The organism is Curtobacterium sp. 314Chir4.1 (assembly GCF_900215175.1).
Classification (GTDB): Bacteria; Actinomycetota; Actinomycetes; order Actinomycetales; family Microbacteriaceae; genus Curtobacterium; species Curtobacterium pusillum_A.
The window spans coordinates 115,344-345,466 of record NZ_OCMI01000002.1; the positions used below are offsets into that span (position 1 = coordinate 115,344).

A 230,123-nucleotide genomic window follows, 5' to 3' on the forward strand; every position below is an offset into this window, starting at 1 on the left:
CCGACGTCATCAAGACGGTCACGGGCGAGGACGTCGGCTTCGAGGAGCTCGGCGGCGCCCAGACGCACAACGCGGTCTCGGGCGTCGCGCACTACCTCGCCGAGGACGAGTCCGACGCGCTCGACTACGCCCGGTCGCTGATCGGCTTCCTGCCGGACAACAACCTGTCCGACGCCCCCGCGTACGACGTCGCCCCCGAGCTCGAGACCACCGACGCCGACCACGAGCTCGACGTCGTCATCCCGGACTCCACGAACCAGCCGTACGACGTGACGACGATCATCGAGCACATCGTCGACGACGGCGAGTTCCTCGAGGTCCAGCCGCTCTTCGCCCCGAACATCCTCATCGGCTTCGGCCGGGTCGAGGGCCGCACGGTCGGCATCATCGCCAACCAGCCGCAGGCCATGGCCGGAACCCTGAACATCGACGCCGGCGAGAAGGCCGCCCGCTTCGTGCGGTTCTGCGACGCGTTCGGCATCCCGATCCTCACCCTCGTGGACGTCCCGGGCTACCTGCCCGGCACCGACCAGGAGTGGACCGGTGTCATCCGCCGCGGCGCGAAGCTCCTGTACGCCTACGCCGAGGCCACCGTGCCGCTCGTCACGGTCATCACGCGCAAGGCGTACGGCGGCGCCTACATCGTCATGGGGTCGAAGCAGCTCGGCGCCGACATCAACCTGGCGTGGCCGACCGCCGAGATCGCGGTCATGGGTGGCCAGGGTGCCGTGAACATCCTGTACCGCGCCGAGATCAAGCGTGCCGAGGAGTCCGGCGAGGACGTCGCCGCCGTCCGTGCGAAGCTCGCGAACGAGTACACGTACAACGTGGCGTCGCCGTACCTGGCGGCCGAGCGCGGTGAGCTCGACGGCATCATCCAGCCGCACGCCACGCGCGTCTCGGTCGTCAAGGCGCTCCGGGCACTCCGGGGAAAGCGCGCGACCCTGCCGCCCAAGAAGCACGGGAACATCCCGCTCTGATGGGTCGCCACGCAGCAGTCGTCCCACCCGTGCCCGTCGACGCCGCACTCTCGGCCGCGGCCGACGTGCGGGTGGTGTCCGGCGACCCCTCCCCGGAGGAACTCGCCGCCGTCATCGCCGTCCTGCAGCGACAGGCGGACGAGGCCGCAGCGAACGGCCGCCCAGAGGTCACCGCGTCACCGCGCTCCGGCTGGGAGGCCTCCGCGCGGGGCCTCCGCCGTCCGCTCGAGCACGGCGTCGGCGTCTGGCCTCGCTCGCTCCGCTGAACCGCGGGGCTTGCGGAACCGGCAGGCAACGGACGACCATGTACCCCTGGGGTCCGAGCACGAGGTCACGTTGCAGCGTGCACTTCCCGGTCGGTCTCCCCTCACTCGGGGGACACGGTGGGTCGACGGCGTCGGAAAACGCAGGAATTGTCCCCCATAATGACGACTGACACGGCGCTTGGCGGGGGGCATAGTAGTTCGTGTTCGGTGTCCTTCATGGAAGAACATCGCAGGCGGTGGCCGACTAGGGTACGAAGCCACCACCAGCTACGAGTCAGGGCGATATTCGGGTTGTCGCTCAGACTCGGGTCGTGAACGGGCCGGTCGGTTACCGACCGGCCCGTTCCCCGTTTCCGAGCGGGCCCACGTCGGCCGGCGCGCCGCTCCGACACCGCACGCGTCGATCGACACGCAGGTCGTCGCACGATGCGCGCGCACCCTGTGCGGCCGCTTGCTTCGACACCGCACCGCGGGAACGACGCGTGTCCTGTCGCAGGACGGGTAGACCAGGCGGACGGGAGGCACGGTGCGAGCCCGCCACGCGCCTCCAGGCCGCCATCACGCGCCGCCACCGCGGAAGCGACACGATCCCGCGGGATCCGCGCGTACGACTGTCGCCTTCGCGGGACGGACGCGCTACGCGGCCACGTGCCGCGGGATCTCCAGCCACAGGACGACGGAGTCGTCCTCGTCGCCGTCCTCGTCGTCCATGCCCGCGCCGAGCGCCGCGGACTCGCTCGCTGCGAGGTCCAGCCGCAGTCCGACGATCGTCACGGCGGAGTCGGAGCCCTCGGAGACGGTGCGGACGATGACGTTGTCGGCCTCGCGGGCCTGGCGCAGTGCCTCGGCGATCCGGGCGTGCACCCGACGCAGGTCCTCGATGTCGAGGTCGTCGAGGCCGCCGTCGTCGTGCAACTGCACGGTCGCACCCCGCCGGCGCAGGCGCATGACCTCGTCGCGGACGTCGTCGGAGAGCAGGGACCGGCCGCGGATCTCGTCACGGATCGCCTGCTCGAGGTGCAGGCACTCGGCCCGCTCGGCGGCATCGAGGTCTCCCCCGGTGTCGATGATCCGCTGGAGCATCGGCAGCGCCATCCGCGTCGTCTGGCTCAGGCGGAACTGCCGCTCGAACACGTGCGCGTCCTGCGCCGCCTGCCAGTCGACGGTCTCCTGCTCCGCACGGACGAAGTCGCGGGTGACCCGGGTGGCCCGGTTCATGGCCGCGGCGAACCCGGTGGCGATCGCGACCCACGACACGCTGCCGAGCACGCCGAGGGAGCCGAGGGCCCCGAGGCCGGCCCACGCGACGGTGTGCACGGCCAGGAAGCCCACGCCGATCCACGCGAACGGAGCACGGCCACGGACCACGAGCACGACCATGAGCGTGCCCACTGCGGCGATCCACCAGGTCGTGTAGTTCGGGCCGGACCGCAGCTCGACCACGGGCGAGGCGACGAGCGGCATGACGATGGCGGTCCCGAGTGAGAAGCACGTCGCCCAGACCGGCAGGGTGCGTCCCGGCAGGAACACCGCCAGGCCCGTCGCCGCCGCGTAGAGGACCATGCAGGCGATGACCGGTCCGACGTCGAGCACCCGGGGCAGCGTCGTCGCGGCGAGCAGCAGGTGGTAGACGGAGAACAGCGCGGCGAGGCCGATGGCGACGCCGGCCGGGATCGACACCTTCATCGCCGGGCCTCCTGGTGCGGCGCCCACCCGAGCAGCACGCGCGTGCCGGAGCCGGGAGCGGTGAGGATCTCGGCGGTGCCGTCGACCGCCACGACCCGCTCGACGATGGACCGACGGACGCCGAGCCGCTCCGCGGGGATCGCCTCGATGTCGAACCCCGCACCGTCGTCACCGACCTCGACGTGCACGCCCGCGCCACGCTGTTCGACACGGACCCACCGGTCGACCGATGCCCCGCCGGCGTGCTGCACGCTGTTCACGGCCGCCTGCAGGGCCGCAGAGGCCAGGGCGTCGGCCACGGTCGCGGGAACCCGGGTGCTGCCGAGCTGGCCGGGCTGGACGCGGACCGGAGCGGCCAGCGCACCGACCGAGTCCGTGATCCGTGCGTGCAGGTCGACGAGCGACACCGGCGGGGCCTCGCCGGGGCCGTCCGAGGCGGCGGCCTCGAGGTGGTCGATCGCGTTCCGGGCCATCCGCGCTGCGAGCATCTCCGCGTCGGCGGTCTCGGCCCGCGCCGCCGACAGCAGCGTCGTGAGGACGCTGTCGTGCACGATCGCGTCGACCTGCACTCGTTCGACCTCGGTGGCGTGCTCCCGGATCGCGTGCGAGTAGCGCCGGACCGCCGTGGCCTGTGCCGCGTCGACCGCGGTGGCCGCCCGCCGGAGCACGACGGCGATGACGAGGACGGCACCGCTGAGGATCGCCGTGTAGACACCGTCGAGGAGCGCCCGCACGCCCGCGTCGCCGCCGACGGGGGTGAGTCGGATGACCACGTACACGGCGGGGACGAGGGCGGTGTACACCGTCGCGCGCCACGGTGCGAAGCCCATCGCGGCAGCCGTCGACCCGACCGTGCAGAGCCACCACGGCCACGGCACCTGGTCCGTGGGGATGGGTTCGCGGACGGTCAGCGGCCAGGTCACCAGTGCGACGAGGAACAGCAGCGCACAGACGATCTGCGCGACCTGTGCGAGCCGCCGGGCGAACACGGACGCCCCGACGAACAGGAACGATGCCGCGAGCCCGCAGACCACCACCGGCCCCCACACGGGGTCGAGGTAGGGCAGCTGGTCGAGCACGGCGGGCACGGTGGTGGCACCGAAGCCGAGCGCGGCCACGGCGATGAGGATCGCGAAGGCGCGTTCGACCGACGCCTGGGTGATGGTCGCGCGGACGCTGCGCGCTGGATCGGCGCCGAACGGGCTCTGTCCACCGGCCGGAGCGGTCCCCGGGACGCGCGGTGCGTCGGCCGGGCGGCTCGGACCACCGGCCCGACCCGGACCGGCAGCCCGTGCCGAGCCGCCCGCCGGCACCGCGTCAGCCGCAGCCATCCGTCTCAGCGACCGTCGCCGTCGGGGTCGATGCCGGAGTCGAGCCCCGGCAGGATGCCGTCCTCGACCGCGCGGCGGAGGAGGTCGACCTTCGTCGGTGCCGGACGACCGACCTCGACGTACTTCACGCGGATGCGGTCGAGGTACTCACGCGCCGTGGAGTACCCGATGCCGAGCTGCTGGGCCGCCAGCTTGAGCGGCAGACCCGAGGCGTACAGGTGCAGGATCTCGCGCTCACGACGGCCGAGCTGCGCCTTCGCGAAGTCCCGGTCGGCGTCGATCGCGCTGGCCCACTCGAGGTTGTTCAGGACGTCCCCGCGGGCGACGGTCGCGACGGCCGCCATCACGGTCTTCGTCGCCGAGGACTTCGGGATGACGCCGGCGGCCCCTGCCGCCAGTGCTTCCCGGACGTTCGCGACCCGGTCGGCGATCGAGTGCACCAAGACCGCGGAACCGGTGCCCTGCACACCCTTCACGTTCGCGGTCACGGTGGAGCCGTCGCCGAGCGACAGGTCGAGGACGACGACGTCGACCTCACGCCCGTCGAGGTGCTCGATGTACTCGGGGACGCTCGCGGCGGTGAGGACCACCTCAAACCCCTCGTTCTGGCACGCTGCCTGGATCCCGAGCCGCACGGACTCGTGGTCGTCGACGATCGCGACACGGACGGGCTTGGTCGCCAGTCCGGTCGTTCCGGTTGTGGTCGTGTCTGTTGCCACGGTGGCCTCTCTTGTCGATGCGCACCCCCGGCCCCTGAAACCGGGGAGCCATCACCGACCCAGGATACCCAGGTCGGACTCAGGCAACGGCGCGACGCGAGCGTGACACGGCGACGTGTGTTGCACTCCGACACACGCCGCGCAAATCGGCCAGCCGCTCGTCAGGCGACGGGCACCAGGCGCGCCACGGCCTCCAGGTGGTGGGTGTGCGGGAAGAGGTCGAAGGCACGCAGCGCCTCGAGGCGGTACCCGAGGTCCGCGAAGGTCGCGACGTCGCGCGCCAACGCGACCGGGTCGCAGGCCACGTAGACGACCTGCGCCGGCTGGAGCGCGGCGATCTGCACGACGACCTCGCGCCCGGCTCCCGAGCGCGGCGGGTCGAGCACGATCGTCCCGGCACGGTGGCGCTGGCGTTCGCCGGCGGACAGGGTCGACACGGTGCGCTGCAGCCAGCGATCGACGCGGCCGGTCTCGGCGCGGGCGCCGATCCACTCCGAGAGGTTCTCCTGCGCGTGCTCGGTGGCACGCTCCGAGCTCTCGACGCTGGTGAGCTTGGCGCGCGGTCCGACGAGGTCGCCGAGCGCGGCGCCGAGCAACCCCACACCGCCGTAGAGGTCGAGGTGCTGCCCCTCGGGGTCGAGCCGGTCCCGGTCGACGAGGTCCTGCACCGCGGCGGTCAACACGGCGGGGGCCGCCCGGTGCACCTGCCAGAACCCGGTGTCGTCCACGGCGAACGAGCGCTCCCCGACCGCCTCGGTCACGACGGTGGGCTTCTGCTCGTCGATCACGAGCCGAGCCCCCTCGGAGCCGCTCGGTGCGAGGACGTCCACGACGGACGCGCCGGGCATCGCGCCGCGACCGAGCGGTGCGCTCTCCTGGACGGCACGGCTCGCGAGCGGGAGCGACGCGACCGGCACGACGGTGTGCGACCGCGCGGCGAAGGGGCCGGCGGTGCCGTCCTCGTCGACGTGCAGGCGGACGCGGGTGCGCCAGCCGGTGCCGTTCGCCTCGTCGTCGCCGGGGGCGCCCTCGACGACGACGTCGTGGCCCAGCACCTCGGCGAGGTCGGCACGGGCGAAGCGCGCGAAGGAGTCCACGAGGACGTCGTGCTTCAGCGTGCGCTGGTGGGCGAGCGCGATGTGCCCGAACTCGGCACCGCCGGCGCGGACGGCCGGGTCGCGGTCGAGCGCGGCCTCGGGCCAGACGTGGTCGACGCGGTGCTCGCTCGGGGTCTCGACCGACACGGTGTCGGCGCGCCAGAACGACTTCTTCCGGTCCTCGGTGACCCGCGCGACGACCCGTTCGCCCGGGATCGCGTCCGACACGAACACCACCCGCCCCTCGTGCCGTGCCACCGAGATGCCGCCGTGGGCGATCCCGGTGACGTCGAGGTCGAGCAGCGTTCCGACGGATTCACCCATGGTTCGATGTTCCCATGCGTCTGTACCTCGCGAGTACCTCCCCCGCCCGTCGCGCCCTCCTCGCACAGACCGGGATCGAGCCGGTGCTCGTCGCACCCGGTGTCGACGAGGACGCCGCGGTCACCGCGGCCGCCGCGTCGCTCGGCCGGGACCTCACCGGCCCGGAGCTCGTCGCGCTGCTCGCCGTCGCCAAGGCGTCGGCCGTCGCGGACGCTCCGGTCGCCGGTTCCCCCGTCGACGGGTTCGTGTTCGGCGGGGACTCCGCGTTCGAGGTCGACGGCGTCCTGTACGGCAAGCCGCACGACCCGGAGGTCGCGCGCGAGCGGTGGCGGCAGATGCTCGCCGCCGGCGGCGGCACGCTGTGGAGCGGGCACTGCGTCATCGACCGGCGGCGGGCAGTCGAGGTGCCCGTTCCGCAGCCTGGAGGCGCGGGGCGGGCCGGCACCGTGCCTCCAGTCCGCACCGTGGACGCGTCGGGCGGCGGGCCGCTGGGCCTGGCCGCGTCGTTCGCCGACGTCGCGCCCGGCGGGTCGGGGATCGTCGCCTCCGGCGACCGCGTCGTGGCGGTCGACAGCGCGGTGCTGACCTTCGCGGACGACGTGTCCGCCGAGGAGATCGACGCGTACGTCGCGACCGGCGAGCCGCTCGAGGTCGCCGGCGCGTTCACGATCGACGGACGGGCAGCCGCGTACATCACCCGGATCGACGGCGCACCGTCCGCCGTCGTCGGGCTGTCGCTGCCGGTCCTGCGCTCGATGCTCCTGCGGGGGTTCGGGATCGCGTGGCACGATCTCTGGTCGATGTAGACATCCGCACTTGTTCCGGGTGGTTCTTTGTCGGTCCCGGTCAATTCCTGCCCCCGCGGCACGAATACGCTGATGTGTCATGCCCCGTATCAGCAAGGTCCTCATCGCGAACCGCGGCGAGATCGCCGTCCGCATCATCCGCGCGGCCCGCGACGCAGGCAAGGCATCGGTCGCGGTCTACGCCGACCAGGACCGTGACGCCCTCCACGCCCGCCTCGCCGACGAGGCCTACGCGCTGAACGGCACCACGAGCGCCGACACCTACCTCGTCATCGACAAGATCATCTCGGTCGCCCGCCGCTCCGGCGCGGACGCCGTGCACCCGGGTTACGGGTTCCTCGCCGAGAACGCCGACTTCGCCCGCGCCGTCATCGACGCCGGGCTGACCTGGATCGGCCCCTCCCCGGAGTCGATCGAGCAGCTCGGCGACAAGGTCTCCGCGCGGCACGTGGCCGAGAAGGTCGGCGCGCCGCTCGCCCCCGGGACGATCGAGCCCGTGCAGGACGTGTCCGAGGTCTTCGACTTCGTCGACCAGGTCGGGCTGCCGGTCGCCATCAAGGCGGCGTTCGGCGGCGGTGGCCGTGGGCTGAAGGTCGTGCGGGACCGCTCCTCGGTGGAGGAGCTGTTCGAGTCGGCGACGCGTGAGGCCATCGCGGCGTTCGGTCGCGGCGAGTGCTTCGTCGAGAAGTACCTCGACAAGCCGCGCCACGTCGAGACGCAGTGCCTCGCCGACGAGCACGGCAACGTCGTCGTCGTGTCGACGCGCGACTGCTCGCTGCAGCGCCGCCACCAGAAGCTCGTGGAAGAGGCGCCCGCGCCGTACCTGACCGACGCGCAGACCGAGCGGCTGTACGAGTCGTCGAAGGCGATCCTCCGCGAGGTCGGCTACGTCGGTGCCGGCACCTGCGAGTTCCTCATCGGCGCCGACGGCACGGTCTCCTTCCTCGAGGTGAACACCCGCCTGCAGGTCGAACACTGCGTCTCGGAAGAGGTGACGGGCATCGACCTCGTGCGCGAGCAGTTCCGCATCGCCGAGGGCGGCGTGCTCGACTACGCCGACCCGTCACCGAAGGGCCACTCGTTCGAGTTCCGCATCAACGGTGAGGACCCGGGCCGCAACTTCTTCCCGGCACCAGGCCCCGTGCACGCGTTCAACGCGCCGTCCGGCCCCGGTGTCCGCGTCGACTCGGGCGTCGTGTCCGGTGACGTGGTGTCCGGCTCGTTCGACTCGATGCTCGCGAAGCTCGTCGTGACCGGTGCCACGCGCTCAGAGGCGTTGGAGCGTTCGCGTCGTGCGCTCGCCGAGTTCGAGGTCACCGGCCTGCCGACCGTGCTGCCGTTCCACCGTGCGGTCGTGTCCGACCCGGCGTTCGCCACGGACGACTCGACGCCGTTCAGCGTCTACACGCAGTGGATCGAGACCGACTTCCAGAACGACATACCCGCCTGGAGCGGCTCCCCCGAGGAGCTCCCCGCGCCGGCCGCCCGCGAGAGCGTCGTGGTCGAGGTGCAGGGCAAGCGCATCGAGGTCACCATGCCCTCGATCGTCGGCGGTGGCGCTGCCGGTGCTGCCGGTCGTCGTCCGGCCGGTCCGTCCGCTCCCCCGAAGCGTCGGTCCTCCGGCGTCCGCGGCGGGATGGCGTCCTCCGGGTCCGTGACGTCCCCGATGCAGGCCACCGTGGTGAAGCTCGCGGTCGCCGAGGGTGACACCGTGGTGAAGGGCGACTTGCTCGTCGTGCTCGAGGCCATGAAGATGGAGCAGCCCGTCGCTGCCCCGCGCGACGGCGTCGTCACCGGGCTGAACGCCCCCGTCGGCCAGACGATCTCGTCCGGCCACGTGCTGCTCGAGCTCGCGTAGGGCGCGGCCGCCGGGCCTGGCCTGGCCGCGCCGGGCCGCGCCGGGCCGCGCCGGCACCGCGTCGCACAACCAAAGTCACCCCGAACCGCGCATCCGCGTTGTTCGAGGTGACTTTGGTTGTGCGGGCGCGCCTCGAACCGCCCCAGTGCTCAGCGCACGGACGTGAACGACCGCCGCGTCGTCGGAACGCCCATGCCGTGGAGGATCGCACGGAGCGCTTCGGCGTCGTTCGCTTCGCGCCAGCCGAATCGGCCGAAGGACTTGACGTCACGGTGACGTCGGAGCCGGTCCTCGCGGCGCTTCTCGGCGACCACGACGTCGGCCGCGGTCGCCCCGGCCGCGCGGAACGCTGCGTCGGTGTACTTGGCTCGCCCGTCGAACTCGAGGACCGCCCCGTGTTCCGGGAACCAGAAGTCGACCCGACCGATGAGCCCCGCCTCGTCGTGGAACTCCTGCTGCAGCACGGGTCGCGGCGCACCGACCTCGTCGAGTCCGACACGACCGACCGACTCCCCGGGTGAGCCACTCCGCACATCCGCGAGATCGATCGCGATCGACGCCCGATGCCGTCCGTGCACCGCCGTCCGGCCGGCGACCTCAGCACGGATCGCATCACGGTCAGCACCGATCCGCAGCGCGACGTCCAGTGCCGGAACGGACAGCCGGAGCTCGTGCGAGATGGCGAGGTCGGCGGCGGTACTGACCAGGTCGGTGACCCTGCGGCCGTTCGCGATCATGACGACCGTTCTGAGAACCCTGCCGACGCCCGGCCGTTTGCGGACGTGTGTCAGGCTCTGCGTCGTCGTCCGCCGGGGATCGATGACGTCGATGACGTCCGGGAACTCCCCCGTCCACGGCAGGCCGTGCAGGGCAGCGGCGGACGCGTGCGAGACGACGAGGCGTGGAGCAAGACGATCGTGGAGCGCCTTGATGCGCGCGATGTGCCGTTCGCACGGAGTCGCCTGTCGCCAGTCCTCCGCGTTGACGAACCGACCAGGAGCGAGTCTGACGACGGCCCCGGCGTCCACAGCGGAACGCAGTGCGCTCCCCCGCCGTCCCGAAGGGTCCGAGGTGCCGCCGTGGATGATCGTGAGTCGCGCCATCCGCCGAGCATGGTCGCTGCGTCACCCCGACCGCCGAACGGTCGGCGGATCTGTGCACCCGCGCCACCGTTCGACCGATGTGGAGGAGGCGCGAGATGCGCGCGCACAACCAAAGTCACCCCGAACCGCGGGATTGCGCGGTTCGGGGTGACTTTGGTTGTGCAGGAGCGCGGAGGCGAAGCCAGCCCGGGGCCGCGCCCTACGAGACCAGCGGGCGGACCGCGGCGGCCAGGGCGTCGACGAGGGACTGGGCCTCGGCGGGGGTGGACGCCACGGTGTCGATGTAGACCTTCACCTTCGGCTCGGTGCCGCTCGGGCGGACGATCACCCGGGCGTCGCCGACGAGGTCGTAGCGCAGGATGTCGGACGGCGGGAAGCCCTCGACACCGTCGAGGTAGTCCGTCGTGGTCAGGACGTCCACAACGCCGAGGGACGCCGGCGGCGACGACCGGAGGAACGCCATGATCGACCCGATGCGCGAGAGGTCGTCCACGCGGGTCGCGACCTGGCCGGAGGCGAACGCGCCGAACTCCGCCGCGAAGGCCTCGAGCTGGTCGGCGATCGTCGAACCCGATGCAGCGAGCTCGGACGCGAGCGACAGCAGCGCCACGGCCGCCGAGATGCCGTCCTTGTCGCGCACGACGTCCGGATCGACCAGGTAGCCGAGCGCTTCCTCGTAGCCGAACAGCAAGCCGGGTACGCGGGAGACCCACTTGAACCCGGTCAGGGTGTCGCGGTACTCGAGCCCGTGCCGCGCGGCGACGCGTGCGAGCGCCGGCGAGGACACGATCGACGCCGCGAGCGTCCCCGAGCGACCGGCGGCCGATGCCCGGACAGCAGCGCGCCACCCGAGGAGCCAGCCGACCTCGTTGCCCGAGAGTCGGCGGAATGACCCGGCGCCGTCCGGGATCGCGAGCGCCAGCCGATCGGCGTCCGGGTCGTTCGCGATCACGAGGTCCGCACCGACCGCGACACCCCGGGCGATCGACAGGTCCATCGCCCCCGGTTCCTCGGGGTTCGGGAACGACACCGTCGGGAACGCTCCGTCGGGTTCGATCTGCTCCGGCACGGTCGACGGCACGGCGAACCCGGCAGCCTCGAACACCGCACGGGCGGTCTCCCACCCGACGCCGTGCATTGCCGTGTAGACGACCGTCGGCTGCGCATCGGGCCCCAGAGCGGGAGCGGGCACGGTCGCGGCGGTGGCTGCGACGTAGGCGTCCAGCAGTGCGGACGACGCGACGGTGTAGTCGGTGCCCCTGGGCAGGTCCGTGATCGACCCCGCAGCGACCGCGTCGATGGCGTCCGCGATCAGGCCGTCGACCGGCGGGACGATCTGCGAGCCGTCGTCGTCCTCGCCGAGGTACACCTTGTAGCCGTTGTCCCGCGGCGGGTTGTGGCTCGCGGTGACCATGACCCCGGCGCCCACGTCGAGGTGCCGGACCGCGAACGCCAGCACGGGAGTGGGGAGCGCCGACGGCAGCAGCGTGACGTCGAGCCCGAGGCCGCGCATCACCTCGGCGGAGTCCCGCGCGAAGACGTCGGAGTTCACCCGGCCGTCGTAGCCGATGACGACGCTGCGCCGACGACCGGTGTCGATGAGGAACCGGGCGAGCCCGGCAGCGGCCTGGGTGACGACGACGCGGTTCATCCGCAGCGGACCGTACCCGAGCTCGGCGCGGAGTCCGGCGGTACCGAACTGCAGCCGCCCGTCGAACCGTGCGGCGAGGGCTTGGACCGCGGGTCCGTCACCGGTCGCCGCAGCGTCGACGGCGACGGCGAGCTCGGCCCGGGTCTCGTCGTCCGGGTCCTGCTCAGCCCACGCGCGGGCGGTGGCGAGCACCCCCGCCAGGTCGAGCTTCACAGCGCGCCCACCACGCGGGCGAGCAGATCGGCGATCACCGGCTCGGCCTCGCGTCCGGCCTCGAGCACCTCGGCGTGGGACAACGGCGTCTTCTGGATGCCGGCGGCGAGGTTCGTGATGAGCGAGAAGCCGAGGACCTCCATGCCCGCCTGACGAGCGGCGATGGCCTCGAGCGCCGTCGACATGCCGACGATGTGGCCGCCGATGGTCTTCGCCATCTGCACCTCGGCCGGGGTCTCGTAGTGCGGCCCGCGGAACTGCGTGTAGACGCCCTCGTCCAGCGTCGGGTCGACCGTGTGGGCGACGGCCCGCAGCCGCGCCGAGTACAGGTCGGTCAGGTCGACGAACGTCGCGCCCTCGAGCGGGCTGTCGGCGGTGAGGTTGATGTGGTCGCTGATGAGCACGGGCGTGCCGGGGGTCCAGTGCTCCTTGATGCCACCGGCTCCGTTGGTCAGCACCATGATCGAGGCGCCGGCGGCCGCGGCGGTGCGGACGCTGTGCACGACGCGGCGGACCCCGTGGCCCTCGTAGTAGTGCGTACGGGCGCCGATGACGAGCGCGTGACGGCCGTCGGCGAGGCGGATCGAACGGACCGTTCCGGAGTGCCCGGGGACCGCCGATGCGCTGAAGCCGGGGACCTCGGCGGCGGGGATCTCGGACACCGTCTCGCCGATGAGGTCGGCGGCCTTGCCCCAGCCGGAACCGAGGGTCAGGGCGATGTCGTGGCGCTCGATCCCGGACTTCGCGGCGATGACTGCGGCGGCGTCACGCGCGACCTCGAACGGGTCGGCGGCGGGGTCGTTCAGCGGGTTCTCCGTGCTCATGCCCCAACTCTAAAGGGACACGACCCGGCGAACGGCCCGGCGCCCGGGTCAGTGCTCGCCGAGCGCCCGGTCCACCGCCGCCGTGATCTCGCCCTGGTCGAAGTGGTTCCGGATCACGATCACCTCGGCGTAGGTGTCCCCGATCGCGTCGACGAACTCCTGGCTCGTCAGGATCACGTTCGCGTCGTCCGACACCGCGCGCACCGAGGCGACGTCGGCCGCGACGACCGATGCCTGCAGGCCGAGCGCGGCGAGGGCCTTCTCGGCGTTCACCTTGAGGATCCCGCTCGCACCGATGCCGGCGCCGCAGATGGTCACGATCTTCACGCGGAGACCCCCATGATCGCGCGGACCTCGTCCGCCGTGGTCGCCGCGGCGAGCCGCCCGGTGACGGTGGCGTCGTTGAACAGGTTCGCGATCTCGCCGATGGACTCGAGGTGCGCCCCGACCCCGGCGACCGCGAGGCCGAGCACGACCCGGACCGGGTCGTTGTGCGGGTGCCCGAAGGTCACCGGCGACTCGAGCGTCACGACCGACAAGCCGTCACGGAGCACCGCGGGCCCCGGCCGGGCGTGCGCGAACGCCAACCCCGGGGAGATCACGATGTACGGGCCGTGTTCCTCGACCAGCCCGATCATCGCGTCGGTGTACGGGTCGGTGGCGGCGCCCGAGGCCACGAGCGCGCCGCCAGCCAGCCGGAGCGCGTCGCGCCACGAGGACGCGGTCGCCCCGAGCACGACGGCTTCGTCGGGCAGCGGCGGCAGTGGCATGCGTCAGGCCTCCTGGTGACCGGCCGTGATGGTGGCGATGATCTCCTCGCGGTCCTCGAGCGGCAGGAACGAGCCGAGGGCCGCGTTGATCTGGAACGCCGCGAGGTCGTCGAGGTCGTAGCCGAACGTGCCGGCGAGGAGCGAGAGCTCCTTCGACAGCGTCGTCCCGCTCATCAGACGGTTGTCGGTGTTCACCGTGACCCGGAACCCGAGCTGGTAGAGCACGTCGAACGGGTGGTCGGCGAGGTCGTCGCCCCACGCGGCGATCGCGCCGGTCTGCAGGTTCGACGACGGGGACACCTCGAGCGGGATCTCGCGGTCGCGGACCCACGAGGCGACCTCGCCCAGGGACGCCAAGGTGGAGCCGTCACCGGCGTCGGACAGGCTGACGTCCTCGAAGATCCGGACGCCGTGGCCGAGACGCAGGGCCCGACCGTCGACGAGCGCGGAACGGATCGAGGCGAGACCGTCGGCCTCGCCCGCGTGCACGGTGACGGGGAAGAGCTCGGAGGCGAGGTGGTCGAACGCGGCGCGGTGGTTCGCGGGCGGGAAGCCCGCCTCGGCCCCGGCGATGTCGAAGCCGACGACACCCGCGTCACGGTGCCGGACGGCGAGCTCGGCGATCTCGAGCGAGCGGTCGGCGTGACGCATCGCTGTGACGAGCTGGCCGACGCGGATGCTGCCGCCCGCGGCCTCGACCGCTTCCTCGATGCCGGCCTGGACCGCCTCGACCGTCTGGTCGAGGGTCAGCCCGCCCTGCAGGTGCTGCTCGGGTGCCCACCGGACCTCGCCGTACACGACGCCGTCGGCGACCAGGTCCTCGACGAACTCCTTCGCGACGCGGTGCAGCTGCGGTGCGGTCTGCATCACCGAGGTGGTGACGTCGAACGTCTTGAGGTACTCGACGAGCGAGCCGGAGTTCGACTGGTCGGCGAACCACCGGCCCAGTTCGGCCGCGTCGGTCGTCGGCAGCGAGACGTCGGCCTCCGCCGCCAGCTCGACGATCGTCGCCGGACGCAGACCGCCGTCGAGGTGGTCGTGCAGCGAGACCTTCGGCAGGTCGTTGATGACCGCTCCGGCGTCGGGCAGGCGGTAGGTCGGGGCGTCGGCGCTCATGCACCCAGGCTATCGGTGGTCACCGACCGCGCGCAGGCACCTGTGCACAAGAGACGGACGAACGGACTGGAGGCTCCCCACAGGTCGGCCGGCAGGGTTCAGCCCACGATCCGCTCGCGCACGATCGGACCGCGGGGTTCCGCCGACGCACCGATCGCCCACGCCCCCTCGAGCGACTCCAGCGCCCGCGGGATCCGGGACTCGTCGTCGGTGTGCAGGGTCCAGAGGGGCTGTCCCTCGGTCACGGTGTCACCCGGCTTGACGTGCAGCTCGATGCCGGCACCGGCCTGCACCGGGTCCTGCGCGCGGGCCCGACCGGCGCCGAGCCGCCACGCGGACACACCGAACGGCAGGGCGTCCTGCTGCACGAGCACGCCCGAGGACGGCGCGGTGACGACGTGCTGCTCGCGGGCGACCGGCAACGCGGCGGACGGGTCGCCACCCTGCGCGGAGATCATCCGGCGCCAGGTGTCCATCGCCCGTCCGTCGGCCAGCGCCGCCGCCGGGTCGGCGTCCGGCATCCCGGCGAGCGTCAGCATCTCCGAGGCCAGTGCCACGGTCAGCGAGACGACGTCGGCGGGCCCGCCACCTTCCAACACCGAGACCGACTCCCGCACCTCGAGCGCGTTGCCGATCGTCAGCCCGAGCGGGACCTCCATGTCGGTCAGCAGCGCCGAGGTCTTCACCCCGGCGTCGTTCCCGAGGTCGACCATCGTCTGCGCGAGCTCGCGCGAGGCCTCGTACGTCGGCATGAACGCACCGGACCCGAACTTCACGTCGAGCACGAGCGCGCCGGTGCCCTCGGCGATCTTCTTCGACATGATGCTCGACGCGATGAGGGGGATGCACTCGACGGTGCCGGTGATGTCCCGCAGGGCGTACAGCTTCTTGTCGGCTGGCGCGAGACCCGACCCGGCGGCGCAGATCACCGCGCCCACGTCCTCCAGCACCTCGAGGAGACGCTCGTTCGACAGCGCAGCCTGCCACCCGGGGATCGACTCGAGCTTGTCGAGCGTGCCGCCGGTGTGGCCGAGACCGCGGCCGGACAGCTGCGGCACCGCCACGCCGAACGACGCCACCAGTGGTGCGAGCGGCAGCGTGATCTTGTCGCCGACCCCGCCGGTAGAGTGCTTGTCCACCGTCGTCTTGCCGAGCGAGGAGAACGACATCCGCTCCCCCGACGCGATCATCGCGAGCGTGAGGTCCTTGATCTCCCGCCGCTCCATCCCGTTCAGGAAGATCGCCATCGCCATCGCGGCCATCTGCGGGTCCTCGACGTAGCCGCGCGTGTAGGCGTCGACGAGCCAGTCGATCTCGGCGGTGCTCATGGCCCCGCCGGAGCGCTTCGTGCGGATGAGGTCGACGGTGTCGAACGGCTCGACGGCCATGGTTCAGTGCTCCTGCTGGTAGGTGGCGAGGGTCCGGGGTCCGAACGCGTCGGGCAGGACCTCGTCGATGGTGCGGATGCCCGAGACCGTCTCGAGGAGCATGCCCTCGGTGGAGTGCTCGAACAGCAACTGCCGGCAGCGCCCGCACGGCATCAGGGTCGCCCCGTCGCCGTCGACGCACGTGAAGGCGACGAGCTTGCCGCCGCCGGTCATGTGCAGCTGCGAGACGAGCGAGCACTCCGCGCACAGCGTCACCCCGTACGACGCGTTCTCGACGTTGCAGCCGGAGACGATCCGGCCGTCGTCGGTGAGCGCCGCGGCGCCCACCGGGAACGACGAGTACGGCGCGTAGGCGTGGCGCATCGCGGCCGTCGCTGCGGTCCGCAGGGCGGCCCAGTCCACGTCGTCGGACGGGAGGCGCGGGGCGGCGTCCGCAGGGGCGGTGGCGGTGACCACCTGGTCACCCTGGGCGTTCGTGTGGGTCATGTGCCGCGCCTCCCGGCTAGCTCTTGATGTACGGCTTGCCGGACGCGGCGGGACCGCGCGACTGCCCGACCAGGCCGGCCACCGCGAAGATCGTCACCACGTACGGGAGCATCAGCAGGAACTCGCTCGGAACGGGCGAGTTGATCGCCCCGAGGGTGTTCTGCAGGTTCGACGCGAAGCCGAACAGCAGCGCCGCGAGCGTGGCCCTGATCGGGTCCCACCGGCCGAAGATGACGGCGGCGAGCGCGATGTAGCCGGCGCCCGCGGTCATGTCCTTGGTGAACGGGCCGACGGCGTCGAGGGTGAAGTAGGCACCACCGAGGCCCGCGATCGCGCCGGCGAGGGACACGTTCCAGAAGCGCGTGCTGGTGACGTTGATGCCCACCGTGTCGGCCGCCTGCGGGTGCTCGCCGACCGCGCGGAGGCGGAGGCCCCAGCGGGTCTTGAACAGCGCGAAGGTGACGACGGCGACCGCGACGTAGGCGAGGTAGACGACGACGGTCTGCTCGAAGAACACCGGGCCGATGACCGGGATCTGGTGCAGCAGCGGGATCTCGATCTTCGGGAAGCGCACGCCGACGTTCAGCGTGGTCTCGTTCGGCGAGAGCACCTGCGAGTACAGGAAGCCGGTCAGGCCGGAGATGAAGGCGTTGATGACGACGCCGACGATGACCTGGTCGACCAGGTACTTGATGCTGAACGCCGCGAGGATGAACGACACCAGGACACCGGCGACGAGCGCACCGACGAGCCCGACCCACGGCGACCCCGTCAGCGACGCGATGAGCGCCGAGGTGAACGCACCCGCGAGGAACTGGCCCTCGATCGCGATGTTGACGACGCCGACGCGCTCGGAGATGACACCGCCGAGTGCACCGAACACCAGCGGGACGCTGAGGCCCAGCGCGCCGACCAGCAGACCGGGCAGCGGGACGGTGGCGCCGGCAGCGGCCCACGTGAGGAAGCCGACGACGAACACGATCGCGAACACCGACGTGACCCAGAGCGGGACGCGGCGGAACGCACGGACCTCGACGAAGGCGTAGACCGTGGCGATCGCCAGCAGGACGACCACCACGTAGCCGGTCGGGCCGGCGGCCAGCGGGACGTCCGGCAGCGCGAAGAAGTCGCCGCCGTTCGCCAGGCGGAACGTCGTCGTGCCGGTGCGGTGGAGCAGGACGAAGAACACGAGCGCGAGCACCGTGAACACGGCGTACCCGATCGGGAGCTTCCAGCTGCGGGTGGTCTCGACCGGACGGTCGGTGAGGGGCGACGCAGGCGTCGCGGTGGGGCTGAGGGTGCTCACGCGGCGACCGCCTTCTTGCTGTTCTTCGTGCTGACGCGACGGCGTGCACCCGGCTGCGGGATCCGGAAGATCGCGCGGACGAGCGGCGGGGCCGCGATGAAGAGGACGATGAGGGCCTGGATGACGCCCACGATGTCGATCGGGATGCCGTTCGCGGCCTGCATGGCGTAGCCGCCGTTCTTCAGCACGCCGAACAGGATCGCCGCCCAGAACACGCCCCACGGCTTCGAGCGGCCGAGGAGGGCGACGGTGATCGCGTCGAAGCCGATGCCCGCGTCGATGCCCGACGTGAAGCCGCTCGTGACCGCGCCCTGCACCTGGTACGCACCGGCGATGCCGACGAGGGCACCGGAGATGACGAGCACCCAGATGGTCAGGGAGGGCACGCTCATGCCGGCGACGCGCGCCGCACGGGGGTTCTCGCCGATCGTGCGGAACCGGAAGCCGAGCGACGACTTGTTGACGAGCCACCACACGACGACGACCGCGATGATCGCCACGACGAAGCCGAGGTCGATGCCGTACCGGGCCCCGAAGAGCGACGGGAGCACCGCGCTGTCCTTCGTGGCGGGCGAGATCGGGTTCGTGCTGCCCGGTGCCTGCAGGAGCCCCGGGGTGCGGAGCAGGTAGCTCACGAGGTACAGCGCGACGTAGTTCAGCATGATCGTGAGGACGACCTCGTTGGCGCCGGTCCGGGCCTTGAGGACGCCGACGATCCCGGCCCACACGGCACCGCCGACGATGCCGGCGACGATCGTGAGCGGGATGTGCAGGGCGGCGGGGCCGTCGAACGAGAACCCGACCCAGCCGGCCGCCGCGGCGGCGATGAGGATCTGCCCCTGGCCGCCGATGTTGAACAGGCCGGCGCGGAAGGACAGCGCGATGCCGAGGCCCGCCGCGATCAGCGGGACGGCGTAGTCGATCGAACGGGTGAGCGGCACGATGGCCTGCTGGAAGCTCGCGGCGCCGAAGTTGAACACGGATCCCTCGAACAGCGATGCGTAGGAGCCGCCGACCGCGGTGCCGATCGCACGGAGCGTGTCGACGGGGCGGGCGAAGAAGTAGCCCGCGGCCGCGCGGACGTTCTCGTCGGTGATCGCGATGAGGATGCCGCACGCGACGAGGGCGAGGACGACGGCGAGGACCGTGACGAGGGCGGAGCCGTTCAGGATGCCCTGGAGGGCGGCGTGCCAGCGGTCCTCGCCGTTGCGGCGCTCGGTGTCCTCGGCGGAGTCCGTCATGAGGTGCGGGGTGGACTCGACGTCCTGCAGGCGGTCGTCGGTCAGCGGGGCCTCGGCCTGCGGCTGCGTTTCCGGCTGCGTGTTCTCTGGCGTGGGGGTGCTCACGCTGCCAGCTCCGTTCCTTCGGGAAGCTCCCCGGCCATCATCAGGCCGAGGACGTCGCGCGGGGTGTCCGCGGGGACGATGCCGACGATCCCGCCGCGGTACATCACGGCGATCCGGTCGGCGAGCGCCACGACCTCGTCGAGCTCCGTGGAGACGACGATGACCGGGACGCCGGTGTCGCGGGTCGCGACGATGCGCTTGTGCACGAACTCGATCGATCCGACGTCGATGCCGCGCGTGGGCTGTGCCGCGACGAAGAGCCGCAGGTCACGGCTGAGTTCGCGGGCGAGGACGATCTTCTGCTGGTTGCCGCCGGACAGACGCCCAGCAGCGGTGGTGCGACCGGGTGTGCGGATGTCGAACTCGGCGATCTTCTCGTCGGCGAACGCATCGCGCTCCGCCGAGCGGATGGTGCCGGCGCGGACGAACTCGGCGTGGTCCGCGCGGTCGAGCATGAGGTTCTCGGCGATGGTGAACTCGCCGACGAGCCCGTCCTCCTTGCGGTCCTCGGGCACGAAGCCCACGCCCGCGTCGAGGATCTGCTTGACGCTGCGGCCGGTGAGTTCCTGACCGTCGAGCGTGACCCGACCGCCGTGCACGGCCTCGAGGCCGAGGATCGCCTCGGTGAGCTCGGTCTGGCCGTTGCCCTGGACCCCGGCGATCGCGAGGATCTCGCCCCGGCGGACGCGGAATGAGACGTCGTCGACGAGCACGATGCCGTTCGGGTCGGTGACGGTGAGGCCGTCGACCACGAGGGCGTCCTCGCCCCCGGTCGCCGGCGTCTTGTCGACGACGAGCGACACCGCGCGGCCGACCATGAGCGCGGCGAGCTCGTTGTTGGTCGCAGTGGGCGATGCCTCGCCGACGACCTTGCCGAGCCGGATCACGGTGATGCGGTCGGCGACCTCGCGGACCTCGCGGAGCTTGTGCGTGATGAAGACGATCGCGGTGCCCGCCTCGCGGAGCTGCCGCATGATGCCCATCAGCTCGTCGGTCTCCTGCGGGGTGAGGACGGCCGTCGGCTCGTCGAACACCAGGACCGACGCGTCGCGGGACAGCGCCTTGATGATCTCGACGCGCTGCTGCACGCCGACGGGGAGGTCCTCGACCTTGGCGTCGGGGTCGACGTCGAACCCGAAGCGCTCGGAGATCTCCCGAACGCGCTTGCGGGCACCGGCGAGGTCGAGCCGGCCGCCGAAGGTGGTCTGCTCCTGGCCGAGCATGACGTTCTCGGCGACGGTGAACACGGGGACGAGCATGAAGTGCTGGTGCACCATGCCGATGCCGGCGCGCATGGCGTCGCCGGGGCCGTCGAAGTCCTGGACGACGTCGTCGAGGAGGATCTCGCCCTCCTCCGCCTGGTACAGGCCGTACAGGACGTTCATCAGGGTGGACTTGCCGGCGCCGTTCTCCCCGAGGAGGCAGTGGACCTCACCCGGCTCGACGGTGAGCGAGATGTGGTCGTTGGCGACGAGGGGGCCGAACCGCTTCGTGATGCCGCGGAGTTCGAGCTTCATGTTCGGGAGTCTATTTCTGTCTCGCGCGCGCCACACGGCGCACGAGAACGCGGGCGAGGGATGTTCCCCCGCCCGCGTTCATCGGGTTAGGACTGCGTCTTGACCTTGATCGAGCCGTCGATGATGCCCGCCTTGATCGTGTCGAGCTCCTTCGTCAGGCCCTTGTCGACCTTGTCGGCGAAGTCGTGGAACGGTGCGATGCCGACACCGTCGTTCTTCAGCGTGCCGACGTACGGCTCGTTGGAGAACTTCTTGTCCGCGGCCTGCTCGACGACGTCCTTCGTGGCGGGGCGCATGCCCTTCTCCACCGATGTGAAGGCGATGTCCTTGTACCGGGGGTCGGCCTCGTAGAGGTCGCTGTCCGCGCCGATCAGGACCGAACCGTTGTCGGCGTCCTTGATGGCCTCGGCAGCGGACTGGTAGATCGGGCCGCCGACGGGCAGGATCACGTCGGCGTCCTGGTCGATGAGGGTCTGCGCGACGGCCTTGGCCTGCGTGCCGGCCTCGAAGCCACCCGTGAAGGAGCCCTTGCCGGTGTCGACGTTCCAGCCGACGACCTTGACGTCCTTCGACTTCTGCTCGTTGTAGTACTTCACGCCGTCCGCGAAGCCGTCCATGAAGATGGTGACGGTCGGGATCTGCATGCCACCGAAGGTGCCGACGACGCCGGACTTCGAGTAGGACGCGGCCGCGTAGCCGGCGAGGAAGGCCGCCTGCGAGGTGTCGAAGGTGATCGGCTTGACGTTCTTCGCGTCGATCGAGTTGTCGTCGATGATCGCGAAGTCGGTGTCGGGGTTCTCCGCAGCCTGCTTCTTCGTGGCGTCGGCGAGGTTGAAGCCGACGGTGACGATGAGGTTGCAGTTCTGGCCGACGAGCTGCTGGATGTTCGAGTCGTAGACGGTCGCGTCCTTCGACTCGGCCTTCTTGTAGGTGGCGCCGAGGTCCTTCGCGGCATCGACCATGCCCTCGTAGCCGAGCTGGTTGAACGACTTGTCGTCGAAGCCACCGGCGTCGGACACCATGCAGGGGCGGAAGCTGGTCTTGTTGGCGGACGCGGTGTCGGACGGTGCGGCCGAGCAACCAGCGAGGACGGCGACGGTGCCGGCGAGCGCGAGCGTGCTCAGCAGGACCTGACGGGTACGAGATGTCACGGGTGGGTTCCTCCGGGGAGCGTGCCCGGACCACGTGCGTTCCGGGCGATCGTGGCGACAGTACACGACCGCCCGGCCGGTGCAGAACGCCCTCGGAGGGGTCTGTGGATCAGTTACGGGATCGCGACCGCGCGGAAACGCGCCCGTAACGCGGAGTCACCGTTCCGCCCCCAGTTCTGGGGACGTCAAGCGCTTTTCGTGGTGGAGCGCTACAGGACGTCCCCGCGGCCGCTGATCTTCAGTGCATCCACCACACCCTTGACCCGCTGTGCGTTGGCACTGGTGGTCACGAGCAGCGCGTCCGGGGTGTCCACGACGACGATGTCCTCCACCCCGATGAGCGAGATGAGCCGCTGGCTGTGCGAGACGACGATGCCGCTCGACGAGTCCGCGAGGATGCGGGCACCGTCACCGAGCACGGCGAGGTTGTTCGCCCGGCCACCGGACTGCAGCTTCGCCAGGGACGCGAAGTCCCCGACGTCGTCCCAGTCGAAGTCGCCGGGGATGACGGCCATGCGACCGGCGGCGGCGGCGGGCTCGGCGACCGTGTAGTCGATGGCGATCTTCTCGAGGTTCGGCCACACCGCGTCGACGACGGCCCCGCGAGCAGAGGTGTCCCACGCGTCGGCCAGTTCCTCGAGCCCGGCGAGCAGTTCGGGCTTCGTCCGGCCGATCTCGGCGAGCAGGACGTCGGCGCGGGCGATGAACATGCCGGCGTTCCAGAGGTACGTGCCCTGCTCGACGTACGAGCGGGCGGTGTCGAGGTCCGGCTTCTCGACGAAGGACCGGACGGCGTGCGCGGTCGGGGCGCCCTCGATGCCGATGGTGTCGCCGTGCGCGTGGATGTACCCGAAGCCGATCGCCGGCTCGGTCGGCGTGATGCCGATGGTCGTGACGTACCCGGCGCGGGCGGCGGCGACGGCCTCGCGCACGGACCGGCGGAAGCCGCGGGCGTCGCCGATGACGTGGTCGGCGGCGAACGACCCGATGACGACGTCCGGTTCGCGGCGGACGAGGATGGCCGCGGCGAGGCCGATGGCCGCGGTGGAGTCCTTCGGCTCGCTCTCGAGCACGACGTTGTGGTCCGCGACGCCGGGCAGCTGCGACTCGACGGCGACCCGGTGGGCGCGGCCGGTGACGACCATGATCCGCTGGTCACCGGCGAGCGGCGCGAGGCGGTCCCACGTCTGCCGGAGCAGCGAGGTGCCGGAGCCGGTCAGGTCGTGCAGGAACTTGGGTGCGTCCGCGCGCGACAACGGCCACAGTCGCGATCCGATCCCGCCGGCGGGGATGATCGCGTAGAAGTCCTCGAGTGCGTCTGCCACGTGCTCACCGTACCGGTGCGGCACGGTGCGACCTGGGTGCTTCCCGCACGCTTCCCGCATGCGGTCACCCGCACGGCCTGTTCACCCCGTGCGCGTGTCCCGTTCACGTCGACGGCCCCGCGGGGACACGACGCGCGCGGACCATGGGCGGTGCCATGAACGCACGCAGCGTGGAGCGCGGCACGTCCCAACGGACCGTCGCCGTCGTGACCGAGAGCTTCCTGCCCACCCTCAACGGCGTGACCACCAGCGTCCTGGCGGTCCTCGACCACCTGGAGCGCCGCGGCCACCGCGCGGTCGTGATCGCCCCGGACACCCCGGGGCTCGCCCGGTTCCGCTCCCGGACCGCGGTCGAGCGCTACCGCTCGTTCGACGTCCACCGCGTGCCCGCGGTCGCGTACCGGCAGTTCCCGGTCGCACTCCCCCACCCGGTGCTCGACACGATCCTCGCCGCCTCCGGCGCCGACGTGCTCCACGCCGCGAGTCCGTTCCTGTTGGGTGGGCGCGCGATCACGGCAGCCGGGAGCCTCGGCATCCCCTCCGTCGCCGTCTTCCAGACCGACGTGGCCGGGTTCGCCCGCCGCAACGGCCTGACCGCGACCGTCCCGCTGGTCAGGAAGATCCTGGGGCGCATCCACGCCGGCGCCTCGCTGACGCTCGCGCCGTCGAGCGCGACCGCCGCGATGCTCGCCGAGGACGGCGTGCCGCGCGTCGCGCGCTGGGGGCGCGGCGTCGACACGGAGCTGTTCCACCCGTCGCGTCGCCACTCGGGCCACGTCCGTGCGCTGCGACGGCGCATCGCGCCGGGCGGCGAGACGATCGTCGGGTACGTGGGGCGGCTGGCACCGGAGAAGGAGGTCGAGCGGCTCGCCGAGCTCGGCGGCATCCCGGGCGTGCGGATCGTGGTCGCAGGAGGGGGTCCCTCCAGGCCGGTCCTCGAACGACGGCTCCGCCACCTTGACGTGACCTTCACCGGCCCGCTGCGCGGCGACGCGTTGGCGGACGCGTACGCGTCCCTCGACGTCTTCGTGCACACCGGCCCCGCGGAGACCTTCGGGCAGACCCTGCAGGAGGCGCATGCGAGCGGACTGCCCGTGATCGCGCCCGCCTCGGGGGGACCGCTCGACCTCGTCGCGCCCGGACTCGACGGCGAGCTCTACGACCCGGACGTCCCGCAGGCGCTCCGCCGAGCGGTCCTGGGCCTGCACCACGACCGCGCACTCGCGGACCGGATGGGCTCGGCGGGACGGCTCCGCGTCGAGGGCACGACGTGGGAGGCGGTCGGCGACCAACTGCTCGACCACCACGACACGGCCCGCACGATCGGCGCGCCGCCAGCGACGACGCGGGCTGCACGGGCCGGGTGGCACGAGAAGGTCAGCGCACGCGCATAGGATGGTCGTGTTCCGAACACGAACACGAACGGCAAGGGCTCGCCGATCGGGCGAGCCCGTCCTATGGGAGGACGAGCTCATGGCCGAGCAGACCGGAGGGGGTACGGCGACCGCCGTGCCGCAGGTGACGATCGAGGCGCCACGCGCTTCTCGGACACCACAGGGGACGCTCTACCGCGGGTCCACGGGCATGTGGTCCTGGGTCCTGCACCGGATCACCGGCGTCGCGATCTACTTCTTCCTGCTCGTGCACATCCTCGACACGGCACTCGTGCGGCTCTCACCAGAGGCCTACAACGCGGTCATCGGCACGTACAAGACGCCGATCATGAACCTCGGTGAGATCGCCCTCGTCATGGCCATCGTGTTCCACGCGTTCAACGGTCTCCGGATCATCCTCATCGACTTCTGGTCGAAGGGTCCCAAGTACCAGCGCGCCATGTTCTGGATCGTGATCGTCCTCTGGGCGATCGCCATCGCGGGCTTCCTGCCGCGCCAGCTCATGAACCTCGTCGCCGACTTCAACTAAGGGGGCACACCGATGACCACGCAGACCATCGAGCCCCCGCGCTCGGCAGCAGCAGCCCGCCGCACCACCAACTGGGAGAAGTGGGGCTGGATCTACATGCGCGGCTCGGGCGTCCTGCTCGTCGTGCTGATCTTCGGACACCTCTTCGTCAACATGGTGGCGGGCGAGGGCGTCAAGCAGATCGACTTCGCGTTCGTCGCCGGCAAGTGGGCGTCGCCGTTCTGGCAGGTGTGGGACTCGCTCATGCTCGTCCTCGCGCTGATCCACGGGTCGAACGGCATGCGGACGATCGTCAACGACTACGTGTCGAAGCCGGGCATCCGGAAGACGCTGCTCGTCGCCATCCTCATCGCGTGCGTCGTGCTCATCGTGCTCGGCCTGCTCGTGTGCTGGACGTTCGACCCGTGCCCCGCGGGCGCAGCCGCCGCCGACCTCCCGTCCTTCTGCCCGGCGCAGTAGCACCGCCCCCGCTGCCGACCGCCTTCCCACCGTCTACGGAAAGACCCCTGTGACCGAGACCACCGTGCACCACCACCAGTTCGACATCGTCATCATCGGAGCGGGCGGTGCCGGCATGCGTGCCGCCATCGAAGCCGGCCCGAAGGCGAAGACGGCCGTCATCTCGAAGCTGTACCCGACGCGTTCGCACACCGGTGCGGCGCAGGGCGGCATGGCGGCGGCGCTCGCGAACGTCGAAGAGGACTCGTGGGAGTGGCACACCTTCGACACGATCAAGGGCGGCGACTACCTGGTCGACCAGGACGCCGCCGAGATCCTGGCGAAGGAGGCGATCGACGCGGTCATCGACCTCGAGAACATGGGTCTGCCCTTCAACCGCACGCCCGAGGGAAAGATCGACCAGCGGCGCTTCGGCGGCCACACCCGCGACCACGGGAAGTCCCCGGTCCGCCGGGCCTGCTACGCCGCGGACCGCACGGGCCACATGATCCTGCAGACGCTGTTCCAGAACTGCGTGAAGCTCGGCGTGAACTTCTTCAACGAGTTCTACGCGCTCGACCTCATCATGGTCGACGTCGTGGGCGAGGACGGCGTCACCCGCAAGCAGCCGGCCGGCGTCGTCGCCTTCGAGCTCGCGACCGGCGAACTGCACGTCTTCCACGCCAAGGCGATGATCTTCGCCACCGGCGGCTTCGGCAAGATGTACAAGACGACCTCGAACGCGCACACCCTGACCGGCGACGGTGTCGGCATCGTGTGGCGCACCGGTCTGCCGCTCGAGGACATGGAGTTCTTCCAGTTCCACCCGACCGGGCTCGCCGGCCTCGGCATCCTCCTCACCGAGGGTGCCCGTGGCGAGGGAGCGATCCTCCGCAACGCCTCGGGCGAGCGGTTCATGGAGCGCTACGCACCGACCATCAAGGACCTCGCGCCGCGTGACATCGTCGCCCGCTGCATGGTGCAGGAGGTGGCAGAGGGCCGCGGCGCCGGACCGAACAAGGACTACGTGCTGCTCGACTGCACGCACCTCGGAGCCGAGGTCCTCGAGACCAAGCTCCCCGACATCACCGAGTTCGCCCGCACCTACCTCGGCGTGGACCCGGTCGTCGAGCCGGTCCCGGTGATGCCGACCGCGCACTACGCGATGGGCGGCATCCCGACGAACACCGATGCCGAGGTCCTGTACGACAACACGACCGTCGTGCCCGGCCTGTACGCCGCCGGCGAGTGCGCCTGCGTCTCCGTGCACGGCTCGAACCGCCTCGGGACGAACTCCCTGCTCGACATCAACGTGTTCGGCAAGCGCTCGGGCAACAACGCCGCCGAGTGGGTCAAGACCGCCGAGTTCCTGCCCCTCCCCGAGGACCCGGCCGCCGGCGTCCGCGACATGCTCGCGCAGCTCCGCGCCTCGACCGGCACCGAGCGCGTCGCCGCCCTGCGCAAGGAGCTGCAGGACGAGATGGACAAGAACGCGCAGGTGTTCCGCACCGACGAGTCGCTGGCCCGTGTCACGGAGACGATCCACGAGCTCCGGAACCGCTTCCTGCAGGTGTCCGTGCAGGACAAGGGCAAGCGGTTCAACACCGACCTGCTCGAAGCCGTCGAACTCGGCTTCCTGCTCGACCTCGCCGAGGTCGTCGTCTACTCCGCCCGCAACCGCAAGGAGTCCCGCGGCGGCCACATGCGCGACGACTACCCGAAGCGCGACGACGAGAACTACATGCAGCACACCATGGCGTACCTGACGGGCGATCCGCACTCGTCACTCGCCGACGACCACATCACCCTCGACTGGAAGCCAGTCGTCGTGACCCGGTACCAGCCGATGGAGAGGAAGTACTGAGATGACCGACACCCTGGTCTCCGACGCACCCCGTACCGACACGGTGCAGGACGCCCCTCCCGGTTCGTTCCCCGTCACCCTGATCGTCCGGCGTTTCGACCCGGACGTCGACGACGAGCCGCGCTGGCAGGACTTCGACGTCATGATGCTGCCGACCGACCGCATCCTCGACGCGCTGCACAAGATCAAGTGGGAGCAGGACGGGTCCCTGACCTTCCGGCGCTCCTGCGCACACGGCGTGTGCGGGTCCGACGCGATGCGCATCAACGGCCGCAACCGGCTCGCGTGCAAGACCCTGATCAAGGACCTCGACGTCTCGAAGCCGATCTACGTCGAGGCGATCAAGGGCCTGCCGCTCGAGAAGGACCTCGTCGTCGACATGGAGCCCTTCTTCAAGTCCTTCCGCGAGGTCCAGCCGTTCCTGCAGGCGAACTCGGTCCCGGAGAAGGGCAAGGAGCGCGTGCAGTCCGTCGCCGACCGTGCCCGCTTCGACGACACCACGAAGTGCATCCTCTGCGCCGCGTGCACGTCGTCCTGCCCGGTGTTCTGGACGGACGGCCAGTACTTCGGCCCGGCCGCGATCGTCAACGCGCACCGCTTCATCTTCGACTCGCGCGACGACGCCGCCGACGTTCGACTGGACATCCTCAACGACAAGGAGGGCGTCTGGCGCTGCCGCACGACCTTCAACTGCACCGACGCCTGCCCCCGCGGCATCCAGGTCACGAAGGCCATCTCGGAGGTCAAGCAGGCCCTGATGCGCGGCAAGGCCTGACACCGGCCGACGCTCGGCATCGTCCAAGGCTCGGCAAAGACACCACCGATAGGCTCCGCTCCATGACGTTCGCGGACACCCGCCCCATCCTCGACCAGCTCGGCTACACGATCCGCTACGTGCAGCTCCCCGGAGAGACCCTGCACGAGCCGCCCGTCGAGGGTGCGCTCCGCATCGTGCCGACGCAGCACGACGAGTTCGCGCTCGAGGTCGTCGACTACGGCACCGCCCGTCGTCTCGCGACCGCGCGGGGTGAAGCGGACGCGGTGGAGATGCTCCGGCGATTCCTGAACCGTCCGTTCCCGGCGCCGCGCGACATCCCCCGCTACGAGCTCGACGGGCTCCGCGACCGTGCGGCGTCCACGTACCCGCAGCTCGCGCAGCAGGTCGCACAGGCCGGCGAGCAGGGGCTCACCATCCAGATCCCGGCCGGTGTCCCGGTGGACCGCATCGGCGGTCCCGACGGCTACCTGCTGCACCCGCTCGACACACCGGCGCCGCAGCGTTCGCTGCCGCCGCACGTCGCCCAGGCGCCCGAGACGCACCGCTACCTGGTGGAGCGGCCGTTCCTGGTGACGGTGCGGTTCGTGCAGCCCTGGTTCGACCAGCCCGGAGGCGCTCTCCGGTTCCAGACGGCGGATCCGTCGGTCACGGTGCGGGACCTCGTCGTGGACGGCTCGCTCTCCCGCCTCCGGGTGGTCTGACACCGGTCGCTGCGCGACACCCCATCACGACGAAGCGGCCCTCCCCGGACGGGGAGGGCCGCTTCGTCGTGGTGCTTCAGCCGAGGTCGGGGCGGTCGTACTGCGCGCCGGCCGGGTTCGGACCGAGGCAGCCGAACACGATGGCGACGATGCCGACGAACAGCGCGATGATCCACAGCGGACCGGCGAGGTTGGCGTCGTGCACGCGGCGCCACCCGAGCGCGATGTTCGGGACGATCGTCCCGAGCCACCAGATGCCGTAGAGCACGAGCAGGAGGAAGATCCACACCGGCGGGGAGCCCTCGCTGTGCGTGTACCCGTACTCGTCCGTGACCTGGGTGGAGGCGCTCCACGCGATGATCCCCGCGATGAACCCGCCGTAGAGCACGAGCGTCACGATCGCGTTCGCGAGGACCCAGTACCAGTACTCACTGCGGCTGGCGCGCCCGTCGAACCGGGCGTACTTCTTGAAGAACCGGGTGAACGCGTCGAGGAACCCGATGCCGTACCAGGGCGCCCACAGCGGCGGGGTCCCGTCGGGGCCGACCGGGATCGGTGGGCCGTACTGCGGGTACGGCTGGGCGTACGGCTGCTGGCCGTACGACTGCTGGCCGCACGGCTGCTGCTGCGGCGACGGCGGCTGCTCGCCGTTCGGCGGTCCCCACTGCGGCGTCTGGTCGTTGCTCATCGGGCTTCCTCCGGTCGGTCGAAGCGGGCTCCCTCGGGGTTGGACGGCAGGAGGCCGAACACGATGCCGACGATCCCCACGAACAACGCGATGATCCACAGCGCGCCGGCCAGGTTCGCGTCGTGCAGTCGTCGCCAGCCGAGCGCGAGTGTCGGCACGATCGTCGCGAGCCACCACAGCGTCGGGAGCAGGAACAGGATCCAGAACCACGGCGCCGGTGCCTGCGCGACCTGGTAGACGTTGCCGTCGCCGAAGTCGACCGTGTCGTACTCGATCGTCGACCACCGCAGCGCGAGGATCACGCCGAGGAGCACGAACGAGACGACGACGTTCAGCAGGTACGCCCACCAGAACTCACTGCGGCTGGCGCGCCCGCTGAAGGTGGCGTACTTGGTGAAGAACCGCGCAACGGCGCGTCCGAAGGAGATGCCGTAGTACGGCGCCCATCGCGGCGGTTCGCCGTCGTGTGCGGCCGGGGTCGGCGGTTGCGTGTTCGGATCCTGCGTCGGGTGCAGCTCGGTCATGGTTCCCCCTCGTGTGTTGGTCGAAACTCTGGACACGATTCAACCAGATCGACGGGCCCGTCAGCCGCGGTCGTCGGGACGGTCGAACCGGGCGCCCTCGGGGTTCGACGGCAGGAGTCCGAACACGAGCCCGACGATGTTCACGAAGATCGCGATGATCCACAGTGCGCCGGAGAGGTTCGCGTCGTGCAGCCGACGCCACCCGAGCGCGAGGCTGGGCACCAGGACCGCGAGCCCCCAGAGGATCGAGACCACGACCGCGATCCAGTACAACCCGCTGAACGAGCCGGTGGTCTGCCCCGTGGAGGAGTCGACCTGGATGTCGGACGTCACGACGCCGATCACCGCGATGATGGACAGGACGAACGCCACGATGACGTTCGCCAGGTACCACCACCAGAACTCGCTCCGGCTCGCGCGGCCACTGAAGGTCGCGTACTTCTTGAAGAACCGCGAGATCGCCCCGCCGAACGAGATGCCGTAGTACGGCGCCCAGAGCGGCGGCTCGCCACCGGGTCCGGTCGGTGCCGGCTGCTGTCCGTACGGGTTCTGCGGCGGGTACTGGTCACTCACGGGGTCCCCCTGTGTGTCGGCTGACGGTGTCGGCTCAGATTCAACCAGAACGACGACACCCCCGTCAGTTCGTGACGGGGGTGGTGTCGAGCGGACGAGACGAGCGGTCAGCCGCGATCGGGCCGGTCGAACTGCTGGCCCTGCGGAACGGTGCCGATCAGGCCGACGATGAGCGAGAACAGCACCCCGATCGGCGGGATGATGAAGAACAGCGCGAAGTAGCCGCTGAGGTTCACGTCGTGCAGCCGTCGAACGGTGAGCGCGATGAACCCGATGAAGGTGGCGAGGCCCCAGAGCCGGACGAGTTGGCTCGACCAGTCGTGCGCGAAGGGCAGCACGCCGAACACCGATCCGACGATGCCGACCGCCACGGACCCGATCACGTACCACAGCGCCCAGAACCAGTACTCGCTCTTGCTCGCGCGGCCGTCGAACCGGACGTACTTCTTCCAGAATCGCAGGAACGCCTGCGGGAACGGGATCCCGTACCAGGGCGCCCAGAGCGGCGGCGGTCCCTGCTGCTGGCCGTTCGGCGTCGGAGCACCGTACGGGTTCTGCGCGCCGTACGGCTGCTGACCGTACGGCTGCTGGCCGTACGGCTGCTGACCGTAGGGCTGCTGCCCGTACGGGTCCTGGTTCTGGCCGTACGGCGGCGGGTACTGGTTGCTCACGAGTTCGATCCTTCCGGCTGCCTGTCTGCGCCCACGCTCTTGGTGCACACGCTGTCGATGCACACAGAGTCAAGCACGTCCACGCCCGCGAGCGCGTCACCCCAGCGGAGGACCCCGCCCCGGTCAGGGGATGAGCGCGAGCTTGCCACCGGGGTGTTGCGACTCCAGCAGCTCGGCGGCTGCCTTGGCCTCGACGAGCGGGAAGGTCCGCGCGACGGGAACCTCGAGCTCGCCCGCTCCCGCGAGGTCGATCAGCCGCTGCCGCACCGAGTCCCGGAACGCCTTGCTCTCCGGCTGCCCGCCGCCCACAGCCGGGAAGCCGTCGCGCGCCGCTCGACCCTGCGCGGCGATCGTCACGATGCGGCTGCGGTCCGCGACCAACGCGAGCGAGACGTCGACGGCCTCGTCGGTTCCGACGCAGTCCAGTGCCACGTCGACACCGGACGGTGCGAGTTCCCGGATCCGCGCCTCCAGGCCGTCGCCGTACGCGACCCACTCGCCACCGAAGCGTCGGACGGTGTCCGCGGTGCGCTCCGACGCGGTCCCGATGACCCGCGCGCCGAGCGGGCGGAGCAGCTGGAGGAGGCTGACGCCGACCGCGCCGGACGCGCCGTGGACGACGATCGTGTCGCGCCCCTCGGCGCGCGTCACGCGGATCATGTCGGCCGCCGTGGCGGCAGCGAGCAGGAGGTTCGCCGCCTCGGGGAAGGCGAGCGTGGCGGGCTTCGCGAAGACGTCCGCAGCGGGGACCGTGATCCGCTCCGCCCATCCGCCGACGACGCGGAAGGCGAGGACCTCGTCGCCGACGGCTCCCCCGCCGGAGGCGATCTCGGTGTCCGGGCCGACGGCGCTGAGGACCCCGGCGACCTCGTAGCCGACGGCGATCGGCAGGTCGGACGGATCCCCTTGCCGGGTGTGCTTCGTGTCGGCGGGGTTCATGCCGGCGGCGCGGACGTCGATCGTGACCTCGCCGGGGCCGGGCGCTGGGACCTCCGTGTCGACGTACTCGAGGACTTCGCTGCCACCGAACCGCGGGGCCACCCAGTGCTTCGTCATGAGGCGGACGCTACGCCGGTCAGCCGAACGCGTCTGGGCGGGGCCAGCCGGCGAGCCGCATGGCTGCAGGTCGATCCAGCGGCCGTCCGAACTCGGTTCGTGGGCGGGCGAGCCACGAGGAGCCGCTCCAGACCTCGATGACGGGTTCCGGGCTGAGCGGCACCCGCCGCGTGACACGAGGCTCGCCGGACACGACGGTGACGCCGTACTCGACCGCTGCGACGGCGACCTCGGGGTCCACCGAGGCGACGTCGGTGTCGGCGAATGGTGGTCGAGCGCCCTCGAACAACGGCCACAGCCGTTCGTAGCGGTCGTCGACGGGGAGCCCGGACGACCAGCTGTCCATGTGGGTCCCGTGGACGGCACTGCGGACGGGCTCCCAACACGCCTCCGGCAGGAGCCCCGAAACGACCAGCCGGCGGAGTTCCGCGCACACGATCGAGCTCTGCGCGTCATCCCGGTACCCGGTGCGACCCCGGGTGAACGCACGGACCAGCGCTTCGGCGGACAGCGTGACACCGGGCCGCCCTGCCGGCTGGAGCCGTGCCCGGTCGTGCTCGACGAGCATCGCCACGATCGCGTTCACCGGGATGTCCCGCAACCACGTCATCCGCACGAGGTCCGAGAAGACGTACGAACGTCCCGCCGATGGAGCGACCCGGAGGACACGACGCGGCGCACCGTCGGCAAGGGAACGCCACGCGAACGACGTGACGACGCCGTCGGACGCATCGACCACCCCGACCGGTAGCTGAGGACCGGCGAGACGTGCGTCCAACGGGATCGTGATGTCAGTGGACCGCCGGAACGCGATGACCAGTCGCTCCGCGTCGTCGACGTGGGAGCACGTGGCAGTGACGGACTCGGCACCCCGGGACCGCTCGATGACGTCGAACCCCGTCGAGACTCGGTCGATCCGGAGGGACACCTCGTGGTCGCCGCACTCGAAGAGCGTCTGCGGCCCGCGCCTGATGCCGTGCAGGGACGCCGGAGCATCCGGTCGGTTGCCGGTCAGACGGCCGAGCGCGGGAGCGTGCGGAGCATCGTCTGCGCTCGCCGCCCGAGGACCGCTCGCGAGCTCGAATGCTCGGATCGAGCCAGCTTGCAGCCCGCACCAGGCGATCGACTCGAGCTCGACGGTCGCCACCGTCGCGAACGCGGCGGCGTCCCGGCTGCGGAGCATGCTGAACCTCGAATGCTCCGGTGGGTCGTCCGAGGTCCGCGTGATCGTGATCACGGAGCCGTCGACGGTCGCCGACGTGCCCGCGGGGACATCGTCCACGGTCCGCCGGACCCACTCCTCCGTCGAGAGCCCCTCCGCAGCGCGGAGCTCTCGCACGGCCTGCAGCGCGATGTACCGCGCGGCGTCCTCCGGAGCGTCGAAGACGGTGCCGGTCTCCGTGACGACGCCGCGCGAGAACCCACGCTCCACCACACCCCCGGGGAGCACGTCGTACCGGAAACGTGTTTCGAGGTCGCCGAACTCCACCCGGACGGGTTGCACCGTCGCGTCGTCGAACCCGACGCGTGCGAGGAGGTGACGCAGCACGGCGAGTGTTCGATCACTGAAGACGCGCTCGTGGGGCAGACTCGTGCGACCCGTCACGACGGATCCGTGGATGTCGTCCGAGAGAGCACCGTCACCTCGTTGGCGTGCAGGGTGAACGCGAGCCTGGTGGCACCGGCGTCTGCGCCGACGATCACGACGAACCGGGCTCGATGGTCGCCGCGATGCGGTTTGCCAGGTCCTCGTCGATGACGTGCGGGTAGTTCGAGCCGTACTCCCACCAGGAGGAACAGACACCACATCGGTAGAGGTGGCACTGGTACTCGAGGCTGACGCCGATCAACTTCGGCTGGTCAGAGGTCGAGATCCAGAACTCACGACAGAATCTGCACCCCTGATCGTGGAACGGGATCGTCTCGGGCATCCGCTGCGGTGGCCCGTCAGCTGGACCGCGGCGCACTGGCCACGATCGACTCGACGACCTCGGGGTCGATCTGGAAGCCGTCGGCCGACCCCGGATCGATCACCACACCGCCGCCAGGTCGGACACGCCGGAGAACGTCCAGGCCGCTCATGGTCGTCGCGTACGGCGCCATGTCTCCGAGCGAGGACGCCCGCTCCAACGTGGTGAACACCGCCACGTACGTGACCGCGCCGACCGCGTACGTCACGGGCTCGAACGCACCGCGACCGTCGTCGAGCGCGGCGCCGGACGGGACGACGACTGGCGCGACCACGAACGTGCCGAGGAGACCACGGAAGTCAAGACCGCCCGAGCGGGCTGCCTGGACCGCGTCGGTGAGACTCGGTGGTGTCGAGCTGCCTGGCACGTCTGCTCCCTGTTGCTCTCGCGGATCAACCATAGATGAGGATGGGCTCCCAGTGCCCGCCGTCGAGGAGCTTGAACACGACCGAGCCGGCCGGCATCGGGATGCCGCCCTCGACGACGAACTCGCGAGTCTCGTTGATGAAGAACTCGCCACCGATCTTGACCGCGGTGTGTCCGCCCGGGACGAAGTGCTCCCACCCACCGGCGTCGGCGAACGTCGGGAGTCGCGCGGCGAGCCCGTCGACGGGCACGACGACGCCGAACACGTCGCCGCCGGTCTGCCATGCCTTCATCGCCGACGGGGCCATGCCCGACTCGATGCTGGCGCTCAGCGCATCCGTCACCTTGGCGGCGTCCGCCTCCGGCATCATGAACATCGCGTCGCCCGGCCGGCCGAGGGTGGCGTTCGCGCGCTCGAAGTACTGCAGCTGCTCCGCCCCGAAGAAGCGCACTCCGCTCTTGACCTCAGGCATCCAGTCAGGAGTGACGTGGGGGTTGTCGCCACCGCCGTCGCCGCTGCCTGACGTCGGCTGGTCGCCGCCGTGCTGCTCGCCGGGAGCGCCGCCGCCCGCAGGGGTGTCGCCACCGGACTCGTGCCCGGGTGCCGTCCCGTCGCCGCCGTGCCCCGATGCGCCGTCGCCGCCGTGCCCGGACGCGCCGTCGCCGCCGTGCCCCGATGCTCCGTCGCTACCGCCGTGCCCGGTCGACCCGTGGCCGCCGCCGTGGCCACCGGTCGACTCGGACTCCGAGCCACCGTGCGTCGTCGTGCTCTCACCGTGCCCGCCGGCACCGACGAGCTCCGGCTCGCGCACCGGCGGCGCCTCGACCGTCGAACCACCGGCGTGCGCGTGCGCGTTCGCATCGGCGCCCGACTCCGACCGTGCCGGCGGGACCTCGGCGTCGCCGCCGTGGTGGCCGTGCACGAAGTCCCCGAGCCCGGTCTTGAAGTCGGCGATCTTGCCGGTGAAGCCGTGCAGCGAGTCACCGAGTCCGGCGGAGACGATCCCCTTCAGGTCCCCGAGCTTCGGGAGCACCGACGTCAGGCCCTTCGAGGCCCAGGCCCCCGCGTCGACGAGGTCGAGGAACTTGCCCGCCTTGCCGACGGTCCCCGCGACCTCGCCCACCTTGCCGAGTGCACCGACCTTGCCGACCTCGCCGGCGACCGGGATGAGCAGCGAGCCGACGCCCCAGATCGCCTGGCCGGCTGCGGTGCCCGGGTCCTTCGCCCACTCGTCCCAGCCGACGGTCGCCTTGCCGAGGCCCTTCCAGGCCTCGCCGGCGTTGCCCCAGCTCCAGGAGTCGTCCGCGGCGTTGTAGCCGATGAGCGACCCCATGCCCTTCCACGAGTCCGTGAGGGTGTCGAGGTGCCAGCCGGTGCCATCGATCCCGACGAGCATGCCGAGGCCCTGGACCGTGCCCCAGATGCCGTCGACGACGACGCCCTTGAGCAGGTTCGGCACGAAGTACAGCGTCTTCTCGCCGCAGCTCTCCCTGCGGGCCTCGGCGGTCCCCCAGGGCAGTTCCGTGCCCATCGGGAGTTCGTTGTACCCGTAGCCGAGCTTGTCGTCCGGGTCGTCGCCGGTCATCGCGTGCAGCGGCGCCAGTCCCGAGAGCCCGCGGATCGTGTTCGCGCACTTCCGCTCGGCGGCCTGGTAGGCGACGACCTGGTTGGCGACACCGTTGATGATGTCGTTGTTCTCGCCGTTGAGGGTCTCGTCCTCGTCCCACGCGCCGTCGTGCTGCTTGACGTCGGCGTGCAGGGTGTTCCCGCGGGTGACGTACGTCTTGAGCTTCGCGACGATCGGCGTGACCTCGGTCACGAAGTCGTCGAGCGCCTTCGCCACCGTGTCCAGGTCGTCACCGAACGCCGTGCCCTGCGGCACGATCGGCGTCATCGCGTCGTACAGGTCCTGGTCCCCCGGACCCTCGTACGAGTGCGAGATCGGCGTCCACGCACTGTGGATGTCCGCCGTCCCGTCACGCACCGCCGACGCCACCGTCCGGAGCTTGCCCGCCCCAGCGGTGATCCCGGACGTGTCGACGTCCGTGTACGGGATCTCCCCGACGTTGACGAGCCCACTCATCGTTGCCGCACTCCCCCTGCTGCCTGCTGCTAGTTCGCGCCCGGAGCGCCGTCGAACGCCGAGAAGTTCCCGCTCGTCGCCGCAGCGACCGCGTTGGCCTGCGTGGTCGCGGCCATCTCGTCGTCACCGTCGATGACGGCCTGGGTCGCCCCCGAGGCACCGAGCAGCGACGCGCGGACCCGGTTCTGGATGCCCGTCAGGGTCGCCTTCCGGTGCTCGAAGAACCCGGCGATCGCCTCACCGATGACCTGCGACTGCGCGGCGGTCGCCGCGTCCTGCACGATCGTGTCCACGCCCTGGACGGAGCCGTCCTCCGACCCGCCGAGGGCGGTGGACATGGTGATCGTCCGGTCCGAGACCGCCGTCAGGACGTTCTGCACACCCGCGGGGTCGACCCGCCAGCCGTCGACCACGTCAGCCGATGTTGCCGACGGCCGACTTCGCCTTGCTGATCGCGGACTGCGCCGACTCGTCGTTCGACTGCAGCGACGCACGCAGCGTGGCGATGATCTGCTTGACCTCGCCCGCGACGGTGTTCCACCGCTGCTCCTTGGCGTGGTAGTCGTCCGAGACGCCGTCAGCCTGGTAGTCGGCCATCGCGGCCTTCACGTCCGAGTCTCGCTGCGCGATGAGCGCCTCGAGCTGGGCCGCGACGGCGTTGAAGTTGTCCTGCGCGTTCTGCGACGCCGCGACGTCGTAGTCGCGACGGTCTGCCTGGTTGCCACCGCTCATGGTGTGTTCTCCCTCTCCCCGAAGATCCGTCAGGCGCGACCGCTGAAGCGGGCCGCGTCGAAGTTGGAGCTGCCCTCGAGCGAGCTCGTGGACTGCGCCATGTCCTGGTCGCCTTCCTGGAACGAGCGGTCCATGCCCGAGATGCCCTGGAGGACGCTCGCCAGCGCACCGTTCAGCTCGTTGGCGATGGTGTCCGTCTCGGACTTGAAGCGGTCGAACGCCGCGCGACCGGCACCGTTGAAGCGGCCCTGCAGCGGCTCGGCCGAGTCGGCGAGCTTCCGGACCAGGGTCCCCAGGTCACCGGAAGCGCCGGACGTCTGCTTGGTCAGGTTGGTGAGGACCTGTGCCCCCATTGCGAACTTCATCGCTCATCCTCTCTGTCTCTTCCCCCCACCCCAGTACGGGTGACAGCGAACGAGAGCAGCCTAGACCACGATGGCGACACGCGTCACGCCCCGCTTCTGACATGATCGGACGTGCCGATGGGAGGTGAGGCATGTCGTCGATCGTGGTCGAGACCGTCGTTCCGGTCATGACCTGCGGACGCTGCGGTGCGCCGTCCACGCAGGGACAGCGGTTCTGCACGGACTGCGGCGCGCTCCTCGGCCGGACCGTCGCATCGTCGGAGTACGACGCCCTCCGTGACGTCGCGGTGGCGGGCGCCGGTGCGATCGCGCTGGCGCGACTCGTCGACGTCGTCGTCTGCCTGCTCGGTGCCGCGGCCGGTGCCGGCCTCCTCTTCCTCGCCCACCGGGCCGTGCCCTCGTCCGACCCACTCGGCACCGCGATCGCCGGTGCGGTGACCGGCCTGGTCGTGACGGCCGTGATCGTGGCGATCCGCGCCTCCAGGACGGGTCGTGGACCGGGCGGTCTCGTCACCGGGACCCGTGTCGTCGACGTCGAGGACGCCCTGCCCGCAGGGCCGGTGCGTCAGCTGTCGCGCCTGCGCGGACAGCACCCCCGTCCCGCCGGTTCCGGCCCGTGGGCGGCTGCGACCGGCACCCTGACCGCCGCGCTGCGCACCGGTCGTGAACCGCTCTCCCCCGCCGCCCCGGCGCTCGGCACCGCCTTCGGTGCGGCCGCGTCGGCGGGTGTCCGTCCCGGGTCCGCTCCCCTGCCTGGAGGCGCGGCACCGGTCGGCCTCGACGCCACCCGTCGGTCCGGGGTCGGCTCCGCACCCGTCGGTTCCGTACCCGACGCCGGTTTCGCGGCCGTGCCGCCGCCCACCGCACCCGTCGCCGACGAGTCCGTCCCGGCGGACGCCGTCGTGCTCCGCTTCGACTCCGGCGCGCTGCACTGGTTCCGCGGTACCTGCGTCGTCGGCCGCAACCCGGAGGCGGAACCGGGCGTCGCCACCGTCGCGGTGCCCGACCTCTCCCGCACGCTGTCGAAGACCCACGTCGCGCTCGTCCAGACGGCCGGTGCCGTGCTGCTGCGGGACCTCGGTTCGACGAACGGCACGTCGGTGGTCCGTCCGGACGCCTCCTTCGAGGACCTCGTCCCCGGCATCGACCTGCGCGTCGCCGCCGGATCCACCGTCCGCATCGGCGACCACGCGTTCGTCGTCGACCGGGTCGGAGCCGCCGCGTGAACCTGTTCCGACCGGCGCGGGCGCACGACGACCGCCCGACCGCGAAGCACCCGCTCGTCGACTCGGCTGGCGGGGGCACCATCCGCATCGAGAGCCGCGCCGGCATCGTCCGCCTCGGCCGCGCCCAGGTGGACCTGCTCCGGACCGCGTCGACCGAGGGTGCCCGCCCGATCCTCGTCACCGACGGGCTGTCCGTCGTCACCGAGGCGTTCCGACAGGCACTCGTCGACGCCGGCGGAGCGTGGGTGGTCCGCGGTGACGACGGGCTGCGCAACGGACTCGACGGGCGGCGGCTCGAGGCGTTCACCGACGCGGTGCTGCTCGGGCCGCCGACCACGGTCGAGGACGTCGCCGTGGGACACCTCCGTCCGGAGCCCGCGACCGCGGACCAGCTCGTCGTCTCGGCTTCCGTCCGGCACCGTGCGAGCGCCGAGACCGTGCTCGGCACGACGACCGAGTTGCTCGCCGTCGAGCTCGCCGGCGCCGCCCCGACCGGGTGGGGCACGCACGAGCCGGCGAGTCGTGCCTGGGACCGTCGCGCGTTCACCGAGGCGGCCCGCGAGCGGATGCCCGACCCGACCAGACTGCTCGCGGTGGGGTCGCCCGCCGCGCCGCTCGCGGTGACGATCACGGCACAGCGGACCGAGCACGGCGTCGAGGAGCTCACCACCGGGCTGCTGTCGGTCGGAGCCCCCGGCGACGCCGCGGCGTCGGTGCGGGTCGCAGCCGTGCCACAGGTGCTCGGGCGTCTCGCCGCGGCCCAGCTCCCGCTCTTCGCCCTGGTGCTCCGCCGCCCGGGCCGTGCCGACCTGGCCCAGGCCCCGCGGATGGCGCTCCCGCCGGTCCCGGTCGCGATGCTGCTCGGTGCGCCGTCGGTGCGACAGCTCGGGCTCGACCCCGGGGCGATGCACGACCGGTTCGGTGCGGTGGTCGCGGGACGCCCGCGCATCCCGGCACTCGTGCTGCCGTTCGGACGGCACCGGGACCGCGACCCCGTCGAGGAGCTCGCGGCCGTGCTCTCCCACATCGGTCGTGACCGGGTGGCGGACGCGGTGGGGATGGACGAGGCGACGAGGGAACAGGTGCAGCGTGCCACGGAACAGTGACTCGATCCTGCTGGAGAGCGTCTCGACACACCGACGACGGCTCCGGCAGGCGTTCGTCCTCGGACGGCTCGCCGACCGCCGGGTCGTCAACGACAACGTGAAGCGGTTCATCGGGAGCGTCGTCCTCGCCGCGGTCGTCGGCGTCGGGTGCCTCGGCTACTCGTTCGTGACGAACGCGCTCGCCCAGCAGGCGGCCCAGCAGCAACAGCAACAGGAGACCAAGTGACCGACTTCACCCGCGTGACCGTGGTCGGCGCCGGCCGTCGCGCCGACGTCGTCGTCGCGTCCGACGAACCGTTCGCCGGGCTGCTGCCGCGACTGGTGGACATCCTCGACGAGCCGATCGCGGACAGCGCGCACCCGGTCGCACTCGTGCGGGTCACGGGCGAAGAGGTCTCGCTCGCCGCCGACGCCGCCACGCAGGAGATCGCCGACGGCGAGGTCCTGCACCTCGTGCGCCGCGCCGACGCCCCGCCGCCGCCCGAGGTCTCCGACGTCACCGACGCCGTCGCCGACTCGCTCGGTCGCCGCTCGGACGGCTGGGGCACCGCCGCACGACAAGCCGTCGCCGCCGGTGCCGTCGGTGCGACCGCCTCGGTCGTCGGGACCCTGGTCGTCGCGGCGTTCACGGTCGCGTCGGTGCGTGCTGCGTTCGACGGCGGCGACGTCTCCCCCGCCCTGCTGCCGTCCGTGCTCGTCGGCAGCGGCGTCGTCCTCGCGCTCGCGGCCCTCGTCGCCGGACGCGCCGGAGCCCGCTGGACGGGCATCGCCCTCACGGCAGCGGCCACCGGGCTCGCCCTGCCGATCGGTCTGGCGGTCGGTCCGGTGCTCGGCCGCGACGGCGACCAGCCCGCGATGATCGCCGCAGTCGTGCTCGTCTGGGCGTGGATCGCGCTCGGCGTCGGGCTCGGCGTCGGGCAGCGCACCCGGACCATCGGCACCGCCGCCGTCGTCGGTGTCGTCCTGCCCCTGCTCGGCATGGTCACCTGGCTGACCCCGGCTCCGGAGGCCGCCGGCTGGGGCGTGGTGGCCGTCGCCGCGATCGTGGTGTGCGGGCTCCTGCCGTCCGCGGCGATGTCGTCCGCGGGGCTCACCGGACTCGACGACCGGGTCAGCGGTGGCGACCCCGTCGCCCGCGACCGCGTGGTGACCGCCCTCGACGACGCGTACCGGGCACTCGACTGGACCACGGCGGCCGTCGCGGCTCCGATCGCCATCGCCGGTGCCGCCCTCGTCGCCGATCAGGACCCGTGGGCGATCGGCCTCGGCACCGCCGTCGTCGTCGTGGCCGCGCTCCGCACCCGAGCGTTCCCACTGACCCTGCAGGGCGTCCTGCTCTGGAGCGCGGTCGTCCTCGCCGCGGTGCTCGGACTCGTCGGGCACGCCGCCACCGCCCCCGTGCAGGTGCTCGGGATGCTCGCCGGGCTCGGTGTGGTCGGGGCCCTGCTCGCCGGCGTCCGACCCGCTGCGCACCAGCGTGCCCGGCTGCGATCGCTCGGCAACGTGCTCGAGACCATCGCGGTCGTCGTGACCCTGCCGCTGCTGCTCGGCACGTTCGGGCTGTTCGCCGCACTGCTGGAGACGTTCTGACGATGCGGCTCTTCGACGACGTGGTACCCGCACTCGGACGGGCGTTCTTCGGCAGCGTGGCCGGCGGGGCGCGCGAGCTCGACGACGCGCACCGGGCGATCCGGCAGGGCGTCCCCACGAGTCGGCGCATCGCCTTCGCCTCGCTGCGCGGCGGGACGGGGTGCTCGGCGACCGCTGCGGCCGTCGCCACGGTGCTGGCACGACGCCGGGCCGGACGGGTCCTCGGGGTGGACGGCGCCGCCGGGCTGCGGTCGTTCGCGACCCACGCCGGTGCCGACCGCACCGGACCGACGCCACCGTCCGAACGCCGCAGTGCCGCGCGGACCTCGTGGGACGCGACCGACGGTCTCGCGGTGACCAGCTCGGGACTGCACGTGCTCCGGATCGGCGACCCGCGCCTCCCGAGTCGCCAAGCAGCACCCGCCGACTGGACCGACGCGGTGGACCCGATCGCGCGCTTCTTCGACGTCGTCGTCGGCGACTGGGGGTCCCGCAGCCCCTTCGTGGACCTCGGTGCCGTCGCCGCGGACGCGCACGTCGTCGCGCTCGTCACCGGACCGGACCGCCCCTCGGTCGAGGAGGGCGTGGCGCACGCCGACGCCATCCGTCGGCACGCACCAGGGTCGCGCGTGCTCGTGGTCCCCGTCGACACCACCGGCACCGGGCTCCGCGCGGCCCGCACCGCCGCGGAGTGGCCGGGCCACGCGGTGCACCCGGTCCCGAGCGACCCGAGCGTCACCCGCGGCGGCGACCGTCCGACGGCCTCGCGCATCGCCCTCATCCAGCTCACCGCGGCGCTCGTCGACGCCGCCGTCGACCGCCGCGTCGACCGACCGGCACCGGAGGTGGCCCGGTGAACCGCATCGTGCACCGACCCGCACGGGTCTCCACGCCGCTCGTCCGTCCCGACGCCGAGCAGCTCGCCCCGCCGCCCCAGCTGCCCGAGGGCCCGAGCGGCGGGATCCCGCTGCAGTCCCTGCTGCCCGTGGTCGGTGCGATCTCGTCCGTCGTGATGATGGTCGTGCTGCGCGGCAACAACCCCGTGCTCATGGTCGTCGCGGCGCTCGTGTTCGTGGTCGCCCTCGTCGGTGGCCTCGGCATGGCGTTCACCCAGCGCGGGAACGCCGTGCGCAACCGTCGCACCCAGCGCGAGCGGTACCTCGACTACCTCGAGGAGCTCCGCGGCGACCTCCGTGCCCGGACGACGGCAGTGCGCGAACGCGCCGAACACGTCGACCCGGCTCCGGACACCCTGCCGCGGCTCGTCGGCGACCCGGCACGGCTGTGGGAGCGGCGTCGCGCACACACCGACTTCCTGCGCGTCCGGGTCGGCTCGGGCGACGTCGCCTGGCTCGACCTCACGGTGCCGCCGGACCAGAACCCCGTGCAGCCCCTCGACCCGCTGATGCTCGCCGAGCTCGAGCAGGTGGCCGAGCACTACGGCACCGTCCACGCGATGCCGATCACGATCCGACTCGACGACGCCGGTGACGTCTCGGTCGTGGGCGACCGAGCGGCCGTGCTCGACGTCGCCCGCGCCCTCGTCGCCCAGCTCGCGGCGATGCACGCCCCGGAGGACCTGCACCTCGCGGCCGCCTTCCCCGCTGACCGCGCGGACGACTGGGACTGGTTCGACCTGCTCCCGCACGCCCGGATGGACCGGACCTTCGACGGCCCGCTGCGCGCTCGCCGCGTGGCCGAGGACGTCCCGACGCTCGCCCGCACCCTCGCCGGGGAACTCGGTGAGCGCGCCCGGACGGCGGCGATGTGGCGGCGGTCGGGCGACTCCGGGAAGCGGAGCGACCTCCCGCGGCTCGTGGTGTTCGCCGACGAGCACGGCAGCGTGGCCGTCCCGCTCGCGCTGCCCGAGGGCGAGACCCGGCCGGAGGACCTCCGGATCACGGTGGTGCACCTCGTCGCGGACCGCCTGCACGAGCCGTCGGACGTGCGGGTGCGCGTGACGGCACGGTCGGAGCAGCCCGGGCGCACCCTGCTCGAGATCGTCGACGCGCGCGACGTGGCCGAGGGCGAGCCCGCCCCGGTGCAGGCCGCCGTCTGCGACCCGGTCGCCCCGACGCTCGTCACCGCCGTCGCCCGCGCACTCGCTCCCCTGCGGCTGTCCGCCGACGCCGAGGAACGCGCCGAGTCGTCAGCCGCGATCGGCGTCACCGACCTGCTCGGGGTCGCGGACGTCACGACGATCGACCCCGACCGGACCTGGCGTCCCCGGGCACCGCGCGACTTCCTCCGCGTGCCGATCGGTGTCGACGACTTCGGCGCCCCGCTGCTGCTCGACCTCAAGGAGTCGGCGCAGCTCGGCATGGGGCCGCACGGCATCTGCATCGGCGCCACCGGTTCCGGCAAGAGCGAGATGCTCCGCACGCTCGTGCTCGGCCTCGCGGTGTCGCACCCGCCGGAGGACCTCGCGATGATCCTCGTCGACTACAAGGGCGGTGCCGCGTTCGCCCCGTTCGCCCGGCTGCCGCACGTCGCCGGGCTCATCGACAACCTCGCCGACGACCCGCAGCTCACCCGCCGTGCCCGGGCGTCGATCGCGGGCGAGGTCCGCCGCCGCCAGGAGATGCTCCGCGACGCCGGGGCCGCCCCGTCGATCACGCACTACCGGGAGCTCCGCACGCACCGACCCGAGCTGCCGCCGATGCCGCACCTCGTGCTCGTCATCGACGAGTTCGGCGAACTGCTCACGGCGGAACCCGAGTTCGTCGACCTCCTGCTCATGATCGGTCGCATCGGCCGCTCGATCGGCGTGCACCTGCTGCTGTCCAGCCAGCGGATCGAGGCCGGCAAGCTGCGTGGCCTCGACACCTACCTGTCGTACCGGCTCGGTCTCCGCACGTTCTCCGAGGCCGAGAGCCAGGTCGTCCTGGACACCGGGGACGCGTTCCACCTGCCCGCGGTCCCCGGGTACGGCTACCTCAAGGTCGACACGAGCGTCTACACCCGGTTCCGCTCCGGCTACGTGTCCGGCCCGATCGAGGACGCCACCCCCGCCTCGGCCGTGGCACCGACGACCACCGACACCGCACCGGAGCCGTTCGAGCTGCCGGTGTACAACACGCTCGCGTCCGAGGACGACGAACCCGGCGAGGCGACGCTCGAGTCCCCCGACGTCGGTCGGAGCGTGGTCGACGAGGCGGTCGAACGGCTCGGCCGCGGTGACCGGGCGACGACGCCGGTGTGGCTCCCGCCGCTGCCCACCCGTCTGGCGCTCGGTGCTGTGCTCGACCCGAACGCCGATGCCGACCCGACCGGCATCACGGTTCCGATCGGACTGCTCGACGACCCCGCACGCCAGCGGCAGCGCCCGTGGATGCTCGACCTCACGCAGGGCGGCGGACACGTCGCGGTCATCGGTGCGCCGGGTTCCGGTCGGACCACCTTCCTGCGCTCGGTCGCAGCGTCGATCGCGCTCACCACGACACCGCGCCAGGTGAGCGTGTACGGCATGGACCTGGCCGGCGGAGGGCTCGGCCGCATCGAGGGCTTCCCGCACGTCGGTGGCGTCGCGACCCGGGCGGACCGGAACCGTCTGCTGCGCCTGGTCGAGGAGCTGCAGGCGATGATCCGGCTGCGCGAGCGGGTGTTCCGCGACCACGGCATCGACTCGCTCGCGATGCTGCGGAGCCGCCACGCCGCCGGACGGGTGCCCGAGCTGGGGTCCGCCGACGTCGTCCTGCTCATCGACGGCTTCGGCGTGATGCGCACCGAGTTCGAGGAGCTCGAGGACGCCTTCGGCGACCTGCTCCAGCGGGGTGGCAGCTTCGGCATCCACGTCGTCGTGGCGCTCACCCGGTGGAACGAGCTGCGGCTCGCGAACCAACCGCTCATCGGGCAGCGCTTCGAGCTGCGGCTGAACGACCCGGCCGACTCCACGATCGCCCGCGCGGCGGCGGCCACCCTGAAGTCCGGCGAGCCGGGCCGGGTGCTGACCGGCGACGAGCTGTTCGGCCAGGTCGCGCTGCCGGTGCTCGACGACGTCGAGGACGGGGCCGTCGGCGACGAGCTCGCGGCCCTCGCCCAGCGGGTCGCGGACAGCTGGGGCGGCCCCGCGGCAGCTCCGATCCGGCTGCTCCCGGAGTCGTTCGACCCCGCCGAGCTGCCCGACCCGCTCGTCTCGCCCGACACCGTGCCGTTCGCCCTGCGACAGGACACGATGGACTTCGTGGCGTTCGACCCCGCGGTCGACCAGCACCTGCTCGTGTTCGGCGACACCGCGAGCGGCAAGACGGCGCTCCTCCGGGGTCTCGCGGCCGGGTTCATGGAACGGTCGACGCCGGACGAGCTCGTCCTCGCGTTCATGGACGTCCGCGGTGGTGCCGCTGCGGGCACCCCGGACGACTTCCTCGGCGGGCACGCCGCGAACGGTCGGGACGCCCGCGGGCTCGCAGCGGCGATCGCGGCCGAACTCGAGCAGCGGGCCGCCGGCACCTCGACCGGACCACGGCCGCGCATCGTCGTCCTCGTCGACGACTACGACATCGTCGCCTCGGCCGGCACCGACCCGCTCGCGCCGCTCATGCCGTACCTGCCGTCCGCGCGCGACCTCGGCCTGCACGTCGTCCTCACACGTCCGGTCGCCGGTGCCGCGCGAGCGATGTACGACACCGTGATCCAGTCCATCCGCGACTCCGGCGCCACCGGCCTCGTCCTGAGCGGCGAACGATCAGAGGGCCAGGTCTTCCCGAAGGTCTACGCCGAGCAGTTCCCGCCCGGCCGTGGCCGACTCGTCCGCCGCGGCACCGCGCCGCGCATCGTGCAGGTGGCCCACTTCGCCGCGGCGCCGACGACCCAGCCCGCACGCTCCGACGCCGCGGGCCAGACGACCGTCCTCGACCCGAAGGGAGCCGTCGATGCCCCGTGACCTCCTCATCCTGTCCACGAGCGCGCCCGAGCTCGCCGCGTTCGTCGACGCCGGTGCCGACATCGCGCCCGACCTGCGCGTCCGGACCCTCGAGGGTGGCGCGGTGACCGAGGTCGTCGACCGTCGGGGCTCCGCCGTGCTCAGCGTCCAGGTGCCCGAGCTCGTCGAGAACACCGCCGAGGTCGCCCGGCTTGCTCCGTGGGCGTCCGTCGACGGCCCGGTGTGGTGGACCGAGGCGTGGGCACCGTGGGGACCCGCCGGCGACGTCGGCGTCGACATCGCCCGGGCGTTCGCCGCAGCGCTCGGCGCCCAGGTCCTCGTGGAGGACGGTTCGTGAGCGACATCCCACCGACCTCGGCTCCCCTCCCCCCGATGCCGGGTTCACGGCGCGCGGCCCTGCAGCGTGCCCGGACGGTCATCGTCACGGGCGTCGCCGGCGGCACCGGGACGACCACGGTCGCGGCGCTCCTGGCGGACGCGATCGGCGGGCGACTCGGCGTGGTCGTGCAGGCGACCGACCACTCGGGCGGCGAGCTCGCCGCCCGGCTGCCCTCGCTCGAGCCCGCGACCACGCGGCTGACCCTGCACGACATGGGGGCGCACGTCGGCCCGGCCGCGGCGCTGGCAGCGACTCCGGAGAACTGCCTCGTCGTCGTCGGCCGAGCGACCGACGACGGGGCCGCCGACGTGCGCGCCGCACTCGCGTCGATCGCGCACGAGCCCGACCCGACGCTGCTCGGGCGTTCCGTGGTCGCGCTCGTGGACCGCGCGGCGAAGCCGACCGCGGTGGACACGCGTGTGGTGCGGGACGCGGGAGTCGCCGGGGTCGTCGTGCTCCGCGCCGACCGGGCGCTGAGCCGACCCGGCCGCATCGAGGTGGCCGGCCTCGGCCGCGCCACGATCAGGACGGTGTCGGAGCTGCTGGCGGCCCTCGGCTGGTGAGGCGGCACGCCGTTGCGTGCACGAGACACCGCCCGGCCCGCGAGACGCCGCCGGATGGCGCGGCGTCTCGCGACCGCAGCGGCGTCTCGCGACCGGAGCGGCGTCTCGCGACCGCAGCGCAGACGGACGGGAGGCGCGGTGCCAGCTGGCACCGCGCCTCCCGTCCGTCAGGTGGGAACGCTAGGCGCGGGCGGAACGCACCCGGTCCGCGAACGCGGCGTGCAGCGGGTGCTGCTCGTCGAGGCCGGTGATCTCCGTCGCGACGGCCGCGTCGCTCCGGTCGGAGCGCAGCAGCGCCTGCAGCTCGACGCTCTGCTCGTCGTCCGCGACGTCGAAGCGGAGCGCCGCCCCCATCGCGTCGAGCAGCGCCGTGGGCTCGGTGCCGTCCTCGGCGAGGGCGGCAGCGGGCGACACGAAACGCTCGTCGCGGGAGAGCTTCCGCAGCGGCTGCCGGCCGACGCGCGTCACCGTGTCGGGCAGGTGCGGGTTCTCGAAGCGACCGATGATCGCCTGCACGTAGGCGCGGTGCACCTCGGGGTCGAGCTCGTGCCGGCGGACCAGCAGGTCGCTCGTCTCGGCGAGCACCGACTCGAGCTCGGAGCGGACCGCGGGGATCGCGATCGCGTCGGAGATCTTGTCCGCCCCGGCGAGGAAGCCGTGGTACGCGACCGTGGCGTGGCCCGTGTTGACCGTGAACAGCTTCCGCTCGATGGACGCAGCGAGACCGTCGACGTAGTGCGCGCCGGGGATCTCCGGCTCGGTGCCACCGAACGGGGTGCGGTCGATGGCCCACTCGAAGTAGGTCTCCACCGTGACGTCGAGGCCGGCGCCCTCGGGCTGTGCCGGGACGATGCGGTCCACCGCGGTGTTCGCGAAGACGGCCTTGGAGAGGGCCTGGTCGCGGACGTCGGTCGGGAGCGCCTCGACGATGAACTCGCGCAGGCGGTCCGTGGCGTTGAGGGCGTTCTCGCAGGCCATCACGGCGATCGGCGGGGCACCGGCGTCGCGCTGCTGGAGCGCGGCGGCGATCACCGGCGCGATGAACTTCAGGACGTTCGGCCCGACCGCGCACGTCACGATCGACGCGGTGGCGATCTCGGCGACGACGGCCGCTTCGTCCTGCGCACTGTTCAGGGCGCGGAAGTTCGTGACCTCGTGGTCGCGGGCGTTCGCGCCGACCTCGTGCACGGTGTACGAGTCGGCAGCGGCCAGCGCGTCGATGAGGGGCGCGGCGACGTCGGCGAAGACGACCTCGTAGCCGGCCTCGTGCAGGAGCAGTCCGACGAAGCCACGGCCGATGTTGCCGGCGCCGAAGTGGACGGCGGTGGGGGTGCTCACTCGTTGACCTCGCCGAGGATCGACAGGATCGCGGCGGTGTCCGGTGCGTCGGTCAGCTTCTGGACCTCGTCCTCGTCGGAGAACACGATCGCGATCTTCGACAGGATGTCGAGGTGCTCGTTGTTCACGCCCGCGATGCCGACGACGAAGCGCACCGGGTTGCCGTCCCAGTCGATCGGGCTCGCGTAGCGGATGAACGACAGCGCGGAGGACTTGATGGCGTCCTTCGCGTCGTTCGTGCCGTGCGGGATCGCGAGGAAGTTGCCCATGTAGGTGGACACGCTCTTCTCACGCTCGAGCATCGCCGGGTAGTAGTCCGCCGTGACCGCGCCCGCAGCCTCGAGGATCTCGGCCGCCTCCTTCATCGCCTCCGACTTGGTCGGCGCGGTGTCCTCGGTGTGGATCCGGATCTGGCTCTCCTGCAGGACGGGCATCGGGGTTCTCCTTGCTTCGTGACGTGGCGTCGTGGACGTGGTGGAGGGGACGGGCCGCGGCCCGTCCCCTCCGATACTGCACTTGGTTACTGGTTCTTGAGCTGTTCGACGACCTGGTCGTACTGCGGCGCGTTCATGAAGTTGCCGACCGAGACGTGCTGCGCGTTCGGGTTCTTCTGCTTGGCGCGGTCCGTCAGCTCCTCCTGGGTGATGATCAGGTCCTCCGAGCCGTCGAGGTTCGCGATCGCCTTGTTGACGACCGTGACGCCCTCGATGCCCGCCTTCTTCACCTTGTTGCGGAGGACGCTGGCGCCCATCGCGCTGGAGCCCATGCCGGCGTCGCAGGCGAACACGACGTTCTCGACGCGCGTGGCCGTGGCCGTGCCGGCGCCGACACCGCCGAGGGCGGCTTCCGACTCCTGCTCGTTAGCCGGGCTGTTGTTGCCGAGGAGACCGGAGGTCGCGGCGTTGACGTCGCGGCCCTTGTTGGCCTGGAGCTTCGCCATCGCGGCGCTCATGTCACCACCACCGTTGGCCAGGTCACGCTTGCGGGTCGCGATGAGGAAGAACGACGCGACCGCGAACGACACCGCGGCGGACAGGACGACCGACAGGATGACGCCGAGGAAGCTGTCCTTCGCCGTGGCACCGAGGACCGCGAAGATCGACCCGGGGGACGCCGGAGCGACGAGACCGGAGTGGAACGCGACGTTGGTCGCGACACCCGTCGCACCGCCCAGGATGACGGCGATGAACAGGACCGGCTTCTGCAGCACGTACGGGAAGTAGATCTCGTGGATCCCGCCGAGGAACTGGATGATGATCGCGCCGGGAGCGGTCGAGCGGGCGATGCCGACACCGAAGAACGTGAAGGCGAGCAGGATGCCGAGGCCGGGGCCGGGGTTCGCCTCGAGGAGGAACAGGATCGACTTGCCGGACTCCTGCACCTGCTGCGCGCCGAGCTGGTCGAGCACACCGTGGTTGATCGCGTTGTTCAGGAAGAACACCTTGGCCGGTTCGATGATCACGCTGGCGAGCGGGAGCAGCGAGTGCTGGACGAGGAAGTTCACCGCGTCGCCGAGGCCCTCGGCGATGAGCTTGAACAGCGGCGCGAGCCAGAAGAACCCGGCCATGGCGAGCCCGAAGCCGAGGATGCCGGCCGCGTAGTTGTTGACGAGCATCTCGAAGCCGGGCTTGATCTTGCCGTCCCAGAGCTTGTCGATCTGCTTGATGAGGTACGCGCCGAGGGGGCCGCAGATCATCGCGCCGAGGATCATCGTCGTGCCGTTCGCACCGATGATGACACCCATGGTCATGATCGAGCCGACCACGGCACCGCGGGTCTCGTAGACCATCCGGCCGCCCTGGATCGCGATCGCGAGCGGGATGAGGTAGGTCAAGATCGGCCCGACGAGGCCGACGTTCGCGACACCGCCCGTCTCACCGAAACCACCGAGGATGCCCACGGGCGTCCAGCCGGTCTCGATGAAGAAGGCCGTGATGATGCCCCACGCGATGAAGATCGCGATGTTGGGCATGACCATGCCGGAGAGGAACGTGCCGAACTTCTGAACGGCGACGCGTGCGCCGCCCCGCGACTTCGCGGGAGCGTCGGGCGCTGCAACGGACGACGTTGTCATGTGCGGTGACTTTCTGTGTGGTGGAGCTGCTGCGGTGAAGGGGTGTGGTGCTGGTCGGCTCAGACGGCGTGCGCCGCGGCCGCGGCGGACTTCGCGGCCGCCGCCGTGCTCGCGGCGAGTGCCGCCTGGGCCATCTCGCGGGCCTGGTCGAGCGTGTGCTTGCCGAGTTCGGCGCGCACGTCGGCGAGGGCCGCGGGGGTCATGGAGAGGGTCGTGGCGCCGAGGCCGACGAGGACGACGGCGAGCAGCGGGTCGGCTGCTGCCTCGCCGCAGATCCCCACGGGCTTGCCGGCATCGGACCCGGCGGAGCCGAGCTGCGCGACGAGTCGGAGGACGGCGGGGTGCCACGGGTCCTGGTAGGACGCGACGGTGCCGAGCATGCGGTCGGCGGCCATCGTGTACTGGGTCAGGTCGTTCGTGCCGATGGACACGAAGTCGGCGGACGTGAAGACCTGCTCGGCCATCAGGGCGAGCGAGGGGACCTCGGCCATGACGCCGGCGGTCCGGATGCCGAGCTCGCGGGCGAGGTCGACGAAGTACTCGGTCTCCTCGGCGTCGGCGACCATCGGGGCCATCACCCAGAGGTCGGCCTCGGTCTCGGCGTCGGCCCGGGCGAGCGCGGTGAGCTGGTCGCGCAGGACCTCGGGGTGGTTCCGGAGCGCGCGGAGTCCGCGTCGCCCGAGGGCGGGGTTCTCCTCGTCCTTGTCGGTGAGGAACGGCAGCGGCTTGTCGGCACCGGCGTCCAGGGCGCGGACGACGACCTTCTTGCCGGGGAACGCCTCGAGCAGCTGCTCGTAGGAGGCCTGCTGCTCGTCGACGGTCGGCGCCTTCGGCGAGTCGAGGAAGAGGAACTCGGTGCGGAAGAGCCCCACGCCCTCCGCACCGAGAGCAACGGCGCCCGCGGCGTCGGCCGGGCTGCCGAGGTTCGCGAGCAGGGGCACGGTGTGCCCGTCGGCGAGGGCCCCGGCGGTGAGCGGGGCAGCGGCCGCGGCGAGGCGGTCGGCGATGCGCTGCTGGACGTCGGCGACGAGTTCGGCGGACGGGTCGGTCACGACGGTGCCGGCGGCGGCGTCCACGACGACGACCGTGCCGTCGGACAGGTCGTCCGCGCCGGTCACGCCGACGATCGCGGTGATGCCCTTCGCACGGGCGAGGATCGCGGTGTGCGAGGTCGGCCCACCGTCACGGGTGACGAGTGCGAGGACCTTGTCGAGGTCGAGGAGCGCGGTGTCGGCCGGAGCGAGGTCACGGGCGACGAGCACGAACGGGGTGTCGGACTCGGGCACACCCGGGGCCGGGACGCCGCGGAGCTTGGCGACGATCCGCTGGGCGACGTCGTCGAGGTCGGCCGCGCGCTCCCCCATGTAGCCCCCCATGCCGACGAGCAGGTCGCGGAACTGGGCGAACGCCTCGTGCACGGCGCGCTCGGCGTTCGTGCCGCCGTCGATGCGGGCGTGCACGTCGTCGAGGAGCGTCGGGTCCTGCGCCATCAGGGCCTGTGCCTCGAGCACGGCCTGGGCGTCGCCACCGGCGAGCTGTCCGCGCTTGTTGAGGTCCTCCGCCACCGCGGCGATCGCCGAGGCCACTGCCTGCTTCGCGTCGTCGGCCGAGCCCTCGAGCGCTGCGGTCGACGGTTCGCCGAGCGGGTCCGCCATCCGGAGCACGGGGCCCTGGGCGACGCCACGGCCGACGCCGGTTCCGAGCAGTTCGGACATTCGAGACTCCTTCATCTCACACGCGCTTGCGGTGGGGTGGTTCGTTCGGTGCGCAGCGACACGGCGGGAACCCCGCCCGTGCGGCTTGAGCAGCACCATACCCCGATCCGCGTTGACAAACAAACACATCCGGGGATAAAAATGCAGAAACAGATGCCCGTTTGCGTCTGACGGCCAATCCGTTCGGCTCGGTTCCGTCGACGACGTGCCCGGTCGTGTCCGTTCCGATCCGAGTCCACCGTTCCACCCGCATCCCGAGACGACGAGGCCCACGATGTACGCACCAGAGCGCCACCAGCGCATCGTCGAACAGGCGCGCGCGCAGGGCCGGGTCGACGTCAAGGACCTCGCCGAGCTGCTCGAGGTCACCCCCGAGACCATCCGGCGGGACCTCACGAGCCTCGAGCGCCGCGGCCTGGTCCGTCGTGCCCACGGCGGGGCCATCCCCGTCGAGCGCATCACCATCCACCCCGGCGTCGGCGACCGCGGCGGCATCAACCAGGCCGAGAAGATGGTCATCGCCGAGGCCGCACTGGGCGAACTGCCCGAGAACGGCTCGGTCATGATCGACGCCGGGACCTCGACGATCTGCCTCGCCGAGATGCTCCCCACCGACCGCGGGCTCACCGTGGTGACGCACTCGCTGCCCGTCGCGATGGCCGTCGCGAACCGCCCGGGCATCGACCTGCACCTGCTCGGCGGCAACATCCGCAGCGACTCCCTCGCCGGGGTCGGCACGTGGACGCACCAGCTCATCGGCATGGTGAGCGTCGACGTCGCCTTCATCAGCATCAACGGGATCACCCCGGAGCGCGGCCTCACGACGCACAACATGGCCGAGGCCGCCGTGAAGTCCGCGATGATCAAGTCCGCACGCCGGAGCATCCTGCTCGCCGACCACACCAAGTTCGGACGCGAGGAGTTCGGTCGCGTCGCGCCGCTCGCCGCGATCGACACGATCATCACCGACCCCGCCGTGAACGCCGACCTCGTCCGCGAGGTCGAGGCCGCCGGCACCGAGGTCTTCTGGCCCGGACGCGACTGACCGCGTCCACCGCCCGTCCAGCACCCGCCCACACCGTGCTCGCTACCATGAGCGCACCACCCATCGACGAGGAGTCAATCGATGTCCGAAGCCACCCGCACCGTCACCGTCGCCAGCGCGTCCGGCCTGCACGCCCGTCCCGCGTCCCTGTTCGTCCAGACCGTGACGGCGTCGGGCCACCAGGTCACGATCGCGAAGGGCGAGAAGTCCGGCAACGCGGGCAGCATCCTCGCGCTCCTCGGCCTGGGCATCGAGAACGGCGACGAGGTCACGCTCACCGTGACCGGCGACGACGCCGAGACGACCGCGGACAACCTGGTCGAGTTCCTCAAGACGGACCACGACGCGGCCTGACCACGCGGGTCGCGTCCTGGACGCGACCACGGAACGGACGGGAGGTGGGCCCCACCAGCCGGTACCGGCGCACCGCGCCAGCGGGGTGACGGCCGTGCCTGGAGGGACGGTGCCAGCTGGCACCGCGCCTCCCGTCCGTCCGGGGCCGGGTCCAGGGCTGTCGGCGCCCGCCGATAAGGTGTTCTGCATGACACGCCTGCGCCTCGCATCCGTCAACGTGAACGGCGTCCGCGCCGCCTTCCGCAAGGGGATGGGCGACTGGCTCGCCACCCGTGACGTCGACGTGCTGGCCCTGCAGGAGGTCCGTGCCTCGAGCGACGACCTCGCCGGTCTGCTCGGCGACGAGTGGGACATCGTGCACGACCCGGCCACCGCCAAGGGCCGCGCGGGCGTCGCGATCGCCTCGCGGCACAGCGCCCACGTGCACCGCGTCGCGCTCGGCGCCGACGACTTCGACTCCGCCGGACGCTGGCTCGAGGCCGACTACGAGATCGGCGGCACCACCGTCACCGTGGTGTCCACCTACGTGCACTCGGGCGAGGTCGACACCCCGAAGCAGGACGAGAAGTGGAAGTTCCTCGACGCGATGACGGAACGCCTGCCGAAGCTGCGCGAGCACAACCCGCTCGCCGTGGTCGTCGGCGACCTCAACGTCGGGCACGACCAGCGCGACATCAAGAACTGGAAGGGCAACGTGAAGCGCGCCGGCTTCCTGCCCCGCGAGCGTGCCTACTTCTCGCGCTTCTTCGGTGCGGACGGCTCCGAGGTCGAGGGCGCGGACGGCTCGACCGGCACCGGCCTCGGCTGGGTCGACGTCGGCCGCGAGCAGGCCGGCGACGTCGAGGGTCCGTACACGTGGTGGTCCTGGCGCGGCCAGGCGTTCGACAACGACACGGGCTGGCGCATCGACTACCAGATGGCGACCCCGGAGCTCGCCGCGAAGGTCACGCAGTACACGGTCGACCGGGCCGCTGCGTACGACCAGCGATGGTCCGACCACGCCCCCGTGGTCGTCGACTACGAGATCTGACCTCCTCACTCTCCAGCAGCTACAGGACAGCAACACCATGACCAAGACGCGCATCTTCTCGGGCATCCAGCCGTCGGCCGGATCCCTCCACCTCGGCAACTACATCGGCGCGCTCATGCAGTGGAGGACACTGCTCGACGACTACGACGCGATCTACTGCGTCGTCGACATGCACGCGATCACCTCCCCGCAGGACCCGGCCGAGCTGCGGGCGAACACCCGCGCGACGGCAGCGCAGTACATCGCGTCGGGCATCGACCCGACGAAGGCGACGCTGTTCGTGCAGTCGCACGTGCCGGCGCACGCCGAGCTCGCGTGGGTGCTCAACACCCTCACCGGGTTCGGTGAGGCGAGCCGGATGACCCAGTTCAAGGACAAGTCGGCGCGGCAGGGTGCCGAGGCCGCGTCGGTCGGACTCTTCACGTACCCGGTGCTGATGGCGGCGGACATCCTGCTGTACGACACGAAGGTCGTCCCGGTCGGCGACGACCAGCGGCAGCACGTCGAGCTCACCCGCGACCTCGCCGGCCGCTTCAACTCGCGGTTCGGTGACACGTTCGTCGCGCCGGAGGCCCGGATCCTGACGGACACCGCCCGGATCTACGACCTGCAGGACCCGACGAGCAAGATGAGCAAGTCGGCTGCGTCCGACAACGGCCTCATCCGGCTGCTCGACGACCCGAAGCGCACGGCCAAGAAGATCCGTTCGGCCGTCACCGACACCGAGCGGGAGATCCGTGCGGACCGCCAGGCCAAGCCGGGCATCACGAACCTGCTGTCGATCCTGTCGGCGTTCACGGGCACCCCGGTCGCCGCGCTCGAGGAGTCGTTCCAGGGCAAGGGCTACGGCGATCTGAAGGGTGAGGTCGCGGACGCCGTCGTGGCCGAGCTCGAGCCGGTGCGCGCCCGCACGCTCGAGCTCCTCGACGACCCGGCGGAGCTCGACCGGCTCCTCGAGGTCGGTGCCGAGCGTGCCGAGTCGATCGCGTCCGAGACCCTCGCGAAGGTCTACGAGCGCATCGGCTTCGTGCCGCGCACCCGGCGCTGACCCGACCGGGCCCGACATGATCCCCGTGACGTTGACGTCCGCCCGGGTGCACCTCGACGTCCCCACCCGGGCGGACGTCGCCGCGATCACCGAGGCCTGCCAGGACCCGGCGATCGTGCGGTGGACGACGATCCCGACGCCGTACACGGCGCGGGACGCCACCACGTTCGTCGACGCCCTCGTGGGGCCGGGGTGGGCGTCCGACCGTGAGTACACCTGGGCGATCCGCCGCGCGGGGTCGACCTGGCTCGAGGGCATCGTCGGCTACCGGACCGCGAACCGCGACCTCGGGTTCTGGCTCGCGCCGTCCGCCCGGGGCGCCGGACTCATGCACGACGCCGTCGGACTGGTGCTCGACTGGGCGTTCGGACAGGGCGCTCCCGACGTCTCCTGGGAGTGCTACGCGGGCAACACGGCATCGGCGTCCGTCGCCCGGGCCGCGGGCTTCTCGTACACCGGCACGGGCGAAGCCCGGATCCCCGGACGTGACGGTGCGCCGACGACCGCGTGGAAGGGCCTCCGTCGCGCCGACGGGTCCCCGGCCTCCGACCTGGCGTGGCCGGCGGAGACGTTCGCCACCGGCGACGTCGGCTGACGGCGCCGCGCCGGTAGTCTCGGGTCGTGAGCAGCACCACCACCCCGGCCGAGGTCCGCGCCATGCGCCGCGGCCTCGAACTCGCCGCGCTCGGCCCCGCGGTCGGCGACCACGCCCGCGTCGGGGCGGTCATCCTCTCCCCCGATGGTGCCGTCCTCGCCGAGGGCTGGCACCGGGGAGCCGGCACCCCGCACGCCGAGGTCGACGCGATGGCCAAGGTCCCCGCCGATGCCCTCCGCGGTGCCACGGCGGTGGTCACGCTCGAGCCCTGCAACCACACCGGCCGCACCGGCCCGTGCGCCGTCGCCCTCATCGAGGCCGGCGTCGGCCGGGTGGTGTACGCGATCGACGACCCCGGTGCGGACGCGCACGGCGGCGCCGACCGGCTCCGCGCCGCCGGCGTCGAGGTGGTCTCGGGCGTCCTCGCGGACGAGGCCGAGGCGTTCCTCGAGCGGTGGCTCCTCTCCGTCCGCCTGGGTCGGCCGTGGGTGACCGTGAAGTGGGCGTCGAGCCTCGACGGCCGCGCCGCCGCGGCGGACGGCACGAGCCGGTGGATCACCGGTGCCGCCGCGCGCCAGCACGTGCACGAGCAGCGCGCCGCCCACGACGCGATCCTCGTCGGCACCGGTACGGTCCTCGCCGACGACCCGAGCCTCACCGCGCGGGGCGACGCCGGGGAGCTCCTGCCGGACCAGCCGCTGCCCGTCGTGTTCGGCGACCGGCCCGTCCCCGACCACGCCGCCGTGCGCCGGCACCCCCGCGGGCTCGTCACGCTGCCGGGACACGACCTCGCCGCCTCGCTCGGCGCCCTCCGCGACCACGGCGTGCACTCGGTGTTCGTCGAGGGCGGCCCCACCGTCGCGTCGGCGCTCATCGCCGCGGGACTCGTCGACGAGTACCTCGTGTACCTCGCACCCGTGCTGCTCGGCGGTCCCCGTGTTGCCCTCGATGACGTCGGTGTGGGAAGCATCGGCGAGCGTCGGAGGTTGGACGTACTATCGACCACCAGCCTCGGCCCCGACCTGCTGGTCCGAGCTCGACCCCACCGCCAGGCCCGGCCGGTGGCGGACGCGCTCGGAGACGAGGGGCCCCAGAACGACCGGAGCACCCCATGACCGACGCACTCACCTCCCCCACCCCCGGGAGCCCGGTCCAGTTCGAGGTGTCCACGAACGTCCCGACGACCCACGGCACGTTCGAGATGCGCGCCTACCGCGACCTCGTCACGAGCGCCGAGCACGTCGCGATCATCGGCTCCGGACCCGACGGCGCCGCACCCCGCGACGGCGCGCTCGTGCGCGTGCACTCGGAGTGCCTGACGGGCGAGGCGTTCGGGTCCCTCAAGTGCGAGTGCGGCCCGCAGCTCGACGCGGCGCTCGACACGATCGCGGCCGAGGGCGGTGTGGTCGTCTACCTGCGCGGGCAGGAGGGGCGCGGCATCGGCCTCATCAACAAGCTGAAGGCCTACCGCCTGCAGGAGGACGGCCTGGACACCCTCGACGCGAACCTCGCGCTCGGCCTCCCCGCCGACTCCCGCGCGTACGGCGGTGCGGCCGGCATCCTCGCCGACCTCGGCCTCACGAGCGTCCGGCTGCTCTCGAACAACCCCGAGAAGCGCCGCCAGCTCGAGGAGCACGGCATCTCGGTCGAGAGCCTCGTGCCGCTCGTCGTCGGCGTCTCCGCGCAGAACACCGGGTACCTCGACACCAAGCGCGACCGGATGGGCCACCAGCTCCCCGCCCACCTGGGCTGATTCGCAGGTGCACGACATCTGTCGTACGATGGGGGCTTCCGTCACAAGCGGTCCACCACCACAGCCGAACGCACCCGATCGGTGTCCGCGCCACCCTGCGCGAACCGACCGGTGTCCGCCGTCCGGCTGACCGCTGCGCTCCCCTCGAGCGCTCCCCCACGGAGTCCCCTCACCCCATGTCCGCCGCACCGGCACCCGCAACCCCGAAGACCGCCGGCAATCCGCGCTCCCGCGTCGTGATCGCCAGCCTCGTCGGCACCTCCATCGAGTTCTACGACTTCTACGTCTACGCGACGGCCGCGGTCCTCGTCTTCCCGACGCTGTTCTTCCCCAACGAGGACCCGACGGCCTCGCAGCTGTCCTCGTTCGTGACCTTCGCCCTCGCGTTCTTCGCGCGCCCCGTCGGCTCGGTCCTCTTCGGCCACTTCGGTGACCGCGTCGGCCGCAAGGCGACCCTCGTCGCGTCCCTGCTCGTGATGGGCACGGCCACGTTCCTGATCGGCTGCCTGCCGACGTTCGACTCGATCGGCATCTGGGCACCGGTCCTGCTCGCGGTGATGCGCTTCGCACAGGGCGTCGGCCTCGGCGGAGAGTGGTCCGGCGCGGCGCTGCTCGCGACGGAGAACGCCCCGAAGGGCAAGCGCGGCGTGTTCGGCTCGATGCCGCAGCTCGGCGCCCCGATCGGCTTCCTGCTCGCCAACGGCCTGTTCATCGCGATCAACGCGGCGATGCCGGCCGGTGCCGACGGCACCCCGAACCCGGACTTCCAGGCCTGGGGCTGGCGGCTGCCGTTCCTGCTCTCGGCGGTCCTCGTGATCGTCGGCCTCTACGTGCGCTTCAAGCTCGTCGAGTCCCCCGTGTTCCGCGGCGTCCAGGAGTCCGGCACGGTCGCGAAGATCCCGCTCGGCCGGGTGTTCCGCACCTCGTGGAAGGCGCTCATCGTCGGCACCTTCGGCATGGTCGCGACCTACGTGCTCTTCTACTTCATGACGACGTTCACGCTGTCGTACGGCACGACGGGTGCCGAGGCGGGGCCGCTCGTCCCGAAGATCGGGCTCGGCTACACCCGCGGCGAGTTCCTGACGCTGCTCATGATCGGCGTCGTGTTCTTCGGCATCTTCACCCCGGTCGCCGGCATGCTCGCCGACAAGTTCGGGCGTCGTCGCACCCTCATCCCCACGACCGTCGGCATCGCACTGTTCGGCCTGACGTTCCAGTTCTGGTTCGCGGCGTCGACCGGTCCGATCACCGTCGTCACCTTCCTCATCGTGGGGCTGTCGCTGATGGGGCTGACGTTCGGTCCGATGGGCGCCCTGCTGCCGGAGCTGTTCCCGACGAACGTCCGCTACACGGGTTCGGCGATCGCGTACAACGTCGCTTCGATCCTCGGTGCCTCGCTCGCGCCGACGATCGCGCTGGCGCTGTGGAAGCCGGACGGGAACATCTTCATGGTCGGCCTGTACCTGACGATCGCAGCCGTGGTCACCCTCGTCGCGCTCCTGTTCGTCCGCGAGACGAAGAGCGCGGGCCTCGACGAGGCGGACCGGTCCGGCACGCCGGACGCGGCCCCTGCGGGGGCTCGCGCCTGACGCGACCCCTGTCCGGACTGGAGGCGCGGTGCCAGCTGGCACCGCGCCTCCAGTCCGTCTGTGGTCGGGTTCCGTTCCGATCTGCCGAGCCGGAACGACGATGTCGATGTCGTACGACGTCGGAGTCGTCGTTCCGAGTCCGAACGTCAACTCAGGTTGACACGTGTCGGCGCGTCAATGTAGGTTGACACGCATGGACCGACCGACCATCACGAGCCTCGCCGCGGGGGCAGCGGGGGACGACCCGTTCTCCGCCCTGGCCAGCGTGCGCGAGCTCCGCCGTGAACTCGACCGGACCGAGGAACTCGCCGCCCGTCGTGCCCGGAACGCCGGCGCCTCGTGGCAGGAGATCGCGACGCTGCTCGGCGTCAGTCGACAGGCAGTGCACAAGAAGTACGGCAGAAACTAGGAACACGATGAGCTCCCCCTTCGCGCGACCCAAGAAGACCGACGGCCCCCGCGCCAGCTTCGGCCGGCTGCTGGGCTACCTGTTCGAGAACAAGCCCGCGATGGTCGTGATCATCGTGCTGAGCATCCTCGGCGCGGGTGCGTCCCTCGCCCAGCCGCTGCTCGTGAACCAGGTGGTCACGGCGGTGCAGCACGGCAACACGCTCAGCATGCTCGTGTGGGCCCTCGTCGCCCTGGTGCTCGTGTCCGGCGTCCTGAACGGCGTCCAGCACTTCCTGCTCCAGCGCGCGGGTGAGGGCGTGGTCCTCTCCACCCGTCGCAAGCTCATCGCCCGCATCCTCAACCTGCCGATCTCCGAGTTCGACACGCGTCGCACCGGCGACCTCGTGTCCCGGGTCGGCAGCGACACCACGCTGCTCCGCGCGGTGCTCACGCAGGGGCTCATCGAGTCGATCGGCGGCGCCCTCACCTTCATCGGCGCGGTCATCGCGATGGCGATCATCGACCCGCTGCTGCTCGGCATCACGGTCGTCATCGTGCTCGTCGCCATCGTCGTCGTCGGTGGGCTGAGCCGCCGCATCCGCATCGCGTCGAAGAAGGCGCAGGAGAAGGTCGGCGACCTCACCGCCGCGGTCGAGCGCGGCATCGGCGCCGTCCGCACCATCCGCGCCGCGGGTGCGACGGAGCGCGAGGTGCAGGAGGTCGACGGCCACGCCACCGAGGCCTACAAGCGCGGCCTCGACATCGCGAGGATGTCGGCGTTCGTCGTCCCGGTCGCGAGCATCGTCATGCAGGTGGCGTTCATCGCCGTGCTCGGCGTCGGCGGCGCGCAGGTCGCCGCCGGAACGATCACGATCGCCACCCTCATCACGTTCATCCTGCTGCTCTTCATGATGATCATGCCGCTCGGCCAGGCGATGGGCGCGGTCGTCGCCGTCGCCCAGGCGCTCGGTGCCCTCGGACGCATCGAAGAGATCCTGCACCTGCCGACCGAGGCCCAGGACGACGGCGCGGTGCGCGTCGCCGCCGCGGTCGAGTCCGACGACGCCATCACGTTCGAGCACGTGTCGTTCCGGTACGACGGTCCCGCCGACGGGCCTGGAGGCACGGATCCCCTCCCCGAGACCGCCGACGCCGAGCAGGCGGTGCTGCACGACGTCTCCTTCCGGGTGCCGCGCGGATCGCGGGTCGCCCTGGTGGGGCCGTCCGGTGCGGGCAAGTCGACGACGTTGGCGCTCATCGAGCGGTTCTACGACCCGACCGACGGCGTGATCCGGCTCGGCGGCGTCGACGTCCGTGGGCTGGACCGGGCCGAGCTCCGCGCCCAGATCGGCTACGTGGAGCAGGACGCCCCGGTGCTGGCCGGCACCATCCGGGCGAACCTGCTGCTCGGGTCACCGAACGCGACCGAGGACGACTGCGTCCGCGTCCTCGAGGCGGTCAACCTCGGCGAGGTCCTGCACCGCGACCCGCGCGGCCTCGACGCCCAGGTCGGCGAGGACGGCGTCATGCTCTCCGGTGGTGAGCGGCAGCGTCTGGCGATCGCCCGCGCGCTGCTCGCCGCTCCCCCGATCCTGCTGCTCGACGAGTCCACGTCGTCGCTCGACGGCGTGAACGAGCAGAAGATGCGGCTCGCGATCGACGCCGTGGCCGAGGACCGCACGTTGCTCGTGATCGCGCACCGGCTGTCCACAGTGGTCGACTCTGACGTGATCGTCGTGCTCGAGCACGGCCGGGTCGTCGGGGTCGGCACGCACTCCGAGCTCGTCGAGTCCACGCCGCTGTACCGCGACCTGGCGAAGCACCAGCTCCTGGTCTGACGCCGGGCCGGTTGCCGCTCAGGCGGCGAAGGGGTCTGGTGTCAAGACATAGACGCTCTCGAGGTACTCCTCGATCCCCTCGTGGGACCCCTCGCGGCCGAGGCCGGAGGACTTCACGCCGCCGAACGGGAACGCGGCGTTCGACACGACGGCGGTGTTGAGCCCGAGCATCCCCGTCTCGAGGCGCTCGGCCAGCCGCTGCCCGCGGGCGAAGTCCGACGTGTACGCGTACGCGATCAGCCCGAACTCGGTGTCGTTCGCGAGCCGGATCCCTTCTTCCTCGGTGGTGAATCGTGTGATCGACACCACCGGGCCGAAGATCTCCGTCGTGAGGATGTCCGACCCGGGCTGCACGTCGTCGAGGACCGTCGGTGCGTAGTACGTCCCCGGGCGGTCGACGCGCTGCCCGCCGGTGACGAGTCGGGCTCCGCGGGCGACGGCGTCGTCGACGAGTCGAGCGGCCTTGTCCACCGCACGGTCGTCGATGAGCGGCCCCATCGTGGTGCCCTCCTCGCTCCCCCGGCCGATCCGGAACTCGTCGACCTTCGCGGTGAGCGCTGCGGTGAAGGCGTCGGCGATGCCCTCCTGCACGAAGAACCGGTTCGCGGCGGTGCAGGCCTCGCCGACGTTGCGGAACTTCGCGAGCATCGCGGCCGTGACCGCGGTGTCGAGGTCGGCGTCGTCGAACACCAGGAGCGGGGCGTTGCCGCCGAGCTCCATGCTGGTCTTGAGGACGTTGTCGGCGGCCTGCTTCAGGAGCGCCGAGCCGACGGGCGTCGATCCCGTGAAGGTCAGCTTCCGGAGCCGGCGATCGGCGATGATCGGCTCGGACAACCCCTTCGCGTCGAGGGACGGCACCACGTTGAGGACCCCGTCCGGCAGGCCGGCACGACGGAACAGCTCGACGAGGAACAGCGTCGTGAGCGGCGTGAGCTCGGCCGGCTTCACGACGACGGTGCACCCGGCCGCGAGCGCCGGGCCGATCTTCCGGGTCGCCATCGCGAGCGGGAAGTTCCACGGGGTGATCGCGTACACCGGGCCGACCGGACGCTTCAGCACGATCGCACGGCCGGTGCCCTCCGGGTTGGTGCGGTAGTCGCCACCGATGCGGACGGCCTCCTCGGAGAACCAGCGGAGGAACTCACCGCCGTAGGTGACCTCGCCACGGGCCTCGGCGAGGGGCTTCCCCATCTCCAGCGTCATGAGCGCTGCCAGGTCCTCGGCGTGCTCCCGCACCAGGTCGAACGCAGCGCGGAGCAGGTCGGAGCGCTGCCGCGGCGGGGTGGCGGCCCACGAGTCCTGCGCGGCGACGGCGGCGTCGAGCGCGGCGATGCCGTCCGCGGGGGTGGCGTCCGCGACCTCCGCGAGCACCTCGCCCGTCGAGGGATCGCGCACGGGGAAGGTCGCGCCACCGGAGGCAGCCCGCCAGCGCCCGCCGATGAACAGGCCGGTCGGCACCCCCTCGACCGAGACGTTGTCGTCGGCGACCGTCGTGGTCAGGGCGGTGGTGGGTGTGGTGGTGTCCGTCACAGTACTGCTCCTCCGGGGTTCGCCAACCCCTCGTCCATGTCGCTGTGGTCGACGTGCCCGCCGGCCGTGCGGATCTCGTCCAGTGCCCGGGCGCTCCGGTCCGCGTCCACGCCGGCGACCAGGTCGTCGAACACCGCGACGTCGTACCCGGCCGCCAGTGCATCGAGGGCCGTCGCGCGGACGCAGTGGTCGGTGGCGAGGCCGATGACGTCGACCGTCGTCACGTGGTGCTCGGCGAGGAGTCCGGGCAGCAGGACGCCGCCATCGGTCCGGGCCTGGAACGCCGAGTAGTCCGGGGTCCCCTGGCCCTTGAACACGTCGACGTCGACGTACTCGGTGTCAAGCTCCGGGTGGTACTCGGCCCCGGGCGTGCCAGCGACGCAGTGCACGGGCCACGTGGTCACGAAGTCCGGACCCTCGGGACCGGCGAAGTGCCCGCCGTTGTCGTCGTCGCCGTGGTGCCAGTCGCGGGAGCCCACCACGAGGTCGTACTCGTCCTCGGCGTGGCGGTGGAGGAACGCCGAGATGCGGGCGGCGAGCTCCGCCCCGCCGGCGACCGCGAGGGCGCCGTCCTCGGTGAAGTCGTTCTGGACGTCGACGATGAGCAGTGCCCTGGCCATGGGGTCATCCAACACCCGACGGCTCAGGAACCGGTGAGCTTGCTCCCGCACGAGTAGGTGGCAGCCGTGACCGCGTCGAGTGCCGGGAGCGCCGCCGCACGCGAGGACCCGATGGCGTAGAACGCGAACGTCAGGCGGGTGCCGTCCGCGGCGTCGATGTAGCCACCGAGGGTGTTCGCGCTGTCGATCCAGCCGGTCTTCGCGTGCACCTTGCCCCGGGCGACGGCGTTGGCACCGGTGAACCGGCTGGCGAGCGTGCCGGACTGTCCGGACACCGGCAGGGCGTTCGCGAGCGTCCCGAGGCCCTTCGCACCGGCCTGCACCTGCACCATGAGGTGGGCGACGAAGTTCGGCGACACGGCGTTCGCGGCGCTCTCGCCCGAACCGTCCTTGATGACGATGCCGGACGGGTCGACGCCGTACGACCTCAGTGCCGTCTGGTACACGGACGTCAAGGACGCCGCGGAGCCGTTCGAGCCGGACTCCTTCGACGACACCCGCGCGAGCATCTCGGCGAGCGTGTTGTCGGAGTTCGGGATCATCTGCCCGATGAGCGTCGACACCGGCTGCGACGACACGGTGGCGATCGTGTCGGAGCTCGTCGTGGCCCGCTTCACGATCTGCGCGTTGGCCGCACCGGCGACCCCGGCGTTCGCGAGCGCCGTGCGGAACAGTGCCCCGGCCCGGCCGACCGGGTCGGTCGAGCGCGGCGAGGTCGCGGCACCGGGGTTCGCCCGGTCGCCGTCGACCATGAGCGCCGTGACGTTCGGCTGGTAGCCGATCGTCCGCTCGCTGACGGGCCAGGTCGGGTCCCAGGCGTCGGCGTCGTTCCAGTACGTGTCGTCCGTGACGATCGTCGTCACCGGGGTGCTGCCGAGCTTCGCCTTCACCTGCTGGGCGAGCTGGCCGAGCGTCGGCGCCCCCGGGTAGACGGTCGCCCCACCGGCCGACAGGGTGGCGTCGCCGTGGCCGACGAGCGCGATCGCGCCGCCGGACTCCTTCGTCACGGTCGTCGGGATGCGGTGGTCGCCGCCGAGCACGGCGAGCGCGGTCGCCGTCGTCAGGGTCTTCATGACGCTGCCGGTCTGCGCGGCCTTGTCACCGTTGCGTGAGAACAGGACCTCGCCCGTCTTCGCGTTCATCACGTACCCCTCGAACGCACCGAGTCCGCTCGCCGACGCAGCGGCTGAGATCGTGCAGGTGCGGAGGGCGGACGGGCCGGCAGCGTCCTTCGGCACCGCCCGGCCCGCGGGGGTCGGGGTGCTCGTCGGCGCCGCCGTCGTCGTCGCGGACGGGCTGGCCGTGGCCGACGCGTCCGCCACCGCGCGCTCGGACGCCCGGGGCGTCGGCATCGTGGCCGCGGCGACGGCGACCGCTCCCCCGGATCCGAGCACGAGGACGGCCGCCAGACCACCGGCGATCCAGGGCACCGGTCGACGGGCGACGGAGGCGCGGACCACGGCGGCCGCGTCGCGGAGGCGATCCGGGACGGAGCGCGGTGAGGGCTGCTGGTCGGACATCGCGAACGATCCTACGGAACTGCGGGAGGAGCCTCCAGGCCTGATCCGAAGTCAGCGGCCGTCGGCCGCGTACCGGACCCCGACCTGCCGCCGTGCCTCGTCCATGAGCGCCATGATCGCGATGGTCTCCTCGGGGTCCATCGGACCGCCCTCGTGGGTGCCGGAGGTGACCATCGACTCGAATGCCCGCACCTCGTGCGCGTAGCCGGTGAGTTCCTCGCGCCCGTCGAACTCCTCGACGACCGCGCCGTCGCGGTCACGGAGCCGCCAGGTCGTCGGGGTGAACCACGTGGAGTCGAGGTCGATCCGGCCGTCCTCGCCGATCACCGACGCCGTGTTCGGACTGCGGAGGTCGAGGCCGAAGTGCAGCATCGACTGCGAGCCGCCCTCGTGCGTGAGCACCAGTCCCATCTGCGTGTCGACGCCCTGCTCGCTCAGTGTGCCAGCGGCCACCACCGCCGTCGGGACGCCCAGCACGTCGACCGCGAAGGAGATCGGGTAGATGCCGAGGTCGAGCATCGCGCCGCCGCCGAGCGCGGGGTCGTTCAACCGGTGCGCGGGGTCGCTCGGCAGCGCCTGGTGGTGCGTCGCCTCGACGAGTCGGACCCGCCCGATGCGCCCCTCGCTGACGAGCTCGCGGATCATCGACATCTGCGGGAGGAAGCGCGTCCACATCGCCTCCATGACGGCGACGTCCGCCCGGCGGGCGGCGTCGACGACCCGACGGGCCTCGTCCGCCGTGATCGTGAAGGCCTTCTCGACGAGGACGTGCTTGCCGGCCTCGATCGCGAGCAGGGCGTCCTCGGCGTGCCGGGAGTGCGGCGTTGCCACGTACACGGCGTCGACCTCGTCGTCGGCGACGAGGTCCTCGTAGGAACCGTGCGCCCGCGGGATCCCGAACTCCGCCGCGAACGACTCGGCACTCGCCTGCGTCCGGCTGCCGACCGCGACGAACTCGATGCCCGCGGCGGTGCAATCGCCCACGAAGGAGCGTGCGATGCCGCCCGTGCCGATGACTCCCCAGCGAACCGTCATGCGTCCTGTCTACCAGCGCTGCCCCGCGCCACACCGCTGTCCGTCTGCAGCACTTTGCTATGGACTCCACGGTCGATTGCCAGCTAGCGTGCTGCCACGCCCCTCGAACGGGGGCGTCCCCTCCCCGAGAAGGTATCCATGCGCCGATCCGTCCTGTCCGTCGTCGCCACCAGCGCGGCGATCGTCCTCACCTCCACCCTCGTCGGCACCACCCCGGCGAACGCGCACGGATGGGGGTCGCCAGGACACTCGCCGGGCCACTCGACCGACGCCGGTCTGACGCCGCGGACGCACTTCACGATGGCGGCCGACGGGTCCTCCGGCGCCACCCAGGGCGGCGAGGGGATCCCGAACATCGACTCCGTCAAGAAGACCATCGCAACGTACTACGGCGACCCCGGCACAGGCCTCGCGAACCGCACCGACTCCCCCTACATCCGCGAGATGCGGTCGATCGTCGCGCGGCAGAGCGCCGGACTGCAGCGCATCCACGACGCCGCCGTCCGCCACGGCGAGAAGCCGGCCATCGTGCTCGACGCCGACGACACCACCCTGTGGACCTACGACATGGAGGTCGCGGACATGCACTTCGTCTTCGACCCGGCCCGGCAGGACGAGTGGGTGCAGGACGAGCGCTTCGCCGCCACCCCCTCGATGGTCGGGTTCGTCAACCGCGCCTCGGCCATGGGCTTCACCGTCTTCGGGCTGACCGGGCGGAACGACGACCAGAAGGCCGCGACCGTCCAGAACCTGTCGAAGGTCGGCTACACCGCCTTCACGCAGGACCGGTTCTTCACCAAGTGGACGGGCAAGGGCACCTCGCAGCAGCCGTCGTACATCACCTGCGCTGCCGCGAGCTGCACCACCGTCGAGTACAAGGCCCTCACGCGCAAGCACATCGAGCAGGACCTCGGCTACGACATCACCCTCAACATCGGTGACCAGTGGAGCGACCTGCAGGGCGGGTACGCCGACCGTTCGGTGAAGCTGCCGAACCCCACCTACTACCTTCCTTCTGCGGACCTGCCCGGCGTGTCCGAGCCCCGGCTGACGCCGCGCACGCAGTTCACGATGGCGGCCGACGGGTCCTCCGGTGCGACGCAGAGCGGTGAGGGCATCCCGAACATCGACTCCGTCAAGAAGACCATCGCCACGTACTACGGCGACCCCGGCACCGGCCTCGCGAACCGCACCGACTCCCCCTACATCCGCGAGATGCGCAGCATCGTGACCCGCCAGGCTCCCGTCGTCGCCGCCCAGTGCGCCGTCGGACGGAAGCTGCACCGCAACCCCGCGATCGTCCTCGACGCCGACGACACCACCCTGTGGACCTACGACATGGAGGTCGCGGACATGCACTTCGTCTTCGACCCCGCCCGCCAGGACGAGTGGGTCCAGGACGAGCGATTCCCGGCCACCCCGCCGATGACCTCGCTCGTGTCCGTCGCCCAGCGCTCGGGCTGCACGATCATCGGCCTCACCGGACGGAACGACGACCAGAAGACCGCGACGATCGAGAACCTCCGGAACGTCGGGTACCCGCAGTTCGCCGCCACCCAGCGCGGCGTGCAGACGTACTACACGAAGTGGACCGGCGTCGGGACCTCGCAGCAGCCGTCGTACGTGACCTGCGCCACGGCGAAGTGCACCACGGTCGAGTACAAGTCGCAGACGCGGGCGCACATCGAGTCGCGTGCCGGCGGCCGCTTCGACGTCGTCGCCAACTTCGGTGACCAGTACAGCGACCTGCTCGGCGGGTCGGCGGACCGCAGTATGAAGCTGCCGAACCCGACGTACTACCTGCCCTGAGGCACGGCCCGCTCGGACGCGGACGCCCCCGGTCGGGTTGCTCGGACCGTCCGCGGCGCATGCCCCGGAACGAACGAAGCCCCCACGAGCGATCTCGTGGGGGCTTCGTCGTCGTCGACGGGCAGACCGCCGCTCGGCTCCGTCGTCGTGCCGTCGGTCAGCTAGCTGCTGACTGCTAGCTGCTCGCGGCGAGGAGCGGCGCGAGCAGTGCGGCACCGATCGTGCTGTAGATGATGCAGTCCGTCGGGTTGTCGACGCAGTACTGGTTCGCGGACTTGTGCGCCCGCTTCACGCGCGCGACGAAGTCCGCCCAGGTCTTCGTGTGGCGCAGATCGATCTGGACGACCACCTTGCCGCTCTTCGAGATCCGGTAGATGCCGCCGTCGCACTTCGAGGGGCTGGTCTTGCTCGTGTACTGGATGGGGGCACCGCCGCCGTTGAAGCACGCGTAGTTCGTGCTGCCCGCGGCGTTGGCCGCGGTCGGGACCGCTCCGGCTCCCCCGGCGATGATCGCGATCGATGCGGCCGCCATCGCGACCCTGGTCCGTATCTTCATTCGTCCCCTACCCCTCTGCCAGCGGAATCGCTGACCCGGTGACGAAGGTAGTTCCGGGCGGTACCGGATGCGTCAGCCCTTCGGACGACCCGCACCGGCCGGTTCGACAGGTGCGGTGGTCGATCGACCACCGTCCCGCTGTCCGATCGGCCAGGATCACCGGTGTCGGCGTGCCCACCCCGACGAGCACGGGTGCACCCGGCAACGCGAAGAAGCCCCGGTCGAACATGCGAGAAGCATGTCTGACCGGGGCTTTCGTGGAGCCGCCTGTCGGAATCGAACCGACGACCTATTCATTACGAGTGAATCGCTCTGCCGACTGAGCTAAGGCGGCGGACGCTCCGTTGCCGGAGCGGCACGGGTCACAACTATACAGGTTCAGACGAGCGAACGCGAAACCAGCGCGTCGAGGTCAGCGAACGACCGCTCGAGCTCGTCGACCAGGTGCGTGTCCGAACCGGCGTCCGACCACTCCCACCAGGCGTGCCGCAACGCTGCGAGGGCGACGAGCGACGCCAGGCGGGCCCGGCGGCGCAGTGCGACGGGCTCGGTGGTGGTGCCCGCGCCCTCGAGCCGGGCGACCACGGCACGCTCGATCTCGGCCTGGAACTCCTTCATCGACTCCATGCGCCGACTGAACAGCTCGGGCGCGGCGCGGAGCACCTGCTGCCGTTCCTCGATGAGCCCGCGCTCCTCGATGAGTTCGCGGGTCGAGTGCACGAGCAGCGACCCGAGGTCGGCCAGCAGGTCACCCTTCGGCCCACCCGCGACGAAGTCCGCGAGCGCGGCATCGTCGGGCAGGGTCGGGTCGTCCCCGAGGATCGCGCCCTCCTTGTTCGGGAAGTAGTTGAAGAACGTCCGCGGAGAGACGTCGGCGCGGCGTGAGATCTCGTCGACGGTCACCGCCGCGAGGCCGTCCTCGATCGCGATGCGGAGCGCGGCCTGCTGGATCGCGAGTCGGGTGGCGCGGCGCTTCCGCTCGCGCAGGCCGGGTTCTGCGTCGGACATGCGGCGATTGTCCCACGCGCGGCCGTGCAACATGGCGGGGCACGTCACAGGGTGGGACCGGCCTGGAGGCGCGGCGCGGTCCCGCATCGCTAGGCCCGTCACGCACGTGGTTGCGTGCACGGCACGTGGCCGGCTCGACGGCGTCTGATCGCCATGCGGCGGGCGCAACGTGCGAGGCTCCGCGCATGGTGCGAGACGCTTCCGCTCGCACACTCGCGCGGGCCTCGCACGATGCGGACGACGCAGCGTGATGCGGTCAGCGCCTCGCGCGGGAGATGGTCACGAGGAGCGCCTCGAGCGCGAGGAGCGCCGCGACGTTGGCCGCGATCCGCTGCCGGGCGAGCGCGATGGCGTCGAGGACCTCGAGCGCAGCGGCCGGCGGCACCGACTGCAGCGCGTGGTCGAGGTGCTCGCGCATCGCGACGTTGACCGGCTCGGCGGGCGCCCCCAGGCCGAGCAGCAGCAGGTCGCGGTACAGCGAGGAGACGTCCACCAGGATGCGGTCCAGGCCGTCCCGGAGGCTCCGGGTCGCCCGACGCTTCTGGTCCTCCTCGAGCACCCGCAACTGCGAGCGGAGCGCCGGCGGGATGGTGCCGCCCGGCTCGATGCCGAGGGACCGGAGTGCCGCGTCGCGTTCCTCGGAGTCACGCTGCTGCGTGATCGCCTTGGCGTCCTCGTCGGCGACGGCGAGCAGGTCCGCGGCGGCCATCACGGCGTCGCCGACGGTCCGGACGCCGAGCACCGTCGTGAGGGTGCGACGCCGACGGTCGCGGGCGTCCTCGCTCGTGGCCAGCCGCTGCGCCATACCGATGTGGCTCTGCGCCTGCCGGGCGGCGTCCATCGCGAGGGCACGGTCGACACCGGTGCGCGCGACGAGGAGGTCGGCGACCGACTCGATGCCGGGGACCCGCAGGCGCACCGAGCGGACCCGGGAGCGGATCGTCGGCAGCAGGTCGGCCTCGCTCGGGGCGCAGAGGATCCACACGGTGCGCTCCGGGGGTTCCTCGAGCGCCTTGAGCAGCAGGTTCGAGGTGCGCTCGGTCATGCGGTCGGCGTCCTCGATGATCACCACGCGGTACCGCCCGACGGACGGCGAGTAGTGCGAGGACGTGACGAGCTGCCGGATCTCGTCGATCGTGATGATGACCCGCTGCGTGGTGAGCACCGAGACGTCGGGGTGGGTCTTCGCGGTGATCTGCTGCAGGGTGTGGTCGTCGTCGGGGCCGTTGCCGACGAGCGCGGCCGCGAACGCCGACGCGACGTTCGACCGTCCGGACCCGGGCGGACCCGTGATGAGCCACGAGTGCGTCATGCCGCCCGTGCCGTCGGGCGACTCGGCGGCGTTCCGCAGCGAGGCGACTGCCTCTTCCTGCCCGGTCAGGCCGTCCCACACGCTCACGTGGTCATCCTGCCAGTCGCCACCGTCATGCCTCGACGATCCCCACCAGCGGCGCCACAGCGGTGCGGATCGCGCGCTGCACCTCGTCGGCCGGTGCTGCCGCGTCGACGACCAGGAACCGCTCCGGCTCGGCGGCCGCCATGTCCAGGAACGCACGGCGGACCGTCTCGTGGAACGCCTCGGCCTCGGCCTCGAGCCGGTCGAACGTGTCGCCGCGCGCCGCCGCGACCCGGGCACGACCGACGGTCACGTCGAGGTCGAGCAGGATCGTGAGGTCCGGGGTGAGTCCGTCCGACGCCCAGTCGGACACCGAGCGGATGTGCTCGGCGCCGAGGCCCCGGGCGACGCCCTGGTACGCGACCGACGAGTCGATGTAGCGGTCCTGCAGGACGACGTCTCCGCGCGCGATCGCCGGCCGGACGAGCGTCTCGACGTGGTGCGCACGGTCGGCGGCGTAGAGCAGGGCCTCGGCGCGGGGTGCCACGTGCCCGCGCTCGTGCAGCACGATCTCGCGGATGCGCACCCCGAGGTCGGTGCCGCCGGGTTCACGGGTACGGACCACCGTGCTGCCGTGCTCCTCGAGCCACGCCGTCAGGAGCTCCGCCTGCGTGGTCTTCCCCGCGCCGTCGCCGCCCTCGAGCGTGATGAACCGACCGGTCACTTCTTCTTGGCCGCCGGCTTCCGGGCCGGTGCCTTCTTCTTCACCGGGCCCTTGGCTCGCTTGTCCGCGATGAGCTGCACGGCGCGGGCGTGGTCGACGGCCTCGACGTCCTCGCCGCGCGGGATCGTCGCGTTCGTCTCACCGTCGGTGACGTAGGGCCCGAACCGGCCGTCCTTCATCTTGATCGGCTTGCCGGACACCGGGTCGGCGTCGAACTCCTTGAGCGCGGCGCTCGCGGCACGGCGTCCGCCGTACTTCGGCTGCGCGAACAGTTCGAGGGCACCGGGCAGGTCGATGTCGAAGATCGCGTCCTCGCTCGGCAGGGTCCTGGTGTCGGTGCCCTTCTTCAGGTACGGGCCGTAGCGACCGTTCTGCGCCGTGATGTCGTCGCCGGACTCCGGGTCCTTGCCCACCGTGCGGGGCAGGTCGAGCAGCTTGAGAGCCGTCTCGAGGTCGACCGTCTGGGGGTCCATGGACTTGAAGAGCGACGCGGTGCGCTCCTTCGGTGCAGCGGCCTTCTTCGTGGTCTTCTTCGCCGGGGCCTTCTTGGCGGCCGTCTTCGTCCCGGCGGCCTTCGCAGTGGTCGTCTCGGCCTCGGCGGCAGCGGGTGCCGCGGCGGCCTCGAGGACCTCGCCGGTGGTCGGGTCGACGGCGGGCTCCGGCTCCGGGGTGCGCTCGGTCACGTACGGACCGAACCGGCCGTCCTTCGCGAGGACCTCCTTCCCGGATTCCGGGTTGATGCCGACGACACGGTCACCGAGCACCGGTGCGTCCACGAGCTCGCGCGCCTTCTCGGCGGTGAGTTCGTCGGGCGCGAGGTCCTCCGGCACGTTGACGCGGCGGGGCTTCTCGGGGTCGTCGCTCGGGACCTCGATGTACGGGCCGTACCGGCCGATGCGCAGCGTCAGGCCCGGAGCGAGTTCGACGGAGTTGATCTCGCGCGCGTCGATCTCCCCGAGGTTGTCGATGACCGTGCGGAGACCGCGTTGGTCGCCACCACCGAAGTAGAAGCCCTTGAGCCAGTCCACCCGGTCGGCGTCGCCGTTCGCGATCTTGTCGAGGTCGGCTTCCATGTCGGCCGTGAACTGGTACTGCACGAGGTCACCGAAGTAGTCCTCGAGCAGCCGGACCACGCTGAACGCGATCCAGTTCGGCACGAGCTGGGTGCCGCGCAGCGAGACGTAGCCACGGTCGATGATCGTCGGGCTGATCGTCGGGAAGGTGGACGGACGCCCGATGTCGAGGTCCTCCAGCGTCTTGATCAGGCTCGCCTCGGTGTAGCGCGGCGGGGGCGTGGTGTCGTGCCCCTTGGCGACCACGTCGTCGACACCGAGGTGCTCGCCCTCCTTGACGTCCGGCAGGGCGACGTCGTTGCCCGAGCGGTCCGAGGACTCGTGGCGGTCCTCGTCCTTGCCTTCTTCGTAGGCGTTGAGGAACCCGCGGAAGGTGATCACGGTTCCGGAGGCGGTGAACTCCGCGTCGGTGCCCTTCGAGGTCGACGCGATGCCCTCGACCGACTCGTCCGACGTGATGCCGAGCACGATCGACGCCGTCGATCCCTTGGCGTCGGCCATCTGGGAGGCGATGGTGCGCTTCCAGATGAGGTCGTAGAGCCGCCACTCGACACCGGTCAGGGTGCCCTCGAGCTGCGACGGGGTGCGGAACGTGTCGCCAGCGGGACGGATCGCCTCGTGGGCTTCCTGGGCGTTCTTGCTCTTGCTCGCGTAGACGCGCGGCTTGTCCGGCACGGTCGCTGCGCCGTAGAGGTCGGCGGCCTGCTTCCGGGCGGCGTCGAGCGCCTGCTTGGAGAGGTTGACCGAGTCGGTACGGATGTAGGTGATGTAGCCGTTCTCGTACAGCGTCTGTGCGGCACGGGCGGTCTGCCTCGGCGAGAGGCGGAGCTTGCGGGCGGCCTCCTGCTGCATGGTCGACGTCGTGAACGGCGCGGCCGGACGCCGGGTGTACGGCTTCGACTCGACGCTCCGGACGGTGGCGTCACCGGCGCGTTCGAGGACCGTGGTCAGCGCGGCGGCGGCGGCTTCGTCGAGGCGGACGGCGTCGCCCTTCAGCGCGCCGCGGTCGTCGAAGTCACGGCCGGAGGCGACACGCGTGCCCTGCACCCGGGCGAGCCGGGCGGTGAAGGCGGCGTCGCCCTCCTTCTCGAACCGGGCGCTCAGGTCCCAGTAGTTCGCGGACACGAACGCGAGACGCTCGCGCTCACGCTCGACCACGAGGCGGGTCGCAGCGGACTGCACGCGACCGGCCGAGAGGCCGGGGCCGATCTTCCGCCAGAGCACGGGCGAGACCTCGTACCCGTACAGCCGGTCGAGGATGCGGCGGGTCTCCTGCGCGTCGACGAGGGCGGTGTCGAGCTCTCGGGTGGCTTCCTGCGCGCGCTGGATCGCCTCCTTCGTGATCTCGTGGAAGACCATGCGCTTGACGGGCACCTTGGGCTTGAGGACCTGGAGCAGGTGCCACGCGATGGCCTCACCCTCGCGGTCCTCATCAGTTGCGAGGTAGAGCTCGTCGGCGTCCTTCAGTGCCCGCTTGAGCTCGGCGACCGTCTTCTTCTTGGCGTCGGACACGACGTAGTAGGGCTCGAAGCCGTTGTCGACGTCGACCGAGAACTTGCCGAGGGAGCCCTTCTTGAGCTCGGCGGGCAGGTTCTTGGGCTCGACGAGGTCCCGGATGTGTCCGACGGACGCCTGGACCTCGTATCCGTCCCCGAGGTATTGCGCGATCGTCTTGGCCTTCGCGGGGCTCTCGACGATGACGAGCTTCTTCGTGCCTGGCACGTGTCTCCTTGATCGATGGTGCGCGTCGGCCCTGGACGACGAGCGCGTCCGGGTCGACCGGGGCACCGGTGACCGGGGGCCGACAGCCACACCATACACATAGAGTTCTGGCCGGTCGTCCGCCGGACCGGCGACCGCGACTGCGCCCACGGCGAACGGTCCGCCGCGGACGAGGACCCGGAGCCGCGCGGTCGCCGCCGCGGTCCGGCAGCTGTCGACGGCCGCACGGTGCGCCGTCGCCACAAGCGCCGCGAGGACGCAGGGGTCGCCCGGGACGAGCCCCACGACGGACGCCGCGGCAGCCAGGGCGGCTGCGTCGGCTGCCGCCTGCGCGCGGACCGTCGCGACCCGGAGCCCTGCTGCGGCGAGCGCCCCGGCGACGATGAGGAACGCCACCGCGACCACCGCCGTGACCACGATGGTCGCGGACCCGCTGTCGGACGCGGCCGAGCGGAGTGCTCGTCGGGCCGGGCTCATCGTCCACCGTCCGCAGCACACCCGGTCGCCCGCAACGGGACGAGGGAGAACGGACCGGTGCCGGCACGCGCGGCCTCGACGCACACGACGTCGTCGCCGCGCCGGACGGTCACAGCGGCGCCGGGCGCGATCCGGTCGAGCACGCTGCGACCGGCGCTCTCGTCGCCGCGCCCGATCGCCCGGGCAGCCGTCGCCGCCGCGAGCTGCAGCCGACCGAGTCCGTCGACGACGAGCACGGCGGCGACCAACGAGGTCAGCACGAGGACGACGACGGGGAGCACGACCGCGAACTCGACGCTCACGGACCCGCGCTCCCCGCTCCCGGCGGGCCGGTCAGAGGGAGAGTGCGCCACGGACCAGCTCGGTGAGGATCGACTGGACCTCGCCGGAGCGCATCACCGCGACGAGGACCCCGGCGAAGGCGACCGCTGCGAGGATGACGACGGCGTACTCCGCCGTGGCCGAGCCGCGGTCGTCCCGCAGTCGGTGCCGGAGTCGCGCCCCCAGCCTCGAGCGGTGGGTGGTGGGTGTGTCGGTCATGGTTCCGTCCTTCCTGGTGCGATGGCTCCAGCATCGTGACCGGTGGGTGCCCGTCGCGGCCCGCGGACCGGATCTGTGGACGGTCACCCGCCGTCGACGACGGTGGAGGAGAGGACCCCGACGACGACGGGGACGACCCCGACGAGCACGAACGCCGGGAGCACGCACACGCCGAGCGGCAGGACCAGACGGACGGCCAGGCGTTCGGCGGCCTCGAGCCCGGCGGCGGCGGCGTCGTCGCGGACGTCCTCGGCAGCGGCTCGGAGCAGTGCCGCCGCGGGGACGCCGGCGCGCTGGGCCAGCCCGAGGACCTCGCGGAGTCGCTCTTCTTCTCTTCGGCGCGCCTGCGAGGGGACGGTCGACACGGGCGGACCGAACGCCGCCTGCACGGCACGACCACCGGCAGCCCACGACCCGCCCCCGGCCACCGCGACGGCCCAGGCGTCGAGGAGGATGCCCGGCACGCGTCCGTCCGGGGTCGCTCGACGGACCAGTCGCGCCGTCCACGTCCGTCCGAGCACGACGAGGACCGCTGCGAGGACGCAGCACGTCCAGCCGATCGGCGTGCCGACGAGGACCTGCACCGCTCCGGCGCCCCACGTCGACCCGAGCAGCAGGCCGAACGCCGGCAGCGCGAGCACCACCCGGGCGCTCGCGCGCGGCCCGGCGAGCGCGACGCGGACGGCGCGGTCCGAGGCCGCGGAGCGTCGGAGCGCTCGGGCGAGTGCACGGAGCGTGGTGGCCACGGGTGCGCCGGTGTGCTCGGCGACGCGCAGCACGGCCCGGACGTCGTCCCAGGCCGGTGTACCGCTCCGCGGGAGACCGCCCGCCAGCTCCCAGGCGCGTGGCGGCGGCACGCCGGCCGCGACGAGGGTCGCGACGCGGTCCACCGTGCGGGCGTCGTCCGCGGCGTCGCGCGGCCGTGGACCCGGACGCCTGGTCACCGTGGGCGGTCCACCGGACGCACGTCGAGCCTCCCGTCCGCACCGACCCGGAGCGACCCCACTGCCCCGAGCCGGCGACGTCCGCCGCGGCGCTCCACGTGCAGGACGAGGTCGAACGCACTCACGGCCTGCCGGGCGAGGGCGTCGGGCCCGAGCCCGGCGAGGGCGCCGAGCGCTTCGAGCCGGGCGGCGACGTCTGCGAGTCCGTTCGCGTGCACGGTCCCGGCGCCGCCGTCGTGCCCGGTGTTGAGCGCCGACAGGAGTTCCCGGACCTCGGCGCCCCGGCACTCCCCCACCACGATGCGGTCCGGGCGCATGCGCAGGGCCTCCCGCACGAGGCGTTCGAGACCGAGCGCACCGGTTCCTTCGGCGTTGGCCTGCCGGGCCTCGAGTCGGACCACGTGCGGGTGGTCGATGCGGAGTTCGGCGACGTCCTCGATCGTCACGATCCGCTCGTCGTGCGGCACCGCGCCCAGCATCGCGGCGAGCATCGTCGTCTTGCCGCTGCCGGTCGCCCCCGTGACGAGCACGTTGCGGCGCGTCTCGACGGCGTGTTCGACCACCGACCGAGGGACGCGGGCGAAGGTGCCGGACCGTTCGAGGGACGACAGGGTCGACGGCCCGGGGCGTGGCAGTCGGATGGACACGGCGGTGCCGCCGACCGACACGGGTGCGAGCACGACGTGGACGCGGATGCCGTCACCGTGCCGGACATCGGCGCAGGGCGTGGTCTCGTCGACGTGCCGGCCACCCCGCGCGACGAGCTCCGTCGCGAGCTCCCGGACGCGGCCCTCGGGGAGCTCGGGTCCGTCACGCTCGAGTCCGTTCCCCCGATCGACCCAGGTGCCCGTGCCGCCGATCACGAGCACGTCCGTGACGGCGGCGTCGCCGACCAGTGCGGCGAGTTCCTCGAAGTCGGCTGCGGACACGGCGCGGCGTCGCGTCGGGGGTGCGGTGCCGGGAAGGAACGGGGCGTGGGCCCGGTGTCGGTGCATGGAAGGAGACAGTAGGAACTGCACGCAGGAAAGACCGCGTTCGTGCACCATCGGTGGAGAGGACTGCCGTGTACACACCAGCGGACCGTTTTGTACCCCGAAGCACAACCCCGTACCCCGCTCGGTGTCTGCTGCCCAACCGGGGCCGGAGCGCGGAGGAGCGGGGTCACCGGCAGTTGGCGAACGCAACAAACCGGACGCGCGGCGACGGTCGAGTGCATGCAAGAGCATGGACAGGTCTGTCCACTGTTCGGCGTCCCCGTGCGGATCGAGGCAGATCGGTGTGGTGCCGGGTGACCGTGGATGGCTGGTCCGAGTCCGGAAAACAGAAGAGGCGGCACCGGTTGGGGGGAACAGGTGCCGCCTTGACATCGGTGGATTGGGGGGAATCCGAACCGTTGCCGCCGGAAACGAGTCCAGCGGGATCTACTGTACCCCACGATCACCCCTGCTCGGCAACCCCCGACACGACTTCCGGGCGCGCCGGTCCCGGTGGACGGGAACGCGCGCAGCCTGCACCCCCGGCGGACGCGCCCGCGCGAGGCCCGCCACCCCCGACGACACGCGACCGCACCGGCCCCAGCCCGAGGGGTATTCTCCGACTGCACCCCTGCCGCAACGACGCGAAAGGACATCGATGTCCGCTCCGACCCAGACCGATCCCCGCCACGACGGAGGCCGCGACGACCCCGCGACCTTCCCGCCGTCGCCCGAGTTCGTCGCCGACGCGGTGGCCGGTGCCGACCTCCACGAGGCCGCGGCATCCGACCGCGAGGCGTTCTGGGCCGAGCAGTCCCGCACCCTGCTCGACTGGCGCACACCGTTCACGCAGACCCTCGACTGGTCCGGCGCCCCGTTCGCGAAGTGGTTCGCCGACGGCACGCTCAACGTCGCCGAGAACTGCCTCGACCGCCACGTCCGTGCCGGCAACGGCGACCGCGTGGCGATCCACTTCGAAGGAGCTCCCGGCGACACCCGGCGGATCACGTACGCCGAGCTCACCGCCGAGGTCCAGCGCGCCGCGAACATGCTCACCGACCTCGGCGTCGGGCACGGCGACCGCGTCGTGGTCTACCTCCCGCTCATCCCCGAGGCCGTCGTGACGATGCTCGCGGTCGCACGGATCGGCGCGGTGCACTCCGTAGTGTTCGGCGGGTTCAGCGCCGAGAGCCTCCGCGCCCGCATCGAGGACGCCGGCGCGAAGCTCGTCGTCACGGCCGACGGCGGCTGGCGGCGCGGCGCGGTCTCGGCGCTCAAGCCCGCCGTCGACGAAGCCCTCGAGGGCGACGGCACCGGCAGCGTCGAGCACGTGCTGGTCGTCAAGCGCGGCGGCAACGAGATCGCCTGGAACGACCGAGACCTCTGGTGGCACGACGAGCTCGCGAAGGCCGCGCCCGAGCACACCCCCGAGGCGTTCCCCGCCGAGAACCCGCTCTTCATCCTGTACACCTCGGGGACGACCGGGAAGCCGAAGGGCATCGTGCACACCTCCGGCGGCTACCTGACCCAGGCGGCGTACACGCACAAGAACGTGTTCGACATGCACCCGGAGAAGGACGTCTACTGGTGCACGGCCGACATCGGCTGGATCACCGGGCACTCCTACGTCGTCTACGGCCCGCTCGCGAACGGCGTCACGCAGGTCCTGTACGAGGGAACCCCGGACGAGCCGAAGCCCGGCCGCTGGTGGGACCTCGTCGACGCGTACGGCGTGACGGTCCTCTACACGGCACCGACCGCGGTGCGCGCCGCCATGAAGGCCGGGCGCGAGATCCCGGAGGCCCGCAGCCTCGAGACCCTCCGCCTGCTCGGCAGCGTCGGCGAGCCGATCAACCCCGAGGCCTGGAACTGGTACCGGCAGGTCATCGGCCACGACCGCACGCCGATCGTCGACACGTGGTGGCAGACGGAGACCGGCGCGATCATGATCTCCGCCCTGCCCGGGGTCACGAAGCTCAAGCCCGGTGCCGCGCAGACACCCCTGCCCGGCATCGTCGCGGAGATCGTCGACGACGACGGCAACCGTGCTGACCCCGGTGAGAGCGGCTACCTCACCATCACGGAACCGTGGCCGTCGATGGCACGCGGCATCTGGGGCGACCCGGACCGGTTCGTCGAGACGTACTGGTCGCGGTTCCCGGGCCGGTACTTCGCGGGCGACGGCGCGCGGCTCGACGGCCAGGGCGACATCTGGATCCAGGGCCGCGTCGACGACGTCATGAACGTCTCCGGACACCGCCTGTCGACGGCGGAGATCGAGTCCGCACTCGTCGGGCACGAGGGCGTCGCCGAGGCGGCCGTCGTCGGTGCCGCCGACGAGACCACGGGACAGGCGGTCGTCGCGTACGTCATCCTGACCGCCGAGGCAGCAGCCGACGTCGACCGCGACTCGGCGGCGACGGAGCTCCGCAACTGGGTCGGCAAGCGGATCGGCGCGATCGCGAAGCCACGCCAGGTCGTGATCGTCCCGGAGTTGCCGAAGACGCGCTCCGGCAAGATCATGCGACGGCTGCTCCGCGACGCGGCCGAGGGCCGCCGGATCGGTGACACGACGACGCTGGCCGACCCGACGATCATGGCGACCATCTCGGAACTCATGTAGCGGGAACGACGCGAGCCGCGCCTCCAGTCGGTCCGGACTGGAGGCGCGGCTCGCGTGACGCGCGCTGCTGACGGTCCGTCAGTCGGTGAGTTCCACCACCAGCTCGACCTCGACCGGTGCGTCCAGCGGGAGCACTGCGACGCCCACCGCGCTGCGCGCGTGGACGCCGGCGTCGCCGAAGACCTCACCGACGAGGGTGGAGGCGCCGTTCGCGACGCCCGGTTGGCCGGTGAAGGACGGGTCGCTCGCGACGAAGACCGTCACCTTGACGACGCGCGCGACGCGGTCGAGCGAGCCGGCGACGGACTGCACGGCCGCGAGGGCGTTCAGCGCCGCGGTCCGGGCCTCGCCCGTCGCGGTCTCGGCGTCGACCGTCGCGCCGACCTTGCCCGTCACGGGCAGTGCGCCGTCGACGAACGGCAGCTGGCCGGCCGTGTACACGTACCCGCCGGTGACGACGGCCGGGACGTAGGCGGCGACCGGGGCGGCCACCGCCGGGATCGTCAGGCCGAGTTCGACGAGCCGCTCCGCGACGCTCACGCGTCGGCCTTCGGGCGCTTCAGGTAGGCCACCAGGCCGCCCTCCGGGCCGGTGACGACCTGGACCAGCTCCCAGCCCTCGTCCCCGAAGTTGTTGAGGATCGCGGTGGTGTTGTGGATGAGCAGTGGGGCGGTGAAGTATTCCCAGCGAGTCATGGAGATCCTTGCCAGCCTTTCAGTCGGCGGTGTCGTTTAGGCTGCATCCTATGTCTGCCCAGAAGACGTCTGCCTCGCGGACCAAGCCCGTCTCTGCAGTCGGCGCCTTCGTCGGTTTCGTCGGTTTCAGTGTGCTCGCCGGTCTGCTCGTCACGATCGGTGTCACCCCCGCGATCGCGGTGGCCGGTGTCACGACGACGTCCACGATCGGCGTGTTCGAGTCCCTGCCGGAGTACATCGAGATCGGTGACCTCCCGCAGCGCAACGAGCTGTACGCGTACCAGGGCGGCAAGAGCGTGCACTTCGCGACGGTCTACGACCAGAACCGCCAGGAGCTCAAGTTCGACCAGATCAGCGACCAGCTGAAGAACGCGGCCATCGACGGCGAGGACAAGCGCTTCTACGAGCACGGCGGCGTCGACATGACCTCGCTCATCCGCGCGGGTGTGGGTTCGCTCGCCGGCGGGCTCGGTGAGTCCGGCGGCGGTTCGACGCTGACGATGCAGCTCGTCCGCAACATCAAGATGAACCAGGCGCTCGAGCTCCCCACGCAGGAGGAGCGCCTCAAGGCGTACAACGACGCGGTCGAGCAGACCATCCCCCGCAAGCTCGAGGAGATGAAGCTCGCGATCGGGCTCGCGAAGAAGTACACCCACAAGGAGATCCTCACCGGGTACCTCAACATCGCGTACTTCGGCGACCAGACCTACGGCGTGCAGGCAGCCGCGCAGCACTACTACAACAAGAGCGCGACCGACCTCACTCCGGCCGAGGCTGCATCGATCCTCGCGATCGTGCAGTCCCCGAACACGCGAAACCTGTCGAACCCGAAGTACTACGACGCCAACGTCGCGCGCCGCAACGTCATCCTCAAGTCGATGTACGCGCAGAAGCACCTGACGAAGGCCGAGTACGACCAGGCGATCGCGTCGAACCCGAAGGACTACGTCCACCTGACCCAGCCGTCGCAGGGCTGCAAGGCCTCCGTCGGCGACGGCTCGCAGTTCTTCTGCGACTACGCGGTGCAGGTCGTCAAGGAGATGTCCCAGCTCGGCGCCACGCAGAAGGAGCGCAACACCGCCTGGCGCAACGGCGGCTACAAGATCCAGACGACGCTCGACATCGACGCGAACGCGCAGCAGAAGCAGGTGCTCAACACCTACGACAACAAGGCCGAGACCGCGTTCAAGCTCGGTGCCGCACTCGACTCGGTCGAGGTCGGTTCCGGCCGCATCCTGACCATGGCGCAGAACAAGGACTACGACCAGTCCCTGAAGTCCCCGCCGACGTCGACGTCGATCAACTACAGCGTCGACAAGAAGTACGGCGGCGGCATCGGCTTCCAGGTGGGATCGACGTACAAGGTCTTCACGCTGCTCGACTGGCTCAAGGCCGGGCACGGTCTGAACGAGGTCGTGAACGGCACGCCGCACAACACCCCCGTGTGGCAGCACTGTGGCGAACCGACCTACACGAACTGGGCGCCGAAGAACGACTCCGCTGGTGAGCGGGGCAACTACACCGTCATCGCGGCCACGGCTGCGTCGGTGAACGCGGCCTTCGCCTCGATGGGCGCGAAGCTCGACCTCTGCGACATCAAGCAGACGGCGGAGGACTTCGGCGTGCACTCCGGTGACGACAAGACCGAGCTGAACTCGTACCCGTCCTCCATCCTCGGCACGAACAACATCGCGCCGCTGACGATGGCCGCCGCGTACGCCGGCATCGCGAACAACGGCACGTACTGCGCCCCGATCGCGATCGACAACGTGACGAACGCCGAGGGCAAGAGCCTGGGCGGGCAGCCGAAGAGCTGCAAGCAGGTCGTCGACCCCTCGGTCGCGCAGTCGGCCGTGTACGCCATGAAGCGCACCATCTCGGGCGGCACCGCGGTCGGGGCGCAGACGCCCGACGGCACCCAGCTGTTCGGCAAGACCGGCACCACCGACGACGCCGACCAGATCTGGCTCGTGGGCGGCAGCTCCCGCGTCGCGACCGCGTACTGGCAGGGCAACACCGACGGCGGCAAGAACAACCTCCGTCACTACAGCAACGGCGTCAACGGGACCTACGCGGGTGCCCGCGCCGGCGTCTGGCGTCAGGCGCAGACCCCGCTGAACGCGCTCTACCCGGCCGGTCCGTTCACCGACCCGTCCGCCTCGGCGCTCCGCGGCAACAGCAAGGCCATCCCGGACGTGACGGGCAAGACCGCCGCGGATGCCAAGGCCGCACTCGCCTCGGCCGGTTTCACCTACGTCGACGGCGGAGCCCAGCCGGGTGCTGCCAAGGCCGGCACCGTGTCCTCGACCTCCCCGGCCGCTGGGTCGCTCCTGTCGAGCGGATCGAGTGTCACCGTCTACACCTCGGACGGATCGCAGATCACGGTCCCGTCCGTGACCGGGAAGCCGTTGAACGACGCACGGGCGCAGCTGAACGAGGTCGGACTCACCAACGTGGCGATCGCCGAGCAGTACGCGAAGGGCGGCGGCGACAAGGAGTGCCGTGTCGCTGCAGTCGACCCGGGCGTGCACACGAACGCCGGCAAGGACTCGACCGTCACACTGACGCTCTACGGCGACAAGAACGGCAAGGCCCCCAAGGACTGCAAGTGACCCGCGGTCGCGCCGCGTTGGGGGTCCTCGCAGCAGGCGCGGCCGTCGGTGCCGCCTCCGCGGCCTGGGGATCGCTCGTCGAGCGCCGTCGCTTCGGCATCCGGTGGGAGACCGTCCCGGTCCTCCCACCGGGGTCGCGCGACGTCGTCGTCCTGCACCTGTCGGACATCCACATGGCACCGTGGCAGGCCGACAAGCAGCAGTGGCTGCGTGACCTGAGCCTGGTCGAGCCGGACTTCATCGTGAACACCGGCGACAACCTCGGGCACCCGACGGCGAACGCAGCGGTCGAGTACGCGCTCGAACCGTTCCGCGGGGTGCCGGGAGCCTTCGCGTACGGGTCCAACGACTTCTACGGTCCGTCGCCGCGCAACCCGTTCAAGTACTTCACCGGCCCGAGCCAGATGCACTCGGAGCGGCGCCCGGTCGAGCTCGACATCGACCGACAGACCGCCTTCTTCGAGTCGCTCGGCTGGCTCGACGTCAACGACCACGCCCACGCGATCGAGCTCAAGGGGTCCCGCTTCGAGCTCTTCGGCACGTCCGACGCGCACCGCGGATGGGACCGGCTCGACCTCCTGCCGACGAACGTCGACGAGATGCGCGGCGACGTCCCGTGGTCCGAGGACGAGGACGGCCCCGCCCCCGTCGCGATCGGCATCACGCACGCTCCGTACCGTCGTGTACTCGACGCCTTCGTCACGCAGGGTGCCGACATCGTCTTCGCCGGCCACACCCACGGTGGACAGGTCCAGGTCCCCGGGGTCGGTGCGCTCGTCACGAACTGCGACCTGCCGCGCCGGTACGTCAGCGGGCTGCACAAGTGGCAGCACCGGGGGCACTGGTCGTGGCTCGAGGTCTCGGCGGGGCTCGGCACGTCGATCTACGCGCCGGTGCGGTTCTCGTGCCGTCCCGAAGCAGTGGTCGTCACGCTGACCGCGCGCACCGACTGACCCCTCCAGCGCGACGCGCCCGGGAGTTCGCTCGATGGTCACGAGCACACCGGATCATCGGATAGACTTCTGGGGTTGCTCCGGCCACGGAGCGATCACACCGCGGGGTGTGGCGCAGCTTGGTAGCGCGCCTCGTTCGGGACGAGGAGGTCGCAGGTTCAAATCCTGTCACCCCGACACTGTGTTGAGACAGTACGAAGAAGGCCCTGGTTCTCCGGAACCAGGGCCTTCTGCTTTCCCGTCGTCAGCATGTGTCCGCGGGCCCATCCACCGTCGCCAGCGGATGGCGATCGTCGCGGTCGAGATACGCTCGATCCGCCATGGACATCCCCGCGCCGCTCGCCTCCGTCCTCGCGCAGATCGGTGCGCGCTTCCCCGAACTCGCCGACGATCCGGTGATGGCCCAGAGCCTGCTCGAGAACGTCACGTCGATGATCGCCGAGGCGCACGAACGGTACGCCGCCGGCGTCGAGTCGAGCGTCGTGAGCGATTCGTACCTCGACCCCGCGCACCTCGCGACCGGTGCCCTGCACGCCGAGCACGCCCAGCACCCGGCCGGCGCGATGCTCGCCGCCGAGGTCCTGTTCGACGCCTACCTGCCGGTCTTCGTCGACGAGGTCGGCGCATCGACCACGGCCGACGTCCTCCGGGCCACCAGGGCGCTGCACGCCGGTGTCTGGAGCCGGTTCCCGGCCGGGGCGATCGCGTACACCGAGGCACTCCGGCAACGCGTCACGACGGCGCACATGGACTCCCGGACGCAGATCGCCCGTGACCTGCACGACCGGGTGGCGCACGGGATCCTCGCGGGCCTGCAGCGCATCGACCTGACCCTGCTGACCGATCCCCCTGCGCCGGCACGGACCGCCCAGCTGGAGGACGCGGCACGGCTCCTCCGCGGCGCGCTCGGCGAGGTGCAGGACCTGGCGGTCTCGCTCCACGCCCGGGTCGGCGACGACCACCTCGACGCCGCGCTCGCCCGGCACGCGCGGGACCTCTTCCCCGCCGAGAGCGCCGTCGCGATCGCGTCGTCCGGCACACCGGTGACGCTGCCGAACTGGAAGGCCGAGGAGGCCCTCACGATCCTGCTCGAGGCGCTGACGAACTGGCGGAAGCACGCGTCCGGGTCGACGGCCACGGTGCACTTCGACTGGACGGACCGGGCTGTCACGGTGACGGTCTCCGACGACGGCCCTGGATTCGACACCACGGCGGCGTCCGACGGTCGACTCGGCCAGCTGACGATGCGCGAACGAGCTGGCCTCATCGGTGCGGTGCTGACCGTCGAGAGCGCACCAGGGGCCGGCACGACCGTGCGGCTGGCGCTCCCGGTGGGTGCGCTGTGACCGGCATCACGCACGTCGCGATCGTCGACGACCACCGGCTGTTCCGTGAGGGGCTGGCGACGATCCTGTCGTCGGTGCCGACCATCCGTGTCGTCGCGCACGGGGAGCGCCCGGCCGACGTGCTCGACTCCCCCGAGGCACAGGCGATCGACGTCCTGCTCCTCGACGTGGAACTCGACGGCCCCCCGGCACGGACCACGATCGCCACCGTGCGCCGGAACCACCCGGGCATCGCCGTCGTCGTGCTGACCATGCACCGCGACGCCGTGCTCCGCCGCGCGCTGCTCGACGCGGGCGCGGTGGACTTCGTGACGAAGGACACCCCGAGCCGCGAGCTCGTCGATCGGATCGTCCGGGCGACGAGCACCGACGCAGCACCGGTGACGTTCCCGATCGACCTCGTCACCGAGGCCCGCGCGGGCTCACCGCTCAGCGACCGCGAACTCGAGGTCCTGCGGCTCATCGCCGCCGCACGGTCGAACGCCGAGATCGCCGCGGACCTCGGCCTCGCGGTGGGCACGGTCAAACGACACGTCTACAACGTCTTCCGGAAGCTCGACGTGGGGTCCCGCGTCGCCGCGATCGCGACCGCGACGCGTCTCGGACTCCTCGCCTAGACCGACGCTCCCGCCCCGGCGCGCACCAGGCGACCGTCGGCGTGCAGCCCGGCCACGACGTCGAGCGCCTGGTGCCGGTACCGCGCCTGCGCCGCACCGGGAGCGACGATGACGCCGTCCGCCCCGGTCGACTCGACGAGCGCGTTGATCTTCGCGGCCACCTGCTCGGCGTTCCCGTAGGCTTGCCGCTCCGTGCGCGCCGCGATGAACCGCCGCTCGAGGTCGCTGAACTCGTAGGCCCGCGCTTCCTCCATCGACACCGGCTCGGGCTTCGCACCCTGGCGCATCCGGATGAACGAGATCATCCCGGGGGCGCTCTGCTCGTCGACGATCGTCGGGTCCTCGTCGGTGACGACCTGCACGCCGATCAGCGCGTTGGGCGTCTGCCGGAAGCGCGACGGGCGGAACGAGTCGCGGTACAGGGCGAGCGCCGCCTCGGTGTTGTCCGACGCGAAGTGGTGCGCGAACGCGAACGAGACGCCGAGCGCACCGGCGACCTGCGCGCTGTACCCGGAGGACCCGAGCAGCCAGAACTCCGGGACGTCGCCGTAGCCGGGGACGGCCCGGATCCGGGACAGGGGGTTCTCCGCGTCCATCCCGGTGAAGAAGCCGATGAGGTCGGCGAGCCGGTCGGGGAAGTCGTCGACGTCGAGGCGGTCGGTCCGGCGCAGCGCCATCGCGGTCGCCCCGTCCGTCCCCGGTGCGCGCCCCAGACCGAGGTCGACCCGGTCGCCGTAGAGCGCACGGAGCGTGCCGAACTGCTCCGCCACGACGAGCGGCGCGTGGTTCGGCAGCATCACGCCACCGGAGCCGATCCGGATCGTGGAGGTCGCGGCCCCCACGGCACTCAGCAGCACCGCCGGCGCGGACGAGGTGATGCCCGGCATGCCGTGGTGCTCGGCGACCCAGAAGCGCTCGTAGCCGAGCTTCTCGGCGTGCACCGCCATGTCGATGGAGCCCTGCAGGGCTTCGGTGTTGGACTGGCCGTACTCGCGCGTGGCCAGGTCGAGGACGGACAGGTGCACGGATGCGTCGCTCATGTGGTCACCAACGTCGCCCGACGCACGTGCATTCCGCACCACCCACCGGCCTGGAGGCGCGGGGCGGGCCCGCACCGCGCCTCCCGGCCGTCAGACGGTCGCGTCTGCACGACGCGGGCCGGTGCGCCCGTCAGTCGCCGTCGAGGCGTCCGCCGGACTCCGTGAGGTAGCAGTTGGCGCAGAGCGACTCGTACGTGACGTCCACGCCGTCGATCGCCACCTGCGATCCGTCGAAGACGAACCGCCCGTCGATCTTGCGGGCGTTGAAGACCGCCTTGCGGCCGCAGCGGCAGATGGTCTTCAGTTCCTCCAGCGAGTGCGCCACCTCGAGCAGGCGGGCGCTGCCGGGGAACGCCTCGGTGCGGAAGTCGGTACGGATGCCGTACGTGATCACCGGGATCTCGTCGAGCACGGCGATGCGGAGCAGGTCGTCGACCTGCCGCGGGGTGAGGAACTGGGCCTCGTCCACGAGCACGCAGCTGACGGGACGGACCATGCCGTCGAGGCGATCGGACTCCGGGTCGAGCGCACCAGCGTCACCGACGGCGGACCGGACGTCGGCGTCGGGCGCGAACACGATGTCGACGGTGCGCGTCACGCCGAGGCGCGAGACGATCTCACGGTCGCCCTTCGTGTCCACCGACGGTTTGGCGAGCAGGACGCGGTGACCACGCTCCTCGTAGTTGTACGCAGCCTGCAGCAACCCCGTGCTCTTGCCGCTGTTCATCGCGCCGTAGCGGAAGTAGAGCTTCGCCACTACGCGAGGAACCCGTCCTCCGCCGCACGACGGATCAGGTCGGACTTCTTCGACGCGGGCCGGCCGACCTTGCTGTACTTCTCACGCACGCGCCGGAGGTAGGTCTTCGCGGTCTCGTACTGCACGTTCATCTGCGCCGCGACCTCGTTCGTCGAGTAGCCCGACACGTACAGCCGCAGAGCCTCTTCCTCGCCGTGGCTGAGCTTCGGCCGCTGGTGCGCGTTCGCCCCGGTCGGCAACGGACGCCAGTCGCGCTGCGGCGGGGTGTCCCGGGCGACGCCCATGATCTCGCGCGCGACGTCCATGACCTCGCGCATCGGCAGCGACTTCGACAGGAAGGCGGCAGCGCCGGCAGCCAGGGCACGGTCGCGGGACTCGCGGCTGTCGACGCTCGACAGCACGATGACCTTCGCGCCGGCAGCCCGGCAGGTGCGCACGCGGGCCTCGATCGAGACGGGCTCCTTGAGCTGGAAGTCCAGGAACACCAGGTCCGTGGGGAAGTTCTCGCTGTGCACCATCTCGAGCCACGTGTGCGCGGTCAGGGCGAGGTCGAAGTCGAAGGCGTTCACCGCGATCCAGCTGGACAGGCTGTCCAACAGCACCTCGTGGTCGTCGAGGATCGCCAGCCGCACGCGTCGTGTCCCCGGGTTCGGGATGGCGGGTGCACCATCCGTGATCCGGCTCGGGTCAGTGCTGGTCATAGGAGAACCTTAATGCGAGGGCGGAGGGTCGGACCGCGACGTCCAGGTCGGGGAACGTCACGCGGAGGACCGCGAAGTACGGGTCGAAGGTGCGGTGGATGCCGACGTCGGAGTCGGCGACGGCCAGGTCGATCGCGACGCTCACCCGGTCGGCCGTGTCCGGGACACGGTCGATCGTCGCCCGGAAGCCGGCGGGGTCGACGGTGGAGGCACGCAGCGCAGCACGCAGGAAGGTCCGGACGACGGTGCGTTGGTCGGCGTCGAGCGTCGCGATGAGTCCGTCCGGATCGACCACGACGGCCGCTCCCCCACCGTCCACGGTCACCGCGTGTTCGAACCACGTCCGATCGGCGTCGGCGACCATCGCGCGCCGGATGCCGTCCGCGATCGCCCGCGCGCGCGCCCGGTCGGCGTCGGTGATGACCTCGCGCGTCCGGAGCTCGGCGAGGAACGGGGCGACGTCCCGCGCCAGGATCGTCGAGCGGTCCTGCTGCACGCTCGCAGCGATGCCGTCCCGCTCCGCACGCTCGACCGAGTAGGACCCGGCCCGGATCTGCACGCGCTCGGCGAGGCCCGCGAACGTCCAGGCGAACACCGCAGAGGCCGCCGTGAGCACCAGCGTCGGCGCCGCCGCCAGGAACCCGGCGACCCCGATCGGGACGTGGTGCGGGAAGGCGGCCGCACCGATGCCCCACGACGCTCCGGCGACGACGGCCAGGACGATGCCGCCCACCGTCAGGTCGGTCCACGGACGGTACGGTGCCGTCATCACGATGCCGGTCGCCGTCAGCAGGGACATGAAGTCGTTCAGGGCGCTGCGGTCCGGCCCCCACTGCGCCGCCACGCTCGTGACGGTGGCCGCGGCGAGCAGCGCCACGTGCAGGACGAACGCCCACCGCGGGAACGGCGCACGGAAGGGGCTGGACGCGACGAGCACGACCGTGCCCGACGCGGCGACGAGCAGGACGGTGAGCGCGCTCAGCGTGGGGCTGCCGACGACGTCCCGGTCGAACACCGACACGAGCAGGGCCCACAGGACGCCGCAGGCGCCGAGGACGATCGCGAGCGGACGCGACCCCATCGCGCCGAGCGGGTCGTACTGCTGCGCCGTCCGGGTCGCGTCGGTCGGGCTCCTCATCGATGGGCCCCCGATCCGTCGCTCGACACCGCGGGGGTCGCGCCCGTCACCGCGCCGTACGGCACCGTCATCATCACGCTCGTGCCCGATCCCGGGGACGACCACACCTGCACGTCACCGCCGACACGACCGATGCGCTCCCGGACGGACCCGCGCAACCCCATCCGGTCCGGGCTCGTCGACGACTCGTCGAACCCGCGGCCGTCGTCGACCACCATGACGGTGCAGGACGCACCGTCGTCGAACACGCTGACCTCGGCTGCGTCCGTGCCGGCGTGCTTCCGGACGTTCGCCAGGCACTGCGCGACCGCGCGGAGCACCGCCGTCATCGCCGCCTGGTCGAGCCGTGTGAGCGCCGCCGGGTCCCCCGTCACGGAGACGTCCAGACCGTGCGCACGGTGCTCGTCCACCATGTGCTCGAACGCGCGGACCGCCGCCCCGGGCTCGGCGCGCCCCGGACGCCCTCCGGGTGCCAGCCACTCCCTGCCGGTGAGCATCGCCACGTCGGCCTCGACCGTGCGCGCCAACTGCGGGTCCATCGGCCCGTCCGGTGCGAGGGCGATCGCACCGAGGTGGTTCAGGACGGTGTCGTGCAGGATCGCTGCTGCCTCGGCCTCGACCCCCGCCCGGTACGCGGAGACGTGCTCCTCGCGCGCCGAGCGCAGGAGCTCGGGCTGGACCCGCGCGGACCGGGTGGTGTTGCGGCTCGTGAAGAGCACGAGGGCGATGACGAAGCCCAGCGTGACCCAGGCGAGCACGAGCGGGTGCGTCGAGCCGCCGGCCTGCAGGATGGCGACCGTCGTCGCGACACGGCCGACCAGGAAGCCGACGATCGACCACAGTGCCACCCGGCCGGCGACGGCACCCGCGCCGCCCACCAGCACGAGCGGGATGACCGACAGCGACAACAGGTACGACACGACCCAGCCGGCGGGGACCTCGCGCTGCACGACGACGGCGAACCACCACGCGCACACCCCGCCGACGACGAGGAACGCCACGGCCGAACGCCACGTGCCGAACTGCACGTGCACCGCGATCATGCCGAGCATCGGGACGAGGGCCAGCACCGCTCCGACGACCCGGACGTCGGGGTCGGCCAGACGGTAGAGCAGCAGTGCGACCGCCGCGGCCGCGAGCGACCCGATGGCGGCGGCGTGGAAGGCCCGCACGGTCGACCACGCGTTGACTCGCGGAGCGAGGTGCGTGGGGATGCCGAGCACGGGTGGGGGGTCCTTCCGGACGAGTGGGTGCGCCGCCCATGATCCAACCACCGTCAGCGTGATCGTGTACCCCGATCGGCGGGGCGTTCGGCGACCCGCACGATGTTACCGGCACTTCCACGTTCCGGGCTGTCCCCCGAACGTGGACCGACGAGTACTCAGGAACCACGCCGTACCACGGTCGCTCAGAACAGTGTCGGGACCGCACCCTCGGGTCGGCGCGGGGTGAGACGACGATCGAAGCCCGGATCGGCGCGCTTGAGCGGCGAGGTCGCGGGCACCGACTGCTCCGTGCCGTCGTCCAGCTGCTCGAGGCGTCGTCGGTCGGCCGGACGGCGGTCGCCCGGACGGTGTCCACCCGGTCGATCGTCGCCCGCGCGGTTCGAGAACCCCATCGATCCCGTCGCCGGGTCGACACGGCCGAGCCCGAGCCCGTGGTCCCGCAGGATCGGCCGGACCCGCTCGGCCAGCCACCGCCGGTAGTCCTTCGGCGCGTACGCGTTGTCGAGGTACATCGACCGGTACCGCTGCACGAGGTCCGGCCGGGTGCGCTCGAGCCACGCGAACCACCACGGCTTCACCCCGGGCCGCAGGTGCAGTGCGGAGTACATGACGCTCGAGGCCCCGGCTGCTGCGGCCCGGCCGATCGCGTCGTCGAGGTGTGCCCGGGTGTCCGTGATGTACGGGAGCACCGGCATCAGGAACACCGAGCACTCGAGTCCGGCGTCCCGGATGGCCCGCACCGTCGCCAGCCGCGCAGCCGTCGTCGGGGTGCCCGGCTCGACCTGCTGCTGGAGTTCGTCGTCGTACACCGCGATCGACATCGCCAGGTCCACCGGCACGGACCGGGCCGCCTCGACCAGCAGCGGGATGTCGCGGCGGAGCAGTGTGCCCTTCGTCAGGATGCTGAACGGCGTGCCCGAGTCGGCCAGCGCACGGATGACGCCAGGCATCAGCCGGTACTTCCCCTCGGCACGCTGGTACGGGTCGGTGTTCGTGCCGAGCGCCACCGGGTGGCGGTCCCAGCTCGGCTTCGTGAGCTCCCGGTGCAGCACGTCGGCCACGTTGGTCTTCACGACGATCTGCTGGTCGAAGTCCGCGCCGCCGTCGAACTCCAGGTAGGTGTGCGTGGGCCGCGCGAAGCAGTACACGCACGCGTGACTGCACCCGCGGTACGGGTTGATGGTCCACCCGTAGGTGCCGCTGCCGTCCGCCGACGGAACGCGGTTCAGCGCGCTCTTCGCCAGGACCTCGTGGAAGGTGACGCCCGCGAACTCCGGCGTCGTCACGCTGCGGACGAACCCGCTGTTCGACTCGAGCCCGGGGAGCGCATCGCTCCGCGAGGCGTCGATCGCCTGCCCACTCCATCGCATGCAGTCATTCGAACACATGTTCGAATGACCTGCAAGCGGGGGTGCGTCAGTGGTGCAGTCCGAGGACCTTCGCCGTGCGCTCGAGGGTCTGGTCCGCCAGCTCCGCGTCGTTCCCCAGGTCCTGCCCGTAGGTCGGCACCATCACGCGGACGGCGTCCTCCCAGCGGTCCCAGCGGTCCGGGAAGCACTTCCGCAACAGCCCGAGCATGATCGGGACCGCGGTGGACGCACCAGGGCTCGCACCGAGGAGCCCCGCGACCGAACCGTCCGCCGCGGTGATCACCTCCGTCCCGAACTGCAGGACGCCGCCCTTGTCCTTGTCCGGCTTGATGACCTGCACGCGCTGCCCGGCCGTGATGCGATGCCAGTTCTCCGGTTCCGCACTCGGCATGAAGTCGCGCAGCGCGTCGAACTTCGTCTGCTTCGACGCCAGCAGCTGGCCGATCAGGTAGCGGACGAGATCGAAGTTCGAGAACGCGACGCTCAGCATCGGCCGGAGGTTGTGCGGCCGGATGGACTTGAACAGGTCGAGCAGCGAGCCCTGCTTCAGGAACTTCGGACTGAACCCGGCGTACGGCCCGAACATCAGCGAGGCGTTGCCGTCGACGATGCGGGTGTCGAGGTGCGGCACCGACATCGGCGGCGCGCCGACGCTCGCCTTGCCGTAGACCTTCGCCGAGTGCTTCTGCACGACCTCGGGGTCGTCGGTGCGGAGGAACTCCCCCGACACCGGGAAGCCGCCGTAGCCGCGGATCTCGGGGATCCCGGACTTCTGCAGGAGGTGCAGGGCCCCGCCGCCGGCGCCGACGAAGACGAACTTCGCGGCGATCCGCTGGGAGGAACGGCCCACGTCGTTGCGGACGTCGAGGACCCAGCCGTCGCTGACCTTCGAGCGGGTCAGGTTCGTGACCTGGTGCGACGGCTCGAACTCGACGCCGTCGACCTCGAGCTGGTCGAACAGCTGCCGGGTCAGCGAACCGAAGTCGACGTCGGAGCCGGCTGCCGAGTACGTCGCCGCGATCGGCTGGTCCTTCTTGCGACCGGGGATGAGCGCCGGGGCCCACTTCCGGATCTGCACGGGGTCGTCGGAGTACTCGAGGCCGGCGAACAGCGGGTGGTCCTTCATCGCCTCGTACCGTTTCCGCATGTACTCGACGTTGTCGGCGCCCCACACGAACGAGATGTGCGGGGTCGGGTTGATGAAGTTCGACGGCTCGGGCAGCGCACCCGTCTCGACGAGGAACGACCAGAACTGCCGGGACACCTGGAACTGCTCGTTGACCGTCACGGCCTTGGCGATGTCGACGCGGCCGTCGGGGAGCTCGGGCGTGTAGTTCAGCTCGCAGAGTGCGGAGTGCCCGGTCCCGGCGTTGTTCCACGGGTTCGAGCTCTCCTGCGCGACGCTGCCGAGCCGCTCGTAGACGCGGATCCGCCAGGAGGGCTCCAGCCGGTGGATGATCGCGCCGAGGGTGGCGCTCATGATCCCTCCCCCGACCAGGACGACGTCGATGGGGTCCACCTGCTTCACTGCCACCCGTCGATCCTAGCGGCGCGCGGCCGTGCACCGGCCCACGATCCGACGGGAGGCGCGGCACACGACCGTGGTGCGGCTCCGGCCCGCAGGGTGCGAGCCTCCGCACACCGTGGGAGCCAAGCAGGCTCGCACGCTGTCCGGAACGACGCACCAGGCGCGGCGCGGCGCGCCCCGGCCGGTCCGCGCACGGTGGACCGGCCCACGATCCGACGGGAGGCGCGGCACACGACCGCGGTGCGGCTCCGGCCCGCAGGGTGCGAGCCTCCGCACACCGTGGGAGCCAAGCAGGCTCGCACGCTGTCCGGAACGTCGCACCAGGCGCGGCGCGCCTCGGCAGGTCGACGCACGGCAGAGGCCCGCCCCGCTCACGCGGGACGGGCCTCCTGGCAGTGCTGGCCGCTACGCGGCGACCGTGCGGCGCGCGACGATCGTCTCGGCGATCTGCACCGCGTTGAGCGCGGCACCCTTGCGCAGGTTGTCGTTGCTGACGAACAGCGCCAGACCGTGCCCCTCGGGCGCGGACTGGTCCGCACGGATGCGCCCGACGAAGGTCGGGTCCTGCCCGGCTGCCTGGAGCGGGGTCGGCACCTCGGCCAGCTCGACGCCGGGGGCGTCGGCGAGGACCTCGGTGGCACGCTCGGCGGACAGCGGACGGGCGAACTCGGCGTTCACCGAGATCGAGTGCCCCGTGAAGACCGGGACCCGCACGCACGTGCCGGCGACCAGGAGGTCCGGGAGCTCGAGGATCTTGCGGCTCTCGTTGCGGAGCTTCTTCTCTTCGTCGGTCTCGCCGAGGCCGTCGTCGACGATGCTGCCCGCGAGCGGGACGACGTCGAACGCGATCGGTCGGACGTACTTGACCGGGTCCGGGAAGGTGACCGCCGAACCGTCGTGGGTGAGCGCAGCGGTGTCCTGCTCGAGCGCGGCCCTCGCCTGGCCGAGCAGTTCCTCGACCCCAGCGAGCCCGGAACCCGAGACCGCCTGGTAGGTGGTGGCGACGAGGCGACGCAGCCCGGCCTCGGTGTCGAGGACCTTGAGCACCGGCATGATCGCCATGGTCGTGCAGTTCGGGTTCGCGATGATCCCCTTGGGCGCCTGGTCGATGGCGTGCGGGTTCACCTCGCTCACCACGAGCGGGACGTCCGGGTCCATGCGCCAGGCGCTGGAGTTGTCGACGACGAGGGCCCCGGCGGCGGCGAACTTCGGCGCGAGGGCACGCGAGGCGGTGGCACCGGCCGAGAACAGCGCGATGTCGATGCCGGACGGGTCGGCGAGCTCGGAGTCCTCGACGACGATCTCCTCGCCGCGGAACGGCAGGGTCGTGCCGGCGGACCGGGCGCTCGCGAAGAACCGGACGCGGTCCGCCGGGAAGGCGCGCTCCTCGAGGAGACGGCGCATCACGGCGCCGACCTGGCCGGTGGCGCCGACGACGGCGACGGTGAGGGTGCTCATGCAGTGCTCCTGACGGGTCAGCGGCCGGTGCCGGCGTAGACGACGGCCTCGGAGTCGGCGTCGAGACCGAACGCGCTGTGCACCACACGCATCGCCTCGTTGAGGGTGTCGGCACGGGTGACGACCGAGATCCGGATCTCCGACGTGGAGATCATCTCGATGTTGATCGACGCCTCGTGCAGGGCACGGAAGAGCGCCGCGGAGACCCCGGCGTTCGTGCGCATGCCCGCACCGACCAGGGCGAGCTTGCCGATCTGGTCGTCGTACTGGATGCCCTCGTACCCGATGTCGGCCTTCGCGACCTCGAGCGCCGTCAGGACGCCCTGGCCCTGGTCCTTCGGCAGCGTGAACGAGATGTCGGTGCGGCCGGTGACGGCTTCCGACACGTTCTGCACGATCATGTCGATGTTCGCACCGGCACGCGCGACGATCGTGAAGATCTCCGCCGCCTTGCCCGGTGTGTCGGGCACCCCGACGACGGTGATCTTGCCCTCGGAGAGGTCTCCGGCGATGCCGGTGATGATCGGTTCTTCCACGGTTTCCCCCTCTGCAGGGTTGTAGACGATGGTTCCCTCGGCGTTGCTGAAGGAGGAGCGGACGTGCAGGGTGACCCCGTGCCGGCGGGCGTACTCGACGGCGCGGATGTAGAGGACCTTCGCACCCGAAGCTGCGAGCTCGAGCATCTCCTCGCTCGTGATGCGGTCGACCTTCTGGGCCTTCGGCACCACACGGGGATCGGCGGTGAAGATCCCGTCGACGTCGGTGTAGATCTCGCAGACGTCGGCGTCGAGCGCCGCCGCGAGGGCGACGGCCGTCGTGTCCGAGCCGCCGCGGCCGAGCGTGGTGATCTCGCCCGTCGTGCGGTTGAAGCCCTGGAACCCGGCGACGATCGCGACGTGCCCGGCGTCGAGCGCCTCGCGCACGCGCTTCGGGGTGACGTCGACGATGCGGGCCTTGCCGTGCTGCGCGTCGGTGAGCATGCCGGCCTGGCTGCCCGTGTACGAGGACGCTTCGACCCCGAGGCTCTTGATCGCCATCGCGAGCAGCGCCATCGAGATGCGCTCCCCCGCGGTCAGCAGCATGTCGAGTTCACGCCCGGCGGGGATGGGGGTCACGGAGTGCGCGAGGTCGACGAGTTCGTCGGTGGTGTCGCCCATCGCCGAGACGGCCACGACGACGTCGTTGCCGGCCTTCTTCGTCTGGACGATCCGCTTCGCCACGCGCTTGATGCTCTCGGCGTCCGCGACGGACGATCCACCGAACTTCTGCACGATCAAGGCCACTGGCTGGTACTCCCGGAGACGACGGATCCGCGAGGTGACGCGGTCTGACAATGGTAGTCGGTGTTTCGCGGATGTTGCGTCTGAGCGGGCGCAGACGCAACGATCCTGCGTGGGGCTGGGAGGCGGGTCGGACCGGTCGGGTCAGCCGCCGACGACCCGGCGCCCCTCGAAGGCGCGTCCGAGCGTGACCTCGTCGGCGTACTCGAGGTCGCCGCCGACGGGCAGCCCCGATGCCAGGCGCGTCGTCCGGATCCCCATCGGCACGAGCAGACGGCTGAGGTACGTCGCCGTGGCCTCGCCCTCGAGGTTCGGGTCGGTCGCGATGATGACCTCGTCGACCGTGCCGTCGGCCAGCCGCGTCATGAGCTGCTGGATGCGGAGGTCGTCCGGGCCGATGCCGTCGATCGGACTGATCGCGCCGCCGAGCACGTGGTATAGCCCGCGGAACTCGCGGGTGCGCTCGATCGCGGCGACGTCCTTCGCCTCCTCGACCACGCAGATCACCGCGGGCGACCGACGCGGGTCGCGGCAGATGCTGCACTGCACGTTCTCGGTGACGTTGCCGCAGATCTCGCAGAAGCGGACCTTCTCCTTGACGTCGGCCAGGAGCTCGGCCAACCGCGACGGGTCGAACGACTCGGTCTGGAGGATGTGGAACGCGATGCGCTGCGCCGACTTCGGTCCGATGCCGGGGAGGCGACCGAACTCGTCGATGAGGTCCTGCACGATGCCGTCGTACATCAGGCGCCTTCCTCGTGGAGGGAGGTCTCCTCGATGAACTGGGCGTTCAGGATCTCACGGACCACGGCCTCGCCGTAGCGACCCGCGACCGGGGTGCGACGCACCTGGGGAGCGGACTGCTGCGGTGCGGCCTGGCGCTGCTGCGGCGCCTGCTGCGGGGCGGCGGACGATGCCTGGGCAGCCGGTGCGGCGGCGGCGTTCGGGGCGGCGGGTGCGTCCGGGTACGGCTCGCCCTCGCCGTAGGGGTCGTCGTCGAGCGGGTAGTCGTCGACGGGCACGTCCGGCGCTGCGGGAGGCGCGGTCTCCGTCGTCGACACCGGCTGCGGTGCACCGGCGGACAGCGACGACGCCGGACGCAGCTGGGCCGCGAGGGCCGCGTCGACCGCGGGGTTCGACACGGTCGGGGTGGGCGTGACCGGTTCGCCGGTGTCCGTGGTGCCGAACGGGGCGGACCAGGACGGCTCACCGCGGTCGGCTGCGGCCGTGCCCGTTGGGTCCGTCGCGGGGATCGAGGCGACGGCCCACTCGGTCACCGGGGCGCCGGTGGGCTGGGGGGCTGCCGGGGCCGGTGTCGCGGGGGCCGGGGGCGCGGACCGGGTCGGTGTCGCAGCTGCGGTGGGCTCGGAGGTCGGCGCCGGCTCGGGCGACCGCTCCGGTGCGTGCGCGGCTGCCGCGGCCGGGGCCGCGGCCGGGGCCGGGGCCGGGGACTGCGTCTGCGCCTGCGTCTGCTGTGCAGCCGGGCGCTGCGGTGCACGATCCTGCTGCGGGGCCGTCGGCTGCTGCGGCTGGGCGGGACGCTGCTGCCCGGGTCCGCCGGGGCCGCGCGCGACGAACTTCACCCGGAGACCGAGCACGTCGACGATCGCTGCCCGGAGGAGTTCACTGACGCTGTTCGACGGGTCGGACATCTCCTTGAAGGACGCCACGTCCTGCTGACTGGGGAACGTCAGGGTGAGGACGTCCTCACGCAGGGCGGTGACCTGCGCGGTGACGACCACGGACCAGGCCGAGCGCTTCGCCCGCTGCACGTGCTCCACGATCTGCGGCCAGGAGTCACGGAGCTGCTGGAACCCCACGGCCGCGATCGGCCGGACCGCCGGCTCGTCGCCGGCGACGGTGCCCTGTCCGGTCGAGGACGCGTTCGCGTTCCCGGCTGCAGGGCTCGGCGCGGAGGCCGGTGCCGGTGCGGCCGACGTGGGTGCGGCCGACGCCGGTGCGGCTGCGGCCGGACGTTCGGACGGGGCCTCGGGCGCGCTCGGCACGGCAGCGGCCCAGGAGGCGGCGGCGTCGCGTGCGGCCGTCCCGGGGTCGACGGGCGGCTGCGGGGGCGCGACCACGGGCGCGGCGGGCGCAGCAGTCGGCGCAGGCGCAGGCGCGGGTGCGGGTGCGGGTGCCGCTGCCGGTGCCGATTCGGCAACCGGGGCGGGACGCGCCGCCGGCGGCAAGGTCTCGGGACCGGCCTGGTGGCCGCCGGCATCCCCGACCCCCACACGCCGCTCGAGACGCTCGACCCGGGCGAGCGCACCACGCTGGGTGTCGTCGGCCTCTGGCACGAGCATCCGTGCCGTCATGAGTTCGAGGTGGAGCCGCGGCGAGGTCGCCCCGGTCATCTCCGTCAGCGCACGGTTCGCGATGTCCGCCGCGCGCGAGAGCCCGGTCGCGCCGAACACGCCGGCCTGGCGGGTCATCGTGTCGAGCTCTTCCGGCGAGACACCGCGCAGCACGGCGGCCGCGCTCTCGTTCGTCGCCGCGACGACGATCAGGTCGCGGAGGCGCTCGAGCAGGTCCTCGACGAAACGACGCGGGTCCTGCCCGGTCTGCACCACGCGGTCGATCGCCGCGAAGGCCGAGGCGGGGTCTGCCACCGCGAGCGCGTCCACGACGTCATCGAGCAGCGCGGCATCGGTGTAACCGAGGAGCGCGACGGCACGCTCGTACGCGATGGCCCCGTCCTCGCTGCCGGCCATGAGCTGGTCGAGCAGGGACAGGGTGTCGCGGACGGAACCGCCGCCGGCGCGGACCACGAGCGGCAGCACACCGGGCGCGACCGACACCGACTCCTGCGTGCAGAGCTGCTCGACGTACTCGAGCATCGCGGCCGGCGGGACGAGGCGGAACGGGTAGTGGTGGGTGCGCGACCGGATCGTGCCGATGACCTTCTCGGGCTCGGTCGTCGCGAAGATGAACTTGACGTGCTCCGGCGGTTCCTCGACCAGCTTCAGGAGCGCGTTGAACCCCTGCGGCGTCACCATGTGGGCTTCGTCGAGGATGAAGATCTTGTAGCGGTCGCGGGCGGGGGCGAACACGGCGCGGTCGCGGAGGTCACGGGCGTCGTCGACACCGTTGTGGCTCGCGGCGTCGATCTCGATGACGTCGAGCGATCCGCCGCCCCCGCGAGCCAGCTCGACACAGCTCGGGCACACGCCGCACGGGGTGTCGGTGGGCCCCTCGGCGCAGTTGAGGCAGCGCGCCAGGATGCGGGCGGAGGTCGTCTTGCCGCAACCGCGCGGGCCGCTGAACAGGTACGCGTGGTTCACCCGGTTCGTGCGCAGGGCGGTCCGGAGCGGATCGGTGACCTGCGACTGTCCGATCAGCTCGGCGAAGTTCTCGGGCCGGTAACGGCGATACAGGGCGGTGACCACGCCCCAAGGGTAGCCGGGACGACCGACACCCCGTTGCCCTGGACGGACCGTCTGTGGGAAGTGGGGTGCGGGCACGACACGCACCGCGCCTCCCGTCCGTGCAGACGACGGACGAGAGGCGCGGTGTGTGTCGTGCCGTGGGGTCAGGCGCGGCCCCGGCGGCGGATGCCGCGGGCGAGGCGGGACAGGCCCAGCAGGAGGAACCCGAGGACCACCAGCCCACCGGCCGCACCCGCGAGCGGGGCGACGTCCGCGCCGGTGAAGGCGAGTCCGCCGGAACCGTTGCCCGTTCCGGAGCCGTTGCCGGCGCCGGAGCCGTTCCCACCGGTGCCGGGCGCGCCAGGCGCTCCGGGCGTCCCGGGCGTCCCCGGCTCGCCCGGCGCCCCCGGGTCGGCCGCGTCGACCACCACGGCGACCGACTGCGCGGCCGACGTCGCACCCGCCACGGTCTGCGTCACCCGGATCGTGTGCTGCCCCACCGCGAGCCGGAGCACCACGGACCACGCACCGGTCTCGTCCGCCGTCGTCGTGACCGGCGTGCCGTCGTCGGCGACGACCGTGACGGTCGCACCCGGCTCGGCGGTCCCGGTGACGCGCCAGTCGACGGTCCCGGCGGCCGAGGCCGTCTGGTGCGCACCCGGCGTGGGCGAGGTGACCGTGAGCGGCTGCACGGCGTCCACCACGATCGGCACGGGCTGCGAGGCCGTCGTCGTCCCGTTGACCGACTGCGACGCCGTGATCGTCCACTGGCCCTCGGGCACGCGGTCGAAGGTGACGCTCCAGTCCCCGTTCGCGTCGGCCGTCGTCGTCCGGACCTGGCCGTTCGACAGGCGCACCGTCACCAGGGCACCCGGTGTGGCGTGACCGGTCACCGTGAAGGACCCGGTGTCACCGGTCCCCGTGGCGGGGATGAGCTGCCCCGGTGCCGGACTGGTGATGGTGACGTCGGTCGGTTGGACCGCCGCGACCGTCACCCGGCTCGTGACCGGGGCCGACGTGACGCCGCCGACCGTCTGCGTGACCGACACGGTGTGCGGTCCGACGGGCACGCCGCCGACCGTGACCGTCCACGAGCCGTCACCACCCGCGGTGGTCGTCGCGGTCCGGCCGTCGACGTCGACCCGGATCGTGGCGTTCGGCTCGGCCGTGCCGCTCACCGGGACGGACGCCGTCGGCCCCGTGGTCGGGATGACCTGACCGTTCGTCGGGGTCGTGATGCGGACCGGTGCGACGGCGCTGACGGAGAACCCGACCCCGGGTGCGTTCGTCGTGGTCCCGCCCACCGTCTGCGACGCCGCGATGGTGTGCGGCCCCGTGCCGACGTCCGGCACGGTCACGGTCCACTCGCCGTCGGCGTTCGCGGTCGTGGTGACCGGGGTGCCGCCGTCGATCCGGACCGAGATCGCCGCGTTCGGCGCCGAGACTCCGGCGACCGCGACGTCGGTCGTGCCGTCGACCACCCGGTAGGTGGTACCGGCGGCAGGGGACGTGATGACGATCGCGTCCGGCGCGGCCACGTCGACCGTGACGTCACGCACGATCGGCGACGACGTGGTGCCGTTCACCTCCTGCGTGACCGTGATCGTGTGGTCGCCCTCGTCGAGGCCGGTCACGTCGGTCGTCCACCGGCCGTCGGGTCCGACCGGGACCACGATCGGGTCATCGTCGTCGACGACGACCTGGACGGTGCCGCCGGCCTGCCCGGTGCCGCTGACCGGCACGGTGGCGGTCGTGGTGCCGGCGGGGACGGTGACGGTCGCACCGTCGGCCGGGGTCGTCACCGCGAGCGCGGTGCCCGGGGCGACGGTGAAGGTGCTGGCGACCGGAGCCGACGTCGAGCCGTCGACGGTCTGGGTGGCACGGATGGTGTGCTCCCCGACGCCGACGTCCTCGAGGTCGACCGTCCAGGTCCCGGCGTCCGTCGCGGTCACGGTGACCGGGTCGCCCCCGTCGATCGTGACCCGGACCTCGGCACCGGACTGCGCGGCGCCGCCGGCCGTGATCGTCGCGGTCGAGTCCTGCTGCGCAACGCGCACGGTCGACCCGTTCGCCGGTGCGGCGATCGTGATCGGGTCGGCCACGAGCACCCGGATGCCCACCGTGACCGGTGCGGAGACGGTGTCCCCGATCCGCTGGGTCACGCTGACGGTCGGGGTCCCGGCCGGCACGTCGGGCACCGAGACGCTCCACGCGCCGTCGCCGTCCGCCGTGGTGGACTCGCTGCGTCCGCCGCCGAGGTCGACCACGACGGTCGCTCCGGGCTCGGCCGTGCCGCTGACGTCGACCGTCGTGGTCGCACCCTCGCCGGCCACCAGGTACTCCTGTCCCGCCGTCGGCTCGTCGATCACGACGGGGTCACCCGCCTCGATCTCGAACGACGTCTCGACCGGGGTCGTCGAGGTGGAGCCGTCGACGGTCTGCGTGACGCTGACGTCGTGCGTCCCGACCCCGAGGTCCGGCACGTCGACGCTCCAGCTGCCGTCGTCCCCGACCGTGACGTCGACCGGGTCGTGGTCGTCGACCGTGACGGTCACGCTGGCGCCCGGCTGGGCGTCACCCGCGACGGTCACGGTGGTCGTGGCGTCGCCGTCCGCGACCGTGATCGGGTCGTCACCGGGCTCGCGGATCGTCAGGTCGGCCGCCGCGACCACGGACACCGGACGCTCGACCGCGGCACTCGTGGTCCCGTTGACCGCCTGGGTGACCGCTGCCGTCCACGACCCGACCGGGACGTCCTCCACAGTGGTGGACCACCGGCCGTCGTCGCCGACGTTCGCCGTGGCCGAGCCGCCCGCGCCGAGGTCGACCCGGACGGTCGCTCCCGGCTGGCCGGTCCCGGCGAACGGGACGTCGGTGGTGGCGTCGTCGTCCGCGACCGTCACCGAGGTGGCACCGGAGGGCGTGGTGACCGTGAGCGGCGCACCGGCCCGGACCGAGACACCGGCGCTGACGGGCGCCGACGTCTGACCCTCGACGCGCTGCGTCGCGCGGACGGTGTAGTCACCGACCGGGACGTCCTCGAAGGTCACCTCCCAGGTGCCGTCGGTCCCGGCGGTCACCTGTTCGGAGTCGCCGTTCGACAGCGTGACGGTGACGGGCGCTCCGCCCTGTGCCCGTCCGGCCGCCCGGACGTCGGCCGTGCCGGCCGCGTCGGCGACCGTCAGGACGTCGCCGTCCTCGGGCGTCGTCAGGGTGAGCGGGGTGGCGGCCCGCACCGTGACGGTCTGCTCCGGACTGGAGGCAGTGGTCCCGTCCACGGTCTGGGTCGCGGTGAGCGTCGGGGTACCGACACCGACGCCGTCGAACGTCACGGTCCAGTCGCCGTCACCGTTCGCGGTCGTCGTCAGCTCGTCGTCGCCGAGCCGCACCGTCACGGGTGCGTTCGGTTCGGCCGTGCCGGAGACCGTCACGTCACGCGTGGCGTCCGCGTCCGGGACGAGGAGGACGGCGTCGGCGTCCGGAGCGGTGACGGTCACCGCGGCGGCCGCCGCGATCGTCACCGCGCGGGTCACCGGGTCGGACGTCGCCGGGGACGAGACCGTGCCGGGCAGGGTCTGCGTGACCGACACGGGGTGCGTGCCGACCCCGAGGTCCGGGAAGGTCACCGACCAGGTGCCGTCCGCCCGGACCGTGGCCTGCTGGTCGTCCTCGCCGTCGGTGCTGGCGGTCACGGAGGCACCGGGCTGGCCGGTGCCGGTCACCGTCACGTCGCGCTGCACGTCGTCGCCCGCGACCGTGATCGGCGCGGTCGTCGGGGCAGTGATGGCGAGCGGGTTCGCGGTGACGACCTGGAACGTGGTCGGGATCGCGCTCGTGACGACGCCCTCGACGCTCTGGCTCGCGTTCACCGTGTAGGTGCCCGTGGGTGCGAGACCCGTGGCGTCGACCGTCCACGCTCCGGCGGGGCTCGCCGTGGTGGTGAACTGCGTGTCCGGGCCGAGGGACACCGTGACGTCGGCGTTCGGTTCGGAGCTGCCGGAGATCGGCACGGTCGCGGTGGCGTCCGCGTCGACCACCACGAAGCGCGACCCCGCGGCCGGCGACTCGATGGTGATCGCGGTGCCGGGCACGACCGTGAAGTCCGTCGTGACCGTCGGTCCGGTGGTGCCGTTCACGGTCTGGACGGCCGCGACGGTGTGGTCACCGATGCCGAGCTGGACCGGGTCGGTGGACCAGTTGCCCGAGGCGTCGGCGACGACCTCCACGGCGTCGCCGTCGTCGATCGTGACGGCGACCGAGGCTCCGGCCTCGGCCGTACCGCGCACCACGACGCCCGCCTGGCCGCCGGCGCCCGCCGGGACCTGCTGCGCGTCCGTCGGCGACTCGATCACGAGGTCGTCACCGACCGCGATGGTGAAGTCCCGGTCGACCGGCGCCGACGTCTGACCGCCGACCGTCTGCGTGACGCTCGCGGTGTGGTCGCCCGTGCCGACCGCGGGCAGGGTCACCGTCCACGTGCCGTCGTCGCCGGCGGTCGTCGAGACCGGGTCGTCCGAGTCGTCGAGGACGACGTCCACGTCGGCGCCCGGCTGGGCGGTGCCCGACACGGTGACGTCGATCGTCGAGTCGTCCGTGGCGACCGCCGTGGTGCTCCCCTGCGTCGGCGACGAGACCACGAGGCCCGCACCGGCTGCGACGGTCACGACCTGACGCACGGCGGGCGAGGTCGTGCCGTTCACGCTCTGGGTCGCGGCGATCGTGTACCGGCCGACCGGGACGTCCTGGACCGTCGCGGTCCAGTCGCCGTCACCGTTCGCCGTCGCCGTCGCGGTCAGACCGCCGCCGAGGGAGACCGAGACGTCCGCACCGGGCTCGGCGGTGCCGACCAGGTCGAGGTCGGTCGTGGTGTCGGCGTCGAGGACGGTCACCGTCGCGCCGGGTGCCGGTGTGGTGATCGCGATCGGCGCACCAGCACGGACCGTGAAGGCCGAGGTCACCGGGCCGGACGTCGTGCCTCCGACGGTCTGCCGTGCGGTCACGGTGCGGTCACCGACCGGGACGCCCTGGAACGTGGTCTCCCAGGCCCCGTCGTCGTCCGCGGAGACCGTGGCGGTGAAGGAACCGCCGATCCCGACGACCACCTGTGCGTTCGGCGCGGCCGTGCCGGACACCGTCACGGGGGTCGTCGAGGTCGCGTCGGCGACGGTGATGGTGGTGCCGTCCTCCGGTGCGTCGATCGTCAGCGCGGGGGCCGCGGTCACGGTGAAGTCACGCGTGACCGGGGTGCTCGTCGAGGATCCGACGGTCTGCGTGACGCTCGCCGTGTAGTCCCCTGCGGGAACGGCCGTGATCGTCGTCGACCAGGCGCCCCCGGCGTTGGCCGTGGTGGTCGCCGTCCGGTCGCCGCCGTTCACCGAGACGTCCACGCGAGCGCCGGGCTGCGCGGTCCCGGAGATCGGGACGTCCCGGGTGTCGCCGGCGAGCGGGAAGTCCTGACCGGCGGTCGGCGAGGCGATCGTCAGGCCCGCTGCGGCCACCACCCGGAACGCACGGGTCACCGGCGCCGAGGTGCTGTCGCCCACGGTCTGGGTGACACTGGCGGTCTGGTCGCCCGTCGGGACGTTCGGCACCGTGACGCTCCACGCGCCGCTGGCGTTCGCCGTGCCGGTCGCCGTCAGGCCGCCGCCGAGGTCGACGTCGATGCGGGCGTTCGCGGTCGCGGTGCCCGTCAGGGTCACCGGTGCCGTGGAGCCGGTGGTGGTGAAGGTCTGCCCGGTGGTCGGTGTCGTGATCGTGAGCGCCTGCTGCGCGACGACGGAGAACGGCTGCGTGACGGTGCCGGCCGCGGTGCCGCCGACGGTCTGCGTGGCGGTCGCCGTGTAGTCGCCGGTCGGCACGTTCACGATGGTCGTCGTCCAGGTGCCGTTCGCGGCGACCGTGGCGGTACCCGTGCGGCCACCGCCGAGGCTGACGGCGATCGTGGCCCCCGGCTCCCCCGCGCCGCTCACCGTGACGGTGCGCGTCGACGAGGCGCTGGGCACGCTGAACACCTGGTTCGCCGTCGGTGCAGTGATGGTCGGCGCGACGAACGCGCTGGCCCGGACGGTCGACGTCGCGAGGTCGACCGTGGCGACGTTCGCTCCCGGCAGGATCGACAGGCGCAGCGCGTGCACGCTCCGCGAGCCGGGGTCGTACCCACGGGCGTCGCGGAAGCCGGTCGTGGTGTCCTGGGCGTTCACGGTGAGGTCGATCACCTGGCGGAGGAGCAGGACGACGGGCGAGAGCAGCGTCGCCACCGCCCGGGTCGTGTTCGTCAGCGTCGTACCGAGCTGGGTCAGGGCGGTGCCGCCGATGATCGGACGGAGCGCCGTCTGCAGGGCCGGGACGACGGTCCCGGTGACGACCGGGGCGAGCACCGTCCCGAGGGGCAGCGGGAGCCCGGCGAGGCTGCCCGACGACGTGATGGTCGGGTTCGCGGTGGCCGTGCCCGCGAGCGCGCCGAGTGTCGTGTCGACCTGGAGGCCGATCGCGGCGGCGGGCTGCCCGAGGACGGTGGCGTTCGTGGCGATGTTGACGCGGACCGCGGTGGAGTTGATCGTGTTCACGACGGCCGTCTGCAGTGCGGTCGGCAGCTGCGTCCCGAGGATCGTGGTGATGCTCTGGTTGATCGAGTTGACGGCGGCGGTCGTCAGCACCGGGGTGTTCGCGGGCTGCCCGTTCAGCGCCGTGAGCTCGTCGAGGTCGACGGTGATCGTCCCGGTCGACGGGGTGATCGTCACGGCGCCGTCGGTCAGCGGCTGGCGCAGGACCTGGGTCAGCGTGTCGTCGAGGTTGAGGTTCACGTTCGCGGTGATGTTCGTGCCGCTGACGTTCACCGTCCCGAGCAGCGCCTGGCGCAGCAGCGTCTGGATCTGCGCGGTCACGGCCGAGGTGGTCCCCTGCAGGGCGCCACCGGTGCCGAAGACGCCGTTGACGGAGCTCGAGACCGTCCGGAGCTCGTCCCGGAGCGAGGTCGTGAGGCCCTGGACCGCCGGGCTGGTCAGTGCGAGGTCCGCGCTCGCGATCCGGTAGTCGCTCGAGGTGCTCACCGTCGCCCCGCGCGTCGCGGAGAGCGTCGACGCGAGGGCGCCGACCTGGAGCTGGGCGTTCGAGAGCACCGTCGTGTCCGCACCGACGCGCGAGAACAGCGGGTTGAGGTCCAGCGTCGCCGCGCCCGTCCCCGAGCCGTTCCCGACACCGATGCCGCCGTCGTTCGTGAGGAGACCGGAGGACGCGGTCGCGCCGTTCGCCGAGGTCGTGGCGTACTGGCCGTCCACCCCGAGGGTGAGGATGCCGTTCGCCCCGATCAGGTCGATGTCGTTGCCCAGGTCCACCCCCACGGCGTTCAACGCGGTGAGGTTGAGCGGCTGGTTGGTGGTGCCGCCACCGGTGGTCGCACCGCGGGCGGAGTAGGCGCCCCCGAGCTCGGCGAGGGTGTCCACGTCGACGATGCCCGAACCGCTGAGGAGCACGCCCTCGGCCTCGGAGACGTCGGTCTGGGCGGCGGCCGCCGGTTGGATCGCCACGGTGGCGGCGATGAGCGCCGTCACCGTGGCGATGACGCCGCCACGCAGGAGGAGACGCCGATCGTCCGATGCTCGTCGTCGAGCTCGGTCGCCAGCACCGATGATCCGTCGTGTCCAGTCGCCCGCTGTCGTGGGTACACGGGTACCCCGAAGCGACACGTGCCTGCGCATGCGTGTCTCTTTTCCTGGCAGGACGCGCCTGCCACCTGATCCGGAAACTCCCCCGCTGGTGAGGCGGTGGAGGGTTCAGGAATCCTGGTTGGGGATTCCTGGGGCCGATCTTTGCACACGATCAGGTTGCTGTCCGCAACCCGTTACGAAACGGACACCCTGCCGTCGAGAAGTCGTCGCCGGGAGCACGAAAAGACTCCCCACGCACCCGCCAGAGCCCGGTTACCCTTGCTGCGTTTCCGCCCTGGGGGAGTTGGCCTGGATGGCGTCACGTGAGGAGCCTCCGGAAGTCTACCGGACGGAACGGGCAGACTCGGACACATGAAGATCGCCATCGCCGGAGGACACGGCCAGATCGCCCTCCTCCTCGCCCGCCTCGTCACCGACGCCGGCCATGACGCCGTCGCCATCGTCCGCAACCCCGCACACGTCACCGACGTCGAGCAACAGGGCGCCACGGCGATCGTCGCGGACCTCGAGCAGCTGGACGACGACGAGCTCGCGCTCCGGCTGCGCGGGGTGGACGCCGTGGTGTTCGCCGCCGGCGCCGGCCCCGGCAGCGGCGCGGAGCGGAAGCTCACCGTCGACCGGGACGGCGCGATCCTGCTCGCCGACGCCGCCGAACGGATCGGGATCCGCCGGTACGTGATGATCTCGGCGATGGCGGCGGACTCGTACGACCCGGAGCGCGCCGTCGTACCCGCCCGTTCGGAGGCCGACGTGTTCCAGGTCTACCTGCGCGCGAAGGCCGAGGCGGACGCGAACCTCCGGGCGCGCAGCCTGCGGTGGACGATCGTGCGCCCCGGTGGTCTGGTGGACACCGTCCCGCAGGGCACCGTCGACGTCGGTCGGACGGTGCCGCGCGGCACCATCCCCCGCGCGGACGTCGCCGCGGTGGTGCTGCACGCGATCCTCGACGACACCGCGGTGGGCGTCCAGTTCGAGGTCACGAGCGGCGACACCCCGATCCCCGCGGCGCTGTCGTCCCTCAGCTGAGCGCGACCGCGGCCGACTGCCGGGCAATCTCGAGTTCCTCGTTGGTGGGGATGACGAGCACCGCGACGCGTGATGCGTCCGTCGAGACGAGACGGGCCTCGCGCGACGCGAGCTCGTTCCGGTCCGGGTCGATCTCGATGCCCAGGTGCTCCAGTCCGGCGAGCACACGGCGACGCAGCAGCGCGTTGTTCTCGCCGACACCGGCGGTGAACACGACGGCGTCGAGCCCGCCGAGCTGCGCCGTGTACGCACCCACGTAGCGGCGGATCCGGTGGCGGTAGACGGCGAGCGCCGCCTCTGCCTCGTCGTCGCCGCCCAGTGCGGCGTCCTGCACGTCGCGCATGTCGCCGTTGCCGGTGAGTCCGAGGAGCCCGGACTCCTTGTTGAGCATCGTGTCGAGCTCGTCGAACGAGAGCCCGGCCTCGCGGTGCAGGTGGATGAGCACCGCGGGGTCGAGGTCACCGGAACGCGTTCCCATGACGAACCCCTCGAGCGGCGTGAGGCCCATCGAGGTCTCGATGGACTTCCCGCCGTCGATCGCCGCGGCGGACGCCCCGTTGCCGAGGTGCAGCACGATGGTCTTCAGCTCGGCGAGCGGTCGACCGAGGAACGCCGCGGCCTGCTCCGACACGTACTTGTGGCTCGTGCCGTGCATGCCGTAGCGGCGGATCGCGTACTTCGCCGCGAGGTCGGCCGGGATCGCGTAGGTGTACGCGTGCGGCGGCATCGTCTGGTGGAAGGCGGTGTCGAACACGGCGACCTGCGGCACGTCCGAGAACACCTGCTTCGCAGCGCGGATCCCCTCGAGGTTCGCGGGGTTGTGCAGCGGCGCGAGGCTGTTCAGGTCCTCGATCTGGCGCTCGACCTCGTCGGTGACCACGGTGGCCTTGTCGAAGGTGGTGCCGCCGTGCACGACGCGGTGCCCGACGACCGCGGGCGGGTACTCGTCGAAGGACGGCCCGATCTTCGCGAAGGCGTCGATCATCGCCTGGAACCCGGCAGCGTGGTCCGGCACGGCGGAGGCGTCGTTCGACGAGGACTCCCCCGTCAGCGCGTTGGTGTGCTTCCACGCGCCGGTCGACTCGCCGATGCGCTCGACGAGTCCGGAGGCGAGCGTCCGCTCCCCCTCGAGCTCGATGAGCTGGTACTTGAACGAACTCGAACCCGAGTTCACGACGAGGGCTGCGGTCACTGGTGGTGTCGCTTTCTGTTCATGGCCTGGTGGGCCGGACGGGAGGCACGGCGAGGGTCGGGCGGTCAGCCCGCGTCGGACGCGGTGCCGGCCTGGATCGCGGTGATCGCGACGGTGTTGACGATGTCGCCGACGAGGGCGCCGCGGGACAGGTCGTTGATCGGCTTGCGCAGACCCTGCAGCACCGGGCCGATCGCGACGGCACCGGCGGAACGCTGCACGGCCTTGTACGTGTTGTTGCCCGTGTTGAGGTCCGGGAAGATGAAGACCGTCGCCTTCCCGGCGACCGGTGAGTCCGGCATCTTCGTGCTGGCGACCGTCGGGTCGGCCGCGGCGTCGTACTGGATCGGCCCCTCGACGAGCAGGTCGGGACGGCGTTCCCGGACGAACGCGGTGCCCGCCCGGACCTTGTCGACGTCGGCGCCGGAGCCGCTGTCGCCGGTGGAGTAGCTGAGCATCGCGACGCGGGGTTCGATGCCGAACTGCGTCGCCGTCTCGGCGGACGAGATCGCGATGTCGGCGAGCTGTTCGCTCGTCGGGTCCGGGATGACCGCGCAGTCGCCGTACACGAGCACCCGGTCGGCGAGCGCCATCAGGAAGACACTCGACACGATCGAGGTGTCCGGCCGGGTCTTGATGATCTCGAACGACGGCCGGATGGTGTGCGCCGTCGTGTGCTTCGCGCCGGACACCATCCCGTCGGCGAGGCCGAGCTGGACCATCATCGTGCCGAAGTACGAGACGTCGGTCACGGTGTCGCGGGCGAGCTCGATCGACATGCCCTTGTGCGCACGCAGCCGGGTGTACTCCTCGGCGAACCGCTCGCGGAGTTCCGGGTCGAACGGCGACACGAGCTGTGCGGCGTCGAGGTCGAGGCCGAGCTCGGTCGCGCGCGTGCGGATCGCGGCGGGGTCGCCGAGGATCGTCAGCTCGCAGACCTGGCGTGCGAGCAGCGTCGACGCGGCGCGGAGGATGCGGTCGTCCTCGCCCTCGGGCAGGACGATGCGCTTGCCGTAGCCGCGCGCCCGGTCGAGCAGTCCGTGCTCGAACATCAGCGGCGTGACGACCCCGGAGGGGGTGAGCTGCAACCGGTCACGCAGGGCGTCGGCGTCGACGTGCTGCTCGAACAGGGCGAGGGCGAGGTCGGCCTTCCGTGGGGAGTCCGCCGCGAGCCGGCCCCGGGTCTGGGTGATGCGCAGGGCGGTGTCGTAGGTGCCGAGGGCGTTCTGCGCGATCGGCAGCGAGCTCGACAGCCCCTCGAGCAGTCGGGAGATCTGCGGTGCGGTCTCGAACCCACCGTTCAGGATGACGCCGGCGAGGCTCGGGAACGTCTCCGACTGGTTCGCCAGGAGCGTTGCGATGAGGACGTCGCTGCGGTCACCGGGCACGACCACGATGCCGCCCTCGATCAGGCGGGGCAGCACGTTCTCCATGCTCATGCCGGCGACGACGGTGCCCATGGCCTCGCGGTCGAGCAGCGCGTCGTCCCCCCGGACGAGCGTGGCGTCGGTCGCGGCGAGCAACGCCCGCACGGTGGGGGCGACGAGGACGCTGTCCTCTGGGATCGCCCACACGGGGAGGTCCGGGTGGTCGTCGTGGACGGCACGCTCGACGCTCGACACGATCGCACCGAGGGCGTCGGGGTCCGCGCGGTTCACGATGACGCCGAACACCTGCGCGTGTGCCGCACGCAGCTCACTCGTGGTGACGTCGGCGACCTGCGCCATGTCGTCCGGGGTGCGGGCCCCGCGCTCGGCCGCGTCGCGTCCGCCGAGCACGAGGAGCACGGGCGCACCGAGGTTCGCGGCGACCTTGGCGTTGAACGAGAGCTCGGTGGGGCTGCCGACGTCGGTGTAGTCCGACCCGAGCACCACCACGGCGTCGCACTGCCGCTCGACCTGGGCGAACCGGGTGACGATGGTCGCGAGGGCGGCGTCCGGGTCCGCGTGCACGTCGTCGTAGGTCACGCCGACCGCGTCGTCGTAGGTGATGCCGACGGCGGTGTGCTGGAGCAGGAGTTCGAGCACGTAGTCGGGCTCGTCCACCGACCGGGCGACCGGCCGGAACACGCCGACCCGTCCGACCGAGCGCGCGAGGGTCTCGAGGACACCGAGGGCGACGGTGCTCTTGCCCGTGTGTCCTTCTGCTGACGTGATGTAGATGCGGGTCGACACGCGTCCAGGCTAGCCGCGTCCTTGTCGTGACAACTGGGAACGGCAGCAGCTGTGGACGGAGGTGGTCATCCGCACCCTCGAAGACCTGTACCATGGGGTGTCGTCATCGCGAGATGGCGTCAGGAGAATTCGCCTAGTGGCCTATGGCGCACGCTTGGAAAGCGTGTTGGGTGCAAGCCCTCGGGGGTTCGAATCCCCCATTCTCCGCCAGCCCCATCCGAAGGACCCGAGTCAGACCGGCTCGGGTCCTTCGCCGTTCGAGGACCGGTCCGGGCAGTGTGGTCCCCCACCCGGCGGACCCCACTGCACCCCGTTCCCCATGGACTGGCCGCGAAACGAAGCCCAGGGGTGGAACGGGCTGTCCCCGATACCCGTCGGTCGCCTAGACTCGCCGGACGGACGACCCCGGGACGGGTCGGACACGGTGCACGGAGCGGCAGGGGCGTCGCTCCCCGGGCGGACGATCGGTGCTGCCCGGGCACCCGAAGGGACGAGGAGTCCACGTGGGGGACCTGACGGCGCCGGCAGGGGCACACGTGCGCGCGGCCGCGTACGACCTGGTCCTGCGGCCACGGCGTTCGCTCGTGCGGTCGACGATCCTCAGCGTCGTGTTCTCCGCCGTCCCGCTCGCGGTCGCCCTGGTGTGGGTGTCGCTCCCCTTCCGCCTCTGGACGTTCGTGGCGACGGTGGTGATCGCCCTCGCGGTCGCCGTCGGGGTCGTGTTCACCCGGCTCGCCACCGCCTTCATCGGCATCGACCCGGTCGGCATCACGGTGCGCGGCGTCGTCACCCCGAGTCGCCGGGTGTCGCGCGAGCGCGTGCACAGCCTGGTCCTCGCGACGACGCACGGCAGCGCGGTGGAGCGGACCTCGCGCGAGCTCGTGGCGTTCGACGCGGACGGCGGGCACCTGTTCCGCCTGCGCTCCGACGTCTGGGGCGACGGCGGGATCGACCGGGTCGTCGAGTCGCTCGGCGTGCAGGTGACCGAGGAGCCCCGCCCGATGTCCGCGCGCGAGTTCGCCCGCCGCTACCCGACCAGCCGGAGCTGGTACGAGCAGCGCGGCACCTACGTCGTGGTCGGGGTGCTCGCGGTCCTGGTGGTCAGCGGTCTGCTCGCGATCGAGACCGTCACGCTCTTCGGCGCCTGACGAACGGGCGGGACCCACCCGTACGCCGACCCGAAGCGCCCGACCTCAGCGCCGACGCCGCAGGGTCGAGAAGATCCCCTGCACGACCTCCTTGGCGATCGTCCCGCCCAGCCCGGACCCGAGCAGGTCCGACAGCGGGTCGTTCGCCGTGCGGGACGTCGTCGTCCGCGACGACGTCCGACCCGACCGTCGGGCGGCCGCCGCGCGCTCGGCCTTCTCGAACTCCCGCTGCGTCCGCTCGTACTCCTTCTGCGCCGCGGCCCGCTCACGTGCCTCCTGCTTCTCCTGCGCGGCGGCCTCCTTCGCAGCCGCGGCAGCGGCACGGGCGGCCTCCTTCTCGGCCTCGGCGGCAGCGGCAGCGGCCTCCTTCTGCGCGTCCGCGGCGGCGACCTGCGCGGCGGCGGCCTCCATCCGGCGGGCGAGCATCTCGTACGCCGAGTCCGAGTCGAGCCGGGTGCCGTACGTCGCCAGGAGCGGGGACGCCTGCACCCGCGCCTGCATCTCGGGCGCGGGCATCGGGTCCATCGACCCCTCGGGGGCACGGAGGCGGGTCCAGGCCACGGGCGTCGGCGCGCCCTTCTCGTTCATCACGGTGACGATCGCCTCACCGGTGGCGAGGGACGTCAGCACCTCGCCGAGGTCGTAGCCGCTCGTCGGGTACGTCGACACCGTCGCCCGCAGCGCCTTCGCGTCGTCGGGGGTGTGTGCGCGGAGCTGGTGCTGCACCCGGGAACCGAGCTGCGCGAGCACGTCGTTCGGCACGTCCTTCGGGGTCTGCGTGACGAAGAAGATCCCGACGCCCTTCGACCGGATGAGCCGGACGGTGCGGACGATCTGGTCGAGGAAGTCCTTCGAAGCGCCGGTGAACAGCAGGTGCGCCTCGTCGAAGAAGAAGACGAGCTTCGGCTTGTCCTGGTCGCCGACCTCGGGCAGTTCGTTGAAGAGGTCCGCGAGCAGCCACATCAGGAACGTCGAGAAGACCTCGGGCTGGTCCTGCACGCCCGGCACCTCGAGCAGGCTCACGATGCCCCGGCCGTCGGCGGCGTTCCGGAGGAACACCTGCGTGTCGATCTCGGGCTCGCCGAAGAACTGGTCGGCGCCCTTGTCGGCGAAGGTGACGAGCTCGCGGAGGATCACGCCGGCGGTCTGCTTCGACAGGCCGCCCAGCTCGGCGAGTTCGCCCTTGCCCTCGTCGCTCACCAGGTAGGTCAGCACGCTCCGCAGGTCGGACAGGTCGACGAGGGGCAGGCCGGCCCGCTCGGCGTAGTGGAAGACCAGCCCGAGGGAGGACTCCTGGGTGTCGTTCAGCCCGAGGACCTTCGACAGCAGCAACGGCCCGAACCCGGACACGGTCGCCCGGATCGGCACACCGGTCCCCTGCCCGCCGAGCGAGTAGAACTCGGCCTGGCTGGCGACACCCTGCCAGTCCTGCCCGATGCCCGCGGTCCGCGCGAGGAGCTTGTCGTTCGCCTGCCCGGCGACGGCGAGCCCGGAGAGGTCGCCCTTGATGTCGGCGGCGAACACCGGCACGCCGTTCGCGGCGATCTGCTCCGCCAGGACCTGCAGCGTGCGGGTCTTGCCGGTGCCGGTCGCACCGGCGACGAGCCCGTGCCGGTTCAGCATGCCGAGCGGGATCCGGACCTGCACGTCGGGCTGCGCCTCGCCGTTGACGAGAGCGCCCAGCTGGAGCGCGCTGCCGTCGACCTGGTACCCGTCTCGGATCGCGCTCACCGCTGCCGCGTCCAGCGGACTGCCTGGGCCCACCCCGCCGGTCACCGGGGTCGCCCCCGGCGCCGACGTGGTCGCGTCCGGGGCGGGCTCCGCGTCGGGCGCGAGCGGTGCCTCCAGGCCGGTGGGTGCCGGGGATCCGGCGACCGCCGGCTCCGCGTCGGGGGCGAGCCCCGGTCCGGCCGCGGCCGCCTGCAGCGCGGCGGCGAGTTCCTCGGCACGTGCCGCGGCCTCGTCGGCGAGGCGTCTCGCCTCGTCAGCCGCGGCCCTCGCCGCTGCTGCCGCTGCCTGGGCCTGCTGCACCGCGTCGCTCATGAGCACAGCATATGGACGGGGCCGCCCGCGCGACCGGATCGGTGCTGACGAGCGATCAGTGCGTGAGCGCGGGGACCGTTCGCGGCCGCACGACCGCCCAGAGCAGGACGATGGCAGTCACGGAGGTGCACGCCATCACGGCACCCATCGGCGTCGCGGTCGTGATGCCGATCCAGCCGACGACCGGGGAGATGATCCCGGCGACGCCGAAGTTCAGGGCACCGAGCAGGGAGGCCGCCGTGCCTGCTTCCTTGCCGTGCGCCGCGAGGCCGATCACCTGGACGAGCGGGAACGAGAACCCGCACGCTGCGATGAAGAACCACAGCGGGACCAGGACACCGACGAGCCCGGCGCCGAGTTGGTCGAGGACCATGATGGCGACCGCCGCCAGGAACAGCGTGGCGGTCGAGCACGCCAGGATCCACTGGGGTCCGACCCGTTGCGCCAACCGGGACGACACCTGCACGCCGACGACGACACCGACGGAGTTCACCGCGAAGAGCAGGCCGTACTGCTGCGCGTCCAGCCCGTACAGCCCTTGGAACAGGAACGGTGAGGCGCTGAGGTACGAGAAGAGTCCGCTGAAGACCATCGCCCCGATGAGCGCGACCCCCACGAAGATGCGGTCCGAGAAGAGCGCGCGGTAGCGCTGCCCGATCGTGGAGTGACCGGCCTCGTGCCGTCGCGCCGGGGGCAGCGTCTCGACGATGAGCAGGATCGACGCGATCACCACGGCGGCGCCGTAGCAGGCGAGGAACACGAACACGCCGCGCCAGCTGACGAACCGGAGCATCTGCGACCCGATGAGCGGGGCGAGGATCGGCGCGAGGCCGTTCACCATCGCCAGCCGGGACAGCATCCGCACGAGGGGCTTGCCGCCGAACAGGTCACGGACGGTGGCCATCGCGACGACACCGCCCGCCGAGGCGCCCATGCCCTGCAGGACGCGGAAGAGCGCGAGGACCTCGACGTTCGGCGCGAGCGCGGCGCCGATCGAGGCACCCACGTGCACGGACGTCGCGATGATCAGCGGCAGACGCCGGCCGACCTTGTCGCTCCACGGCCCGACGAGGAGCTGCCCCGCCGCGAAGCCGAGCGTCGTCGCCGTGAGGGTGAGCTGCACCGCGCCGTCGGTGATGCCGAACTCGTCCTTCAGCGACGGGAACGCCGGAAGGTAGAGGTCGATGGTGAACGGTCCGAGCGCGGTGAGCGCGCCCAGGACGAAGACGTAGACGAGTCGCTGCCGTCGGGAGAGCGAGTCTCCCGGGTGCAGGACGACCCGGAGCGAACCGGTGGTGGCGGGCGCGGTCACGAGGAGGAGTCCTTCGACGGTGAGGGGGGGAAGAGGTGATCGCGGGATCGATCGAATCGATTCGGCCGCGGAACCATCCTACGGGTCCCGTGTCGTGGTCGACGCATGCGGTACCGTCGGGTAGCTCGGTACCGTCTGCGGACGACGTGTCGGGTGGAACCGGATCAGAAGGGGGATGGCGTCATGGTGGATGCCCGGATCCTGCACACGACCGCAGCCCTGCGCGAGGCGATCCTGCGTCTCGCCGCCGACCGCCCGGTCTCCGAGATCACCGTCGCGGACGTGACCCGCGCCGCCGGGATCAACCGGGCGACGTTCTACTCGCACGCGGTCTCCCCCGGATCGCTGCTCGCCGACGTCCTCACGCCGGAGCTCGACCGCATCCGCGAGGACGACGCCGACGCCCGCCGCGTCGCCGCCGACCGCGGTGCCGGCGCCGACGAGCTCGCGACGATCACCCGTCGTGGCATCAACGCCGTGGTCGAGCACGTGGTCGCGCACCGCGAGATCTACGGCCGCGCACTCCCCGACCCGAACGACGCCTCCCTGCACCGGCTGCTCGTCGAGCACTTCACGGTGTCGAGCGCGCAGCACATCTCGTCACTCGACGCCGCGCACCGGCCCGAACTGCTCGACGACGTCGCGGCGGGGTTCGTGGCGCAGGGGTTCGTCGGCGCGATCGAGGCGTGGCTCGCGGGTCCGCGGCGCTCCCGGAAGGCGCTCGTCGACACCATCGTGCTGTCGTTCCCCGCCTGGTGGCGCTGAACGACGGAGGGCACGGTGCCAGCAGACACCGTGCCCTCCGTCATCGCGCCGCTACCGGCGTGCGACCTGTGTCAGCCCCGTGAAGGACACCGCTCCGAGCCCGGTCAAGTCGTCGTACCCCTTCGCGGTGGTCAGCGACGTGTCGTGGTCGAGCGTGACGAGGTAGTCCTTGCCCGACGTCGCGCTCGTGTAGGCCAGGGCGACCGGCGACGACGGCGGACGGACGTCGCTGAACGCGGACGGCGCGGCACGGTACGTCGCGTAGATCGTCGGGTTCGCGAAGCCGAGTCGGACGTTGGTCGACTGCTGCACGATCGCGGACAGCGCGGCCGTGATCGGCGACGCGAGCGAGGTGCCACCGTACGTCTCGTTCTCGAACGGTCCGACCGCGAGCGTCGAGTCGTCCGTGATCGGTCGGATGCCGATCGCGAACCCGGTGTACGGGTCAGCGAGCGCCGCGAGGTCCGGTGAGACGCGCTTGCCACCGGCGAGTGACGATGGCACGACGCCCTTCTGGTACGCGGGCTGGTCGAACAGGGTGCTCCGACCACCACCGGCGCCGCCACCGACGAGGCCGCCGGGCAGCGGGGTCGAGTAGACGTTCCCGCGGTCGCTGCTGACGATCTGGTCGAGGACGTCACCCCACCCGGTCTCGAACGTCTTCTTCCCGTTCTTCCCGATGCCGAGGCTGGTGCCACCGACCGAGGTCACCCACGGGCTGGACGCCGGGAAGTCCGGCTGGGCGCTGCCGAGCGCGGCCGACTCGTCGCCGTTGTCCCCGCTGGAGAAGTACAGGCCGATGCCCTCGCCCGCGGCCTGGACGTGCAGGTTCTCCTGCCCGCGGATGCTCGAGAGCGGGACGTTCTCGCCGACGTCGCCGTAGCTGTTGCTGACGAGGTTCGCGAGGCCCTGGTCGAGGATCTTCGACATCGCGACGTCGAGCCCGCCGCCGCAGTTGGTGCCGCCGACGTAGAGGATCTTCGCCGCCGGAGCGACCGCGTGCACGGACTGGACGTCGAGCGTCTCCTCGCCCTGCCACCCGCTCGGCTGCTGGCAGAGCACCTGGTCGGTGAACTGCGACGTCGCGGGGATCCGCTGCTGGAAGGTCGCGCTGGTGAGCTGGGGCTCGCCGTTCTGCACGGAGTACGCGTTCGTGTCGTGCACGATCGTGGGCGAGGCGTACGCGTCGATGATCGCCACCGTCTGGCCCTGCCCCTGGACGCCCTTCGCCGCGAGTGCGTCGACGCCGTACGCCGAACGGATCTGCTTCGGCACGTAGCCGCAGGCGAACGTGTGCACGCTGGTCTTCCCGTAGGCGGCGGGGACCGTCGCGGTGTGTTCACCGTCGTACTGCGAACACTTCGCCTGGATGCCCGTGGGGGCGGTCGCCTGCTGACGGAGCGACCGCGCCGGCGTGGACGATGCCGGGGTCTCGCCCTGCTCGACGAGCTCCGGGTGGGTCAGGAGCCGGCCCTGGTCGACGCTGACCCCGCTGACGAGACCGGCGACGGAGGCCGGGAGCGTCGGAGCGGTCGACGGTGCGACGAGGGTGCGACCGGCGTGCCGGTAGTTGTGCAGCGAGGTACCGAGCACCGCGTTGACCACGGACGCCGGTCCGCGGAACACGACGAACTCGTGGCTCGCCGGCACCGCGGTGATGCGCAGGCCCTGGGCCCGCAGGAAGCCGGTCACCTGGTCGGCGTCGGCCTTCGTCGGGGCGTACTCCGCGATCCACGCTGCCGGGCTGAGGGGCTTGCGGTAGCGGGCGTTGCCCGGCGTGGAGACCGCCGTCGCGAGGGCTTCGGCGCCTCGCTGGTCCTGCAGGGGCAGGTAGACCTCGCCCTCGACGTCGGTGTCGGCAGCGACCGTCCCGGCGTCGTTCGTGCTCGTGGCCCACGACGGGGTGGAGTCTGGAAGCACGTGCCGGGTCGCGGCGTCGGCCGGACCGGCGGCGAAGAGCACGGCGCCGATGGTGCACGCTGCGGTGGTGAGGGCGATGGCTGCGGTTCGGGTGGGGCGGGGATCGTGCCGACGGGGTGTCGGTGGGCGTCGTTGCACTTCGGGTCCTCTCGACGGGCTGCGGTGAGGTGACTGTAGTGAGTGCCGGGTCACGCCGGACAGTCGGTCGTTCCACCGACGAACGATGTCACCCGTTCGGGGGACCCATGCTGTCCCTCCGCACAGCCGATCGCCCGGTGGTTGCTGGGGACCGCCGCGCAGCGCCTGAGTGCGGCCTGAGGGTCAGCCGTCGGCGGGCTTCTCGCCCCGCTGGAGCGACTCGACCACCGCGGTCGCACGCGCCACCGTCGCGGCGTCGGAGTCCATGCCCTGCACCCGGTAGTCGGCCGACACACCGTCCCCGCCCGTCCCGGACGTCGGCAGCGGGTCACCGAGGGCGACGATGACCACGCCGGCGTCGTGCGCCACCTGGACCTCGCCGCTCAGCGATGCCGGGTCGGCGGCCTCGACGAGGATCGCCTTCGCGCCCGCCTTGACGAGCGCACGCATCGCCGTCCGCTGGTCGCCCGCCGGGTCGGCCGCACCCGCGACCCGCACGTCCGGTGTGAACCCGGCAGCGGTCAGGTCATCGTGGAATCGGTCCGACAGGGACACCCCGCCGGAGCTCGTGCCCGGGGTGGCCGCGGCGTGCAGGAGCACCACGCCGACGACGGCGTGCTGGTCGAACCCGCCGTCCGAGCTCGTCAGGTCGGTGCTCTGCACGGGAGTCGGCGCCGCGGACGTCGTGCCCTGGCAGCCGGTGAGGGCGAGGGCAGAGCCGACGATCACGGCTGCGGCGACGATGCGGAGGAGCACGTGCCCCACGCTACCCGCCCACCTGTGCCGCGGGCGGTGCCGGCACCGGGCCGAGACGACGGACGGCGACGACGGCGAGTGCCGCGATGACCGTCATGCCACCGAACACGAGCGGGAACGACACCGCGCCGTCCGCACCGCCCGTCCCGATGAACAGCAGGCCCGTGACGGCGAGTCCGATCACGCTGCCCGAGGCGTCAGCGATCGTGAGGGCGGAGCTCGCGAAGCCGTCGTCGCCCTCGCCCGAGAACCGGAGCGTCAGCATCGAGGTCCGCGGGTAGACCGCCCCCATGCCCGCGCCGCCGACGAACCACCCGACGACGAGGATCCACCAGGGCAGGCCGAACGACGCGACGGCGAGCGCCGTGAGCAGGCTGACGAGCACGAGCGCCAACCCGACGCCGAACGTCCGGGCGGCGGTGAGCCGTTCCTCGCCCAGTCGACCGTGCAGCCAGCTCGACCCGGCCCAGCTCAGCGCCGCCACCGTCAACGCGAGCCCGGCGGCCGAGGCGGACAGGCCGTCCTTCGCCTGCAGCAGGAACGGCACGTACGCTTCGCTGCCGAAGAACGACGCCGCGACGAGGCCGCGCAGCAGGATCACCGACGGCAGCCCCGGCGCCGCGCCGAAGGTGCCGGTCGGCAGCAGCGGGCGGAGCGCGAACCACGTGCCGACGAGGCCGATCACCACGGCGGCGACGCGCGCCCACGCGCCGAGGTCCGGCGCGACGTTCAGGAGCAGGATCGCCACGGCGGCCGCGACCGACCAGCCGATCCGGGAGCGCTGCCACGGCGCGCGGAGCTCGACCGCGGGTGGGTGCAGCCGGCCGAGCGTCGGGACGAGCAGCGTGAACGCGCCGACGGCGATCACGAGCGCTGCCGCGAAGACCCAGTGCCAGTTCCAGACGTCGGTGACGATGCCCGCGAGCGCCGGACCGATCAGCGCCGGCACCACCCAGGCGGCGGCGAACCCGGCGAACACCGGGCCGTGCAGCTCCGCCGGGAAGATCCGCGCGACGAGCACGTAGAGCACGACGTCGATTGCGCCGGCGCCGAAGCCCTCGACGAGGCGTCCGACGAGGAAGACCTCCATCGTCGGGGCCAGCATGACGACCGCGGTGCCGACCGCGAACAGGCCGGCGGACACCCACGCGACGATCCGACCACCGGCACGGTCCGTCCAGTTGCCCGCGAGGACCATCCCCGGAACGCCGGCGGCGAGCGGCGCCGCGAAGGCCAGGGCGTACAGGGTCTCGCCGTCGAGGTCGCGGCTGATCTCCGGCATGACCGTCGTCATCGCGAGGTTCTGGAACGCGGCGACGGCGACGATCGCGACCATGCCGACGGTGGCGAGTGCGTACGGGCCGCTGAACAGACTGGTCCTCGTCGCGGCGGTGCTCACCCGATCATCGTAGGGCCAGCCACCGACCGCCTGGAGCGACGTGGCGGGGCCGCCACGTGCCTCCAGGCCGCCCTGCAGCGCGTCAGCGCGTCAGCGCCTGCTGCAGGTCCGCGACGAGGTCGCCGGCGTCCTCGATGCCGACCGACAGGCGCACGACGTTCTCCGGGACGGCCAGTTCCGTCCCCTTCACCGAGGCGTGCGTCATCTCGCTGGGGTAGCCGATCAGCGACTCGACGCCGCCGAGGGACTCCGCGAGCGCGAACAGCTCGGTCGACTCGGCAAACCGCCGCGCTGCTGCGGGCCCGCCGGAGAGCGCGACCGAGAGCATGCCGCCGAAGCCGCGCATCTGGCGTGCGGCGACGTCGTGCCCGGGGTGGTCGGCGAGGCCCGGGTAGTACACGCGCTCGACGCCGGGGGCGGTGACGAGGGCCTCGGCCACGGCCTGCGCGTTCTGCGAGTGCCGCTCCATCCGGACCGCGAGCGTCTTGATGCCGCGGGTGGTGAGGAACGCGTCGAACGGCGACGAGATCGCGCCGGCCCCGAACTGCAGGAACTGGACCTTCGCGGCGAGTTCCTCGTCGGCGAGCACCACGGCGCCACCGACGACGTCCGAGTGGCCGCCGAGGTACTTCGTGGTCGAGTACACGACGACGTCGGCGCCGAGCGACAGCGGCTGCTGCAGGTACGGCGACGCGAAGGTGTTGTCGACGACGACGAGCGCACCGGCCCCGTGCCCGAGCTCGGCGAGCGCCGCGATGTCGGCGATCTTCATGAGCGGGTTCGTCGGCGTCTCGACCCACAGCACGGTCTGGTCCGGTGCTCCCTCGAGCGCGGCACGGACCTGGTCGAGGTCGCTCATGTCCACGACGACCAGCTCGACGCCCCACGGGACGTGCAGCCGACTCACCAGACGGTGGGTGCCGCCGTAGACGTCGTTGCCCATCACCACGCGCGCCCCGGGGACGAGGGCCGCGCGGAGCAGGGCGTCCTCGGCGGCCAGACCGGACGCGAACGAGTACGCCGCGACGCCGCCGTCGAGGTCGGCGAGCAGGGTCTGCAGCGAATCGCGCGTCGGGTTGCCGGCGCGGGAGTACTCGTAGCCGTTCCGCATGCCGCCGATGCCGTCCTGCACGTAGGTGGACGTCAGGTGGATCGGCGGGATGACGGCGCCGGTGGGGCCGTCGGGCTCCTGTCCGGCGTGGACGGCACGGGTGCTGAACTCGGTCATGCGGTCTTCGTTCCTCGGTCGGGTCGGGCGGGCCTTGGTCGGGTCGGGCGGGTCACTCGGAGAGGTAGGTCAGGAGGTCGTGTCGGGTCAGGACCGTGACGGGCTTGCCGTCCTCGACCACCAGGAGCGCGTCGACGGACTCGAGCGCGCGACGGGCCGAGGACACCGACTCGCCGACACCGATGAGCGGCAGCGGCTCCCCCACGAAACCGGTCAGCGCGTCCGCCATCTTCGCGGCGCCGGTGAAGACCTGCTCGAGCAGGTCCTTCTCCGCCACCGCGCCGACGACCTCGCCGATGACGACGGGCGGTTCCGCGCTGAGCACCGGCATCTGTGAGACGCCGTACTTCGTCATGATGTCGACGACCTCGCGCACGGTGTCCGCGGGGTGGGCGTGGACGAGGTCCGGCAGACGGCCGTCCTTGCCCGCGATGAGCGACCCGACGGTGCGCTCGTCGTCGGTCTCGGCGAAGCCGTACGAGCGCATCCACCGGTCGTTGAAGATCTTGCCGAGGTAGCCACGGCCGCCGTCCGGCAGGAGCACCACGACGACGTCGTCCTCGGTGAGGTCGCGGGCGGCGCGCAGGGCGGCGACGACCGCCATGCCGCTGGAGCCGCCGACGAGCAGCCCCTCTTCGCGGGCGAGGCGGCGGGTCATCGCGAACGAGTCGGCGTCCGACACGGCGATGATCTCGTCCGGCACGCCGGCGTCGTAGGCGTCGGGCCAGAAGTCCTCGCCGACGCCCTCGACCAGGTACGGCCGGCCGGTGCCGCCCGAGTAGACGGAGCCCTCCGGGTCGGCCCCGACGATGCGGACCCGGCCCTCGGACGCCTCCTTGAGGAAGCGCCCGGTGCCCGTGATCGTGCCGCCGGTGCCGACACCCGCGACGAAGTGGGTGATCTGCTGCTCGGTGTCGCGCCAGATCTCCGGACCGGTGGTCTCGTAGTGGCTGCGTGGGCCGTTCGGGTTCGCGTACTGGTTCGGCTTGTAGGCGCCGGGGATCTCGCGGACCAGTCGGTCGGACACCGAGTAGTACGACTCGGGGTGCTCCGGCGGCACCGCCGTGGGCGTCACGACGATCTCGGCGCCGTACGCCGTCAGCACGTTCCGCTTGTCCTCGCCGACCTTGTCCGGCAGCACGAACACGCACCGGTACCCGCGCTGCTGGGCGACGAGCGCCAGCCCGACCCCGGTGTTGCCGGAGGTCGGCTCGACGATCGTGCCGCCGGGGCGCAGGGCCCCGGAGGCCTCGGCCGCGTCGATGATCCGGGTGGCGATCCGGTCCTTCGAGGAACCGCCGGGGTTGAGGTACTCGACCTTCACGAGGACGGTCGCCCGGACCCCCTCGGTCACCCGGTTGAGCTTGACGAGCGGAGTGTCGCCGACGAGGTCGACGACGGAGTTCGCGTAACGCACGCGGTCGAGTCTAGGCGGCGGACACCGTCTTCTGCTGGGACTCGACGTGCGCGGACACCGCCGCCGAGACCTCCTGCCGGCGGCGGTCGATGACCTCGCCCATGTCCCGCGCGAGCGCCGGTGTGCCGCGGACGATCTGGTCGAGGGCGGTGGCGGGCACGACGAGGACGGCGACCTCGGTGAGCGCGACCGCGCTGGTGAGCAGTGCCTCCCGGGTGAGCGCGGTCTGGCCGAGGTAGTCCCCGGCCTCGACCCGGGTGGCGGGCAGCTGCGTGTCCTCGAACGGGACGCGCAGGTCGACGCTCCCCGCCAGCACGAATCGCACAGGTGCCACGCGAGTGACACTCGTGTCAGCGTGTCCGTCGATTTGGGTTCCGTCGGATCGTCACGCGACCGTCGTCGGACTGGAGGCGCGTGGCGGCGCCGCCACGCGCCTCCAGTCCGTTTGCCGGTCGCGTCTGCGGGCCGTGGTGACGTCTCCGACGCCGCCTGCGGTGGTTGGGTCAGCTCCCCAGGGCGTCGGCCGGTGCGTTCTGCTGGTGGTGCAGCATCGCGTAGATGCCGTCGCGCGACAGGAGTTCCTCGTGGCTGCCCTGCTCGACGATCTGCCCGTGGTCGAGGACGAAGATGACGTCGGCGTCGCGGATCGTCGACAGGCGGTGCGCGATCGAGATCGTCGTCCGACCGGCCGCCGCGTTGTCGAGGGCCGTCTGCACCACGCGCTCCGAGATGGAGTCGAGCGCGCTCGTGGCCTCGTCGAGGACCAGCACGGGCGGGTCCTTCAGCAGCACGCGCGCGATGGCGATGCGCTGCTTCTCGCCGCCGGACAGGCGGTACCCGCGCTCCCCCACCACGGTGTCGTAGCCGTCCGGGAAGGACGCGATCGTCTCGTGGATGTTCGCCGCGCGGGCTGCGTCCTCGAGCTCCGCGTCGGTGGCGTCCGGCTTGGCGTAGCGCAGGTTGTCGCCGATCGTCGCGTGGAACAGGTAGGTCTCCTGGCTGACGATGCCGACGTGGCGCATGAGGTCCTCGTGCGCCAGGTCGCGGACGTCCTGCCCGGCGAACCGCACGGACCCGGCGGTGGCCTCGTACAGCCGGGGCACGAGGTACGACACGGTCGTCTTCCCCGCGCCGGACGGTCCCACGAACGCGGCGAACTGTCCGGGCTGGAGCTCGAACGACACCCCGCGGAGCGTGGGCTTGTCGGCTTCGCCGTCCGGGTAAGTGAAGGTCACGTCGTCGAACGCCACGTGCCCCACCCGGGACTCGTCGACGGGCTTCGCGGTGGGCGGGTCGGTGATCGCGGGCTTGAGGTCGAGGTACTCGAAGATGCGGGCGAACAGCGCGCCGGAGGTCTGCAGGTCGAGGACGACGCGGAGCAGGCCGACCGTCGGGAACAGCAGCCGGGACTGCACGGTCGTGAACGCCACGATCGTGCCGGCCGTGATCGGGACGCCGCCGATGATGAGGTACGCGGCGACCACGTAGATGATCGCCGGGATGATCGACAGGAAGATCGAGACGATCGCGAAGAACCACTGGCCCGACATCTGCTGGCGGACCTGCAGCCGGATCTGGTTGCGGTTCTCGTTGCCGTAGCGCTGGGTCTCCGCACGCTGCTGGTTGAAGCTCTTCGCGAGCAGGATGCCGGAGACGCTCAGCGCCTCCTGCGTGATCGCCGTCATGTCCGACAGCGACTCCTGCGTCTGCGCGGCGATCTTCGCCCGGACCTGGCCGACCCGTCGCTGCGCGATCACGAGGAGGGGCAGCAGGATGACGGCGACGAGGGTCATCTGCCAGCTGAGGAGCAGCATCGCGACGACGGCGGCGATGACCGTCACGGTGTTGCCCAGGATCGACGAGATGGTGTTGTTCAGCACGCTCGCGACGCCACCGACGTCGTTCTGCAGGCGCGACTGGATCACGCCGGTCTTCGTGCGGGTGAAGAAGGCCAGCTCCATCCGCTGGAGGTGCCCGAACAGGCGCATCCGCATCGAGCCCATGACCTTGTTGCCGACGGTCGCGGTCAGGTAGGTCTGCCAGACGCCGAGCCCTGCGCTCGCGATCCAGAGCGCCACCATCGCACCGACGAGGACGTACAGCACCGGCATGTCCGGTCCGCCGCCGCCCTTCGGGAACAGCCCCTCGTCGAACGCCCGCTGGGTGAGGAGCGGTGGGATGACCGAGATCGCGGCACCGACGAGGACGAGCACGACGGTGAGGATGATCGCGTTCCGGTGCGGGACGAACAGCCCGGAGATGCGCTTGAGCAGGTGCGGGATCTTCGGGGCCTCGGCGTTGGCGGCCTTCTGCGCCTCGAAGTCGCCGCTCGAGATCCGCCCGCCGCCGCGGCCACCACCGCCACGCATGCCGCCGTGCATGCTCACGACGCGTCACCCCTGTCCATGCTGCAAACCTAGCCCCGAGCCCGGACATCGGCGGGGCCCGGACGGGTCGTGGTTCATTTGACCCTGTTCAGGGGGCATGCGACCATTTCCCGTCCCCTTCCCCGCACCACTCGAGGTCCCATGACGTCCGCGCCCACCCGCCCCACGTCCCTCCGCGCACAGCTCGCCCGCCGCAAGCCGATCGAGCAACTGCAGGCCGAGGCGTCGGCGGGGGTGAACGGCGAGCCGCTCCGCCGGTCGCTCGGTGTCTGGCACCTCACGATGATCAGCGTCGGTGCGACACTCGGCACCGGCATCCTCGTCGTGCTCGGCACCGCCGTCCCGCTCGCGGGCCCCGCCGTCTGGATCTCGTTCGTCGTCGCGGGGGTCGCTGCCCTGCTGTCGGCGCTGTCCTACGCCGAGATGGCCGGCGCGGTCCCGACGTCGGGGTCGAGCTACTCCTACACGTACGCCACCATGGGCGAGGGGATCGCCTGGGTGTGCGGGTGGTGTCTCGTGCTCGAGTACGCCGTGTCCGTCGCCGCCGTCGCGGTGGGCGCGAGCGAGTACGTCGACGAGACCCTGCGCGTGTTCGGCCTCCACCTGCCCACGGCGCTGTCCGCTCCTCCGGGCGAGGGCGGCGTCGTGAACCTGCCGGCCGCCGTCCTGGTGCTGCTCGCCACCGCGATCCTGCTGCCCGGCGCCCGCGAGAGCGCCTGGGTGAACACGGTCATGGTCATCGTGAAGATCGCCCTGCTCGTGTTCTTCGTCGTCGTGGCGTTCTCGGCGTTCCAGGCGCAGAACTTCGAGCCGCTCGCCCCGATGGGTGCCGCCGGGGTCACCGCCGCGGCGTCCCGGCTGTTCTTCTCGTACATCGGCTTCGATGCCGCCTCGACCGCCGGCGAAGAGGCGAAGAACCCCCGCCGCGACCTCCCCCGCGCCATCATCGGGTCGATCGCCCTCATCACCGCGCTGTACATCCTCGTGGCCATCGCCGCCATCGGTGCCCGGTCGTGGACGTCGTTCTCGTCCAGCGAGGCCTCGCTCGTCCGCATCGTCGTCGACGTCACCGCACAGCCCTGGGTCGCGCTCGTGTTCTCGATCGGTGCGGTGGTCGCGATCGCCAGTGTCGTGCTCACCGTCCTCTACGGCCAGACCCGCATCCTGCTGACGATGGCCCGGGACGGGCTCGTGCCGAAGGTGTTCGGTCGGGTCTCGCGCCGGACCGGGACCCCGATCGCGAACACGCTCATCATCGGGCTCGTCGTCACGGTCGTCGCCGCCCTCGTGCCCCTCGGTGAGCTCGCGGACGCGACGAGCATCGGCACGCTCGTGGCCTTCGCCCTGGTGAACGTGTCCGTCATCGTGCTCCGTCGCACCCAGCCGTCGCTCGAGCGGTCCTACCGCGTGCCGCTGTTCCCCGTGGTGCCGATCCTCGGCGCGCTCTGCTGCGTGCTGCTCGCGGTGTTCCTCGGCATCGGTACCTGGATCGCGTTCGGCATCTGGATGGTCGCCGGCGCCGTGCTCTACCTGGCCTACGGCCGCCGCCACAGCACGCTGCGCTGACGCGCTGCCGCCGCCGCGCCCCTGCCCGCCCGTCCGCGAAAGCGACACTTTCCCGCCCGACTTCTGCGGCAGTCTGTCGCCCTCGCGGCTCAGACCGCCCACCCCGGCGCCACGATGTCGCTCTGGCGCGACACCCGCACGCGGATCAATGGCACGGGACACCACGAGCGCGGAAGAGTGCCCGCAGGCGCTCGGGGTCGACGAGGTGCGACCAGTCGGCGCGGACCACGCCGCGGACCTCAGGACGTGAGCGCAGCCGGTCCTCGCGACGCTTCTCCGCCCAAAGCACGTCCCGGGGATCCCGTCCCGCGAGCATTTCGGGATCTTCGTACTTCTGCCGGCCATCGAACTCGAGCACGAGTCCCTCCCGAGGGAGCCAGAAGTCGACGCGGTCCACCGTCCCGTCCGACGACACGAACTCGTGCTGTGGCTCGAGGCCCGGACAACCGAGCTCGACGGCGCGCACCGCGAAGAACGACTCGCCCACCGACTCGTGTCGGACGTCAGCGATCTCGAACGCGTGCTCCAGCCGGACGGATCCCCACGGTCCGGTCCTGGCCCCGATCTCGCGGAGTTCGTCGAGCTGCACACCGCTGCGCAAGGCATGGTCGATCACCACGACCGCAGCCGACAACGAGCCACGACGAGCCGTCTCGACCACGGTCGCCGCGAGCGATGCGTACTCGACTCCCCAGAAGCGCTTGCCGGAGGTCGCCGTGGTCCCCGCGTGCACGGTGAGCCCCACGCGGTGCACGTCGTGCGCGAGCGACGGCACGAGGACGCGGACCCGGTCCGTCCACGGATCCAGCCGGGGAGGCCGTGGAGCGCCGCGGCCGACTCGAGCGCGAACACCGCTCGCGGACGGAGGAGCGGAACCACGGCGCGCATCCGAACGAGGTGCCGTGAGCGACCATCGAGTGCGTTCCACTCGGCGCGGTCGACGTACACACCGTGCCGGACCCGCACCAGTTCGTCGGCTACCCGACGCCGTTGGAGGTGCCTCGCAGCCGCTCGATCGAGGTCGTTGGTTCGGAGAAGGCGGATGGCGTTCGCGGGGTGCATGGCGGCACTCTGTCGCTCGAGCCCGTCCGTCTGGCGAACGCAAGCCGATCTGTGGAGAGATGCCGTGCCTCCAGGCCGCAGTGACACCGCTGTCAAAGCGACAGTGCACAGCGAAGCCCGCACGCTCGTGCCGCCAGGGCGACAGAATCACGGCGATGGCGGGCAGGAAACTGTCGCTTTCGCGGAACGGACGCTACCGGCCTTCCCTGCCCGAGCACAGCGGCATCGCCCGCCCCACCCCGCACACGACGAAGGCCGCCGCCCCGAGGGGCAGCGGCCTTCGTGACCGAACGGTCGAGACTACGCGAGCTCGATCGTGGCGCCGGCGGCCTCGAGGGCCTCCTTCGCCTTGTCGGCCGTCTCCTTGTTGACACCCTCGAGGATCTTGGCGTCGGCGGTCTCGACGAGCGCCTTGGCCTCACCGAGGCCGAGCGACGTCAGGCCACGGACCTCCTTGATGACCTGGATCTTCTTGTCACCAGCGGACTTGAGGACGACGTCGAACTCGGTCTTCTCCTCGGCGGCCTCGGCCGGGGCAGCGGCGCCGGCCGGAGCGGCAGCGGCGACCGGGGCGGCCGCGGTGACCTCGAAGACCTCTTCGAACTTCTTCACGAAGTCCGAGAGCTCGATGAGCGTGAGCTCCTTGAAGGCCTCGATGAGCTCGTCCTGCGAAAGCTTCGCCATGATTTTCTCCTACTACTAGCTAGTACGTGTGGTTGATGAACGCGTGCCTGATCAGGCCGCGGACTCCTGCTTCTCGCGAAGGGCGTCCACGGTGCGGACGGCCTGCGAGAGGGGTGCCTGGAACAGGTACGCAGCACCGAACAGCGAGGCCTTGAAGGCGCCGGCGAGCTTGCCGAGCAGCACTTCACGGGACTCGAGGTCGGCGAGCTTGTCCACCTCGGTCGCGGAGAGCGGGTTACCGTCGAAGTAACCACCCTTCACCACGAGCTCGGGGTTCGCCTTGGCGAATGCACGCAGCGACTTCGCGACGGCGACGGTGTCACCGTGGACGAAGGCGAGAGCGGACGGACCGGCGAGTTCGTCGTCGAACGACGAGATGCCGGCGTTGTTCGCCGCGATCTTGGTCAGCGTGTTCTTCACCACGGCGTACGTGGCGTGCTCACGGATCGAGTTGCGGAGCTCCTTGAGCTGCGCGACCGTGAGACCGCGGTACTCGGTGAGCAGAACGGCGTTCGAGCTACGGAAGGACTCCGTGAGCTCGGCGACCGCAGCTTCCTTGTTCGCCATGGTTCTCCTTGGGGGTCTTGCCGGCAGCCCCAGGTCCACGAACGAAAAAAGCTCCGGCGCAGAGGCTCGGAGCTGCTCCCCCGAGAACGGAAGGAGTGGTTCGGAACACCTGCGCGGGATGCCTCACGTGTGAGGACCTTCGGTTGCGGCGCAAGCGCAGCAACATCCGGCGGTCTTTGGCTTCGAGAACTGTACCAGATGCCGTGGACGGCACCAAACACCGGACGGGAGGCGCGGTGCGCCCCGCACCGTGCCTCCTGTCCGTCAGTCGGTCGCCGACGGGACCGGGGTCGCCGACCAGTCGTCCGTCGCGTCGTCGGAAGCGGCAGGAGCCGCGGCCGGCTCTGCCGGCCGCTCCGCCGGCAGGTGCACCGTGAACACGGTGTCCCCCGGCTCGCTGGCCACGTCGACGGACCCGCCGTGCGCCTGCACGACCGCGTCCACGATCGCGAGCCCGAGCCCCGTCGACCCCGCGGAACGGGAGCGCGAGCTGTCGGCCCGGGCGAACCGTTCGAACAGCTTCGGCAGGAACTCCGGGTCGATGCCCTGCCCGGTGTCCCGCACGGTGAGGTCCACGCCGGAGCCGGAGTCCGACGGTGCGAGCCCCACGGTGATGCGGGTGCCGTCCGGGGTGTGGGTCCGGGCGTTGGTGACCAGGTTGACGATGACCTGGTGCAGCCGCGCGGCATCGCCGACGACGACCACGGGCGATGCCGGGACGTCGACCTCGATCGGGTGCTCGGGCGATGCGGCGTGGGCGTCGTTCACGGCGTCGAACACGAGCCCGGTCAGGTCCACGTCGTCGAACTGGATCTCGCGGCCCTCGTCGAGCCGGGCGAGCAGCAGCAGGTCCTCGACCATCGAGGTCATCCGGATCGACTCCGACTCGATGCGGCCCATCGCGTACACCACGTCCTTCGGCAGGTCGCCGCCCATGCGTCTGGTGAGCTCGGCGTACCCGCGGACCGATGCCAGCGGCGTGCGGAGCTCGTGGGAGGCGTCGGCGACGAACTGCCGGACCTTCTGCTCGGAGCGCTCGCGGGCCTGCATGGCGCCCGCGATGTGGCCGAGCATCCGGTTGAAGGCGCTGCCGACGCGGCCGACCTCGGTGCGGGGGTCGGTGTCGGGGACGCGGACGTCCTGCAGGGCGTCGCTGCGCTCGAGTGGCATCCGCGCGACGGTCGAGGCGGTCTCGGCGACGCGCTCGAGCGGCCGCAGGGATCGGCGGACGACGACGGCGGCGACGACGGACGCGGCGACGAGCGCTGCCGCGACGACCAGGACGACCACGAGGAGCAGTGACCGGACGCTCTCGTCGACGGGTGACATCGGGAGGCCGACCACCAGGACGGCGTTGCCGAGCACCGGGTTGTCGACCTGCACGGCGGCGACGCGGTAGCGACCCAGCGACCCGCCCAGGTCCATCGTGGCAGGGGCGACCCCCACCTTGACGTCGCCCAGCCGATCGAGCTGCGACGAGGTCAGCTGCAGGCGGGAGCTGTCCTCGGTGAGGACGATGCCACCCGCGCCGCCGCCCGCGAAGTAGTACGCGGTGAGGGTGCCGGCTGCCTGTCCGAGCGGCTGCAGCAGGTCGTCGTTCGGGCGACCGCTCGGGTTCTCCTGGCCCTGGCCGAACTTCGTGCTCGCGCGGCTCGTCGCCTTCTGCAGCTGCCCGTCGATCGTGCCCGTCTGGATCGACGCGAGCGCGATGATGCTGCCCGCGCCGATCACCGCGCTGACGGCGACGACGAGCGCGACGATGCTCAGGACGAGCCGGCGGCGGAGCGTCACGAGGTGGGCTTGATGACGTACCCGACGCCGCGGACCGTGTGGATCATCGGGGTCTCGCCGGCGTCGATCTTCTTGCGCAGGTACGAGATGTAGATCTCGACCACGGAGGACTTGCCACCGAAGTCGTACGACCACACGCGGTCGAGGATCTGCGCCTTCGACAGCACGCGACGGGGGTTGCGCATGAGGAAGCGGAGGAGCTCGAACTCGGTGGCGGTCAGCTCGATGGACCGGCCGGCGCGGTGCACCTCGTACGACTCCTCGTCGAGCACCAGGTCGCCCACGACGATGCGCGAGTCCCCCGCCTCGGAGATCGAGATCTGCGAGCGACGGATGAGCCCGCGGAGGCGCGCCACCACTTCCTCCAGCGAGAACGGCTTCGTGACGTAGTCGTCGCCACCCGCGGTGAGGCCGGTGACGCGGTCCTCCACGGAGTCCTTCGCGGTGAGGAACAGCACCGGGGTGTCGTCGTTGTTCTGCCGCAGCCGGCTGAGCACCTGCAGGCCGTCGAGGTCCGGCATCATGACGTCGAGCACCATGGCGTCCGGCTTCCACTCGCGCGCCGTCGTCAGTGCGTCCTGCCCGCCGTTCGCGCTCTTGACGTCCCAGCCCTCGTAGCGGAGCGCCATGGACAGGAGGTCGGTGAGGCTGGCCTCGTCGTCGACGACGAGGATGCGCAACGGGGTTCCGTCGGCACGCGTGAGGCGCGGGGCTGCTGCAGGCTGGGAGATGGTCACGTCTTCGAGTATCGAGAGTTTCCTATGAGCGGTCTGTGGAGCGACCGTCGACGGTCTGTGGATTCCCGAGCAGGCACTCGGTGTCCGCTCCGTAGCGTGAGCGGCATGCTCCGATCCTCGGCCTGGCCGGCCTCAGCCCGCACCGTCGACACCGCTCAGCTCGAGGAGGACGCGCGCGTCACGGCGTCGGCCGGGAGGCACGGCTCGACCCCGGCGGACCGCCTCGCGTTCGCCCGGTCGGTCGCCGCCGGTGCCCCACTCCTGTCCGCCGGGACGGCCGGCGGGGCCTTCGCGGCACTCGCGGCCGTCGGCGCGGCCGACGTCGCGCTCGCGCGCACCGTCGAGCCGCACCTCGACGCACTCGGGATCCTCGCCCAGGCCGGGGTCTCCGCACCGGAGGGCTCGACGTGGGGCGTGTTCGCCGCCGAGGGTCCCGGGCTGCGACTCACGGCGACGTCGGGCGGATCCGGCGGCTCGTTCGCGCTCGACGGCACGAAGCCGTGGTGCTCCCTCGCGTCGACGCTCTCGAACGCGCTCGTCACCGCCCACGTCGGGGACGACCGGCAGCTGTTCGCGGTCGACCTCCGGCAGGACGGCGTGACCGTGCACGACGAGGCCTGGGTGGCGCGGGGCATGCCGGACGTGCCGAGCGGCCCGGTCGACTTCGCCGGTGTGCACGCCACGCCCGTCGGTGGTCCCGGCTGGTACCTCACCCGTCCGGGCTTCGCCTGGGGCGGGATCGGTGTCGCGGCGTGCTGGTGGGGTGGCGCCGTCGGGCTCGGCCGGGTCCTCCGCGACCTCGCCGTGGCGCGACCGGGGTCCGAGCTGCTGCAGGCCGCGCTCGGTGCCACGGTCGCCGACCTCGCCGACGCCGAGGACGCCATCGCCGACGCCGCCGCCCGGATCGACGCCTCCGGTCCAGTGTCCACGTCCGACGACGACTGGTCGCTGCTCGCCCAGGTCGTGCGGTCACGGGTCCGCCGCGCGGTCGACGCCGTCCGGCACCGTGTGGTCGCGACGATCGGTCCCGCTCCCCTGACCGCCGACCCGGCGATCGCGGCACGGGTCGCCGACCTCGAGCTCTACGTCCTGCAGGACCACGGCGAACGGGACCTCGCCCGGATCGGCCGCATCGTCGTCGAACGCGGCGGTGTCGCGTGGTGAGCTTCGACCACCGCGAGCCGGGCACCGACCCCGCGGACTGGACGCCGTTCCTCGACACGGTCGCCGCGCTGCCCGTGCGGCTCGACACGGTCGCCTCGGTCGTGGTCGTCGCACCGCACCCCGACGACGAGACCCTCGGGGCCGGCGGACTGATCGCGTCCGCCGCCGACGCCGGTGTCCCCGTGCACGTGCTGCTCGTCACCAACGGCGAGGGCTCGCACCCGGACTCCCCCAGTACCTCCCCCGAGCGCCTCCGGTCGATCCGCGACGCCGAGTTCCGGGCGGCGCTGGCCGTGCTCGCCCCCGCGGCGAGCGCCACGGTCCTCGGTGTCCCGGACGGCGGGCTGCGTGAGCACCCGGACGTGCTCCGGTCGGCCCTGACCGAGCGGCTCACGGGCGTCGACGGCCCGGTCCTCGTCGTCGCACCGTGGCGCGGGGACGGGCATCGGGACCACCGGATCGCGGGCGAGGTCGCAGCGGACGTCGTCGAGCACGCGCCGGGGACGGAACTGCTCGAGTACCCGATCTGGGCGTGGCACTGGGACGATGCGTCCGCGCCCGCTGCACCGTGGGACCGGGCCCGGTCGCTGGTGCTGTCGTCGACGGCCCTGGACCGGAAGCGCGCCGCACTCGACGCCTACCCCTCGCAGACCCGGCCGCTCTCGCCGGCACCGGGTGACGAGCCGATCGTCGACGACCGGCACGCCGCACACCACCTCCGACCGACGGAGTGGTTCTTCGCCGTGTCCGCGGCGCAGTCCTCCCGCTCCCGGGAGTCGTTCGACGCCCACTACGCGCGGAAGCCAGAGGGGTGGGACTTCGATGGCTCCTGGTACGAACGACGGAAGCGGGCGGTGACCCTGGCGGCCCTCCCCCGCGAGCGCTACCGGTCCGCGCTCGAGCTCGGCTGCGCGACGGGCGTGCTCACCGCCGAGCTGACCGAGCGCGCCGACGCCGTGCTCGGGACCGACATCGCCGCGGCACCGCTCGCCCGGGCGCGGCTCCGGGCGCCGGCCGCACGGTTCGTCCAGGCCCAGCTGCCGTCCGAGTGGCCCGACGGGCGGTGGGACCTCGTCGTGATGTCCGAGGTCGGGTACTACCTGTCGCCGTCGGACCTCGACGCGACCATCGACCGGGTGCTCGGGTCCCTGGACGACGACGGTGTCCTGGTCGCCTGCCACTGGCGACACCCCGACGACGACGCCGTGACGTCCGGCGACGTCGTGGACGCCCGCCTCGCCGAGCGGTGGCCGCGACCGGCGCTCGTCCGGCACGTCGAGGAGGACTTCGTCCTGAGTGTGCTCCCGGGCCCGGCGGTGGTCTCCGTCGCGACGACCGAGGGGCTGACCCCGTGACGCTCCCCGCACGCATCGACGTCGTCGTCCCGGCGCACGACGAGGAGTCCGGCATCGGTGGCTGCGTCGATGCCCTGGCCGACGCGATCCGGGTCCTCCGGCGAGCGCACCCCGCGGTCGAGGCGTCGGTCGTCGTCGTCCTCGACGGGTGCACGGACCGGACGGCGATGGTCCTCCGGTCGACGGCGGCCGCGGACCCGCTCTGGACCGAGGTCCCCCTCGAGGTCGTCGAGACCGCGCACCTCGGTGTCGGCCGCGCCCGGGCCGTGGGGACCACCCGCGCGCTCGCGACCGGCCCGGAGCCGTCCGAGCGGTGGACGGCCCACACCGACGCCGACTCCCGCGTCGACCCGGGTTGGCTCGTGCAGCAGGTCGAGGCGCACGCGGACGGCGCCCACGTCCTGGTCGGGGCGGTCGTGCCGGACCCGGACGACCTCGACCCCGTGGTGCTCGCCCGGTGGACGCACGCGCACCCGCCGGGGTCGACGCTCGGCCACGTGCACGGGGCGAACCTCGGCCTGCGGGGCGACGTGTGCCTGGCGATCGGCGGCTTCGACCCGGTCCCCGAGCACGAGGACGTCCGGCTCGTCGAACGCGCACGGGCCCTCGGGTTCGACGTCCGCGCCACGACGGACCTCCCCGTGGTGACGAGCGGCCGGTTCGACGGTCGGACGCCAGGGGGGTACGCCGAACACCTCCGGCGGACGTACGGCGATGCGAGCTGAGGGTCCCTTAGACATCTCATAGCGACCGGCAGTGCCGCTCATCGACTGCCTCCCTACGGTCTCCTCGACCCCAACACCGAGGAGAACCATGTTCCTGACCTACCTCAGGCGCGAACTCACGAACCGCAAGAAGCAGACCGTCATCATCGCGATCGGCATGGCGCTGGCCATCGCACTCGTGGTCATCGTGTCCTCGATCGCGGGCGGCGTGAAGGCCGCGCAGGCGAGCGTGCTGCAGTCCGTGTACGGCGTCGGCACGGACATCACCGTGACGAAGACCGAGACCCCGACCGGCTCGGCCACCGGGCGGCCGAGCTTCGACTTCGGCAGCCAGGGCAGCTCCGGCAGCGGCAGCGGGTCGACCGACCTGTCGCAGTCCCGACTCGCCGTGACCCGCGGGTCCAGCACGCTGAGCGCCGCGGACGTGAAGACCGTCACGAGCACGAGCGGTGTCAAGGCCGCGACCGGCGTCCTGACCCTCGAGAACAGCACGTTCTCGGGCCAGGTCCAGCAGCAGTCCGACAGCAGCAGCTCGAGCGGCAGCAGCACCTCGACCCAGCAGGGTCCGCCGAGCGGTGGCGAGGGTGGCGGCGGCTTCGGCGGCGGGTCGTTCAGCGTCGACTCGTTCACCGTCACGGGCATCCCGGTGTCCGGTGACGCCGTCGGGCCGCTGACGAGCACCGAGCTCACGAAGGGCCGCACGTTCACGAGCGCCGACGCGGGCAAGGACGTCGTCGTGCTCGACGCGAGCTACGCGAAGAGCGAGTCGAAGGCCGTCGGGGACACCCTGTCGATCGGCGGGAAGGACTTCACCGTCATCGGGATCGTCTCGTCGACCGGTTCGTCGTCCACCACCGGCTCGAACACCTACATCCCGCTCGACACCGCGCAGACGCTCTCCGACAACGCCGGCAAGGTCACCTCGATCTACGTCTCCGCCGAGTCCTCGTCCGACGTGTCGACCATCAAGGCTGCGCTGCAGAAGCAGCTCACCAGCGCGACCGTCTCCACCGAGGCCGACCTCGCCTCGAGCGTGTCCGGTTCGCTGAGCACCGCGTCGAACCTCGTCTCGAACCTCGGCACCTGGCTGTCGATCGTCGTCCTCGCCGCGGCGTTCCTCATCGCGATCCTCTTCACGATCTCCGGCGTCACCCGCCGCACCCGTGAGTTCGGCACGCTCAAGGCCATCGGCTGGTCGAACGGCCGCATCACCCGGCAGGTCGCGGGCGAGTCCCTCGTGCAGGGGCTCATCGGCGGCGTGATCGGCGCCGCCGCGGGTCTCATCGGCATCCTCGTGGTGAACGTCATCGCCCCGACGATCTCGGCGAGCGCCACGAGCTCGACGAACCGCGGCGGCGCGGGCGGCGGGATGCCCGGCGGTGCGGCGACTGCGGCGGCCGGCAGCGGCACCACGGGCGGCGCACCGGTCGGCGGCTTCGGCGGCGGTGGGGCGAGCACCGCCTCGACGACCGACGTCGTGCTGCACGCCCCGGTCACGGTCGAGGTCATCCTGCTCGCGATCGGTCTGGCGATCCTCGGCGGCCTCGTCGCCGGCGCCCTCGGCGGCTGGCGCGCGAGCCGACTCCGTCCGGCCGAGGCCCTGCGGAGCGTGGCCTGATGGCCGGGCCGGCCACCGGCACGCCGCCGGTCCCCGAACCGACCGCCGCACCCGACCCGTCCAAGCGCCCCGAAGGAGCAACCGTGACCAACACCGAGACCGCACCGTCCGCGGCGGACGCGAGCCGTGCCTCCAGGCCGATCTACGCCCTGAAGAACGTGAGCAAGACCTACAAGCAGAAGAACCGGACCGTCACCGCGCTGACGAACGTCGACCTGACCATCCCGCAGGGCCAGCTCGTCGCGATCCAGGGACCGACCGGCGGGGGCAAGTCGACGCTGCTGCAGATGCTCGGCGCGCTCGACCGACCGAGTGCCGGCAGCGTGCTCCTCGGCGAGCAGGACGTCGCGAAGCTCGGTGACCGGGCGCTCACCGACCTGCGTGCCACGGAGATCGGGTTCGTGTTCCAGAGCTTCAACCTCATCCCGACGTTGACTGCCCTGGAGAACGTCGAGACCGCGTTCGCCGGGTCCCTCGCGAACCGGTCCCGGGCGGAGGTCCGTGACCGGGCGACCGCGGCACTGCGCGAGGTCGGGCTCGGCGAACGGCTCGACCACCTGCCCGCGGAGCTCTCCGGTGGCCAGCAGCAGCGCGTGGCCATCGCACGGGCGCTGGTCAAGAACCCGAGCGTGCTGTTGGCGGACGAACCCACCGGCGCGCTCGACGAGGCCACCCGTGACGAGATCATGGGGCTCATCGAGAAGCAGTGGAAGGAGCGGGGACTCACGGTCGTCGTCGTGACGCACGACTCGTGGGTGGCGAAGCGCGCCGAGCGCCGCCTGCACATCAAGCAGGGGCAGGTCCGCGAGGTCTAGCGGCCCCGCCCGAGTCCCGTCCTGAGCGACACTCCTCGCGCTGCCGAGCGCGAGGAGTGTCGCTCGACGCGAGTCTCGGGCCCTCGATCAGCCGCGCACCGGGTAGTCGCAGTACGCGAACCACCTCGAGTCGGGCGACCACGGCGGCACGTTGACCGTCCCCTGACCACCGTCGAGCGTGACGAGGGTCTCCGGGACCGCGGCGATCCGGGCCCCGCGCACCAGGACCCCGGGCAGCAGCCGGAGCTCCACGCGGTGGTCGGCGGGGTGCCCCTGCACTCCGGGCTCGTACGACAGGTACAGCAGGTGTGCACCGTCCGGCGAGACGTGCGGGAACCAGTTCACCCGGTCGTCGTTCGTGATCCGGACGGGGTCGGTCGCGCCCGGCCGGAGGGAGACGAGCTGTGCGGTGCCGGGGGTGAACCGTTCCGAGTTCCACACGAGCACCTCGCCGGCGAACGAGACGCCGTCGTCGGCGTACTCGTCCCGCGTGAGGAACGTCGGGTCCCCGGTTGCGGGGTCGACGAGTGCGACGTCGGTGGTCCAGACGCCGTCCTCGGTGTGCTCCCCGACGATCGCTGCGAGCGTCTCACCGTCCGGTGCGATGCCGTGCAGGTAGAACTTCCGGACGACCGGCAGCGCGGTGGTGACGTCGGTGAGGGTCGCCGCCGCTCCCCCGGCCGGCAGTGGGACACGGTACAGGTCGCCGTCGCGACCGCTCACCACGACGGAGTTGCCCGAGGGGTCGAGGACGTGGTCGTTGTTGATCTCGGGGACGCCGGGCATCGGGACGGGGACGAGCGCGGACTCGTCGAGGACGAGGTCGCCGTCGCCTTCGCCGTCGCCGTCGCCGTCGCCGTCGCCGTCGCCGGGGAGTCGCAACAGCCACAGGTCCCCGTTCCCGTTCAGGACGAGGGTGCCGTCGGCGAGGACGTTGGGCGCCTCGACCAGCACGGTGCTCGACTCGAACACCAGCCGGCTCGTCCGGCTCTCGACGTCGTACACGTGCACCCGGCTGGTCTGTCCGGGCAGCAGCTGCCGCCCTCGTGCGTCACTCATGGTTCCATCCTGTCGAGGTCTCCCCCCACCGGTACGCGAAAGCGACAGATTCCCGGCGGGTTGCACCGGGAATCTGTCGCTTTCGCGGGAGGGAGGGGGAACGCGCGGGCGGGGACCGCCTACTTCACCGCGCCGGCCGTCAGGCCCGCCACGAACTGGCGCTGCACGATGAGGAACGCGATCACGACCGGGATCGAGACGACGAGGGACGCCGCCATGATCTGGTTCCAGTACACGTTCGTCTGCGTGGAGTACTGCTGCAGACCGACCGCCAGCGTCTGCCCGTCGCCGTTCGTCATGACCGAGGCGAAGAGGACCTCGCCCCAGGCCGTCATGAACGAGTAGATGCCGACCGCGACCAGACCCGGACGGGCCGAGGGCAGGATGACCCGGAACAGGGCGCCCATCGGACCCGAGCCGTCGACCATCGCGGCCTCGTCGAGTTCCCGCGGGATGGTCTCGAAGTAGCCCGCGAGCATCCAGATCGAGAACGGGAGCGTGAACGTCAGGTAGGTGATGATCAGTCCGGTCCAGCTGCCGACGAGCTGGATGCCGAGCGCGTTGCCGAGGTTCGTGAAGATCAGGAACAGCGGCAGCAGGAACAGCACGCCGGGGAACATCTGCGTGGAGAGCACCGCGGTGGTGAAGGTGCTCTTGCCCTTGAAGTTCCAGCGCGAGACACCGTAGGCGGCGAAGGTGGCGATGATCAGCGAGAACACCGTCGCGACCGTGCAGACCACGAGCGAGTTGACGAAGTACTTGCCGAGCGGGACCGTCGACCACATGTCGATGAACGGCTGGATGGTGATGTTCGTCGGGATCCACGTGAAGTCGTTCTGGACGTCACCGAGCGGCTTGATCGCCGTGGTGATCATCACGTAGAGCGGGACGACCGTGAAGAGGGTCAGGACGACGAGGGTGACGACCTTGAAGGACTTGGCGCCGAATGTCTCACGCACGGACGGACCTCCGGTTGGTCACGGCGAGGTAGATGCCGGTGACGATGAGCAGGAAGATGAGGAGCAGGACGCTCATCGCGGCACCGGAGCCGAAGTTCCACGTGATGAAGGACGCGTTGTAGATGTGGAAGCTCAACAGGTCCGCCGCCGGGGGCTGCGCGGTCGAGCCGAACAGCACGAACGGTGTGTTGAAGTCGTTGAAGGTCCAGAGGAACATCACGAGCACGAGCGTCACGTTGACCGGGCGCACCATCGGCAGCGTGATCGAGCGCCACTGCCGGAAGGGCTTCGCACCGTCGACCGAAGCGGCCTCGTACACGTCGTTCGGCACGGACTGCAGGCCGGCCATGAGCATCAGGAACGCGAACGGCCAGGTCTTCCAGATCGCCACGACGACGACCGAGACGAACGCGTTCGACCCGATGAGCCAGAACGGGCCCGTGCCGTTGAACAGGTGCAGCTGGTCCACGAGGATGTGGTTGATCGCACCGGAGTCACGCTGGAACATGAACTTCCAGGTGATGATGCCGGCGTACATCGGCAGCGCGTACGGCACGAGGAAGAGGGTGCGGAACAGCCCGCGGCCCTTGAACGGCTTCTGCAGCGCGACCGCGGCGGCCATGCCGAAGGTCCACGAGAGCCCGACCACGAGGACCGTGAAGCCGCACGTGATGAGGAACGAGTTCAGGACGCCCTTGCCGATCGCCTGGTCGAAGTCGATGACGACCGAGTAGTTCCGCAACCCCGCGAACGGTGCCGCGCCCCAGTTGGCGATGAAGTACTTCGTGAGCTGGATGAACGAGATCCAGATGCCGGTGAGCATCGGGACGATGTGGATGAGCAGCTCGAACAGGATGGCCGGCGCGACGAGCGCGTACGGCAGCCAGTGGGTCTTGCGCTTGCGGCCTGGCGGACGGCCCGACATCGTCGGGGCCTTCGTGTGCGTCAGGTCGATGCGCTCGGAATCGGGCAGGACCGAGGTGGACATGGGCGGGGGCCTTTCGGCAGGAGGGGATCGGGTGCTTCGCACCGGTCCGTGGCAGCGGACGGGAGGCGCGGCATGCGTGAGCCGATCGGCTCACCCCCGGCGTGTGGCCGGGTGCAGAACTGGCGGTCGTCCGGCCGACGCGAGCGGGGCCGTGGACCTGAGGGGTGGAGGCCCGGGCGCGTCCTTGCGGACGCGACCCGGGCCTCCAGACCGGATCAGCCGTTCGCCTGGGACACCTGGTCCTGGGCGGTCTGGAGTGCGGTCTTGATGTCGCTGTCGGACACCGTGCCACCGGTCGCGATCTTGGCGAACATGTCGTTCATCGCCTTGCCGACCGTGGACTCGAACTGGTCCTCGGCGGGCACCAGCGGGAGCGGCTTCGCCTTGTTGTTGTAGATGTCGAGGAACGTCTTCGTCTGCTCGTCGGTGACCGAGTCAGCAGCGGAGGCGAGCACCGGCAGCGCCGAGTACGGCTTGTCGAGCGTGGACTGCGTGTCCTCGCTCGTCATGAACTTGACGAACTTGAGCGCGCCGTCCTTGTTCTTCGTGTTCTTGAAGATCGACAGGTTGATGCCGGCCGGGAAGGACGCGATGTCCTCGCCGCCCTTGGGAGCCGGGAAGGGCACGACGCCGAAGTCGTCAGCGGACATGCCGTTCGACGTGATCGTCGAGTTCGCGTTGTTCTGCGTCAGCATCATCGCGGCCTTCTTGTTCGCGAAGTCCGACACCGCCTGGGTGCCGTTGTCGTACTGCGCGTTCGAGGTGTTGACGACCTTGTCGGACTGCATCAGGTCGAGGTAGCGCTTGATGCCGTCGACGTTGGCGCTCGACGTGAAGGTCGGCTTGCCGTCCTTGTCGAACCACTCCCCGCCGTTCTGGGCGGAGTTGATGAAGGCGAAGTGCGCGTTCTCGGTGTACGAGCCGCCGGCGATGGTGAAGCCGTACTTGCCGCCGGTGGTGAGCTTCTTCGCGTCGGCGGTGAGGTCCTCCCACGTGGTCGGCGCCTCGATGCCGGCGTCCTTGAACATCTGCTTGTTGTAGTAGAGGCCGTAGGCGAGGCCGTAGAGCGGGACGCTCGTGACGGTCTTGCCGGGCGCACCACCGGTGGAGAGCGCGACCTTGCCGAACTTGTCGGCACCGCCGATCGCCTTCATCTCCGAGGAGCCGAACTCCTGGAAGGCGCCGGTCGCCTGGAGCGACGTCGCCCAGGTGTTGCCGATGTTGACGACGTCCGGGCCCTGGCCCGAGGTGACGGCGGTCTGGATCTTGTTCTGCAGGTCGTTCCAGCCGATGACCTGGAGGTTGACCTTGATCCCGGTCTCCTTGGTGAACTTCTTGAGGACGGGGGTCAGCACCTCCTTGTCGTTCTGGAGGGACGTGCCCTGGTTGGACGCCCAGTACGTGAGCGTCTTGGAGTCACCGGACGAACCGGAGCCTCCGGAGGAGCAGGCTGCGAGGCCGGTCACGGTGAGTGCCGCGGCCGCGGTGATGGCCAGTGCGCGGATGGCAGTGCGCATGACTCTCTACTTTCTCGTCGTTGAGATGGTGCAAGGGGTTGGAACGGGTGGTGCTGTCGGGTGCTGCTGTGTGGGTGCGGTGTCGTCCCCGGCGGTCAGGCCAGGGTCGACGCTGCGGGGTCCCAGCCCTCGGGGAGGGTCGGGGAGGGTGCGACGGTGCTCTCCACGAGCACCGTCTCACCACGTTCGGCGGCCTCGGCGATGGAGACCATCACGTCGAGGACGTGGAAGGCGAGGGCACCGGGGACCCGGTTCTCCTCACCGACGCGGAGGGCACGGGCGAGGTCGACCACGCCGGTGCCGCGCGAGTAGGTGGACCCGACGGCCGGGATGGTCTCCGGCTCCTCGGAACCGAGCGCGTAGAGCTCGGTGTCGCCGTCGAAGTTGTTCGGGTCGGGGAACACGACCGTGCCGGTCTCGCCCGCGATCTCGACGAAGCCGGTGCGGCCGCGGTCGGACTCGAACGAGAAGACGCTCTGGGCGCTCCCGCCGTTCTCGAACTCGATGAGTGCCGAGTGGTTCGTGGGCACCTCGACCGGGAACTCGGTGCCCGCCTTGGGGCCGGAGCCGATCGTGCGGGTCGCGCGGGACTTCGACGCCGTCGCGGTGACCTTCTTCACCGGGCCGAACGCCTGCACGAGGGTCGTGATGTAGTACGGGCCGATGTCGAAGAGCGGGCCGGCGCCGTGGGCGAAGAGGAACTCGGGGCTCGGGTGCCACGACTCCGGTCCGGGGCTCTGGAAGAGCGTCAGACCGTTGAGGGGCGTGCCGATGCGGCCGTCGCGGATGGTGCGGAGCGCGGTCTGGAGGCCGGCGCCCAGGAACGTGTCCGGCGCGACGCTGACGGTCTTGCCCGCGGCGCGTGCGGCGTCCCGGAGCTGTGCAGCGCTCTCGCGGTCGAGCGCGTACGGCTTCTCGCCCCAGACGTGCTTGCCGGCGGCGAGGGCCTGCAGCGCGACCTCGACGTGAGCGGCGGGGATGGTCAGGTTGACGACGATCTCGATGTCGTCGTCGGCCAGGAGCTCCTCGACGGTGCCCGACCCGGCAACGCCCCACTTCTCGGCCTGCGACGCTGCGCGGGGCAGGTCGATGTCGGCGATGAAGCGGACCTCGACGTCGGGGAAGACGGTGAGGTTGCCGAGGTACTGGTCGGAGATGACCCCGGCGCCGATGACGCCGACGCCGACCGGTCCGGTCCGGCGGGCGCTGTCGGTGGACTGCTGCGTGGCAGTGGTGGTGTCGGTCATGCGCGGGCCCCCTCGAGGAACGTGTAGGAGTCGGTGACGGCCTGGAAGACGTCTCCCTCGTGGTCGTCGAGCTCGACGACGTGCAGTGCGTCGGGCGCCGCGGCGATGATCTCGCGGACGGGCATGACACCGTTGCCCACGGCGACCTGCTTCTTGTCGTCGTGCGAGCCGTCGCCGTCCTTGACGTGCAGGAACTGGACCTTGTCGCCGTACTTGCCGATGATCGCCACCGGGTCGTCCCCGCCGACCTGCACCCAGTAGGTGTCGAGTTCGAGCACGACGTCGTCGGACAGCGCGTCGGCGAAGACCTCGTACGCCGAGACGCCGTCGATGCGGTTCGAGAACTCGAACGCGTGGTTGTGGTAGCCGAGGGCGAGGCCGTGGTCCGCGGCGCGGGGCGCCAGGGCGCTCAGCTCGCGGGCGATTGCCTCGACGTCCTCGCGCGTGGTCCAGCGGGCCTCGTCGATGTGCGGGTCGATCAGGGTGCTGAGACCGACGGTGACGCTCGCGTGGAAGATCTGGTCGAGGTCCTGCTCCCCGGTGTCCAGCAGGCGGGCGTGGCCGCTCGGGCTCTGCAGACCGGCGGCAGCGAGGGCGTCGCGCAGCGCCTCGGCACGGTCGACGAAGCCGAAGGCCTCGACGTTCGTGTAGCCGATGTCGGCGATGCGCTGCAGCGTGCCGGGGAGATCGGCAGCGAGGGCGTCGCGGACTGTGTAGAGCTGGACCGAGAGCGGTTGGGTCACCAGGAGTTCTCCTCGTCGAGATGGTGTGGTCGACATCGACCGAGCGTCACACTACGAGCACTTCTGTCGGCGGTCAAGCAGAAGTCCGAGGAAACTCGACGGACTTCATTGCGTGGCGCGTTCGATGTGTGCTTCACTCCCCCACATGGTCGACTTGACACGGACGGCAGCGTCGCCTCCGGTCGGGACGAGCGAGCTCTTCCAGATCCTCCGCGACGGCGTGCCGCGGACCCGGGCCGAGCTCGCCGCACTGACGGGACTCGCACGCTCGACGATCGGCGTGCGCCTCGATGCCCTCATCGAGGTCGGACTCGTCGGACCGGTGGACACCGCAGCCTCCACCGGCGGGCGCCCGCCTGCGCAGGTCGCCCTCATGCCGCGGGCGCGGCTCGTGATCGCCGCCGACCTCGGTGCCTCGCACGGCCGCGTCGCGGTCACGGACCTCGTCGCCGCACCGCTCGCCACCAGGGAAGCCCGCATCGACATCGCTGCGGGTCCCGTCCCCACCCTGACCTGGCTCGTCGAGACGATCGACGGCCTGCTCGACGAGGTCGGCCGGGCACGGGACGACGTCATCGCGATCGGCATCGGCGTCCCCGGCCCGGTCGAGTTCTCCACCGGCCGTCCAGCGAACCCCCCGATCATGCCCGGCTGGGACGGCTTCGACGTGCCCGGCTGGCTCCGGAACCACATCGCCGCCCACGTCCTGCTCGACAACGACGTCAACATCGCGGCGCTCGGCGAACGGGAGCACGGCTGGCCGGACGTCGACCACCTGCTGTTCGTCAAGGTGGCCACCGGCATCGGGTCCGGGATCGTGTCGGACGGCGAACTCCAGCGCGGCGCGCAGGGCACCGCGGGCGACATCGGGCACGTCCGGGTCTCGAGCGCCGGGGACGTGCCGTGCCACTGCGGCAACACCGGGTGCCTCGAGGCAGTGGCCTCCGGACCGGCGATCGCCCGACGACTCCGCGCGAAGGGCCACGACGTGCACACCGGCGCCGACGTCCTCGACCTCGTGAACCGCTCCGACCTCGACGCGATCCAGGCGGTCCGCCAGGCCGGACGGGACATCGGCGAGGTCCTTGCCACGTGCGTATCGCTCATGAACCCGTCCGTGATCGCCCTCGGCGGCTCGATCACCCAGGCCGGGGAGCACCTGCTCGCGGGCGTCCGCGAGGTCGTGTACTCCCGTTCGATGCCGCTCGCCACCGAGCACCTCGTCATCGCGCAGTCCCGTGCCGGATCCCTCGCCGCGCTCCAGGGAGCCGCGGCGCTCGCGATCGGGTACGCGCTCTCCCCCGCCGGGGTCGACGAGCTCGTCGCGTACGCCGAGGGTCACCAACTGGTGTCCTGACGGCACGCGTCCGGTGCGTCCGTTCCGTCGCGTCGGTGCGTCGGTTTCGTCCCGTCGGTGCTCGGGGAGACAATCGTGGGGTGACGATCGTGCAGCCCACCCTGTGGGGCGACCTGGACCCCGGCCTGGAGGCACATCCCGCCTCCGGCACGCCGGCGTCGGTCGTGCCCGTGGCCGGCTCCACGGCGCCGGGTCCGGTCGCGCACGACGCGTTCACCGCACTGCGCGGGCACACCGAGCGGATCGTCGCGCACTCCTCCGACCGCGTCGCCTGGCTCCGCGCCCGTGCGATGGGCATCACCGCGACCGACGTCGCCCGGCTCGCGTCCCTGCACGCGGTCGAGGCCGTCGTCACCGACAAGCGCTACGGCTCGCGGTTCTCCGGCAACTCGTACACGGAGCACGGCAAGGAACGCGAACCGCACATCGCCGCCTGGGTCGCCGCCACGCACGGCATCCAGCCGTCGGCGCACCTGTTCCACGCGGCGACGAACCGTGCGCACCTCGCCACCCCGGACGGCGTCGGCGTCGACGGCGCATCCAGAGTGGTCCTGGCCGAGATCAAGACCACGGCGAAGGGCTGGCGGAGCATCCCCCGGCACTACCTGCGGCAGATCTGGTGGCAGCAGTACGTGCTCGGTGCCGACCGCACGCTGTTCGTCTGGGAACGCCACGACGAGTTCGTGCCGGTCGCCGACGAGCCCGAGTGCCGGTGGGTCGACCGCGACGACGACCAGATCCGCGGCCTCATCCAGCTCGCGGACATGGTGCTCGACCGCCTGCGCGGCTTCCGGGTCTAGACCTTCACCAGGCGCAGCCGGCTCATCCCGATGACGAGCACGCCCATCAACACGATGAAGACCGCGACGCCGAGGCAGTACAGCGCGACGACCCCGTAGCCGAGGTCCGGGTTCAGGAACGGGTACGGCACCCACCCGTCGGTCGCGCCACGCACGAGGATCACGACGAGCCACACCGCCGGGTAGAGCAGGAACCACCAGACGTGCCGGAACACCAGCCGCGCCCGGTCCGAGAACAGCAGCCAGTCGAGCACCGCGTACACCGGGAGGACCCGGTGCAGCACGTCGTTCGACCACTGCACCGAGGTCTGCACGTCGACGCTGACGAGCAGGGTGTTGTAGACGATCCCCGTCGTGGCGATGTACACGGTCGACGCGCCGCGGAACAGGCTCAGCCCGAGCTCCCCGCGCTTCCGACGCGCTGCCGCCACCAGGGTCGCCGCGAACGCGAGCGCGATGAAGATGTTCGACTGGATCGTGAAGTAGCCGAAGAAGTTGAAGAAGTTGTAGGTGTCGAGCTTCGAGCTGACCAGCCACTGGGCCAGGATCGCGGCCACGACCGCGATGACGGCGAGCAGTCGGAGCGAGTTCACGAGGGTGCGCACGGAGCCACGCTACCGGGGCATCACACCGGGGATGCGAAAGGACCCGCACCGAAACCGGTGCGGGTCCTCTCGGAACTGATCAGTGGATCAGATGCTGTTGACGTCCAGCGGGATGGCCGTTGGACAGCGCAGCGCCGAAGGTCGTCAGATGCTGTTGACGTCCAGCGGGATGCCGGGCCCGAAGGTCGTCGAGACGGCGCCCTTCATGATGTAGCGGCCCTTCGAGGCGCTCGGCTTGAGGCGGTTGATCTCCTCGAGCGCGGTCGAGATGTTCTCGTCGAGCTGCTCCGGCGTGAACGAGGCCTTGCCGACGACGAAGTGCACGTTGGCGTGCTTGTCGACGCGGAACTCGATCTTGCCGCCCTTGATGTCGTTGACGGCCTGCGCCACGTTCGGGGTCACGGTGCCGGTCTTCGGGTTCGGCATGAGGCCACGCGGGCCGAGCACCTTGCCGAGACGACCGACCTTGCCCATGAGCTCCGGCGTCGCGACGGCGGAGTCGAAGGCGGTGTAGCCCTCGGCGACCTTCGCGATGAGCTCGTCGCCACCGACCTCGTCGGCACCGGCGGCGATGGCTGCCTCAGCAGCGGCGCCGACGGCGAAGACGATGACGCGCGCGGTCTTGCCCGTGCCGTGCGGCAGGATGACCGTGCCGCGGACCATCTGGTCCGCCTTGCGCGGGTCGACGCCGAGCTTGAGGGCGACCTCGACGGTGGAGTCCGTCTTGGCCGAACCGGTCTCCTTGGCCAGCGCGACGGCCTCGGTGGGGGTGTAGAACTTGTCGGCCTCGATCTTCGCGGCCGCGGCCTGGTAGGCCTTGGACTTCTTCGCCATGGTGTTCTCCTTGGGAGCTACGTGGTTGACGAGCCGGCGAGGCTCTCCCACGGAAGGGTGTCGGGGTGTGGTGCGTGCTGAGGCTTACGCCTCGACCGTGATGCCCATCGAGCGTGCGGTGCCGGCGATGATCTTCGCGGCCTGCTCGATGTCGTTGGCGTTCAGGTCGGCCTGCTTCGTCTCGGCGATCTGACGGACCTGGTCCATCGAGATCTTCGCGACCTTGACCGTGTGCGGGGTCGCGGACCCCTTCTGCACACCCGCAGCCTTCTTGATGAGCTCCGCGGCCGGCGGGGTCTTGAGGACGAACGTGAACGAACGGTCCTCGTAGACGGTGATCTCGACCGGCACGACGTTGCCACGCTGCGACTCGGTCGCCGCGTTGTACGCCTTGCAGAACTCCATGATGTTCACGCCGTGCTGACCGAGCGCGGGACCGATCGGCGGGGCCGGGTTGGCGGCGCCCGCGTTGATCTGCAGCTTGATCAGGCCCGTGACCTTCTTCTTCGGTGCCATGACTTGTCTTCCTCCTGGAATCGAACGCACGGGGACCCGTGCACTCTCCCGCTGGCCCGGCCGTTCCGGACCGCGGTGAAGCCCCGCACGCCAGGCGCGCGGGGCCAAACCTCAGTAGTCTACCCGATCGTCCGGATCGGTCTAGAGCTTGGTGACCTGGTCGAAGCTGAGCTCGACCGGGGTCTCGCGCTCGAACAGCGAGACGAGGACGGTGAGCTTGCCGCTCTCCGGCTTGATCTCGGAGATCGAACCCGGCAGGCCCGCGAACGAGCCTTCCTTGATGGTGATCGTCTCGCCGATCTCGAAGTCGACCTCGGCCGCCGGCTGCGACTGGGCAGCGCCGCCGCCCTTCGCACCGCCCTTGGTCGGAGCGGCCTCGGCGACCTGCACGAGGGACTTCAGCATGCCGAACGCCTCGTCGAAGCGGAGCGGCGTGGGGTTGTGCGCGTTGCCGACGAACCCGGTGACACCAGGGGTGTGCCGGACGACGGACCACGAGTCCTCGTTGAGGTCCATGCGGACCAGCACGTACGAGGGGATCCGGACGCGGGTGACCAGCTTGCGCTGCCCGTTCTTGATCTCGACGACGTCCTCCATCGGGACCTCGACCTGGTAGATGTAGTCCTCCATCGACATCGACACCATGCGGTTCTCGATGTTCGACTTCACGCGGCGCTCGAAGCCCGCGTAGGAGTGGATGACGTACCACTTGCCGGGCTTCATCCGCAGCTCGGCCTTGAACGCCTCGTACGGGTCGACCTCGGCCGCTTCGGTCTCGTCGTCGTCGAGCGCCTCGTCGGCGGCGAGGGTCTCGTTCGCCTCGGCGGCGGACTCCTCTTCCAGCTCGACCTCTTCTTCGTCCTCGACCGCTTCGACGGCGGCCTCGGCCTCGTCAGCGGTGTCGACCTCGAGCGCGTCGTCGACGACGGCGTCGGCTTCGGGGTCCTGGGACTCGGCGAGGGCGTCGAGCGCCTCGTCGAGGCCGCCGTCGTCGATGCCGAGCGACGGGTCGTTCTCGTCCTCCACCTCGATGGCGCGCTCCTCGGCCGACTCGGCCGAACGCTCCTCGCCGGTCTCGACGTCGCCTTCCTGGTTCTCCTCGACCTCGGAGGACTGCTCGGCAGCCGTGGCGAGGTCGATGTCGTCGCGGGAGTTGTCAGACACTGTCGATTCTTTCCGTTCGGTGGTGCGGATCGGGTTGGCGGGCGGATCGTCTCACGATCGGCTCCGTCTCGGGCGACCGTACTCCTGTCCGTGAACGGTCAGGACAGTCGCGGTCCGGATCAGGCCGTCGGCCCGTTGCCGAACACGTACCCGACGCCGAGTCCGAACGCGAAGTCGAGGATCGACACCAGGATCATCATCACGACGACGAAGACCAGGACGACGCCCGTGTAGCTGAAGAGCTCCTTGCGGGTCGGCGTGACAACCTTGCGGAGTTCAGCGATGACCTGCCGGATGAAGAGCACGATGGCAGCGAACGGACCGCGGCGCTCGGCCCGGTCCTGCTTCGCCTTGGCGACGACGTCGTCCGCCGTCGTCTCCATGTCTTTGCTCGCCAACTTCTACCCTTCCAGATGTGCAGGGCGGACAGGACTCGAACCTGCAACCTGCGGTTTTGGAGACCGCTGCTCTACCAATTGAGCCACCGCCCTTCAGAACGCAGTTCGTCACCGATCCGCGTTCCGGTGGACGAGTCTACGGGAGTCCGTCACACGGTGTCCACTTGACGGGTGCTCCGGCGTGCCGCGCCGATAGGCTGGGACCCGTGAGCACCGAAGCCCCAGGCCCCGAGTCCACCGCCAACCCCGCTGCCGTGAGCACCGATCGGCCGCGCATCGCGTCCCGCATCGCCGCGATCGCCGAGTCCGCGACGCTCAAGGTCGATGCCAAGGCCAAGGCCCTGAAGGCCGCCGGTCGCCCGGTGATCTCCTTCGCCGCCGGCGAGCCGGACTTCGCCACGCCGCAGCACGTCGTCGACGCCGCCGTCCAGGCCGCGCAGGACCCGAAGAACCACCGGTACACACCGGCGACCGGCCTCCCCGAGCTGAAGCAGGCGATCGCGGAGAAGACCGCGCGCGAGTCCGGCATCACCGTCGACCCCGCGCAGGTCATCGTCACGAACGGCGGCAAGCAGGCCGTCTACCAGGCGTTCCAGACGATCGTGGACGCCGGCGACGAGGTCCTCCTCCCCGCCCCCTACTGGACCACCTACCCCGAGGCGATCCGCCTGGCCGGTGGCGTCCCCGTCGACGTCTTCGCCGGCAGCGACCAGGACTACCTGGTGACGGTCGAGCAGCTCGAGGCCGCACGCACCCCGAAGACGAAGGCGCTGCTCTTCTGCTCGCCGTCGAACCCGACCGGCTCGGTGTACACCGCCGAGCAGACGAAGGCCATCGGCGAGTGGGCGCTCGAGCACGGCATCTGGGTGATCAGCGACGAGATCTACCAAGACCTCGTGTACGACGGCGTCCGCTTCACGGGCATCCTCGACGCGGTCCCGGCCCTCGCCGACACGACGATCCTCGTCAACGGCGTCGCCAAGACGTACGCGATGACCGGTTGGCGCGTCGGGTGGTTCATCGGCCCGACCGATGCCGTGAAGGCCGCGTCGAACCTGCAGTCGCACCTGTCGTCGAACGTCTCGAACGTGTCGCAGCGCGCCGCGATCGCCGCCCTCACCGGGCCGCAGGAGCCCGTCGCGACCATGCGTGAGGCCTTCGACCGCCGTCGCCAGGCGATCGTCGCCGGGCTCAACGCGATCCCGGGCTTCGTCACGCCGACCCCGCAGGGCGCCTTCTACGTCTACCCCGACGTCACGGCGCTGCTCGGCCGTGAATGGGCCGGCACGACACCGACCACCACGCTCGAGCTCGCGGACCTCATCCTCGAGCACGCCGAGGTCGCGGTCGTCCCGGGTGAGGCCTTCGGTCCGTCGGGCTACCTCCGCCTGTCGTACGCCCTGGGCGACGACGACATCGCCGGGGGCGTCGCCCGGCTCGCGCGGTTCTTCGCGTAGTCACCCGGAACGCGGGAACGGCCCACCTCGACGAGGTGGGCCGTTCTGCGTCAGAGGCCTGGAGGCGCGGCTCGGCTCAGGCGAGCAGGTCGCCCACCGCAACGGGTTCCGGTACCAGCGAGACCCCGAAGCGGTTCAGGACGGTCACCTGGACGTAGCGGGCGAGTTCCGCCACCTGGGCGGCGGTCGCTCCCCCGCGGTTCGTCAGCGCGAGGGTGTGCTTCGACGAGATCGCGGCACGGGAACCGGGCACGGCGTACCCGCGGTGCACACCGGCGTGCTCGATGAGCCAGGCGGCGCTGAGCTTCACCTCGTCACCGGCCGGCCAGCGCGGAGCGTCGGCGGGCAGGGTCTCGGCGAAGGCCGCGGACACGATCGGGTTCGTGAAGAAGGACCCGGCGCTCCAGGTGTCGTGGTCGTCGGCGTCGAGGACCATTCCCTTCGTGCCGCGGAGGCGCAGTACCTCGGACCGGACCGTCGACGGCGCCACGAGGGCCCCCAGCTCGACGCCGAGGGAACCCGCGAGCTGCGCGTACCGGACCGGGACGCCGTCGGCGGAGGCCGTGCCGAGCCGGAACTCGACCGTCAGCACGACGCCACGTCGTCCGTGCTTGAGCGTCGACGTGCGGTAGCCGAGCGCCAGCTCGGCCGCTGGCACCCACGCGCGCTCCCCCGTGGACGCGTCGAGGAACTCGATCCGGGTGAGCACGTCGGACAGCTCGACCCCGTAGGCGCCGATGTTCTGCACGGGGGCGGCACCGACCGTGCCCGGGATGCCGCTCAGTGCCTCCAGGCCGGTCCAGCCGTGCTCGACGGTCGAGGCGACGAACGCGTCCCAGGGTTCACCGGCGGCGACGCGGACGGTGACGCCGTCGGCGTCCGCCGTGTGGTGGATGCCGGTGGTGCGCACGAGGACGACGGTGCCGTCGAACCCGTCGTCGGCGACGAGCAGGTTGCTGCCGCCACCGAGGACGAGCCACGCGTCGTCGTCCCACGCCGAGACGGCGTGGTCGACGAGCTCGTCGGTCGTCGTCGCGGTGAGCAGCCGCGTGGCGGGACCACCGACGCGGAGCGTCGTGAGGTCCGCGAGCACCGGCTCCGACACGGTCAGCGGAACGCCACCGTGACCTGCGCCTTGCCGAGCACGGTCTGCCCGGCGGCGGTCACGGTGAGGTCGATGCGCTGCGGACGGCCGTCGTCGTCGACGGTGCCGACCTTGGCGACGACACCGACGGTGGCGCCCTGTTCGGGGTCGACGACCACGGGCCGGGTGAAGCGGACGCCGTAGCGGACGACGACACCGCGGTCACCGAGCCACTCGGACACCGGCTGCACCGCGAGGCCCATCGTGAGCATGCCGTGTGCGAGGACGCCGGGCAGCCCGACGGACGCGGCGACGTCGTCGCGGTAGTGGATCGGGTTGAAGTCGCCCGAGGCGCCGGCGTAGCGGACGAGCGAGTCACGGGTGAGGTGGACCTCGCGCTCGGCGACGACGGTGCCGACCTCGAGTGCGGTCACGGGTGCGGTGGTCATGCGTCGTCTCCTCGGACGACGAGGGTGGAGGTCGCCGTGACGACGTGCTCCCCCGCGGCGTCGTTCATGGTGCTCTCGGCGGTGACCATGGCGTTGCCGCCGAGGGTCTTCACGCTCGTGACCGTCAGGGTCGCGGTGAGCTCGTCGCCGGCCACGATCGGCCGGTCGTAGGTGAAGGCCTGCTCACCGTGGACGACGCGCGAGAAGTCGATCCCGGCGTCCGGCTCGGCGAGGAGCTGGGCGAGCGTGGCCTCCTGCACGACGACCGCGAAGGTCGGCGGTGCGACGACGTCGTCGTAGCCGGCGGCACGGGCGGCCTCGGGCTCGTGGTGGATCGGGTTCGTCGCGAACACGGCACGGGAGAACTCCCGCACCTTCTCACGACCGACCAGGTACGGCTGGGCCGGCGGGAACGTCCTGCCGACGAGCTCGGGGTTCACAGACACGTCCGGCAGTCTAGCGACGCCCGTCTGGGGGCCTGTCGTTCATGAGTATGCATCGGCTATGGTGGTCGGACACGGTTCGGGGGAACCGACGCCGGCGTCCGGGGGTCCGGGCCGGCACTTCCGGGGAGGGGAAGCACGATGAACACGACGACCGAGTTCGCGGTGCACACCGGCGACCGTTGCACGGCCATGGAGGTCGCGGGCGCAGCACTGCGCCAGACCGGCCACCACGTCGAGTCGACCGGCGGCACCATCACCGCCACCAGCGGCAGCCGGCTGCTGACGATCCTGCTCGGTGCCCTCGTGCACCCGTCGCGGGAGTTCCGTCGGTACGAGCTGTCGACGACCGTCACGGGGACGTCGACCACCATCACCCTGCGGCACGCGGGGCACGCGACGGCGGTGTCCGGCGGGGGCATCGGCGCCGACCGGCGGCGGAGCGCCTGGCAGCAGGTCAACGCGACACTCGAACGCGCGCTCCGGTCCGCCGGGGTGCTCGCCGCGCACCCGGAGCACCGCCCGTTCTGACGCGCACGGCCGGGCGGCGCGCCGGCGGCCGGCCGCCGGCGCGCCGGGCCGCGGTCTGCGGGTGGGGCACAACCAAAGTGGGCTCGAACTGCGATCTTCCGCGGTTCCGGCTGACTTTGGTTGTGCGCAGACGAACCCCGACGGGCTGATGCTCTGCGAGCGGGACGCCATCGCGGGCACCCGGAAACGACGAAAGCCCGGCGCGGACGCCGGGCTTGCGGTAGCGAGGGCGGGACTTGAACCCGCGACCCCACGATTATGAGTCGTGTGCTCTAACCAACTGAGCTACCCCGCCAAGGATCCGGAGCGACAACGGCTCCGGGTCGGAGCCCCGAGTCAGGATTGAACTGACGACCCCTTCCTTACCATGGAAGTGCTCTACCACTGAGCTATCGGGGCATGTGCCGCTCGGCGGCACCACACGAGGATAGCAGACCCGCGACGGTGGTCAGGAACCCGGCGTGACGCCCGGGCGTGCCGCGTCGGACCGCTAGTTCGCGTTGGCCTTGAGCCACGCCAGCGGGTCCACCGGGACCCCGTCGACGTGGACCTCGAGGTGCAGGTGCGGGCCCGTCGAGTTGCCCGTGCTGCCGACGAGTCCGAGCTCGTCACCGACCTCGACGTGCTGCCCCTTGACCACCTTGAAGGAGTTGTCCTCCATGTGGCCGTAGACGCTGGTGAACTGCTTGCCGTCGACGTCGTGCTCGACCCAGACGTCGTTGCCGAAGCCGCCGTCGTCCGCCTGCACCTTGATCACGGTGCCGGCTGCGATCACCCGGATCGGGGTGCCCTCGCCCGGGGCGAAGTCGACGCCCATGTGGTTCGTCGAGCAGAACGAGCAGCCCTCGACCTGGCGGCCACCGAAGCCGGAGGTGATGGGGACACCCGTGAGGAACGGCCACTGGATCGTGCCGTTCGGGTCGTTCGTGAAGCTCGAAGAATCGACGTTCTTGTACTGCGTGGCCGACGACACCGAGTACTGGTCACGGTTCGTCTCGGCGTCCGTGGCACCGGAGCCGACGCTGAGCGACTGGGTCGCACCCGAGGCCGTCGCACGCTGGGACGTCGAGCCCGGCTCCGGCGTGTAGAGCGCCTGCGCGGGCAGCGACGTCGAGACCACGAGGCCGGCGGCGAAGAGCAGTGCACCGACGGCGGTCACGCGCGACGCGGCCCTGCGGAACGAGGCACCGTGCTGCACGGACGTCCGGGCGACCGGCCGCGACGCGGCGATGTGGCGGGTGGCGCGGTCGACGTGCACGGTGGTCGTCGGCCGTCCGGTGCGGACGGGCCGGGCCGGGCGGGCGCTGCGACGGGCCTGCAACGGCGCGGGGGCAGCGGTCGGGACCGGAGCCGTCGCGGCCACGACGGGCGACGAGGGTGCGGGCGGCGTCACGGGTCCGACGGTCGACGCCGGCATGGCCGGGGACATCGGCGCGAGGTCGATCGGGGACGCGGGCGCCGGCGGGGTGGCCGGGCTCACGAGGTCCTCGAAGGACGGCCTGGGCCCACGCCGCCGGTTCCCGGACGACGCGCCAGCGGCGTCCGGGCCGTGCCGGTGGGGAGAGGCGCGCTCCGGCTCCGCCACGGCCGTCGCCTGGTCGAGGTGGTCGCTCTGCACCGCCACTGCCGCAGCTGCTCGCTCCGCCTCGATGCGTGCCCGTCGGGTCAGGTGGACGACCGGTGCGGGTGCGTTCACGGTGCCGTCGGTGAGCTCGGGCGAGAGGGAGGAGTGGGGCATGCGTTCGGTGGCGATCCTGATCGGGGCGAGGTGCGCTCGATGGTAACGAGCAGATAACGGGACCAGAGAACGGTAGCAGGAGCCATACCGTGTCGCCAGTCCTGGTCATGACCACACGGCTCCCCCAGACCGAGGGGTCAGGCGGCTCACACCGCGAGCACGGACTCCTCGAGCCGCTGGAGCACGGCCGTCAGGTCGTCCGCGACCGCGGGGCTCGCGAAGAGGAACGACCGCGTCCCGCCGGCCTCCCAGATGCGCACGGCGGCTCCGGCCTCCTGCGCCACGATCGACCCCGCGGCCATGTCCCACGGGTTGATCCCGCGCTCGTAGTAGGCGTCCACGGTCCCTGCGCCGACCGCGCAGCAGTCCAGCGACGCCGCTCCGCCGCGTCGGATGTCCCGGACCTCGCCGATGAGCCCCGCGAGCACGTCGACCTGCTGCCGACGACGGTCCGCGGTGTAGCCGAAGCCCGTCGCGACGAGCGTCTCGGCGAGCGACGCCGGCGACCCGGCGTGCAGCGGCACGCCGTCGCGCGTCGCACCCTCCCCGGCCACGGCCCGGTACACGACGCCGGTGGCCGGTGCGACGACGACGCCGGCGACCGGCTCCCACGTGGTCGGGTCGGCGGCACCGCGGACGACGCCGATGCTCACGCCGTACTCGGGGCTGCCGTAGAGGTAGTTGACGGTCCCGTCGATCGGGTCGACGACCCAGGTGATCCCCGAGGTCCCCGCGCCGGTGCCCGACTCCTCGCCGAAGAACGCGTCGTCCGGTCGGGCCTCGGCGATCCGCGACCGGATGAGCGCCTCGACCTCGCGGTCGGCGGCCGTGACGACGTCGACGATGCTCGACTTGCGGTCGGCGACCTCGACCCCCTCTGCTCGGCGTCGGGCGGCGAGCGACGCGGCCTCGCGGGCGATGGCCTCGGCGAGGTCGGCGAACTGGGACGGCGTGGGTTCGACGGGCATGCGACCAGCCTGCCGGAAACGGAACGGCCCCGTCCGCAGTGGACGGGGCCGTTCCGATGGTGGCAAGTGAGGGATTCGAACCCCCGAAGGCTACGCCGGCTGATTTACAGTCAGATCCCTTTGGCCGCTTGGGTAACTTGCCATGTGCGCACCCGGCCCGTGTAGTCACCAACCGAAGGCGCGCAAGAAAGCATAGCCGATCCGGGACCGTGCTCGTGACCACCGGTTCTGGAGGCGACCACCCGTCGGACCGGACCCGCGCTCGGGGGCCGAACCGCGCCTCCTGTCCGCCGTTAGGCTGTCCCGCATGGCAGACAGTTCCTTCGACGTGGTCAGCAAGGTCGACAAGATGGAGGCGGAGAACGCCCTCAACCAGGCCGCCAAGGAGATCGAGCAGCGGTACGACTTCAAGGGCGCCGACGCATCGATCGCGTTCAGCGGTGAGGACGTCCTCATCAAGGCGAACTCGGAAGAGCGCGCGAAGGCCGTCCTCGACGTCCTGCAGAGCAAGGCGATCAAGCGCAACATCAGCCTGAAGAGCCTCGACGCGGGCGACCCGTACCCGTCGGGCAAGGAGTACCGCATCGAGGTGAAGTTCAAGAACGGCATCGAGCAGGACGTCGCGAAGAAGATCGGCGCGTTCCTGCGGGCCAACGCCCCCAAGACCGTGAAGAACCAGATCCAGGGTGACGAGCTCCGCGTCTCCTCGAAGAGCCGCGACGACCTGCAGAACACGATCCAGCTCCTCAAGGGTGAAGAGTTCGACGTGCCGCTGCAGTTCATCAACTTCCGCTGACGCGCCGCCCGCCGCTGTGGAGCACTGGCTCACCGTCGCCATCACGGTCTTCCTGGTCCTGCTGGACCTGGCGATCCGCGTCTTCTCGATCATCTACGTCCCGATCAACCGCAAGCCGCAGACCGCGACCGCATGGCTGCTGGCGATCTTCCTCATCCCCTACATCGGGTTCATCGTCTTCCTCGTCATCGGGTCGACGAAGCTCCCGCATGCACGCCGTGAGAAGCAGACGGAGATCAACGCGTACATCCTCGAGCAGACCGAGGGGATCGAGCGTGTCCGTCGTGACCACCCGTGGCCGGCGTGGCTGGACAGCATCACGCGGCTGAACCGCGAACTCGGCGCCATGCCGCTGGTGGGCGGCAACTCGGCGGAGCTCTACCCCGACTACGACGAGTCGATCGCCGAGATGACCCGGGCGATCGACGGCTCCCGCCGGTTCGTGCACGTCGAGTTCTACATCGCGACCCTCGACGACACCACGCGCCCGTTCTTCGAGGCCCTCGCCCGAGCCCAGGCCCGCGGCGTGACGGTGCGGTTCCTGCTCGACCACTGGGCGAGCCGCGGCTACCCCGGGTACAAGGACACCCTGGCGTTCATGGACCGTGCCGGCATCGAGTGGCACCTCATGCTCCCGCTGCTGCCGTTGCAGGGGAAGTTCCAGCGCCCGGACCTCCGCAACCACCGGAAGATCATGGTGGTCGACGGCTCCGTGGCGTTCACCGGGTCGCAGAACCTCATCGACAAGTCCTACGACCTCGAGTCCCACAAGAAGCGGCACATGGCCTACAAGGACCTGTTCGCCCGGTTCGAGGGCCCCGTCGTCGCCGGCCTCAACGCGCTCTTCGTGACCGACTGGTACAGCGAGACGGACGAGCTCCTGCTCCGCGAGAGCGACCCCGTCCAGCGGGCCGACCGCGGCGACGCACTGGACTGCCAGGTCGTGCCGTCCGGCCCCGGGTTCGACGGCGAGAACAACCTGCGCCTCTTCAACGCGCTGCTGTACTCGGCGCAGAGCAAGGTGTCGATCACGTCGCCGTACTTCGTCCCGGACGACTCCATGCTCTACGCCATCACCACCACGGCGCAGCGCGGGGTCGAGGTCGAGTTGTTCGTCGGCGAGATGGGTGACCACGCGATGACGTGGCACGCACAGCGTTCCTACTACGAGGGGCTGCTCCGGGCCGGCGTGAAGATCTGGCTCTACCGGGCCCCCACGATCCTGCACGCGAAGCACTTCACGATCGACGACGACGTGGCGGTGATCGGGTCGAGCAACATGGACATGCGGTCGTTCAGCCTCAACCTCGAGGTCTCCGTGATGGTGCGCGGCAGTCGCTTCGTCGACGCCCTGCGCGAGGTGCAGGACGCGTACAAGGAGCACAGCTTCGAGCTGACGCTCGACGCGTGGGTGGAGCGTCCGCGGCGGTCCCAGGTGCTCGACAACGTCGCGCGGCTCACGGCGGCGCTGCAGTAGCAGCGGGCGGGAGGCGCGGGTCGGCTCGGCCCCGCACCGCGCGCGGTCTCGTGCGCGGGCGCTCGCCAGTGTGCGAGGTTCCGACCGCAGTGCGAGGGCGCGAGCATCGCACACTGCGCGGGAACGCGCACCGTACGGACCACCGGTCGGGTCGGCCCCGCACCGTGCGAGGTCAGGCGCGCGGGTCCGGCACCAGGCGTGTCAGGCGGACGGTCAGGCGCTCCAGGGGCCCACGCCCGAGGAACGCACGCCACGTCATCGCGAACGGCACCGACCCGATCGCGAACCACCACCACGCGGCTGACGAGTCGGGGTACTCCGGCAGCATCGCGAGCACGACGAGGTGCCCCGCGTACACCGTGAGCGGCATCGACCCCACTGCGGCGAGCGGGAAGGCGATCCGCTCCGCCGTGGGCCCCCGACCATCGAACACGAGCGTGCACAGGGCGATGACCGCGACGGCGATCCCCGCGGTCGCGACCACGTCGACGATGGACGACGAGTGGTCCCGCGGCGAGAGGAACAGCTGTGCGAGCGTCTCGGAACCGGTGCTGCCCTCCCCCGCGTACGGCACGCCCGGGAACGCGAACGCCGCGTCGGCAGGCACCGGGGCGACGGCGTTCCCGACGAGGTACGCGACCAGGGCGACCACGGCGCCGGACGCGAGGAGCACGACCTGCGTGCCCCGCGCCTCTCCCTCTCCCCACCGGCACGGCCCGTACGCCGCTGGCGCGTCGTTCGGGAACCGTCGGCGTGGGCCCAGACCGGCCCTCGCGACCGCGAGACCGACCAGGACGTACGCCAGGAAGGTGACCACCGGGTAGACGAGGCCGAGCTGGACCTCCCACATGCCCGCGTCCGCGTAGAACGGCACGGTCGCCAGGGCGACCACCGGCGAGAGCACCGCGCACAGCCCGGCGATCACGAGCAGCCACCGTGCCCGCACCCGGAGCACCGGGATCGCGAGCAGGAACAGCACACCGTACGTCGGCAGGATCACGTACACCGGCGTCTGCAACGCCATCAGGAGCAAGCCGACCGCGACCACCACGACGGCGCGGATCGCCAGCCGACCGCGCACGCGACCGATCGCCGGCGGACCAGGCGGGTCGGTGCGCCCGCTCGTCAGGCCGATCGACACCCCGGCGAGGACCGCGAAGAGCGACGACGACCGGCCGTGCGCGACGGCCGCCCAGGTCCCCGGGTCCGACCAGTCGACCGCGTCCGCGATCCCGCCGACGTGCGTCGCCATCATGCCGAGCAACGCCATCGCCCGAGCGACGTCGACACCGTGCAGCCGGCCGCCGGGAACGAGCGCGCCCCGCAACGCGGTGGGCGGTGCGGGGCGTGCGTCGGTCACGGCGTCGGCTCTCGCCTAGCTCGCGGTGGCGTTCGCGCGACCGAGCGAGACGTCGATCATCTCCTCGCGCGGGACGACCTTGATGCGCTCACGACCGTGGGGCTCGCCGAGCGCGAGCTCGTGGGCGTCGAGGTTGTGCCAGCCGTCGAGGTCGGTGTACTCGACACCGCGTTCGGTCAGGAGCGCCGGGATCGCACCCTCGGACGGGTCCTCCGGCGTCCACCAGCTCGCCTGGTCGTTGACGATGTGCTGCACGGTCTCCATCGCGTCGGACTTCGTGTGCCCGATCAGGCCGACGGGCCCGCGCTTGATCCAGCCGGTGGCGTAGACGCCCGGGAGCTGCTGGTTGTCGTCGTCGAGGACCTGGCCCTCGTGGTTCGGGATGACCCCGTGGCGCTCGTCGAACGGCACGCCGGGGAGCGGCGACCCGAAGTACCCCACGGCACGGTACGCGGCCTGGATCGGGATCTCGCGGATCTCCCCGGTGCCCTCGACCCCACCCTGGCCGTTCGGGCGGGTGCGCTCGTAGCGGATCGCGGTGAGCTTGCCGTCCTCGCCGACGAACTCGAGGGGCTTCGCGTAGAAGTGCAGGTGCAGGCGACGGCTTGCCTGCCCGGTCTCACGGGTCCGCCACTGCTCCAGCACGCGGTTCATCACCATCACCTGCTTGTTCGTGGCGATGGCGGTCTTCGAGGCCTCGTCGTGGTCGAAGTCCTCGTCGTAGAGGATCATGTCGACGTCGCGGAGCTCGCCGAGTTCCCGCAGCTCGAGCGGGGTGAACTTCACCTGCGCCGGGCCGCGGCGGCCGAACACGTGCACGTCGGTGACCGGGGACGCCTTGAGGCCCTCGTACACGTTCGCCGGGATCTCGGTCGGCAGCAGGTCGTCGGCGTGCTTCGCGAGGATGCGCGAGACGTCGAGGGCGACGTTGCCGTTGCCGATCACCGCGACGCTCTCCGCCGTGAGCGGCCAGGTGCGCGGGACGTCGGGGTGGCCGTCGAACCAGCTGACGAAGTCGGCCGCGCCGTACGAGCCCTCGAGCTCGACACCGGGGACGTCGAGGTCGGCGTCCTTGATCGCACCGGTCGAGAACACCACCGCGTGGTAGTGCTTCCGCAGGTCGTCGAGGGTGATGTCCTCGCCGAAGCGGACGTTGCCGAAGAGCCGGACGACGCCGCGGTCGAGCACGTCGCGCAGGGCGTTGATGATGCCCTTGATGCGGGGGTGGTCGGGGGCGACGCCGTACCGGACCAGCCCGTACGGTGCGGGCAGCTGCTCGAACAGGTCGATCGACACGTCGTGGCCGTGGGCCTCGCGCAGCAGGATGTCCGCGGCGTAGATGCCGGCGGGGCCGGCGCCGACGATGGCGACTCGGAGGGTGGGCACTGATCGTCTCCAGTTTCGTTCGGGTGGGGTGCTCCCGAGGGGGTCTCGTGGCCGCGTCGCGTCGCTCCTGCGTCAGCGGTGGGGCGGCGTCAACCGCTGCGGTGCCGCCGTGTCATCGGCTGCGGTCGACGACGGACTCGGCGAAGCGGATCAACGCCCGCTTCACCGTGCCGTCCGGCAACGGTGCGAGGGCATCGACCGCCTCGGTCGCCCACCGGACCGCGACGGCCCGGGTGGCGGCGGTGGCCTCGTGCTCACGGAGCGCGGCCACGGCGGACTGGTAGGGCGCGGAGTCGACGACGTCGTCCGGGGCGGCGTTGACGTCACGCTCGATGCGTTCGAGGAGCGCGACCGCGTCCGGCGCACCGGTCGCGGCGAGGCGACGGAGCTGCAGCAGCGGCAGCGTGTCGACGCCGGCGCGGAGGTCGTTGCCCGCGATCTTGCCGGTCTTGTCCTTCGCAGGGGCGAGGTCGATGACGTCGTCGACGAGCTGGAAGGCCACGCCGACCTTCTCGCCGAAGGTGCCGACGGCGTCCAGGTAGGAACGGTCGGCACCGGAGAACATCACACCGGCGCGAGCGGCCGTCGCGATGAGCGATCCGGTCTTGTCGCTGAGGACCTGGATGTAGTGCTCGACCGGGTCGTCCTCGGGCTGGGGCCCCGTGGTCTCGTGCAGCTGCCCCATGCAGAGCCGCTGGAAGGTCTCGGCCTGCATCCGGATGCCCTCGGTCCCGAGGTCCGCCGTGATGAGGCTGGCGCGGGCGAAGAGCAGGTCACCGGTGAGGATGGCCACGTTGTTGCCGTACGTCACGTGGGCCGCCGGGACACCGCGTCGCACGGGCGCTTCGTCCATGACGTCGTCGTGGTACAGCGATGCGAGGTGGGTCGTCTCGATGCTGACGGCGGCCTTCACGACCGCGTCGGTCACGCCGTCACCGAGCTGGGCGATGAGGAGCGTCAGCGTCGGCCGGATGCGCTTGCCGCCCGCCGAGAGCAGGTACCGGCTCGTCGTGTCGGCCAGGGTGTCCGTCGAACGCATGGCTTCTTCGAGGCCCTGCTCGACGAGCTCCAGCCCGTCGTCGACGGCCGCGATGAACCGCCGCTCCGCGGGCGTGGCGAACAGTCGCTCGCCGATGCCCAGCGACGCGCGGAGACTCGGTGCGCGACGTGCGACCGGGACGCTCGGATTCAAGTGCTGCTCCGTGTTCGGGGGTGGAGGGACCGGTCAGGCGTCGGTGGGGTCGACGCTCGGCTGCTCACCGGTGTGCTGGTGCTCGCGGCGCGCCTTCGCACGACGGGCGACGGACTCGCGGACCGTGCCCGCCACGGGCTTGCGACCGCGGTGCAGTGCGACGATACCGGCCGTGAGGTTGCGGTACGCGACCATCGTGAAGCCGACGCCGCGGAGCCACTGGCTGAGGACCTGCTGCTCGGGCCACGCCTCGATCGACTCCGCCAGGTACCGGTAGGCGGCGGGGTTGCTGCTCGAGAGCCGCGCGACGCCCGGGAGCACGCGCTTGAGGTACGTGCCGTAGCCGAAGCGGAGCACGGCGAGCGGCGGCGTCGAGAACTCGCAGATCACGACGCGCCCGCCGGGCTTGAGGACGCGCAGCATCTCGCCGAGCGCCTGCATCGGGTCGTTGACGTTGCGCAGACCGAAGGAGATCGAGACCGCGTCGAAGGTGTCGTCGTCGAACGGGAGGTGCTCGGCGTCCCCCTCGACGAAGGTGATCTCGGGGTGGCGTTCGCGGCCGACGGCGATCATCCCCGCGGAGAGGTCGAGCGCCGTGACGTCGGCCCCCTTCTTCGCGAAGGCCGCCGCGCTCGTCCCCGTGCCGGCGGCGATGTCGAGCACCTTCTCGCCGGGCTGGGGGTCGACCGCGCGGACCGTCGCGACACGCCACAGCGGGGCGTTGCCCGCGGAGAGGATGTCGTTCGTGAGGTCGTACTTCGCGGCGACGTCGTCGAACATGGCCGCCACCTCGTCCGGCCGCTTGTTCAGGTCCGCTCTGCTCACCCACAACATCCTAGAGGTCCCGCCCGTGGGTTCCCCCGAGCACGGCGCGTGCGGGGCCGGAACCGGCGCGTACGATCGGTCCGTGACCCGAACCACCACGGCGGCCCCGCCGCTGACGGTCTCGACCCGGATCCTCGACGACCCGGGCGCCGTCCTCCGCCACACCCTCCGGGACAGCCCGCTCGCGTTCGTCCGGAACGGCGACGGCATCGTCGGCATCGGCGAGGCCCTGCGCTTCACCTTCACCGGACCGGAGCGGATGCGGGAGGCCGCGGCCGTCTGGCGCACCATCGTGCAGTCCGCCGTGGTCGACGACCCGGTGCAGCTCCGGGGCACCGGTCTCGTCGCCTTCGGGTCGTTCACGTTCGCCGACGACTCCGCCGAGACGAGCGTGCTCGTCGTCCCGCGCGTGGTGATCGGCCGCCGACGGGGCCGGGCGTGGCTCACCGCGGTCGACACCACGCCGGACCCGGAGCCGCTCGGGTTCACCCGCACCTCGGTGCCGGTGCCGAACGTCGGTCCGCACGTGTCGGTCGCCCTCGGCCCCGGACGCATCGACGCGGACGCCTACGCCGAGCGGGTCGCCGAGGCCGTCCGGCGGATCGCCGCCGGAGACGCCGAGAAGGTCGTCCTGGCCCGCGACCTCGTCGGGACCCTCCCGGACGACGCCGACCGTCGGGCGATCCTGCTCGACCTGGCCGAGGCCTACCCGCAGTGCGTGACGTTCGCCGTCGACGGGCTCGTCGGCGCGACGCCGGAGACGCTCGCCCGGACGGACGGCACGCGGCTGTCCGCTCGGGTCCTCGCCGGCAGTGCCGCGCGGGGCGCCGACGCCGTGTCCGACCGCGCCGCCGCCGAGGCCCTGGCGGCCAGCGCGAAGGACGTCGGGGAGCACGCGTTCGCGATCGACAGCCTGCTCGCGGCGCTGCGGCCGATCGCGTCCGACCTGCGCGCGGACCCGGAGCCGTTCCGGCTGCAGCTGCCGAACCTGTGGCACCTCGCCACCGACGTGCAGGCGACCCTGCCGGTGGGGACCACCTCGCTCGACGTCGCCGACGCGCTGCACCCGACGGCCGCGGTCGCGGGGACCCCGACCGACGTGGCCGTGCGGCTGGTGTCCGAGCTCGAGGGCGTCGACCGGGGCCGCTACGCCGGGCCCGTCGGGTGGCTCGGCGCGAACGGCGACGGGGAGTGGATGCTCGCGCTCCGCAGCGCGCGCATCACCGACGACGGGTCCGTGCGGGCCTGGGCCGGTGCGGGCATCGTGGCCGGGTCCGACCCGGCGCGCGAGGTCGCCGAGACCGCGCTGAAGTTCCGCCCGATCACCGACGCCCTGACCTGATCCCGCACCGCGCGCGTCTGCGACCCGGCAACCTGCCGGACGGGAGGCGCGGCGCGGTCCCGCCACGTGCCTCCCGTCCGGTACGACGCGGCGTCTCGGGCCAGCGGCGCGCCGTGCTGCACGCGAGACACCGCCTGTCGGCCGAGACGCAGCCGCATCCGGCGGCGTCGCGCGGCCGCGGCGGCGTCTCGCCCGCGGGGCGGCGTCTCGTCTCGACGAGACGAGACGCCGCTCGCGCCGCGTGACGCCGCTCCTGCCGCGAGACGCAGCGCCACGCGGTCAGTCGGCGAGCGGGACCTCGATGACGACGCGCTCCGCCGGGTCCGTCAGCACACGCTCCAGGTCGCCCCACGTCGCCGCGCGCCGGTACTCCCACCCGAGCCCGGTCACGACGCGCTCGACGTCGACGAACTGCGGCGTGGTCATCATCCGGCGCATGTCGGCCTCTGGCGTGGTCGCCGCGACCTCGAGCCCGCGGAAGATCGCTCCCCCGGAGTCGTTGCCGACGACGACCTGGACGCGGTGCCGCGGTTCCTCGGTGCCCGTGACGAACGCGCCGAGGTCGTGCAGCAGCGTCAGGTCGCCGAGCAGCACGCGCGTGGTGCCGATCGACGCCGACGACCGTTCGAGTGCGGCGGCGATGCCGAGTGCGGTGGACACGGTGCCGTCGATGCCCGCGAGGCCACGGTTCGCGTGCACCCGGATCGGCTTGCCGGCGACGTGCCCGTCGGCGACGCGGATGATCTGCGAGGCACCGAGGACCAGTCGGTCGTGGGGCCAGGTCGCGCCCCAGACCGCGTCCGCGAGCATCGCCCGGTCGACCGGACGGCGGCGGAGCGCCACCTCGTCGCGGAGGAACTTGTTGCGCTCGGCCCGGTCGCTCGAGCGCTTCGCGTCGAGGTCCGGTCCGGCGTCACCGCCGCCCAGCAGCGCGCGGCTCGTCGCCACCCAGCGTCCCACCCACGCACGGTGCTCCGGCCGGGTGCGGCCCGTCACGCGGACGTCGGACACGAAGGTGGTCGCCGCGGTCGGCCTGGAGGCGCGGGCCGGGTCGAAGGGATCGGCACCGGGTCCGCGCACCACGATGGCCTCGACGTCCTCGCGCTGCAGGAGCGCGGGGACCTCACGACTGAGGGTGGGGTGGCCGAGCACGACGGCGCGGCGCACCGCGCCGCCGAACTCCGGCTCGCGCAGGAGCTCGCGGTAGGTCACCACGAGGTTCCGGCCGAAGCGCGCCCCGCTCGACACCTCGGCGAGCAGCGGCGCACCGAGCTCCCAGGCGATCCGTTCGGCGTCCGCCCCGGCGTCGTGCCCCGCGATGACGATTGTCCCGGGCTCGTCGTCCGGCGCCAGCTCGGCGACCGGGAGCCCCGAGTGGACGCGCCGTGCGGCGAACGCGAGGTCGACCTCGTCGTCGGGCACGGGCTGCACGTCGTCGTCGCCGAGTCCGGCGGAGAGGGGCTCTCGGAAGGCGACGTTCAGCTGCACCGGTCCGGGTTGTCCCTCGTGGCCCGCGGCCGCGGCGACCGCCTGGCGCACGAGGGTGCGGACGGTGTCCGTGGTGCTCGCGTCGACACCGTGCACGGTCGGCGCCTGGACGTCCCGCACGAACGTGACGGCTGCGCCGAAGATGCCCGGCTGGACGGTGGTCTGGTTGCTCCCGATGCCGCGGAGCTCGTCCGGGCGGTCGGCACTGACGACGATCATCGGCACGCCGGAGTGGTGCGCCTCGAGCACGGCGGGGTGCAGGTTGGCGACGGCCGTGCCCGACGTGGTGACGACGCCGGCGGGACGACCGGACTCGACCGCGAGGCCGAGGGCGTAGAACCCCGCGGTGCGTTCGTCGAGCCGGACATGCACGCTGATGCCGCCGGCCCGCTCCAGGGCGACGGCGGCCAGGGCCAGGGCCTGCGACCGCGATCCGGGGCTGACGACGACGTCGGTGACGCCGGCGCGCGCCAGTTCGGCGAACAGCGCCAGTGCGAAGTCGGTCGCGGGGCTGCCGGAACCCGCGGGACCGTCAGCGATCGGTGCGGCCGTCGTCGTCGCGCCGCTGGTCGCGCCGGTCTCGGTCGGCGCGTCGTTCTCGTTCGCGGAACTGCTGCTCGAGGTCTCGGAGGGTCTCGTCGTCCTGGTCCTTGTCCGTGGGGTGCCGCTCGGGGCCGTGCGGGCCCCCGAGGAAGTCCGGGTCGTCTTCGGGTCCACGGTACCCGGAGCCGCCGCCCGGGTTCGTCGCCGGCGCACGGCCGAGGAGGAACCAGAGGACCCCGCCGAGCACGGGCAGGACGATCACGAGCAGGAGCCAGACACCGCGGCTGAGGGAACGGACACGTTCGCGGGGCATCGTGGCGCAGTCGATGGCCGTGTACACCGTGAAGGCCACGGCGGCCACGACGACGATCAACCACAGTCGGACCATTCCCGGAGTCTAGGTCGCGAGGCTGTGGGGTCCCTGCCGGTCGCGCATCCGTAGACTTGCCGCGTGAAAGCGTGGCTCGTCTACACCCTGGCCCGTCTCGGCATCTTCGCCGTGGCCGTGGCTCTGCTCCTGCTGACCCCGATGCCCTGGTACTGGGCCGTGATCGTCGGCGCGCTGGTGGGGCTGCTGGTGTCGTACATCGCGCTCGGCAGGCTGCGCGAGCAGGTCACGCTGAGCCTGGCGAACCGCCGCGGGAAGCCGGAGCGCGACGCGGACACCGACTTCGAGGACGACTTCGTCGACGCGGCGGACACCGACGCACCCGTCGCCCGCCCGGTGTCGGACGCCGACCGGCACGCCGCCCGCCGCGACACCGACGCCGACTGAGTCCGCCGCCGCAGCCCTACGGCGTCGTGGCGAGCGTGATCCCGAGCACCACGCCGAACACGAGCGAGGCGAACGACGACAGCTGCAGCGCCGTGATGAGCTCACGGGGCTTCCGGGACGACACCCCGATCGCCAGCGCCGGCAGTGCCAGCAGCAGCGAGAAGTACGTGAAGCCGGTCCGGAAGTACAGCAGCACGAACCAGAGCAGCACCACGTACGGCAGCATCAGGAACAGGCCGTAGAGGACGCGTGCGACCGGCCGACCGACGACGACCGCGAGGGTGCGCTTGCCGGCGAGTCGGTCCTCGTCGATGTCACGGATGTTGTTCACCATCAGCACGGCGCAGGCGAAGAACCCGGCGGCGATCGCGGCAGCCCACCCACTCAGCGTCACCGAGCCGATGAGGACGAACTGGGTCCCGAGGACGGCGACGAGTCCGAAGAACACGAACACGAAGACCTCGCCAAGGGCGTTGTACCCGTAGGGCTTCTTGCCGCCGGTGTAGAACCACGCCGCGACGATCGCCGCGGCCCCCACGAGGAGCAGCCACCACAGCTGGGTCAGCACCACGATGACGATGCCGGCGACCGCGGCCAGGCCGAAGAACGTCAACGCCACGGTCAGCACGGTCCGCGGCTTCGCGAGTCCGGCACCGGTGAGGCGGGCCGGGCCGACGCGGAACTCGTCCGTGCCGCGCACGCCGTCGGAGTAGTCGTTGCTGTAGTTCACGCCGATCTGCAGGAACAGCGCGACGAGCAGGGCGAGCACCGCGGTGACGACGTGGCCGTCCTTCGCCAGGAACGCCCCGAAGTCACTCGGTTCGCCGCTGTCGACGAACGCGACGGTCGTGCCCATCACGACGGGGACGACACCGAGCGTCAGGGTGCGGAGGCGTGCGCCACCGATCCAGTCGCTCGCGGTCGCCTTCCGCTTCGTGCGCTGCGGGGCCGCGGCCTTCGCCGGGTTGCCGGACCGCCCCTTGGACTGCGTCGAGTTCTTCGTTCGTGCCACGACCGACCATCATATTCGCGACGCGTCGGCGTCCGGTCGCGCAGTGCTACGAACCGGCCATGACCTGGATCGCCCGACGGTCGGGCTTGCCGGTCGGGAGCATCGGGAGCTCGGCCACGACGACGACCGCGGCCGGACGAGCCGCCCGGCCGAGCGCGGCGCCCACGTGGGCTCGGACGACCTCGAGGTCGAGCGGCCGCGCGGTGACCACGACCGGCACCTCGCCCCACTCCCCCGACGCACGCCGGCTGACGACCGCGGTGTCCTGCCCTGGCAGCTCCCGCACCAGGCGCTCGACCTGCCCGAGCGGGACCTTCTCGCCGCCGGAGATCACGACGTCGTCGAGCCGGCCGAGCACCCGCACCAGGCCGTCGCGCACCTGGGCGGCGTCACCCGTGCGGTACCAGCGGAGTCCGTCCCGTTCGGTGAACGCGGACGCCGTGCGCCCGTCGTCGTCGAGGTACCCCTCGGCGAGCATCGGGCCCGCCAGGAACAGCTCGCCGTCGACGACCTCGGCGCGGACCGTGCCGAACGGGACGCCGTCGTAGACGCAGCCGCCGCTCGTCTCGCTCGCTCCGTACGTCGTCACCACGCGGACGCCCGCATCGAGTGCGCGCTGCCGGAGGGGTGCCGGTGTCGCCTGCCCACCGACCAGGACGGCGTCGAACGCCGCCAGGGCCCTGGACGCCCGGGCGTCGTCGAGCACCCGCGCCAGCTGCACCGGGACGAGCGACGTGTACCGGCGCGGGGCGGCCGGCCCGGTGACGAGTCGATCGGCGGCGTCGGCGAACGCATCCGCGTCGAAGTGCCCCGGCGGCACGACGACCGGCGAGGTCCCGGCGGTGATCGACCGGGTCAGGACGTTGAGACCGGCGATGTAGTGCGTGGGCAGCGCGAGCACCCACCCGCCCGGACCGCCGAGCGCTGCGTCGGCGGCCGCGGCGCCGGCGAGCAGCGCCTCGGACGAGAGCGCGACGCGCTTGCCGGTCCCGGTGGACCCGCTCGTCTCGACGACCAGGGCGACCCGCTGCGGGACGCTGGCCGGAGCCGGTGTCGGCAGCGCCGGCGCGTCCTCCGCGACGGGGAGCAGGGCGGGGCCGCCGGCGAGTGCTGCCTCCAGGCCGCGGAGCACCGCGAACGGATCCGACGCACCCAGCGCGACCAGCGGACGGGTCATCAGTAGTGCCAGGGGAAGGCGGTCCACTCGGGCGCGCGCTTCTCGAGGAACGAGTCACGGCCCTCGACGGCCTCGTCGGTGCCGTAGGCAAGCCGCGTGGCCTCGCCCGCGAACACCTGCTGCCCGACCATGCCGTCGTCGACGGCGTTGAACGCGTACTTGAGCATCCGGATCGCGGTCGGGGACTTGCCGAGGACGATCTCGCCCCAGCGGATCGCCTCGCGCTCGAGGTCCTCGTGCGGGACGACGGCGTTCACGGCGCCCATCTCGTACGCGCGCTGCGCCGAGTACTCCTGCGCGAGGAAGAAGACCTCGCGGGCGAACTTCTGCCCGATCTGCTTGGCGTAGTAGGCGCTGCCGTAGCCCCCGTCGAACGAGCCGACGTCGGCGTCGGTCTGCTTGAACTTCCCGTGCTCGGCACTCGCGATCGTCAGGTCGCAGATCGCGTGCAGCGAGTGGCCGCCGCCCGCCGCCCACCCCGGGACCACCGCGATGACGACCTTGGGCATCATCCGGATGAGGCGCTGGACCTCGAGGATGTGCAGCCGTCCCATCGACGCCTGGGCCGCAGCCGGGTCGACGCCCTCCGGCGGGGCGCCCTCGTCGCCGACGTACTGGTACCCGCTCCGCCCGCGGATGCGCTGGTCGCCGCCCGAGCAGAACGCCCAGCCGCCGTCCTTCGGGCTCGGGCCGTTGCCGGTCAGCAGGACGACGCCGACGCGGGGATCCTGACGGGCGTCGTCGAGTGCGCGGTACAGCTCGTCGACCGTGCGGGGACGGAAGGCGTTGCGGACCTCGGGGCGGTCGAACGCGACCCGGACGATGCCGTGCGACACGTGCTTGTGGTACGTGATGTCGGTGAACTGCTCCGCGATCGGAGCCGCGGTCCAGACGTCGGGATCGAACAGGTCGGAGACGGGAGCAGCCATGCCCCCACGGTACCGCTCGGGCACGGTGTCGCTCGGGCTCAGACGCCCATGCCGTCCGCAGCCGAGCCGCCCATGTCGGTCAGGACCTCTGGTGCGACGATCACGAGGAGGACGATGAGGATCACCGGATTGGCGAAGAAGGCCACCACCACGCCGACCGCGCCGTACCAGCGGCCGAAGGACCCGACGGCGGCGACGAAGCCCAGGACCGCGGCGATGAGCGTCAGGAACACGACCACGAAGCAGATGCCGAACGCGAAGTCGGTGTCGCCGCCCATGAAGACGGCGAAGGCGCTCGCGTCGACCGCTGCCGAGACGACGGCGAGCCCGAGGGCGATCTTGCCGACGACCGGGTTGCGCTTCCTGCGACCGACCTGCCCCTGCTGCCGGACGTCGACGGTGTTGCGCTGCATGAGCCGGGCGAACTCGTCGGTGTCGCGGCCGGGAGCCGTCGGACGCGGTGCGCGCTGCTGCGGTTCCGGCACCGCGCCTCCCTCGTCCTGGTCGTCCGTGCTGATCGACACCTGTCGACCGATCGCCTGCTGCCGACCCTGGCCGACCGATGCATGCTAATGCCCTGCCCTGGCGGTCCCCTCCGAGGAACCGTGAGGAGGGCTGGACGTCGCTGCCAGGATGGGGACGTGCTCCCCGACCGCCCCGGACTCCCCGCCCTCGCCGACCTCCTCGCGGACGCGCACGTGGTCGCGCTGCCGATGCGCGTGCGGTTCCGCGGGATCACCTCCCGCGAGGCAGTGGTCCTCCGTGGCCCGACCGGCTGGACCGAGTTCTCGCCGTTCGTCGAGTACGACGACGCCGAGGCCGCCGCGTGGCTCCGGGCCGCGATCGACTTCGGCTGGGCGCAGCACGAGCCCGCCGCGGACTCCGTGGCGGTGAACGCCACCGTGCCCGCCATCGCTCCGGACGCCGTCGCGGGGTTGCTCGCCCGGTACCCGGGCTGCACCACCGCCAAGGTCAAGGTCGCGGAGCCCGGCACGACGGTGGACGACGACGTCGCGCGGGTCGCCGAGGTGCGTCGGATCATGGGTGCCGACGCCCGGGTCCGCGTCGACGCGAACGGCCTGTGGACCGTCGACCAGGCGGCCGTGGCCCTGGAACGCCTCGCTCCGTTCGACCTGCAGTACGCGGAGCAGCCGTGCCGCACCGTCCCCGAACTCGCCGCCCTCCGCGCCCGACTGTCGGGGCTCGGCGTCCCGATCGCCGCCGACGAGAGCGTCCGGAAGGCCGCAGACCCGCTCGCCGTCGCCCGGGCCGGCGCCGCCGACGTGCTCGTCGTGAAGGCGCAGCCCCTCGGCGGCATCACGGCCGCGCGGGCGATCGTCGCCGAGGCGGGGCTGCCCTGCGTGGTGTCGAGTGCGCTCGACACGTCGGTCGGGCTCGGGATGGGGGCGTTCCTCGCCGCGGACGCCATGAGCCCGGGGTACGCCGCCGGGCTCGGCACGGCGGCGATGTTCGAGTCGGACGTGTCGGGTACGCCGCTGCTGCCGGTCGGCGGGCGCGTGCCGGTGCGGCGCGTGGAGGTGTCGCGGGAGCTCCTGGCGCGCAACGCGGCATCGCCGGAGCGGACCGCCTGGTGGCGCGCACGGCTCGAGCGCGTGCACGCGGTGCTGGCCGGTTCCTGACGGTCCGGCGGCGTCTCGGGCGTGCGGCGGCGTCTCGGGCGTGCGTCGGCGTCTCGTCTCGCTGAGACGAGACGCCGCGGCGGCGCCGAGACGCCGCGCGCGGCGCGAGACACCGCCGGTTCGGGCGGCGTCTCGCGCGGCCGGCGGCGCGTCGCGCGCGCGGCGGCGTCTCGTCTGGTTGAGACGAGACGCCGGGTGCGGCCCGTGAACGAGGCCGAGACGGACTGGAGGCGCGGTGCCAGCTGGCACCGCGCCTCCAGTCCGGTGACGGTCGCGTCAGCGACCAGGGCGACTCACAGGCCCGAGTAGCTGTGCAGGCCCTTGAAGAAGACGTTCACGACGGAGAAGTTGAACATCACTGCGGCGAAGCCGATGAGCGCCAGCCACGACGACCGCGCCCCACGCCAGCCGCGCGTCGCCCGCGCGTGGATGTACCCGGCGTAGACGACCCAGATGATGAAGGTCCAGACCTCCTTGGTGTCCCAGCCCCAGTACCGACCCCAGGCCCGCTCGGCCCAGATGGCACCGGCGATGAGCGTGAAGGTCCAGAGGACGAAGCCGACCAGGATGACGCGGTAGGTCAGGACCTCGAGCCGATCGGCGTCGGGCAGCGTCTCCATGAAGCGGAGCTTGCCCGAGGTCGAACGGCCCTGGCGGTAGGTCTGCACGAGCTGCGACACCGCGAGGCCGGCACCCAGGGCGAAGAACCCGGTGCCGGCGATCGCCACGAACACGTGGATGACGAGCCAGTACGACTGCAGCGCGGGCTGCAGCGGGACGACGGGCACCCAGTAGTTCACGGTCGCGATGCCGAGCAGGATGATCGTGAGGCCGGTGATGAACACACCGAGGAACTTGAGGTTCTGCCAGAGCTGCACGAGCAGGAAGATCAGGATGATCAGGCCGGTGCCGGTCAGCGAGAACTCGAACATGTTGCCCCACGGGACACGGTCGGCCGCGATGCCGCGCAGCACGATCGAGCCGACGTGCAGCACGAGCGCGAGGATCGTCATCGCCATGCCGACGCGTTCGAACCGGGTGCCCCCGCGTCGGGCGCTCCCGCCGTCGGACGACTGCGACACCTTCTCGAGGACGACCGTGCCGCCCTGCACGGTGGCGACCGTCCGCTCGGCGGCGCTCGCCTGGGGTGCACCGGCGCCGTCGGCGGCGGCCGCGACGTTGCCGGAGCGCTTCGCGACGTCCAGGGCGAACGCGATGAACGCGATGACGTAGACCGCCATGGCGGAGTACGTCAGCACGACCGAGTAGGTCGCGAGGTTCGTGGTCATGTCGTTCACTGGGGCATCCTAACTCCGAGGTCCGACGTGTGGCGCTTGGCGATGTCCGCCACGGCTCGTTCGAGGTTCGGGTCCTCGCCACGTGCGAGGCCGGCGTACTCGAGGTCGTAGCCCGGCTCGGCCCCGGTGCCGTCGTCGCGACGGGGCACGACCTTCACCCACACGCGACGGCGCGGGACGAAGAGCGACGTGAGCAGGCCGAGGACCGACAGCACGGCGAAGCCGCCGACCCACAGCTGCGAGGGGTCGTGGTGCACGTCGAGCGAGACGTAGCGCTTCACGCCGTCGAAGGTGATCGAGCCGGCGTCACCCGGCAGCTTCTTGGTCTGTCCGGGCTTCAGCTCGATGCTGGCGGTGTCGGACTGCCGCCCCGCGATCTGCTGCAGGCCGCTCGTGTCGAGCGTGTAGACGCTCTGCGGGACGCCGTCGTCGAGACCGAGGTCGCCCGTGTACACCTGCAGCGTCAGCAGTGGGTTCTGGTCGTCCGGGTAGGCGCTGGCGTACGCCCCGGTGGAGAGCTTCGACGCCGTCGGGTAGAAGAAGCCGACCATGCCCAGCTGGTCCGGCGCGGCGTCGGGCACCTTGATGACGCCGGTGGACGTGTAGTTCGCGTCCTCCGGCAGGAACGGGACGGTGTCCTTGAACGCCACGTTGCCGTCGCCGTCCCGCACCGTGACGTCCATCGCGTAGCCGTTGCCGAGGAGGTAGACGTTGGTGCCGCCGACGCTCACCGGGTCGTTGACGCCGAGGCGGCTCGTCTGCTTCGCGCCGCCCTTCTCCTGTGTCGTCACGGTCGCCGAGTAGTCGAGCGCCTGGCCGAGGGCGTCGAGGTTGCGCTCCTCGTACTTGGTGACGAACTTGTCGAGGGTGAAGTTGTAGCCCTTGAGGTCGGTCTGCTGGAACCACCGCCCAGGGTTGAACGAGTCGTACGAGCCGAGCACGTTCGAGAACGTCTGCCCCTCGACGAGGAGCCGCTGGCCGGTGTACCCGAAGCCGCCACCGACTCCGACCGCCAGGAGCACGCCGACGAGTGCCGCGTGGAAGACCAGGTTGCCGGTCTCGCGCAGGTAGCCGCGCTCGGCGCTGACCGAGTCGCCGAACCGCTCGACGCGGTAGCCGGAACGCTTCAGCAGCGCCATCGCACGGGTGACCGCCTGCTCCGCCGACACCTCGGTGTCGTCAGCGGCGACCTTCTGGTAGCCCGCGAGCCGCGTCAGGCGCACCGGGGTCTTCGGCGGCCGGGTGCGGAGCGCCTGCCAGTGGTGCTTCGTGCGCGGGATGATGCAGCCGATCAGGGAGACGAACAGCAGCAGGTAGATCGCCGAGAACCACACCGAGGTGTAGGTGTCGAAGACCTGGAGCTTGTCGAGGATCGGGTAGAGCGTCGCGTGGTCCGCCTTGTACTGGACGACGCCGTTCGGGTCCGCGGTGCGCTGCGGGACCAGCGAGCCCGGGATCGCCGCGAGGGCGAGCAGCATGAGCAGGAACAGCGCGGTCCGCATGCTCGTGAGCTGGCGCCAGAAGAAGCGCAGGTAGCCGACGAGTCCGAGCTTCGGCTGGTTGACCCCATCGCCACCACCCGCGGCGGAGGGGTCGGCCGGACCGGAGCCGTCGACGTGGTCGGAAGGTCGCTGCGGGTCCGCCGAGGTGTCGGTGGAGTCGATGTCGGCGGCGTCGACGTCGGGGTCAGACTGCGGGGACAAAGCTCTGGATCACCGCCCCCGCGCTCGACATGACGGCCGACCAGATTCCGGTGACCATGAGCAGACCGATGACGATCAGGATCGCTCCTCCGATGATGTTGACGGTGCGCATGTGGCGCTTCACGGCGCGGATGGCCCCGGTGGCCCAGCCGGCGCCGAGCGCGACGAGGACGAACGGGATGCCCAGGCCGAGGCAGTACGCGACACCGAGCCACATGCCCTGCCAGGCACTGCCCGACTGGACGCTGAGCAGGTTGATGGCGGCGAGGGTCGGGCCGAGGCACGGCGTCCAGCCCAGACCGAACACGATGCCGAGCAGTGGTGCGCCGACGAGACCCGTCGCGGGCGTCCACCCGGGCTTGATGGTGCGCTGCAGGAACGTGAAACGGCCGACGAACACGAGGCCCATCGCGATCACGACGACCCCGAGGATCTGCGTGATGAGGTCACGCCACCGCACGAGCCAGAAGCCGAGCGCCCCGAAGACCGTCGTGTACGCGACGAAGACCGCCGTGAACCCGAGGATGAAGAGCAGCACCCCGAGCACCACACGACCGCGGCGCTGCCCGCCCTCGGCGACGCCGCCGACGTAGCCGAGGTACCCCGGCACGAGCGGCAGCACGCACGGTGACAGGAACGACACGAGTCCGGCGAGCGCCGCGACGGGGAGCGCCACGGCCATCTGCCCGCTGAGGATCGCGTCGGCGAAGGGGTTGCTGGACACGGGTCAGGAGGCCTTGCCCGACAACTCGTCGGAGACGAGGGTGTTCAGGATCCCCGGGCCGTCGACGGCACCGAGGACGCGTGCGGCGACACGGCCCTGCTTGTCGAGCACGATGGTGGCGGGCACGGCGTTCGGGGCGATCTGCCCGGACATCGCGAGCTGCATCGCGCCGGTCTTCTGGTCGAGCACCGTCGGGTAGTCGACCTTGAAGGTGCGCTCGAACGCCTCGGCCGTGGCCTGCTCGTCACGCACGTTGACGCCGATGAACTGGACGTCGTCGTCGGCGAACTGGTCGTGCACCTTGTTGAGGTACTTCGCCTCGGCACGGCACGGCGGGCAGCCGGCGTACCAGAAGTTCAGGACGACGACCTTGCCCTTGAGCGCCTTCGACGAGATGCTGTCGCCATCGGTGTCCTTCGCCTCGAAGTCCACGGCGTCCGTGCGCTTGTCCGTGGCGACCTCGGTCACCGCGCCGTCGCCGGAGATGTAGTTCTGCGTCGTGCCGCTGCCGTACTGCTTCGACAGCGAGTCGTTGTCCGACGAGCAGCCCGTCAGGACGAGGGCGGCCGTCACCGCCGTCGCCGCGAGGACCGCGAGCCGCTTCCTGGTGCTGGTCACACTGCTCCTTCGTCGATGGCGGTCGCGCGCAGCGCCTGCGCCGGGTCCGCGTACCCGACCTCGGTGAACCGACCGGACGAGGTGGCGGGTACACGCTCGACGGTCGTGATGCTGGAGAGGTCGCAGCGCCGCTTCCTCGGGTCGTGCCAGAGCTGCTCCCCGGCGAGACGGCGGTGCACCATCCAGATCGGCAGCTGGTGGCTGACGAGGACGACGTCGCCCGCGTCGACGCTCTCCCACGCCGTGGCGATCGCCGCGAGCATCCGGTTCGCGATGGACTCGTACGCCTCGCCCCAGCTCGGGCGGAACGGGTTCGCGATCCACGGCCACTCGGCCGGGCGTCCGAGCGAACGCTTCGTGAAGCCCGGGGGCTGCCCCTCGTACCGGTTCGTCGGCTCGATGAGTCGCTCGTCGAGCGCCACGTCGAGCCCGAAGGCCTCGGACCACGGCGCCGCGGACTCCTGCGTGCGCTGCAGCGGGGAGGCCACGATGCGGCGGACGTCGACCCCAGCGTCCTTCCAGGCGGTGGCCGATGCGAGCGCCATCTGCTTGCCGAGGTCGCTCAGCCCGAAGCCGGGGAGCCGCCCGTAGAGGACACGGTCCGGGTTGTGCACCTCGCCGTGACGGACGAGGTGGATTCGGGACGCGGGCATGGGTTCCAGTGTAGGTCGCTCAGGCGTTCCCACCGCCCGCACAGACGATTCACCGGATGCGGAAGCGCTCAGCCGAGTTCGCCGGAGAGCCGCCCGTGGAGGGCGACCGAACCCGTGTTGAGGTTCACCACCTCGACCGTCGAGCCGTGCTTGGCGAAGCGCTGCTCGACCCCGTCCAGGGCGGCGACCGTGCTCGCGTCGAACACGTGCGCGTCGGACATGTCGATCACCACGTGCTCGGGGTCCTGCGCGTAGGAGAACCGCGTGACGAGGTCGTTCGACGACGCGAAGAACAGTGCGCCGCGCACCCGGTACCGGACCGTGTGCTCGTCGACGGGTTCGCGCGCGACGGTCACGACGTGCGCGGCTCTCCGGGCGAAGACCAGCGCCGCGACCACCACACCCACCAGGACCCCGGTGGCGAGGTTGTCCGTCGCTACGACCACGACGACGGTGATGACCATCACCGCGGTCTCGCCGAGCGGCATGCGGCCGAGGGTGCGGGGGCGGATGCTGTGCCAGTCGAAGGTCGCGACGCACACCATGATCATCACCGCGGTGAGCGCGGCCATCGGGATCTCGGCGACCAGGTCGTGCAGCACGATCGTCAGCACGAGCACCGAGGCCCCTGCCACGAAGGTCGAGATCCGCGTCCGGGCACCGGCGGTCTTCACGTTGATCACGGTCTGGCCGATCATCGCGCACCCGCCCGTCCCGCCGAAGAACGCGGAGACGACGTTCGCGATCCCCTGCCCCCAGGACTCCCGCCACTTGCTCGACCCGGTCTCGGTGATCGAGTCGACGAGCTGGGCGGTGAGGAGCGTCTCGATGAGCCCGACGATCGCGACGCCGAACGCGTACGGCGCGATGATCTGCAGCGTCTCGAACGAGAACGGGGTCGTGATGCCGGAGAACCCCGGCAACGCCGTCGGCAGGGCCCCCTTGTCCCCCACGGTCGGGACCGCGATGCCGGCGACCAGGGTGATCGCGGTGATCACCACGACGGCGACGAGCGGGGCCGGGACCGCCTTCGTGAGGAACGGGAAGCCGACGATGATCGCGACGCCGAGGGCGGTGAGCGGCCAGACGACCGCCGGGACGTCCCCGCCGAAGAGGTTCGGCAGCTGCGCGGTGAAGATGAGGATGGCGAGGGCGTTCACGAAGGCGACGTTGACGCTCCGCGGGATGAACCGCATCAGACGCGCGACGCCGAGGAAGCCGAGCACGACCTGGAACACCCCGCCGAGCACGATCGTCGGGACGAGGTAGGCGATGCCGTGGTCCCGCACGAGCGGCGCGATGACGAGGGCGACCGATCCGGCGGCGGCGGACACCATCGCCGGGCGACCGCCGACGATCGAGATGACGACCGCGATGACGACGCTCGAGAAGAGCCCGACGGCGGGGTCCACCCCGGCGACGACGGAGAAGGAGATCGCCTCGGGGATGAGGGCGAGCGCGGTGACGATCCCGGCGAGGACCTCACGCGTCAGCAGTCGGGGCGAACGCAGGGCGCCGAGGACGGTCGGGGCCGTCGGGGCATGGGTGATCACGGACATCGCGTCGAACTCTACCCTCACGTGAGGGTAGAGTTCGACACGTGAGCACCACCATGCACATCGGGGAACTGGCCGAGCGCGCGGAGATGTCCCTCCGCACCATCCGGCACTACGACGAGGTCGGGCTGCTCGTGCCGAGTGGACGGACGAGCGGCGGGTTCCGGGTCTACACGGAGCAGGACCTGGAGCGGTTGCTCGTGATCCGTCGGATGAAGCCGCTCGGGTTCACGCTCGACGAGATGGCCGAGCTGCTCCGGGTCGTCGACGGGCTCGCGGCCCAGGACCCCGACGACGCGCCGGCCCTCGCCGCACGGCTCGACGAGTTCCTCGTGGATGCGCGGGCTCGGCACGCGAAGCTCGTCGAGCGTGCGGGCATGGCCGAGGAGTTCATCGGCACGCTCGGTGCGCTGCGCGCGTCAGTCCCGTGACAGCTCGCCGGTCTCGATGAGTCGCCGGCGCTCGCGACGCGCGTCCCGCCACTCGGCCTGCCGTCGGATGAGCTCGTCGTGTTCCCAGATCAGACGACGCGCCTTCCACGGCCGCAAGCGGTACTTCCGCCGGATCCGCTGACGCCATTCTTCCTGGCGCCGAGCGACGAGCGCGAGCACCGGATCTTCCACCGTCATTCCGATTCCCTCCCCGTGATGAGCCCGAGCACCATCGTGCCCAGCACGGCGCCGCCCTCGCGAAGAATCTGCATGTCGTACATGACATCAGCACTCGCGAAGCCGATCTCTGCCCGCCCGACGTCCCCGTCGCACGCCTGCTCGACCGTCCACACGAACCGCGACCACGCCCGGTCCCGCTCCTCACGCGCCACGTCCCGCCGCCACCGCAGCACGGCCCACAGGCCGCCGACCAACCCCGCGACCGCCGTCAGCGCGACCGCCTGCGCCGCCGCGACCACCGTCGCCACCGCCGCAGGCGGCCAGGCCGCGAGCCCCTCGACCCCTGCCGTCATCCGGGGCCTCCCTCCAGCTCGCGACCCGGCCACGTCGAGAACGCTACGGAGCCGCCGGGCCCGACCCGTGCCTCCAGGCCGTCCCTGTGGACGACGCCGGGCGGAGGCCGACCTGTGGAGGACAGCCGCGCACGCCCACACCGACGGACGCACCCGACGACGGGCCCGGAGGCAGACCGGTAGACTCGACCACCGTGATCGAACGCACCCGCATCGCCGACCTCGCCGCACGCCCCGACGGCCCCGTCTCCGTCGCCGGATGGGTGGAGACCGTCCGAGACCAGAAGAAGGTGCAGTTCGTCGTCCTCCGCGACGAGTCCGGCGCCGCTCAGCTCGTCAACCCCGCCACGCGCGAAGCGGTCGAGGGCGACGACGCCTCCGCCGCGGCACTCGCGACGACCGAGGCGATCTCCGGCCTCGCGCACGGCACCTTCGTGCACGTGCAGGGCACGCTGAAGCACGACGAGCGCGTCAAGCTCGGCGGGCTCGAGGTCAAGGTCGGCGACCTGACCGTCATCAGCGCCGCGATCCCGGAGACCCCGATCGCGGACGACTCCTCGCTCGACAAGCGCCTCGACTGGCGCTTCCTCGACCTGCGCAACCGCAAGCAGAACCTCATCTTCCGCATCCAGACGACGATGGAGCACGCGTTCCGCACCTACTGGGTCGAGCGCGACTACATCGAGATCCACACCCCGAAGCTCATGGCGTCGGCGTCCGAGTCGCGTGCCGAGCTCTTCCAGCTCGAGTACTTCGAGACGACGGCGTACCTCGCGCAGTCCCCGCAGAACTTCAAGCAGATGGCGCAGCCCGCGGGATTCGGTGCGGTCTTCGAGATCGCGGACGCCTTCCGCGCCGACCCCTCCTTCACGAGCCGGCACGCGACCGAGTTCACGAGCATCGACGCCGAGTTCTCGTGGGTCGAGTCCCACGAGGACGTCATGGCCATGCACGAGGAGCTCCTCGTCGCCGGGTTCACCGCGGTCAAGGAGAAGCACGGCAAGGACATCGAGGAGGTCTTCGGCTTCGAGTTCGTCGTCCCGACCGCTCCGTTCCCCCGTGTGACCCTGGCCGAGGCCCGGAAGATCGTCGCCGACAGCGGCTACGAGGTCGTGCGCGCCGACGGTGACCTCGATCCAGAGGGCGAGCGCCGCGTGAGCGCCTGGGCGAAGGAGACGCACGGCTCGGAGTTCGTCTTCGTGACCGACTACGACGCGTCGATCCGCCCCTACTACCACATGCGCCACGCCGACGACCCGACGCTCACGAACAGCTACGACCTGCTGTTCAACGGCGCCGAGATCTCGACGGGTGCACAGCGTGAGCACCGCGTGGAGACCCTGACGGCGCAGGCCGTCGAGAAGGGCCTCGACCCGGAGGAGCTCGGCTGGTACCTCGACTTCTTCCGCTACGGCGTCCCGCCGCACGGCGGCTTCGGCATGGGCCTGGCGCGCGTGCTCATGCTCGCGCTGCACGAGCCGTCGATCCGTGAGGTCACGTACCTCTTCCGCGGCCCGACGCGCCTGACCCCGTAGTCACCCGGCACACGCGAAGCGGCCCCCGTCCGAGGACGGGGGCCGCTTCGCGTTCCGCGGTGGGCCTGGAGGCGCGGCTCAGCTCTCCCAGTCGATGGCCGCCCGCCCCGTGACCAGGCCACGGATCTCCGCTGCCGCGGCCTGGTGCTGCGGGTGCACCTGGTACTCGTCGAGGCCGGCGAGGTCGTCGAAGGCCGCCACGACGGCGACGTCCTGGTTCTTCCCCGGGTAGGCGACGTTCTCGACGACCTCCAGCGAACGGATCGACCCGACGGTGCCGATCAGCCCGACGAGGAGCTCCCGGATCCGGGCGATGGACGTGGCGCGGTCGAGGTCCTCGCGCAGGGTCCAGGAGACGACGTGGTGGATCATGCGGTGGCCTCGGCCTTCTCGAGAGCACGGCGGAGCCGGTCGGCGTCGACGTGCCAGTTGCTGTGGACGCGCCCGTCGACCAGGACGACGGGGATGTCCTCCGCGTACTCCTCGCGGAGGGCGTCGTCGTCGAGGATGGACAGCTCCTGCAGCGTCGCACCGGGGTGTTCGGCCACGACGCGTTCGACGACCGGTCGGGCGTCGTCGCAGAGGTGGCAGCCGGGCTTGGTCAGCAGGGTCACGGCGGGCATGGGACAACCATAACCGGCCCGCACAGTACCCTCTCCGGACATGCGAAAGCCCCGGCGAACCGGGGCTTGACGCTGCAGGCTCGGGGCCTACTTCTTGTTGCGACGCTGGTGGCGCGTCTTGCGAAGCAGCTTGCGGTGCTTCTTCTTCGCCATGCGCTTGCGACGCTTCTTGATGACAGAACCCATACGGACCTCACTCGGACTGATGTTGTGTGGACACCGGGCCAACGAGACCGCGGAAAAACAACCCCGCCGAGTCTAGCGGAGGGCCGACGCGATGTCGAACGGGCCGGTTCGGACCCGACTAGCCGACGTCGGCGATGCCGCCGCGCAGGACGTCCGCGACGGCGGACTCCGGGACGCGGAAGGACCGGCCGAACCGGATGGCGGGGAGTTCACCCGCGTGGACCATGCGGTAGACCGTCATCTTGGAGACGCGCATCATCTCGGCGACCTCAGCGACGGTGAGGAAGCGCACGTCGTCGAAACTGCCGGTCATGGTCCGCCTTCGGGGATTGGTGTGACCTGTGTGGTCACTGGCAACTGTAGGGGCCGGTGCGACCGGTGTCCAGATCCGGCTCAGTCCTCGTCGCCACGCCGGGTGAAGCGCTTGCGGCTGCGGTCGACGACCCGCTCCCAGCCCTGCTGCGCACCGCTCAGTGCGGCGGTCGCACGGTAGGACGCCTCGGCCATGACCCGGCCGAGTTCGGTGCCGACCTCGACCGTGGCCTTGCCGGCCGTGCCGGAGCGGCGGACCGACACCGGCTGGCCGTCGAGCGTCCACGCCGTCGTCGCCGGGGTGCCGTCCGCGTCGACCGCGCTCGTGAACGGGAGCACCCACTCCTCGATGCCGACGAGCGGTTCCGGGTCGAGGCGGTAGTAGCGGTGCTGCCCCTCTTCACGGCTGGTGACGAGCCCCATGTCCCGGAGGACGCGGAGGTGCTTCGACACGGTGGGTTGACTGACGCCGAGCTTCTCGACGAGCTGGCCGACGCTGAGTTCGCCGCCGGTGACGTCCGAGCCGTACGAGGACAGCAGCGCCCCGAGCAGCTCACGCCTGGTGGGATCCGCCACGACGCTGAAGATGTCGGCCATGCAGCAAGGCTAGCCGGGCCGTCACGGATGTACCATGACGAACCGTCCCGCCCATGTCCCCGGAGGCATACGATGCTCGATCGCCACGAGCCGCCGTCGCGTCCGGCGGGCACCACCCGTCGGCGGCCGTCCCGGATCGGCACCGCGCTCCGGTCGTCGCCGTCCCGCTTGGCGATCATCGTGTTCGTCGCGTTGATCTTCGTCTTCACGAGCCTGTTCATGACGCCGTGGGCAGCGGCGGACGGTCGCTCGACCCACTTCGCGGACGCACTCTTCACCGCCGCGTCGGTGGTGTGCGTCACCGGGCTCGCCACGGTGGACATGGCGACGCACTGGTCGGTGTTCGGCAAGACCCTCGTGGTGATCGGCACGCAGATCGGTGCCGTGGGCGTCCTGACGTTCGCCTCGATCCTCGGGCTGTTCGTCACCCGGAAGCTCGGACTCCGGGCGAAGCTCATGGCCGCCGGGGACTCGAACCCGCTGCGGACGCACCACGGCGCCGTCCCCGAGGGCCAGGCCGTCCGCCTGGGCGAGGTCGGCACCCTGCTCGCCACCGTCGCGGTGAGCACGCTGTCCATCGAGATCGTCCTCGGGCTCCTCCTGCTGCCGTCCGTGCTCATCGCGGGGATGCCGTTCTGGACGGCGGTCGGCGACTCCTTCTACTACGCGGCGATGGCGTTCACGAACACCGGCTTCGCGCCGAACGCCAGCGGGTTGACCCCCTTCGCGCACGACTACTGGTTCCTGTCCCTGCTCATGGTCGGCGTCGTGGCGGGCTCGATCGGCTTCCCGGTGATCCGCGCCCTGACGAAGCAGCTCCGCACCCCGCGCCGCTGGCCCATCCACGTGAAGCTCACCCTGGCGACGAGCGCGGTCCTGCTCGTCGGCGGGGCGGCCGTGTACATCGCGCTCGAGGCATCGAACCCGACGACCTTCGGTGAGGAGGGCGCGGGTCGGACGGCGTTCCAGGCACTCTTCCTCTCGACCATGACCCGGTCGGGCGGGTTCTCGCTCGTCGACTTCGACCAGTTGAACGGCTCGAGCCTGCTCGTCACGGACATGCTCATGTTCATCGGCGGCGGCTCGGCCTCGACCGCCGGCGGCATCAAGGTCACGACGCTGGCAGTGCTGTTCCTCGCGGCGGTGGCGGAGGCACGCGGACGACAGAGCATGGAGGCGTTCGGTCGTCGCATCCCGAGCGACGTGCTCCGCGTCGCCGTGGCCGTCGTCCTCTGGGGTGCCACGATCGTCGCCGTCGCCACGGTCGTGCTGCTCCAGATCACGCACGAGTCGCTCGACCGGGTGCTGTTCGAGGTCATCTCCGCGTTCGCCACCTGCGGCCTCTCGTCCGGGGTGTCCGCGAACCTGCCCGAGTCCGGCAAGTACGTCCTCGCCGCGACGATGTTCCTGGGCCGTGTCGGTACAGTGACCATCGCCGCTGCACTGGCCGCCAGCCAGAGCCGGCAGTTGTTCCGCCGTCCCGAGGAGAGGCCGATCGTTGGCTGACCGCAACCGCCCGCACCCGCTCGGTGCCGTCAGCCACGACGCCCCGGTGCTCGTCATCGGCCTCGGCCGGTTCGGCGCCGCCACCGCCGGACAGCTCGAGCGGCAGGACCGCGAGGTCCTCGTCGTCGACACCGACGCCGGGCTCGTGCAGAAGTGGTCCGACCGGGTCACCCACGCGGTGCAGGCCGATGCGACCGACATCGACGCGCTCCGGCAGATCGGCGCGCAGGACTTCCCGATCGCCGTCGTCGGGACCGGCAGCGACCTCGAGTCGAGCGTGCTCATCACGGCGAACCTGGTCGACCTCGGCATCCCGCAGATCTGGGCGAAGGCGATCAGCCGGTCGCACGGCACGATCCTGTCCCGCATCGGCGCCAACCACGTCGTCTACCCCGAGCGCGAGGCCGGCGAGCGTACGGCGCACCTCGTGTCCGGCCGGATGCTCGACTTCATCGAGTTCGACGACGACTTCGCCGTCGTCAAGATGTTCCCGCCGGCGTCGGTCCGCGGGAAGGACCTGGCGACCACGGTGATCCGCACGCGCTTCGGCCTCACGGTGCTCGGCATCAAGACCCCGGGCGAGGCCTTCGTGCCGGCCACGCCGGAGAGCGTCATCGGCCAGAACGACGTCATCATCGTCTCCGGGACCGAGAGCGCCCTGGAACGCTTCGCCGCCCTGGAGTGAGCAACGGGCGGACGGGAGGCGCGGGGCGGGCCCGCACCGTCCCTCCAGTCCGCATCATGGTCACGTCGCGGACGCGACCCCGTCCCGGAGTGCGCGGAAGAGTCGGTCCAGTCCGGCGCGGTGCGCCGTCGTGACGGCGTCCCCGTCCTCCCCCGCGAGGATCCGCCGAGCGGTCTCCACGAACACCGTCGCGTAGCCGGCGACGAAGAGCGCAGCGAGCAGTGCGTCACCCGTCGCCTCGGCGAGCGCGTCCTGCGCTCCCGCTGCGAGCTCCCGGGCACGGGCTTGCAGCGACGGTGACGCCGCGATGGTCCGGAAGAACGACTCCGACCCGGGCGCGAGGCCGGAGACCGGCGCACGGTCGTCGACGAGTCGCGTGGTCAGGGCCTCGAGCGCGTCGAGTACCTGTGTCCGTGGGACCCCGTCGACCGCGGAGCGAAACAGGTCCACCGTCTCGGCGGAGCGGTCGAGGAACAGGTCCTCCTTGCGTGGGAAGTGCTTGAAGACCGTCACGCTCGAGACGCCCGCGGCCCTGGCGACCTGCGCCACGGTGACCGCGTCGAAGCCCTGTTCGGCGAACATCCCGGAGGCCGTCTCGGCGATCCGCGCGCGGGTCTCCGGTCCCCCGCGGGGTGCGCTCCTGGGCATGCGAATCTACCTTCTGTTGACTGACTGAGTTTAGTGACTTAACTTAGACGCATGAGCGCCGTCATCACCCACTCTCCCCGATCCCTCCGCGGTTCGCGGGTCGCCCTCGCCGGGCTCGCCGCGGTCTTCCTGTTCGAGATGCTCGACAACTCCGTCCTGAACGTCGCGTTGCCCACGATCGGCCGCGAGCTCCACGTGGGCGCGTTCGGACTGCAGTGGGTCACCGGCGCGTACTCGGTGGTGTTCGGCGGCCTCATGCTCGCCGCGGGTGCCGTCGCCGACCGGTACGGCCGCCGGCGGGTGATGCTCGTCGGGCTCGTGCTGCTCGGGCTGGCGAGCCTGGCGACGGCGTTCGTCACCACCGCGGACCAGCTCGTCGCCGTGCGCGTCGTCACCGGCATCGCGGCGGCCATGACCACTCCGGGGTCGATGGCCCTGGCGTTCCGGCTGTTCGACGACGACGACCAGCGCGTCCGGGCGATCACCCTCATCTCGACCGTCGGGCTCGTCGGCCTGGCGGTCGGCCCCACCCTGGGCGGCCTCGTCCTCGCCGTCGCCCCGTGGCAGGCGCTCCTGCTCGTCAACGTGCCGATCGCCGCACTCGCGTTCGTCGGCATCCGGTCCGGCGTCGCCCGCGACGAACCCGCCGGGCTGCACCGGGCACCGATCGACTGGACGGGCGCCGTGCTCGGCACCGCGACGATCGTGCTGGCGCTCGTCGCCCCGACCCGGTTCGCCGAGAGCGGGGTCGGCGACTGGACGGGGTGGGCCGCTGGTCTCGGCGCTGTCCTCGCCGGCACCGGTTTCGTGCTGCGCGAGCGTCGGGCCGAGCACCCGCTGCTCGATCTCGACCTGCTCGCCCGCCCCCTGGTGACGAGCGGCCTGGCCTACAAGGCGGCGACCGGCCTCGCCGTCGCCGGCCTCGGGTACCTGGTCACCCTGCAGCTCCAGCTCGCGTGGGGATGGCCGCCGGCACTCGCCGCGATCGGGATGCTCCCCCAGGTCGCCGTGCTCGTGGCGGGGAGCGCGTTCGTCGGACCGTTCGTCCGCCGGGTCGGGCTCGAGCACGCCGCGTGGTCGAGTGCCGCCGCGGTCGTCGTCGGGCTCGGCGTCTACACGGTGCTCGGCCCGCGGGGCTACGGCTGGGTCGCCCTCGCCCTGGTGCTCGTCGCGGCGGGGATGCGGGTCGTCGGTGTGGTCGCCGGCACGAACGTGCTGCGGGGGCTGCCGGAGGACCGCACCACGATCGGCGCCGCGCTGGTCGACACGTCGTCCGAGGTCACCTCGGCGATCGGGATCGCGATCGCGGGCACGGTCCTCGCCGCGGTGTTCTCCGGACGACTGACCGCGACCCCCTGGACGCAGGCACAGGGCACGCAGTTCGACAGCGCCGTCGTGATCGCCGGGACGGTCCTGACGGTACTGGCCGGTGCGCTCGTCACGTGGGCGGTGCGGCGTGCGCGGCGCTAGCCCCTCGCGTGCCCGGCGCTAGCCCTTCGCGAGTTCCTCGGCGCGGGCGATCGCCGCACGGGACGCCCGCGCGAACGTCCCCGCCAGGTCGGCGTCCTGCAGCACGGCGACGGAGCGCTCGGTCGTGCCCTTCGGGCTCGTGACGGCCTTCCGCAGGTCGGTCGGCTCCTTCCCGGACGCCGCCAGCAGCTCCACCGCGCCACGGAGGGTGCCCTGCACCATCGTCTCGGCCTGGTCGTGCGAGAACCCGAGGGACTCGGCCGCCTGCTGCCACTGCTCCACGAGCAGGAACACGTACGCCGGGCCGGACCCGGACACGGCGGACAGCGCGTCGAGCTGCGACTCGGGGACCTCGACGACCACGCCGGAGACGTCGAACACCGACGACGCGAGCGCCACGGCCTCGGCATCGGCGGAGGGACCGGCGCTGATCCCCGTCACGCCGTGCCCGACACCGATGGGGGTGTTCGGGAGCGCCCGGACGACGCGGACCCCGGCGGGCACCTTCGCCTCCATGCTGGCGATCGTCGTCCCCACGGCCACGCTCACGACGACCGCCCCGGGCTCGAGGTCCGCCGAGACCTCGTCGAGCAGGTCCCCGATCACGTAGGGCTTCACCCCGAGCACGACGAGCCCCGCGCCACGCACGGCCGCGCGGTTCGCGTCTGCGTCGGTGTCGGTCGCGGTGGCGTCCAGCCCGCGCTCCCGGTGCGCCGCGGCGGACTGCTCGGACTTCGTGGTGAGGGTCACGGTGGCCGGGTCGAGACCGGCGGCGAGCAGGCCGTCGAGGACCGCGCCGGACATGGAGCCGACGCCGAGCATGGCGGTACGGGGCAGTTCGATCGTCATGCTCCCGACCCTACCCAGCGCGCCCGCCTAGGATCGTGGGCGCAGGTCAGGGAGAAGGGACATCTGTGAGCGCTTCCGGAGGCACCAAGGCCATCTTCGCCGCACTCGGTGCCAACATCGGCATCGCGATCGTGAAGTTCGTCGCCGCGGCGATCAGCGGCTCGGCGTCGATGCTCGCCGAGGGCGTCCACTCGCTCGCGGACTCCGCGAACCAGCTCCTGCTCCTGCTCGGCGGGCGACGAGCTCGGCGGGCGGCGGACGAGGAGCACCCGTTCGGCTACGGGCGCGAGCGCTACGTGTACGCGTTCGTCGTGTCGATCATCCTGTTCTCCGTCGGTGGCGTGTTCTCGCTCTACGAGGGCATCGAGAAGCTCACCCACCCGCACCCCCTCGAGAACTGGTGGCTGCCCCTCGTGGTGCTCGTCATCGCGATCGGGCTCGAGGGCTTCTCCCTCCGGACCGCCCTGCACGAGGCCCGGCCGCAGAAGGGCCGGCAGAGCTGGGTGCAGTTCGTCCGCCGCGCCAAGGCCCCCGAACTCCCGGTCGTCATGCTCGAGGACACCGCGGCCCTGCTCGGCCTGGTGTTCGCCCTGTTCGGCGTCGGCCTGACCGCGATCACGGGCAACGGCGTGTTCGACGCGGTCGGCACGATCCTCATCGCCGTGCTGCTCATCGCGGTCGCGGTCGTGCTCGGCATCGAGACGAAGAGCCTGCTCGTCGGTGAGGGCGCGACCGCCGCGGACGTCGAGCGGATCAAGCAGGCCGTGCTGGACGGCCCCGAGGTCGACTCGATCATCCACATCAAGACCCTCTACCTCGGTCCGGACGAGCTCATGGTCGGCGTGAAGGTCGCGGTCGACGGCGACCGTCGGCTCGGCGACGTCGCGGCAGGCATCGACACGGTCGAGCAGCGGGTCCGGACGGCCGTCCCGATCGCGCGGGTCATCTACGTCGAGCCCGACGTGCTCCGCACCGGCCCGCGTCCGCCGACCGAGGCGATCGTCATCCGCGCCGCAGACTAAGGGCAACCTTGCTGGCGGGCACCGGCGCCGGTCATCCACGATGGTGCCATGTCGGCGCTCTTCAACATCCTGCTCGTCCTGCACTTCCTCGGCCTCGCGGCGGTCATCGGTGCGTTCCTCGTGCAGGTCCGACGCAAGGGCGGGTTCCAGACCTTCTGGCCGATCACCGGCCTCGTCGTCCAGCTCGTCACCGGGCTCGGCATGATGGGGATCATCGACGCCACGAGAGACGGCGGCGCGAACCACGCCAAGCTCGGTGTGAAGCTCGTCATCGCGGCGGTCGCCCTCGTGCTGGCGTTCGTCGCCCGGGCGCGCCAGAAGCGCGCGGACGCCGGCACCGCGAAGGCCAAGGCCGCGCTGCCGTTCTTCCACTCGGCCGGAGCGCTCGCGATCGTCAACGTCCTGATCGCGGTCCTCTGGAAGTGACGCCCGTCGCTCAACGCCGCGCGGCGAAGAACGCGTCCAGCAGCGCCGCGCACTCCGCCTCGAGCACCCCGCCGACGACCTCGGACCGGTGCGGCAGCCGGCGGTCCCGCGCGACGTCGTAGACGCTCCCGCTCGCCCCCGCCTTCGGGTCCCACGCACCGAACACGATCCGCGGCACACGAGCCGCCATCGCCGCACCGGCGCACATCGGGCACGGCTCGAGCGTCACCACCAGGGTGAGGTCCGCCAGGTGCCAGTCGCCGATCGCCGCGGCAGCGGCCCGCAGCGCGAGGACCTCGGCGTGCGCGGTCGGGTCCTGCCGCGCCTCGCGTTCGTTCCGCCCGACGGCGACGACCCTGCCGTCCCGGTCGAGGACGACCGCACCGACGGGGACGTCCCCGGTTGCCAGGCACGCACGGGCCTCGTCGAGTGCGCGTTCCATCGCGGGCACGAACGGGCGGGCGGCGGGTGCTTCCACGGGTCCCTCCTGGGGGTCGACGGCACGGTAGGCTCGACCCTATGCGAGTCCACGTCGCCGACCACCCGCTCATCACCCACAAGCTCTCGGTGCTCCGCGACCGTACGACGCCCTCCCCGACGTTCCGCGCCCTCACCGAGGAACTCGTGACGCTCCTGGCGTACGAGGCGACCCGGAACGTGCGCGTCACCGCGACGCCGATCGACACCCCGGTGGCCCACACCATGGGCGTCTCGATCGCGAAGCCCCGCCCGCTCGTCGTCCCGATCCTCCGTGCCGGTCTCGGCATGCTCGAGGGCATGGTCAAGCTCGTCCCGACTGCCGAGGTCGGCTTCCTCGGCATGGCGCGCAACGAGGAGACCCTCGAACCGCAGACCTACGCCGAGCGGCTGCCAGACGACCTGACCGGTCGGCAGTGCTTCGTGCTCGACCCGATGCTCGCGACGGGCGGCACCCTCGCGGCCGCGATCGACTTCCTGTTCGACCGCGGTGCGCAGGAGGTCACGTGCGTGTGCATCCTCGGCGCTCCGGAGGGCCTCGCCGCCGTCGAGCAGGCCGTGGGCGACCGCAACGTCTCGATCGTGCTCGGCGCCCTCGACGAGAAGCTCGACGAGAACGGCTACATCGTGCCGGGCCTCGGCGACGCCGGCGACCGTCTCTACGGCCTGGCCGAGTAGGACGACCACCGGTCGCGACGCGACCACCTTCTTCACTGGAGGCGCGGTGCCAGCTGGCACTGTCCCTCCAGGCACGGCCGTCACCCCGCTGGCGCGGTGCGCCGGTACCGGCTGGTGGGGCCCGCCTCCTTTCCTTCGTCCTGTCCTGTTCACCGCACCGTCCGCGCGGACGGTTGACACGACGTTGGTATCCCACCGATACTCGTCCCATGACTGCAACCGTGTCCACCCGCGTCCTCTCCGAGGCACAGGGGACCGCCGGCATGATGATGCCGGCCATGGCCGTCATGCGTTGTCGAATGTGTGCCTGATCGGCACCCGTTCCAGCCGGATCCCCCGCGACACCACCCCCGTCGCGCGAGCGTGATCCCCGGGTGACGACCACGTCGACGACGCGCACCACGTCACGAGGTCTGTCTCCCGTACCCCCGGGTCGGCCCCGGTCCGCAGCAGGACCGCAGGGCACCACGGCACTCGCCGTACCCGGACCGACGCATTCGACACGGCCGCGGCACCAACTCGTGCCCGCAGCCACATCGCCCGGAGAACCGCCATGTCGCTCACCATTGCTCAGCCCCGCACCACCCTCCGCACCGCAGCCCCCGCGCCGACCGACCTCGGCACCGTGACCCCGATCCGTCCGCGCCGCGAGCCGGTCGCCCCGCCCGTCGCGGCCGGTGTGCCGACCAGCCCGGTGGTCGCCCCGCAGCGCAACCGCGCACTGCCCGAGGGCACCGAGGCACGCGGATTCGCGCTGTACGTCGGCATCGACGAGGCGAAGGCCGCCGCCGCCGGTACGACGCTCGCCGCCGTGGTCGAGCAGCTCAAGGCCCTCACCGCACAGCTCGTCCCGTCGTCGGAGACGTACGCGGCGGTGGCCGTCGCGGCCGAGGGGTCCGGTGGCCGCGACGTCGACGTCGTCCGGCTCGCCCTGCAGGACCGCTCCGCCGTGGCCGCACGCAAGCAGGCCGAGAAGCCCGAGCCCGAGGAGACCGGGGTCGTCATCGACATCTCCCGGAAGCGCGTCACCCTCGACGGCGAGGCCGCTCCCCTGACGTACAAGGAGTTCGAGCTCCTGCAGTTCCTCGTCCTGCGCGAGGGCCAGACCGTCGACCGCTCGGCGATCATCGACGGCCTGTGGTCCGACGGCGAGGACGAGACCCCGAACGAGCGCACGATCGACGTGCACGTCCGCCGTCTCCGGTCGAAGCTCGGCGCCTTCGAGGAGATCGTCCGCACCGTGCGCGGTGTCGGCTACCGCTTCGACCGCCACGCTGACGTCGCCGTCCGCTACGCCTCGACGCCGTCGCCCGACCTCTTCTGATCCTGATCGGTCGTTCTTGGTGAACTCGCAGCGAACGACCGCCGCGACCGGTAGCGCGCCGTTACCCGTTCGTTATACAGTCGATGGTGCAGACGGTGTTTGCTGTGGCACCGCCTGCGGAATGTGATTGCAGGAAACTCTTGGTGCAAGGGAGAGGGCCGGTCGTCCCCGTGACGGCCGGCCCTCGCTGCGTCCCGGGGGACATGGCTGCACGCCAGCGGCATCGCGTGTCGCAGGCCGTCGGTAGTGTGGGATGACCGTACGACCGGAGGGAGCGCGATCGTGGACGAGACACGTCGGAGCGAGAAGGCGACCGCCGTGGCGGCCTGGGAAGCGCTGTTCCGCGCCCAGGTCACCGTGATGCGGGCACTCAACGCGGAGTTCCCCGGCGGCGAGATCTCCTTCAACGAGTACGACGTCTGCTTCAACCTGTCGACCCAGCCCGGTCGCCGGTGCCGGATGCGCGAACTCACCGGGCACCTCCTCCTCACGCAGCCGAGCGTCAGCCGACTCGTCGACCGACTCACCGCGCGGGGCATCGTCGAGAAGCAGCCGGATCCCACCGATGCCCGCGGCGTCATCGTGGCCCTCACGGCGCACGGGTTCGACGTCTACCGGTCGGTGGCGGTCCAGCACGCGCAGACGATCGTCGACCAGGTCGGCGCCGGCCTGAGCGACGCCGAACTCCGCACGCTCACCGAGCTCTGCACGAAGCTGCGCATCGGAGCGGCTTCCTCGGCACCCCGTCGCGGCGCACGCGCGACGGCCACCCCGGACCCGGCCGCGGTGTGACCGGCGCACTCGTCTGGCTCCGCGACGACCTCCGGCTCGCGGACAACCCGGCCCTCCGAGCGGCGATCGACCACGGCGACGACGTCACGGTCGTCTACGTGCTCGACGAGCAGTCCCCCGGCATCCGTCCGGTCGGGGCTGCCGCACGGTGGTGGCTGCACCACTCTCTCGCCGCGCTGGACGGCGAACTCCGCGAGCGCGGGTCCCGACTGGTCCTCCGACGCGGGCCGGCCGCCGAGGCCATCGACGCCCTCGTGTCCGACACCGGCGCCGACGCGGTGTTCTGGAACCGCCGCTACGGTCGCGCCGAGCGGGACCTCGACGCCGGCATCAAGTCGTCGCTGACGGACGGCGGGACCGAGGCGCACAGCTTCGCCGCGAGCCTGCTCTGGGAGCCGTGGACCGTCCTGACCGGACAGGGCGAGCCGTACAAGGTCTTCACACCGTTCTGGCGAGCAGCCCAGGCGATGCCCGAGCCCCGCCATCCGCTGCCCAAACCGCGCGACCTCCCCGCGGCGGCCCGGGTCGCGAGCGACGACCTCGACGCCTGGGAGCTGCTGCCGACCCACCCCGACTGGGCCGGCGGCCTCCGGGACGCCTGGGAACCCGGCGAGCAGGGCGCGCACCGCCGGCTCGAGCACTTCGTGCACCACGCCCTCGAGGACTACGACCAGCGCGACGAACCCGCGATGGCCGCCACCAGCGACCTCTCCCCGCACCTGCGGTGGGGTGAGGTCAGCCCCTACCAGGTCTGGCACCGCCTGCACGGACAGCTCGAGCCCGAGCAGCGCAAGAACGCCTCGGCGTTCCTCCGGCAGCTGGCCTGGCGCGAGTTCAACTGGAACGAGTACTTCCACTGCGAGGACATCACCACGGTGAACGTCCGGCGCGAGTTCGACGCCTTCCCCTGGCGGGACGTCCCCGACGCCGAGATCGACCGCTGGCGCACGGGGACGACCGGGTTCGACCTCGTCGATGCGGGCATGCGGGAGCTCTGGCACTCGGGTGCGATGCACAACCGGGTCCGGCTCGCGACGGCCAGCTTCCTCGTGAAGAACATGCTCGTCGACTGGCGCATCGGGGAACAGTGGTTCTGGGACACCCTCGTCGATGCCGACTCCGCCAACAACGCGGCGAACTGGCAGTGGGTCGCTGGCTCCGGGTTCGACGCGGCGCCCTACTTCCGGGTGTTCAACCCCGACCGGCAGCTCGAGCGGTTCGACCCGCACCGCGAGTACGTGCACCGCTGGGTCCCCGCGGACCAGGACCGTCCCGAGCCCATGCTGGACCTCAAGGAGACCCGGCAGCGGGCACTCGACGCGTACGACCGGATGCGTCGGTCGTGAGCGGCTTCGATCCGCAGGTCGTCTCGGACGTCGACGCGCTGTTCCGCGAGCGCGTCGAACGGGGCGTCGCACCGAGCAGCGTCTGGGGCGTGTTCGACCGCACCGGGCTCGTCGCGTCCGGCGGGCACGGGGACCGCGGCGACGGAGCGGTCCCGGACGCCGACACCGTGTACCGGATCGCGTCGTGCACGAAGAGCGTGACGGCAGCGACGCTCCTCGCCCTCGTGGCGGACGGCCTCGTCTCCCTCGACGCCCCGGTGTCGGACTTCGTGCCGGCCTTCGCCGCCGTCGCCCTCCCCACCCCGGACTCCCCCGTCCCGACACTGCGCATGCTCCTGACGATGGCGGCAGGCTTCCCCACCGACGACCCGTGGGCGGACCGGCAGGAGTCGATCTCCGACGCCGAACTCGACGCGCTCCTGCACGGTGGACTGCTCTTCGACTCGGTCCCGGGAACGCGGTTCGCCTACTCGAACACCGGCTACGCCCTGCTCGGCCGGGTGATCTCCGTCGTCGCCGGTGCGCCGTACCCGCAGGTGGCCGCCGACAGGGTGCTCCGCCCGCTCGGCCTCGACGGCACCGTCTTCAGCGCCGCCGAGTCGCGCGGCTTCGTGGTGACCGGCGTCCGCCCGCACGCCGGCGACTGGGAGCCCCTGCCGCTGACCGGACCCGGTGCCTTCTCGTCGATCGGCGGGCTGTTCTCCACCGTCGCCGACCTCGCCCGGTGGGGCACGCACCTGGCATCGGCGTTCACCGACGCTCCCGAGCCGGGTCCCGTCACACCGGCCGACCGACGACTCATGCAGCAGGCGATGCGCGTCGTCCCGGCGTCGGTCGTGCCGTCGTCGACCCGTCCCACGGCGTACGGCTTCGGCCTCTTCGTCGAGCAGGACCCCCGGTTCGGTGAACTCGTGTCCCACTCCGGCGGCTACCCGGGGTTCTCCGCACACATGCGGTGGTCCGTGCGGGACGGTCTCGGGGTCGTCGCGTTCGAGAACGCCACCCAGGCGAAGGTCTCCGCGGCAGCGGACCGCGCGCTCGACATCGTCCTCGACGGGGCGGGCGGACGCGCGCCTGCGGACGCACGTCCGGGCACTGGACGCACCACGGCCGCGACGCGGGCGGCGCAGGGAGCCGTCACGCGCCTCCTGGCCGACTGGAGCGACGACCTGGCGGACGCGATCTGCACCCCCAACGTCGCCATGGACGTCCCGTACGAGCGTCGGTGTCGCGCGATCGCCGAAGCGGTCGCCGCCGTGGGCGCGGACGTGTCGGCGGCTCCCGTGGAGGAGTCCTCGACGGCCCCGTCGCACCTGCGCTGGTGGCTCCCGGGGACCGCCGGGCGACTCCGGGTCGAGATCCGACTCGCGCCCCTCGCCGCCGGGCTCGTCCAGACCCTGACCGTGACGGCCGAGCCCAGCGAACGCTGACCCGTCGCGTCAGACCGGCGGGCGACCGCCCACGAACCCGAGCGCCCGAGCGGCGACCCGTGTGCCCTCGCGTGCGGCCGCGCCGACACGGACCGGATCGGTCGCCCATGCACGGAGGAACCCGGCCGCGAAGGCATCACCGGCCCCGAGCGTGTCGACGACCGTCGCTGGAGTGACCGGGACACGCTGCGGGCTGCGCCCCGGGCGACCGAGGAGCACGCCCTCCTGGCCCATCGTGACGACCACGAGTGGCACCCTGGCGGTCAGGATCGGGATCGCCGCCACCACCGAGGAGGCGCCGGTCAGCACGAGGGCCTCCTGCTCGCTCGGGAACAGCACGTCGACGCCGTCGAGCGCCTCGAGGAACGCGGGCGCGCCGATCCGGTCCACGACGGCGGCGGACGAGGGGTCGAGTGCCACCCGGGCCGGCCCGGTGTGCGCCCGCTCGACCAGTGAAGCGATGCGGGCTGCACCGCCCCCGCCGAGCATGGCCGAGCCGGTGAGGTGCACGATGTCCGCCCGTCCGATCAGCTCGGGCGGCAGGTCGTCCTCGGAGAGCACGCCACTCGCCGCCGGGTCGGACATCGCCGTCCTGCGGTCCCCGTTGCGGACGGACACGACGGCTCCGGTGGCCGACCGGGCGTCGTACCGGATGTGGGCACGGACGCCGGCGTCGGCGAGTGCCCGCTCGTGCCGGTAGACGTCGTCGACACCGACCCGGGCGACGAGGTCGACCTCGGCACCGAGCCACCCCAGCCAGGTCGCCGTGTTCCCGGCGGCGCCCGTCGGCCGGTGCCGGATGACGGCGACGGGATCGTGGTCGCCCAACACCGAGGCGGTCGTCTGCACCAGGACGCCGTCGAGCACGTCCCCGACGACGAGGAAGCGCTTCCCCGCCCCGCGACGCCGGCCCGCGACCGCCCGTCCGGCCCGGGGCACGTCGGGACGTGACGGGGCCTCGGGGCGCTCTGACGGCATGGACATCCCGCCCATCCTACGCGGAAACGAGCAGACCTCGATTTCTGGCTCTCTCGAAGCCTCGGGCCCGTTCGGATCACTCCTGGAGTTCTCGACCACGAACCGGTAATATACTCACTGCTCGTATGTGAACGTTCGCGTACGGACCACGACCCGCTGGAGACGCCATGCCCCGGAAGCCCGACCCCACCCTGAAACCCGCGATCATCGCGAAGGTGGCCCAGCACCTCCAGGACACCAAGCTCGAGGACGTCTCCGTCCGCAGCCTCGGCCGCGTGCTCGGCACGAGTGCGTACCCGATCGTCTACCACTTCGGCACGCGCGAAGCCCTCATCGACGCCGTGGTGGAGCACCTCGCCGAAGCCGTCTCGACCACCACCCTCGAGTCGACGGCGGACGACCTCGCCCTGGCCGAGTACCTCATCGCCGTCTTCGGCGGCCTCGACGACCCCGAGCGATCCCTCTCCGCACGACTCACCTTCGAACTCGGCGCGGTCGAGTCCATCGACGGCCGCGACCGCGAGCGCTCCTTCCACCGCGACCAGGTCACCGCGATCGCCGCGTGGTGCCGCGCACACGGCTACGGCACCGTGGACGCCGACCGGGCAGCGCAGGGCGCGGTCCTCGCGGCTCGGGGCGCGCAGTGGGGCACGATCATCGACCGCGAACGCACCGACACCGACGCCGCGCTGCGCGCGATCGCGCACAAGCTCGTGTCCGGTGCGCAGTTCGCGGCGGCCTGAACGCCCTGGTCCCGACGCGAGACGAACGGGAGGCACGGTGCCAGCTGGCACCGTGCCTCCCGTTCGTCAGTCGGTCACCCCTACGGCGTGACCCGCTGCGTGTGCGTCAGAGCGTGACGAAGCGCTGCGACTTCGCGTTCGCGAAGCGAGCGGCGACGTTCTCCCAGTCGACGATGTTCCACACGGCCTTGACGTAGTCCGCCTTGACGTTGAGGTAGTCGAGGTAGAAGGCGTGCTCCCACATGTCGAGCATGAAGATCGGCACGAGACCGAACGGCACGTTGGCCTGCTGGTCGAACAGCTGGAACGTGGTGAGCTTCTGGCCGACGGTGTCCCAGGCGAGGACGGACCAGCCGGAGCCCTGGATGCCCGTGGCGACGGCCGTGAACTGGGCCTGGAACTTCTCGAACGAACCGAAGAACTCGTCGATCGCCGCGGCGAGCTCGCCCTCCGGGACCTTCGTGTCCGGGCCGAGGTTGGTCCAGAAGATCGAGTGGTTGACGTGGCCACCGAGGTTGAACGCGAGGTCCTTCTCGAGCTTGTTGACGTTCGCCAGGTTGCCGGACTCGCGAGCCTCGGCCAGCTGCTCGAGCGCGGTGTTCGCACCCGTCACGTAGGTCTGGTGGTGCTTGTCGTGGTGCAGCTGCATGATCTTGCCGCTGATGTGCGGCTCGAGTGCGGCGTAGTCGTACGGCAGCTCCGGCAGGGTGTACTCAGCCATGTGAGTTCCTTTCGATCAGTGGTTGGCGGACGGTGCTCCGCGGCTCACGAGAGCCGGGAACGATCGGTGAGGGAGTGGAATTCCCGGTTGTGGTAGACCAGCGGCTCGCCGCGCTCGAGGCCGACGACGATGTCGAGGACCTCTGCCACGACGACCGTGGACGACCCGATCGGTGTGGTCGACAGCGGCCGGCAGCGCAGGGCACTCGCGGCACTCGGCAGGTAGCGGTCCCCGGAGGGCAGCGTGCCCCAGATCGGGTCGTCGGCCGCAGGGCTGCCGGTCGCGGCGAAGCGCTTGGCGAGGTCGACGCCGAGGGAGTCGACCAGGTGCACGACGAAGATCGGTGCACCGAGGACGACGCCGGCGGAGCCGGAGTTGGTGGACAGCGAGAAGACGAGCACGGGCGGGTCGATCGCGACGCTGGCGACGCTCGACGCGGTGAGGCCGGTCGGACCGTCGGGGCCGTCGGCCGTGATGACGGCGACGCCGGCGGGGTGCCCGCGGAAGGCGGACTTGTACGCGTCAGCGATGGTCACCGGTGCTTCGTCGGGCATGGGAGTCGTGGTCGTTCCTTCGGATGGGGAGGGCCGCGGCTCCGCGGCCACGTCCCAACGTATGACCTCAACCGTGGTTGAGGTCAACGATTCCCAGGTTCGACCGATCCCGGGCGCGCCGTGTGACCTCGTGTGACGTCCGCTGGGTGCGTGCTGGGCGCACGGTGCGAGGTGGGGGCGGGCGCTTGCGGGTGCGGGTCGCACGGTACGAGGCGCGGCGCGCACGGTGCGAGGTGCCGCGCAGTGTGCGAGGGTCCGAGGCCCGCACCGTGTGCGGAACCTCGCACGCTGCGGATGTGCGCGTCGCAGGCTCGCACGGTGCGACCCCGGGGCGCTGCGGGTCGCACGGTGGGAGGCGCGGCGCGGACGGTGCGAGGTCCCCCGCAGGGTGCGAGGGTCCGAGGCCCGCACCGTGCGCGGAACCTCGCACGCTGCGGATCGGCGCGTCGCAGGCTCGCACGGTGCGACGCCGCGCGACCCCGCGCGACCCCGCGCGCTACCGGCGCTTGAGCATCACGACGGCACCGGCCGCCGCGACGACCATGAGGAGCGCAGCGACCCCCGCCGTGATCGTCACGCCGGAGTCGAACGCCGCCCGCGCCGACTCGAGCAGCGCCTGCCCGGCCGACCCGCCGAGCGAGGTCGCGGCCGACACGGCGCCGCCGAGGGTCTCCTGGGCCGCCGTGTGCGCCGACGAGCTCAGGCCACCGGGCACCACGACGTGCGCCCGGTACGCGGTCGCCAGGATCGTGCCGAGGACCGCCGTGCCGAGGACCGCACCGATCTCGTACGCGGTCTCGGACATCGCGGACGCCGCACCGGCCTTGTCCGCCGGTGCCGTCGAGATGATGAGGTCGTTCGTCACGGTCTCGGACGCGCCGATCCCGATGCCGAGCAGCACGAACGCGACCGCCAGCGCCACGATCGAGGCGTCGTGGCCGAGCACGGCGACCATCGCGTACGCGGCGGCCGAGAAGAGCAGGGCGACGGCGACGACCCAGCGCGGTGCGACCCGGGCGACGATCGGCACGACGACGAGTCCGGCGACGATCGTCAGCACCGACCCCGGCACGAGCACGATGCCGGACGTGAACGGGTCGAGCCCGGCGACGAGCTGCAGGTGCTGCGCGATGAAGAACAGGAACCCGGTGAGCGAGAACATCGCCGCCATGTTCATCAGGACGCTGCCGGTGAACGCAGTGCTGCGGAACAGTCGGAGGTCGAGCATCGGGGTCCGCGAGCGGAGCTGCCGGCGCACGAACGCGATCCCGCAGAGCACACCGACGGCGAGCATCGCGATCGCGAACCCGCGCTCCTCCGGGTGCACGACGGACTTGATCGCCCAGGCGGTCGGTGCCAGGGCGCCGAGGGAGAGGAACATGCTCGGGACGTCGACGGGGCCCGGGTTCGGGTCGCGGGACTCCGGCACGCAGAACGGCACGGCGACGAGCATGACGACGAGGATCGGCACCGCGACGAGGAACACCGCACCCCAGTGGAAGTGCGCGAGCAGGGTGCCACCGACGAGCGGGCCGAGGGCGTTGCCCGCCGCGAACATCGTCGACCAGACGGCGAGCGCCATCCGCCGCTCCCCCGCGTCGACGAAAACGTTGCGGATGATCGACAGCGTCGCGGGCATGAGCATGGCGCCGAAGACGCCCATCACGATCCGGGCCGCGACGAGCATCCAGGCGTCGGTCGCGAAGGCCGCAGCGACCGAGAACACCGCGAAGCCCGTCGCGCCGATCACCAGGATCCGCCGGCGCCCGATGCGGTCGCCGATGCTGCCCATCACCACGAGGAGCCCGGCGAGGACGAGCGGGTACGCGTCGACGATCCAGAGCTGCGTGGTGGCGTCCGGGTTCAGCGCGCGCGAGATCGACGGCAGCGCGAAGCTCAGGACCGTGTTGTCGACCGAGATGAGCAGGACGGGCAGCATGAGCACGGCGAGCGTGGCGAACCGTCGGGTGCGGCTGCCGGTGACCGGGGTGGGGACGGGGCTGGTGAGCAGGGCGGACACGGTGACTCCAGGGACTTCGAGCCGGACCAGGTCGACGGCGGAACAGACGAGACGGGACGCGGGGTGGGCACGCGTCCCGTCAGGACTCCGTTAGTGTACCGTCTGGACGGTGATGGTTGCAAATGCAACCAAGAGCGGACTGGAGGCACGGTGCCAGCCCGCACCGTGCCTCCAGTCCGATGCCCGGTCCCGCCCAGGGCGGGCCGCAGTCGTCAGGCCGACTCGCGCAGGAGCAGGCGGTGGCGCACGGTGCGCTGCACCGCGTCGCCGTGGCGCGGGAGCTCCCCGGCGAGCATGCCGAGGGCCAGCCCGAGCGCCTCGCGCGCGACGGCGTCGAGGTCCACCGCGAGGGTCGTGAGCGTCGGCGACACCAGCCCCCCGAGGGGCAGCCCGTCGACGCCGACGACCCGGATGTCCCCTGGCACGTCGACCCCGCCGCGTCGGCAGGCCTGCAGCACGCCGAGTGCCATGACGTCGTTGAACGCGAGGACGGCGTCCTCGCGGCGTCGGTGTCGGAGGATCCGCGTCGTCTCCTCCGCGCCGCACTCGGCCGTGCCGTGCGGGGCGTGCACCAGCTCCGGCAGGTACCCGCGTCGCCGCAGGGCGTCCACCATCAGCACGCCGCGCACGCTGGTGTGCTCGGGCGAGGAGTTGTCGAGGACGACGGGGTGCCGGACACCGGTCGCCACGAGGTGGTCGGCGAGTTCCTCGATCGCGTCGGCCGGGTCGATCCAGACGGCAGCCGTGGGCGGGTCGGTGGACGGGTCGAGCTCCACCATCGGCACCGTGCCGAGCAGGTCGTTCCACCGCTCACGGCGCGAGCCGAGGTAGCCGATGACGACGTCCGTCTGCGACCCGAGGGCCTGCACCATCCGGTCCGCGTCGCTCGCGAGGTCGACGTCGGCGAGCATGACGTTCCACCCCTGCTCCGCGGCCAGCCGGAACACGGCGGAGGCGAGTTGCGGCGTGTACGGGTTCCGGAGGTCGTTGACGACCAGGCCGAGCTGGTGGTCGCCCCCGGTGACGAGCCCGCGCCCGAACCGGGACGGCCGGTAGTCGAGCCGCTCGGCGGCGGCGAGGACCCGCTGCTTCGTCGCCGCGCTGATCCCGGACATGCCGTTCATGGCACGCGTGACGGTCTGCCGGGACACCCCGGCGGCCGCTGCGACGTCGATGATCGTCGCCCGGCCGCCGGGGGCGGGGACCGGGTCGGTCAGTCGCGGAGGTCCAGCCATGCCACCTGTTCGGGAGTGAGGTCGACGGAGAGCCCCGTCATCGAGGACCGGGCTTCCGCGATCGTACGCGGTCCGAAGAGCGGGAACGTCGGGAAGGGCTGGTTCAGCACGTAGGCCAGGGCGATCGCCGTCGCCGGGACGCCGAACTGCTCGCCGAGCTCCCGCGCCCGACGCAGGCGTTCGAAGTTGTCGTCGGAGTAGTAGCAGCGCACGAGTTCGGCGTCGCTCGTGTCCTCCGGCTTCGCGCGGCCCGTGAAGAACCCGCGCGCCTGGGACGACCACGGCAGGAGCGGGACCTGACGCTCCTCGAGCCACTGCTTCGACGCGGCGTCGGTCGCGTGCCGACACCCCGCCCACGGCACGTCGTACGCCTCGGCCAGGCCGAAGTGGTTGCTGAGCACCTCGAACTCGTGCTTGCCGTTCGCGCGGGCGTACTCGTTGGCCTCGTCGAAGCGGGCGGTGCTCCAGTTCGAGCCGCCGTACACGCGGATGCGTCCCGCGCGGCGGTGCTCGTCGAGCACGTCGACGAACTCCCCCACCGGGATGTCCTCGTTGTCGCGGTGCATCATGTAGATGTCTGCGTAGTCGGTGCCCTGGCGTTCGAGGCTCTCGAGCAGCTGGCGGGTGAGCGACTCCGGGTCGCAGAACGGCGTGTGCGCACCCTTCGTGATGACGACCACGTCCTCGCGCACGCCACGGTTCTGGATCCACTTGCCCAGGCGCCCCTCGAGCACGCCACCGCCGTAGATGTACCCGGTGTCGAAGACGTTGCCGCCCTGCTCGGCGAACAGGTCGAAGACGGCGCTGGCGTGCGCCAGGTCGGGCTGGTTGTCGACGCCCATGACCAGGCGGGACATCCGCTTGCCGACTCCGGGGACCTCGCCGTAGCGCATCGGGTTGCCGTCCTGCACCCGCAGGGGTTCCCCGCTCACGGTGGGGATGTCGGCCGTCTCCGCCTCGAAGGGAAAGCGCAGGCCGATCGCGGCACGCCACTTGTCGAGCGTGCGGGCGGCGGCGAGCGATTCGTCGAGGGTGAACTCGGGGGCGTCGACCCGGCCGTCGGCGAGCGCGGCGGTGGTCGCGTCGGCCTCGCGGGCGTAGGGGTGCTCGCCCGCGAACGAGAGCGTGCGAGGGTCCTCGTCGACGGTGCGGACCTCGATCGTCGGGTCGTCGCCGAGGGTCCACGGGTCGGTGAGCGTGATCTTCCCGGTCGTGCCGTGCACGACCACGGCGTTGTCGTCCTGCACGCGGACGCCGGTGCGGAGGTTCGCCGTGATGCCGTTCCGGTACGTGAGCTCGGCCACGGTCCACTCGTCGACGCCGGTCGGGCCGAGCGTCCCCGTCGCCGTGAGCTCGGTCGGCTCGGCCACCTGCTCGCCGCTGGCGGCCTGCACGATCGCCGCGGCCATCGTCACCGGGTACCCGCCGACGTCGAGGATGCCGCCGCCGGCGGTGTCGACGTCGAACAGCCGCCCGGTCCGGCCGCCGGCGCGGAACGCGAACGAGGCGTCGATGTGGGTGACCTGGCCGATCGCACCCTGGCGCACGAGGTCCAGCAGGACCGCGGTCTGCGGGTGGAAGCGGTACATGTACGCCTCGACGAGCGGCAGGCCGGCCTGGCGGGCCGCGTCGGCGAGCGCCATCGAGGTGCCGTGGTTCGGCGACAGGGGCTTCTCGCACAGCACGGCCTTGCCGGCGGCGAGCGCGGCGAGCACGAGGGCCGCGTGACCGGTGTGCACCGTGGAGACGTACACGGCGTGCACCCGGGGATCGGCGAGGACCTCGTCGTAGGTCAGGGCGGCGACGTCGGCGAAGCCGTGCTCGGCTGCTTCGTCCGCGAACGCCTGCGCACGCTCGAGCGACGAGCTGCCGGCGGCCACGAGGGTCGCCCCGGCAGTGCTCGACGACAGCTGCGAGAGGAAGCGGCGGGCGATGCTGCCCGGCCCGAGGACGGCCCAGTTCTGGGTGCTGGTGGCGGTGGTCGCGGTCTGCGCTGACATGCGGATCCCTATCGTGTCGTGAACCTTCACGGTCGCATCGACCGTAACGCCCCGTTCCCGCCGTCGCAATGATGTTGGTGCTTGACACGGCGTGTCGGTCGGGGCAGGCTCTGCACCACTTCGTGAGCGTTCACGGTCGAACGCTCCGGGCATCCCCATCTCAATGACGAGAGCAGGTACTCCGTGACAGCAGCACCATCGACCAGTCTCAGCCGGCGGGGGTTCCTCGCCGGTGCGGGCGCCCTCGGCGCCCTCGCCACCACGGCGCTCCTCGCCGGGTGCTCCACCGGCACCGCGATCTCGAAGGACCCCGACGAACTGGTCCTCTGGTACTGGAACCGGTCCCTCGACCCGAAGTTCCTCAAGCAGGCCGCCGGGGGCATCAGCGGGCACGAACCGAAGCGTCTCCGGCCCGACCTGATCGGCGGCGCGTCGTACGACACGAAGTTCCGGACCGCTCTCGCCGGCAACGCGTTCATCCCCGACGTGCTCATGGTGAACTCGAACTGCTGGCTGTACTTCCCCGACGAGGACCTCTTCACCGACTTCGACGACCACGGCGGCGCGGCGAAGAAGGGCGAGTACTACGACTGGAAGCTCGCGCTCGGTCGCACCCCGAGCGGCCGGCAGTGCTTCTGGCCGGTGGACACCGGTCCGACGGGGTTCTTCTACCGGCAGGACGTCCTGGCGAAGGCCGGGCTGCCGACCGACCCCGACGAGGTCTCCGACGCCATCGCGACCTGGGACGGGTTCCGCGCCTTCGGCTCGAAGATCCGGAAGGGGGCCGGCGCGGCGACCGTCATCACCGCGACGCAGCTCTTCAACCAGTACATCGCGGCGAGCAAGACCCGCTACTTCGACCGCGACGACCGGCCGGTGTTCGAGCAGGACGACAGCTCGGTGCGCCAGGCGTGGGAGAACGCCGTCGCCTGCATCCGGTCCGGACTCACCGGCAACCTGCAGTCCGGCACCGACCAGAACGCCGGCTGGGTGTCCGGTCGGGTCGCCGGACAGATCGAGGGCGCCTGGTGGACCCAGGTCATCCACGACACCGCTCCTGACGCCGCCGGGAAGTGGCGGATCGCCCGACAGCCGGAGCGGCCGGGCAACAGCGGCGGCTCGTTCCTCGCCGTCCCGAAGACGTCGAAGGACCCGGCGGCGGCCACGGCCTTCGCACAGTGGATCACGTCACCCGAGGTGCAGTCGCACACGTACAACGACGTGCAGCTGTTCCCCTCGACACCGGCGTCGTTCTCCAACGGGCTCATGAAGAACCCCGGGAACTACTTCGGCGACCAGGACCCGCTCGGGTTCTTCAACGCCTCGGCCATGGACGTCCCCGTGACGTACATCTCGAACTCGGAGCGCTTCATCGGCGCGTTCGCGACCGAGATCACGAACGTCGAGTCCGGCAAGGACCAGGAGCGCGCCTGGCAGGACGCCGTCGACCAGACCAACCGGGTCCTCGAGAAGCGCGGGGTGCGGGCATGAGCACGAAACAGGCACCCCCGACGACGAGCATCCCCGCGGTCGTCGGCACCCCGACGGCTTCCATCACGACCGCCGCGACCGGCGGGCGGTCCGGTCTCCGGCGCTTCTGGCCGCAGTACGTCGCGATCGCGCCGTTCTACATCCTGTTCCTGGTCTTCGGGCTGTTCCCGATCGTCTTCTCGATCGTGCTGTCGTTCACCGACTGGGACGGCGTCGGCTCCCCCGCGTTCGTCGGGCTGGCGCAGTACCAGTACCTGCTCGGCGACCCGCGGTTCTGGAACGCCGTCGCCAACACGTTCCTGATCTGGATCTTGTCCACGGTCCCGATGCTGTTCCTGGCGCTCGTGCTCGCGTTCCTGCTGCACGGCGACATCCGCGGCAAGGGCCTGTACCGGGTGGCGTTCTTCATCCCGAACGTCACGAGCATGGTCGCGATGGCGATCGTCTTCGGGTCGGTGTTCTCCGACGGCTTCGGCCTGGTGAACGCCGCGATGAAGGCACTCGGGGCCGATCCCGTCGGGTGGCTGTCGTCGTACTGGGGCATCAAGGTCACGATCTCGGTGATGGTGATCTGGCGCTGGACCGGGTACAACGCGATCATCTACCTCGCGGGCCTGCAGTCGATCTCCACCGAGCTCTACGACGCGGCGAAGGTCGACGGGGCGAACACGTGGCAGATCTTCTCGCGGATCACGGTGCCGCTCCTCCGGCCGGTGATCCTGTTCACCGTCATCACGTCGACGATCGGCGGCCTGGGGCTCTTCACGGAGCCGCAGATCCTGTTCAACGGCCAGGCGGTCGGTGGCCCGGACGAGGCCGGCATGACGATCGTGCTCTACCAGTACGAACAGGCGTTCAACCAGTTCGACTTCGGCTACGGCTCGGCGATCGCCTGGGTGCTGTTCATCTTCTCGGTGGTCTTCGCGATCATCAACTGGCGACTGCTCAGTGAACGCGACGGCCTCAAGACCCCGCGGCGCCTGCGGACCCCGCGCGCCGTCCGCACCGCTCCGAAGGGGGTCGACGCATGACCGCGACACCGACCACGACGACGACCAACACCGCGGCAGTGCTCGGCCGACCGGGAGCCGCTGGTCAGGACCGGGGGCACGCGTTCCGCCGCGGCTGGGTGGGGACAGCCGTCACGCACCTCTGCCTGATCGTCGGCGTCGTGCTGTCGATCTTCCCCTTCTACTGGCTGCTCGTGATGTCGACGTCGACGAACGCGGAGATCTTCGGCTACCCGCCGTCGCTCTGGTTCGGCGGCAACGCCCTGGCGAACGTCGCCTCGGTGTTCAGCAACGTCGACATGCTCCGCGCCCTGCTCAACACGGTCGTCGTGGCGGGTGGCACGGCGGTCCTCGTCATGCTGTTCGACTCGCTCGCCGCGTTCGCCTTCGCGAAGTACGAGTTCCCGTTCAAGCGCTCGCTGTTCACGGTGATGCTCGCCACCTTCCTCGTGCCCGGCAGCCTGTCGCTGGTGCCGAGCTTCGTGCTGATGGCCCACCTCGGGTGGATCGGCGGCCTGCAGGCGTTGATCATCCCGGGTGCCGCGAACGCGTTCGGGATCTTCCTGCTCCGGCAGTTCGCCACCGGGTCGATCCCGAACGAGGTGATCGACTCGGCCCGGGTCGACGGCGCCGGCTTCTTCCGGACGTGGTGGTCGATCGCGGTCCCGATGCTCCGGGGCGGCCTGGCGTTCCTCGGGATCTTCACGTTCATCACGGCGTGGAACGACTACGTCTGGCCGCTCATCGTGCTCATCGACCCGAAGGGCCAGACCCTGCAGGTGGCACTCGCCGGGCTGAGTTCGGTGAACGCGACCGACCTCGGGGCGGTGATGGCCGGCGCAGTCATCAGCGTCTTCCCGTTGATCGGGGTGTTCATCATCGGTTCGCGGCACTTCATCGCGAACATCGCCGCCGGTGCGCTGAAGGGATGAGGCCGTGGGCGGCAGCGCGTGTCCCGCGCTGCCGCCCGCGAATCCCTAGACTCACCCCATGGCAAGTGCTCGCGACCGTGTCCTCGACAGCTTCGTCGCCATCGTGTGCGAAGAAGGGGAACGCCCGGCGACCCTCGACGCCGTGGCCGCCCGCGCCGGTGTCTCCAAGGGCGGGCTGCTCTACCACTTCGGCTCGAAGGCGGCACTCGTCGAGGGCCTGTGCGAGCGCCTGTCCGACCTGTCCGCGATCGACGTCGAGCGGATGCGGGACGCCGAGGACGGTGCCGCGCGCTACTTCGTCCGCAACTGCCAGTTCGTCGGCAGCGAGCTCGACCTCGCACTCCTCGCCGCCAGTCGACTGCAGCAGGCCGGGTACGAAGAGGCCGGCCGCACCCTCGACGACACCGAGAACGCCTGGCTCGCGACACTCGTCGACTCGCTCGGCGACGCGCCGACCGCCCAGGCGATCAAGCTCATGGGCGACGGGCTGTACCACGCCGCGTCACTCGGTGCTGCGAGCGCGGGCCGACCCGACCGGGCGAGCGTCGACATGGAGCCGCTCCTCGCCGTCGTCGACCGCTTGATCGCCACCCGACCCGGCGCGTGAACGACGATCCCCGCTCCTGGGGATAGACTGGGTGCGATCCACCCGCCCGACATCCGGAGGTACCACTGTGGGCCGCGTCATCGCCGCTGTTTTCTCGATCCTGCTGCTGCTGGTGTCGATGTACCTGTTCGGTTTCGCGTTCCAGGTGAGCTCGGGTCAGGCGTTCATCTTCATGGGCGGTCTCGTGCTCATGTGCCTCTCGTTCTTCCTGCCGATCCACGTGTTCGGCAAGCGGTAGCCAGCACCGCACCCGAACGGCCCCGCACCTCTCGAGGTGCGGGGCCGTCGTCGTTCGGGCGGAGCGGGTCGCCGGCCGGCGCGCGCGGGCGCGGGCGGGCGGGCGCGGGCGCCGCACAACCAAAGTGGCCCGGAACCGCGCGTTCACGCGGCGCGGGGTGACTTTGGTTGTGCGAGAGCACGGGGCACCAGCGAGCGCGCGGCGCACCGGCCTACGCGAGCACGCGCAACCGGCGCAGCGTCACCGCCGTCGACACCGCGGCGTGCACGGCCTCGGCACCCTTGTCCTCCTTCGACCCGGGCAACCCGGCACGGTCGATGCCCTGCTGCTCGTCGTCGAGCGTGAGGACGCCGAACCCGACGGGCTTGCCGGTGTCGATCGCCACGCGGGTGAGCCCGCTCGTGGCCGCGTCCGACACGTACTCGAAGTGCGGGGTGCCGCCACGGATGATCACGCCGAGGGCGACCGCTGCGTCGAACCCGGACTCCAGCGCGGCCTTCGCGACGACCGGGAGCTCGAAGCTGCCCGGGACGGGGATGACCTCGGCCGTGGCGCCGAGTCGTTCGACCTCGCGCTGCGCCCCGGCGAGGAGCCCGCCCGCGATCTGCTCGTGCCACTGCCCGGCGACGATCGCCACCCGGATCCCGGTGCCGTCGACCTGGTCGCGGTCCGCCGCGCCTGCTCCGCTCATCGTGCTGTTCCCTCCGTGGACAGGGCTTCCGCCGCCGCCCGGTCTGCCGCGTCGAGCCACTCGACGAGTGCGGCGATGGTGATGACGGGCACGCCTTCTCGGTGCCCCAGTTCGACGAGCCGCGGCAGGCGCATCATGCTGCCGTCCTCGTCGACGATCTCGCAGATCGCCGCCGCGGGGCGCAACCCGGCGGCGGTGACGAGCTCGATCGCTGCTTCGGTGTGGCCCGCACGTTCGCGGACCCCGCCCGGTCGTGCGCGCAGGGGCACGACGTGTCCGGGTCGGTGCAGGTCGTCGCGCACGGAGGCCGGATCGGCGAGGACCCGGAGCGTCCGCGCACGGTCGTGCGCGCTGATCCCGGTGGTCACCCCGACGGCCGCGTCGACGGTCACGGTGTAGGCGGTGCCGCGGACGTCCTCGTTGTCCCGCACCATCGGCGGCAGGTCGAGTGCGTCCGCGATCTCGAGGCTCACCGGGGCGCAGATGAACCCGGACGAGTGCGCGACCGTCCAGGCGATCCACTCGGGTGTCGCGAGCTCGGCGGACAGGATGACGTCGCCCTCGTTCTCCCGGTGCTCGTCGTCCGCGACGATGACGGGACGGCCGACCGCGATCGCGGCGACGGCGTCCTCGATGCTCGACAGCGCGTCCATCTAGACCGCCTCGGCGACCCGGTCGAGCCGCAGCATCCGTCGGACGTGCCGTGCCAGGACGTCGGTCTCGATGTTCACGCGGTCCCCCGGCACGCGGGCACCGAGGGTCGTGGCCTCGAGCGTCTCCGGGATGAGGCTCACCTCGAACCAGGCGTCGCCCGCCGGGGTCTCCTCGTCGGAGACGGCGCTCACCGTGAGCGAGACGCCGTCGATCGCGATCGAACCCTTGTCGACGACGAGCGGGCTGAGCTCCGGTGCGAGCGAGAACCGCACGCGCCGCCAGCCGTCGCCGTCCGCGGTCTCGAGCACGGTGGCGGTGCCGTCGACGTGCCCCTGCACGATGTGGCCGCCGAGCCGGTCGCCGACGGAGGCCGCACGCTCGAGGTTCAGGCGGTCGCCGACGGCGAGCGAGCCGTGCGCGCTCATGTCGAGCGTCTGCTTCATGACGAACGCGGTGAAGGTCTCGGGGGTCTGCTCGACGACGGTCAGACAGACGCCGCTCGTCGCGATCGAGTCGCCGTGTCGGGCGTCGCGGACCACGAGGGGTCCGCGGACGGTGAGCGCGACGGAGTCGCCGTGCTGCTCGACGGCGGTGACGGTGCCGAGTTCCTCGATGATGCCGGTGAACACTGGTGTCCTCTCAACGGGACTCCGGGGGCGTTCGACGATCGTCGGCATCGACGGACGGGTCGTACCCACGGATCGCGGGACGTCTCGTCCGCCAGCGCGCCTCCCATCCGGACTCTCACCGTCGGTCCCGGAGTCCCACCGGGTCAACCTCTGCCGGGTTCGCACCCGTCATCAGTTCGTGGACTGTCACCACCGGTTCGGAATTGCACCGACCCCGGAGCGCTTGCGTACTCGGAACGATACCCCACACGGACGACGACGACACCGCACCGGTCGCACGGGCGTAACGGAGCGTCGTCGGCGCGCGATACGCCGGTGTTCCGTCGACACGAGACACCGTCCGGCTGACGAGACAGCGCCGCCCGCACGAGACACCGCAGGATCCGGCGGCGTCTCGCCAGACGGGCGGCGTCTCGCCAGACGGGCGGCGTCTCGCCAGACAGGCGGCGTCTCGACAGACGGGCGGCGTCTCGCCAGACAGGCGGCGTCTCGACAGACGGGCGGCGCCTCGCCGGCCACGCGGCGCACCGCCGGACGGGAGGCGCGGGGCGGCGCCGCACCGCGCCTCCAGGCCGCCGGGTGGTCTCGTGGGCCGCGGGGCGGACGCATGGTCCGCTCAGCCGCGACCGCGCGCCAGCGCGACCGCCTGCCGGAGCGACAGGTCGGGCAGGTAGGCGCGGACCACCGCGATCCCGATCGCCGGCAACGCGACCGGGTCCGGGTACGCGAGCACGAGCGGGTGCAGCTCCGGCCCGAACTTCAGCTTGAACCGCAACAGCGACCGGAACCCGTACACCGGCTCGAGCACGCCGCCGACGAGGCCGAGCAGGTCCTGCACGCCCTCGTTCGCCGGCGCTCCGTCCGAGGCCTGAGCGAGCGGTGCCGCGGACAGGCTGAGCCGTTCCACCCCGTCCTCCCGCATCCGGTCGGCAGCGCTCGCGACGAGGAACTCCATCACCCCGTTCGGTGCCGCTCCGGTCCGGCGCATGACGTCGAGCGTCCACCCGACGACCCGGCCCTCCCGGTGGCTCGGCAGCCAGCTCGTGACGGCGAGCACCGTGCCGTGCTCGTCCTGGGCGACGAGGATCCGGACGGCGGGGTCGCGCATCTCGTCGACGCCGCCGAGCGTGAAGCCCATCTCCGGCAGCTCGCGGTCGGCGACCCACTCCTCGGAGATCGCCTCGATCTGCCGCGTGGTCGATGCCGGGAGCTCCTGCCAGCTCGACCACGTCGCGGTGAGCCCCTCGCGCTTCGCCTTGTTGACCGAGGTCCGGACGTCCTGCTTCTTCTTGCCGCTCGTGGTCCAGGTGCGGGGGTCGAGGTCGGCGTCCTCCGCGACCGGGAGCGTTCCCCACCCCTGCGCGGTGAGCGTGCCGGCGGCGTCCGCGCCGATGCCGTAGAAGACGGCCGTCCACCCGTTGTCGTCGCACCAGCGGGCGAACGCGGTCATCGCGGAGCCTCGCGCGTCGGGCCATCCGAACGGGCCGCCCACCGTGACGGCGACGCGACCGTTGCGGCGGAACGCGACGCCGGCCCGACCGTCGGCGGCGAACCAGTAGGCGTTGCCGTGCCACGTCGTCATCCAGCCGAACGCGTCGCCACCACCGGCTTCGAGAAGGGCGCGAGCGCGCTCACGGTCCCGGCGCGTGCCGTCCGCGTCGGCGTCGGGTTCCACTGCGCCGGTCGGCCGGACGGCGGCGAAGGCGATCACGAACCAGAGCACCGGGCCGGCGAGTCCGAGCACCACGCGCAGCATCGGGTGGAGCGACGGGAGCCGGTCCCAGAACGTCACCGGGGCGATCGGGCCGAGTGCCGCGACGGCCAGGCGGAGCGGGTCCTCGACGTGCTGGGGCGACGACGCCGCCGTGACGAGGACGACCACGACGATCGTTCCCGCCGCGGCCGCCACGGTCACCGCGAAGGCGACGACCCGACGGCGCGAGGGCAGCACCGTGAAGGAACGGCGGAGGAGCACGAGGACGAGGGCGGTCGCGAGCGGGACGACGATCGACGCGGCGATGGACACCCCGACGATGAACTGGTCCTCGGTGCCGTGCAGCCGTTCGACCCTGCCCGGGACCGCCCCGTACGTGACGGCCGCGGCGAGCGCGGTCACCACGTCGACGACCACCACGAGCCAGACCGCGAACCGGCTGCCGCGGAACAGCCCGAGCCCCGCGACGACGAGCACCAGCAGCGGTGCCGCGGCGAGGACCACGGTCCACGGGTCGGTCGCGCGGTACGCCAGCAGGGATCGGAGGCACTCCCCCGCGATCCCGTCCGCCCGGCACCCGTGCACCGGGGTGACCGGTCCGGCGCCCACCACGGCGGCGAGCGGCGCGAGGATGCCGACCCGAGCGCGGGAGACGAGCGCGATGACCGGCCCCACTGCGGAGACCAGGACGACGGTGCCGAGCAGCACCCGGGTCTCGCGGTGGGAACTGCGCACCCACCCGCTCCGCTTCGGCGTGCGGCGGAGGAGCTCGCCGAGGACCCAACCGGCCCCGGCCGCGAGGACGGCGTACAGGTCCGAGGCGTGTCCCGCGTACAGGAGCAGTGCCGCGACGACGGCGAGGGCGTTCACCCGGATGCGCCGCCGCCAGAGCGGACCGGCGAAGGCGCTCGCGGTCACGATCGTCCCGACGATGGCGGTCCAGGGGTCGAAGCTCGTCGCCCGCCCGAGCAGCAGGGGGCCGACGTCGCGGCCGTCCGTGTCGACGAAGGCACTCAGCGCACCGATCCCCGTGCCGACCACGGTCGTCACGACGAACGCGAGCGCGGTCCGCCACGACCCCATCAGGCGTTCGGCTGCGCCGACCAGGACGACGACCCCGGCGAGGGTGAGCAGGAGCGCCAGCACGCCGGTGGAGACCGCGAAGACCCGGAACGGGCCGTACGAGACCGGCCCGCCACCGTGCAGGACGCGCAGCACCACGGCGGTGACCGACGTGGCGAGCACGAGCAGGACGATCGTGGTCGTGACGGGGTGCCGACGGATCGTCCGCCAAGCGCGGCGGACGGCCGTCACGGTGCCACCTGACACCACGGTGCCACCTGCCATCACAGCGCACCCGACGTCGCCGGGAGCCCGAGGTGCGCGAGGACCGCAGGCAGCCCGTGCGCCAGGACGTACCGCACGGTGTTCCAGTCGTGGGCCGACCCCGGGGACACCACGAGCGAGGTCTGCATGCCCTCGCGCTCGGCGACGGCCCGCAGTGCCGCGGTCGACGCCCGGTACGGCGCGTCGTCCTGCCCGACCCCGAAGACCGTCAGGTGGTCCCGGTACCGGCCGTGCGCGGTCATGATGGCACTCGGCGACGCCGCACGGTAGGCGGCCGCCGACCCGCCGAAACCCTCGGCGATCGTGTGCTGGACGCTGCCGTTGCGAGGGGCGAGTTCGCTCGAGATCGCGAGGGCGCTCCCGAAGACGTCCGGGTGGGCGGTCGAGAACTGCATCGCGCAGGTGGCCCCCTCGGAGAACCCGACGATCCCCCACGCGTTCGGCGCCGTCGCGACGGGCAGGTGCTGGCGGATCCACCGCACGGTGTCGGTCATCACGTACGTGGCACTCCGGCCGAGGGGACGGGAGTCGACGCACATCGGGTTGTGCGCCGGTGCGCCGAGCTGGTCCGGTGCGACGACGATCGGGGCGAGTCCGTGGTGCGCGTCGGCATACCGGTCAAGGTACCGACCGAGGTCGCCGGTCTGGAACAGGTCGGACGGCTCGCCCGGCTGCCCGGAGAGCGCGATGAGCACGGGGAGCGTCGGCGGGTGTGCGGTCCGGGCGGCCGGCGGGAGCCAGACCACGGCCTTCCGGGCACGGAAGTGCGAGGTGGTCCCCGGGATCCGCACGCTCAGGGTCTCCCCTCCGCGCGGCATGCCCGCCGGAGCGTGCCAGTGCACTCCGTCCACCACCTGGTCGGCGTTCGTGGCGTCCGGCCGTGCGCTTAGCGACCGGGTCGGGTACGGGTTCGTCGCGATGGCCTGCTCGACGTCCTTGTAGAACCCGAAGTCCACGTTCACCCCGAGACCGGCGGAGAGCGCGACCACCGCCGCCGCACCGACGGCGACGACGCGCAGGGTCCAGCCGCCCTGGACGAGGACCACGACCAGCAGTGCGATCGCGGCGCACGCGAACGCGATCCACATGCGGGTCACCGGCGTGAAGGACACCCCGAACAGGTCGAGCACGTCACCGGTCCACCACACCGCCACCAGCCCGATCCCTGCGCCGACCACCAGCGACGCCGTCCGGACGAGCACCGCTCGGACCGGGTGCTGGCGCGTCCGGCGGAGGACCGGCGCGACCACGACGAAGACGGTCAGCAGGGCTGCGGCGACGTCGACGGGGACGAGCACGTCGGGGCCGGTGACGGGGATGCGCAGGAGGTCGTGGAGCACGGTCTCATCGTGGCGTCGGCCCGCTGCCGGGCGGCCGCGGAGCCGCTTCTGCTGTGCACAGGTTCGGCATCGACGGCTCCCAGGAGTCGATCGGACGTTTCCCAGCTGCGGGCACGGGGACGAGGGGCACCGCGCGGCGGTGCCCCTCGTGCCATCGTTCGGTCAGTGCCGCTTGCGCAGCACCCTGGTCCCCGCTCCGGCCAGCAGCAGGAGCAGTGCGATGCCCAGGGGCGCGACCGGCGAGGTCGCTCCCGTGTAGGCGAGGGCGGGCTGGGTGCTCGAGGCGCCGACCGTGCGCGCGACGGTCTGTGCGACCGTCGGGACGCCGGTGGCCGTCGCGAGCACGGTCACCGTCCTGGAGGCACCGGTCGCCGCCGACACGTCGGCTGCGGTCACCGGGGTGGTCGCCGTTCCGGGCGTGCTGCCGTCGCCGACGCCGGTCCCGTCACCGGGGTCCGTGCCGTCACCCGGCGTGGTGCCGCCACCGGGCGTGGTACCGTCACCGGGGTCGGTCCCGTCACCCGGGTCCGTGCCGTCACCGGGGTCCGTACCACCACCGGGGTTCGTGCCGGTTCCCGGGGTGGTGGTGCTGGTGCCGTCGCCGACGATGCCGATCCCGTTGCCGCCGATGGTGATCGGGAGGCTGATGACCGGGGTCAGCTGGGTCCCGGAGAGGAGCCCACCGTCGCCGGAGGTCGTTCCTCCGGCAGTCGGGGTCGTGCCCGTGGCGCCGGTCGGGGCCGTCGAACCGGTGCTCGTGCCGTCACCGACCAGGCCGATGCCGTTCCCGCCGATCGTCACCGGCAGCGAGACCACCGGGGACACCTGCGAACCCGAGGCGACCCCGTCCGAACCGGAGGTCGAACCCCCGGCGGCAGGGGTCGTGCCCGTGGAGCCCGCCGTCGACAGGGTCGTCGAACCGGTGCTCGTGCCGTCACCGACCAGGCCGATGCCGTTCCCGCCGATCGTCACCGGCAGCGAGACCACCTGGGACCAGGGGTCGTGCCCGTGGAGCCCGTCGCCGGCGTCGTCGAACCAGCCGACGCGCCGTCACCGAGGACACCGATGCCGTTGCCCGACACCGCGATCGGGACCGAGACGACCGGAACGACCTGGGTGCCCGACGCGGTTCCGTCCGAGCCGGAGGTCGAACCCCCGGCGGCAGGGGTCGTGCCCGTGGAACCGGCCGTCGACAGGGTCGTCGAACCGGTGCTCGTGCCGTCACCGACCAGGCCGATGCCGTTCCCACCGATCGTCACCGGCACCGAGACCACCGGGGACACCTGCGAACCCGAAGCGACCCCGTCCGAACCGGAGGTCGAACCCCCAGCGGCAGGAGTCGTGCCCGTCGAACCCGTCGCCGGCGCCGTCGAACCAGCCGACGCGCCGTCGCCGAGGACACCGATGCCGTTGCCCGACACCGTGATCGGGACCGAGACGACCGGCGCCACCTGGGTGCCCGACGCCGTCCCGTCCGAACCCGACGTCGTCGGAGCCGACGACGCTGTCGGAGCGGCGGACGTCGGTGCAGCCGATGCCGTGGCGGGCGTCGACGCCGAGGTGGCGTCTCCCCCGACCGCGATCGCGTTGCCGGAGGCGGTCACCGGGGCGGTGACGTCACCGGCGACCTGCGTGCCCGACGCGATGCCGTCCGAACCTGACGTCGCCGGAGCAGCGGCCGGTGCCGGAGCGGTCGCTGCGGGTGCCGGAGCGGCAGCGGGCGCCGGCGCCGACGCCGCAGCGTCGCCGCCGACGGCGATCGCGTTGCCGGAGACGTGCACGGGGGCCGTGACGTCCGGGACGACCTGGGTCCCGGACGCGACACCGTCAGTTCCCGAGGTGGACGGAGCCGCCGCCGGTGCTGCGGGTGCCGCGGGGGTGGCTGCCGGCGCGCTGCTCGTGACCGCGGACACCGCGTCCCCGAGGACTCCGAGTGCGTTGCCGGTCGCGGACACCGGGGCTTCGATGGACGGTGCCACCTGGGTTCCAGAAGCGGTGCCGTCCGCGCCGGAGGTCGTGGCCGCGTTCGCCGCAGCAGCACCCCCGAGCGTCAGCCCGCCGACGAAGAGGGCGAACCAGAGCCCTCTGGAGACGTACTTGTTCATGATCGTTGCTCCCTGATCGAGATGTGGGGCCGACCGCGATGGCGGCCGGTGGTGCGTGCCTGCCGTGACGGACAGGCGCACCGATCTCAGTCAGGGGCGACGTCGTGCTCGCCGACGACCGACGCGGGGACGGCGTCGTCGGAGAGGGTGCCGCGTGACCCCGCGGCGAGGGAGATCTGTCCGCCGGTGGAACCGACGATTCCGACGGCGGCTGCGGCGCCCGCCGAACCCGCGGCGCTGCCGCCGAGGACCCCGGGGCCGCTCCCGTCGAAGGGGCCGTCACCGTGCCCGGTGCCGTGCCCCTCGGGGACGAGGAGCGCGCGGCCGCCGTACGCGACGTCCTGCACGGCGTCTGCGGCCTGCGCGGCGCCGGCGACCACCGTCGCCCGCGTGGCGGACGCGGAGGTGGTCTGCGCGGATTCGGAACGCTGCGCCGCTGCGGGCGTCACCGCCGCAGCCGTGACTGCGACGCGCGCACCGGTGGCCGACGTCGTTGACCCGGACGGCGTGGTGGAGCCGCCACCCACCGGGCCGGAGGGGGCACCGGGGACGGGATCCGTGCCTCCAGGCAGGGTGCCGCCGAGCACCGGGGGCAGGCCGTCGACCGCGCCGGGGAGGGAACCGACTGTCGTCCCGACGCCACCGAGGGTGTCGTCGACGAGTCCGGTGACCGGGCGGGTGACGGTCCCGAGCGTGTCGTCACCGACGACCGCTCCCACGATCGGCAGACCACCGAGCACCTGGTCGAGCGTGTGGACGACGGTGGTCACGGGACGCGCGTCGGTGAGCGACTGCACGGTGCCGGTGACGGGGCGCAGCACGGTCACGACCGCGTCGGTGAGCGGCCTGGAGGCACTGCTCGCCGCCGTCGGCTCGGCCTGCGTCGCGGGGGTGGTCGGTGCGGTCGCGGCGGCCGGCGCGTGCGAGGCGGCGGGCGCCGACGTGCTCGGTGCGGCGGGTGCCGGAGCGGCCGCCACGGGAGCGGGGCTCGACGGCGCGGCAGCCGGTGCCGGGGCGGCGGGGGCCGGCGCTGCTGCGGCCGGCGCAGGTGCTGCGGGCAACGGAGCCGGTGCTACCGGAGCGGGTGCGGGTGCGGCAGGTGCCGGAGCAGGTGCAGGTGCAGTCGGAGCGGGTGCCACCGGCGCGACCGCCGTCCGGACGGGTTCCACGACGTCCTGCACGACGTGTCCGACCCCGCCGGTGACGCCGTGGACGGTGTCGCCGAGGCCCTGGACCAGGCCGCCGACCACCCCGCGCTGCTGGGTCTGGGGTGCGGTGGCGGGTGTCGCCGCGGAGGCCGGACGGGCGCCCAGGACGAGCGTGAGCAGTACGAGGGCAGCGGCGATCCCGACGCCGAGGACGGCGTACCGGACGATCGCGCGCCAGGGTGCGCACATCGGCTGGTCCATGCGCTCACCTCCTGATCTCGGCTGCGCACGTAGAGTGGTTGATCGGCACGGTACGCCGCTCCGCGCCGGAACGCACCCTGTTTCGGAAGAAATCGTCAGGAAAGGCCGGTTTTGGTCTCGATCTTCAACGCTCCGACCCGCAACCTCGACATCGTGACGCTGCACGAGATCCTGCGCCTCCGCCAGGACGTCTTCGTCGTCGAGCAGGGGGCCGCCTACCCCGACATCGACGGGCGAGACCTCGAGCCGGGCACGTTGCAGTTCTGGGCGGGGCAGGGGTCCGTCGACGCCACGCTCCGGCTCCTCCGCGAACCGGACGGCACGGAGCGCATCGGCCGAGTCGCCACCGCGGCCGCTGCACGCGGTCAGGGTCTCGCGGCGCAGTTGATGGAGGCCGCCATCGCCGAGGCACGCTCGCCGCGGATCGCGATCGACGCGCAGGCGCACCTCGAGCAGTGGTACGCCCGGTTCGGGTTCGTGCGCTCGGGCGAGGACTTCTCCGAGGACGGCATCCCGCACCTCCCGATGGCGCGGACGCGCTGACCGTCAGGCACGCCAGCGGCGGAGTTCGTCGAACGACCGGCCCTGGTGCGCGCGGTCCGCGACGAGCCGCTCGAAGACGATGTTCGTCTGGGTCGTGGCCACCGACGGGTCCCCGCTGAGCTCGTCGGCCACGAAGTCCCGGAGCTGCTCGGTGGACGTGCAGGCGATGTGCACCAGGAAGTCCTTGTCCCCGGCGAGGAACGACACGTCCTGCACGACGGGCACCCGGAGCAGGCGCTTCGCGAAGTCGCGGAGCTCGTGGCGTGCCGCGGCGTGCACCCGCACGGAGACCATCGCCTCGATCGCGAACCCGAGCCGGGCGACGTCCACCTCGGCGCGGTAGCCGCGGATGATCCCGGCGTCCTCGAGGGCGCGGACCCGGGTCAGGCAGGTCGATGGTGCGATGCCCACCGCCGCGGCCAGCCGGTTGTTCGGGATCCGGGCGTCGGCGGCCAGGGTCCAGAGGATCCGCTCGTCGACCTCGTCGAGACGCGGAGCGGGGTCGGGGCGGCGGACGGGACGATCGGACACGCCTCGACGCTACCGGGTCACTCCGCTGGCCGCGCCGCGGCCGTGGTGACGCAGTCATCGCGCCCTGTCCTGACGCCCTGGTGGTGACCACCCCTGGAGGCCCCGCCCGCGTCGACGACGCGAGCCGCGCCTCCAGGCGGTTGCGACCACCGCCCCGGCCCGCGCCGACCTGCGAGGTGCCCGAGCATGCACGCAGACGACGTGACGATCCTCGGAGTCGCAGCGTCCCACGGACGGACGCGGAGCCCCGCGACCGGACAGGAGACCCCATGAGCACCACCGACCACGACGACACCACGACCGGCAAGCCGTCCTTCCGCGACACCGTCACCGCGGGACTCGTGCAGAAGGCCCTCGAGCCGGTGCTGCGTGCCGTCCGCGACGAGGTCGCCTCGGCGCGGCGGGAGATCTCTGAACGGGCGAGCGGCGCGAAGATCGGCCTGGTGCTCGCCGGCATCGCCGTGGGCTTCGCGCTGACGACGCTCGTCCTGCTCGCCGGCCTCGTGGTCGCACTGATCGCCCTCGCGCTGCCGGTGTGGGCCGCGGTGGGCATCACGTTCGCGGTGTTCGCGATCGTCACGGCGGTCCTCGGCGTCGTCGGCCTCCGTGGCATCCGCCGTGGTGTCCCGCCGGTGCCGACGGACACCATCCACGAGGCGAAGGAGCGGGTGACGAACCGCTGAGGCCGGACGCCGCTACATCGCGAGCGTCATGCCGACGACGGCGACCGTCATCGCGAAGACCTCGCCGCTCCGCACGGCCCGTCGGTCCTCGCGGGCCCACTCGTACCGGAGCAGCCACCCGCTGAACGCCGAGTAGCCGATCACGCCGGCGCCGAGCACCGCGGTCAACGCGATCCCGTGCCCGGCGTGTCCGTCCGCGATGCCGGTCGCGTGGCCCATCAGGAGCATGCCCGCCATCACGACCGCGGAGAGCGCGCGGTGCACGTCCATGGGCTCGGCCCGGCGACCGTCCGCTCGACGACGGCGCATCACCGGCAGCGGGGCGAGGAGCAGCAGCAGGGTCGCCGCGAGGAGCGTCCACACGGCCCCCGCGTGCACGACGGGCATCAGCATCGCGACGAGCATCACCGTCGCGGGGACGATCACGCCCGGCCGCGGCCGGTAGCGGTCACCGACGATGCAGCAGACCGACGCGAACTGCGGCACGACGAGCATGGCGTCGGCGACGGTCTCGTGCACGGCGTGTCCTCGGGTGCGGCGGCTGGTGCGGGGTGGGTCAGTCCTCGGCGCGGGAAGCGGCCTTCGCGGCGCGTTCCTGCTTCACGCGGGCGTTCTCGGCGTGCACGGCGGCCTGGGTCGCACGCTCACGGACGAGCCACTCGGGCTTCTGCTCGAGCAGCGTCTTGATCTCGGACGTGGTCAGCGGCTCGTCGATGCCCGCACGGGTCAGCCCCGAGATCGACACGCCGAGCTTCTGCGCCACGACGGGTCGCGGGTGGGGGCCGTCGCGACGGAGGTCCTCGAGCCAGGTCGGGGGTTCCGTGCGGAGTTCGTCGAACGCGGTCCGGCTGATCGGCGCTCTCTGGAAGGTCTCCGGGGCGGCCGCCAGCAGGATGCCGAGCTTCTTCGCGGCCGTCTCGGGCTTCATGGTCTGTTCCTGCGCCATACCCCCAAGGGTACGGCCCCTATGCTCGGTTGCATGACCGCGGCCCTCACCATCGCCTTCGTACCAGGGGTGTCCCCGGCGAAGTGGGCACGCGTCTGGCGCGACCGCTTCCCCGAGACCGACCTCCGTCTCCGTCCGATCGGAGCCGACGAGGTGGTCGACGCACTCGCTGACGAGGCCGACATGGCCTTCGTCCGAGCGCCCTTCCCGGACGGCCACAACGCCATCCCGCTCTGGACCGAGACCGCGGTCGTCGCGGTCCCGAAGGACTCCCCGCTCGCCGACCTCGCCCAGATCGACCTCGCCGAGACCGACGTGCACGTCGTCGACGCCGGGCCCGTCCCGGCCGACGTCGACGCCGCCCTCGACCTCGTCCAGGCCAACGTCGGTGTCGTGGTGCTCCCCCAGTCGCTCTTCCGCGCGGCGAGCCGCAAGGACCTCGTCGCGCGCCCGCTCGTCGACGCACCTGGTACCCGGATCGCGCTCGTCTGGCGCGACGAGGACGCCTCCGACACGACGGAGGAGTTCATCGGCGTGGTGCGCGGGCGGACCGCGAACAGTTCGCGGGGCACGCAGGACGAGCCTGGAGGCACGGATCGCGCCGCGGACGCCGGCTCGCGTCCGTCGGGTGGCGGCAAGGCGACCGCTGCGAACAAGAAGACCGTCGCCAAGCGGGGTGCCACGAAGGGCACCGGCGCGAAGAGCGGCGGGGGCAAGAACTCCACCGGGCGCGGCCGGGTGCAGCGCGGCATGAAGGGCAAGCCGAAGCGCGGCTCGAAGGGCAACCGCTAGCGCATCACAGCTGCGGCTGCGCGTGCGACGCGCTCGCCCCGGGTGTCCTCGGCGGCCGCTCGGGCAGCGGTGACCACCCGGGTGTCGGCGCGCACGGCGGACCCGGCGTCGAACGGTGGCTGCGGGTCGTACTCGATCTGCAGCTGGATCGCCTCGGCCGCGGGCTGACCGGCGAGCTCGGCCGCGAGCCACAGCGCCATGTCGATGCCCGCGCTGACCCCGGCCGCGGTCACGATCGCACCGTCGTCGACCACGCGGTCGTCGACGGGCTGCGCACCGAACGCCGCGAGCATGGGCTTCGACGCCCAGTGCGTCGTCGCACGCTTCCCCGCCAGGAGCCCTGCACCGCCGAGCACGAACGCACCCGTGCAGACCGACGTCACCCACGTGGCCCGCTCGGCCTCGCGCCGGACGAACCCGATCACCTCGGGGTCGAGCATGGCGTCGAACGCGCCGTCGCCACCGGGGACCACGAGGACGTCGGCGGGCCCGGCCTCGGCGATCGTCGTCGTCGGCACGAGCGCCAGCCCGCAGTCGCTCGGCACCGGGTCGAGCGTCGCGGCGACGTACTCGACGCGGGCTCCCGGTACCCGGGTCAGCACCTGCGCCGGACCCGTCAGGTCGAGCTGTGTGAGGTCGGGGAACAGCAGGAACGAGATCCGGACCTCGTCGGGGTCGTGGTCGGGCGTGACCGCGTCGTCGCTCGGCTCGGCCACCGGGACGTCCGTGTCGACCGGCACCTCGACCACCTCGGCGTCGACCGGGTGGACGGGGCGGACGCGCGGGTTCTCGGAGCTCATGTCGCGACCCTAGCGCTGCTGCGAGGACCGCGTTCCGGTCAGGCCCAGACGCCGGAGGTCCCCCGGCGGTGGCTGCCTACGAGGTGCGTGTCGACGATCCCGAGCGCCTCCATCAGGGCGTACATCGTGGTCGGCCCGACGAAGGCGAACCCCCGCTTCCGCAGCGCCTTCGACAGCGCCACGGACTCGTCGGACTTCGTCGGGACCTCGGCGTAGGAGTGCGGCTCGGGTGTGGTCGTGGGCCGGAACGACCACACGAACTCGCTCAGGCCACCGTCGTCACGCAGGGCGATCGTGGCGTTCGCGTTCGTGATGGTCGCGAGGATCTTGGCCCGGTTCCGGACGATGCCGGCGTCGGCCATCAGACGTGCGACGTCGTCCTCACCGAACTGCGCCACGGTGTCGGCGTCGAAGTCCGCGAAGGCCGCACGGAACGCCGGCCGCTTCGCCAGGATCGTCCGCCACGACAGACCGGACTGGAACGCCTCGAGCGAGAGCCGTTCGAACACGCCCCGCTCGTCACGCACGGGCATGCCCCACTCGGTGTCGTAGTAGCTCCGGAGCAGCTCGTCCGTCGACGCCCACACCGGCCGCGCGAGCCCGTCGTCCCCGACCACGAGGTCCGACGACGGCGGTGCGGGTTCAGTGGTCATGGCACCATCCTGGCGCGGGCCGCCGACAGCCGACGCCACGGCCCTCGGTCACTCGGCGGGCGGGCCGTCCTGCGCCGCCTGCGGATCCATCCACACGTACTCCCAGCGGTGACCGTCCGGGTCGGTGAAGCTCCGCTGGTACATGAACCCGAGGTCCATCTCCCCGCGGTCCTCGGTGCCGCCGGACATCACCGCGGCGTCGACGATGCGGTGGACCTCGTCCTTCGACGGCGCACTGAGCGAGTTGATGACCTCGATGGTTCCCGCGTCGGCGATCGTCTTGTCGGTGAACTCGGCGAACTTGGCGTGCGTGAGCACCATGAGGTAGATGGTGTCGCTCACCACGACGCACGCCGCGGTGTCGTCGGTGAACGCCGGGTTGATCGAGTAGCCGAGTGCCTCGTAGAACGCCTTCGAGCGCTCGAGGTCGGCGACGGGCAGGTTGATGAAGACCATCGTGTCCATGGGGAGGTTCCTTTCGTCGTGCTCAACCTGGCGCGTCGGAGGGTGGAGCGCAACCGTTCCATCGGCGAAGCAAGTGGAACGCAATGTACTGGACGGACGACCGCCCGCGTCGACAGCCTGCACCGCGCCTCCAGGCCGACCGCCGTGGAACGACGAAACCGCTGTCGCACGACAGCGGTTTCGTCGTTCCGGGTCGGCAGGAGCCACTCAGCCCCGCCGACCGCAGCCGTCAGGCGAGCTCGCGCCCCTCGCCGGCGGCCTTCTGGTGCGCCTCGGCCTCGGCCTGGCCGATGATGTCCTCCGCCGGGACGGGGTTCAGCCGGTCCCAGAGGAAGAAGAGCAGCCCGCCGACGAGCATCGACAGCCCGACCCACAGGTTGATGTGGATGCCGCCGGTCTTCTCCGGGTCGGTGTTCCAGTGGACGATGCCGACGATGGTCGTGATCACGCCGTACAGGACGAACAGGCCACCGAGGATGCGACGCAGGTCGAGTCGGCGGGTGGAACGGACGAGGGCGGCCTTCTGCTCCTCGGTCATGGCGGTGTTGGTGTCGCTCATGGGAGATCTCCTTCGGTGATCAGAGGAACGGGAGGTAGAGGACGACGCACAGCACGAGTGCGACCGTGCCGAGCAGCGCGGGCGAGCGGTACCAGGCGGTGTCGGTCGCCACGGAGTCGCCGTGCAGGTCGATCTTGCCGATGCCGTAGACCAGGCCGCCGAGTTCCTTCTCGGCCTTCGGCTTGGTGAACATCGACACGACGAAGCCGACGACGAGCACGGTGACGAACGAGATGATCGCGCCGTACAGGGTCTCGGCGGTCGCGGTGGCGAACAGCTTCGGGTTCACGAGGTACGCGATCCAGGTGATCGTCGGCGTGACGATGCCGAGGATGTAGCCCCAGAGCGCACCGGCGGTGGTCATCCGCTTCCAGAGCAGACCGAGGATGAACACGGCGAACAGCGGCGCGTTGAAGAACGAGAACAGCGTCTGCATGTAGGTCATGATGTTCGACGCCTGCGCGGCGATGAACGCGGTCGCGATGCCGATGAGCACACCGACGACGGTCACCCAGCGACCGGTCTTCAGGTAGTGCAGGTCGGGCATGTTCGGCTTGATGTACCGCTGCCAGATGTCGTACGTGAAGACCGTGTTGAAGGACGAGACGTTCGCCGCCATGCCGGCCATGAACGAGGCGAGCAGACCGGTGACCGCGACGCCGAGCACGCCGGTGGGCAGGTACATCTGGATGAGCTTCGGGATCGCGTCGTTGTAGTCCAGCGCACCGGAGGCGAACTGGTTGCCGACGACGGCCGCGGCGATCAGGCCGGGGATGACGACGATCGCGGGGATGAAGAGCTTCGGGATCGCGGCGATGAGCGGGGTGCGGCGGGCAGCGGACATGTTCTTCGCCGAGAACGCGCGCTGGACCTCGGTGAAGTTCGTCGTCCAGTAGCCGAAGCCGAGGACGAAGCCCAGGCCGAGCACGATGGCGAGCCAGTTCGCACCGATCGGGTTGGTGACGTCGCCGAAGCCGGTGCCGGCCCAGGCCTGCAGGTGCTGCACACCCTGGGTCTCGGTGATCGCCTTCGTCAGGCCGTTCCAGCCGCCGACGCGGTGCAGACCGACGATCGTCAGCGGGATGAGGCCGGCGATGATCACGAAGAACTGCATGACCTCGTTGTAGATCGCGCTGCTCAGGCCGCCCAACGTGATGTAGACGAGCACGAAGCCGGCGGAGACGATGATCGCGAGCCACTCCGGCCAGCCGAGCATCGCCTCGATGACGATCGCCATCGCGTAGAGGTTGATACCCGCGATGAGGACGTTCGACACCGCGAACGCGATCGAGTTCACCAGGTGCGGGGCCTTGCCGAACCGCCGCAGCATGAACTCGGGTACGGAGCGCACCTTCGAGCCGTAGTAGAAGGGCATCATCACGAGCCCGAGGAACACCATCGCCGGCACCGCGCCGACGAGGTAGTAGTGCAGGGTCGCCATGCCGATCTGGGCACCGTTGGCGGCCATGCCGAGGATCTCGGTCGCGCCGAGGTTCGCGGACACGAACGCCAGGCCCGTGATCCACGCGGGCATCGAGCGGCCCGAGAGGAAGAAGTCCATGCTCGTCCGGACCTGCTTCCGGGCGGTGAACCCGATCCCGATGACGACCGCGAAGTACACGATGATCATCAGGTAGTCGACCCAGCCCAGATCGAGCCGGATCCCGTTGTTCGCTGCAGCGAGAACCATTCAAACTCCACGTCAGTGTGTTGCGATCGACAACTCCGCCGACCCGGACGGGAACGTTACACCGATTTGTGACCGTTCACATAGCCGGGGTATGCATCGCGCCCGCAAGGGCCACGAGCGGCGTCGGTAGGCTCGCCCCATGACCGAGCAGTCGCGCATCCTCGTCCTCAACGGCCCGAACCTCGACATCCTCGGGCGGCGCGACCCGACGCAGTACGGCACGGTGACGCTCGCCGAGATCGAGGCGATCGTGCACACGGAAGCCGCGGTCCACGGTCTCGATGCCGACTTCCGGCAGACGAACCGCGAGGGCGAGCTCGTCGAGTGGCTGCACGAGGCGCTCGACGACTTCGTCGGGGTGGTCATCAACCCCGCCGCGTACGCGCACACCTCGGTCGCGCTGCACGACGCGGTCGAAGCACTCTCGGTCCCGGTCGTCGAGGTGCACCTGTCGAACACGTGGAAGCGCGAACCGTTCCGGCACGTCGACCACGTCGCGACGGCGGCGACCGCCGTCATCGCCGGCGCCGGCCCGGACGGCTACCGACTGGCGGTCGCGCACGTCGCGTCCCTGCAGAGCTGACCCACGGCGGACTGGAGGCGCGGGGCGGGCCCGCCACGCGCCTCCAGTCCGGTGGTTGAGACGTTCAGGGCGTCGCGCGGTGTCGCGCGGCGGCGCACAACCGAAGTGCGCCGGAACCACGGGATTCCGCGGTTCGGGCGCACTTTGGTTGTGCGGCGGCGGTCCAGCCCAGCGCGCGGCCGGCTCCCGCGCCGCGGCTCAGAAGTCGGCGGGGCGGCGGACGTCGCCGGCGCCGGCGGTGGCGAAGCCCCCGCGGATGATCGGCAGGGCGCGGTGCACGGCCTGGTCGATGCGCAGCTCGAGGTCGACGTTCGCGATGTCGTAGCCGCCCTCGCGCTTCGTGAAGTCCCGCTCGTTCCCGAAGACGCCGATGGGCAGCGTGGTCGACTGGAAGAACCCGAACAGCGGCCGCATCTGGTGCTCGACGAGCAGTGCGTGCCGGTCACTGCCACCCGTCGCGGTCAGGAGCACCGGGGTGTCGACGAGGTCGTACTGGCCGATCCAGTCGAAGAAGAGCTTGAACGCGCCGGAGTACGCGGCGCGGAAGGCCGGGCTGCCCACGACGAGCACGTCAGCTGCCTCGACCGTCTCGAGGGCACGGCGGGTGCGGTCGGACATCGCCTCGCGCGACGGCGCAGCACCGAGGTCGGCGAGCAGCGGTCCGATCTCGACCGTCTCGGTCCGTGCGTCCTCGATCTCCTGGCCGAGGCGCGCCACGGTCGCAGCCACCAGGGTGGACGTCCGCGAGGGGTCCGATGGGCTGCCGCTCACGCCGACGACGAGTTCTCCGCTCATGCGATCGATCGTCACACGCATGCCGCCCGGCGGCTCGCGTGTGACGACATGTGTCGGGTTCCAGCGCCTGTCGCGTACCGTCCCCGCCATGCAGACGTTCCTGCCGTACCCGGACTTCCGCGCCTCGGCCGAGGTGCTCGACGACCGTCGGCTCGGCAAGCAGCGGGTCGAGACGCTGCAGGTGATGCGTGCGCTGACACTGCCGGACTACGGCTGGCAGCACCACCCCGTCGTCGCGATGTGGCGCGGGTACCGTCCGGCGCTGATGGCGTACCAGGACGCCACGTGCCGGGTGTGGACCGAGCGCGGGTACGCGGACACCTGCCTCGACAAGACGCTCGCCGACCTGGGGCTCGTGCCGGAGGACCGCGACGCGTACGACCGTGGCGACTTCCCGACACCGCCGTGGAACGACGACCCGGCCGTGCACCGCTCGCACCGGTCGAAGCTCGTGCAGAAGGCGCCGGAGCACTACCGGCCGCTCTTCCCCGACGTGCCGGACGACCTCGACTACGTGTGGCCGGTCAACCCACCGGCGTCCACCGGGGCCCGTCGCGCCGGGTGACGGCGGCTGACCGGACCTCGGCGGTGGCCGCGAGTCCGTCCGCGGCGTGCGAGGCGACGGCCTCGGCGATCTCGTCCGACGGCGCCTCGAACCGCACGACGGCACAGGGCACGCCACGGAGCAGCTGGACGTCCT

Annotated in this window: 215 protein-coding genes, 7 tRNA genes, 1 other RNA gene, 2 pseudogenes and 1 riboswitch (2 of these 226 cut by a window edge); of the genes and pseudogenes, 77 read left to right on the forward strand and 148 right to left on the reverse strand. The window is 71.5% G+C overall.

The window, feature by feature from the left end; all coding sequences use genetic code 11:
- Positions 1–980, forward strand: the 3' portion of a protein-coding gene (locus tag CRP27_RS05475; RefSeq protein ID WP_097179749.1) for an acyl-CoA carboxylase subunit beta. The gene continues 616 nt to the left of window position 1, outside the view; only the last 980 of its 1,596 coding nucleotides appear in the window; its start codon lies beyond the left edge, outside the window; it ends in the stop codon at positions 978–980.
- Between the two features lie 29 nt (positions 981–1,009).
- Positions 1,010–1,246, forward strand: a complete 237-nt coding sequence (locus CRP27_RS05480) for an acyl-CoA carboxylase subunit epsilon (protein WP_255257453.1) — start codon at positions 1,010–1,012, stop codon at positions 1,244–1,246.
- Between the two features lie 636 nt (positions 1,247–1,882).
- Here CRP27_RS05480 and CRP27_RS05485 read toward each other — a convergent pair.
- The 4 genes from CRP27_RS05485 to CRP27_RS05500 form a co-directional block, all read right to left on the reverse strand.
- The gene (locus tag CRP27_RS05485) at positions 1,883–2,932 is read right to left on the reverse strand and encodes a hypothetical protein (protein WP_097179751.1); all 1,050 of its coding nucleotides are present in this window, start codon (positions 2,930–2,932) and stop codon (positions 1,883–1,885) included.
- Positions 2,929–4,263: a sensor histidine kinase gene (locus CRP27_RS05490; protein WP_097179752.1), complete on the reverse strand. Its 1,335-nt coding sequence runs from the start codon at positions 4,261–4,263 to the stop codon at positions 2,929–2,931. The genes CRP27_RS05485 and CRP27_RS05490 overlap by 4 nt, the downstream gene beginning before the upstream one ends.
- Positions 4,264–4,268: 5 nt before the next feature.
- Positions 4,269–4,982 (reverse strand): response regulator transcription factor, encoded by a 714-nt coding sequence (locus CRP27_RS05495; protein WP_071290598.1) that lies wholly within the window; start codon positions 4,980–4,982, stop codon positions 4,269–4,271.
- A gap of 161 nt (positions 4,983–5,143) precedes the next feature.
- Positions 5,144–6,403, reverse strand: a complete 1,260-nt coding sequence (locus CRP27_RS05500; RefSeq protein ID WP_097179753.1) for a class I SAM-dependent RNA methyltransferase — start codon at positions 6,401–6,403, stop codon at positions 5,144–5,146.
- Positions 6,404–6,417: 14 nt separating this feature from the next.
- Here CRP27_RS05500 and CRP27_RS05505 point away from each other — a divergent pair, with 14 nt between their 5' ends.
- Entirely contained in the window at positions 6,418–7,209 is a 792-nt protein-coding gene (locus tag CRP27_RS05505; protein ID WP_097179754.1) for a nucleoside triphosphate pyrophosphatase, read from the forward strand.
- 79 nt (positions 7,210–7,288) lie between these two features.
- Positions 7,289–9,067, forward strand: coding sequence for a biotin carboxylase N-terminal domain-containing protein (locus tag CRP27_RS05510; RefSeq protein WP_097179755.1), 1,779 nt, complete (start codon positions 7,289–7,291; stop codon positions 9,065–9,067).
- 149 nt (positions 9,068–9,216) lie between these two features.
- Here the strand turns inward: CRP27_RS05510 and CRP27_RS05515 are convergent, their stop codons facing one another.
- The 13 genes from CRP27_RS05515 to CRP27_RS05575 all read right to left on the reverse strand — a co-directional run bounded on the left by CRP27_RS05515 (position 9,217) and on the right by CRP27_RS05575 (position 23,263).
- Positions 9,217–10,170 (reverse strand): hypothetical protein, encoded by a 954-nt coding sequence (locus CRP27_RS05515; RefSeq protein ID WP_097179756.1) that lies wholly within the window; start codon positions 10,168–10,170, stop codon positions 9,217–9,219.
- A 199-nt stretch (positions 10,171–10,369) separates the two neighbouring features.
- On the reverse strand, positions 10,370–12,034 hold the full coding sequence (locus tag CRP27_RS05520; protein WP_097179757.1) for a phospho-sugar mutase: 1,665 nt from the start codon (positions 12,032–12,034) through the stop codon (positions 10,370–10,372).
- A complete protein-coding gene (locus CRP27_RS05525; RefSeq protein WP_097179758.1) occupies positions 12,031–12,858 on the reverse strand; it encodes a purine-nucleoside phosphorylase in 828 nt (275 codons plus the stop codon). Before CRP27_RS05525 ends, CRP27_RS05520 begins: the two co-directional genes overlap by 4 nt.
- 48 nt (positions 12,859–12,906) lie before the next feature.
- The gene (locus CRP27_RS05530; protein ID WP_097179759.1) at positions 12,907–13,185 is read right to left on the reverse strand and encodes a PTS sugar transporter subunit IIB; all 279 of its coding nucleotides are present in this window, start codon (positions 13,183–13,185) and stop codon (positions 12,907–12,909) included.
- On the reverse strand, positions 13,182–13,628 hold the full coding sequence (locus CRP27_RS05535; RefSeq protein WP_097179760.1) for a PTS sugar transporter subunit IIA: 447 nt from the start codon (positions 13,626–13,628) through the stop codon (positions 13,182–13,184). The genes CRP27_RS05530 and CRP27_RS05535 overlap by 4 nt, the downstream gene beginning before the upstream one ends.
- 3 nt (positions 13,629–13,631) lie before the next feature.
- Positions 13,632–14,744: an adenosine deaminase gene (locus CRP27_RS05540; RefSeq protein ID WP_097179761.1), complete on the reverse strand. Its 1,113-nt coding sequence runs from the start codon at positions 14,742–14,744 to the stop codon at positions 13,632–13,634.
- Between the two features lie 98 nt (positions 14,745–14,842).
- A complete protein-coding gene (locus CRP27_RS05545; RefSeq protein ID WP_097179762.1) occupies positions 14,843–16,132 on the reverse strand; it encodes a thymidine phosphorylase in 1,290 nt (429 codons plus the stop codon).
- Positions 16,133–16,135: 3 nt separating this feature from the next.
- Positions 16,136–16,618, reverse strand: a complete 483-nt coding sequence (locus tag CRP27_RS05550) for a cytidine deaminase (protein WP_255257454.1) — start codon at positions 16,616–16,618, stop codon at positions 16,136–16,138.
- A 16-nt stretch (positions 16,619–16,634) separates the two neighbouring features.
- Positions 16,635–17,924, reverse strand: a complete 1,290-nt coding sequence (locus CRP27_RS05555) for an ABC transporter permease (RefSeq protein ID WP_097179763.1) — start codon at positions 17,922–17,924, stop codon at positions 16,635–16,637.
- Positions 17,921–19,270: an ABC transporter permease gene (locus tag CRP27_RS05560; protein WP_176505476.1), complete on the reverse strand. Its 1,350-nt coding sequence runs from the start codon at positions 19,268–19,270 to the stop codon at positions 17,921–17,923. Before CRP27_RS05560 ends, CRP27_RS05555 begins: the two co-directional genes overlap by 4 nt.
- Positions 19,267–20,787, reverse strand: a complete 1,521-nt coding sequence (locus CRP27_RS05565; RefSeq protein ID WP_097179764.1) for an ABC transporter ATP-binding protein — start codon at positions 20,785–20,787, stop codon at positions 19,267–19,269. The genes CRP27_RS05560 and CRP27_RS05565 overlap by 4 nt, the downstream gene beginning before the upstream one ends.
- A gap of 86 nt (positions 20,788–20,873) precedes the next feature.
- Positions 20,874–21,938 (reverse strand): BMP family protein, encoded by a 1,065-nt coding sequence (locus CRP27_RS05570; protein ID WP_079236491.1) that lies wholly within the window; start codon positions 21,936–21,938, stop codon positions 20,874–20,876.
- A 209-nt stretch (positions 21,939–22,147) separates the two neighbouring features.
- Positions 22,148–23,263, reverse strand: a complete 1,116-nt coding sequence (locus tag CRP27_RS05575; protein ID WP_097180304.1) for a mannose-1-phosphate guanylyltransferase — start codon at positions 23,261–23,263, stop codon at positions 22,148–22,150.
- Positions 23,264–23,418: 155 nt separating this feature from the next.
- Between CRP27_RS05575 and CRP27_RS05580 the strand changes: the two genes are divergently transcribed.
- From CRP27_RS05580 to CRP27_RS05605, 6 genes are all read left to right on the forward strand, one after another.
- The gene (locus CRP27_RS05580; protein ID WP_255257455.1) at positions 23,419–24,657 is read left to right on the forward strand and encodes a glycosyltransferase family 1 protein; all 1,239 of its coding nucleotides are present in this window, start codon (positions 23,419–23,421) and stop codon (positions 24,655–24,657) included.
- Positions 24,658–24,736: 79 nt separating this feature from the next.
- On the forward strand, positions 24,737–25,186 hold the full coding sequence (sdhC, locus tag CRP27_RS05585; RefSeq protein ID WP_097179766.1) for a succinate dehydrogenase, cytochrome b556 subunit: 450 nt from the start codon (positions 24,737–24,739) through the stop codon (positions 25,184–25,186).
- 12 nt (positions 25,187–25,198) lie between these two features.
- Positions 25,199–25,645, forward strand: coding sequence for a succinate dehydrogenase, hydrophobic membrane anchor protein (gene sdhD, locus CRP27_RS05590; protein WP_079236494.1), 447 nt, complete (start codon positions 25,199–25,201; stop codon positions 25,643–25,645).
- A gap of 49 nt (positions 25,646–25,694) precedes the next feature.
- Positions 25,695–27,488: a succinate dehydrogenase flavoprotein subunit gene (gene sdhA, locus CRP27_RS05595; RefSeq protein WP_097179767.1), complete on the forward strand. Its 1,794-nt coding sequence runs from the start codon at positions 25,695–25,697 to the stop codon at positions 27,486–27,488.
- A gap of 1 nt (position 27,489) precedes the next feature.
- Positions 27,490–28,263, forward strand: a complete 774-nt coding sequence (locus tag CRP27_RS05600; RefSeq protein WP_097179768.1) for a succinate dehydrogenase iron-sulfur subunit — start codon at positions 27,490–27,492, stop codon at positions 28,261–28,263.
- A 62-nt stretch (positions 28,264–28,325) separates the two neighbouring features.
- Positions 28,326–28,967, forward strand: coding sequence for a TNT domain-containing protein (locus CRP27_RS05605; RefSeq protein ID WP_097179769.1), 642 nt, complete (start codon positions 28,326–28,328; stop codon positions 28,965–28,967).
- Positions 28,968–29,043: 76 nt separating this feature from the next.
- On the opposite strand, the gene CRP27_RS05610 is transcribed toward CRP27_RS05605, so the two are convergent.
- The 12 genes from CRP27_RS05610 to CRP27_RS05665 all read right to left on the reverse strand — a co-directional run bounded on the left by CRP27_RS05610 (position 29,044) and on the right by CRP27_RS05665 (position 37,996).
- A complete protein-coding gene (locus tag CRP27_RS05610; protein ID WP_097179770.1) occupies positions 29,044–29,655 on the reverse strand; it encodes a DUF805 domain-containing protein in 612 nt (203 codons plus the stop codon).
- Positions 29,652–30,179, reverse strand: coding sequence for a DUF805 domain-containing protein (locus tag CRP27_RS05615; RefSeq protein WP_097179771.1), 528 nt, complete (start codon positions 30,177–30,179; stop codon positions 29,652–29,654). Before CRP27_RS05615 ends, CRP27_RS05610 begins: the two co-directional genes overlap by 4 nt.
- Before the next feature lie 60 nt (positions 30,180–30,239).
- A complete protein-coding gene (locus CRP27_RS05620; RefSeq protein ID WP_097179772.1) occupies positions 30,240–30,752 on the reverse strand; it encodes a DUF805 domain-containing protein in 513 nt (170 codons plus the stop codon).
- A gap of 107 nt (positions 30,753–30,859) precedes the next feature.
- Positions 30,860–31,423, reverse strand: a complete 564-nt coding sequence (locus tag CRP27_RS05625; RefSeq protein ID WP_176505477.1) for a DUF805 domain-containing protein — start codon at positions 31,421–31,423, stop codon at positions 30,860–30,862.
- A gap of 123 nt (positions 31,424–31,546) precedes the next feature.
- Positions 31,547–32,479 carry an NADP-dependent oxidoreductase gene (locus tag CRP27_RS05630; RefSeq protein ID WP_097179774.1) on the reverse strand — a complete coding sequence of 311 codons (933 nt, stop codon included), beginning with the start codon at positions 32,477–32,479 and terminating at the stop codon, positions 31,547–31,549.
- Between the two features lie 19 nt (positions 32,480–32,498).
- Positions 32,499–34,028 (reverse strand): hypothetical protein, encoded by a 1,530-nt coding sequence (locus tag CRP27_RS05635; RefSeq protein ID WP_097179775.1) that lies wholly within the window; start codon positions 34,026–34,028, stop codon positions 32,499–32,501.
- A 151-nt stretch (positions 34,029–34,179) separates the two neighbouring features.
- Positions 34,180–34,329, reverse strand: coding sequence for a hypothetical protein (locus CRP27_RS18160; RefSeq protein WP_176505478.1), 150 nt, complete (start codon positions 34,327–34,329; stop codon positions 34,180–34,182).
- A gap of 97 nt (positions 34,330–34,426) precedes the next feature.
- On the reverse strand, positions 34,427–34,816 hold the full coding sequence (locus tag CRP27_RS05645) for an SseB family protein (protein ID WP_176505479.1): 390 nt from the start codon (positions 34,814–34,816) through the stop codon (positions 34,427–34,429).
- 25 nt (positions 34,817–34,841) lie between these two features.
- Positions 34,842–36,899 (reverse strand): hypothetical protein, encoded by a 2,058-nt coding sequence (locus tag CRP27_RS05650; protein ID WP_097179778.1) that lies wholly within the window; start codon positions 36,897–36,899, stop codon positions 34,842–34,844.
- Positions 36,900–36,928: 29 nt separating this feature from the next.
- Entirely contained in the window at positions 36,929–37,312 is a 384-nt protein-coding gene (locus CRP27_RS05655; protein WP_092095530.1) for a DUF6507 family protein, read from the reverse strand.
- Position 37,313: 1 nt separating this feature from the next.
- A complete protein-coding gene (locus CRP27_RS05660; protein WP_079236508.1) occupies positions 37,314–37,631 on the reverse strand; it encodes a pore-forming ESAT-6 family protein in 318 nt (105 codons plus the stop codon).
- Between the two features lie 29 nt (positions 37,632–37,660).
- Positions 37,661–37,996: a WXG100 family type VII secretion target gene (locus tag CRP27_RS05665; RefSeq protein ID WP_079236509.1), complete on the reverse strand. Its 336-nt coding sequence runs from the start codon at positions 37,994–37,996 to the stop codon at positions 37,661–37,663.
- A gap of 131 nt (positions 37,997–38,127) precedes the next feature.
- Here CRP27_RS05665 and CRP27_RS05670 point away from each other — a divergent pair, with 131 nt between their 5' ends.
- The 8 genes from CRP27_RS05670 to CRP27_RS05705 are packed head-to-tail and all read left to right on the forward strand — an operon-like array spanning position 38,128 to position 47,742.
- Positions 38,128–39,222, forward strand: coding sequence for an FHA domain-containing protein (locus CRP27_RS05670; protein ID WP_097179779.1), 1,095 nt, complete (start codon positions 38,128–38,130; stop codon positions 39,220–39,222).
- Positions 39,219–40,328 carry a DUF6177 family protein gene (locus tag CRP27_RS05675; protein WP_097179780.1) on the forward strand — a complete coding sequence of 370 codons (1,110 nt, stop codon included), beginning with the start codon at positions 39,219–39,221 and terminating at the stop codon, positions 40,326–40,328. The genes CRP27_RS05670 and CRP27_RS05675 overlap by 4 nt, the downstream gene beginning before the upstream one ends.
- Positions 40,312–40,554 (forward strand): hypothetical protein, encoded by a 243-nt coding sequence (locus CRP27_RS05680; protein WP_097179781.1) that lies wholly within the window; start codon positions 40,312–40,314, stop codon positions 40,552–40,554. The genes CRP27_RS05675 and CRP27_RS05680 overlap by 17 nt, the downstream gene beginning before the upstream one ends.
- Entirely contained in the window at positions 40,551–41,918 is a 1,368-nt protein-coding gene (locus tag CRP27_RS05685; RefSeq protein WP_176505480.1) for an EsaB/YukD family protein, read from the forward strand. Before CRP27_RS05680 ends, CRP27_RS05685 begins: the two co-directional genes overlap by 4 nt.
- Before the next feature lie 2 nt (positions 41,919–41,920).
- Positions 41,921–42,775: a hypothetical protein gene (locus tag CRP27_RS05690; protein WP_097179783.1), complete on the forward strand. Its 855-nt coding sequence runs from the start codon at positions 41,921–41,923 to the stop codon at positions 42,773–42,775.
- Complete coding sequence (gene eccCa / locus CRP27_RS05695) at positions 42,772–46,800, forward strand: type VII secretion protein EccCa (RefSeq protein WP_097179784.1); 4,029 nt, start codon at positions 42,772–42,774, stop codon at positions 46,798–46,800. The genes CRP27_RS05690 and eccCa overlap by 4 nt, the downstream gene beginning before the upstream one ends.
- Positions 46,790–47,137, forward strand: a complete 348-nt coding sequence (locus CRP27_RS05700) for a hypothetical protein (protein ID WP_097179785.1) — start codon at positions 46,790–46,792, stop codon at positions 47,135–47,137. The genes eccCa and CRP27_RS05700 overlap by 11 nt, the downstream gene beginning before the upstream one ends.
- The gene (locus CRP27_RS05705; protein ID WP_141399698.1) at positions 47,134–47,742 is read left to right on the forward strand and encodes a hypothetical protein; all 609 of its coding nucleotides are present in this window, start codon (positions 47,134–47,136) and stop codon (positions 47,740–47,742) included. The genes CRP27_RS05700 and CRP27_RS05705 overlap by 4 nt, the downstream gene beginning before the upstream one ends.
- A 180-nt stretch (positions 47,743–47,922) precedes the next feature.
- Here CRP27_RS05705 and CRP27_RS05710 read toward each other — a convergent pair whose 3' ends face one another.
- The 4 genes from CRP27_RS05710 to ptsP form a co-directional block, all read right to left on the reverse strand.
- Positions 47,923–49,080 carry a mannitol-1-phosphate 5-dehydrogenase gene (locus tag CRP27_RS05710; protein ID WP_097179787.1) on the reverse strand — a complete coding sequence of 386 codons (1,158 nt, stop codon included), beginning with the start codon at positions 49,078–49,080 and terminating at the stop codon, positions 47,923–47,925.
- On the reverse strand, positions 49,077–49,514 hold the full coding sequence (locus CRP27_RS05715; protein ID WP_079236519.1) for a PTS sugar transporter subunit IIA: 438 nt from the start codon (positions 49,512–49,514) through the stop codon (positions 49,077–49,079). The genes CRP27_RS05710 and CRP27_RS05715 overlap by 4 nt, the downstream gene beginning before the upstream one ends.
- Before the next feature lie 86 nt (positions 49,515–49,600).
- Positions 49,601–51,154: a PTS mannitol transporter subunit IICB gene (locus tag CRP27_RS05720; protein WP_097179788.1), complete on the reverse strand. Its 1,554-nt coding sequence runs from the start codon at positions 51,152–51,154 to the stop codon at positions 49,601–49,603.
- Positions 51,155–51,213: 59 nt separating this feature from the next.
- Positions 51,214–52,869 (reverse strand): phosphoenolpyruvate--protein phosphotransferase, encoded by a 1,656-nt coding sequence (ptsP, locus tag CRP27_RS05725; protein ID WP_097179789.1) that lies wholly within the window; start codon positions 52,867–52,869, stop codon positions 51,214–51,216.
- 274 nt (positions 52,870–53,143) lie between these two features.
- Here ptsP and CRP27_RS05730 point away from each other — a divergent pair, with 274 nt between their 5' ends.
- From CRP27_RS05730 to CRP27_RS05775, 10 genes and pseudogenes are all read left to right on the forward strand, one after another.
- Positions 53,144–53,914: a DeoR/GlpR family DNA-binding transcription regulator gene (locus CRP27_RS05730; protein ID WP_079236522.1), complete on the forward strand. Its 771-nt coding sequence runs from the start codon at positions 53,144–53,146 to the stop codon at positions 53,912–53,914.
- A gap of 81 nt (positions 53,915–53,995) precedes the next feature.
- Positions 53,996–54,268, forward strand: coding sequence for an HPr family phosphocarrier protein (locus tag CRP27_RS05735; protein ID WP_097179790.1), 273 nt, complete (start codon positions 53,996–53,998; stop codon positions 54,266–54,268).
- 187 nt (positions 54,269–54,455) lie between these two features.
- The gene (locus tag CRP27_RS05740) at positions 54,456–55,298 is read left to right on the forward strand and encodes an exodeoxyribonuclease III (protein ID WP_079236524.1); all 843 of its coding nucleotides are present in this window, start codon (positions 54,456–54,458) and stop codon (positions 55,296–55,298) included.
- Between the two features lie 37 nt (positions 55,299–55,335).
- Positions 55,336–56,346, forward strand: coding sequence for a tryptophan--tRNA ligase (trpS, locus tag CRP27_RS05745; protein WP_097179791.1), 1,011 nt, complete (start codon positions 55,336–55,338; stop codon positions 56,344–56,346).
- A 25-nt stretch (positions 56,347–56,371) separates the two neighbouring features.
- Positions 56,372–56,941 carry a GNAT family N-acetyltransferase gene (locus tag CRP27_RS05750; protein ID WP_176505481.1) on the forward strand — a complete coding sequence of 190 codons (570 nt, stop codon included), beginning with the start codon at positions 56,372–56,374 and terminating at the stop codon, positions 56,939–56,941.
- A gap of 62 nt (positions 56,942–57,003) precedes the next feature.
- On the forward strand, positions 57,004–58,056 hold the full coding sequence (gene ribD / locus CRP27_RS05755) for a bifunctional diaminohydroxyphosphoribosylaminopyrimidine deaminase/5-amino-6-(5-phosphoribosylamino)uracil reductase RibD (RefSeq protein ID WP_255257508.1): 1,053 nt from the start codon (positions 57,004–57,006) through the stop codon (positions 58,054–58,056).
- A gap of 29 nt (positions 58,057–58,085) precedes the next feature.
- Positions 58,086–58,694 (forward strand): annotated as a pseudogene (ribA, locus tag CRP27_RS05760) (GTP cyclohydrolase II); the annotation flags it as partial.
- 176 nt (positions 58,695–58,870) lie between these two features.
- Positions 58,871–60,283, forward strand: a complete 1,413-nt coding sequence (locus CRP27_RS05765; protein ID WP_097179795.1) for an MFS transporter — start codon at positions 58,871–58,873, stop codon at positions 60,281–60,283.
- A 193-nt stretch (positions 60,284–60,476) separates the two neighbouring features.
- Positions 60,477–60,692, forward strand: coding sequence for a hypothetical protein (locus tag CRP27_RS05770; protein WP_022907338.1), 216 nt, complete (start codon positions 60,477–60,479; stop codon positions 60,690–60,692).
- 7 nt (positions 60,693–60,699) lie between these two features.
- The gene (locus tag CRP27_RS05775) at positions 60,700–62,511 is read left to right on the forward strand and encodes an ABC transporter ATP-binding protein (protein WP_097179796.1); all 1,812 of its coding nucleotides are present in this window, start codon (positions 60,700–60,702) and stop codon (positions 62,509–62,511) included.
- Positions 62,512–62,529: 18 nt separating this feature from the next.
- On the opposite strand, the gene CRP27_RS05780 is transcribed toward CRP27_RS05775, so the two are convergent.
- The 4 genes from CRP27_RS05780 to CRP27_RS05795 are packed head-to-tail and all read right to left on the reverse strand — an operon-like array spanning position 62,530 to position 67,216.
- Complete coding sequence (locus CRP27_RS05780) at positions 62,530–64,011, reverse strand: NAD-dependent succinate-semialdehyde dehydrogenase (protein WP_097180305.1); 1,482 nt, start codon at positions 64,009–64,011, stop codon at positions 62,530–62,532.
- Positions 64,012–64,037: 26 nt separating this feature from the next.
- Positions 64,038–64,661 carry an isochorismatase family protein gene (locus tag CRP27_RS05785; protein WP_097179797.1) on the reverse strand — a complete coding sequence of 208 codons (624 nt, stop codon included), beginning with the start codon at positions 64,659–64,661 and terminating at the stop codon, positions 64,038–64,040.
- A gap of 23 nt (positions 64,662–64,684) precedes the next feature.
- Positions 64,685–66,181 (reverse strand): D-alanyl-D-alanine carboxypeptidase/D-alanyl-D-alanine-endopeptidase, encoded by a 1,497-nt coding sequence (gene dacB, locus CRP27_RS05790; protein ID WP_097179798.1) that lies wholly within the window; start codon positions 66,179–66,181, stop codon positions 64,685–64,687.
- A 51-nt stretch (positions 66,182–66,232) separates the two neighbouring features.
- Positions 66,233–67,216, reverse strand: coding sequence for a Gfo/Idh/MocA family protein (locus tag CRP27_RS05795; protein WP_097179799.1), 984 nt, complete (start codon positions 67,214–67,216; stop codon positions 66,233–66,235).
- A gap of 138 nt (positions 67,217–67,354) precedes the next feature.
- Between CRP27_RS05795 and CRP27_RS05800 the strand changes: the two genes are divergently transcribed.
- A complete protein-coding gene (locus CRP27_RS05800; protein ID WP_097179800.1) occupies positions 67,355–69,025 on the forward strand; it encodes an HAD family acid phosphatase in 1,671 nt (556 codons plus the stop codon).
- A gap of 175 nt (positions 69,026–69,200) precedes the next feature.
- Here CRP27_RS05800 and CRP27_RS05805 read toward each other — a convergent pair whose 3' ends face one another.
- The 10 genes from CRP27_RS05805 to CRP27_RS05850 form a co-directional block, all read right to left on the reverse strand.
- Positions 69,201–69,581, reverse strand: a complete 381-nt coding sequence (locus tag CRP27_RS05805) for a hypothetical protein (protein WP_141399699.1) — start codon at positions 69,579–69,581, stop codon at positions 69,201–69,203.
- A 258-nt stretch (positions 69,582–69,839) separates the two neighbouring features.
- Positions 69,840–69,915: transfer RNA gene (locus tag CRP27_RS05810), tRNA-Thr, on the reverse strand.
- Between the two features lie 44 nt (positions 69,916–69,959).
- Complete coding sequence (locus tag CRP27_RS05815) at positions 69,960–70,589, reverse strand: TetR/AcrR family transcriptional regulator (protein WP_097179802.1); 630 nt, start codon at positions 70,587–70,589, stop codon at positions 69,960–69,962.
- Positions 70,590–70,845: 256 nt separating this feature from the next.
- The gene (locus CRP27_RS05820; RefSeq protein ID WP_097179803.1) at positions 70,846–71,988 is read right to left on the reverse strand and encodes a DNA polymerase III subunit delta'; all 1,143 of its coding nucleotides are present in this window, start codon (positions 71,986–71,988) and stop codon (positions 70,846–70,848) included.
- Positions 71,989–72,013: 25 nt separating this feature from the next.
- On the reverse strand, positions 72,014–72,649 hold the full coding sequence (gene tmk, locus CRP27_RS05825) for a dTMP kinase (RefSeq protein ID WP_097179804.1): 636 nt from the start codon (positions 72,647–72,649) through the stop codon (positions 72,014–72,016).
- The gene (topA, locus tag CRP27_RS05830; RefSeq protein WP_097180306.1) at positions 72,646–75,444 is read right to left on the reverse strand and encodes a type I DNA topoisomerase; all 2,799 of its coding nucleotides are present in this window, start codon (positions 75,442–75,444) and stop codon (positions 72,646–72,648) included. Before topA ends, tmk begins: the two co-directional genes overlap by 4 nt.
- Positions 75,445–75,917: 473 nt before the next feature.
- A complete protein-coding gene (locus CRP27_RS05835; RefSeq protein ID WP_176505482.1) occupies positions 75,918–76,223 on the reverse strand; it encodes a TadE family type IV pilus minor pilin in 306 nt (101 codons plus the stop codon).
- Positions 76,224–76,254: 31 nt separating this feature from the next.
- Complete coding sequence (locus CRP27_RS05840; protein WP_255257456.1) at positions 76,255–76,461, reverse strand: DUF4244 domain-containing protein; 207 nt, start codon at positions 76,459–76,461, stop codon at positions 76,255–76,257.
- A gap of 83 nt (positions 76,462–76,544) precedes the next feature.
- Positions 76,545–77,405 carry a type II secretion system F family protein gene (locus tag CRP27_RS05845; RefSeq protein ID WP_097179806.1) on the reverse strand — a complete coding sequence of 287 codons (861 nt, stop codon included), beginning with the start codon at positions 77,403–77,405 and terminating at the stop codon, positions 76,545–76,547.
- Positions 77,402–78,400 (reverse strand): TadA family conjugal transfer-associated ATPase, encoded by a 999-nt coding sequence (locus CRP27_RS05850; RefSeq protein WP_097179807.1) that lies wholly within the window; start codon positions 78,398–78,400, stop codon positions 77,402–77,404. The genes CRP27_RS05845 and CRP27_RS05850 overlap by 4 nt, the downstream gene beginning before the upstream one ends.
- Before the next feature lie 637 nt (positions 78,401–79,037).
- Between CRP27_RS05850 and acs the strand changes: the two genes are divergently transcribed.
- Positions 79,038–81,002 carry an acetate--CoA ligase gene (acs, locus tag CRP27_RS05855; protein ID WP_097179808.1) on the forward strand — a complete coding sequence of 655 codons (1,965 nt, stop codon included), beginning with the start codon at positions 79,038–79,040 and terminating at the stop codon, positions 81,000–81,002.
- A gap of 78 nt (positions 81,003–81,080) precedes the next feature.
- Here acs and CRP27_RS05860 read toward each other — a convergent pair whose 3' ends face one another.
- Both CRP27_RS05860 and CRP27_RS18165 read right to left on the reverse strand, forming a co-directional pair.
- Positions 81,081–81,542 carry a RidA family protein gene (locus CRP27_RS05860; RefSeq protein ID WP_097179809.1) on the reverse strand — a complete coding sequence of 154 codons (462 nt, stop codon included), beginning with the start codon at positions 81,540–81,542 and terminating at the stop codon, positions 81,081–81,083.
- Positions 81,539–81,697: a hypothetical protein gene (locus tag CRP27_RS18165; RefSeq protein ID WP_167590892.1), complete on the reverse strand. Its 159-nt coding sequence runs from the start codon at positions 81,695–81,697 to the stop codon at positions 81,539–81,541. The genes CRP27_RS05860 and CRP27_RS18165 overlap by 4 nt, the downstream gene beginning before the upstream one ends.
- Before the next feature lie 50 nt (positions 81,698–81,747).
- Here CRP27_RS18165 and CRP27_RS05865 point away from each other — a divergent pair, with 50 nt between their 5' ends.
- The 5 genes from CRP27_RS05865 to CRP27_RS05885 all read left to right on the forward strand — a co-directional run bounded on the left by CRP27_RS05865 (position 81,748) and on the right by CRP27_RS05885 (position 87,225).
- A complete protein-coding gene (locus CRP27_RS05865) occupies positions 81,748–84,309 on the forward strand; it encodes a transglycosylase domain-containing protein (RefSeq protein ID WP_097179810.1) in 2,562 nt (853 codons plus the stop codon).
- Positions 84,306–85,262: a metallophosphoesterase gene (locus CRP27_RS05870; protein ID WP_097179811.1), complete on the forward strand. Its 957-nt coding sequence runs from the start codon at positions 84,306–84,308 to the stop codon at positions 85,260–85,262. The genes CRP27_RS05865 and CRP27_RS05870 overlap by 4 nt, the downstream gene beginning before the upstream one ends.
- Before the next feature lie 103 nt (positions 85,263–85,365).
- Positions 85,366–85,439, forward strand: a tRNA-Pro gene (locus CRP27_RS05875).
- Positions 85,440–85,582: 143 nt separating this feature from the next.
- Positions 85,583–86,608: a sensor histidine kinase gene (locus CRP27_RS05880; RefSeq protein WP_097179812.1), complete on the forward strand. Its 1,026-nt coding sequence runs from the start codon at positions 85,583–85,585 to the stop codon at positions 86,606–86,608.
- The gene (locus CRP27_RS05885) at positions 86,605–87,225 is read left to right on the forward strand and encodes a response regulator transcription factor (protein WP_097179813.1); all 621 of its coding nucleotides are present in this window, start codon (positions 86,605–86,607) and stop codon (positions 87,223–87,225) included. The genes CRP27_RS05880 and CRP27_RS05885 overlap by 4 nt, the downstream gene beginning before the upstream one ends.
- Here the strand turns inward: CRP27_RS05885 and CRP27_RS05890 are convergent.
- The 13 genes from CRP27_RS05890 to ffs form a co-directional block, all read right to left on the reverse strand.
- A complete protein-coding gene (locus tag CRP27_RS05890) occupies positions 87,222–88,265 on the reverse strand; it encodes an LLM class flavin-dependent oxidoreductase (protein WP_097179814.1) in 1,044 nt (347 codons plus the stop codon). The genes CRP27_RS05885 and CRP27_RS05890 overlap by 4 nt on opposite strands.
- Positions 88,266–88,395: 130 nt before the next feature.
- Positions 88,396–89,022 carry a thymidine kinase gene (locus CRP27_RS05895; RefSeq protein WP_097179815.1) on the reverse strand — a complete coding sequence of 209 codons (627 nt, stop codon included), beginning with the start codon at positions 89,020–89,022 and terminating at the stop codon, positions 88,396–88,398.
- Positions 89,022–89,723, reverse strand: coding sequence for a response regulator transcription factor (locus tag CRP27_RS05900; protein ID WP_255257457.1), 702 nt, complete (start codon positions 89,721–89,723; stop codon positions 89,022–89,024). The genes CRP27_RS05895 and CRP27_RS05900 overlap by 1 nt, the downstream gene beginning before the upstream one ends.
- Positions 89,710–90,861, reverse strand: coding sequence for a hypothetical protein (locus CRP27_RS05905; RefSeq protein WP_097179816.1), 1,152 nt, complete (start codon positions 90,859–90,861; stop codon positions 89,710–89,712). Before CRP27_RS05905 ends, CRP27_RS05900 begins: the two co-directional genes overlap by 14 nt.
- On the reverse strand, positions 90,858–92,084 hold the full coding sequence (locus CRP27_RS05910) for a sensor histidine kinase (RefSeq protein WP_097179817.1): 1,227 nt from the start codon (positions 92,082–92,084) through the stop codon (positions 90,858–90,860). Before CRP27_RS05910 ends, CRP27_RS05905 begins: the two co-directional genes overlap by 4 nt.
- Positions 92,085–92,269: 185 nt before the next feature.
- Positions 92,270–93,457, reverse strand: coding sequence for an Rv2578c family radical SAM protein (locus CRP27_RS05915; protein ID WP_097179818.1), 1,188 nt, complete (start codon positions 93,455–93,457; stop codon positions 92,270–92,272).
- A gap of 46 nt (positions 93,458–93,503) precedes the next feature.
- Positions 93,504–94,991, reverse strand: coding sequence for a malate:quinone oxidoreductase (locus CRP27_RS05920; protein ID WP_176505483.1), 1,488 nt, complete (start codon positions 94,989–94,991; stop codon positions 93,504–93,506).
- Positions 94,992–95,390: 399 nt separating this feature from the next.
- Positions 95,391–96,443 (reverse strand): aspartate-semialdehyde dehydrogenase, encoded by a 1,053-nt coding sequence (locus tag CRP27_RS05925; RefSeq protein ID WP_097179819.1) that lies wholly within the window; start codon positions 96,441–96,443, stop codon positions 95,391–95,393.
- 17 nt (positions 96,444–96,460) lie between these two features.
- On the reverse strand, positions 96,461–97,726 hold the full coding sequence (locus tag CRP27_RS05930) for an aspartate kinase (RefSeq protein ID WP_097179820.1): 1,266 nt from the start codon (positions 97,724–97,726) through the stop codon (positions 96,461–96,463).
- A 141-nt stretch (positions 97,727–97,867) separates the two neighbouring features.
- On the reverse strand, positions 97,868–98,467 hold the full coding sequence (gene recR / locus CRP27_RS05935) for a recombination mediator RecR (RefSeq protein WP_079236554.1): 600 nt from the start codon (positions 98,465–98,467) through the stop codon (positions 97,868–97,870).
- Positions 98,467–101,109 (reverse strand): DNA polymerase III subunit gamma and tau, encoded by a 2,643-nt coding sequence (locus tag CRP27_RS05940; protein WP_097179821.1) that lies wholly within the window; start codon positions 101,107–101,109, stop codon positions 98,467–98,469. The genes recR and CRP27_RS05940 overlap by 1 nt, the downstream gene beginning before the upstream one ends.
- A gap of 143 nt (positions 101,110–101,252) precedes the next feature.
- Entirely contained in the window at positions 101,253–108,638 is a 7,386-nt protein-coding gene (locus CRP27_RS05945) for a choice-of-anchor G family protein (RefSeq protein WP_097179822.1), read from the reverse strand.
- A 335-nt stretch (positions 108,639–108,973) separates the two neighbouring features.
- Positions 108,974–109,070, reverse strand: an RNA gene (gene ffs, locus CRP27_RS05950) — signal recognition particle sRNA small type.
- Between the two features lie 36 nt (positions 109,071–109,106).
- Between ffs and CRP27_RS05955 the strand changes: the two genes are divergently transcribed.
- A complete protein-coding gene (locus CRP27_RS05955) occupies positions 109,107–109,781 on the forward strand; it encodes an SDR family oxidoreductase (protein WP_097179823.1) in 675 nt (224 codons plus the stop codon).
- Here the strand turns inward: CRP27_RS05955 and CRP27_RS05960 are convergent.
- Both CRP27_RS05960 and pta read right to left on the reverse strand, forming a co-directional pair.
- On the reverse strand, positions 109,774–110,973 hold the full coding sequence (locus CRP27_RS05960) for an acetate/propionate family kinase (RefSeq protein ID WP_097179824.1): 1,200 nt from the start codon (positions 110,971–110,973) through the stop codon (positions 109,774–109,776). The two genes, CRP27_RS05955 and CRP27_RS05960, sit on opposite strands and share 8 nt — an antisense overlap.
- 65 nt (positions 110,974–111,038) lie before the next feature.
- Complete coding sequence (gene pta / locus CRP27_RS05965; RefSeq protein ID WP_097179825.1) at positions 111,039–113,147, reverse strand: phosphate acetyltransferase; 2,109 nt, start codon at positions 113,145–113,147, stop codon at positions 111,039–111,041.
- Between the two features lie 122 nt (positions 113,148–113,269).
- Here pta and CRP27_RS05970 point away from each other — a divergent pair.
- Positions 113,270–113,357: transfer RNA gene (locus CRP27_RS05970), tRNA-Ser, on the forward strand.
- Between the two features lie 293 nt (positions 113,358–113,650).
- Positions 113,651–114,295, forward strand: a complete 645-nt coding sequence (locus tag CRP27_RS05975; RefSeq protein WP_141399701.1) for a hypothetical protein — start codon at positions 113,651–113,653, stop codon at positions 114,293–114,295.
- A gap of 45 nt (positions 114,296–114,340) precedes the next feature.
- Here the strand turns inward: CRP27_RS05975 and CRP27_RS05980 are convergent, their stop codons facing one another.
- Together CRP27_RS05980 and CRP27_RS05985 are read right to left on the reverse strand one after the other, a co-directional pair.
- The gene (locus CRP27_RS05980) at positions 114,341–116,338 is read right to left on the reverse strand and encodes a helicase HerA-like domain-containing protein (RefSeq protein ID WP_097180309.1); all 1,998 of its coding nucleotides are present in this window, start codon (positions 116,336–116,338) and stop codon (positions 114,341–114,343) included.
- A 55-nt stretch (positions 116,339–116,393) separates the two neighbouring features.
- Complete coding sequence (locus tag CRP27_RS05985) at positions 116,394–117,650, reverse strand: multidrug effflux MFS transporter (RefSeq protein ID WP_097179827.1); 1,257 nt, start codon at positions 117,648–117,650, stop codon at positions 116,394–116,396.
- Between the two features lie 183 nt (positions 117,651–117,833).
- Between CRP27_RS05985 and CRP27_RS05990 the strand changes: the two genes are divergently transcribed.
- Positions 117,834–118,415, forward strand: a complete 582-nt coding sequence (locus tag CRP27_RS05990) for a TetR/AcrR family transcriptional regulator (protein WP_097179828.1) — start codon at positions 117,834–117,836, stop codon at positions 118,413–118,415.
- Positions 118,416–118,466: 51 nt separating this feature from the next.
- Here CRP27_RS05990 and CRP27_RS05995 read toward each other — a convergent pair whose 3' ends face one another.
- The 7 genes from CRP27_RS05995 to CRP27_RS06025 all read right to left on the reverse strand — a co-directional run bounded on the left by CRP27_RS05995 (position 118,467) and on the right by CRP27_RS06025 (position 127,654).
- Positions 118,467–120,473, reverse strand: a complete 2,007-nt coding sequence (locus CRP27_RS05995; protein ID WP_255257458.1) for a protease pro-enzyme activation domain-containing protein — start codon at positions 120,471–120,473, stop codon at positions 118,467–118,469.
- Positions 120,474–120,656: 183 nt separating this feature from the next.
- Positions 120,657–121,229: a hypothetical protein gene (locus tag CRP27_RS06000; protein WP_141399703.1), complete on the reverse strand. Its 573-nt coding sequence runs from the start codon at positions 121,227–121,229 to the stop codon at positions 120,657–120,659.
- Between the two features lie 10 nt (positions 121,230–121,239).
- Complete coding sequence (locus CRP27_RS06005) at positions 121,240–122,628, reverse strand: MFS transporter (protein WP_097179830.1); 1,389 nt, start codon at positions 122,626–122,628, stop codon at positions 121,240–121,242.
- Positions 122,629–122,710: 82 nt separating this feature from the next.
- Positions 122,711–123,856 carry a cystathionine gamma-synthase gene (locus tag CRP27_RS06010; protein ID WP_097179831.1) on the reverse strand — a complete coding sequence of 382 codons (1,146 nt, stop codon included), beginning with the start codon at positions 123,854–123,856 and terminating at the stop codon, positions 122,711–122,713.
- 52 nt (positions 123,857–123,908) lie between these two features.
- A complete protein-coding gene (locus tag CRP27_RS06015) occupies positions 123,909–125,273 on the reverse strand; it encodes a cystathionine beta-synthase (RefSeq protein WP_097179832.1) in 1,365 nt (454 codons plus the stop codon).
- A gap of 10 nt (positions 125,274–125,283) precedes the next feature.
- On the reverse strand, positions 125,284–125,607 hold the full coding sequence (locus tag CRP27_RS06020; protein ID WP_141399704.1) for a Crp/Fnr family transcriptional regulator: 324 nt from the start codon (positions 125,605–125,607) through the stop codon (positions 125,284–125,286).
- Positions 125,608–125,776: 169 nt separating this feature from the next.
- Positions 125,777–127,654 (reverse strand): ABC transporter ATP-binding protein, encoded by a 1,878-nt coding sequence (locus CRP27_RS06025; protein ID WP_255257509.1) that lies wholly within the window; start codon positions 127,652–127,654, stop codon positions 125,777–125,779.
- Between the two features lie 147 nt (positions 127,655–127,801).
- On the opposite strand from CRP27_RS06025, the gene CRP27_RS06030 reads away from it, so the two are divergent.
- Entirely contained in the window at positions 127,802–129,226 is a 1,425-nt protein-coding gene (locus tag CRP27_RS06030) for an amino acid permease (RefSeq protein ID WP_097179834.1), read from the forward strand.
- Positions 129,227–129,371: 145 nt separating this feature from the next.
- Here CRP27_RS06030 and CRP27_RS06035 read toward each other — a convergent pair whose 3' ends face one another.
- The 5 genes from CRP27_RS06035 to CRP27_RS06055 form a co-directional block, all read right to left on the reverse strand.
- Positions 129,372–129,971 (reverse strand): hypothetical protein, encoded by a 600-nt coding sequence (locus CRP27_RS06035; protein ID WP_141399705.1) that lies wholly within the window; start codon positions 129,969–129,971, stop codon positions 129,372–129,374.
- A 617-nt stretch (positions 129,972–130,588) separates the two neighbouring features.
- The gene (rplL, locus tag CRP27_RS06040; RefSeq protein WP_097179836.1) at positions 130,589–130,972 is read right to left on the reverse strand and encodes a 50S ribosomal protein L7/L12; all 384 of its coding nucleotides are present in this window, start codon (positions 130,970–130,972) and stop codon (positions 130,589–130,591) included.
- Positions 130,973–131,023: 51 nt separating this feature from the next.
- The gene (gene rplJ / locus CRP27_RS06045; protein ID WP_070418388.1) at positions 131,024–131,539 is read right to left on the reverse strand and encodes a 50S ribosomal protein L10; all 516 of its coding nucleotides are present in this window, start codon (positions 131,537–131,539) and stop codon (positions 131,024–131,026) included.
- Positions 131,540–131,803: 264 nt separating this feature from the next.
- Positions 131,804–133,330 carry a cell wall metabolism sensor histidine kinase WalK gene (locus CRP27_RS06050; RefSeq protein WP_097179837.1) on the reverse strand — a complete coding sequence of 509 codons (1,527 nt, stop codon included), beginning with the start codon at positions 133,328–133,330 and terminating at the stop codon, positions 131,804–131,806.
- Positions 133,327–134,061 (reverse strand): response regulator transcription factor, encoded by a 735-nt coding sequence (locus CRP27_RS06055; protein ID WP_369680017.1) that lies wholly within the window; start codon positions 134,059–134,061, stop codon positions 133,327–133,329. Before CRP27_RS06055 ends, CRP27_RS06050 begins: the two co-directional genes overlap by 4 nt.
- Before the next feature lie 111 nt (positions 134,062–134,172).
- Here CRP27_RS06055 and CRP27_RS17940 point away from each other — a divergent pair, with 111 nt between their 5' ends.
- The 5 genes from CRP27_RS17940 to CRP27_RS06075 all read left to right on the forward strand — a co-directional run bounded on the left by CRP27_RS17940 (position 134,173) and on the right by CRP27_RS06075 (position 139,744).
- Positions 134,173–135,231, forward strand: coding sequence for an acyl-CoA/acyl-ACP dehydrogenase (locus CRP27_RS17940; protein WP_141399706.1), 1,059 nt, complete (start codon positions 134,173–134,175; stop codon positions 135,229–135,231).
- Positions 135,228–136,586, forward strand: a complete 1,359-nt coding sequence (locus CRP27_RS17945; protein WP_217990694.1) for a bifunctional PIG-L family deacetylase/class I SAM-dependent methyltransferase — start codon at positions 135,228–135,230, stop codon at positions 136,584–136,586. The genes CRP27_RS17940 and CRP27_RS17945 overlap by 4 nt, the downstream gene beginning before the upstream one ends.
- On the forward strand, positions 136,583–137,311 hold the full coding sequence (locus CRP27_RS06065) for a glycosyltransferase family 2 protein (protein WP_255257459.1): 729 nt from the start codon (positions 136,583–136,585) through the stop codon (positions 137,309–137,311). The genes CRP27_RS17945 and CRP27_RS06065 overlap by 4 nt, the downstream gene beginning before the upstream one ends.
- Positions 137,312–137,399: 88 nt before the next feature.
- Positions 137,400–138,929 carry an ABC transporter permease gene (locus tag CRP27_RS06070; RefSeq protein WP_097179841.1) on the forward strand — a complete coding sequence of 510 codons (1,530 nt, stop codon included), beginning with the start codon at positions 137,400–137,402 and terminating at the stop codon, positions 138,927–138,929.
- An 83-nt stretch (positions 138,930–139,012) separates the two neighbouring features.
- Positions 139,013–139,744 carry an ABC transporter ATP-binding protein gene (locus CRP27_RS06075; RefSeq protein WP_255257460.1) on the forward strand — a complete coding sequence of 244 codons (732 nt, stop codon included), beginning with the start codon at positions 139,013–139,015 and terminating at the stop codon, positions 139,742–139,744.
- Positions 139,745–139,831: 87 nt separating this feature from the next.
- Here CRP27_RS06075 and CRP27_RS06080 read toward each other — a convergent pair whose 3' ends face one another.
- The 6 genes from CRP27_RS06080 to CRP27_RS06105 all read right to left on the reverse strand — a co-directional run bounded on the left by CRP27_RS06080 (position 139,832) and on the right by CRP27_RS06105 (position 146,257).
- Positions 139,832–140,803 carry a biopolymer transporter Tol gene (locus CRP27_RS06080; protein WP_097179842.1) on the reverse strand — a complete coding sequence of 324 codons (972 nt, stop codon included), beginning with the start codon at positions 140,801–140,803 and terminating at the stop codon, positions 139,832–139,834.
- Positions 140,804–140,922: 119 nt separating this feature from the next.
- Positions 140,923–141,762: a carbohydrate ABC transporter permease gene (locus tag CRP27_RS06085; RefSeq protein ID WP_097179843.1), complete on the reverse strand. Its 840-nt coding sequence runs from the start codon at positions 141,760–141,762 to the stop codon at positions 140,923–140,925.
- Complete coding sequence (locus tag CRP27_RS06090; protein ID WP_097179844.1) at positions 141,755–142,750, reverse strand: carbohydrate ABC transporter permease; 996 nt, start codon at positions 142,748–142,750, stop codon at positions 141,755–141,757. Before CRP27_RS06090 ends, CRP27_RS06085 begins: the two co-directional genes overlap by 8 nt.
- Positions 142,751–142,965: 215 nt before the next feature.
- Positions 142,966–144,267 (reverse strand): ABC transporter substrate-binding protein, encoded by a 1,302-nt coding sequence (locus CRP27_RS06095; RefSeq protein WP_097179845.1) that lies wholly within the window; start codon positions 144,265–144,267, stop codon positions 142,966–142,968.
- 95 nt (positions 144,268–144,362) lie between these two features.
- A complete protein-coding gene (locus tag CRP27_RS06100) occupies positions 144,363–145,514 on the reverse strand; it encodes a Gfo/Idh/MocA family protein (protein ID WP_097179846.1) in 1,152 nt (383 codons plus the stop codon).
- Positions 145,511–146,257 (reverse strand): sugar phosphate isomerase/epimerase, encoded by a 747-nt coding sequence (locus CRP27_RS06105; RefSeq protein WP_217990695.1) that lies wholly within the window; start codon positions 146,255–146,257, stop codon positions 145,511–145,513. The genes CRP27_RS06100 and CRP27_RS06105 overlap by 4 nt, the downstream gene beginning before the upstream one ends.
- A gap of 145 nt (positions 146,258–146,402) precedes the next feature.
- Between CRP27_RS06105 and CRP27_RS06110 the strand changes: the two genes are divergently transcribed.
- Together CRP27_RS06110 and CRP27_RS06115 are read left to right on the forward strand one after the other, a co-directional pair.
- Entirely contained in the window at positions 146,403–147,614 is a 1,212-nt protein-coding gene (locus CRP27_RS06110; protein ID WP_176505485.1) for an ROK family transcriptional regulator, read from the forward strand.
- Positions 147,615–147,835: 221 nt separating this feature from the next.
- On the forward strand, positions 147,836–148,414 hold the full coding sequence (locus CRP27_RS06115; protein ID WP_255257510.1) for a YqaJ viral recombinase family protein: 579 nt from the start codon (positions 147,836–147,838) through the stop codon (positions 148,412–148,414).
- Here CRP27_RS06115 and CRP27_RS06120 read toward each other — a convergent pair.
- The 6 genes from CRP27_RS06120 to CRP27_RS06145 all read right to left on the reverse strand — a co-directional run bounded on the left by CRP27_RS06120 (position 148,411) and on the right by CRP27_RS06145 (position 152,024).
- Positions 148,411–149,019: a Pr6Pr family membrane protein gene (locus CRP27_RS06120; protein WP_097179849.1), complete on the reverse strand. Its 609-nt coding sequence runs from the start codon at positions 149,017–149,019 to the stop codon at positions 148,411–148,413. The two genes, CRP27_RS06115 and CRP27_RS06120, sit on opposite strands and share 4 nt — an antisense overlap.
- 144 nt (positions 149,020–149,163) lie before the next feature.
- Positions 149,164–149,853, reverse strand: coding sequence for a 50S ribosomal protein L1 (gene rplA / locus CRP27_RS06125; protein WP_097179850.1), 690 nt, complete (start codon positions 149,851–149,853; stop codon positions 149,164–149,166).
- Positions 149,854–149,937: 84 nt separating this feature from the next.
- Complete coding sequence (gene rplK / locus CRP27_RS06130) at positions 149,938–150,369, reverse strand: 50S ribosomal protein L11 (protein ID WP_022906459.1); 432 nt, start codon at positions 150,367–150,369, stop codon at positions 149,938–149,940.
- A gap of 141 nt (positions 150,370–150,510) precedes the next feature.
- On the reverse strand, positions 150,511–151,533 hold the full coding sequence (nusG, locus tag CRP27_RS06135; RefSeq protein WP_097179851.1) for a transcription termination/antitermination protein NusG: 1,023 nt from the start codon (positions 151,531–151,533) through the stop codon (positions 150,511–150,513).
- A gap of 119 nt (positions 151,534–151,652) precedes the next feature.
- Positions 151,653–151,931: a preprotein translocase subunit SecE gene (gene secE, locus CRP27_RS06140; RefSeq protein WP_071290700.1), complete on the reverse strand. Its 279-nt coding sequence runs from the start codon at positions 151,929–151,931 to the stop codon at positions 151,653–151,655.
- 20 nt (positions 151,932–151,951) lie between these two features.
- A tRNA-Trp gene (locus CRP27_RS06145) sits at positions 151,952–152,024 on the reverse strand.
- Between the two features lie 161 nt (positions 152,025–152,185).
- Here CRP27_RS06145 and CRP27_RS06150 point away from each other — a divergent pair.
- Positions 152,186–153,388: a pyridoxal phosphate-dependent aminotransferase gene (locus tag CRP27_RS06150; RefSeq protein ID WP_097179852.1), complete on the forward strand. Its 1,203-nt coding sequence runs from the start codon at positions 152,186–152,188 to the stop codon at positions 153,386–153,388.
- 76 nt (positions 153,389–153,464) lie between these two features.
- Here CRP27_RS06150 and CRP27_RS06155 read toward each other — a convergent pair whose 3' ends face one another.
- From CRP27_RS06155 to CRP27_RS06165, 3 genes are read right to left on the reverse strand one after another with little or no spacing between them, the layout of a single operon-like run.
- Entirely contained in the window at positions 153,465–154,493 is a 1,029-nt protein-coding gene (locus tag CRP27_RS06155) for a UDP-N-acetylmuramate dehydrogenase (protein WP_097179853.1), read from the reverse strand.
- A gap of 2 nt (positions 154,494–154,495) precedes the next feature.
- Positions 154,496–154,921 (reverse strand): MaoC/PaaZ C-terminal domain-containing protein, encoded by a 426-nt coding sequence (locus tag CRP27_RS06160; protein WP_097179854.1) that lies wholly within the window; start codon positions 154,919–154,921, stop codon positions 154,496–154,498.
- Positions 154,918–155,367 carry a MaoC family dehydratase N-terminal domain-containing protein gene (locus tag CRP27_RS06165; RefSeq protein WP_079236588.1) on the reverse strand — a complete coding sequence of 150 codons (450 nt, stop codon included), beginning with the start codon at positions 155,365–155,367 and terminating at the stop codon, positions 154,918–154,920. The genes CRP27_RS06160 and CRP27_RS06165 overlap by 4 nt, the downstream gene beginning before the upstream one ends.
- A 138-nt stretch (positions 155,368–155,505) precedes the next feature.
- Between CRP27_RS06165 and CRP27_RS06170 the strand changes: the two genes are divergently transcribed.
- Positions 155,506–155,895 carry a hypothetical protein gene (locus CRP27_RS06170; RefSeq protein WP_097179855.1) on the forward strand — a complete coding sequence of 130 codons (390 nt, stop codon included), beginning with the start codon at positions 155,506–155,508 and terminating at the stop codon, positions 155,893–155,895.
- A gap of 221 nt (positions 155,896–156,116) precedes the next feature.
- On the opposite strand, the gene CRP27_RS06175 is transcribed toward CRP27_RS06170, so the two are convergent.
- The 5 genes from CRP27_RS06175 to CRP27_RS06195 form a co-directional block, all read right to left on the reverse strand.
- Positions 156,117–156,190, reverse strand: a tRNA-Met gene (locus CRP27_RS06175).
- 32 nt (positions 156,191–156,222) lie between these two features.
- Positions 156,223–156,294: transfer RNA gene (locus tag CRP27_RS06180), tRNA-Thr, on the reverse strand.
- A 91-nt stretch (positions 156,295–156,385) separates the two neighbouring features.
- Positions 156,386–157,633: a M23 family metallopeptidase gene (locus CRP27_RS06185; RefSeq protein WP_097179856.1), complete on the reverse strand. Its 1,248-nt coding sequence runs from the start codon at positions 157,631–157,633 to the stop codon at positions 156,386–156,388.
- A 146-nt stretch (positions 157,634–157,779) separates the two neighbouring features.
- Positions 157,780–158,601, reverse strand: coding sequence for an inositol monophosphatase family protein (locus CRP27_RS06190; RefSeq protein ID WP_097179857.1), 822 nt, complete (start codon positions 158,599–158,601; stop codon positions 157,780–157,782).
- Positions 158,602–158,658: 57 nt separating this feature from the next.
- Positions 158,659–158,743: transfer RNA gene (locus CRP27_RS06195), tRNA-Tyr, on the reverse strand.
- 165 nt (positions 158,744–158,908) lie between these two features.
- Between CRP27_RS06195 and CRP27_RS06200 the strand changes: the two genes are divergently transcribed.
- Together CRP27_RS06200 and cls are read left to right on the forward strand one after the other, a co-directional pair.
- Positions 158,909–159,397 carry a YajQ family cyclic di-GMP-binding protein gene (locus CRP27_RS06200; protein WP_069712130.1) on the forward strand — a complete coding sequence of 163 codons (489 nt, stop codon included), beginning with the start codon at positions 158,909–158,911 and terminating at the stop codon, positions 159,395–159,397.
- A gap of 16 nt (positions 159,398–159,413) precedes the next feature.
- On the forward strand, positions 159,414–160,874 hold the full coding sequence (gene cls / locus CRP27_RS06205; protein WP_097179858.1) for a cardiolipin synthase: 1,461 nt from the start codon (positions 159,414–159,416) through the stop codon (positions 160,872–160,874).
- Positions 160,875–161,046: 172 nt separating this feature from the next.
- Here cls and CRP27_RS06210 read toward each other — a convergent pair whose 3' ends face one another.
- The 4 genes from CRP27_RS06210 to CRP27_RS06225 form a co-directional block, all read right to left on the reverse strand.
- A complete protein-coding gene (locus CRP27_RS06210) occupies positions 161,047–162,234 on the reverse strand; it encodes a heparan-alpha-glucosaminide N-acetyltransferase domain-containing protein (protein ID WP_097179859.1) in 1,188 nt (395 codons plus the stop codon).
- Between the two features lie 15 nt (positions 162,235–162,249).
- On the reverse strand, positions 162,250–163,620 hold the full coding sequence (locus CRP27_RS06215; RefSeq protein ID WP_097179860.1) for an FAD-dependent oxidoreductase: 1,371 nt from the start codon (positions 163,618–163,620) through the stop codon (positions 162,250–162,252).
- A gap of 112 nt (positions 163,621–163,732) precedes the next feature.
- Positions 163,733–164,812 (reverse strand): polyprenyl synthetase family protein, encoded by a 1,080-nt coding sequence (locus tag CRP27_RS06220; protein WP_097179861.1) that lies wholly within the window; start codon positions 164,810–164,812, stop codon positions 163,733–163,735.
- Positions 164,813–164,845: 33 nt separating this feature from the next.
- A complete protein-coding gene (locus CRP27_RS06225; protein WP_097179862.1) occupies positions 164,846–165,637 on the reverse strand; it encodes a demethylmenaquinone methyltransferase in 792 nt (263 codons plus the stop codon).
- 82 nt (positions 165,638–165,719) lie between these two features.
- Here CRP27_RS06225 and CRP27_RS06230 point away from each other — a divergent pair, with 82 nt between their 5' ends.
- On the forward strand, positions 165,720–166,979 hold the full coding sequence (locus tag CRP27_RS06230) for an isochorismate synthase MenF (RefSeq protein WP_097180313.1): 1,260 nt from the start codon (positions 165,720–165,722) through the stop codon (positions 166,977–166,979).
- Positions 166,980–167,258: 279 nt separating this feature from the next.
- Here the strand turns inward: CRP27_RS06230 and menD are convergent, their stop codons facing one another.
- Together menD and CRP27_RS06240 are read right to left on the reverse strand one after the other, a co-directional pair.
- Complete coding sequence (gene menD / locus CRP27_RS06235; RefSeq protein ID WP_097180314.1) at positions 167,259–169,007, reverse strand: 2-succinyl-5-enolpyruvyl-6-hydroxy-3-cyclohexene-1-carboxylic-acid synthase; 1,749 nt, start codon at positions 169,005–169,007, stop codon at positions 167,259–167,261.
- Positions 169,000–169,398, reverse strand: coding sequence for a PLDc N-terminal domain-containing protein (locus CRP27_RS06240; RefSeq protein WP_097179863.1), 399 nt, complete (start codon positions 169,396–169,398; stop codon positions 169,000–169,002). The genes menD and CRP27_RS06240 overlap by 8 nt, the downstream gene beginning before the upstream one ends.
- 63 nt (positions 169,399–169,461) lie before the next feature.
- Here CRP27_RS06240 and CRP27_RS06245 point away from each other — a divergent pair, with 63 nt between their 5' ends.
- On the forward strand, positions 169,462–169,785 hold the full coding sequence (locus tag CRP27_RS06245) for a DUF4229 domain-containing protein (RefSeq protein WP_097179864.1): 324 nt from the start codon (positions 169,462–169,464) through the stop codon (positions 169,783–169,785).
- Positions 169,786–169,801: 16 nt separating this feature from the next.
- Here CRP27_RS06245 and CRP27_RS06250 read toward each other — a convergent pair whose 3' ends face one another.
- From CRP27_RS06250 to CRP27_RS06265, 4 genes are read right to left on the reverse strand one after another with little or no spacing between them, the layout of a single operon-like run.
- Complete coding sequence (locus tag CRP27_RS06250) at positions 169,802–170,797, reverse strand: 1,4-dihydroxy-2-naphthoate polyprenyltransferase (protein ID WP_097179865.1); 996 nt, start codon at positions 170,795–170,797, stop codon at positions 169,802–169,804.
- 46 nt (positions 170,798–170,843) lie between these two features.
- Positions 170,844–171,974 carry an AMP-binding protein gene (locus CRP27_RS06255; protein WP_097179866.1) on the reverse strand — a complete coding sequence of 377 codons (1,131 nt, stop codon included), beginning with the start codon at positions 171,972–171,974 and terminating at the stop codon, positions 170,844–170,846.
- On the reverse strand, positions 171,974–172,903 hold the full coding sequence (locus CRP27_RS06260) for a 1,4-dihydroxy-2-naphthoyl-CoA synthase (protein WP_097179867.1): 930 nt from the start codon (positions 172,901–172,903) through the stop codon (positions 171,974–171,976). Before CRP27_RS06260 ends, CRP27_RS06255 begins: the two co-directional genes overlap by 1 nt.
- A gap of 38 nt (positions 172,904–172,941) precedes the next feature.
- Complete coding sequence (locus CRP27_RS06265; protein ID WP_097179868.1) at positions 172,942–173,427, reverse strand: hypothetical protein; 486 nt, start codon at positions 173,425–173,427, stop codon at positions 172,942–172,944.
- Between the two features lie 117 nt (positions 173,428–173,544).
- Here CRP27_RS06265 and CRP27_RS06270 point away from each other — a divergent pair, with 117 nt between their 5' ends.
- Positions 173,545–174,543, forward strand: coding sequence for an o-succinylbenzoate synthase (locus tag CRP27_RS06270; RefSeq protein ID WP_255257461.1), 999 nt, complete (start codon positions 173,545–173,547; stop codon positions 174,541–174,543).
- A gap of 293 nt (positions 174,544–174,836) precedes the next feature.
- Here the strand turns inward: CRP27_RS06270 and ccsB are convergent, their stop codons facing one another.
- The 6 genes from ccsB to CRP27_RS06300 all read right to left on the reverse strand — a co-directional run bounded on the left by ccsB (position 174,837) and on the right by CRP27_RS06300 (position 181,098).
- A complete protein-coding gene (gene ccsB, locus CRP27_RS06275) occupies positions 174,837–175,832 on the reverse strand; it encodes a c-type cytochrome biogenesis protein CcsB (RefSeq protein WP_097180315.1) in 996 nt (331 codons plus the stop codon).
- Between the two features lie 5 nt (positions 175,833–175,837).
- On the reverse strand, positions 175,838–177,544 hold the full coding sequence (locus tag CRP27_RS06280) for a cytochrome c biogenesis protein ResB (RefSeq protein ID WP_176505487.1): 1,707 nt from the start codon (positions 177,542–177,544) through the stop codon (positions 175,838–175,840).
- On the reverse strand, positions 177,528–178,226 hold the full coding sequence (locus CRP27_RS06285; protein WP_097180316.1) for a cytochrome c biogenesis CcdA family protein: 699 nt from the start codon (positions 178,224–178,226) through the stop codon (positions 177,528–177,530). Before CRP27_RS06285 ends, CRP27_RS06280 begins: the two co-directional genes overlap by 17 nt.
- A gap of 45 nt (positions 178,227–178,271) precedes the next feature.
- Entirely contained in the window at positions 178,272–178,886 is a 615-nt protein-coding gene (locus tag CRP27_RS06290) for a TlpA disulfide reductase family protein (protein ID WP_097179870.1), read from the reverse strand.
- On the reverse strand, positions 178,883–179,539 hold the full coding sequence (locus CRP27_RS06295) for a histidine phosphatase family protein (protein ID WP_097179871.1): 657 nt from the start codon (positions 179,537–179,539) through the stop codon (positions 178,883–178,885). The genes CRP27_RS06290 and CRP27_RS06295 overlap by 4 nt, the downstream gene beginning before the upstream one ends.
- A gap of 68 nt (positions 179,540–179,607) precedes the next feature.
- On the reverse strand, positions 179,608–181,098 hold the full coding sequence (locus CRP27_RS06300; protein ID WP_097179872.1) for a SulP family inorganic anion transporter: 1,491 nt from the start codon (positions 181,096–181,098) through the stop codon (positions 179,608–179,610).
- 53 nt (positions 181,099–181,151) lie between these two features.
- On the opposite strand from CRP27_RS06300, the gene CRP27_RS06305 reads away from it, so the two are divergent.
- Positions 181,152–181,526: a MerR family transcriptional regulator gene (locus CRP27_RS06305; RefSeq protein ID WP_097180318.1), complete on the forward strand. Its 375-nt coding sequence runs from the start codon at positions 181,152–181,154 to the stop codon at positions 181,524–181,526.
- Here the strand turns inward: CRP27_RS06305 and CRP27_RS06310 are convergent.
- Positions 181,515–181,724: a hypothetical protein gene (locus CRP27_RS06310; protein ID WP_097179873.1), complete on the reverse strand. Its 210-nt coding sequence runs from the start codon at positions 181,722–181,724 to the stop codon at positions 181,515–181,517. The genes CRP27_RS06305 and CRP27_RS06310 overlap by 12 nt on opposite strands.
- Positions 181,721–182,059, reverse strand: a complete 339-nt coding sequence (locus CRP27_RS06315; RefSeq protein WP_097179874.1) for a hypothetical protein — start codon at positions 182,057–182,059, stop codon at positions 181,721–181,723. The genes CRP27_RS06310 and CRP27_RS06315 overlap by 4 nt, the downstream gene beginning before the upstream one ends.
- 194 nt (positions 182,060–182,253) lie before the next feature.
- Here CRP27_RS06315 and aspS point away from each other — a divergent pair, with 194 nt between their 5' ends.
- A complete protein-coding gene (aspS, locus tag CRP27_RS06320; RefSeq protein ID WP_097179875.1) occupies positions 182,254–183,594 on the forward strand; it encodes an aspartate--tRNA(Asn) ligase in 1,341 nt (446 codons plus the stop codon).
- 78 nt (positions 183,595–183,672) lie between these two features.
- On the opposite strand, the gene CRP27_RS06325 is transcribed toward aspS, so the two are convergent.
- From CRP27_RS06325 to CRP27_RS06345, 5 genes are all read right to left on the reverse strand, one after another.
- Complete coding sequence (locus CRP27_RS06325) at positions 183,673–183,966, reverse strand: Dabb family protein (RefSeq protein ID WP_097179876.1); 294 nt, start codon at positions 183,964–183,966, stop codon at positions 183,673–183,675.
- Positions 183,963–184,217: a glutaredoxin family protein gene (locus tag CRP27_RS06330; protein WP_097179877.1), complete on the reverse strand. Its 255-nt coding sequence runs from the start codon at positions 184,215–184,217 to the stop codon at positions 183,963–183,965. The genes CRP27_RS06325 and CRP27_RS06330 overlap by 4 nt, the downstream gene beginning before the upstream one ends.
- An 87-nt stretch (positions 184,218–184,304) precedes the next feature.
- Entirely contained in the window at positions 184,305–184,403 is a 99-nt protein-coding gene (locus CRP27_RS06335; protein WP_003792170.1) for an AURKAIP1/COX24 domain-containing protein, read from the reverse strand.
- Positions 184,404–184,521: 118 nt separating this feature from the next.
- The gene (locus tag CRP27_RS06340; protein ID WP_022902482.1) at positions 184,522–184,716 is read right to left on the reverse strand and encodes a helix-turn-helix domain-containing protein; all 195 of its coding nucleotides are present in this window, start codon (positions 184,714–184,716) and stop codon (positions 184,522–184,524) included.
- Positions 184,717–184,796: 80 nt separating this feature from the next.
- Entirely contained in the window at positions 184,797–185,312 is a 516-nt protein-coding gene (locus tag CRP27_RS06345) for a helix-turn-helix transcriptional regulator (protein WP_079236614.1), read from the reverse strand.
- Between the two features lie 72 nt (positions 185,313–185,384).
- Between CRP27_RS06345 and CRP27_RS06350 the strand changes: the two genes are divergently transcribed.
- Together CRP27_RS06350 and CRP27_RS06355 are read left to right on the forward strand one after the other, a co-directional pair.
- Complete coding sequence (locus CRP27_RS06350; protein WP_097179878.1) at positions 185,385–186,818, forward strand: TrkH family potassium uptake protein; 1,434 nt, start codon at positions 185,385–185,387, stop codon at positions 186,816–186,818.
- Positions 186,811–187,503: a TrkA family potassium uptake protein gene (locus tag CRP27_RS06355; RefSeq protein WP_175473676.1), complete on the forward strand. Its 693-nt coding sequence runs from the start codon at positions 186,811–186,813 to the stop codon at positions 187,501–187,503. The genes CRP27_RS06350 and CRP27_RS06355 overlap by 8 nt, the downstream gene beginning before the upstream one ends.
- 60 nt (positions 187,504–187,563) lie before the next feature.
- Here the strand turns inward: CRP27_RS06355 and CRP27_RS06360 are convergent, their stop codons facing one another.
- Complete coding sequence (locus CRP27_RS06360) at positions 187,564–188,151, reverse strand: TetR/AcrR family transcriptional regulator (RefSeq protein ID WP_097179879.1); 588 nt, start codon at positions 188,149–188,151, stop codon at positions 187,564–187,566.
- Between the two features lie 51 nt (positions 188,152–188,202).
- On the opposite strand from CRP27_RS06360, the gene CRP27_RS06365 reads away from it, so the two are divergent.
- The gene (locus tag CRP27_RS06365; RefSeq protein ID WP_097179880.1) at positions 188,203–189,621 is read left to right on the forward strand and encodes an MFS transporter; all 1,419 of its coding nucleotides are present in this window, start codon (positions 188,203–188,205) and stop codon (positions 189,619–189,621) included.
- 18 nt (positions 189,622–189,639) lie between these two features.
- Here the strand turns inward: CRP27_RS06365 and proC are convergent, their stop codons facing one another.
- A complete protein-coding gene (gene proC / locus CRP27_RS06370) occupies positions 189,640–190,470 on the reverse strand; it encodes a pyrroline-5-carboxylate reductase (protein WP_097179881.1) in 831 nt (276 codons plus the stop codon).
- A 65-nt stretch (positions 190,471–190,535) separates the two neighbouring features.
- On the opposite strand from proC, the gene CRP27_RS06375 reads away from it, so the two are divergent.
- Both CRP27_RS06375 and CRP27_RS06380 read left to right on the forward strand, forming a co-directional pair.
- Entirely contained in the window at positions 190,536–191,492 is a 957-nt protein-coding gene (locus CRP27_RS06375) for a cation diffusion facilitator family transporter (protein WP_097179882.1), read from the forward strand.
- A gap of 48 nt (positions 191,493–191,540) precedes the next feature.
- Positions 191,541–191,918, forward strand: coding sequence for a hypothetical protein (locus CRP27_RS06380; RefSeq protein ID WP_097179883.1), 378 nt, complete (start codon positions 191,541–191,543; stop codon positions 191,916–191,918).
- Between the two features lie 10 nt (positions 191,919–191,928).
- On the opposite strand, the gene CRP27_RS06385 is transcribed toward CRP27_RS06380, so the two are convergent.
- The gene (locus CRP27_RS06385; protein ID WP_097180319.1) at positions 191,929–192,360 is read right to left on the reverse strand and encodes a nucleoside deaminase; all 432 of its coding nucleotides are present in this window, start codon (positions 192,358–192,360) and stop codon (positions 191,929–191,931) included.
- 77 nt (positions 192,361–192,437) lie between these two features.
- Between CRP27_RS06385 and upp the strand changes: the two genes are divergently transcribed.
- The 5 genes from upp to CRP27_RS06410 all read left to right on the forward strand — a co-directional run bounded on the left by upp (position 192,438) and on the right by CRP27_RS06410 (position 197,965).
- Entirely contained in the window at positions 192,438–193,073 is a 636-nt protein-coding gene (gene upp, locus CRP27_RS06390) for a uracil phosphoribosyltransferase (RefSeq protein ID WP_079236621.1), read from the forward strand.
- A gap of 553 nt (positions 193,074–193,626) precedes the next feature.
- Positions 193,627–194,397 carry a winged helix-turn-helix domain-containing protein gene (locus CRP27_RS06395; protein ID WP_097179884.1) on the forward strand — a complete coding sequence of 257 codons (771 nt, stop codon included), beginning with the start codon at positions 193,627–193,629 and terminating at the stop codon, positions 194,395–194,397.
- Between the two features lie 282 nt (positions 194,398–194,679).
- Positions 194,680–195,189: a MarR family winged helix-turn-helix transcriptional regulator gene (locus CRP27_RS06400; RefSeq protein ID WP_097179885.1), complete on the forward strand. Its 510-nt coding sequence runs from the start codon at positions 194,680–194,682 to the stop codon at positions 195,187–195,189.
- Positions 195,186–196,535, forward strand: a complete 1,350-nt coding sequence (locus CRP27_RS06405; protein WP_097179886.1) for a deoxyribodipyrimidine photo-lyase — start codon at positions 195,186–195,188, stop codon at positions 196,533–196,535. Before CRP27_RS06400 ends, CRP27_RS06405 begins: the two co-directional genes overlap by 4 nt.
- Positions 196,532–197,965: a serine hydrolase gene (locus CRP27_RS06410; RefSeq protein WP_176505488.1), complete on the forward strand. Its 1,434-nt coding sequence runs from the start codon at positions 196,532–196,534 to the stop codon at positions 197,963–197,965. Before CRP27_RS06405 ends, CRP27_RS06410 begins: the two co-directional genes overlap by 4 nt.
- A 9-nt stretch (positions 197,966–197,974) precedes the next feature.
- Here the strand turns inward: CRP27_RS06410 and CRP27_RS06415 are convergent, their stop codons facing one another.
- On the reverse strand, positions 197,975–198,949 hold the full coding sequence (locus CRP27_RS06415; protein ID WP_176505489.1) for a carbohydrate kinase family protein: 975 nt from the start codon (positions 198,947–198,949) through the stop codon (positions 197,975–197,977).
- Between the two features lie 161 nt (positions 198,950–199,110).
- On the opposite strand from CRP27_RS06415, the gene CRP27_RS06420 reads away from it, so the two are divergent.
- Positions 199,111–199,686, forward strand: coding sequence for a TetR/AcrR family transcriptional regulator (locus CRP27_RS06420; protein WP_097179889.1), 576 nt, complete (start codon positions 199,111–199,113; stop codon positions 199,684–199,686).
- Between the two features lie 106 nt (positions 199,687–199,792).
- On the opposite strand, the gene CRP27_RS06425 is transcribed toward CRP27_RS06420, so the two are convergent.
- The 5 genes from CRP27_RS06425 to CRP27_RS06445 all read right to left on the reverse strand — a co-directional run bounded on the left by CRP27_RS06425 (position 199,793) and on the right by CRP27_RS06445 (position 206,216).
- Positions 199,793–200,407: a superoxide dismutase gene (locus CRP27_RS06425; RefSeq protein WP_079236628.1), complete on the reverse strand. Its 615-nt coding sequence runs from the start codon at positions 200,405–200,407 to the stop codon at positions 199,793–199,795.
- 44 nt (positions 200,408–200,451) lie between these two features.
- The gene (locus CRP27_RS06430; protein ID WP_369680008.1) at positions 200,452–200,943 is read right to left on the reverse strand and encodes a flavin reductase family protein; all 492 of its coding nucleotides are present in this window, start codon (positions 200,941–200,943) and stop codon (positions 200,452–200,454) included.
- A 514-nt stretch (positions 200,944–201,457) separates the two neighbouring features.
- Positions 201,458–202,981 (reverse strand): MFS transporter, encoded by a 1,524-nt coding sequence (locus CRP27_RS06435; protein ID WP_097179891.1) that lies wholly within the window; start codon positions 202,979–202,981, stop codon positions 201,458–201,460.
- A 212-nt stretch (positions 202,982–203,193) separates the two neighbouring features.
- A complete protein-coding gene (locus CRP27_RS06440) occupies positions 203,194–204,216 on the reverse strand; it encodes a LacI family DNA-binding transcriptional regulator (protein WP_097179892.1) in 1,023 nt (340 codons plus the stop codon).
- Entirely contained in the window at positions 204,195–206,216 is a 2,022-nt protein-coding gene (locus CRP27_RS06445) for an aldo/keto reductase (RefSeq protein WP_097179893.1), read from the reverse strand. Before CRP27_RS06445 ends, CRP27_RS06440 begins: the two co-directional genes overlap by 22 nt.
- Positions 206,217–206,399: 183 nt before the next feature.
- On the opposite strand from CRP27_RS06445, the gene CRP27_RS06450 reads away from it, so the two are divergent.
- The 5 genes from CRP27_RS06450 to CRP27_RS18170 all read left to right on the forward strand — a co-directional run bounded on the left by CRP27_RS06450 (position 206,400) and on the right by CRP27_RS18170 (position 210,494).
- Positions 206,400–207,707: an extracellular solute-binding protein gene (locus CRP27_RS06450; RefSeq protein WP_097179894.1), complete on the forward strand. Its 1,308-nt coding sequence runs from the start codon at positions 206,400–206,402 to the stop codon at positions 207,705–207,707.
- Positions 207,704–208,738, forward strand: a complete 1,035-nt coding sequence (locus CRP27_RS06455; RefSeq protein ID WP_097179895.1) for a carbohydrate ABC transporter permease — start codon at positions 207,704–207,706, stop codon at positions 208,736–208,738. Before CRP27_RS06450 ends, CRP27_RS06455 begins: the two co-directional genes overlap by 4 nt.
- Positions 208,735–209,649 (forward strand): carbohydrate ABC transporter permease, encoded by a 915-nt coding sequence (locus tag CRP27_RS06460; protein ID WP_097179896.1) that lies wholly within the window; start codon positions 208,735–208,737, stop codon positions 209,647–209,649. Before CRP27_RS06455 ends, CRP27_RS06460 begins: the two co-directional genes overlap by 4 nt.
- A 58-nt stretch (positions 209,650–209,707) precedes the next feature.
- Positions 209,708–210,256 (forward strand): TetR/AcrR family transcriptional regulator, encoded by a 549-nt coding sequence (locus CRP27_RS06465; RefSeq protein WP_079236636.1) that lies wholly within the window; start codon positions 209,708–209,710, stop codon positions 210,254–210,256.
- A 67-nt stretch (positions 210,257–210,323) separates the two neighbouring features.
- Entirely contained in the window at positions 210,324–210,494 is a 171-nt protein-coding gene (locus tag CRP27_RS18170) for a hypothetical protein (RefSeq protein WP_156794867.1), read from the forward strand.
- A 211-nt stretch (positions 210,495–210,705) separates the two neighbouring features.
- On the opposite strand, the gene ribH is transcribed toward CRP27_RS18170, so the two are convergent.
- From ribH to CRP27_RS18175, 8 genes and pseudogenes are all read right to left on the reverse strand, one after another.
- Entirely contained in the window at positions 210,706–211,185 is a 480-nt protein-coding gene (gene ribH / locus CRP27_RS06470; RefSeq protein WP_097179897.1) for a 6,7-dimethyl-8-ribityllumazine synthase, read from the reverse strand.
- A 29-nt stretch (positions 211,186–211,214) separates the two neighbouring features.
- Positions 211,215–211,838 (reverse strand): annotated as a pseudogene (gene ribB / locus CRP27_RS06475) (3,4-dihydroxy-2-butanone-4-phosphate synthase); the annotation flags it as partial.
- A complete protein-coding gene (locus CRP27_RS06480) occupies positions 211,839–212,468 on the reverse strand; it encodes a riboflavin synthase (RefSeq protein WP_097179899.1) in 630 nt (209 codons plus the stop codon).
- Positions 212,469–212,559: 91 nt separating this feature from the next.
- Positions 212,560–212,694: riboswitch (FMN riboswitch) on the reverse strand.
- Positions 212,695–213,084: 390 nt separating this feature from the next.
- Positions 213,085–215,529, reverse strand: a complete 2,445-nt coding sequence (locus CRP27_RS06485) for a bifunctional lysylphosphatidylglycerol flippase/synthetase MprF (RefSeq protein WP_097179900.1) — start codon at positions 215,527–215,529, stop codon at positions 213,085–213,087.
- On the reverse strand, positions 215,529–216,869 hold the full coding sequence (locus tag CRP27_RS06490) for an alpha/beta hydrolase family protein (protein WP_097179901.1): 1,341 nt from the start codon (positions 216,867–216,869) through the stop codon (positions 215,529–215,531). The genes CRP27_RS06485 and CRP27_RS06490 overlap by 1 nt, the downstream gene beginning before the upstream one ends.
- Positions 216,870–217,031: 162 nt before the next feature.
- The gene (locus CRP27_RS06495; protein ID WP_097179902.1) at positions 217,032–217,856 is read right to left on the reverse strand and encodes a hypothetical protein; all 825 of its coding nucleotides are present in this window, start codon (positions 217,854–217,856) and stop codon (positions 217,032–217,034) included.
- Positions 217,838–218,974 (reverse strand): hypothetical protein, encoded by a 1,137-nt coding sequence (locus CRP27_RS06500; RefSeq protein WP_097179903.1) that lies wholly within the window; start codon positions 218,972–218,974, stop codon positions 217,838–217,840. Before CRP27_RS06500 ends, CRP27_RS06495 begins: the two co-directional genes overlap by 19 nt.
- A gap of 86 nt (positions 218,975–219,060) precedes the next feature.
- Complete coding sequence (locus CRP27_RS18175; protein WP_176505473.1) at positions 219,061–220,383, reverse strand: hypothetical protein; 1,323 nt, start codon at positions 220,381–220,383, stop codon at positions 219,061–219,063.
- Positions 220,384–220,494: 111 nt separating this feature from the next.
- On the opposite strand from CRP27_RS18175, the gene CRP27_RS06510 reads away from it, so the two are divergent.
- Positions 220,495–220,926: a GNAT family N-acetyltransferase gene (locus tag CRP27_RS06510; protein WP_079236646.1), complete on the forward strand. Its 432-nt coding sequence runs from the start codon at positions 220,495–220,497 to the stop codon at positions 220,924–220,926.
- Positions 220,927–220,929: 3 nt separating this feature from the next.
- On the opposite strand, the gene CRP27_RS06515 is transcribed toward CRP27_RS06510, so the two are convergent.
- Positions 220,930–221,457, reverse strand: coding sequence for an Lrp/AsnC family transcriptional regulator (locus CRP27_RS06515; RefSeq protein ID WP_079236647.1), 528 nt, complete (start codon positions 221,455–221,457; stop codon positions 220,930–220,932).
- 269 nt (positions 221,458–221,726) lie between these two features.
- Here CRP27_RS06515 and CRP27_RS06520 point away from each other — a divergent pair, with 269 nt between their 5' ends.
- Positions 221,727–222,140 (forward strand): phage holin family protein, encoded by a 414-nt coding sequence (locus CRP27_RS06520; RefSeq protein ID WP_097179904.1) that lies wholly within the window; start codon positions 221,727–221,729, stop codon positions 222,138–222,140.
- A 12-nt stretch (positions 222,141–222,152) separates the two neighbouring features.
- On the opposite strand, the gene CRP27_RS06525 is transcribed toward CRP27_RS06520, so the two are convergent.
- Both CRP27_RS06525 and CRP27_RS06530 read right to left on the reverse strand, forming a co-directional pair.
- Complete coding sequence (locus CRP27_RS06525; RefSeq protein WP_097179905.1) at positions 222,153–222,659, reverse strand: hypothetical protein; 507 nt, start codon at positions 222,657–222,659, stop codon at positions 222,153–222,155.
- 37 nt (positions 222,660–222,696) lie between these two features.
- Complete coding sequence (locus CRP27_RS06530; protein WP_097179906.1) at positions 222,697–223,086, reverse strand: DUF5997 family protein; 390 nt, start codon at positions 223,084–223,086, stop codon at positions 222,697–222,699.
- A gap of 33 nt (positions 223,087–223,119) precedes the next feature.
- Between CRP27_RS06530 and CRP27_RS06535 the strand changes: the two genes are divergently transcribed.
- Positions 223,120–223,878, forward strand: a complete 759-nt coding sequence (locus CRP27_RS06535; RefSeq protein ID WP_176505490.1) for a LysR family transcriptional regulator substrate-binding protein — start codon at positions 223,120–223,122, stop codon at positions 223,876–223,878.
- On the opposite strand, the gene CRP27_RS06540 is transcribed toward CRP27_RS06535, so the two are convergent.
- From CRP27_RS06540 to CRP27_RS06560, 5 genes are all read right to left on the reverse strand, one after another.
- Positions 223,875–224,678 (reverse strand): DJ-1/PfpI family protein, encoded by an 804-nt coding sequence (locus CRP27_RS06540; protein ID WP_097179908.1) that lies wholly within the window; start codon positions 224,676–224,678, stop codon positions 223,875–223,877. The two genes, CRP27_RS06535 and CRP27_RS06540, sit on opposite strands and share 4 nt — an antisense overlap.
- Positions 224,679–224,716: 38 nt before the next feature.
- Positions 224,717–225,331, reverse strand: a complete 615-nt coding sequence (locus CRP27_RS06545) for a DNA-3-methyladenine glycosylase I (RefSeq protein WP_097179909.1) — start codon at positions 225,329–225,331, stop codon at positions 224,717–224,719.
- A gap of 48 nt (positions 225,332–225,379) precedes the next feature.
- Positions 225,380–225,796 (reverse strand): VOC family protein, encoded by a 417-nt coding sequence (locus CRP27_RS06550; RefSeq protein ID WP_097179910.1) that lies wholly within the window; start codon positions 225,794–225,796, stop codon positions 225,380–225,382.
- Between the two features lie 229 nt (positions 225,797–226,025).
- Positions 226,026–226,355, reverse strand: coding sequence for a hypothetical protein (locus CRP27_RS06555; RefSeq protein ID WP_097179911.1), 330 nt, complete (start codon positions 226,353–226,355; stop codon positions 226,026–226,028).
- A 19-nt stretch (positions 226,356–226,374) separates the two neighbouring features.
- Positions 226,375–228,045, reverse strand: a complete 1,671-nt coding sequence (locus CRP27_RS06560) for a sodium:solute symporter family protein (RefSeq protein ID WP_097179912.1) — start codon at positions 228,043–228,045, stop codon at positions 226,375–226,377.
- Positions 228,046–228,184: 139 nt separating this feature from the next.
- Here CRP27_RS06560 and aroQ point away from each other — a divergent pair, with 139 nt between their 5' ends.
- Entirely contained in the window at positions 228,185–228,628 is a 444-nt protein-coding gene (gene aroQ / locus CRP27_RS06565) for a type II 3-dehydroquinate dehydratase (protein ID WP_097179913.1), read from the forward strand.
- A gap of 198 nt (positions 228,629–228,826) precedes the next feature.
- Here aroQ and CRP27_RS06570 read toward each other — a convergent pair whose 3' ends face one another.
- Complete coding sequence (locus tag CRP27_RS06570) at positions 228,827–229,423, reverse strand: NAD(P)H-dependent oxidoreductase (protein WP_167590893.1); 597 nt, start codon at positions 229,421–229,423, stop codon at positions 228,827–228,829.
- An 88-nt stretch (positions 229,424–229,511) separates the two neighbouring features.
- Between CRP27_RS06570 and CRP27_RS06575 the strand changes: the two genes are divergently transcribed.
- Positions 229,512–229,988 (forward strand): MSMEG_6728 family protein, encoded by a 477-nt coding sequence (locus CRP27_RS06575; RefSeq protein ID WP_097179914.1) that lies wholly within the window; start codon positions 229,512–229,514, stop codon positions 229,986–229,988.
- Here CRP27_RS06575 and CRP27_RS06580 read toward each other — a convergent pair.
- On the reverse strand, positions 229,948–230,123 hold the 3' portion of the coding sequence (locus CRP27_RS06580) for a hypothetical protein (protein WP_097179915.1). Its footprint extends 115 nt past the window's final position; the window shows 176 of its 291 coding nt (coding positions 116–291); its start codon lies off the right edge, out of view — the gene reads right to left on this strand; it ends in the stop codon at positions 229,948–229,950. The two genes, CRP27_RS06575 and CRP27_RS06580, sit on opposite strands and share 41 nt — an antisense overlap.

Coding starts and splice junctions, on each gene's coding strand:
- CRP27_RS06560 (WP_097179912.1), bottom strand. CDS start 228,045: ATGGTTCTCGCTGCAGCGAACAACGGGATCCGGCTCGATCTGGGCTGG.
- CRP27_RS05500 (WP_097179753.1), bottom strand. CDS start 6,403: ATGGGTGAATCCGTCGGAACGCTGCTCGACCTCGACGTCACCGGGATC.
- CRP27_RS05700 (WP_097179785.1), top strand. CDS start 46,790: ATGCCCCGTGACCTCCTCATCCTGTCCACGAGCGCGCCCGAGCTCGCC.
- CRP27_RS06340 (WP_022902482.1), bottom strand. CDS start 184,716: ATGACCGGCAGTTTCGACGACGTGCGCTTCCTCACCGTCGCTGAGGTC.
- CRP27_RS06530 (WP_097179906.1), bottom strand. CDS start 223,086: ATGGCGCAGGAACAGACCATGAAGCCCGAGACGGCCGCGAAGAAGCTC.
- ccsB (WP_097180315.1), bottom strand. CDS start 175,832: ATGACCACGAACCTCGCGACCTACTCGGTCGTGCTGACGTACTCCGCC.
- dacB (WP_097179798.1), bottom strand. CDS start 66,181: ATGTCCGACCAGCAGCCCTCACCGCGCTCCGTCCCGGATCGCCTCCGC.
- CRP27_RS06330 (WP_097179877.1), bottom strand. CDS start 184,217: ATGCCCGCCGTGACCCTGCTGACCAAGCCCGGCTGCCACCTCTGCGAC.
- CRP27_RS06325 (WP_097179876.1), bottom strand. CDS start 183,966: ATGATCCACCACGTCGTCTCCTGGACCCTGCGCGAGGACCTCGACCGC.
- CRP27_RS06285 (WP_097180316.1), bottom strand. CDS start 178,226: ATGGCCGTGGCGCTCCCCGTCGCGGCGCTCGCCGGACTCGTGTCGTTC.
- CRP27_RS06110 (WP_176505485.1), top strand. CDS start 146,403: ATGGTCGACTTGACACGGACGGCAGCGTCGCCTCCGGTCGGGACGAGC.
- CRP27_RS06335 (WP_003792170.1), bottom strand. CDS start 184,403: ATGGGTTCTGTCATCAAGAAGCGTCGCAAGCGCATGGCGAAGAAGAAG.
- CRP27_RS06345 (WP_079236614.1), bottom strand. CDS start 185,312: ATGGCCGACATCTTCAGCGTCGTGGCGGATCCCACCAGGCGTGAGCTG.
- CRP27_RS18175 (WP_176505473.1), bottom strand. CDS start 220,383: ATGGACCAGCCGATGTGCGCACCCTGGCGCGCGATCGTCCGGTACGCC.
- CRP27_RS05600 (WP_097179768.1), top strand. CDS start 27,490: ATGACCGACACCCTGGTCTCCGACGCACCCCGTACCGACACGGTGCAG.
- rplL (WP_097179836.1), bottom strand. CDS start 130,972: ATGGCGAAGCTTTCGCAGGACGAGCTCATCGAGGCCTTCAAGGAGCTC.
- CRP27_RS05880 (WP_097179812.1), top strand. CDS start 85,583: ATGGACATCCCCGCGCCGCTCGCCTCCGTCCTCGCGCAGATCGGTGCG.
- CRP27_RS05915 (WP_097179818.1), bottom strand. CDS start 93,457: ATGCGATGGAGTGGGCAGGCGATCGACGCCTCGCGGAGCGATGCGCTC.
- CRP27_RS06455 (WP_097179895.1), top strand. CDS start 207,704: ATGAGCACGAAACAGGCACCCCCGACGACGAGCATCCCCGCGGTCGTC.
- CRP27_RS06380 (WP_097179883.1), top strand. CDS start 191,541: ATGTCGGCGCTCTTCAACATCCTGCTCGTCCTGCACTTCCTCGGCCTC.
- CRP27_RS06575 (WP_097179914.1), top strand. CDS start 229,512: ATGCAGACGTTCCTGCCGTACCCGGACTTCCGCGCCTCGGCCGAGGTG.
- CRP27_RS06295 (WP_097179871.1), bottom strand. CDS start 179,539: ATGCCCGCGTCCCGAATCCACCTCGTCCGTCACGGCGAGGTGCACAAC.
- CRP27_RS05650 (WP_097179778.1), bottom strand. CDS start 36,899: ATGAGTGGGCTCGTCAACGTCGGGGAGATCCCGTACACGGACGTCGAC.
- CRP27_RS05805 (WP_141399699.1), bottom strand. CDS start 69,581: ATGAAGATACGGACCAGGGTCGCGATGGCGGCCGCATCGATCGCGATC.
- CRP27_RS05490 (WP_097179752.1), bottom strand. CDS start 4,263: ATGGCTGCGGCTGACGCGGTGCCGGCGGGCGGCTCGGCACGGGCTGCC.
- CRP27_RS05550 (WP_255257454.1), bottom strand. CDS start 16,618: ATGACCCACACGAACGCCCAGGGTGACCAGGTGGTCACCGCCACCGCC.
- CRP27_RS05630 (WP_097179774.1), bottom strand. CDS start 32,479: ATGACGAAGCACTGGGTGGCCCCGCGGTTCGGTGGCAGCGAAGTCCTC.
- CRP27_RS06100 (WP_097179846.1), bottom strand. CDS start 145,514: ATGACCGACACCACCACTGCCACGCAGCAGTCCACCGACAGCGCCCGC.
- CRP27_RS06425 (WP_079236628.1), bottom strand. CDS start 200,407: ATGGCTGAGTACACCCTGCCGGAGCTGCCGTACGACTACGCCGCACTC.
- CRP27_RS05565 (WP_097179764.1), bottom strand. CDS start 20,787: ATGAAGCTCGAACTCCGCGGCATCACGAAGCGGTTCGGCCCCCTCGTC.
- CRP27_RS05815 (WP_097179802.1), bottom strand. CDS start 70,589: ATGTCCGACGCAGAACCCGGCCTGCGCGAGCGGAAGCGCCGCGCCACC.
- CRP27_RS06485 (WP_097179900.1), bottom strand. CDS start 215,529: ATGGCAGGTGGCACCGTGGTGTCAGGTGGCACCGTGACGGCCGTCCGC.
- CRP27_RS05505 (WP_097179754.1), top strand. CDS start 6,418: ATGCGTCTGTACCTCGCGAGTACCTCCCCCGCCCGTCGCGCCCTCCTC.
- CRP27_RS05795 (WP_097179799.1), bottom strand. CDS start 67,216: ATGACGGTTCGCTGGGGAGTCATCGGCACGGGCGGCATCGCACGCTCC.
- CRP27_RS05525 (WP_097179758.1), bottom strand. CDS start 12,858: ATGAGCACGGAGAACCCGCTGAACGACCCCGCCGCCGACCCGTTCGAG.
- CRP27_RS05615 (WP_097179771.1), bottom strand. CDS start 30,179: ATGACCGAGCTGCACCCGACGCAGGATCCGAACACGCAACCGCCGACC.
- CRP27_RS05485 (WP_097179751.1), bottom strand. CDS start 2,932: ATGAAGGTGTCGATCCCGGCCGGCGTCGCCATCGGCCTCGCCGCGCTG.
- CRP27_RS06465 (WP_079236636.1), top strand. CDS start 209,708: ATGGCAAGTGCTCGCGACCGTGTCCTCGACAGCTTCGTCGCCATCGTG.
- CRP27_RS05605 (WP_097179769.1), top strand. CDS start 28,326: ATGACGTTCGCGGACACCCGCCCCATCCTCGACCAGCTCGGCTACACG.
- CRP27_RS06240 (WP_097179863.1), bottom strand. CDS start 169,398: ATGGTCCGACTGTGGTTGATCGTCGTCGTGGCCGCCGTGGCCTTCACG.
- upp (WP_079236621.1), top strand. CDS start 192,438: ATGCGAGTCCACGTCGCCGACCACCCGCTCATCACCCACAAGCTCTCG.
- CRP27_RS05715 (WP_079236519.1), bottom strand. CDS start 49,514: ATGCCCGTCCTGCAGGAGAGCCAGATCCGGATCCACACCGAGGACACC.
- CRP27_RS06520 (WP_097179904.1), top strand. CDS start 221,727: ATGAGCACCACCGACCACGACGACACCACGACCGGCAAGCCGTCCTTC.
- ribD (WP_255257508.1), top strand. CDS start 57,004: ATGCGCCGCGGCCTCGAACTCGCCGCGCTCGGCCCCGCGGTCGGCGAC.
- recR (WP_079236554.1), bottom strand. CDS start 98,467: ATGTACGACGGCATCGTGCAGGACCTCATCGACGAGTTCGGTCGCCTC.
- CRP27_RS05765 (WP_097179795.1), top strand. CDS start 58,871: ATGTCCGCCGCACCGGCACCCGCAACCCCGAAGACCGCCGGCAATCCG.
- CRP27_RS06350 (WP_097179878.1), top strand. CDS start 185,385: ATGCTCGATCGCCACGAGCCGCCGTCGCGTCCGGCGGGCACCACCCGT.
- CRP27_RS05690 (WP_097179783.1), top strand. CDS start 41,921: ATGCGGCTCTTCGACGACGTGGTACCCGCACTCGGACGGGCGTTCTTC.
- sdhD (WP_079236494.1), top strand. CDS start 25,199: ATGACCACGCAGACCATCGAGCCCCCGCGCTCGGCAGCAGCAGCCCGC.
- CRP27_RS06095 (WP_097179845.1), bottom strand. CDS start 144,267: ATGCGCACTGCCATCCGCGCACTGGCCATCACCGCGGCCGCGGCACTC.
- CRP27_RS06500 (WP_097179903.1), bottom strand. CDS start 218,974: ATGAACAAGTACGTCTCCAGAGGGCTCTGGTTCGCCCTCTTCGTCGGC.
- ribH (WP_097179897.1), bottom strand. CDS start 211,185: ATGAGCGGAGCAGGCGCGGCGGACCGCGACCAGGTCGACGGCACCGGG.
- CRP27_RS06070 (WP_097179841.1), top strand. CDS start 137,400: ATGTTCCTGACCTACCTCAGGCGCGAACTCACGAACCGCAAGAAGCAG.
- CRP27_RS05540 (WP_097179761.1), bottom strand. CDS start 14,744: ATGAGCGCCGACGCCCCGACCTACCGCCTGCCCGACGCCGGAGCGGTC.
- CRP27_RS06305 (WP_097180318.1), top strand. CDS start 181,152: ATGCACATCGGGGAACTGGCCGAGCGCGCGGAGATGTCCCTCCGCACC.
- CRP27_RS06010 (WP_097179831.1), bottom strand. CDS start 123,856: ATGACCGAGTTCAGCACCCGTGCCGTCCACGCCGGACAGGAGCCCGAC.
- CRP27_RS05905 (WP_097179816.1), bottom strand. CDS start 90,861: ATGAGGAGCCCGACCGACGCGACCCGGACGGCGCAGCAGTACGACCCG.
- ptsP (WP_097179789.1), bottom strand. CDS start 52,869: ATGTCCGAACTGCTCGGAACCGGCGTCGGCCGTGGCGTCGCCCAGGGC.
- CRP27_RS06555 (WP_097179911.1), bottom strand. CDS start 226,355: ATGAGCGACACCAACACCGCCATGACCGAGGAGCAGAAGGCCGCCCTC.
- CRP27_RS05545 (WP_097179762.1), bottom strand. CDS start 16,132: ATGGCCGTCGAGCCGTTCGACACCGTCGACCTCATCCGCACGAAGCGC.
- CRP27_RS06365 (WP_097179880.1), top strand. CDS start 188,203: ATGAGCGCCGTCATCACCCACTCTCCCCGATCCCTCCGCGGTTCGCGG.
- CRP27_RS06360 (WP_097179879.1), bottom strand. CDS start 188,151: ATGCCCAGGAGCGCACCCCGCGGGGGACCGGAGACCCGCGCGCGGATC.
- CRP27_RS06315 (WP_097179874.1), bottom strand. CDS start 182,059: ATGACGGCAGGGGTCGAGGGGCTCGCGGCCTGGCCGCCTGCGGCGGTG.
- CRP27_RS18165 (WP_167590892.1), bottom strand. CDS start 81,697: ATGACTCGCTGGGAATACTTCACCGCCCCACTGCTCATCCACAACACC.
- CRP27_RS06200 (WP_069712130.1), top strand. CDS start 158,909: ATGGCAGACAGTTCCTTCGACGTGGTCAGCAAGGTCGACAAGATGGAG.
- CRP27_RS06310 (WP_097179873.1), bottom strand. CDS start 181,724: ATGACGGTGGAAGATCCGGTGCTCGCGCTCGTCGCTCGGCGCCAGGAA.
- CRP27_RS05850 (WP_097179807.1), bottom strand. CDS start 78,400: ATGCACCGACACCGGGCCCACGCCCCGTTCCTTCCCGGCACCGCACCC.
- CRP27_RS05900 (WP_255257457.1), bottom strand. CDS start 89,723: ATGACCAGCACTGACCCGAGCCGGATCACGGATGGTGCACCCGCCATC.
- CRP27_RS06255 (WP_097179866.1), bottom strand. CDS start 171,974: ATGACCCGTCCGCTGGTCGCGCTGGGTGCGTCGGATCCGTTCGCGGTG.
- CRP27_RS05955 (WP_097179823.1), top strand. CDS start 109,107: ATGAAGATCGCCATCGCCGGAGGACACGGCCAGATCGCCCTCCTCCTC.
- acs (WP_097179808.1), top strand. CDS start 79,038: ATGTCCGCTCCGACCCAGACCGATCCCCGCCACGACGGAGGCCGCGAC.
- CRP27_RS17940 (WP_141399706.1), top strand. CDS start 134,173: ATGCTCCGATCCTCGGCCTGGCCGGCCTCAGCCCGCACCGTCGACACC.
- CRP27_RS06385 (WP_097180319.1), bottom strand. CDS start 192,360: ATGGAACGCGCACTCGACGAGGCCCGTGCGTGCCTGGCAACCGGGGAC.
- CRP27_RS06090 (WP_097179844.1), bottom strand. CDS start 142,750: ATGTCCACCTCGGTCCTGCCCGATTCCGAGCGCATCGACCTGACGCAC.
- CRP27_RS05990 (WP_097179828.1), top strand. CDS start 117,834: ATGGTGGATGCCCGGATCCTGCACACGACCGCAGCCCTGCGCGAGGCG.
- CRP27_RS05980 (WP_097180309.1), bottom strand. CDS start 116,338: ATGAGCGACGCGGTGCAGCAGGCCCAGGCAGCGGCAGCAGCGGCGAGG.
- CRP27_RS06160 (WP_097179854.1), bottom strand. CDS start 154,921: ATGACCACCGCACCCGTGACCGCACTCGAGGTCGGCACCGTCGTCGCC.
- CRP27_RS06190 (WP_097179857.1), bottom strand. CDS start 158,601: ATGCCCGTCGAACCCACGCCGTCCCAGTTCGCCGACCTCGCCGAGGCC.
- CRP27_RS05720 (WP_097179788.1), bottom strand. CDS start 51,154: ATGACAACGTCGTCCGTTGCAGCGCCCGACGCTCCCGCGAAGTCGCGG.
- trpS (WP_097179791.1), top strand. CDS start 55,336: ATGACCAAGACGCGCATCTTCTCGGGCATCCAGCCGTCGGCCGGATCC.
- CRP27_RS05515 (WP_097179756.1), bottom strand. CDS start 10,170: ATGGCGCGACTCACGATCATCCACGGCGGCACCTCGGACCCTTCGGGA.
- CRP27_RS06185 (WP_097179856.1), bottom strand. CDS start 157,633: ATGCCCCACTCCTCCCTCTCGCCCGAGCTCACCGACGGCACCGTGAAC.
- CRP27_RS06420 (WP_097179889.1), top strand. CDS start 199,111: ATGCCCCGGAAGCCCGACCCCACCCTGAAACCCGCGATCATCGCGAAG.
- CRP27_RS05840 (WP_255257456.1), bottom strand. CDS start 76,461: ATGACCGACACACCCACCACCCACCGCTCGAGGCTGGGGGCGCGACTC.
- CRP27_RS06545 (WP_097179909.1), bottom strand. CDS start 225,331: ATGACCACTGAACCCGCACCGCCGTCGTCGGACCTCGTGGTCGGGGAC.
- CRP27_RS06030 (WP_097179834.1), top strand. CDS start 127,802: ATGACGTCCGCGCCCACCCGCCCCACGTCCCTCCGCGCACAGCTCGCC.
- CRP27_RS05890 (WP_097179814.1), bottom strand. CDS start 88,265: ATGAGCGACGCATCCGTGCACCTGTCCGTCCTCGACCTGGCCACGCGC.
- CRP27_RS05865 (WP_097179810.1), top strand. CDS start 81,748: ATGTCTGCCCAGAAGACGTCTGCCTCGCGGACCAAGCCCGTCTCTGCA.
- CRP27_RS05740 (WP_079236524.1), top strand. CDS start 54,456: ATGACACGCCTGCGCCTCGCATCCGTCAACGTGAACGGCGTCCGCGCC.
- CRP27_RS06460 (WP_097179896.1), top strand. CDS start 208,735: ATGACCGCGACACCGACCACGACGACGACCAACACCGCGGCAGTGCTC.
- CRP27_RS06570 (WP_167590893.1), bottom strand. CDS start 229,423: ATGAGCGGAGAACTCGTCGTCGGCGTGAGCGGCAGCCCATCGGACCCC.
- CRP27_RS05800 (WP_097179800.1), top strand. CDS start 67,355: ATGCGCCGATCCGTCCTGTCCGTCGTCGCCACCAGCGCGGCGATCGTC.
- proC (WP_097179881.1), bottom strand. CDS start 190,470: ATGACGATCGAACTGCCCCGTACCGCCATGCTCGGCGTCGGCTCCATG.
- CRP27_RS06300 (WP_097179872.1), bottom strand. CDS start 181,098: ATGTCCGTGATCACCCATGCCCCGACGGCCCCGACCGTCCTCGGCGCC.
- CRP27_RS06550 (WP_097179910.1), bottom strand. CDS start 225,796: ATGGACACGATGGTCTTCATCAACCTGCCCGTCGCCGACCTCGAGCGC.
- CRP27_RS05770 (WP_022907338.1), top strand. CDS start 60,477: ATGGACCGACCGACCATCACGAGCCTCGCCGCGGGGGCAGCGGGGGAC.
- CRP27_RS06540 (WP_097179908.1), bottom strand. CDS start 224,678: ATGAGCTCCGAGAACCCGCGCGTCCGCCCCGTCCACCCGGTCGACGCC.
- CRP27_RS06440 (WP_097179892.1), bottom strand. CDS start 204,216: ATGGCTGGACCTCCGCGACTGACCGACCCGGTCCCCGCCCCCGGCGGC.
- CRP27_RS06260 (WP_097179867.1), bottom strand. CDS start 172,903: ATGGCTGCTCCCGTCTCCGACCTGTTCGATCCCGACGTCTGGACCGCG.
- rplA (WP_097179850.1), bottom strand. CDS start 149,853: ATGGCGAAGAAGTCCAAGGCCTACCAGGCCGCGGCCGCGAAGATCGAG.
- CRP27_RS05610 (WP_097179770.1), bottom strand. CDS start 29,655: ATGAGCAACGACCAGACGCCGCAGTGGGGACCGCCGAACGGCGAGCAG.
- CRP27_RS05535 (WP_097179760.1), bottom strand. CDS start 13,628: ATGCCACTGCCGCCGCTGCCCGACGAAGCCGTCGTGCTCGGGGCGACC.
- CRP27_RS06025 (WP_255257509.1), bottom strand. CDS start 127,654: ATGCACGGCGGCATGCGTGGCGGTGGTGGCCGCGGCGGCGGGCGGATC.
- CRP27_RS05665 (WP_079236509.1), bottom strand. CDS start 37,996: ATGAAGTTCGCAATGGGGGCACAGGTCCTCACCAACCTGACCAAGCAG.
- aroQ (WP_097179913.1), top strand. CDS start 228,185: ATGACCGAGCAGTCGCGCATCCTCGTCCTCAACGGCCCGAACCTCGAC.
- CRP27_RS05730 (WP_079236522.1), top strand. CDS start 53,144: ATGTACGCACCAGAGCGCCACCAGCGCATCGTCGAACAGGCGCGCGCG.
- rplJ (WP_070418388.1), bottom strand. CDS start 131,539: ATGGCGAACAAGGAAGCTGCGGTCGCCGAGCTCACGGAGTCCTTCCGT.
- CRP27_RS05510 (WP_097179755.1), top strand. CDS start 7,289: ATGCCCCGTATCAGCAAGGTCCTCATCGCGAACCGCGGCGAGATCGCC.
- CRP27_RS06535 (WP_176505490.1), top strand. CDS start 223,120: ATGACCGCGGCCCTCACCATCGCCTTCGTACCAGGGGTGTCCCCGGCG.
- CRP27_RS06170 (WP_097179855.1), top strand. CDS start 155,506: ATGAACACGACGACCGAGTTCGCGGTGCACACCGGCGACCGTTGCACG.
- CRP27_RS05670 (WP_097179779.1), top strand. CDS start 38,128: ATGTCGTCGATCGTGGTCGAGACCGTCGTTCCGGTCATGACCTGCGGA.
- CRP27_RS05785 (WP_097179797.1), bottom strand. CDS start 64,661: ATGGCCAGGGCACTGCTCATCGTCGACGTCCAGAACGACTTCACCGAG.
- CRP27_RS05775 (WP_097179796.1), top strand. CDS start 60,700: ATGAGCTCCCCCTTCGCGCGACCCAAGAAGACCGACGGCCCCCGCGCC.
- CRP27_RS05735 (WP_097179790.1), top strand. CDS start 53,996: ATGTCCGAAGCCACCCGCACCGTCACCGTCGCCAGCGCGTCCGGCCTG.
- CRP27_RS05580 (WP_255257455.1), top strand. CDS start 23,419: ATGAACGCACGCAGCGTGGAGCGCGGCACGTCCCAACGGACCGTCGCC.
- CRP27_RS06445 (WP_097179893.1), bottom strand. CDS start 206,216: ATGTCAGCGCAGACCGCGACCACCGCCACCAGCACCCAGAACTGGGCC.
- rplK (WP_022906459.1), bottom strand. CDS start 150,369: ATGGCACCGAAGAAGAAGGTCACGGGCCTGATCAAGCTGCAGATCAAC.
- CRP27_RS05925 (WP_097179819.1), bottom strand. CDS start 96,443: ATGAGCACCCTCACCGTCGCCGTCGTCGGCGCCACCGGCCAGGTCGGC.
- CRP27_RS06415 (WP_176505489.1), bottom strand. CDS start 198,949: ATGTCCATGCCGTCAGAGCGCCCCGAGGCCCCGTCACGTCCCGACGTG.
- sdhC (WP_097179766.1), top strand. CDS start 24,737: ATGGCCGAGCAGACCGGAGGGGGTACGGCGACCGCCGTGCCGCAGGTG.
- CRP27_RS06395 (WP_097179884.1), top strand. CDS start 193,627: ATGTCGCTCACCATTGCTCAGCCCCGCACCACCCTCCGCACCGCAGCC.
- CRP27_RS06080 (WP_097179842.1), bottom strand. CDS start 140,803: ATGAGTGACGCACGAGGGCGGCAGCTGCTGCCCGGACAGACCAGCCGG.
- CRP27_RS05660 (WP_079236508.1), bottom strand. CDS start 37,631: ATGAGCGGTGGCAACCAGGCAGACCGTCGCGACTACGACGTCGCGGCG.